Origin of the sequence: Pseudomonas sp. dw_612 (assembly GCF_018449725.1) — a bacterium.
Taxonomy (GTDB): Bacteria; Pseudomonadota; Gammaproteobacteria; order Pseudomonadales; family Pseudomonadaceae; genus Aquipseudomonas.
Map to the genome: position 1 here is coordinate 55,609 of NZ_JAAVVC010000010.1, position 186,231 is coordinate 241,839.

The following is a 186,231-nucleotide window of genomic DNA, read 5'->3' on the forward strand; positions in this document are numbered from 1 at the left end:
CAACGGTTGCTGCACGGCGATCCGTCGATGTTGGTTCGCGGGATTATTTTGCAGGGCACGGGTGCGCCGCTGAGAAATCTCTTTCTTATTAGCGAGAGAAGCCGCCCTGATGGACGTTGTGTGTTCTTTGCGCCAGGCGAGCCCAGTGGCAAAGTGTGGCACGGAGTTCCCAATAGTGAGGAAGCAAAATGGCGCATCTATGAGTGGGCAACTCGCCAGCCGGAGTATTTATCTCAGCAAGCGGGCAGTCGCTTTCAGACGAGCCTGCGTAACTTTCTTCGCGACCTTGAACGGAGATTCAATGCCTGGAAAAGTGAGTCGGTGAGATTCGTTGATCTTTCGCAGTCGCTGGACGAGCCACCGTTGTCCGGAATGGTCAGCGAAAAAGTGTATTGGGACAAGTTTGAAGGTATTGCATTGGCACCGCCTAATTATCGATCGGCGACGTTTGATGAACGTCAGGAGTTTGCCAGTCTTGATACGCAACTTAAAGCCTTGTACACCGTTGAAGGTCGTGAGGCGGCACTTGTTTCCTACGAGAAGTTCACCTATGACTTGATCAAGGAACGGGTTGAGGGGGTGCTGAAAGAGCGCGGTGAAGTGGTCGCGGTCGATCCGGATTTGATCAGGATCGAGTTCGGGCCGTCTGAGAAAATGTCGCTCACCTCGCTGATGACTCAAGAGAAAAGTTTTTACGCAGTAGAGAATGATCGATTGCCGGTCGATAGTTACCCCAGATTCCGTCTGGAGCCTGGGCACCCGTCGCTGACAACACTCAATATTCTTGATCTGGCCAGTTGGTCCCGGACATTGCGCCCCGGCGAAAAATACATTGATATGCTGCATTCGGTTTACTTGAACATGAATGATCCGGCCTACAACTTTCGCCGTGAAGTGCATGTTGAGCGGCAACTGGCCGAAATGAATCGAGCCGCGTTGTCGGGTTACTTCCAGGGGCAGATTTCCCGGGAAGTCTTTCACGACTTCAAGCAAGCCATTGCGTCACTGCGCACGCCGGACAGGTATGGGGGGCCGGTCATGGGCGACTATCCGGTCAACGAAAACAGCGTTTACCAGTTCCATCTGGGTCGACGCCGTCCGGTGGAAGGTGTCTATGTGTTTCGCTTCATGAAGGGGCGCGAAGTAAAGGATTACCTGTACACGCCACAAGCGCCGGATGGCATTTGGTTCCGTCCGCTGGAATATTTCGACTCTTCTGTACGAATCAATGATTTGCGGCAGTACTACATCGACCGGGTTCACTACCAGAGTCGCACGTTCGCGGTCGAATACTTCGATGCCTTGCTCGCTTCTACACACACCGTCAAAGCGCCTGACCTGGAGGTGAATAGCCGGGTGCGCGACTTCTCCAGGTCCTATGAGCAAATGATCAGTCGCGTCATCGACGATGTGGATGCGAAAACCACCAGCCTTGCGGAAATTATTACCAAGGTGACATACGACACGGTGGTGCTGGCGGCACAGGTCATCAGCCTGGCGATTCCGCCGATTGGTCTCATCGCCAGTGCCGTGCAAATCACCCAATATGTGTTTGAGGGGATTGAGGCGTATCACTATCGCGACAGGGCTAAAGCCATCGACCAAGTCAAGGAAGCGCTGATAGAGCTGGCCACACTGGGTTACGGCAAGTACAAGGAACTGGGCAAGCCGGCAGTCTCCAGCCTGCAGAAAACCTTGATTGATCTCGCGGGTGATACGAAGACCCTGGCGGATCTGGTGTCGAAAGCCATCGGCCAGAAGGTGCCGCACAAGATGCTGCTGGAAATTGTCCAGGACATCTCAAAAGACGAGGCTCGCAGTAAAACCTGGGTACGCTGACGCGATACTGGCGGATGGCCCTCGAATCGTCAGTGCCTAGGATTCATAACCCATCCGCCAACTCACGGCCCGGGTCGCCGCCAGCAAGCGCTGCGCCGCCGGGCCGTCTTCATCGGCGTGGAACAGCGACGTCGGGCCGACGATGGTCAGTACCGCTGCCACGTTGCCCACGGCATTGAAGACCGGCGCGGATAACGCGTCGACGCCCGGCATCAGCAAGCCGTGAACATGGTGCAAGCCGCGCTCACGGATCTGTTCACGCAAATTCGTGTAGACCTGATTATCAGCCAAGGCATGGGCTTCGCTGGCCTGGATCTCCAGCTCGCGCAACCCAACGGTTTCCCTGTCCGGCAGAAACGCACTGAACACCAGCCCTGTCGAAGAACTGAGCAACGGCAACACCGAGCCCAATTGCGTCACCACCGTCACCGCGCGCACCGCCGGTTCGATGTGCACCACGGTCGCACCCTGATTGCCCCACACCGCCAGGAAGCAGGTTTCGTTCAAGTCATCGCGCAACTCGGCCAGGGGCAGGGCGGCGACTTTCAGCACGTCCATACTGTTGAGTGCGGCGAGGCCCACGCGCAAGGCTTCGCGACCGAGGCCGTAATGGTTGGTGGCGGTATTTTGTTCGGCAAAACCGCTGGCGATCAGCGCCTGCAAATAGCGATGAACCTTGCTCGCCGGCATCTGTACGTGTTCGGCCAGGCGCGACAACGAGGTCGATGGTGACAGTTCGGCCAGGGCCTTGAGGATGTCAGTGCCGACCTCGGCCGAACGGACTTTCTGCTTATCGTTGCTGCGCGGCTTTTCCATGGAGGCGGTGTGATCCCGGGACGAATGGGCGTCTTTATAGCTTGACGGTCAATACCAATCAAATTACGTTAAGCGTAATTGAATTACGATAAAAATAACCCGGGCGTGCCAAGACCTCTGCAACAGAGCGACAGGCCATTGCCTACTCCCTGTTCAGGAGGCTCCATGAACCTCGATTCAACGGCGCCAGCGCTGGCTTATCAGTCAGGCTTCGGTAACGAATTCAGCAGTGAAGCGTTGCCCGGCGCATTGCCCGTCGGCCAGAACTCCCCGCAAAAAGTCCCCTACGGCCTCTACACCGAACTGTTTTCCGGCACCGCGTTCACCATGGCCCGCAGCGAAGCGCGGCGCACCTGGATGTACCGCATTCAGCCGTCGGCCAATCACCCGGCGTTCGTCAAACTGGACCGGCAACTGGCCGGTGGTCCGTTGGGTGAAGTGACCCCCAACCGACTGCGCTGGAACCCGTTGGACATCCCGAGCGAACCCACCGATTTCATCGACGGGCTGGTGAATATGGCTGCCAACGCCGGCGCGGAAAAACCGTCCGGGATCAGTATTTACAGCTACCGCGCCAACCGCTCCATGGAGCGCGTGTTCTTCAATGCTGATGGTGAATTGCTGCTGGTGCCGGAACTGGGTCGCCTGCGCATCGCCACTGAACTGGGTGTGCTGGAACTGGAGCCACTGGAAATCGCCGTGCTGCCGCGCGGTCTGAAATTCCGCGTCGAACTGCTCGACCCACAGGCCCGCGGCTACATCGCCGAAAACCATGGCGCGCCTCTACGCTTGCCGGACCTCGGGCCAATCGGCAGCAACGGCCTGGCCAATCCAAGGGACTTCCTGACTCCGGTGGCGCATTACGAAGACCTCAAGCAACCGACCACTCTGGTGCAGAAATTCCTCGGCCAGCTGTGGGGCTGCGAGCTCAATCACTCGCCGCTGAACGTGGTGGCCTGGCACGGCAACAACGTGCCCTACAAATATGACCTGCGCCGTTTTAACACCATCGGCACCGTGAGTTTCGATCACCCGGACCCATCGATCTTCACCGTCCTGACCTCGCCGACCAGCGTCCACGGCTTGGCCAACCTCGACTTCGTGATCTTCCCGCCACGCTGGATGGTGGCCGAGAAAACCTTCCGCCCGCCCTGGTTCCACCGCAACCTGATGAACGAATTCATGGGCCTGATCAAGGGCGAATACGACGCCAAGGCCGAAGGCTTCGTGCCCGGTGGTGCTTCGCTGCACAGCTGCATGAGCGCCCACGGCCCCGACGGCGAGAGCTGCACCAAAGCGATCAACGCCGAGCTGGCGCCAGCGAAAATCGACAACACCATGGCCTTCATGTTCGAGACCAGCCAGGTGCTGCGCCCGAGCCAGTTCGCCCTCGAATGCCCGCAACTGCAAACCAACTACGACGCCTGCTGGGCCACGCTGCCCGTCACTTTCGACCCGACCCGGAGATAACCCATGACTCAGACTTCCATCCCTCGTAGCTGGGTTGCCTCCGCCAATGGCCACACCGATTTCCCGCTGCAGAACCTGCCACTGGGCGTGTTCAGCGTGAAGGGTTCGGCACCGCGCAGTGGCGTGGCGATCGGCGAGCATATTTTCGACCTGGAAGCGGCGCTGGACGCCGGCCTGTTCGAAGGCGCCGCACGCACGGCGGTCGAAGCGGCCCGTGGCGGTCAGCTCAATGCCTTCTTCGAACTGGGCCGCGATGCCCGCGTTGCCCTGCGCGAACGCCTGCTGGAACTGTTCGCCGAAGGCAGCACCCTGCACGGCAAGCTCGAAGCCCAAGGCGCCAAACTGCTGCCACTGGCGGCGAATTGCGTGATGCATCTGCCGGCGAAAATCAACGACTACACCGACTTCTACGTCGGCATCGAGCACGCACAAAACGTCGGCAAACTGTTCCGCCCGGACAACCCGTTGCTGCCGAACTACAAGTACGTGCCGATCGGTTACCACGGCCGCGCCTCGACCATTCGCCCGTCCGGCACCGACGTGCGTCGTCCGAAGGGCCAGACCCTGCCGGCCGGGCAGACCGAACCAACCTTCGGGCCGTGTGCACGCCTGGACTACGAACTGGAACTGGGGATCTGGATCGGCCAGGGCAACGAGATGGGCGACTCGATCGCCATTGGCGACGCGGCGGATCACATTGCCGGTTTCTGCCTGCTCAACGACTGGTCGGCGCGGGATATCCAGGCCTGGGAATACCAGCCGCTGGGGCCCTTCCTGTCCAAGAGCTTCATCACCAGCATCTCGCCGTGGGTCGTCACCGCTGAAGCGCTGGAACCTTTCCGTCGCGCGCAACCGGCGCGTCCGGAAGGTGATCCGCTGCCGCTGCCGTACCTCACCGACAAACGCGATCAGGATGGCGGTGCCTTCGACATCGAACTGGAAGTGTTGCTGCTCACCGAAACAATGCGCGAGCAAAACCTGCCGGCCCATCGCCTGACTCTGAGCAACACCAAACACATGTACTGGACCGTGGCGCAAATGGTTGCGCATCACAGCGTCAACGGTTGCCAATTGCAGGCCGGTGATCTGTTCGGTTCGGGCACTTTGTCCGGCCCGGAAAGCGGTCAGTTCGGCAGCCTGCTGGAAATCACCGAGGGCGGTAAAAAGCCGATCGAACTGGCGTCCGGCGAGGTGCGCAAGTTCCTTGAGGACGGCGACGAAATCATCCTGCGCGCCCGTTGCAGCCGCGACGGTTTCGCCTCCATCGGTTTCGGCGAATGCCGCGGCAAAGTCGTGCCGGCGCGCTAAGAGGATCGGGGCATGGAACTCTATACCTACTACCGCTCGACCTCGTCGTACCGGGCGCGCATTGCGTTGGCGTTGAAAGGCCTGGATTACCAGGCCTTGCCGATCAACCTGATCGCTCCGCCCGGTGGCGAACACCGTCAGCCATCGTACCTGGCGATCAATCCGCAAGGCCGGGTGCCGGCATTGCGCACTGATGAAGGTGAGTTGCTGATCCAGTCGCCCGCGATCATCGAGTACCTGGAGGAACGTTATCCACAGGTGCCGCTGCTGTCCAAGGACCTTGCTGCCCGTGCACATGAGCGTGGTGTGGCGGCGGTGATCGGTTGCGATGTGCATCCGCTGCACAACGTCAGCGTGCTCAATAAATTGCGGCAGTCGGGGCACGACGAACCGCAAGTGGTGGAGTGGATCGGGCACTGGATCGGCCAAGGGTTGACGACGGTGGAGCAGTTGATCGGTGACGCTGGTTACTGCTTCGGCGATCAACCGGGGCTGGCGGATGTTTACCTGATCCCGCAGTTATATGCGGCGGAGCGTTTCAACATCTCGTTGGAGGCGTATCCGCGGATTCGTCGGGTTGCGGCGTTGGCGGCAACGCATCCGGCGTTCATCAAGGCCCATCCGGCGAATCAGCCAGACACCCCTTAACGCTTCACACCAATCCCCACTGTGGGAGCGGGCTTGCTCGCGAATGCGGTGTGTCAGCTGCATAGATGCTGACTGACACTCCCTCTTCGCGAGCAAGCCCGCTCCCACAGGGATCAGTGAACAACAGAGTTTGGCGGCAGGTGCCCCAGTCGTTCCGTCAGGCGAATCCGCTGGATCGGATCGTCGCTGAGCAGCAGCGCATGTTCCAGATCGAAGCGCTCGGCGTTCGGGCAGTCGAGCCGTTGATAGAGGCTGGCTCGGGCCAGGTAATCGGAGGCGCTGCCGTTGCCCAGTTCCAGCACGCGTTCGGCGTCCACCAGCGCGCCGATGTAGTCATCGTTGGTGAGGTGCAACTGGCGCAGGTTGCGTGACAGGCGCTGGAGCATGTGCACCGGGTCGGCCGTGAGCAAATGCTCGGCGCTCAGTTTAATGTTCGGGCCGTACTGGCGTTGCAGCAAGTCCCGGCAGTCGTTGGGGTACAACCGTCGGCCGCCGCACGGGTCGAGCAAGTGATCCGCGCCCTGCACCCGTAGCAGGAAATGCCCGGGGAAGTTGACCCCGACCATCGGGATTTCCAGCCTTCTGGCCAGTTCCAGGGCAATCAGCCCCAGGGTCAGCGGTTGGCCGCGACGGCGTTCCAGCACTTTATGAATCAAGGCCACTTGCGGGCGCAGCGGGGTGAAATCGTCCTGGGCGAACCCCAGGTCATTCATGCGTCGCAACAACGGCTGGGCCAGTTCGCTCACCGGCAGCATCGGCAGGCCGGCACTGACCCGCTGTTGCAGTTCCGCGAACTCTGCCAGTACGACCTCGGGGTTCACTTCGGCATCGTGTTCGGCCGCAATCCACAGCGCCGCCTCGAACAGCGCGGGCGGTGAGCGTTGCAGACAGGCGAAGAAGCGTTGGCGCGGGGTCATCAAAATCTCCGGGGAATGCCTCGTTTTAGCCCTGCCACACGCTTTCGTCCAGTGTCGCGCGTTGGCGGTGGCAGGTTATGTCCGAAAGCCCTCAACGGAGCGCTGCTTATTCCGGTGCGCTTCAGCAATTTTCAGGCGCAAGCCTATACTGGCGACTACTAGAAGTGATTCGGGAGCCCTACGATGTTCGCTCTCATGCAAAGCACTCGCCTTGAATCGCTACACCTTAGCGTAGACCCGGTCACCGGGTTGAAGGCGGTGATTGCCATTCATAACAGCCGCCTGGGGCCTGCTCTGGGCGGTTGTCGTTACCTTGCCTACCCCAGCGATGAGTCCGCCGTCGAGGACGCCATGCGCCTCGCTCAGGGCATGAGCTACAAGGCAGCCCTGGCCGGCCTGGCCCAGGGCGGCGGTGTGGCGGTGATCGTGCGCCCGGTCCACGTCGAAAACCGTGGGGCGCTGTTCGAAGCCTTCGGCCGTTGCATCAATCAACTCGACGGCCGCTACATCACCGCGATCGACAGCGGCACTTCGGTGGCGGACATGGATTGCATCGCCCAGCAAACCCAACACGTCACCAGCACCACCTCGGCGGGGGACCCCGCGCCCCACGCGGCGATGGGCGTGTTCACCGGCATTCGCGCCACCGCCATGGCCCGGCTCGGCAGCGATAACCTCGAAGGCTTGCGTGTGGCCATTCAAGGTCTGGGCAACGTCGGTTATGCCTTGGCCGAACAACTGCACGCCGCCGGTGCCGAACTGTTGGTCAGCGACATCGATCACGGCAAAGTGCAACTGGCCATGGAACAACTCGGCGCCCATCCGATTGCCAACGACGCATTGCTCAGCACCCCGTGTGACATTCTCGCGCCGTGCGGTTTGGGCGGCGTGCTCAACAGCCACAGCGTGACACAACTGCGCTGTTCGGCGGTGGCGGGTTCGGCGAACAATCAACTGACGCATCTGGATGTTGCCGATCAACTGGAACGGCGCGGCATTCTGTATGCGCCGGATTACGTGATCAATTCCGGCGGGCTGATCTACGTTTCGCTCAAACACCGGGGCGAAGAGCTGGCGACCATCACCGCGCACCTGTCGAAAATCGCCTCGCGGCTGACCGAAGTCTTCGCCCACGCCCAAGCGGAAAAACGCTCGCCAGCGCGGGTGGCGGATGAATTGGCGGAGAAAGTCCTTTACCGCTGAAGGTCAAAAGATCGCAGCCTTCGGCAGCTCCTACGCGCCTGTGGGCGCCGCCGAAGGCTGCGATCTTTTGATCTTGCTTTTGATCTTCCAACATGAAAAAGGCCCTGAGCCATTCGACTCAGGGCCTATTCAATTCGGGCGTTGCTTACTTGACGGCTTTGACTGCTTTGGCAGGCTTGACCGGCTCGGCGGCTTCAGCCACCTCTACAGGTTCAACCACTTCAGCCGGCGCGCTCAGCAATTCGGACAAGGCGTCCGGCTGGCTCTTGAACGCCTTGGCGAACACATCGCGGTTCTTCGCCATGTAGATCCCGGCTTCTTCCACTTGCTGCTCGCTCAGGGACGGCACGGCTTTTTGCAACACTTCAGCCAGCAATTCGGCCAGTTCGAGCATTTTGTCATGACGGTCAGCTTCGGCTTTATCCATGAACAAGCGCTCCAGATCTCGGCTGCTGCGGTATACCACTTCGACGGCCATTCACCACCTCACATGCCTTCACATTAAGTTGTCTTTGCGACTACTGTATCTATATACAGCGAAAAGGATAAGCGAATCCCTGCGCTTTGGGTAGTGGCATTTCAATGTAGACCGAAAGTGGCGTTTGTGAGGAGCACCGTGTCATGCCTTTCGCGAGCACGCTCGCTCCCTCAAGGGTGCGACCAAACGCCACGGCGCGGCTTTTAGAGCACATCGCCATCATGTTGCGGCGGTCTCTGGCCTTTTTTCTGCATGCAGATCAACCGTCACGTCCAACCCGCATCATCCGCTCGAACCGAGCTAAGGAACAATCATCGTGAAAATCAACTGGGCCGAGAATCTGCGGCAAAATGTGCATCAACTGGCCGAGTCCCTGGGCAATCTGTTGGTCGAGACTTTTCATTACCTGGCGTTGTTCGCCATCGGTGCGGTCACCGCGTGGGCGGCGGTGATGGAGTTCTTGCAGATGATCGAAGCGGGGCACATCAAGATCGATGACATCCTGCTGCTGTTCATCTATCTGGAATTGGGCGCGATGGTCGGGATTTACTTCAAGACCAACCACATGCCGGTGCGCTTCCTGATCTACGTGGCGATCACTGCGCTGACGAGGTTGCTGATCTCCAACGTCTCACACCACAACCCGCCGGACATCGGCATTATTTACCTGTGCGGCGGGATTCTGTTGTTGGCGTTTTCGATTCTGGTGGTGCGTTACGCCTCGTCGCAATTTCCATCGGTGAAGATCGAAAACCCGCAGCGCAAGATCGGCGCGGGCTCCGGTGAATATCCCGAGGTGGAGAAGGGCGAGATTTAAAGGCGCACGGCCAGCGGGCTGTGGTTTTTGACTTGTGGCGGCGGCGGCAGGTTGCGATTGTCGCCGTCGGTCATGGCTTCGAGGATGGCCACGGCACTGTGGCCCTGTTCGATGGCGATGCCGAATTGAATGCTTTGCACCAGGCGCTTGAGGCGCTTGGGGTCATTGCGTTGCTCGGCGCTGATCATGCGTTTGGCCACCACTCGGCCACTGTTGGAGAGGGTCAGCATGATGCTGCCGTCCAGGCCCTGAATGCTCAGGTTGATCTGATAATCCGGTGCAAAGGCATCGGTAATGAGCTGAAAAGGGTTGTCCATAATGCGTCACCGCCTGATTGAACGTGCAGTTGTTGACCGGCCATGATCGGGTTGGTTCGCCATACCAGACCATCGGCATTCCATGTTCATGCGCTTTCATCCATGTCGCGTAGGAGCTGCCGAAGGCTGCGATCTTTTGATCTTTAGCGTTTTCAGCGGCGCCGAAGATCAAAAGATCGCAACCTTCGGCAGCTCCTGCATAGGATGTAGCAAGGGCCATGCCGGGAAAACTGTCGAACAATGATCGCGGCAAAAAAGCGGCGAGCACTGAGGCCCGCCTTCTTTTTAACTGCCCGATTCAGGGCAGGAATGAATAGATGATCGCTGACAGTGCAATCAGGCCGATCAACACCACGAACACGTTCGAGGCCTGCCCGGAGTACTGGCGCAAGGCCGGCACGCGGCGGATCGCGTACATCGGCATCAGGAACAACAGGCACGCAATGATCGGCCCGCCGAGGGTTTCGATCATGCCGAGGATGCTGGGGTTGAACGTGGCCACGGCCCAGCAACTGAGGATCATGAACAGCGCGGTCACGCGGTTCAGCCAGCTCGACGACATCACCCGGCCACGGCCGCGCAGGCTTTTCACGATCAGGCCCTGAAAGCCTTCGCTGGCGCCGATGTAGTGACCGAGGAAGGATTTGGTGATCGCCACCAGCGCAATCAACGGCGCGGCGTAAGCGATGACCGGGGTCTGGAAGTGGTTGGCCAGGTACGACAGGATCGAGATGTTCTGCGCCTTGGCGGCTGCCAAATCAGCCGGCGACAGCGCCAGCACGCAACTGAAGCAGAAGAACATCACCGTCACCACCATCATCCCGTGGGCGATGGCGAGGATGCCGCTGCTCTTGCGCTCGGCCTGCTCGCCGTAACGCTGCTTCTGCTCGACCGCGAAGGCGGAGATGATCGGCGAATGGTTGAACGAGAACACCATCACCGGAATCGCCAGCCATAGCGTCTTGAAGAACAACGGCAGTGGCATGCCTTCGCTGGCGGTGGCGAAGAATGCGCCGTTCCAGTTCGGGACCAGGCTGACACCGAGCAGCAACAACGCCGCGACGAACGGGTAAACCAGCACGCTCATGCATTTGACGATGACGCCCTGACCGCAGCGCACGATTGCCATCAAACCGAGGATCAGCACCAGCGACAAAATCGCCCGGGGCGGCGGGGCGATGTGCAACTGGTGCTCCATGAAACTGCTCAGGGTGTTGGTCAGCGCCACGCTGTACACCAGCAGAATCGGGAAGATCGCGAAGAAATACAGCAGCGTGATCAGCTTGCCGGCACCGATGCCGAAATGTTCTTCCACCACTTCGGTGATGTCCCCCGAGCGTCCGGACAGCACGAAACGGGTCAGGCCACGGTGGGCGAAGAACGTCATCGGGAACGCCAGCACCGCGAGGATCAACAACGGCCAGAAACCACCGACACCGGCGTTGATCGGCAGGAACAATGTGCCAGCACCAATCGCCGTGCCGTAGAGGCCAAGCATCCAGGTGGTGTCGAATTTGCTCCAGCCTTTGTGGGCAGTTTCGGTATCGCGTGTCAGGTCTACAGCAGGATTATCGGCAGTAGGTGTACGTACATCGGTCATCGTTTTTGGCCTCGTTATTGTTCTTGCTCGGGCTCACGTTTTAAAAGGTCAGGGAATGCAGATCAGCACTCCACCCAGCTCACCGCCAGGCCGCCTCGTGAAGTCTCTTTGTATTTGTCCTGCATATCGGCGCCGGTATCGCGCATGGTGCGGATCACCCGGTCCAGGGAAATGAAGTGTTTGCCGTCGCCGCGCAGGGCCATTTGCGTGGCGTTGATCGCCTTCACCGCCGCAATCGCGTTGCGCTCGATGCACGGCACCTGCACCAGGCCGCCGACCGGGTCGCAGGTCAGGCCGAGGTTGTGTTCCAGGCCGATTTCAGCGGCGTTTTCCAATTGCTCCGGCGTCGCGCCGAGCACGTCGGCCAGCCCGGCGGCGGCCATGGCGCAGGCCGAGCCGACTTCGCCCTGGCAACCGACTTCGGCGCCGGAGATCGAAGCGTTTTTCTTGCACAGAATGCCGACGGCCGCCGCACCCAGAAAGAACGCGACCACGTCATCGTCCGACGCGTCCGGGTTGAATTTCATGTAGTAGTGCAGCACCGCCGGAATGATCCCCGCCGCGCCGTTGGTCGGTGCTGTAACCATCCGTCCGCCGGCGGCGTTTTCTTCGTTAACGGCGAGGGCGAACAGGTTCACCCATTCCATCGCGGACAGCGTGGAAGTGATCACATTCGGTTTGCCGATTTCCAACAGGCTGCGGTGCAATTTCGCTGCGCGGCGCGGAACATTCAGACCGCCGGGCAGGATGCCTTCGTGCAGCAGGCCTTGTTCGACGCACTCGCGCATCACCGACCAGATGTGCAACAGACCCTGGCGGATCTCGGCTTCGCTGCGCCAGGCCCGTTCGTTGGCCATCATCAATTCGGAAACCCGCAAACCGTGCTGGTTGCAGAGCCTGAGCAATTCGGCAGCGCTGGAGAAATCGTACGGCAGCACCACGTCGCTGGTCGGCGCGATACCGGACTCTGCTTCGGCGGCTTCGATGATGAAACCACCTCCGACCGAGTAGTACGTTTGCTCGTACAGCTCTCCGGTTTCGCCAAAGGCTGTCAGAGACATCGCGTTGGGGTGGTAGGGCAGGCTCTCGTCGAGCAGCAGGAGATCGCGTTGCCAGTTGAAGGCAATGGTCGATTGGCCGGCGAGGGACAGTTCGCCGGTTTCGCGCAGTTGCTGGATCCGTGAATCGATCGAGGTCGGATCAATGCTGTCCGGCCATTCACCCATCAGGCCCATGACGCAGGCGCGGTCGGTGGCGTGACCGACGCCTGTAGCCGAAAGGGAACCGTAGAGTCGGATTTCCACCCGCCGTACGTCGTCCAACAATTGCTGGTCAATCAGGGTCTGGGCGAAGGTCGCGGCGGCGCGCATCGGGCCGACGGTATGGGAACTGGACGGACCGATGCCAACTTTGAAGAGATCGAAAACACTGATAGCCATGCTAAAGCCTATACAAGCAATGGAGGAGAAATCGCTGCCATTTTTGTAGGACAAGCGCAATGTCGGCGATACTGCCCACCTCGGTCCTACGTGACCAACGAAACTTCCTAAGACAGCCTTTAGCAGGACTAAACGATGAGTCGTCAATTACACGCCCAGACTTACGTCTGGTTGCACGTGTTTTCCTGTGCCGCGCGGCACTTGTCGTTCACCCGTTGCGCCGAAGAACTGCACATCACGCCGGGTGCGGTCAGCCAACAAATCCGACAACTGGAAGAGCGCCTGGGCTTTCGCCTGTTTCACCGGCGCGCTCGCGGCGTGGAACTGAGCGCCGAAGGCCAGCGACTGGCCATCACCGTCAACGAGGCTTACGGCAGCATCGACGCCGAATTGCGACGACTGGACGCCGGAATGATCAGCGGGATTTTGCGCTTGCGTTCGATTCCATCGTTCCTGAGCAAATGGCTGACCCCGCGCTTGCCGCGTTTGCAGCAGCGTTTTCCGGACATTCAGTTGCGCCTGGTGGCCGAGGACAGCAGCGTGCCGCTGCACGAGGGCGATTTCGACCTAGCCATCGATTTGAACGACGGCAGTTATCCCGGCTTGTTATCCACAGCCTTGCTCGACGAACAGATTTTCCCGGTCTGCGCCCCGAGCCTGTTGCGCGGCCGCCCGCCGCTGCACGGTCCAGCGGACCTGGTGCACTTTCCGTTGCTGCACGACATCACCGCCTGGCGCGGCAGTTACGAGTACGCGGAATGGGAGTTTTACCTCAACGCCATCGGCTTCGAAGGCGCTGACGTGCGGCGCGGGCACACCTTCAATCGCAATCACCTGACCATCGAAGCGGCGATTGCCGGCATGGGCGTGGCGATTGCGCGGCGAACGCTGCTCAACGATGAGCTGGAGCGGGGGACGTTGATCGTGCCGTTTGGCTTGGCGGTGCCGAATCACAAACGCTACGTGTTGCTCTACGCGCCGGGGGCGTTGAGCCATCCGGGCGTGCGTGCGGTGCATGACTGGCTGGTGGAGGAGGCGGGGATTTTCCGGAGTCTGCATCCACTGGCGGAGCAGCAGATGTGAGCAATTGTGACAAAGAAGCGTTGCGACCCAACTCCCGACCTTAACAGCGCTTTTGGCCGTTGTCCGGCTTTTTTTGCGAATCCATATTTATCTTTTTTTAGGGGTTGAAATGTTCTGCGCACAGACCGATTGTGTAAGTAAGAGGTCACGGTGATGACGCCCAAGGGCTAGCCGACCGGCCTCTCGCGAGCTAGCTGAAATAAGGGATGAACTATGCAAATCCAAGTCAACAGTGATAACCATATTCAAAGCAGCATCCGACTGGAGGAGTGGGTACGTACTACCATTGAGAGCACGCTCGAACGTTACGAAGAGGACCTGACCCGCGTCGAGGTTCACCTGCGGGACGAAAATGGCGACAAGCCCGGCCCGCATGACATGCGCTGCCAGCTGGAGGCGCGGCCTAAAGGCCACCAACCCATCTCTGTGACCCATAAAGCCGATACCCTTGAACAAGCGATCGACGGGGCGGCCACCAAACTGGAACATGCACTGGACCATCTGTTCGGCAAACTGCGGGGCAAACCACGTGCCGCTGTAGTCCCATTTGAACGGGGCGCACATGCTGACGTGCTGCTGGAAGAAGAATTTCTCGAAAACGAACAGGCTGCGCAAAACGGCTGAGGCCTGATTCACTGTTTACCTTTCCACTGACAAACGGGTCTGCTTAGCAGGCCCGTTTTTGTTTGTGCACCTCAACCGCATGCAATCCTCGTAGCAGCTGTCGAGCACCGCGAGGCAGCGTTCGGCTGCGCAGCAGTCGCAAAATCAGGCAATGCGGTGATTCAGGCAAACCGCGTGCTCAGGGTTTACGATTGCTTCGCAGCCGAACGCTGCCTCGCGGTGCTCGACAGCTGCTACAGGTCGCATCGTTGCGAGATCTTCGTTGCTTAGAACGCCACCGACGTCTGCACATAAACCGTCCGCGGTTCCCCCACGTACTTGCCCTTGTTGTTGTCATCGAACGAACGGGTGAAGTACTGGTGATTGAGGATGTTCTTGACCCCCACCGCCACGTTCAAATCCGACAACCTCGGCCCGAAGTCATACGCCGCGCGGCTGCTGAACAACATGTAGCCCGGAATGCGCCCGGTGCTGCCGTCGGCGCTTTCTTTCGAGGTGTTGGCATTGTCGGCGAACTGGTCGCTCTGGTAGCTGCTGTCCAGGTTCAGCTTCCACGCCCCTTCGGTATAACCGACGCCAAGCGTGCCTTTGTGTTTCGAGGAGAACGGCACACGATTGCCCTTGTTCGGACCGTCTTCACGGATAGTCGCGTCCACATAGGCATAGGTGGCGTACGCATCGAAACCGGCCAGGGCCGGACTCAAGTCATCGAGGGCATAGTTGATGCTCGACTCGATCCCTTGATGGCGCGTCTCGCCACGGGCAATCACCGAGTCGTTGGTCTGGTTGCTTTCGTACTGGTTGTCGAAGTTGATCAGGAACGCGCCGATTTCCGCACGCAGCGCACCGTTGTCGTAACGGGTTCCCAGTTCCCAGGTCCGGGCCTTCTCCGGTTTGACTTCGCCGCTGGTCACGCGGTTAGGCATCTGGCTGTACTGCACGCTGCCGAATGAACCTTCGGTGTTGGCGTACAGGTTCCAGCTGTCGGTCAGGTGATAAAGCACGTTCAGCGCCGGCAGCGCGGTGTTGTAGTCGCCCTTGTACTTCACGTTGGTCAGGTTGTTGGTCTGTTGCGACTCGATCATCTCGTAGCGGATACCCGGCGTGAGGGTCCACTTGCCGATGTCGATCCGGTCATCGACGAAGAACGCATTGGCTTCGGTGCCGCCACGGGTATCGCGGTCATTGCGGCTGTCGGTGGTCGGCAGGTCATTGCTGGCAATCGGCGCACGGTAGCGCAGTTCGTGGCCGGCCTCGTTGATGTAGCGATAGCCGACGCCGACTTCATGGCTGGTCGGGCCGAGATCGAAGCCTTGGGCGAAACGGGTTTCCAGGCCTCGGACCCAATACTCACGAGGCGACAGCGACAGGAACGTGCCCTGATCCAGATAACCGCTGCGCAGGGTCTTGGTGAAGAAGGTGTTGGCGGTGAACTCGCGGCGGTCTTCCTGATAGCGATAGCCGACATTGAACATCGTGCGGCGGCCCCAGAACTGGTCTTTCGGGCGCGTGGACTGGTACGGGTCGGCGTCGTAATCGGCGACGTTCAGGCCGCCCGGCATGTCAGCCTTGCCTTCGTAATACTGGGCCATGGCGTTGAAGCTGTTGGCCTCGTCGAGCTGGTACTTGCCCTTGAGGATCAGGTCATCGATTTCGGTATCGCTGTGTTCACGCCAGTCGCCGCCGCGGGTGCCGGAGTACAGCAGCGCGCCGCCCAGGCCGTTATCGGCAGTGCCGCCGGCCAGCAGGTTGCCGGTGGTCTTGAAGCCGTCATGGCTGGACGACGGACTGGTTTCGGTCTGGAAGCCGCCCTTGACCGTTGGCTCATCCGGAATCGCCCGGGTCACGAAGTTGACCACGCCGCCGACGTTCTGCGGCCCGTAACGCACCGCGCCGCCGCCGCGCACCACGTCCACCGCGTCCATGTTGCCCATGCTGATCGGCGCGAACGACAACTGCGGCTGGCCGTAAGGGGCGAACGGCACCGGGATGCCGTCCATCAACACCGTGGAGCGTGAGGCCAGGCGCGGGTTGAGGCCACGGATGCCGAAGTTCAGCGCCATGTCATGGCTGCCAGTGCCGTTGTTGTCCGGGGCGTTGACGCCGGGGATGCGGTTGAGCACGTCCTTGGCCTGGGTCGCGCCCTGGCGTTCGAACGCTTCGCGACGGATCACGTCCCGGGCGCCAGGGTGTTCGAACACATTGATCTGCGCGGCATCACCCAGCCAGTCGCCGACCACCGTCGAGGTGCCCAACTCCAGCGCGGCATCGCCCGCCGGTTGCAGGCTGAAGGCATTGTTGCCCTCGGCTCGGGCTTGCAGGCCGGTGCCTTCGAGCAGCGCGTTCAAACCCTGTTCGGTCGTGTAGTTGCCTTCCAGGCCACGGCTTTTCACGTCACTGGTGACTTGCGAACCAAAGGAAATCAGCACCCCGGCTTCACGGCCGAACTGGTTGAGCGCGTTTTCCAGGGATGACGGGGCGATGTGGTACGGCTTGGCGTCGGCGGCCTGGGTAATGGAGGCAGCGGCGAAGCTCAAACTGACGCCCAGCAGGAGTTGGCGCAGCGGAGTGAGGCGGGTGGGTTGCATGGACGACGATCCTGAGAAGGTGGAATCAAGGGGGCTTTCCTTCTCTGTCACGCCAGATCTGAAAAACGGCTCATCTTTTTTTTAAGATCAAAAGATCGCAGCCTTCGGCAGCGCCCACAGGCGCGTAGGAGCTGCCGAAGGCTGCGATCTTTTGATCTTGCTTCTAAACCTTCGCCTCAACGGTCACCCAATACCGCGTAAACCGCCGCACCTTCACCGGCAAACTGATTTCCAGCATCTGCAGAATCCGCTCGCTGTCATCCAGCGGATATGTCCCGGAGATCAGCAAATCCGCCACCTTCGCATCGCAACTAAGCTGCCCGCGACGATAACGACCCAGCTCATCCAGAAAATCCCCAAGACGCATATGCGCCGCCACCAGCATTCCGTCAGCCCAGGCACCGCTGTTGGCGTCGAGGGGTAGGGGATTGCTGATGCCACGAGGCCCGAAACTCAACTGCCGGGCACTTTGCAGCAACAACGGAGTACCGCCGTCGGGCGTCAATTCGACCCGCCCTTCAAACACCGCAATTTGAGTCCGGTCAGAGAATTGCCGCACGTTCATCCGCGCGCCCTGGGTTTTCAACAAACCCTGAGCCGTGCGCACTTCAAAACTCCGAGCGGCAGTCAGCAGCACCTCGCCTTCGAGCAAACGGATCAGACCGTCAGCGCGCACATCCACCGACGTCGCGGTATTGAGTTGCAACTGGCTGCCATTGCCCAATGCCACTTTGCGCCGCTGACCGACCGGGCTGCGATAGTCCGCCAGCAACGGCGTGAGCGGATTGTGCTCGCGCATGCCCCACGTGACGGCCGAACCGGCGCCGAGAATCAGCAGCAGCTTCAACGCCTGACGACGGCTGCCGGACTTCGGCGCATTCAATGCCGCGTGAGCCAGGGGCGAGGACACCCCGCGCAACCGCTGATTAACCCGCTGAATATGCTCCCATGCCCGCTGATGTTCGCTGTGCCCGTCGTGCCACTGCTGCCAGGCGTGTTGCTGGCGCGGGTTCAGCGGCCCTTGCTGCATTTCCAGCAGCCAGTGCACCGCTTGCTCGGCGACGCGGGAGGAAAAGTCTGGCGGCGGGTTCATAGGGCGAAGTAGCAGCGCATCGCCGCTTTATTCAGGTGCCGCTTGACCGTGGCGATGGAAATCCCCAGCTCGGCGGCGATCTGTGGATACGTCAGGCCATCGACTTGCGCCAGCAAAAAGGCGCGTTTGACCAGGCGTGGCAAACCGTCGAGCAACTGGTCCAACTCCATCAGGGTTTGCAGGATGATCGCCCGTTCCTCTTCCGACGGCGCGAAGCATTCCGGCATCTGCGCCAGGGCGTCGAGGTAGGCGCGCTCCAGGTCCTGACGACGGTAATGGTTGAACAGCACGCGTTTGGCGATGGTGGTCAGGAACGCGCGCGGCTCAATGATCTGTGGGGTTTCCCGGGCCGTCAGCACCCGCATGAACGTGTCCTGGGCCAGGTCGGCGGCACTGTCCGGGCAGCCAAGCTTGCGCCGCAACCAACCGGTGAGCCAGTTGTGATGGTCGTGATAGAGGACTTCGACGGGATTGGCGGGCTGCAACAGAACCACTCCGACACATACGGATACGTTAGAGAACAAGAATTGTTCGCATTGTAAAGGCGTCGTCGCGCATCCGGCAATCGGATCTCTTTTGCGTATGAGAATATTTATCATTAATATTGCGCGCTTGTTGGCCCTGCGACGTTCACGGGCCTCACCCGGTTTCAAGGTCGAACCATGAAAGGCAAGAACAGCACGCTCCCCGTTTCCTACCGACTGGCGGTTACCTCGCGGGGATTGGCTGCCGTGCTGGGCGGTTATGTCGTCGCCGCGCTGGCCAGCGTCAGCCTGAGCCTGTTGCTGCCCATGGCGCGCGCCGAAACGGTGATCACCGGGATGATGACCTCGTTTCTGGCTTATCTGGTGGCGGTGCTCTGGTGCTTTGCCTGCCGCAGTGCCTGGCGGGCGTGGTTCGGCATGATCGTGCCGAGCCTGGTGCTGGGCGCGATTTGCGGGCTGGCGTACTGGGCGGGCCAGCCATGAAAGAGGGCTTTCGTCAGGCGATGGCCTGGCTGCACACCTGGGTCGGTTTGATCTTCGGCTGGTTGCTGTTCGCGATTTTCCTGACCGGCACCCTCGCGTATTTCAAGGCTGAGACCACTCACTGGATGCAGCCGGAGATTCCTGCGCGTTCGGTGTCCTCCGAAGCCAGCCTGACCGTGGCGCAACACTATCTACAGCAGCATGCCGCCAACGCATCGCGCTGGCTTATCGACTTGCCGACGCCCCGTGAACCGGGCCTGAACGTGCGCTGGCAGCAAGCCCCGGCCGAACCGGGCAAGCGTGGCCAGTTCAGCAAAAAGACCCTCGATCCACTGACCGGCGCCGAAGTGCAGGGCCGGGCCACCCTGGGCGGCGAGTTCTTCTACCGTTTCCACTTCGAGCTGCAAATGCCCTACCCGTGGGGCCGCTGGTTGTCGACCATCGCCGCGATGCTGATGTTTGTCGCGCTGATCACCGGGATCATCACCCACAAGAAAATCTTCAAGGACTTCTTCACCTTCCGCCCGCGCAAGGGCCAGCGTTCCTGGCTCGACGGGCATAACGCCGTGGGCGTGCTGGTGTTGCCGTTTCACCTGATGATCACCTACAGCAGCCTGGTGATTTTCATGTCGATGGTGATGCCGGCCAGCATCCTTGCTTCGTACAAAGGTCAGACCGGAGCGTTTTTCGATGAAGTGTTCCCGTCGTCCAGCACGCCGACCGCCGCAGGTCAGCCGGGCCAATTGGCGCCGCTGGCAGCGTTGCTGGAACAGGCCCGCGAGCAATGGTCGGGCGGGCGGGTTGGCAGTCTGGCGGTGAACAATCCCGGTGATGCCAATGCCTCGGTGGTGCTGGAACGCGATGGCGCCGACGGCGTGGTCTACGATTTTGGCCGCGCACTGACCTTCAACGGCGTCACCGGCCAGCTACTGAACGAGACTCCGGAGCAGCCGATTCCGATGGCGATTGCCGGCGGTTTCTATGGTTTGCACATGGGCCATTTCGCCGGTCCGGTGCTGCGTTGGTTGTACTTCATTTGCGGCTTGGCCGGCACGGCGATGATCGGCACCGGGCTGGTGATCTGGCTCGGCAAGCGTCAGCTCCGACATGCGAAAAGCGGTGTGATGCCGTTCGAGTTGCGCCTGGTGGAAGTGCTGAACATCGCCAGCATGTCGGGGTTGGTGATCGCCGTGGCGGCGTTCTTCTGGGCCAATCGATTGTTCCCGGTAGGGATGGCGGAACGGGCGCATTGGGAAGAGAACAGTTTCTTCATCGTCTGGGGCCTGAGTGTGCTGCATGCCATGCTCCGCCCTGGCCGCGCGGCGTGGGTCGAGCAGTTGACGCTGGCGGCGCTGTTGTTCTGCGCGGTGCCGTTGCTCAACGCGCTGACTTCTCCGTATCACTTGGGCGTTTCGCTGCGCCAAGGCGATTGGGCCATGGCCGGTTTCGACCTGACGTGCTTGGGCAGTGGCCTGTTCCTGGCCTGGGCCGCGTGGAAAATGCAGCGTTCGGGGCGCACTGAACCGGTCACCCGAGCGCGTGCCCGTCCTGTCACCCTTGAGCGCGAGGCGACCTGAATGCTGCTGGCCCTGTTGCTGTGCTACGGCGGATTTACCGCGCTCTGTCTGTCGATGGATCGGCATCACGCCGACCTGCTCGGGCGCAAACCCTCGGCCCGGCGTCGACTCATGATGCGGCTCGGTGGTTGGCTGCTATTGAGCTTGTCGTTGTGGGCAGCGGTGTCCGCGACCGGTTGGGGTCTTGGATTGGTGGAGTGGTTTGCAGTTTTGATGCTCAGCGGATTGCTACTCGTCTTGTTGCTGCCGTATCGCCCGCGTCTGGCCCTGTCATTGGCGGCATTGGGCCTGCTCGCCAGCCCCGTTTGCGCAGTATTGACCTGATGATCGCCAGCCCTCCGGAATCCCATGACGATGAACATCGTGGCGCCCGCGCGCATTTTCTCCAGGTGTTCCTGTCCCAGCGTTCGCAGATGGAAGCGCTGGTGAGTCGGCGCGTCGGTTGCCGGGCGACGGCGGCGGACCTGGTGCAGGATTTGTTCCTGCGCTTCTGGCGTCGGCCATTGGTGCAGGTCGAAGAGCTCAGCACCTATCTGCTGCGCTGTGCTGGCAACATTGCCATCGACCATCTGCGCAGCGAAGGCACGCGGGTGCGGGTCAACGAAGGCTGGATGCCCGATGCGCCGGATAGCCAGGGCAGCGAACCGCAAGCCGCGCTGGAAGCGGGCAACGATTTGCGTCACGTCGAAGCCGCATTGCGCGCCTTGCCCGAGCGTACGCGGCAGATTTTTTTGCTCAACCGCATTCACGGTCGCAAGTACGCCGAGATCGCCAAGGCCATGGGTTTGTCCCAAAGTGCCGTGGAAAAACATATGATGCGCGCCCTCGACGCCTGCAAGGCCAGTCTGCGGGAACCCGAACCGCGCACGCCAGGGAAAGCCCCGTGAACCACGCCGAACGCGTCACCCCGACGCCCGCCCAGGAACAGGCCGCTTTCGCCTGGCTCAGCCTGTTGCACGATCAGCCCAGCCGTGGCGATCAACTCACGTTCAGCCACTGGTTGCAGGCAGACCCGGCCCATGCCGAGGCGTATGCCCAGGCGCAAGTGGTGTGGGAGTTAAGCGAAGTGCCGGCGCGCAAACTGGCCGATGAAGAGGCGTTTGCCCTGCAGGGTTATCTCAACGCGATGAACCGCTCGCGGCGCCCCAATGTGCGGCGCTGGTCCGGGGCGTTGGCGATGGCCGCGTGCCTGTTGCTGATGGTCAGCCTCGGCGCGGGTTGGCAGCCGTTGCGTTGGGCCGATGATCTGGGCGCGGACTATGTCTCGGCGCCGGGGGAAATCCGCACCATCACCCTGGCGGATAAAACCCAAGTCACCCTCGATGCCGACAGCGCGATTGCCGTGGATTTCAGCGGTGGCGAACGGCATGTGCAATTGCGTCGCGGCGCCGGTTTTTTCAGCGTGACCCACACCGGCGATCCGTTTGTGGTGGAGGCCGAAAAGGGCCAGGCGCGGGTGTTGGGCACGCAATTCGAAGTGCGTTTGCAGCCCCATGGCGCGCAAGTGACGGTGTTGTCCGGGCGGGTTGGGGTGACGGCGGATCGTAACGCCGAGCAACAAATCCTCACCGCTGGCCAGCAAGTGGCTTACGGCGAAGGCTCGGCGGAAAAACTGCGTGCCGTGGACAGTGAAGCGCAACTGGCCTGGCGCCAGGGTTGGCTGAATTACTACAAGGCGAGCCTGGCGGAGGTGGTGGAGGATTTACGCCGTTATTACCCGGGGCGAATCCTGGTGCTCAATGATGAACTGGCGGCGCGGCGGGTCAGCGGGAGTTTTCCGAGCAAGGATCCGCAGGCGGTGCTGAGTTCGTTGCAGGGGGTGATGGGGTTTGAGCAGCACAGTGTGATGGGGCATTTGATTATTTTGCGGTGAAGCAAAGTCAAAAGATCGCAGCCTTCGGCAGCTCCTACAGGGAAATGCATACTCCTGTAGGAGCTGCCGAAGGCTGCGATCTTTTGATCTTCGGAAAAAATTTTCAAAATAATGATGAGGTAAACCCGACCCCCATCCGTGTAGTGACTGAAACTGCGAGTCATTCGCATCCCGTAGCGGTTCTACACAGGTCATGAGCAATGAAGTCCAGGGCAAAATCGGGTTCGGTCAAACAATGGTTCGGTGCCTCGGCGCTGAGTTTTTCGGCAATGGCATTGCTGCCGCTGAGCGTGGCCATCGCCGCTGAAACCGCCAGTACGCAGCAGCGCACGCCATTCAACTTTGCCATGGCCGCCAAACCGCTGCCCCAGGCCCTGAGCGACTTCAGCCGCATCACCGGCATCAGCGTGGTCTACACCGACGAAGCGCCCTACGGCCTCAATGCCCCGGCACTCAATGGGCAGATGAGCGCCGAACAGGCGATCCAGCGTTTGCTCAGCGGTTCGGGTTTCACCTTCCGCCGCACCGACGCCCACACTCTGGCGCTCGAACCCGTGCCCAGCGAAGGCACCCTGAACCTGGGCGCGACCACCATCACTTCGGTGATGGATCAAACCATGAGCTACCAGCCGCCACCCACCAGTTCGGTGATGCGCAGCTCGGCGTTGCTTCAGGAAACCCCGCAGACCATCAACGTGATCCCGGCCCAGGTCATCCGCGACCAGGCGCCGCGCAATCTGGATGACGCTTTGGCCAATGTCAGCGGCATCACCCAGGGCAACACTTTGGCCAGCACCCAGGATTCGGTGATGACCCGCGGTTTCGGCGACAACCGCAACGGCTCGATCATGCGCGACGGCATGCCGATCGTGCAGGGCCGTGGCATGAACGCCACCGTCGATCGAGTCGAAGTGCTCAAAGGCCCGGCGTCCTTGCTCTACGGCATTCAGGACCCGGGCGGCGTGGTCAACATGGTCAGCAAGAAACCCGAACTGACTCAATACAACGCCCTGACCCTGCGTGGCTCGACCTACGGCGACGGCAAGAACGGCAGCGGCGGCAGCCTCGACAGCACCGGTGCACTGGGCGATTCCGGGCTGGCCTATCGCATGGTCCTGGACCACGAGGACGAAGACTACTGGCGCAACTTCGGCACCCACCGCGAAACCCTGTTGGCACCGTCCCTGGCCTGGTTCGGCGAAAGCACCAAGCTGTTGTTTTCCTACGAACACCGGGAATTCCTGACCCCATTCGACCGTGGCACGATCATCGACCCGCGCACCAACCACCCGCTGGACATCTCGCGCAACGAGCGCCTCGACGAGCCGTTCAACAACATGGAAGGACGTTCGGACCTCTATCACTTCGAGGCCGATCACGAACTCAACGACAACTGGAAAGCCCACTTCGGCTACAGCTGGAACCGCGAAACCTACGACGCCAGCCAGGTGCGCGTCACCGCCATCGACACCAAGAAAGGCACGCTGACGCGAAGCATGGACGGCACGCAAAACGCCATCAGCACTGACCGTTTCACCACTGCCAGCCTCGAAGGCAAAGTGAATGTATTGGGCATGCAGCATGACCTGGTGTTCGGCGTCGATGACGAGTACCGCAAGATCTACCGCGAAGACCTGATCCGCCAGAAAAGCCTGACCACCTTCAGCTACGTCAATCCGGTGTATGGCCGCGAAGTCGCCGGCACTACCGTCAGCGCACCCGACAGCGCCCAGACCGATGAACTGCGCAGCGATTCGATCTTCGCCCAGGACTCGATTCACCTCACCGACCAGTGGATTCTGGTGGCCGGCGGGCGCTTCCAGGAATACGACCAGTACGCCGGCAAAGGCGTGCCGTTCCGGGCCAACACCGACAACAACGGCCAGAAGTTCGTGCCCCGCGCCGGCCTGGTGTATCGCTACACCGATGAACTGTCGTTCTACGGCAGCTACACCGAATCGTTCAAACCCAACTCGACCATCGCGCCGCTGAGCGGCAGCACCGTGGTGCTCGACGGCAGCATCGCGCCGGAAGAAGCCAAGTCCTGGGAAATCGGCGCGCGGCTCGACATGCCGGGGCGTATCACCGGTGACATCGCGCTGTTCGACATCAAGAAACGCAACGTGCTGATCGCCAACGCCGAAGGCCCGACCACGATCTACAGCGCCGCCGGCGAAGTACGTTCCCGTGGTTTGGAAATCGACCTGACCGGCCAGCTCAGCGACCGCTGGAGCATGATCGGTAGCTACGCCTACACCGATGCCGAAGTCACCGAAGACCCCGACTACAAAGGCAAGAAACTGCAAAACGTGGCCAAGAACAGCGGCTCGCTGTCGGCGGTCTACGACTTCGGCACCATCGTTGGTGGCGATCAATTGAGGGTCGGTACGGGTGCTCGGTATGTCGGCGAGAGGGCAGGGGATGCACCGAATGATTTCGACCTGCCGGGCTACACCGTGGCCGATGCCTTCGCCACCTACGACACCAAAGTCGAAGGGCAGAAGGTCAAGTTCCAGCTCAACGTGAAGAACCTGTTTGATCGCACTTACTACACCTCGGCAGCGAGCCGGTTCTTTGTATCGATGGGGGATTCGCGGCAGGTGTCTCTTTCCAGCACTCTGGAGTTCTAGGGCTGGATCAAAAGCCACCCCTCACCCCAGCCCTCTCCCCAGAGGGGAGAGGGGGAAAGGGAGCCGATCTTTATGGCTTTCAAATCCTGAGCTCGACTCGATATCTCAGGTCGATGCAACTCGAAAGAACCACCCGATCAGTCCCCTCGCCCCTCTGGGGAGAGGGTTAGGGAGAGGGGGAGATCTCAATGACACCCCACCGCCCGATGTCTACCGCAAAAACGCCAACCGATACTCCCCAGGCGTCCCGCCCAGCACCTGCCGGAACCGATTGGTGAAATGACTCGCACTGGCAAACCCGCACGCCAGTGCAATATCGCCCAAGGGTTGCGGGGTGCCGCGCAGCAGTTCGCGGGCCCGGGTCAGGCGCCGCGCCAGGACATACTGGTGCGGCGGCAGGCCGAAGGTCTCGCGGAACATCCGCGCGAAGTGGTATTCCGACAACGCGCATAACGCCGCCAGTTGGCCGAGGCTGATGGGTTCGGCCAACTGACTGTTGATGAATTCCACCAACTGCCGGCGCTGATGCGCGGCCAATCCCCCCTTGAGCCGCAAGCCCTGACGCGCACCGACCTGATTCAACAGCGCATGGCTGAGCATTTCGTGGGCCAGCGTGCTGGTGAGCACACGTTCGCCGGGCTCATTCCAATTGAGGGTGAGCATCTGCCGAAAGCGCCGGGCCTGTTGTGGATCGTCGATGAAGGTGCCCTCGCGCAATTGCAGTTCGCGCGGTTCGCGGTCCAGCAGCGTGACGCAGCCGAGGGCGAATTGCTCGGGGCTGAAATACAGGTGGGCGAGGCGAATATCACCATTGATGACCCAGCCTGACTGATGATCGGCCGGCAGGATGCACAACTTGTTCGGGCCGCCCTTGTTGCCGGGCTGGTCGCGGCGAAAGGTTCCGGTGCCGCCGGCGATGTAGCAGGAGAGGGTGTGGTGGCTCGGCGCTTCGTAGTCCTGAGCGTCGTGATGATTGCTCCACAAGGCTGCAGCCATGCCGTCACCGAGCTCGGCGCTGTGCTCCAGACGAGCATTGGGCGAGCGGTTGAGGGCTTGAAAGACTTGCAGCGTTTCCAGTGTGGGCATGATCGTTCTCTCCAACGTCTTGCATCCTACTCCGTAGCGTTGGCCTGCGAGCCTGTGCGCCGACAAAAGCGCAAGATTATGCAAGTGCGCCATGGCGCTTGCACCCGACACTGGGCACCTATTGAGGAGCCTTTGCCATGAACCTGTCTTTGTATTTGATGACCGTGCTGATCTGGGGCACCACCTGGATTGCCTTGAAGTGGCAACTGGGGGTGGTGGCCATTCCGGTGTCGATCGTCTATCGCTTCGGCCTCGCCGCGCTGGTGTTGTTTGTCATGTTGCTGCTCAGTCGGCGCCTGCAAGTGATGAACCGTCGCGGGCACCTGATTTGCCTGGCCCAGGGCTTGTGCCTGTTCTGCGTCAACTTCATGTGCTTCCTGACCGCCAGCCAATGGATCCCCAGCGGCCTGGTCGCCGTGGTGTTTTCCACTGCCACATTGTGGAACGCCCTGAATGCGCGGGTGTTCTTCGGGCAGAAAATTGCCCGCAATGTACTGATGGGCGGCGCGTTGGGGTTGCTGGGGCTTGGCCTGTTGTTCTGGCCGGAACTGGTCGGCCACACCGCCAGCCCGCAAACCTTGCTCGGTTTGGCCCTGGCCCTGCTTGGAACGCTGTGTTTCTCGGCCGGCAATATGCTGTCGAGCCTGCAACAGAAGGCCGGGCTCAAACCCCTGACCACCAATGCCTGGGGCATGGCCTATGGCGCGGCGATGTTGTCGGTGTGGTGCCTGGTCAAAGGCATTCCGTTCGACATCGAGTGGAATGCCCGCTACATCGGCTCGCTGCTGTACCTGGTCATCCCCGGTTCGGTGATCGGCTTCACCGCCTACCTGACGCTGGTCGGGCGCATGGGCCCGGAGCGTGCCGCTTACTGCACGGTGTTGTTTCCGGTGGTGGCGCTGAATGTCTCGGCATTCGTCGAAGGCTATCAATGGACCGCCCCAGCGCTGGTTGGGCTGGTGCTGGTAATGCTGGGTAACGTATTAGTCTTTCGCAAACCCAGGGCGCCGATGGTGCAGGGCAACGGCAAATTGGCCTGAACCGGTTTGAAGATCGAGCGCACAAGCCTTAGCGCTCGGTCCTCAGGGCCAGGAAAATCAACGAGGGCAAAATGAAATCGACAATATGCCGAGCCCAGTCCTTGATATTCCAGGTCTGTGATTCATCCATGTCGAACCATTCGACAGCGATCGATTGCAGGCAGATGTAATAGATAAACAGGGCAATCAACAAACCCACGATTGAAAGCTTTTTAGCCTCGTGGAAATCGTCAGCCGGAGCATTTATATATTTGAACAGTTGATAAGTGCCCATCAGGCAATAAACGGTATACATCACTTCCAGGGTAATGATGATCCAGTAAATGCGGTGATGAAGCATCGGCGATGTAATAGCGCGGTAACTTATGTTGGCATTCTCTCGGGTGGTGTCCATGCTCAGGATATGACCGACATATTCATAATTGGACGGGTAGTCGGTAAAGTTGCTGATCATTACGAGCAATCCGAAAAAGCTGAACGCTGCCATGAGCAAGGCTTTGCTGTATCTGATAAGTTGATCTGTGGTCAGGTGATTCAATGTGTGAACTCTCCGTAGCGAGTACTCGTGATAGTCGAGTGAATGGCGCGGAGTCTATAGTGGGTATCAGTTTTTTGGTGATGGACTGATTTTCAAGGTGTGTATTGAGTTCTAAGTTTTAAGCGTTAATAAAGAACGGGCAGGTGTCTTATAGACCTGCCCGTTATTTTTATTGGCCTTTCCAGACTTGCGGGTTCACCAGATCCTGCGGTCGCTCACCCAGTAAGGCACTGCGCAAGTTAACCAGGGCGCGGTTGGCCATGGCTTCGCGGGTTTCACCGGTGGCGGAACCGATGTGCGGCAACGTCACGGCGTTTTTCAGTTGGAACAATGGCGACTCGGCCAGCGGTTCTTTCTCGTAGACGTCCAGGCCAGCGCCGCGAATCCGCTTGGTTTGCAGCGCTTCGATCAGCGCCGGTTCGTCCACTACCGGACCGCGCGCGATGTTCACCAGGATCGCACTCGGCTTCATCAGCGCCAGTTCGCGATGGCTGATCAGGTGTTTGGTCTTCTCGCTGAGCGGCACCACCAGGCAGACGAAATCAGCTTCGGCCAGCAACTGATCAAGGCTGCGGAACTGCGCGCCGAGCTCTTGTTCCAGTTCGGTCTTGCGGCTGTTACCGCTGTAGATCACCGGCATGTTGAACCCCAACCGACCACGACGAGCAATGGCCGCGCCAATGTTGCCCATGCCGACGATGCCCAGGGTTTTGCCATGCACATCGCAGCCAAACAGCGGCGCGCCGACGGTGGCTTGCCACTGGCCAGCCTTGGTCCAGGCGTCCAGTTCGGCCACGCGGCGGGCACTGCTCATCAGCAGCGCAAAGGCCAGGTCGGCGGTGCTTTCGGTGAGCACGTCCGGGGTGTTGGTCAACATGATCCCGCGTTCGTTGAAGTAGGCGAGGTCATAGTTGTCGTAACCGACCGACACGCTGGACACCACTTCCAGTTTGGCGGCGTTCTCCAGTTGCGCACGGCCGAGTTTGCGACCGACGCCAATCAAGCCGTGGGCGTGGGGCAGCGCTTCGTTGAACTGGGCGTTGATATCGCCATTTTTCGGGTTTGGCACGATCACGTCGAAATCTTGCTTCAGGCGCTCGACCATTTCGGGGGTGACGCGGCTGAAGGCGAGGACGGTTTTTTTCATGGGAAGCAGCTCGGCGGGCGGTGGTGAATGCCAAGCACGCTAACATTCTTCGCGGGTTTTGCGCGAGTGCCCAGGCGTACGAGGATCAACTGTGGGAGCGGGCTTGCTCGCGAAGGCGGGGTATCAGTCAACATTAATGCGGGATGTTAAATCGCCTTCGCGAGCAAGCCCGCTCCCACAGGGGATATCGGTCGTTCGCGGGTGTTGTGTTTGCTGAAGAACCTTTGTGGGAGCAGGCTTGTTCCCACAAGGCAGGCGTGGTCAATCTTGCGGGTCGAGGTTGTCCAGCATCCGGTTCACCGAGAGTTCAGCCAGCATGATGACTTGCTGGATGCCGAGCAGGGTGTTGCGGTGAGTGCCTTCGACAAATCCGGCGAGGTCACTGGCCATGACGCTGGCCGAGGCGAGGGTTTCGCTGGCGTAGACCATCAGGGTTTCGTTGGTGGCGTTGGGGGCGACCTGGAACAGGTGGCTGGGGGTGTGAGGGGGATTCGGTGTTGGCTTGAACATAAGGGGGGCTACTCCATCGTGAGGTTATGGAGCTGCCACTTTCGTTTTCCAGACGAAAGGTGGCAGCCGTGCGCGGACTGGAAAAACCGGCAAACCTCACCAAAAACCCGGCAGACCCGAAGGTCTCCCGCGCACAGCCGCCATAACATTGGGAGCAGAAAAAAGCGCCGCAGTATGCCATGTGCTGAGGTGAGGTATCGATTCGGGTTTTCCAGACCCGGTCACTGATGCGTCAGTGACCCCCAAAGCCTATCCACTTCCCTTCCCACACAACAACCGTCAAAACACGTCGGAAACGTCCGAGGAAATCCGCAGTTTGTAGGACCGTCCGTAGCTCAATTCGCCAACCGTGCCCCGGCCAGGCTTCCGCTCAATTCATACGCCGTCAATTCCGCTTGATGCGCCGCCAGAATCTCCGGCAACGACCCGCGCAGGTACTCGACCCACGTCTTGATCTTCGCATCCAGGTATTGGCGCGACGGGTAGATCGCGTACAGGTTCAGTTCCTGCGAGCGGTAGTTCGGCATCATCCGCACCAGCGTGCCGTTGCGCAGCCCTTCGATCGCCGCGTACACCGGCAGCACGCCCACGCCCATGCCGCTGGTGATCGCGGTTTTCATGGCGTCGGCGGAGTTCACCAGAAACGGTGAGCTGTTAATGGTGACCATTTCCTGGCCTTCAGGGCCGTCGAAGGTCCATTTTTCCAGCGGGATCACCGGGCTCACCAGGCGCAGGCACGCGTGGTTGAGCAGGTCGCTGGGTTTTTGTGCGCAGCCGTTGGCTTTCACATACGCCGGAGAAGCGCAAACGATGCTGTAGGTGATACCCAGCCGCTGGGAGACGAAACCCGAATCCGCCAGTTCGCTGGCGAGCACGATGGACACGTCGTAACGCTCGTCCAGCAGGTCCGGAACGCGGTTGGCCATGGTCAGGTCGAAGGTCACGTCTGGGTGAGTCTTGCGGTAGCGGGCGATCGCATCGATCACGAAGTGCTGGCCGATGCCGGTCATGGTGTGCACTTTCAATTGGCCGGCGGGGCGGGCGTGGGCGTCGCTGGCCTCGGCTTCGGCTTCTTCGACGTAGGCCAGGATCTGCTCGCAACGCAGCAGGTAACGCTTGCCGGCCTCGGTCAGGGCGATGCGGCGAGTCGTTCGGTTGAGCAGACGGGTTTGCAGGTGGGCTTCCAGGTTGGAGACCGCGCGCGAGACGTTGGCCGTGGTGGTGTCCAGTTGCACGGCGGCGGCGGTGAAACTGCCGGCCTCGGCCACGTAGCTGAAGGCGCGCATGTTTTGCAAGGTGTCCATGGGGTGCTCTCGGGTTCGATGGCAAATTGTGACACGAAGTTTCAGAGTCTGAGACCCCGACCAAGGGATTATCGCAGTAACGGTAACAAAGATTCACAGGAATCCCAGCTTATCGCCAACAAGGCCCACCCCTAGAATTGCGGCCACCGCAGGAACATCAATACCTGTGGGAGCGGGCTTGCTCGCGAATGCGGTGTATCCGTCAATGATGATGTCGCCTGACACACCGCTTTCGCGAGCAAGCCCGCTCCCACAGGGGATGCGGTGCCCGGTCCCGGAATATTTCGTGCCTCCCCCCATCTCAGGAATTTGCAGCAGTGCCGCGTCGCATCAACAGAGCGCTCAAGACGCTCAGTGTTTTGGCTTTAACCCTGGCAATCAGCGGCTGCATCGGTACCGGAGGTATTGCCCCGCAGGGCAAGGCGCTGGAGGCTGATTCGCTGGCCACCGACGAAGCCATCCAGAACGCTGCACAGGACGCACACTGGCCCACCGCGCAATGGTGGCAGGCCTATGGCGACCTGCAACTGAACCGCTGGATCGACCTCGCCGTGCAAGGCAGCCCGACCATGGCCATGGCCACCGCCCGGGTGCGTCAGGCCAAGTCCATGGCCGGCATTGCCGAGGCCGCCGAGTCGCTGCAGATCAACGGCGAATCGACCCTCAAGCGCCACAACTGGCCGACGGACCAGTTCTACGGCCCTGGCGAACTCTCCAATACGACCACGTGGGACAACAACGCCGCGCTCGGCTTCAGCTATGCACTCGACCTCTGGGGCCGCGAGAGCAACGCCACTGAGCGCGCCGTGGACATGGCGCACATGAGCGCTGCCGAAGCGCGCCTTGCCCAGCTCGAATTGCAGAACAACATCGTGCGCGCCTACATCGAACTCTCGTTGCATTACGCGCAACGGGACATCGTCGCCGCGACGTTGAAACAGCAACAGCAGATCCTCGACCTCGCGCAAAAACGTTTGAACGGCGGGATCGGTACGCATTTCGAAGTCAGCCAGGCCGAAACGCCGCTGCCGGAAACCCATCGCCAGATCGATGCCCTGGACGAAGAAATCGCCCTGAGCCGCAACCAACTCGCGGCGTTGGCGGGCAAAGGTCCGGGGGAGGGCGTGCAGTTGCAGCGGCCGACGCTGTCATTGGGGGCGGCGCTGAAACTGCCGTCGTCGCTGCCCGCGCAATTGCTCGGCCAGCGCCCGGACGTGGTCGCCAGTCGCTGGCAAGTCGCGGCTCAGGCCCGAGGCATTGATGTAGCACACGCTGGTTTCTACCCCAACGTCGATCTGGTCGGCAGCCTCGGCTACATGGCCACGGGCGGCGGGGCGTTGGAGTTTCTGACCGGCAAAAAGCTCAACTACAGCGTCGGCCCGGCGATCTCGTTGCCGATTTTCGACGGTGGCCGTTTGCGCTCGGAACTGGGCGAAGCCTCGGCCGGGTATGACATCGCCGTGGCCAAGTACAACCAGACGCTGGTCAATGCGCTGAAGAACATCTCCGACCAGTTGATCCGCCGCGAGTCGATGGACAAGCAACAAACCTTCGCCGCCGAGTCCGTGGCCACGGCGCAGAAGACCTACGACATCGCGATGATCGCTTATCAGCGTGGGCTCACGGATTACCTCAACGTGCTGAATGCCCAGACGTTGTTGTTCAAACAGCAGCAGGTGCAGCAACAGGTTCAGGCGGCGCGGTTGAGTGCGCATGCGGAATTGGTCACGGCGTTGGGTGGTGGATTGGGTGCTGGCAGTGATGTGCCGACCGACAGCCAGACCGCCGCACCGAAAACCCCGGCACTTCTGAAGTGAACACAAAACCTGTGGGAGCGGGCTTGCTCGCGAATGCGGCGTGTCAGGCAATGCAGATGCTGACTGACACACCGCTTTCGCGAGCAAGCCCGCTCCCACAGGGTCCCGGCCCGACTGAAATATCAATGAGCAGGAATCGATGACTCCCTTGCCCGCACCTCTGCGCTGGCTCTACTCCCTCGAATGGCGCCGTGGCTTCTACGACTGGGCGCGCAGCGATGGCGTGACTTGGGTCTACATTTTCAAGGTGCTGCTCGCGGCGTTCCTGACCCTGTGGCTGGCCATGCGCCTGGAGCTGCCGCAGCCGCGCACGGCGATGATCACCGTGTTCATCGTCATGCAACCGCAAAGCGGCCACGTGCTGGCCAAGAGTTTTTATCGCTTCCTCGGTACCCTCGCCGGGTCGGCGGTGATGGTGTTGCTGATCGCGTTGTTTGCGCAGAACACCGAACTGTTCCTTGGCTCGTTGGCGATCTGGGTTGGCCTGTGCACGGCCGGCGCCGCGCGTTATCGCAACTTCCGCGCCTATGGTTTTGTGCTCGCGGGCTACACCGCTGCGATGGTCGGTTTGCCGGCGTTGGCGCACCCGGACGGCGCGTTTATGGCGGCGGTCTGGCGGGTGCTGGAAATCTCATTGGGGATTATTTGCTCGACCCTGATCAGCGCCGCGATCCTGCCGCAAACCGCCAGTGCCGCGATGCGCAACGCCTTGTATCAGCGCTTCGGCGTGTTCGCCTTGTTCGTCACCGACGGCTTGCGTGGGCGCAGCCAACGCGAAGCCTTTGAAGCAAGCAACGTGCGTTTTATCGCCGAAGCGGTGGGCCTGGAAGGCTTGCGCAGCGTGACGGTGTTCGAAGACCCGCACATGCGCCGGCGCAACGGTCGGCTCAGTCGCCTGAACAGCGAATTCATGAGCATCACCACCCGCTTCAACGCCTTGCATCAATTGCTCGAACGCCTGCGCAGCAGCGATGCGGACCACGTGGTGGCAGCGATCAAACCCGGTTTGCAGGACCTCGCGGAATTGCTCGACGGCTTCAGCGGCCGCGCATTGACCAACGCCGATGCCGCGCGGTTGGTCACGGCGCTGACCGCATACAAGGAAGGCTTGCCGGCGCGGGTGCGCCGCTTGCGCGCGACGTTCCAGGAGAGCGATCCGAGCGACGCCGAGCAACTGGATTTCCACACTGCGTATGAATTGCTCTATCGCTTTGTCGATGACCTGCACAGTTATGCACAGACCCACGCGTCCCTCGCCGATCACAGTCATGCGCGGGAGCAATGGGACGAGCCGTTCACCCCGCAAACCAATTGGCTGGCATCGGCGGCGTCGGGGATCCGGGCGGCGTTTATTCTGGTGGTGCTCGGCAGTTACTGGGTCGCCACTGCATGGCCGAGCGGGGCGACGATGACGTTGATTGCCGCCGCCACCGTGGGCCTTTCTGCGGCGACGCCGAACCCGAAACGCATGGCGTTCCAAATGGCGTGCGGCACCTTGCTCGGGGCGCTGATCGGCTTCGTCGAGATGTTTTTCATCTTCCCGTGGATCGATGGTTTTCCCTTGCTGTGCGTGATGCTCGCGCCGGTAATCGTGCTCGGTTCGTTCCTCACTTCACGCCCGCAATACGCCGGGGTCGGCCTCGGGTTGCTGATCTTCTTCAGCACCGGCTCGGTGCCGGACAACCTCACGGTCTACAACCCCTACACCTTTATCAACGACTACATCGCCATGGTCCTCGGCATGCTGGTGTGCGCCGCCGCCGGGGCGATCATCCTGCCGCCCAACAGCCGCTGGTTGTGGCGGCGGCTGGAGCAGGATCTGCGCGAGCAAGTGGTGTACGCGATCAGCGGCAAGCTCAAGGGATTGGGGTCGAGTTTTGAAAGTCGTACCCGGGATTTGCTGCACCAGGCCTATGGCCTGGCGGTGGGCCAGCCGCAAGTGCAGCGGGATTTGCTGCGCTGGATGTTCGTGGTGCTGGAGGTCGGCCACGCGATCATCGAGTTGCGCAAGGAACAGGCGATCTTGCCGGTGCATCCGGCGTATGCCGAATCCCAGCCGTGGCGTCAGGCGATCCGGGTGATGGGGCGTTCGCTGGTGCGGCTGTTTTTGCAGCCGAGCCAGAGCAATCTCGAGCGCGGGTTGATCGCCGTGGACCATGCGATCAGCCGTGTGCAAGCCACCGATGAACCGTTCGCCCCGCACTTCGATACGTCGGCGTTACGGCGGGTGAAGAGTTATCTGCACTTCATCCGCACCTCGTTGCTCGACCCGCAATCGCCGCTCTATGCCTATGTCAAAGGAGTTGAACATGCCGCGTGAAATTGCCTTCCACGGCGTGTACATGCCGACCATGACTCTGATGTTTTTCATCGCTGCCGCGCTGGCCTGGGCGCTGGACCGGTTCCTGTCCGGGTTCGATTTGTATCGCTTCTTCTGGCACCCGGCGCTGCTGCGCCTGAGCCTGTTTACCTGTCTGTTCGGCGCCCTGGCGCTGACGGTTTACCGTTGAGAACCTACTGATGAAAAAGCTTTTCAGTCTGCTCGCGACCCTGCTGGTGCTGGCCCTCGCGATATGGATCGGCCGGACCCTGTGGGTGCATTACATGGACACGCCATGGACCCGCGACGGTCGCGTGCGCGCCGACATCATCAACGTCGCCGCCGACGTCACCGGCGAAGTGGTGGACGTGCCGGTGCGCGATAACCAGTTGGTGAAGAAGGGCGATTTGCTGATGCAGATCGACCCCGAGCACTACCGCATCGCCGTGAAACAGGCGCAATCAATGGTGGCTTCACGCAAAGCCACGTGGGAGATGCGCAAGGTCAACGCCCACCGCCGCGCCGACATGGACGCACTGGTGATCTCCAAGGAAAACCGCGACGACGCCAGCAACATCGCCGACTCGGCCCTGGCCGATTACCAACACGCCCAGGCCCAACTTGAAGCTGCCGAACTCAATCTCAAACGCACCGAAGTGCGCGCCGCCGTGGACGGCTACGTGACCAACCTCAACGTGCATCGCGGTGACTACGCACGCATCGGCGAAGCGAAAATGGCCGTGGTCGATATGAACTCGTTCTGGGTCTATGGCTTCTTTGAGGAAACCAAACTGCCACACGTGCGAGTGGGCGATAAGGCCGACATGCAACTGATGAGCGGCGAGGTGTTGAAGGGGCATGTGGAGAGTATTTCTCGCGGGATCTATGACCGGGATAATCCGGAAAGTCGCGAGCTGATTGCTGATGTGAACCCGACATTCAACTGGGTACGTCTGGCGCAACGGGTGCCGGTGCGGATTCACATTGATGAAGTGCCGGAAGGCGTGCTGTTGGCGGCGGGGATTACGTGCACGGTGGTGGTGAAGCAGGCGGGTGATTGATCGCGTTTGTGAGTGAGCCAGCCCTCACCGCAGTGGGGGCTGGAAATAGATTTATCACGTCAACTCCAATACGCCCATAACACCCCTAGAAAGCTGGAGATTCCTGAAGTGTTTCCTCCAAAAACAAATCGCTTCTCCAGGCGTCGCTGCAGAAAAACGGGTTTCGCGTTGGCGTCCGTATCCTCGTCAACTTTTCCATCGGTACCGAAATGGGTATCGAGAAGTCCGTTGTCGAGAAAACGAGCGAAATGCACTGATCCGTGGACGCTGGCGACGGTCAGTCGGCGATCAGCGTCCATGAAGCCTGCGTGCCAGTTGTCGCCCAGCTGCTCGTTGAGGCTCGTCAAGACAGGTTGCCCCCGATTGAAATGCTGATCCGGCCGACCGTCTGCATTCATGCCGAGCAAAAGGCCCTTTATGGGTATTAACAAACCTTCCTCGTCGCGATCGATACCTGACTTTCCGAGACCTACAAATCGATCATCGGTTGTTTGTATCAACGCATTCAGGGTGGTGTCCGCGAGGTTCAACACGTAGACCCCCGGGGTAGCGGCCTCACCGAAGGTCATGTCCACAGTGCCATTATTGTTGTAACGGGCAAAGTAACCCTTCTCGCCATCGATTTGTCTCACTCCGCCGACGATCAGAATCTTGTCGCCCTGCAGCTGCATCTCATTAACCGAGGTGATGTCGGCGCCGCCATTGAGCATGACGTTCAAGCGACCGGTCGTATTGAAACTGTTATCCAATGTTCCGTCCGGGTTTATTCGATAAAGAACGCCGCTGAGTCTTCTCTCGTTCCCCGGAGCGTGATAAGTCGCACTGATGACAATCTTGCCGTCAGGCTGGATCGCAAGACAGCTGGAGTCGGTGATAAGTTGTTCTATCGCCAGATTTGGCAGGATCAGATGGCCGCCTGCTGCAAAATCAGAATCCAGGACGCCCTGCTCCGTGAAGCGGGTGATCGTCAAATGCTCAGGCGGAAAATCAGAATCCGCGTCCAGGTAGGTATAACCCAGCATATAAATCCATTTGCCATGAACGGCTACCTTACCGCCTGACGCATTAAACGGCGGCCTGAATTGTCCGAACGTAAAGCCCTTGTCCGCGAATGTTTTATCGATACGTCCTTTTTCATCCACACGTGCCAGACCGTAATACAACTTAAGGTATCGAGTTTCATTTTCAGAGAAATTGTCGTCGTGGGATACGGCGATACCTACGATGATTTTCCCAGAGTCTATGTGCAGATTCCTTTGACCAGGCGGTCTGTGCCATTGATATGAGGTAGCCGCCAGAGTGAGAACTGTCCTGGCGGGATTTCTTCATCTTCGTTGAGTGGGCCACCAAAACTTTCATCCACGGAGCCAGGTTTGTGAACTTTGTGAGTGTTCATGTAGTTGTCCTGTGTCATTCAGCATGCGAGGTGAGTTGTGGCTGGCTCAACACCCGGTTAGGTTCGAGAACAGTCGGCGGGCGCTTCATCAACATCAACAGCCATTCCCGTTAAGCAGGAGTCTGTGTCGCGAGTTGTAGGACGTCTACTGTCAGACATTACAGGTAGGGGCCTCTTTCGGACGTGCGGGCGATGCCTTCAACAGCTCAAGCAAACGTCTCGTGCAGGTGTCGCCAAGTAACGTGGTATTACAGTGCAGTCTATTGCAAGTTTCTTATGTTGGCTGGAGAGCTTGTTAGTTGTAATAGGGTGTTGAATCGGCTTTTGTTTGTTTTGTCGTGTGCTAACTTCCGCGTCACCCTGAAACTCTGATGTTTGATCTAATGAGTTTGCAGTGGTCAATTATTGTTGCTGGATCGCAATGCGATCAATTTGATAAAAGGAAGTTGCACATGGCAAAGCTGTTAGATATCAGAATGGATGAATTTGTCAGTCATATTAAAGAGAGGGAGCCCATCACACTGGGGTTTTCCCTGGTCACCGATGGCACGCCTCCGCCCGTAGGCTCGCGGCTGCAATTCAGAATGCGCCCCGGCGTGACCTTGCTGCACGCCTCGATGCCGGCCGAGGGCGCGCGAATGATTCACGATGATGCATGGGACTTCAGGACTATTTTGATCGAAGAGGAACAAACCTCGGGGTGGACTTTCCGACGGACACTGACATTGCAATGTGATCAAGAACTGAGCCCTGTTAGTGCGAAAGAATTGTGTGGCATTGTTTATTATCAACCGGATTCCATGGAGAACTTCTACTGTCCTGTTTTGGGGCGCAAACTTGAAGGGAATCCTATTCAAGCACGTCAGGTTTTTAAAGGTTCATGGCAGGATCAAGCAACTAAAGGCTGGATCTACAGCTATGACGTTATTCTGCGTCCACATCAACAAGCGATCACTCAATGGAAGTTTCTGAGTTCGGGCTTGCCCTTGGGCACGAAGATTCACGCTAACGCCTGGCTCAACGTCACGCATGCAGGTCCGGAGGGGGTTGTTGAGCTGGTCACTCCGAAGGGTGATGATTATTTGCTGGAGCCGGGCAAGGACCTGGCGGTTTCCATCCAGTTGCTCTACCCGGCGGCTGTTGGCCAAAACCCATCGCTCCAGCGTTTGCCTAATCTCGTGGCTTATATCGCCTGATAACGCGGTGTTCTGATCGCTCCCTCGCAGCGCGTGGTAGCGATCAGGTATTTACTCGCTGCAAAGCGTCTCCTGCAAATGCCGCCAAATCACCTTGCCGGATTCGGGTTTCTCGAACACCACCGTCGAACGCCGATCCGAGTGCAGCCCCGTTGCATCGGTCTGCCGCTCCCGATAACTCACGGTCGCGCCGCGTTCGTGCCGCGCGATCCCGCGCATCTCACTGAGCTCAATCCTGAACCCGGTTTTCTGTCCGCCCGCCATCCGGAACAATGCTCTCAGCGCCTCCAGATCCAGCGTCCGGCCCAGCGGTGAGACCATGGAAAACTGCGGTGAAAAACGCGACAGCAATCGGTCCAGCGCGGCGTCGTTTTGTTCATGGGCAAACCATTGCTCGATCGCTACGTGGGCCTGGATCACTTCGTCAAAGTAGTCGGTGTAGTCAGTCATGTGGATTTTTCCTGGAGGGGCGGGGAGGTCAGCAGGGCGAGGACTGTCGTTGAATCCAGACGCAGGACGGCGGCCATGGGGATGAGGGTCAGCAGCGCCGCCGCGAGGAAACAATAATTGAAACCTTGGGTCCCCAACGCGCCGAGTAATGAACTCAACAGCGCCGCACCAAGGCAGAAGCCGAGCTGGCGATTGATGTTCCACAGGGCGCTGGCGTGGCTCATTTTTTCCGGGCTGACGCCGACAAACGCCAAGGTCTGCGCGGTGACGCTGCACACGCTACCGCCCAGGCCCATCAAGGTGTAAGCAATGATCAGCGGCAGGCCTGCGGGTTGTTCGACGCGCATCAGCAACAGAATGCCAAGGCATTGCAGGATCATGCCGGCGATCAACAACGGCTTGGGGCCGATGCGGTTGAAACTGCGTTTGCCCACCATGATCGCCACGCCGGACCCTGCCGCCCATGCCAGCATCAGCGCACCGGTTTGCGCCGCGCCGAAACCGAGGCCACGCAGGTACAGCACCGCAATCAGGCTGGTGCCGACAAAGACGCCGTTTACGAATAGATAGACCAGCATCGCCAAGCGCAGCGACGGGTTTTTGAGCAATTGCAGGTCGAGAATTGCCCCCGGTTTATGCCAGCCATCGCACAGGTACAGATAGACGACCGCCGTGCCGAGGATCAGACCCACCAAGCCGAAGACGCGGGTGTCGGGTTCGCTCAACAGGCTCAGGGCAATCAGCAGCAGGCACAGGCCGGAGACGGCAAGCAGCAGGCCGCGAACATCCAGTGTTGGGCGTTCCCTTGAAGGTTGATCGGGTTTCAGCCACAACGTGCCGAGGCCTAATGCGAGCAGCGCCATCGGCAGGTTCAGGTAGAAGATCCAGCGCCAGGACAACGCCTGGACAATCAACCCGCTGGCCGCTGGCGACAGTGCCGGCACCATCAGCGCCACCAGCATCACCACGCCCGTGAAATGCGCGCGTTGCTCCGCTGGAAACTGTCGATAGGCCAAGGCCTGGCCCACCGGGATCAACAACCCGCCACCGATTCCTTGCAGCCATCGCCAGCCGATCAACGTTTCAATCGATCCTGCCTGCGCCACCAACGCCGAGGCGATCCCGAACAACAGCAGCGAACCGAGGATCAGCCGCCGCTCGCCGAGCCGCGCCGCCAGCCACACGCTCATTGGAATGATCAGCGTCAGTCCGAGCATGTAGGCATTACTGATCCACGCTAATTCCGTCACCGAGGCGTGCAGTTCACGGGCGATGTCGGGGTAGGCGATGCTGGCGACGAACATGTTCAGCAGGTCGAGGGCGAACCCCAACAAATACACCAGCGCGACTTTCGAGCGATAAGCCATGGCAACATTCCCTGTAATGAGACGTGCAGGGTAGGGCGCTTGCCGGGTTAGGAGAACGCTGGTTTGGCTGCTAGTTTGTCAAAATTATTTTGACAAAGGAGTGCTGCGGGCATGGTCAGCCTGGACCGTTTTGACACTTTTAAAGCCGTGGTCGAGGCCGGGTCGTTGACCGCCGCGGCCGAGACACTGGGGCAGACCCGCGCCGTGGTGAGTTTCAACCTCAAGCGCCTGGAGGAAGAACTGGGCGTGACCTTGCTGACCCGCAGCACCCGCCAATTAGCCCTGACCGATGCCGGCGAGCGTTTTTATCGACGCTGTTTGCGCACCCTGGACGAAGCGCAACTAGCGATCGAAGAAGCCCGTTCGGAGCATTCGCAGCTCAAGGGCTCGTTGCGGATCACCACCACGGTGGAGTTTGCCTTGGCCCAGGTGGTGCCCGCGCTGGGGGTGTTTCGAGAGCAACATCCGCAGTTGAACATTCACTTGTCCACCTCCTCGACCCACGCCGATCTGATTTCCGAGCGTTTCGATGTGGCGATCCGGCTGGGGCGGATGCACGACTCCAATTTGCGAGCGGTGCAGTTGTCGACGTTCGAGATTTTCGCGGTGGCGGCGCCAGGGTTGATCGAGCGTTTCGCGGCCGTCGACACGTTGGCGGCACTGGAATCACTACCGACGCTGGGGCATGGTCGGGTGCCTGAACTGACGGTAAACGACCCGGCGGGAACGGAGCATCTCTACCAGCCGAAACCGGGGAAAACCGCGATTGTCGCCGACAACTCGGCGACGCTGCGGGCGTTTGCGTTGTCCGGGCAAGGCGTGGCGATTTTGCCCCAGTGGCTGGTGCAGGACGATCTGGACGCGGGGCGGCTACAGCGTTTGTTGGCGGATCATCGATTCGCGCAACAAGGGGTGTACGCGCTGTACCCGGATACCCGGCATCTGCCGCTGAAGGTGCGGGCGTTTATTGATTTTATGAAGGGGTGGGGTTGAGGTTTTGTGGGGGCTGTTCTGGCGCTTTCGCGAGCAGGCTCGCTCCCACCGTTGATCTTCTTCAGATCATTCGTTTGCCGTGCAGGGGTTGTTGGCTCAGTGCGCCGCTGTTGACGTTGACCGTTCGCGCCCATGTCACGGCATCGTCGGTGAACGTGCAGCGGACGGTGTCACGGAAGGCGCTGGCGACGAATATCCACTGCATTTCCAGGGTCGAGTGATCAAGCCAGCGTGCCCCGGCGATGACGTCTACGTTGTCGAAGGTGTAGCCATGGTGCAATTCGCTGCCGGGCATGTCGGTGCTGCCCTGATGCCAGTGCTCCAGCCCCGCCACAATTCGGTGCGTGCCCGTGGCGTCGCTTAGCTGCACGGTCAATGTCTCGTGTTCGAAGGTAAACGCGAGTCGCGTGACGCCCTGGTCGTTGTCGTCTACCTCGACCTCGACGGTGACTGGAACACTGAAGGGCGAAGTGCCTTGGGACACCAGCGCGGGAACCTGACGCATCGCTTCCAGACGTCGCTTCAAGCGATAGTCCGCCTCGTCGGCCAGCTTCGGGGTGTCGTGAAACGCCGCCGGGAAGTGCCGTTCGATGTGCGCAATGATCTGCGCCGAGTTCTTCATCGCGCCGACCACGGCCAGCGTCGCGCCGAAGGCCGGGAAAACAATCGACATCTGCACGAAAACGCCGACCGCGCAGTACGCGTCCCGGGGCTTGATTGCCCAGTGGTAGCCGTACTTGCTGTCGGGCCCGCCTTGCGGGCGGGTCGCGGCGTGAACCCATTCGCTCGACAAAATGCGTTTGCCTTCCCAGAGGCCACCTTGAGCATGGAGGATTCCGAGTTTGAGCAGGGTCGCTGGCGTGGCGGTCAGGCCATTACCGCCGGGGTTGATCCCGTCGGGCCCGATGTCCCAGTGCTCGTCGGTGACGCCCAGCGGTTCGAACAGGCGAGGGCGCAGATAGTCGTGCATCGTCTGACCAGTCAGTTGGGTCACGATCGCCGACAGCATGTAGCTGGCCGCGCTGGTGTAGACGTATTGTTCGCCGGGTTCATGAACCAGCGGGATCTTGAAAAACTCGGTGATCCAGCTGCTTTCGATGGCGCGCCAGACCGACCCCGAGGTGTTGGATTGATGACCGGTGCGCATCGTCAGCAAATGCTCGACGGTCATGCGCGGCAATTTCGGATCCACGGGATCAGGCAGCAGCCCGGGGAAAAACGAGATAACCGAATCGCTGAGCCGCAACAGGCCTTCGTCCAGCGCGAAACCGATGGCGCACGCGGTAAAACTTTTGGCCACCGAATGCAGGATTCGAGGGCGTTGCGGGGTGTAGGGCCATTTCCAGCCCTCCGCCGCGACCCTGCCGTTGCGATGCAACATGAGGCCATGCAAATCCAGCCCGGCGTCCTCGACATCATCGAGAAAGGCGATGACCCGATCAGGGTCGATCCCGACTTCGCTGGCCGCCGCGCGGAGCAGGCCGTCGTGGGTGGTTTGAAGAGGGGCGGCGAACGAGAAACGGGTGGGCGCAGGCATGACGGTCAAGATCTCTTGTCAATGGAGCGGAAATACACGGCAGCGGCGAGCCGGAATGGATGATCAGTTTTTGGCGCGATGGACCAGGCGCGAATAGGAAATCAGCATGCTGGTCAGTTCCTGGGTGACTTGGGTGAACGGCGAGTTGCGGCGACTGATCAGGCACACATCCCGCGAGGCCAAGGGCTCACGGATCGGAATACTGATCAGTGACGACGAGAACAGTTTCATGCCCGGCAGCATGCGCGGTTCGATGGTCAGGTAATCCGATTCGGACACGATGTGCAGGATTTCCAGCAGCGAATCGGCGGTAATGGCGATGTTCGGTGGCGGTAGTCCTTCGGCCCTGAACAGCTCGATCAAGCGATTCTCGGCGCCGCCCACGACACCCGCCGGCCGCACGCTGATCCACTGACAATCGGTCAACTCGCGCACTGAGCGGGCCTGTGCCTGTGGATGGCCCTTGCGCGCAATGATGCTGGCGTCCGAGCTGTAGAGGCGCTCGATGGCCAGGTCGATGTCGGTGACGTTGGGCGCCAGCGGGCACATCACGAAGTCGAGCCGGCCGTCGCGAATTTTCTCGATCAGCATCTTCGTCGAACCACTGGCGACGTGCACCTGGACCTTGGGGAACTTGCGGGTGAAGCTGCTGAACACCGGCATCAGCAACTCGGCCAGCGGTTCGGCGGTGACGCCCAGCGCGATCTGCCCTTCGGGCTCGCCTTTCCATTGGCGGATATCCTGGAGGGCGCGATCGCAATCCATGGTGATCGAACGCGCCCGGGTCAGGAAACTTTCGCCCGCCGGCGTCAGGTTAATCCCTTGGTTGGAGCGGGCCAGCAGGGTGACACCGAGCTCCTTTTCCAGGCTCTGGATCGATTGGGTCAGCGTGCTCTGGGCAACACCCAACTGGCGTGCCGCCGAGCGAAAACTGCCTTTCTCGACAACGGAGCAGAAGGCGCGGAGATGGACCAGCGTCATGGGAAACAGCCTCTGGGAACATGGGCGATTGCGATGATCGGTTTGACCGAAGCTTATCCGAACAACTCCCCGAAAAACCTATCGGTTCAAATGATCGTGATCGGTCAATGTGATTAACCTGGCGTGAGTATTGCCGAGCAAAGCCCTCTGCGACGGGCTTCTGATTCGCAAAGCGGATGAATGGACGGCGCAGTGGCCGGAAATACCGAACATGATCGCTCCGTACGTTCTTCTCAACACACTTGCCACGCCCCTAAGATCGGTCCATCAACGTTAATCACCTCGGACCTGTTCATCACATCGCCAACCATGCATTCAAAACAATAACGACATCAGTTGCACAACCTCCTGCGGGTCTCCGTCCGAAGGAGCTGTAAAACAAGAAAAATCATCATGTGCCCGGCCGCGCCTTCGTTTTGAGGTCCTGCCAAACGTCCGGGTCGACAGCCAAGGGTTCTTGATATGAACAAAGCTTTTCTTCTGGCCGGCGGGCTCTCAGTCGCCCTGACCGCCAACGCCTGGGCCGATAACACGCTGACCGTGGCGTTGAACGCGGACATTCGCAGCACTGAGCCCGGTGTTAACCGTGACACCAACTCCGACGCCGTGATCCTGCACTTGACTGAAGGTCTGGTGGCCTTTCGTGAAGATGCCAGCATCGGTCCGCTGCTGGCCAAGGATGTGCAGGTCTCCGACGATGGCCTGCGCTACACCTTCCATCTGCGCGAAGGCGTGAAGTTTCAGAACGGCGCGCCGCTGACGTCCGCCGAAGTGCTGTGGACCTGGCGCCGTTATCTGGACCCGAAAACCCAATGGCGTTGCCTCGGTGCGTTTGATGGCAGCGGCGGCAGCAAGATTGTCGATATCTCGGCGCCTGATGCGTTGACGGTGGTGTTCACTCTTGATCGACCGAGCGGGATTTTCCTGGCCAGTACGGCGCTGCCGGAATGCGGTGGCAGCGGCATCGTCCATCCCGACTCTGTGGTCGCCGGGGCGTGGAAGGCACCGATCGGCACCGGGCCGTTCAAGCTGGGCGAGTGGAAACCCGCGCAGTCGATCGAGTTGCTGCGTTTCGCCGGTTACACCCCGCGCGAGGAAACCGGTCCGGATGGCTACACCGGCAACAAGTCGACGAAGCTTGATCGCATCAAACTGATGGTCATCCCCGACCCGGCCGCCGCCAAGGCTGCGCTGTTGTCGAAAAACGTCGACCTGCTGGTGGACGTCACACCGATGGATGCCAACGAATTGGCGGCAGTACCCGGGGTGAAGATTTCCTCCAGCGGCACCATGTCGATCAGTGCCTTGTTATTCCAGACCCGCGACCCGTTGCTCAAGGATGTGCGTTTGCGTGAGGCCATCGCCTACTCGCTGGACACCTCGCAAATCGTCGCGGCGCTGACCGACAACCGCTCCAGGGCCAACGCCTCGATGGTGGCGGTGGGCAGCAAATACCATCAGGCCGCCGAGGATAAGGGCTATGGCTACGACCCGATCAAGGCCCGTCGCCTGCTCGCCGAGGCCGGTTACAAAGGTCAGCCGATCAAGTTGCTGGTGAACAAACGCTATCCCTCGATCTTCGACATGGGCGTTTTCGCCCAAGCCATGGCCAAGGAAAGCGGCATCAATCTCGAGCTGGAAACCCTGGAATGGGGCACGCAGCTTGAGCGTTATCAGACCGGTAATTATCAGATGATGGCTTTTCCTTACTCCGAACGCCTGGACCCGGCGCTGAGTTTCGATTCGGTCACCGGTGACAAGGACAAGGAACCGCGCAAGGTCTGGGACAACCCGCAAGCCCGGGAGTGGTTGAGCGAGGCCATGCGCGAGTCGGATCCGGACAAGCGTCAGGCGCTGTTCGACCAGCTGCATCAACAGATGATCAAGGATGTACCGCTGATCGTGATGTACAACGGCAACTCGATCTCGGCGCATCGTGATTACGTGCAGGGACTGCGTCCGTGGCCGGTGTCCAAGCCACGCCTGTGGACCATCGACCTGCCCGTCGGGAGACCCTGAACATGATGCGTTTCATTTTGCAGCGGCTGGCCATGTCATTGCCCACGCTGTTGCTGATCTCCTTGATGGTGTTTGCCATCATCCGCCTGGTGCCGGGTGACCCGGCGCTGCTGATGCTGGGCGACATGGCCGACGCCCACAGCCTGGCCGCCACCCGTGAGGCGCTGGGGCTGGATCAGCCACTGGCCATGCAGTTTCTGATTTGGCTCAAGGCTGTGCTCAGCGGTGATCTGGGATTCTCGATCACGACCAATCAAGCCGTGTTGCCGTTGCTCCTCGACCGCTTCAGCGTGAGCGCCACGATTGTGCTGGTTTCGGTGTTGCTGGCCGCGTTGATCGCCGTACCGCTGGGGTTGCTGGCGGCCTGGAAGCAGAACAGCGGGATGGATTTCGGTGTGGTGGCCGGTGCGACGTTGCTGCTGTCGATCCCCAGCTTCTGGCTCGGGCTGCTGCTGTTGTACGGGTTCGGGATCAAGCTCGGCTGGTTGCCGGTGGTCGGTTATGTGTCCTTTCATGATTCGGCGTGGCAGGCGCTCAGCTACATCGTCTTGCCGATTGTTACGTTGACCCTGGTTGAACTCGGCGCAATCACTCGCATGGCGCGGGCCAGTGCCGTGGAAGTCTTGCGCCTGGAATACATCACCCATGCCCGAGCCAAGGGGCTCTCCGAGCGGGCGGTGTTGTGGCGGCATGCACTGCGCAATGCCTTCGCGCCCACGCTGACGCTGATTGGCCTGATCCTCGGCAACCTGCTCAGCGGCATCGCGGTCCTGGAAACGGTGTTCACGCTGCCGGGGATCGGTCGCCTGATGGTGGACGCCATTTATGCTCGGGACTACCCGGTATTGCAGGGCTGCCTGTTGCTGGTGACCTTTGTCTACGTGCTCGTCAACCTGCTGGTCGACCTTCTCTATCCGCTCTTCGATCCCAGGGTCAAGCTATGAACAAGCCCGCTTCTATTCCTCCAGCCACAGCCTCCGGGCTGCCGGCCACGACACCACGCCGACGCGCCCGGGGCCGGTTGCCGTTGAACGGCATGATCGGTGGCGTACTGCTTGGCGTGTTGCTGATCATGGCGTTGCTGGGTTTGATCTGGACGCCGTCCGATCCATTGGCCCTGAGCCTGATGTCGCGTTTGCAGGCACCGTCTGCCCATCATTGGTTAGGCACGGATGAATACGGTCGCGATGTGCTCAGCCGTCTGATGATCGGTGCCCACACCAGCCTGTGGATCAGTTTGCTGACGGTGAGCCTGGCGGTGATCGCCGGCACTTTCCTGGGCTTGCTCGCCGGGTTCATGCGCGGCTGGGTCGATCGCATTCTGATGATGATCAACGACGCCTTGCTGGCATTTCCCGGCATCCTGCTGGCGCTGGGTTTGATGGCGATTATCGGCCCGAGCCTGTACGGCATCGTCTTTGCGCTCAGCCTGGCGTATACGCCGTCGGTGGTTCGGGTGGTGCGCGGCACGGTGTTGTCGTTGCGGGAGAAAGAGTTCGTCGAAGCTTCCCGCGTGATCGGCAATTCCGAGCTGTACACCATGCTGCGCCACATCGCGCCGAACTGCGTGGCACCCATCTGCGTGCTGGCCACCAGCATGTTCGGTTGGGCCATTCTCGCGGAAAGCTCCCTGAGCTTCCTCGGCCTGGGGGTGCCGCCGCCGGCCGCGACCTGGGGCAACATGCTCGCGGCGAGTCGCCCTTACATCGCCACCGCCAGTTGGCTCGGGTTGTTTCCCGGCATCTTGATTGCGCTGTCGTTGCTGGCGTTCAACCTTTCTGGCGATGCATTGCGCGATCGTCTCGACCCACGGATGAGGAAATAATCATGACGACCTCCGACGTTTTGTTGGCCGTGGAAAACCTGAGTATCCGCGTAGGGCCTGAAGGCGCGCTGGCGGTGAACGACCTGAGCTTCACCATCGCACCGGGTGAAATCGTTGCCCTGGTGGGCGAATCCGGCAGTGGCAAGACCATGGCGGCGCGTGCGGCCATCGGCCTGCTGCCTGCGCCGCTGGAACAATGTGCTGGCGCGGTACGCTTCCAGGGTCGCGATCTGAATACGCTGAAACCCGAGGAGCTGCGGCGTATCCGTGGGGCGAAAATCGGCATGGTGTTTCAGGAGCCCATGGTCTCGCTGAACCCGTCGCTGACCATCGGCCAGCAAATGGCTGAAGGCCTGCGCCTGCACACGGATTTGAACGAAGAAGAGATCCGCCTGCGCAGCTTGAAGATGCTTGAGCATATCGGCATCGCTGACCCCAAGCGTTGCCTGACGGCCTATCCCCACGAGTTCTCCGGCGGGATGCGCCAACGCATTATGTTGGCGTCGGTGATGTTGTTGCGACCGGCCCTGTTGATCGCCGACGAACCGACCACGGCGCTGGATTGCCTGGCGCAACTGGACGTGCTCAAGCTGATGCTGGACCTGACCCGGGAAGAGGGCACGGCCATTCTGTTCATCAGCCATGACCTGTCGCTGGTGGCGCGTTATGCCCATAAGGTGGTGGTCATGCGCGATGGCAGCGCCGTGGAGCAGGGCAGCATCGAACGCATCCTGCTGGCGCCGCAGGCCGAGTACACCCGACAGTTGCTTGAAGCCTTGCCCCGGCGCGGCGATCTCGCGCCGTTGCCCCCGAGCGAGCGCCCGCTGCTGGAGGTGGACGGCATCTGTATCGAACATCCGGGACCGCGCAGTTTCTGGGGCAAGAGCCAATTCAAACGCGTCGTGCATTCGGCCAGTTTGAGTATCGCGCCAGGTGAAACCCTGGCTCTGGTCGGTGGCAGCGGTTCGGGCAAGACCACCCTCGGCCGGGCGGTGGTGGGGTTGGTGCAGCCGTGCGAAGGCGCGATCCGTTTTCAGGGGGTGGACATTCTCAAGGCCGGCAACCGCGAACATCGGCTGCAATGCCAGATGATTTTCCAGGACCCGTTTTCGTCCCTTGATCCACGGATGAAGATTGGTGAAATCCTCGCCGAGCCCTTGCGTCACGAACCCAACCTCAATGCCGAACAGCGTCGTGAGCGGGTGCGTAAAACGCTGATCGATGTCGGGCTGGCTGAGCACTTCGTCGAGCGCTTCCCTCATCAGCTTTCCGGTGGTCAGCGACAGCGGGTCGCGATCGGTCGCGCGCTGGTGCGTCACCCGCGCCTGGTGATCGCCGACGAGCCGATTTCGGCACTCGACATGACCATCCAGAAACAGATTCTCGAATTGTTCGAGCGGCTCCAGGCGCAGTACGGCTTTGCCTGTTTGTTCATCTCCCATGACCTGGCAGCGGTGGAGCGAATTGCCCATCGGGTGGCGGTCATGAGCCAGGGCAAGGTGGTCGAGACGGGATCGCGCGACGAGATCTTTGATCGCCCACAACACCCTTACACGCGAAAACTGCTGGCCGCCGCCAGCCCATTGGAAAAACTCGAAGGGGGCGGTTATCGCATACGGCCCAGCCCCGTTCCCGCCGTGATTTAACAATCGTGGCGTAAGTAGCGAAGTACACAGACCACAGCTGCACCGCCGCGCAAATCGGCGATTTGCGCGAACGGCGAAGCCATGCCTGAACAATAAGAAAAACCCCCTAACCATTGATCTGCCAGGAGCTAACAACATGAAAAAATCCCTGACTCAATTGATGACCGGCCTCGGCGTGGTCGGTACTGGTTTCATCCCAAGCGTGGTCCACGCCGAGTTTCTCAAGGACAGCAGCGCGACCCTGGACATGAAGAACTATTACTTCAACCGGGATTACCGCGAGGAGGCTACACAGTCCAAACGTGACGAATGGGCCCAGGGTTTTATCCTCGATATCCAGTCTGGGTTTACCGAAGGCACCGTCGGTTTCGGCGTGGACGCGGTGGGCATGCTGGGGATCAAACTGGACTCCAGCCCTGATCGTTCCGGCACCGGTTTGCTGGACCGTGGCAGCGACAAGCGCGCGGACGATGAGTATTCCAAGCTTGGCCTCACCGGCAAGGCGCGCCTGGCCAAGAGTGAGCTGCGCCTGGGCTACCTGGTGCCCGATTTGCCGACGCTGCAGCCCAACACCAGTCGTCTGTTCCCGCAGTCGTTCAGCGGTACTCAACTGATTTCCAGCGACATCAAGGACCTGACCGTCAGCGTTGGCCAGCTCGATCAGTTCAAGGATCGCGATTCCACCGACTACGAAGACATGCGTCTGACAGCGCAGAACAAGGCCTACAAAAGTACCGCCGCCAGTGATCAATTCCGCTTCGCCGGTGGTGATTACAAACTCACGCCCACGACCGTGCTCAGTTACCACTTCGCGCAGCTCGAAAGCATTTACAAGCAGCAATACGCGGGCCTGAAAAACAGCTTCGCCCTCGGTGCGGGCACGCTGAAAACCGACGTGCGTTATTTTGATGCCGATGAAGATGGCTCCGGGCTGGCCGGCAAGGTAGACAACCGTGCCTTGAGTACGCGGCTGACCTGGAACTGGGGCGGCCACAGCATCGGTGGCGGCTATCAGAAGCAAATGGGCAGCACGCCGTTTACCTACGTCGATGGCGCGGTCACCTACCTGTTCACCGAATACCAATTGGGCAACTTCACGCAAACCAAGGAGCGTGCCTGGCACGCGCGCTATGACTACGACTTCGCTGCGCTCGGTGTGCCGGGCCTGAAGTTTTCCACGAAATACGCCAAAGGCGATCAGGCCGAGATCATTGGGTTCAATGGCGAAGGGCGCGAGTGGGAACGGGATCTCGACATCTCGTACGCCTTCCAGGAGGGGCCGCTCAAAGGGGTTTCGGTGCGCTGGCGCAACGCTCAGAACAACGGCAACTACTACAACGACATGAATGAAAACCGCTTCATCCTCGGCTACACCGTGGCGCTTTGGTAGTCGATGCCGGTTGCCGTCAGCCAGGCTTGAACACCTGGCTGACGGTGACATCGCGAGGGCCGATGAACGATTTTTCGGCGCCTGATCGATTTCACCGATCGGGATCGCCGGGGCCGCCCTTACGGCGATTCAGGGCGGCTCTTTATGATTCACACGGTAGCCGTCCTACTTTTGAACTCGAGAGTTTTATTTTATGGAACATCGCGAACACGTATTGCTGCAGGCGACTCATGGCAGCCGCAGGCACATCGACAGCGAGCATTACGGACCGGTTGGACAGGGCCGCAAGATTTATATTCAAGCCGCACTGCATGCTGACGAGATTCCCGCCATGTTGGTGGCCACGTTGTTGCGCCGGCACCTGGTCGCCCTGGAAAAAGCCAACCGGCTCCAGCACGAAATCGTGTTGGTGGCGGTGGCCAATCCGGTGGGCCTGAGCCAGTACGTCATGGGCGCGCTGAGCGGGCGTTTCGAGCTGGGCAGCGGGCGCAACTACAACCGTAATTTTCCGGTTCATCATCAGCAGATCGCACGGAAAATCGAAGGCGCGCTGGGACAGGACATCGACCGTAACCGCGAGGTGATCCGCTCTGCCTGGCGCGAGTGTCTCGACGACTGGCAGCCAATGGATGAATACGGTTCGCTGCAACGCACATTGATGTTGCTCGCGCACGACGCCGACGTGGTGCTGGACCTGCATTGCTCCCGTGAGGCGAGCATGCACGTTTACACCGGTGAAGAAGTCTGGGCGGACGTGGAACCGCTTTCGCGTTATCTGGGGGCCGAAGTTTCACTGTTGGCCAAAGACTCCGAGGGCTACTCCTTCGACGAGGCGCTGTGCCTGCTGTGGACCCGCTTGCAAGGCCTGTTCGACGGCGCATTCCCGATCCCCAATGGCACGGTCGCGGTGACGGTCGAGCATCGCGGACAGCGTGATGTTTCCTACGAATTGGCCGAGCAGGATGCCGCCGCGATCATTGAGTTCCTGATCCACCGCGGCGCTATCGAAGGTCAACCCGCACCCCTGCCCGCGTTGCGTAATCCGGCAACGCCGCTGTCCGGCAGCGAACAGTTCTATGCCGGCTCGGCAGGCATTCTCGTGCATCGCGTCCCCGTCGGCAGTCAGGTGCAGGCCGGCCAGGCGTTGTTTGACATCGTCGACCCCACGACCGGCGAAGCCACCACCATCAGCAGCCACAACACCGGCGTGCTCTATATGCGGCGTGAAATTCGCTACGTCAAACCCGGTGATCCGCTGGGCCGGGTGTCCGGTCCGGTGCCGATCCGCACGGGCAAGCTCTTGGGTGCCTGACGGCATCGCCTCAAAAAATTCACTGTGTCAGGAAGTTGAAAATGAACGCTGTCGATACGATCGAGCGGGAGAACCGCTTCTGTGCTCATAACTACTCGCCATTGCCCGTCGTCCTGGTTCAAGGCGAAGGGGTGTGGGCCATCGATGAACAGGGCAAACGCTACCTGGACATGATGTCGGCGTATTCCGCGGTCAGTCACGGGCATGTCCACCCACGTATTCGCGAGGCGGCAGTGGCGCAGATCGACAAGATCAGCGTTGTGTCCCGGGCCTTTTACAGCCAGCCGCTGGGCGCTTTTCTGGAAGCGTTGAGCCGGGTCACCGGGTTTGCCGGCGCGCTGCCGATGAACAGCGGGGCCGAGGCCGTCGAGACGGCGATCAAAGCCGCGCGGCGCTGGGGTTACCGGGTCAAGGGGATCGAGGCGAATCGGGCGCAAATTGTCGTCGCCGACCAGAACTTCCATGGTCGCACCTCCACCATCGTCGGCTTCTCGTCCGAACCGTCCTATAAGGCCGACTTCGGTCCGTTCTGTGGCGGATTCAAACAGGCGCGTTTCGGCGACATCGCCAGTTTTCGTGACGCGATCACCGAGCACACCTGCGCGGTGCTGATCGAACCGATTCAAGGCGAGGCGGGCATTCGTGTGCCGCCAGCGGGGTTCCTGCGTGAACTGCGCAAGCTGTGTGACGAAACCGATACCTTGTTGATACTCGACGAGATTCAATCCGGCCTGGGGCGCACCGGGAAATGGTTCGCCTTCGAGCACGAAGGGATTCGTCCTGATGCCTTGATTCTCGGCAAGGCGCTGGGCGGCGGGATCATGCCGGTGTCGGCGTTTGTCGCCGGGCGGGAGATTCTCGATCAGTTCGATCCCGGCAGCCACGGCTCGACGTTTGGCGGTAATCCGCTGGCCGCGGCCATCGGGCTTGAAGCCTTGAAGGTGCTGGATGAAGAAGGCCTGATTGAAAACAGTGCGCGTCTCGGGGAGCACTTGATCAAGCGCCTGCAAGGCTTGAACGACCCGGTGATTCGAGAGGTGCGCGGTCGTGGATTATGGGTTGGTATCGAGTTGACGCGTGCGGCCAAACCCTACTGTGAAGCCTTGCTCAAGGAAGGCGTGCTCACCCGTGAAACCCACGAAAACGTGTTGCGCGTGGCGCCCCCACTGTCGATCACCCTCGACGAACTGGAGTGGGGGCTGGCCCGGATCGAGCGGGTGTTCGAGCAGATGCGCTGAAGTGGCGTGGGCGCGCCCGGATCACAACTGCCCACGCAAGCCAAACCGCTTCATCAGCCCGGATTCCAGCAACCCTTTGGGCAACAGCCCCGCCAGCAACGGCAATGCCCGGCTGCCGTTGCCCAGGCGCAGCAGTCGCGGCGGTTTGTTCTGTTGTGCAGCCTTGAGCAAACCGGCGGCAAATTCGCTGGCCGGGGTCGGGTTGTCCTGGGACGCCTTGGCCCGGGCGCGAATGCCTTCGCGCAACGGCCACCACGGCGATTGCTCGGTGATCAGTTGTTCGGCTTCATGGCCGGCATTCTTGGCAAAACTCGAGGCAATGGCGCCGGGCTGCACTTCCATCACGCGGATGCCGAACGGTGCCAGTTCCATGCGCAACGCATCGCTCAAGGCATGCACGGCGGCTTTCGAGGCGCAGTAAGCACCGGCGAACGGCGTAACCAGAACCCCGGACACGCTGCCGATGTTCACCACCAACCCTTTGGCCCGGCGCAACACCGGGAACAGCGCACGGGTCACACCGACCACGGCAAACACATTAGTTTCGAACTGGCGCTGCATCGCCGGCACGCCGCCATCGAGCAGCGGCCCCATGGCGCCGTAACCGGCATTGTTGATCAACACGTCGAGACCGCCATGCTGCTGGTTGATCCGCTCGCTCAGTTGCTGGAGTGCGGCGCCATCGTTGACGTCCAGCTGCACCGCCGTGAAACCGGCCGCCGCCAGAATGGCTACGTCTTCAGCCTTGCGGGCACTGGCCCAGACTTCGTAACCGGCGTTTTTGAACACATCCGCCAGGGCGCGGCCGATGCCGCTGGAACAACCGGTAATCAACGCAACGGGCATGGCGCGGTCCTTGTGCAATAAGAAGAGGAAGTCAGTCGGAGAAACTACCCTGCAAACGCTCGGCGCGAAACTCCAGGGTTTGCGGGCGATAACCGGGGCGAAGCGGTGGCAACGGCAAGCAGTCTTCCCAATTGGCGCCGGCCTGCAATTCACCGGGACCACGATAGCGCGGGGCGGCGTATTGATTGTCGGCCAGGTTGACCGTGTCGCCGGGTGCATAAGCGGCGATGCGCCAGCGCAGTTCGGTGAGCGGCACGTCGTTGCCGTTGTTCATTGTCAGTTGCAACGGGCGATCCGCCGGGCAGCGTTCCGGGGCGTAGCTGATACGCAACTCAAGGCGTGCCAGTTGCTTGATTTCGCGGTTGTCCAGCCAGATCACCCACGTAGCGACCAGGCCCAAACCGACGGCAGCGGCCACGGACACGGGCAACGCTTTCTCAGGGTAGCGCAACAACAGGATCAGCCAGGTGATGACCAGCAGGACGCCGATGAACATGTTTGAACGCTCCTTGAACTCGTGCGCACCATCCTACCGAAGCGCCGCCGGATTGCACATTGATGGTCCATGCTGGTTGCCGTTGGTCGGCACTGTAATTTCTGACAGTAGCCACGGGAGCCATCGCCGAGATTAGATTGGCGCTGTGCGATTGAGATAGCGACTGATCATGCAGATGCCAGCCATTCACCGCCGAACACCGAGGCTGATCGCCAACGATCCGCGAGGCTTGCCCGCTCGCGTTGTTGATTACCTGCGCCACACTCCGGGCGAAGTTGCGCAACCGCGCATCAACCGCACGTTTCATGATGCTGCGGGGCGAGCGGTGCGGGAGTGGGACCCGCGATTGTGGCAACGGCAAAGCGACGATCCGTCGGGCCCGGCCAATGTCACCACCGTCCATTCGCTGACCGGCCAAGTGCTGCACAGGCTGAGCGTCGACGCCGGGCCACACGTCATGCTGTTGGGGGTGGCGGGTCAGACGCTTTTGCAGTGGGATGGGCGAGGGACGCGTCAGCGTTCGGAGTACGACGAACTGCTGCGCCCGCGAGAGCGCTTCGAGCAGGCCAGGGACCAGGCGGAACATGCTGTCGAGCGATTTCAATACGGCGCCGTCTTGCCGGAACTGGCCTTGCACAACCAGTGCGGCAAGTTGATTCGCCATGACGATCCGGCTGGCATCCTGCATTTGAATGACTACAACCTCTTGGGCGACAACACCGAACAGACCCGGGTTTTTGAAGACGCTCAATTCTTCACCACCCGTTGGCGCTTCAACCCCTCGGGTACGTTGCTGGAGCAGGTTGATGCCAGGGGCAATCACCAGAAGTTCAGTCTGACCCTGGATGGTCAGTTGCGCGCCGTGCAGCTGCAATTGGACGGGCAAGTCCCGTGGCAAACGCTGGTCAGTGATATCCGTTACGACGCCGAGGGCCGCATCGTGGAACAGACCGCCGGTAACGGTGTGCAAACCACCTGTCGCTATCGCACCGCAGACGGGCGCCTGCTGGAACGACAGGCAGAAGATGCCAACGCCCGGGTCCTGCAACACTTGGTTTATGACTATGACCCGATGGGCAATGTGTTGAGCATCGAAGATCGCGCCCAACCGGTACGCTACTTCGCCAACCAACGCGTCGAGCCGATCAGTCATTTTGCCTATGACAGCCTTTATCGTTTGATCGAGGCATCTGGCCGGGAATCGGGTGGACCCAGCCAGGGACCGCAATCCATGGGCCGCGTCGATCCGTCAGCGATTAGCAACTACCGGCAGACCTACGACTATGACGAGGGCGACAATCTGCTCAAATTGACCCATGTGGGTGCGCAAAGTCCGGGGCATCAGCTCGAAGCCGCGCGTTATAGCAATCGCTGCTTGCCTTGGCGTGGCGATGTCCCGCCGACGGAGGAACAAATCGCGGCAGCCTTCGACGCCAATGGCAATCTGCGGGAGCTCGAACCCGGACGCGCGTTGACATGGAACCTGCGTAACCAGTTGCAATCGGTCAGCCCGGTGCAGCGTGCGTCCGGGCTTGACGACAGCGAGTCGTACACTTACGACGGCGCTGGGCAACGGGTTCGCAAAGTTCGTCTGCTGCACACGAGCGCCCGTGCCGTAACCGCCGACGCGTGCTACCTGCCGGGCCTGGAGTTGCGCACGGATGCCGGCACGGGTGAGGTGTGGCAGGTCATCACTGCAGTGGCGGGCCTGAGCGAGGTTCGCGTGCTGCATTGGGAAAGTGCGCCGCCGTCCGGTATTGCCAATGACCAGTACCGGTACAGCCTCAGCGATCATCTGCGCTCTTGCACGATGGAGTTATCGGCGCAGGCCAGCATCATCAGCCAGGAGGTTTACTACCCCTTTGGTGACACCGCGTGGTTTGCGGCGGACAACGAGGTTGAAGCCCGCTATCGGTTCGTGCGCTATTCGGGCAAAGAACGTGATGCGACGGGGCTCTACTACTATGGCTACCGTTACTACCTGCCGTGGCTGCAGCGCTGGCTCAACCCGGACCCCGCAGGTGGGATCGACGGCCATAACCGCTATCGGGCGATGCGTAACAATCCACTGGTCTATGAAGATCCGGATGGTAGGACGCCGAACAAGACGTCCTCGACTGAGCCTCGTGATCAGATGTATCACGATCTGGCGGAGCGAGGTCTGGTGACCCAACTGCAAGCGGCGGGGATGCAACCCATCCGCAATTTTTTTGAACAGAGCCCGGACCGGAATGTGCAGGCCTATCGCCGGGAAATACCCAGAGCCTTGGAGGAGTTGGGTGCCAAGGACAGCTCGAACCTCATGAACACCCACCAAGCCCACGTGATCGCCGCCGCTCGCACAAACACTGCATCACCCTCCGGAGCGGTGCTCTATCACGCGGGTGAGCTCATATCCTCTGTGATGAGCAGGGTGATCGGTGAAAACCTGACAAGCCAGGTCATGGGACCGTTGTCGGAGGCTTTCAACAGTCCGGTCGGATCACCGGAGGTCTTGGCCGCCCGGCGCGGTACGGTGGCGTCGGTTTTCGTGGTGGGTGGCACACTGGCAATGCGCGCCAAACATCCGGTGGTGCAAGCGCTCGGCGCTGCGAGTGTGGCAGCGGGCAATCTCATGAAACAGTCGGAAGAGCAGACGGTCATCCAGTATCGAATACTTATAGCCGGCGCGTTCTCCGGGGCATCGACCCTTGGATCTTCAACTCAGGCATCGACAATATTCGAGGAGTCGGCCATCGCCTTTGGACGGCAGCTTGATCAGGTCGTGCCGGGTGCCCGGCCGTCGCTATTCGTCGATGTACCTGAACCGGAAGCGACACCGCCCGGCCCGCTGGCACAGCAGCTATTTGCGGTGGCGTTTGGTCCGACGGAAAATGAACAGCCGCTACCCGACGCCCCACGGCACTTCAAAAGCAGGCCCGCTCCGTCGATGAGAAAGTTGTCGCGCGGGTAAAGCAAAAAAAGCCCCCGCCCAACCCACTGCGGATAGGGAATACGCAGTGGGTTGGACGAGGGCTTTTTATTTTGCAGAACGCTTATTGCGCGATGGTTTTCACCGACACGCCGCGTTCGATCGGGGTGGAGCGACCATAGATATCTTCGAACCGCTCGATATCGTCTTCGCCCAAATAGCTGCCCGATTGCACTTCGATGATCTCGAGTGGAATCTTGCCCGGGTTGCGCAGACGGTGCACCGACGCGATCGGAATGTAGGTCGACTGGTTCTCGCAGAGCAGGAACACGTTCTCGTCGCAGGTCACTTCTGCGGTGCCGCTGACCACGATCCAGTGTTCGGCGCGGTGGTGGTGCATTTGCAGCGACAGGCACGCGCCCGGCTTGACCGAGATGTGCTTGACCTGGAAACGGCCGCCCATGTCCACCGAGTCGTAGGAGCCCCACGGACGATAGACTTCGCAGTGGTTCTGGGTTTCGCTGCGGCCCTGCTCGTTGAGGGTGTTGACCATTTGTTTGACGCCTTGGACCGAGTCCTTGTGGGCGATCATCATGGCGTCCTTGGTTTCGACCACCACGATGTTTTCCAGGCCAATCACCGACACCAGTTTGCCGTTGCCGTGGATCATGCAGTTTTTGCTGTCCTGGATGACCACGTCGCCTTTGGACACGTTGCCGTTGGCGTCTTTTTCATTCACTTCCCACAACGACGCCCAGCAACCGACATCGCTCCAGCCCGCCGTCAGCGGCACAACGCAGGCGCGCTGGGTTTTTTCCATCACGGCGTAGTCGATGGAATTGTCCGGGCAGCAGGCGAAGGTGGCTTCGTCGAAGGTGATGGTATCGGCATCTTGCTCGCTGCGCTCAAGGGTCAGCAGGCAGGTGTCGTAGATGTCCGGGTCATGCTTTTTCAGCTCTTCGAGGAAGCGGCTGGCGCGGAACAGGAACATGCCGCTGTTCCAGAAATAACCGCCGGACTCCACGTATTCGGTGGCGCGCTTGACGTCGGGTTTTTCGACGAAGTGCGAGACGCGGCTGACGCCTTCGGGCAGCAGCGAATCGTTCGTCGACTTGATGTAGCCATAACCGGTTTCCGGTTTGGTGGCCGGGACGCCGAACAGCACCATTTCGCCGTTTTCTGCCGCGACAGTGGCCAGGGCCAGAGCGCGTTGCAGGGCTTTCTGGTCTTCCAGCACGTGGTCGGCCGGCAGCACCAGCATCAACTCGTCGCGACCTTCATTGACCAGCATCATCGCGGTCAGGGCCACGGCCGGCGCAGTGTTGCGGCCGAACGGTTCCATCAGGATGCGTTGCACTTCCAGCTTACGGTTGTTCAGCTGCTCGTTGACGATGAAGCGGTGGTCCTTGTTGCAGACCACGATCGGGGTGTCCATGCCTTCGAACACAAGGCGTTCCAGGGTTTGCTGGAACAGGGTGTGTTCGCCGGTCAAGGCCAGGAACTGTTTAGGAAACTGCTTGCGCGAAAGCGGCCAAAGACGTGAGCCGCTACCACCTGACAAGATTACCGGAATCATGTTGTTACTCCTTAAAATCGATTGGTTAGAGCTACTGCGTTCTGTCGTTTCACTCTTGTTCTTATTCCGTAGCCAGACCGATGTTCGCCCGTAGCAGCTGCCGAGCCTGCGAGGCTGCGTTCGGCGGCGGAGCCGTCGTCAATCCAGACAACAAGGTCTCTCTGAAAGACCGCATTTACCGGTTTACGACGGCTACGCCGCCGGACGCAGGCTTCGCCAGCTGCTACAAAGGGATCACCGTTCCGACGTATGTATTAGCGCGTCGAAACCGGACGTTTCACCCACACTGGCGACAGGCTGCTGCCTTTGCCGGTGACGTACAGCACGGCCGCTTCACCGCGTTCCAGGGCAACCGGTTTCACGTCGCCGACTTTGGTGGCGCCGTCATACAGGGCCAGGCTGACTTTCACCGGGTTGATTTCACGCTCGCCACGGCCCTTGGCCGCTACCGACGGAACCACTTCAGTCTTGCCGTCAGCGGTTTTCAGGGTCAGGGCCTTGTCGCTCAGGTTTTGCACGCGAACCAAAGACTTCTGCTTGTTCTTGAACGGCGGCTCTTCGATCAGTTGTGGCGCGCCGCTGGCGTTGTTGACCAGGGTGTAATAGTGGTCGCCGGCGAGTTTGACCGGCAGGGTCTGGCTGCCGACCTTGGCGCTGTAGTCGCCGCCCGGCATGAAGCTGAAGTCGCTGCTGGCCAGTGGCGCAACATCGCTCAGGTTGGTGGTGCCGACGGTGGCGCTGACTTCAGCGTTACCGGCGTTATAGACCCGCACGAAGGACGAGCCTTTCGGTGCGGTCGGGCCGTAGAGTGCGGCGTCGCCAGCGAAGGCGGACATCGACAGCACGCTCATGCCGGCAACAAGAGCAAAAGTCTTCGCGAGACGGCGAGGAGTAGTAGTGAAAGTCATGGTGTACCTCTCTTTCAGTTTTGCGCCCGGTCGGGCGTCTCGGATTTAGTGTTTGCGGCTACGTTTTGTTGGCGCACGCCAGCTTCTTTGAGCTCTGCGACCCACTGCGGATCGGCGTCACCGATTTCGTTGTTCACAGGCAGATAACGTTCAGGAAACTCCCAGATCAGCACCTGTGGCGGGCTGTTCTTGAAAGCATCGCTTTTGAGGTAGCTGAGCATCGGCAGAATCGGGCCGTGGCCGTCTTCGGCGTAATTGACCACGTCGCTCTTGAGCGCTTGCTTCAGCGCCCCGACGAAGTTCCAGTTCGGGTTGGCGCTGTAGCTGGTGCCGATCAGGGCCACCGGCACTTCATTGTTGGCGAACAGCGCATCGTCAGCGGCCGGCTGGTCATCAGCCGCCACGGTGTTGCGCTTCTGCAGCGGCTCGGTGGCCGGCATCAGGTTTTCGAACAGCGGGTCCAGCGGCAGGAACAGTCGCAGGTCGCCTTTGTGGGTGACTTTCTCCGCTGGTGCAGTGACGAAGTTTTGCGGTTCGCCGCTGAGCGGGGTTTTCTCGGCAATGGTCTTGGCCAGCGTTTCGGCGGCGATTTGCGCGCCTTCCGGGGTCCAGTGGGTGTCGGTGCGCAGGAACACTTGTTGACCGTCCAGCTTGGCCCGCAGCATCGGGCCGTACAGGTCAGGCGCGAGAATCTTGTCGGCCGCCACGCGAGCGTGGAAGTCTTCATAGAGATTGGCGTGAATGCTCGAAGGCTTCACGTCGCCCAGGTGTTCCGGGTACAACCGAGTCTTGGCCGGCACGATGGCCATCACCAGTTTCACGCCTTTGGCTTTCAGTTCCTGGCGTACGCCTTCGACCAGCGCGTAGTTGCCTTGCAGGTTCAGCTCTTCGTTAACGATCGGGTTGAATTCCTCATCGCTGTACAACCATTGATCGCGACCGAGCACCACGCCCGGACGACCTTCGTTGAACAGTTTGAAATCCAGAGCGGCCCAGAGGTTGGTGCCCAGGCGCTTGATCGGGAACTCGGCGTCGTAGTGCGTCTCCACGGCTTTGGTCCAGCGGCCGTTGAGCACCGTGGTTTCGGCACTGGTGCTGAACCCGAAGAAGCTGCGCGTGGACCACAGGCCCAGGGCCAGCAAGATCACCAGGAACAGGGCGATGTAGAGAATGCGTAATGAGCGGGTCATGGTCAGATCCCTCAGAACTGGAAGTAAAGGAACGGCGAGAAGCTTTGCGCCGAGAGTTTGAAAATCGAGGCGATGAACAACGCCAGTACCAGCGTGCGCATCACGTAGCGCGACCAGTCAGCGGTCCAGTAAGCCGGTTGCACGGTGGCTTCAACGCCCACGGTGTAGCCCGGTTCATGGATGCTGCCCGGGTTGTCGCCCGGTACGGCTTTGATCATTCCCGGTGTGGCGGTGGCCGGGCCATCGGCCTCGACGTTCACCACGGGCTTGGCTTTTTCCGGCGGACGATTGGTGTAGAAATCGCGGATGCCGAAGAACGCCAGGGTCATGTAAGCCACGACCAGGGTCGCCACTTGCAGGCCGGTGAGGCTGGCCTGGTTGAGTTCCGACAGCGACCATTCGCCGAAGCTGAACATCGCGCCGTACATGCGACCGGCCACGTGCAGGTTTTCCGAGCGGAAGATCACCCAGCCCATCACCACCAGCAGGAAGGTCAGTGCCCAGCGGATCGGGTTGATGCTGCGTGGCGAAGTGTTCAGACCCAAAGCCTTCTCGATTGCCAGCCACATGCCGTGCCACGCACCCCAGACGATGTAGGTGATGTTCGCGCCGTGCCACAGACCACCGAGCAGCATGGTCAGGAACAGGTTGCGATAGGTCATCAGCGTGCCTTTGCGGTTACCGCCCAGCGTGATGTACAGGTAGTCACGCAACCAGGTGGACAGGCTGATGTGCCAGCGACGCCAGAACTCGGTGATCGACTGGCTGATGTACGGCTGCTTGAAGTTTTCCATGAAGCGGAAACCCATCATCAAGCCCAGGCCGATGGCCATGTCGCTGTAGCCGGAGAAGTCGAAATACAGTTGCGCGGTGTAGGCCAGGGCGCCGAGCCAGGCGTCACCCGTGGTCGGGGCTTGCAGGGCGAAGCAATGGTCGGCCACCACCGCGAGGGTGTCGGCGATGAACACTTTCTTGATGAAACCCTGCATGAACCGCGTGGCACCTTCGGAGAACTTGTCGAGGGTGTGGGTGCGGTTGTTGAACTGATCGGCGAGGTCGCGGAAACGCAACACCGGGCCGGCAATCAAGTGCGGGAAGATCGCCACGAATGCGGCAAAGTCGATCAGGTTGCGGGTTGCCGGGGTGTCACCGCGATACACGTCGATGATGTAGCTGATGGACTCGAAGATGTAGAACGAGATCCCGATCGGCAACAGCACGTGGGTCAGGATGAACGGCGACAGGCCGACCGAAGTCATCATCGCGTTGATACTGTCGACGCCGAAGTTGGCGTACTTGAAGTAGCCGAGAATGCACAGGTCGACGGCCACGCCCAGGAGCAACCAGCGCTGGGCCGGTTTGGTCCGAACGCCTGCTGCACCGACTTTGAGGCCGATCCAGTAGTTCCACAGCGTGACAGCGGCGAACAGCGCAAGGAAGTCCACGCGCCACCAGGCATAGAACACATAGCTGGCGATCAGCAGCAGCAGGTTGCGATAGCGAATCCCGCTCAAGTAGTACATGCCGAGAAAGATCGGCAAGAACAAAAACAGGAACACATTGGACGAAAATACCATCCCGATCTCTCCATGTTTAACCAACAGTCAAGGGCCAACGGCCCCCCCAAACCCCCCACGAAAAAACGGGGGACACATCACACACAAAAACCTGGGCCTTGCACTAACCCTGTGGGAGCGGGCTTGCTCGCGAAAGCGGTGTATCAGTCGACATCATTGATGAATGTCAGACCGCATTCGCGAGCAAGCCCGCTCCCACAAGGGGGACAGTGCTAGCTCCCTTTGTTGCCTTTTTCGTTAGCCGGGTCGTAGACCTTGGTCAAATCCCCGCCGAGGCGGAAGGTTTTGAACGGCTGCATCTTGTGCTTCTGCGCCAGCACATCCGGCGGGCAGGTGTAGAGCGAGCAGAACGGTTCGAGCCAGGCGAATTTCGAGTCGACCTTGAGGTCGGTCATGTCCTGTTCCTTGCCGTTCTTCTTCTCGAACTCGTCCGGGTCTTTCACGCCGGAGAGCACGCGATCACCCAGGCGTTTCAGCGCGCCGTTGTTTTCCTGACGCAAATCCACACCGTTGACCAAGGCGAAACTGGCGATCATCGACAGCGGCGGCAGGGCGTAGTTGTGATAGGCGAGGGCGCGTTGCTGGCGCTTGAGTTCGTTCGGCAGATAGCCATCGGCATCGATTTGATTGGCGCCGACTTTGTATTCTTTCACCGACCAGTCGAACAGGTCGCGGCGGTTGGTGGCGATGGACGTTGCCATCACCGACCAGGCGGACCAGTACGAGTGGTTGTTGGTTTTGTCGAGCGGCAGGTTGTCCCAATCGCTGACCACCTGGTCTGCCATTTTGCTGAACCAGGCTTCGATCAACTGCGACTCTTGCTGGTGATTGGCCAACGGATGCGAGTCGGAGAACTTCAGGCGAATGTACGACGACGCCATGCTACCCAGGGCCCATTTGCGCATCGATTTGCCGGTGTGGTTGAAGTCCTTGGACATCAAGGCATCGGCCTTGGCCCAGGCCGTCAGCCAGTTGAGCGTGCACTCGAGTTGTTCCGGGCGACCGTCACGCATGTACTGCATCACGCGCTTGCTGGTGCCGCGTTCCAGTTTGGTGATGTCGGCGGTGGTGTCGCGGAAGGCCTTTTCCGACTGCACGTTCAGGGTCGAACGGGCCTTGTCGCTGCCTTCGTATTTGCTGCGAAATTGCAGGGCGCCGGTGTAGGGCGTCGGCATCGCGTCGCAGCCTTCGCTGCTGTCGCCGGTCTTCACTTTTTCAATCGGCGCGAAGTAGCCCTGGGGCGGACGCAGCGGCGCGGCGGCCTGGGTGGCGCCGGCGAACATCGCCAGAGTCAGCAGGGAGGGCGCGAGTAACTTTTTCAAAGTTCGGGTTTGCATATGAACCTCATTGCCCGGCCTGAGCGGTATGTTGCTCGGCGCCTGGGAATACGTTGCGTTTGCAGATTTTCGCGTCGACTTTTTGTGGCGTGGCACCCGCTTCAGGGCCCTGGACTTCAACGGCCAGCAGGTTCTGCGTGGCCCAGTCTTCGTCCGTGCGCAACTCAAAGGCGAAACGCCCGTCGGTGTCGGAGGTTTCCGGTTTTTCGATTTTGATGTCCTCGTGGCGACCGTTCATGTACCAGAGGGTGGCTTGCAGGACCTTCACCGACGCATCGGCGAACTGGATGTCGACCTGGTGACTGCCGTTTTGCAGGTTCAGGTTCTTGCTGTTGACCATTAATTCGTTTTTGCCCGGTTTCAATGTGGTGCTACCGGTCATTTGGGTTTCCTTGCCTTCGCAACCGTTGTCCAGCAGCGCCATCATCTGGCGGTAGATGGTTTCCTGGTCGAGGCGATAGAGCGGCGAGAATTCCCAGATGAGGATTTTCGGCGGCTTTTTCTGGAACTCGTCGCTGCCCAGGTACTGCAGCATCGAACCTTCCAGGCCACCGCCCGGGAATGCCACGTTGAGGATGTCGGCACCGATTGCCTCTTCGAGGAAACCGGCGAAGTTGTAGTTCTTGCCACTGTGGCTGGTGCCGACCAGGGTGATCTCCGGGTTGCCGGAGTCACTGAACAGATCGCCATCGGCCGCTTCGCCTTTCGGTTCCGTGGTGAACTGATCCATGTACTGGATCGCGTAGCTCGTGCCACAGAGTTGACCGGCCATGTTGTGTAATGTTCCGGTCTTGCCCATGCGACCCGACTTGTGGCTCTCGAATTCGCGTTTCGGAATGTCGGCGAAGGCCGGCATTTGCTTGATTTGCTCGCCGACGATTTTCGCTGTGCGCTGGGCGCCGTAAGGCGTCCAGTGTTGGTCACCGCGGAAGTAGAAATCGTGGGCCGGCAGGGTGTCTGGCAGCGACTCGTTGGTCAGCGGCGACAGGTCCGGCACGGTGTAGCCCATGGCGGCGAAGCGGCCGAGCATGGTTTTGTAGTTGCGCAGGGCCTTGTCAAAATCGTACTTGGCCTTGTCTTCCGGATTGAGCTTGTTGCGGTTCACCAGGCCACGGGTCGGCTGGTAGACCACCACCAGTTCCACGCCTTTGCTCTTGAACGCATCGTGCAGTTGTTTCATGCGTTTGTAGCCGGCCGGGGAGGTGTCGAATTCGGTGCGCAAGTCTTCTTGCGTACGGAATAACCAATCGCCCTGGGCCTGAACCAACGTGGTGAAATTCTGCTGGTAGCGCGTGGTGTAGTTCTTCGCGTCGTGGGCTTCCGGGCACAGGTTGCAGCACGGGTCGGCGGTGAACTTCGGCGCGGTTGCGCTGGCAGCGGCATCGTCGGCACGGGCGCCAGCGCTGGCCGCGAGAATCCCGAGTGTCAGGCCCGACAGGCTGAGTAATTTGATCAAGTGTGGGTGCATAAAATTATCCTCAGTCCCGCATTTCGGTCTGGCGTTCGACAGGGTCGATCAGCACGGCTTTCTGCTGGCGTACCAGCAGGTCGAGAATTTCATCCTGACGCTCGCCAAGAATCCCGTTGAAGCTGATGCCACTGGATTTGGTCGGTGCGAGCATGGACACGCGGTACAACTCGACGCTCAGCGGCGAGTCGATGGACAGCGGTCCGCTGCCGTTGCCGGCCAGTTCGCCGCCGACCACGATCAGCGACACTTGGGCGTCGAACGGGTCGAGCTTGATGTCCCGGTCGGTGTCGCTCAGGTCCTTGATGTGGCCGTAGACGCCGGTCAGGCCGTTGGCCATGGCGAGGTTTTCGTACAGGCGAATGTTCACGCTGTTTCGAATCCGGATGCCGTGGCGTTTGTTGCTGATCACCTTGTTGGCCCACAGCAGGTTGTCGGCACTCTCGTAGAGGGTGATGCCGTCGGTGTGGTTCTTGTAGATCTCGTTGTAGGCGATCAGGTTGTTCACGCTGTTACGGTCGATTACCAGCCCCGAGAGGTGGTTGTCGTAGCTGCGGTTGTTGAAGATGAAGCTGTCGTTGACCTCACGGGAAATGATGATCCCGTGCTTCTTCTTGGTCCCGTAGACGGTGTTGTCCGCGATGATCAGACCGTGGGAACGGTCATGCGGGTCAATGCCGTAGACGATGTTGTCTTTGTAGGTGTTGCCCTTGACCACGAAGTCGCGGGTTTCATAGCAGTAGAAGCCGTACCACATGTCCGAGAACTCGGAGCCGACGATCCAGCCGGTCGGTTCGGAGCGCTTGAGCACCTTGGCCATGTTCGGCGTGTACTGGGAAATACTCACGCCGTAGGACTTACTGTTGGCATAGCCGAAACTGGCGATCTTGCTGTTCGCGATGTAGGTTTCGGTACCGCCCCAGGACAGCAGGAACGGACGGAATTCCTTCGGCGTCTTGAACAGCGCCGGACCATTGTTCTTCTCGCTCCACCCGGTGATTTTGGTGTCACGCACAAACAACTGGCCGTCGTTGACCAGGAACGCGCCGGCCTCCTGGGACAGGCGCAATTCCTGGGTCTGCTTGTCGATTTCGAGGATGCCCTTGCGGCCAACCACGATCGGCAACTTCGCCAGGTAAACGCCCGGCGAGGATTCGCTGATGTACTTCGGTTCTTTCTTGGCCAGGTCCTTGAGGTTCATGTAGCCGTCGTCGACGAAGATTGCCTGCGGGATGCCGTGCTGACGCACCACCCACTCGGCCATCTTGTTGTCGCCGCCGATGAAGTCCTTCAAGGCGTCTTCCTGCATCATCCGGCGCACGCTGACCTTGCCCGGTTTGGTCCGCACGACTTTCGCGGCGATGGCTTCGGCGGTATAGCCGGAAGTGTCCGGCAGCTTCGGCTTGGCCAGCTCCAGCGGCGCGGTCGGTGCGCTGCTGACGGTGTAGGTCTTGGCTTGCTGCAGTCCTTTGGCCAGGGTGCTCGGTTGGCCTTTTTGCACAGGCGCAACCGGCTCCGCGTTGGCGAGGGCGACCGAGCTGGCCAGCAGCATTGCGCCGGCCAGCAACGTGATCGAACCTCTCTTCGGATAGGTCATGTCGGGCACTCCTTTCGCGGCTCGCATCAGAAGCGCCAGATCACGTCGATAAACGCGCGGTGCATGTACGAATCGACTTCTTTGCCGTAGGCATCGCCGGGCTTGAACACACCGCCACGCAAACGCACCAGGGCCGAAGGCTCATCGATCGACTGACTCAAAGCAGCAGGCAGCAGCCCTTGCTTGAAGTACTTGGTGACCACCAGGTCCATTTCCTGACCGAGGTCCTTGTTGCCATCTTCCAGTGGCAGGGAAGTGCTGGAGAGAATCGCGCCGGTGGCGTCGTCGGTGTTGTTCTCGACGGCGTTGATACCGTTGCTGCCCACTGGTTTGTTGCCGTCCACGCGCCAGAACTTGTGGTACACGAGGCTGGCGTCGTATTCGTCGTTGAGCATCCACGAACCGAACAGGGTCGCGGTTTGCATGTTGTTCATTTCGCCACGGAACGCTTCGCCGAAACGGTGAACCCGCGAACGAGTACCGGTGTAGTTCGAGCGGTTGCTTTCCAGGCCGTTCTGTTCGTAATCGGCGCTGGCACGGGCATAGGCTGCACCGACTTGCCATTGCGGATCGAGGCGCAGACGCACGCCGACATCGGTGGCCCAGCCGTTGAGGTCTTCACCGGTCTTGGCTTCGGTCGGGCGGGTGCCATCGGCATTCAGCGCGTTGACCGTATCGGTGTCGCCGCTCATACCGGTGATGCTGCCCCAGTAATTGACGGTGTTGGTGTTGCGCCAGTTGTAGGCGTCGCTGTCAGCGGTGAGGCCGAGCCAGCTGATGTCGCCGTTCTGTTTCTTGTCCAGCGAGTCGCCGGCCACACCCGGTTCCGGGTAGTCGAGCTTGCCGTCATCGTGGGTGTGATGACCGCGAATGCCGACCCAGTTGCCCGGGGTCCATTGATATGCCGCATCGGCGTAGGCGTGCAGGCGATCCTTGTCTTTGGGCGCCAGCTCTTTCAAGTCGGTGCGGTATTCGCTGAAGCGTTCGGCCACACCGGCGTTGGCACGCAGCAGGGTGGTGTCGAAGGTCCAGTTCAGGGCTTCGATGTTGGTGTCGCGGAACTGGCCGTCGTCATTGCGCAGGCGCTGGCGACCGAGTTTGAGCATCTCGCCCGGGTAAGGCGTGAGGCCGCTGTAGCCGACCCAGAATTCACGCATGGCCAGGTAGTTTTTCTTCGACTTGCGATCACCATTGTCGGTGGTCTGGGTGCCGTCGCTGTCGGACTGCTGCAGGGTGTCGGTTTCGATGATGTCGGTAGACGTTACCGCCTGACCCATCGCATAGGCGCTCCACGAGCCGCTTTCGCCGTAGACCCAAGGGCGCAGGTCGAGGCCGATGCCGTTGACGTCGCCGCCCTTGGCGGTCCCGAGGTCGGCGTCATCTTCGGATTGGCCGGTGACTTTGACTTCAAGACCGTAGTTCTTGGCTTCGGTCATCGCGGCGAGGGTCGGACACGACCACAGCAGGGCGAATGTCAGGCCAATACCGGCCTGAACGAATGGATTCAGCTTCATAGTTTTTCCTCGCCGTCTTCTTCTTGCAGGGCTTGCAAATCCAGCTTGTTCTGGCTCGAGGATCCACGAACGGCCTGTTCTTGTTTCAACAGGCGTTGGGCCTCGGCGAGCTGGGCAGGCGGCAGTTGGGCTTCTAACGTTGTCGCAAGCTCATTCGCTTGCGGGGTGTCCTGAGCCTTGGCCAACTGGCTGAAGACGTAAGCGTTGAGCGGGTTGGGCTTGGTGCCCTTGCCTTGGGAAAACAGTTGGGCGATGGCGAAGTCGGCGCTGTTCTGGCCGTTGCGCGCAGCGGTCAGCAGGTGATCCAGGGCCTTCTGCGAATAGACCTTGCCCAGGTAACCACGACGGTAAATCTGGCCGAGGTAGTAATCGGCGGCCACTTCCCGGCCCACGGCTTTCTGGAAGTGTTCTTCGGCGACCTTGGCGTCGGCCGGCACCCATTTGCCTTCGTAGTAGAGCTTGCCCAGCAACAGTTCGGCGCGGGGTTGATCCGCGGCGCGACCGTTGTCCAGGTACTTCATCATCGTGTCGACGTCACCGAGCTCCGGGAAGTCGTAGAGCAATTGCGCCAGGCTGACCCAGGAAGCGGGGTAGCCAGGGGCGATGTCTTCAAGCAGCGACTGCGCGGTTTTCTCGTCGGTCTTGCCCAGGGTTGCATCACCGAGGACGCGAGCGACGCTGTCCACGCGTTGTGCGGAAACGGTGCCGCGAGTGTGTGCGGCTTGCATCTGTTTGATCAGCTCGGCGGTTTGCTCGGGCTTGGCTTGTTTCTGGTAAACCGTGGCCAGTTCGACGTAGCAGATGTCGGTGGTGTTCAGCGCCGCTTTGCAGATGGATTCGACTTCATCCAGGTGCTGGTCGTACGTGCCCTGGGTGCGATAGAGCAGCACTTGGGCCAGGCCCGCTTCCGGTTTGCCTTCGGCGCGCCATTGGCTGATCTGCTGCTGGGCGTTGACGTTCGGGAAACTGTGCGGGTATTGCAGGTACAGCATCGCCAGCGGGATCAGCGTGTTGCCTTCGCCATTGGCCGAGGCTTTTTTCAACAGGCCTTCGGCTTCGTGCTGTTCGGCTTCGGTGGAACCGGGCTTGGCCACCAGCAGGCGACCGAGACGAGCCTGGGCTCGCGGCGAAACGTCGACCGCGGCGCGGTAAGTCGCCTCGGCCTGTTTCATCTGCGCCGGGTCACGGCTGTCGACCTGGATATCGGCCAGGCCCACTTGGGCTTCGCTGTAACCCAGGTTGGCCAGTTGCTGGTAGTTCTGCTGCGCCAGCGCGGTGTCGCCGCGTTTCAGGGCTTCGTTGGCCAGGCGTTGGTCGGGCAGGCTGGCGCAACCGCTGAGGCTGACTGCCAGTGCTATCGCACACAACGCAAAACCCCTGTGGGAGCGAGCTTGCTCGCGATGCTGGCGGCTCGGTGCATCAGACAGACCGCGGTGATCCCATCGCGAGCAAGCTCGCTCCCACAGGGTCGTCGGTGTGTTGAAAATAGACGTCATCACAGGCATGTCCTCGACTTAAATACCGGCGGCCATGGCTTTGTCGATCAGCCAGTTCAGGTTCGGGCCACGATCACTGTTCACTTCCACCGGGCGACCGGCGAAGGTGCTGTCCAGCGGCTCGTCAGGCTTGATCTGCACGCGGATGTCGGAGGACAGGTCGGCGCTTTTCAGGCTGGTGCTGCTGACGATCTTGCCGGTGCGGGTCTTGTCTTCGCCGGCGATTTCGAAGGTCACTGGTGCACCTGGACGCACGTCGGCGAACTGGCGATAGGTGAAGCGCGCGTCGATGTTGGCTTCGCTGTTGCGCGGCACCAGGGTGAAGATCACGTCGCCCTTGCTGGCGTACTGACCGTTGCCGACCAGTTGCTGGGCCACGGTGCAATCGCACGGCGAGGTCAGGGTGCCGGTCATTTGCTTGCCGAACAGTTCTTCAACCTTGGCCGGTTGCAACTGGTCTTCGTCCAGATGACCCTTGAGGACATCGAGCATGCTGGTGCTGAAGGTCGCCAGCGGTGCGCCTTTGGCGGCAACGCCGTCGCTTTTGATCAGGCTCTGCACGGTGCCGTCGCGCGGCATGGTGATGTTCATGCCCGGTACGCTGACGATGCCGGCCTGGGCATGGCTGACGAAGTACATGCCGTAGACCGACTTGAAGATGAAACCGAAGGCCGCGAGGCCGACGAGGAAAATCGCGAAGCTGAAGGTCACCGCACGCAGACGACCGAACGCGGTCATGCCGTGGCCGCCATCCTTGACCTTGCGCGCCTTGGTGAAGTTGTCGCGCTGCAGGGTCGCCAGCACTTCACCCATGCTGACGATGTCGCCGGCCAGGTGAGAGGTGATCAGGTGGCGCAGGGTCGAGATGTCTTGCGGTTCCAGATTCTGAAACTGGCAACCGGCGCGACCGGTCTGGCGATCGAAGGAGCGGACCTGCAACTCCACGTCCATGGCCAGGCCGAGGTTATCGATGACGAATTGCAGACGAGCCTTGTACACCTCGCCGACTTTCAGCGGCAGTTGACCGGCGTTGAACGCCAGGCCGCCAGCGGACAGGTCGATGACCCGGGCGTCGACTGGCGTCCGGTCGGGACCGAAGAACCGCAGCTTGGCCGGGATTTTCACTCGGGCGTGTTGGCGCTGGGCTTCGGATTCGTGCACTACGTTGGCATTGACGGCGGTATTCATAGGGGCAATTTCCTGGTTAATTCAATAAGGGGGCGGTCAGACCATCATCAGCAGCACGGCGACGAAAACGCTGCCGGCGGAGAAGGTCATGGTCCGAGACGACCAGGTGTTGAACCAACGTTGAAAGCTGGCGAGATCACGGGTCAATTTGGTGTCCTGGCGAGTCCAGGATTGTTGGTCGAGGCGAAAGAACACGTAGATCTTCACCAGCGCGCCGACGATCTGGTTGTAATAGAGAATCATCGGGTAGGCCGGGCCGATCCGGTGACCGGAGCACGACAGCAGCAAGGTCAGGATCAGGCGAGTGAGGCCGATCCACAGCAGATAAGCGAGGATGAACGCGCCGCCGTACTTGAAGCTGGCGATGATCGCCACCGTCAGGCCGAGCAACGACGTCCACATCGACACACGCTGGTCGAACAGCACCACCGAGGTGAACAGGCCGAGGCGTTTCATCCCCAGGCCCAGGGCACGGGAGTTCTGGCGCAGGTTGTTGCCGTACCAGCGGAACATCAGTTTGCGGCTGGCCTTGATGAAGCTTTTTTCCGGCGGGTGTTCCACGGTGTGGATCGCCGCGTCCGGTACGTAGAAGGTGTCGTAGCCCAGGCGCATCAGGCTGAACCAGCTCGACTTGTCGTCACCGGTGAGGAACTTGAAGCGGCCCAGGCGCCAGTGTTGCAGCGAGTCGCTTTCCACGTCGGCGATGAAGTCCGGGTCGGTCACGACGGTGGCGCGGAACACCGACATCCGGCCGGTCATGGTCAGGACGCGTTTGGACAGGGCCATCGAACACATGTTGATGTGGCGTTGGGCGAAGCGCAGTTTGTGCCATTCGGCCATGACGTAGCCGCCGCGCACTTCGCAGAACTCGTTGGTGGTCAGGCCGCCGACATTGCCGAACAACTGGAACCACGGCACGGTCTTGAGCACGACGCCAGGGGCGAGCACGGTGTCGCCATCGATCACTGCAACCACTGCGCGGTCATCCGGCAGGTGGCGGGAGATGGCGCGGAAGCCGTAGGCCAGGCCGTCGCGCTTGCCGGTGCCGGGAATGCGCACGAAGTCGAGCTTGACCCGCGCCGGCGGATTCATCCGGGACCACAGGCTCTTGACCAGTTTCTCATCGGACATTTCCACGATGGAGCAGACCATGGTGGTCGGCAGGCCGCAGTCGATCGCTTCGCGAATCACCGAGGCGTAGACCTGGGCGGTGGTCAGGGCGTCAATACGAAAACTGGTGACCATCAGGTACACATGGGACGGGTTTGCCGCTTTACCCAGCTTGCGCACTTTGCGCCGCAGGTGCGGGTAGACCACGTACAGGAACAGCATGCCGCGCAGAAAGTGCGTGGCCCCCATCGAGTAACGCCAGATCCCGATGAAACCAATCAGGAAGATGAAGTCCTTCGACTCGGAGTCGAACGTGGACGAAGGCAACGCCATGGCGATGCCCATCAATAAACTTAGGTAAAACAGCCAACCGGCGGCCTGTAAAAGGCCGTGCTTTAGCCTGTGCATAATCTGCATCCGTCTCTATCTCGGGCGAGCCTGTTGGGTGGCCCGATGGGGTTAAGGCAGGCTTACAAAAACTTGCAAGGCCACGGGTGACACCGATCTTTTCGGGTTCACTCGGAGCTCGGGTGAACCTGCGTAGGAGCTGCCGAAGGCTGCGATCTTTTGATCTTTTGATCTTTATCTTTGGGTTCACTCAGGACTCAAGTGGCCCGGGAAAGATCGCAGCCTCGTTGCACTCGTCAGCTCCTACGACGGGTTCGCACAGTGATTGCGCGTTGCCGCACAGCGTTCTGTGTTACCAGCAGATGCCTTCAGTGCGGCCGCTGACGCTGGTGGCTTTGGACATGAAGCCGACCAGGTCGATCACTTGCTTGCCGTGTGGAGCCTGTTCCGCGAGGGCGCGGAATTTCTCGTCACGGTTGCCGAGGATGATCACGTCGGAGTTGTTGATCACGTCGTCGAAGTCGGAGTTGAGCAGCGACGAAACGTGCGGGATCTTCGACTCGATGTAATCCTTGTTCGCTCCGTGGACACGGGCGTACTCGACGTTGCTGTCGTAGATGCTCAGGTCGTAGCCCTTGCCGATCAGCATTTCCGCCAGATCCACCAGCGGGCTTTCGCGCAGGTCATCGGTGCCGGCCTTGAAGCTCAAGCCGAGCAGGGCGACTTTGCGTTTGTCGTGGCTGGACACGATGTCGAAGGCGTTCTGCACTTGCGACACGTTGCTGCGCATCAGCGAGTTGAGCAGCGGCGCATCGACGTCCAGGGAGCCGGCGCGGAAGGTCAAAGCACGCACGTCTTTGGGCAGGCAAGAGCCGCCGAACGCGAAGCCTGGACGCATGTAGTACTGCGACAGGTTCAGGGTTTTGTCCTGGCAGACCACTTCCATCACTTCACGACCATCGACGCCGACAGCCTTGGCGATGTTGCCGATCTCGTTGGCGAAGGTCACCTTGGTGGCGTGCCACACGTTGCAGGTGTACTTGATCATCTCGGCGACGGCGATGTCCTTGCGGATGATCGGCGCGTCGAGCTCTTCGTACAGGGCTTGCAGCACGTCGCCGCTGGCCTTGTCGAATTCGCCGATGACGGTCATCGGTGGCAGGTCGTAGTCGGCGATCGCGGTGCTTTCACGCAGGAACTCAGGGTTGACCGCCACGCCGAAGTCGACGCCGGCTTTCTTGCCGGAGCAGTCTTCGAGAATCGGGATGACAACGTTTGCGACCGTGCCCGGCAGAACGGTGCTGCGGACCACGATGGTGTGGCGGGTGGTCTTGTCACGCAGGACAAAGCCGATCTCGCGGCACACCGCTTCGATGTAGTTCAGTTCCAGGTCGCCGTTCTTCTTGCTCGGCGTACCGACGCAGATCATCGACAGGTCGGTGTCGCGAATCGCTTCGGCGAAGTTGGTCGTGCCGCGCAATTTGCCGGTATCGATGCCCTTACGCAGAAGTTCGCCCAAACCCGGTTCAACGATCGGCGATTTGCCGGCGTTGATCATATCGATCTTGTCTTTGGCGACATCTACGCCAACGACGTCATGGCCACGTGCAGACAGGCAACCGGCACATACTGCACCGACGTAACCCAAACCAAATATGCTGATGCGCATCGCATTTACCTCTGTAATTATCAAGCCATTAGATGGCCGGAGTTAATGGTGTTCAGCGGTCGTAGTGCACTCGCAAGTGCAGCCGTACAGGCGCCACAATGCAGCGTGCAGGCATACTAAGTTCCGAGTGACTAAATAAGTGCACTCAAGATGTGCGCAACTAGGCCTTGTTATTATGATGTGCCCTGTTATGCATCCTGTCCCCTGATCAGAGGGCATTCGTGCAAAGGTCTTCCGCGCTCAATGCCAGGCGTGAGGCCCGTAAATCAAGCGGTTGGGTGCTCGGATGAGCACGTTTATAGGGGCGCAGCCTTGGCCATATAGGGGATAGTAATGGTGCGTATCTCCTGTCCTATTGGTGCTGCCCAAATAAGAGGTCATTAAGCAGAAGTTAGTATGACAACTTCGCTACATGGTTCTCGTCTCTGCGTAAGTTATCTCCTACAAACTCAAGAAGAATCGTTACCGGTGGTATGAACGACGCATTTGGACATAGTTCCGGTCCGCCCATCGCGAATTCTGAAATTTCTTGAAATATTGAGGAAGATGGCACTGCTTTCAAATTGATAGCACTTGCCGTTTGGCCCTTTATATATAGGGCAATTATCGAATTAGATGGGTAAGTGCCACCATTGTTAAAAAATGTCAGTGCCACTACTGAAAAAAATCACGATTGTCGAGTGAAACAAAAGTTAGAAATCAAGGTGGTGGATTTTTGGCGCCAAGAGAATGGCGAAACGGGCGGGGAATTGTTGGACGATTCGGCGGTGCGCACGACCGACGGTCGTGCGCCGATTGAGTGCATTACTCGGGGGCGTGATCGCGCAGGAATACCAAATTGTCCGGTTTGGACTGTTCGGCACTGTAGCGGTAACCCTGGACATCAAACTGCTTGAGCGCTGCCGGGTCGTTGATGCGTTCTTCGATAACGAAACGGCTCATCATCCCGCGAGCCTTCTTCGCGTAGAAGCTGATGATTTTGTATTGGCCGTTCTTCAGGTCCTTGAAGTCGGTGTTGATGATGCGCGCGTTCAAGGCGTTGCGTTTGACCGCCGAGAAATACTCGTTGGACGCCAGGTTCAGCAGTACGTCGTCACCTTGATCGGCCAGGGCTTCGTTCAACCATTCGCTGATCCGCGTACCCCAAAAGGCGTACAGGTCCTTGCCACGGGCGTTAGCCAGTTTGGTGCCCATTTCCAGCCGATACGGCTGCATCAGGTCCAACGGGCGCAGCAGGCCGTACAGGCCGGACAACATGCGCAAATGCTGCTGGGCGTAATCGAAATCGGCTTCGCTGAAGGTTTGGGCATTCAAGCCTGTGTACACGTCGCCCTTAAAGGCCAGCAGTGCCTGCTTGGCGTTTTCCGGGGTGAACGCGGGCGTCCAGCTGCCGAAACGCGCGGCGTTAAGCCCGCCGATCTTGTCGGAGACGTGCATCAATTCACTGATCTGCGCCGGCGTGAGGTCGCGCAGCTGCATGATCAGCTCCTGGGAATGGTCCAGGTATTGCGGCTGAGTGAAACGCTGGGTGGCCGGCGGTGTTTCGTAATCGAGGGTCTTGGCGGGGGAAATCACCATCAGCATGAAGTCGTCTCCTTTAATCGTGGGGCGATTCTAGGGGGTTGCGCCGGTTGACTCCAGCTATGGGTGTCATAGGTGATCGGTGGTGTCATGGGACAAGATCGCAGCCTCGTGTCACTCGGTAGCTCCTACGGGACCGGGTTGGCGCGAAATTGACGTGAAACAGGATTTGCAGGAGCTATGTAGGAGCTGTGCAGGAGCTGTGTAGGAGCTGTCGAGTGAAACGAGGCTGCGATCTTTTAGCCCCACTGCGATATCCCACGATATAGTGCCGCGCGGGTTTTGTTATGGAGACATCCCTTTGCGTATCGTTCTTTTATTCTCGGCCTGGCTCTTGAGCTTCGGTGCCCTGGCGGCGCCCGGCGATGTGGCGACGCTGGATCGCGGCACCTGGCCGGAACAGCTCACCAGCCCGACGCTATTCGATGTCGCGTCCCGGGCCGAAATCCTGATGTTCGCCCGCGTCCTGCTGGCCAGCGAGTCTTTGGACGAAGCGAGCCTGACCCGACGCCTGGGCCTGCGCACCATTAATCTGGACGCGATCAACAGCCTGCGCGAGCGGATGTGGCAGCGCTTGCTCACCAACTACAACTTCGCCCAGCAGAGCTGCGATCAGGATGCGTCGTTCTGTTTCTTCGTCGAAGACCTGCCGACCCTGCGCGAGCAAGCGGCCAAGTTCGTGGTCAGTGACGACAGCTTCTATATCAAGTGGTCCGAACCGAGCCGTCTGTTCCACGCCCAGTACCTGGACGAGCAGTTGCGCAAGGCCGCGCTGTTCCCGCAAACCAGCAGCGAAGTCGATCGTTTCGGCGACTATGAGCGCAACGGCGACGAGATGCATGACCGGCTGTTTCTGCTGACCTTCGACAGCGCGGCCAATGCCATTCCGGACAACACCGGTTGGGTGACTGAGTATCTGCGCAAGTCGAACATGAACGGCACGTTCTTTGTCCTTGGCAAGGACATCCAGGCGCGTCTGGCCGAACGTTCGGTCGCCAGCCTGCAAGCGACGTATTCACAGCAATGCCTCGGCGTGCAGGGCTGGGAGTTCCGTTCTCACAGCCATTGGCAGGACTGGCAGGACTCAGTGAAACGCAGCACCGAATTGGTAAAGAGCAAACTGCCCGAGAACTATGTGCCGCTGTTTCGCCCGCCGGACGGTCAACGGCGTTCCGACGCCCAGGGCTTCTTTGAATCGCAGGGTTTGCAGGTGGCGCTGTGGGACATCGATCCCCAGGACGGTGCGGGCAAGCTCAAGGGTAGCCAGAGCGCTCAGCGGGTGCTGACCCTGATGCTTTTATGGCGCCATGGCGTGATCAATTTCAATGTGAAGCAGGACGGGGTGAAAACGTCGATGCCCTGGCTGATCGCGCAAACGGCGCAAAGCGGGATCGGTTGGCAGGACTGTCAGGTGGCGTTTCGCTGAAATCGGGAAAAGCCCGCAATCATTGGGGCAGAGGGCAGGGCGGGGTGATTTTTCAAGGAGTTTCGATGCAGGCGGACTTCCGACTTTAACGGCACAATGCCTGCACGCCAAGGGCTATTCGTCACTCTGAAAAATAAACTTCAAAAAAACGTCAAAGTGCTTTTTTCTGTCATGGGTTTTGGAGTATTACGAAGACAGACCGCCGAAACCTGCAACACAGGTGGCGTCTCCCAAGACCCCAGTTTGTGTGCAGTTCACTTGATCCCTTGCAGGTGAATTCGGCAGTCACTTCGAGGCGCAGCACCGTCGAGGTATTGCGTCGAATGGCTCCCACAAAGGTGACCGAGTATGGATGATCACGGACGTAGTTCTTCTTCCAACCAGCCAATCCTTTATGTACTCGATACCAACGTATTGATTCACGATCCAAACGCCCTTCTGAACTTCGAAGAACACCATGTTGCGATCCCGATGACCGTGCTTGAGGAGCTGGATAAGCTCAAGAGCGGGCATCACAGCGTTGCGGCCGAATGCCGTCAGGCGATCCGCCTGATCGACAAGACCCTGGGCGATGCCAGCCCGGAAGATGTCGAACTCGGTGTGCCGATCCAGCGCGGCAAGAGTGGGCCCAAGGGTTTGCTGTCAATTCTGATGAGCAAACGCGCCGAGCCGAACATCATCTTGCCCGAGCACCTGAACGACAACATCATCATCAACCAGTTGATCGACCTGCACGCGCGCGAACCCAAACTGCCCGTGGTGCTGGTGACCAAAGACATCAACATGCGCCTCAAGGCCCGGGCGTGCGGGATTGCGGCCGAGGACTACAGCACCGACCAACTGGTCGACGACGTTTCGCTGCTGCCCAACGGTTATCACAACATGACCGGCTCCTTCTGGGACCTCGTGAGCAAGGTCGAAACCCGTCAGGATCATGGCCGCACCTGGCACCAGGTGAAGCTGATCGACAACCTGCCGGCGGTGCACATCAACGAATTCATCATCGACGAGCAGGGCTTTGTCGGCTGGATCAAGGAGATTGAGGAAGACCGCCTGCTGATTCTCGACCTGCATCAGGAACCCCTGTTGCACCAGGAAGCCTGGGGCCTGAAACCGCGTGACATCTATCAGAGCCTGGCGCTGTACGCCTTGCTTGATCCGGACATTCACTTGGTCAACCTGTCCGGCGCCGCCGGTTCCGGTAAAACCATCCTGGCCCTGGCCGCTGCGATCGAGCAGACCATGGTCAGCAAACGCTATCGCCGCATTATCGCCACCCGCAGCGTGCAGGGCCTGGACCAGGAAATCGGCTTCCTGCCCGGCACCGAAGCGGAAAAAATGGAGCCTTGGCTGGGCGCCATCACCGACAACCTCGAAGCCTTGCACATGGATGACGAAAACACCCATGGCAGCGTCGACTACATCCTCAGCAAAGTGCCGTTGCAGTTCAAATCCCTCAACTACATTCGGGGTCGCAGCTTCCAGCAGAGCCTGATCCTGATCGATGAATGCCAGAACCTTACGCCGCACCAGATGAAAACCATCATCACCCGTGCCGGCGCCGGTTCCAAAGTGGTGTGCCTGGGCAACCTGGCGCAGATCGACACCCCTTACCTGTCCGCGACCAGCTCCGGGCTGACCTACCTGACTGAACGCTTCAAAGACTTCCCGAACGGTGTACACATCACCCTGCAAGGGGTGCCTCGTTCGATTCTGGCCGAATACGCCGAAACGCATTTGTAACCGCAGCACCGGAACCGGGCGGCCTCCTCAGGTCGCCCGGTTTTTTGTTGTCCGCGTAAAACCTGTAGGAGCGAGGCTTGCCCGCGAAGACGTCGGCACATCCAACATCAACGTGACTGATACGCCGCCTTCGCGGGCAAGCCTCGCTCCTACAGGGGTCATCAATCAAATAATCAAACGTGCGGAAAATTGACCCGCAGGTTTACAATCGACGCTCCTGATCAGGAGTATCCCTGTGCTGACTCATCTCGATTCCCAAGGTCGCGCCAACATGGTCGACGTCACTGAAAAAGCCGTGACGTTCCGTGAAGCGACCGCTCAAGCGCTGGTGCGTATGCAGCCCGAAACCCTGCAGATGATCGTCAGTGGCGGTCACCCTAAGGGTGATGTGTTCGCCGTGGCGCGCATCGCCGGCATCCAGGCGGCGAAGAAAACCAGTGACCTGATTCCCCTGTGCCATCCTCTGATGCTGACCGGCGTCAAGGTCGAGCTCAGTGCCGAAGGCGACGACACCGTGCGCATCGTCGCCCGTTGCAAGTTGTCCGGGCAGACCGGCGTCGAGATGGAAGCCCTGACTGCCGCCAGCGTCGCGGCCCTGACCATCTACGACATGTGCAAGGCTGTGGACCGCGGCATGACCATCGAAAGCGTGCGCCTGCTGGAGAAACTCGGCGGCAAGAGCGGGCATTTTCAGGCGGACCCGTCATGAACATTACGGTGAAGTTTTTTGCCCGCTATCGTGAAGCGCTGGGCGTGGACGCGATCAAGGTCGAAGGTGATTTCGCCACGGTGGATGACGTGCGTGCTCTGCTGGCCCAGCGTGATGACGCGGAGGTGCTGAGCGAACAAAACTTGATGTGCGCGCGCAACGAAGACCTCTGTCAGCTCGACGAGCCGGTGGTCGATGGCGATGAAGTGGCGTTCTTTCCCACTGTGACCGGGGGCTGAGCCATGGCGATTCGCGTGCAAGTCACGGCGTTCGATCCGGGGGCTGAAGTCAACGCCATGCACGCTGCCAATGTCGGCGTCGGCGCGGTGGTGAGTTTTGTCGGCTACGTGCGCGACTTCAATGACGGGCTCGACGTCGCCGGGATGTTTCTCGAACACTATCCGGGCATGACCGAGAAGGCCTTGGGCAAGATTGCCCTGGAGGCCGAGCAGCGCTGGCCGTTGCTCAAGCTCGAAGTGCTGCACCGCATCGGCGCCCTGGAACCGGGTGAGCCGATCGTCTTCGTTGGCGCCGCCAGCGCCCATCGCCAGGCTGCGTTCGATGCCTGTGCCTTTGTCATGGACTACCTGAAAACCCGAGCGCCGTTCTGGAAGAAAGAAAACACCAGCGACGGCCCGCGTTGGGTGGAAGGGCGCGACAGTGATCATGCGGCGGCGGATCGCTGGAAGCAGTAGGCGGTCAGTTGTTTCCTTGTTGTTTGCCGGTCCGTCTTCGCGAGCAAGCCCGCTCCCACATGGGAATGCGTTTCCCCCTGTGGGAGCGGGCTTGCTCGCGAAGAGGCCATCGGCCACACCGCAAATTCCCCTGATTTTTCTCCCGACCAGAGGCTCGGCGGTTCTTCGCGCACCCGATTGACGATTTATACATAAAAGTCCAGTATGGAATTATAAGTACAAAAAAAGGCGTTCCCCTGTTTCCGTTCTTTCTTCTGTCTTGCCAAACCAACAACAACCGCGAGAAAACGAACATGAAGAAATTCCCCCTCATCACCGGTCTGGCCCTGAGCCTGTTGGCGTGCAGCACAGTGTTCGCCGCCGATAAAACCCTGCGCATCGGCATCGAAGCGGCCTATCCGCCGTTCGCCTCCAAGACTGACAAAGGCGAGATCGTCGGCTTCGACTACGACATCGGCAATGCGTTGTGCGCGCAGATGAAGGTCAAGTGCATCTGGGTCGAAGGTGAGTTCGACGGTCTGATTCCTTCCCTGAAAGTGAAGAAAATCGATATGGCGCTGTCGTCCATGACCATCAACGAAGACCGCAAGAAGTCGGTGGATTTCACCCATAAGTACTACTTCACGTCATCGCGTCTGGTGATGAAGGATGGCGCGGTGGTGGATGATCAGTACGCGAGCCTCAAGGGCAAGACCATTGGCGTGCAGCGCGCGACCACCACCGACCGTTACGCCACCGAGGTTTTCGAACCGAAGGGCATCAACGTCAAGCGCTACGGCAACAACGAAGAAATCTACATGGACCTGGCCGCCGGCCGCCTCGATGCGATTTTTGCCGACACCATTCCATTGAGTGATTTCCTGTCGATGCCGCGCGGCAAGGGTTACGCCTTTGTCGGGCCGGAGCTGAAGGACCCGAAATACGTGGGCGAGGGTGCCGGGATTGCGGTGCGCAAGGGTAATGTCGAGTTGGTCAGTGAGCTGAACACGGCCATTGATGGCATTCGCGCGAATGGCGAGTACCAGAAGATTTCGGATAAGTATTTCAAGTCGGACATTTATGGCGATTGATTAACCGTCTTCGCGAGCAAGCCCGCTCCCACATTGGAATGCGTTTCGTCTGTGGGAGCGGGCTTGCTCGCGAAGGGGCCCGTTCAAACAACACACCTCAAAATGCTTAGCCCTTCAATTCCTTCAAATGCTTGTACACCGTCGCCCGCCCCATGTTCAGCACATTGGCCACATAGTTGGAGGCGCTTTTGCCTTTGAACGCGCCTTCAGCGTGCAGCGCCAGCACCAGCTCGCGTTTGTGGTCACGGGTCAGCACATTCAGGCTCAACTGACGTTCGCGCAGCCAGGCATGCAGGAACGTGTTGATCCGCTCCTGCCAGTCATCGCGAAACAATGAGTCCGGTTGCGGAATCAACTTGGTCGGCGACAGGAACAAATCCAGCGCAGCCTTGGCATTCTCGAACAGCGAAATATTCAGGTTGATGCACAGCACCGCCAGCGGGTGGCCGTCGCTGTCGCGCAGCACGCTGCTGAGGCTGCGAATCTTCTGACCGTCCCAATTGAGCTTTTCGTACGGTCCGATGTTTCGGTCGCTGACGTCCTCGCTGAGCATGTCCTCCAGCGCCGCGTCATCGCCGATTTCCCGTTTCGACAGATTGTTGGCGATGTAGTCGATTTTTTGCGTGCGCAGATCGTGCAGCACCACCTCGGCGTGGGGGAAGAACAGCGTGGCGATGGCGTCGGCGATCGCCCGGAAGTTGTCCAGGACCGGGTCTTTTTCGGGTGCATTCATCAGGCGGGCTCCAGGCAACGTCAGCGCCCCATCAGGCAGGGCGCTGGAAGTTTGCCGCAATCGTGTCGGCGCGTCACCCAAGTCCGGATTCAACCCAGGCGCGCCGGGGAGAGCATTGCGGCGTCCAGGCCGAAACGGCTCAGTTGTTCAGGCAAGGCTTCACCGCGTACCAGTGCAGCGCTGGCCTGGCCCATGGCCGGCGACGTCTGGATGCCGTAGCCACCTTGCGCCGCAACCCAGAACAGCCCCGGCACCCGCGGATCGAAACCGGACAGCAAATCACCGTCGGCCACGAAACTGCGCAAACCGGCCCACGTGCGGGTCGGGCGGCGGATGGACAGGGTGGTGGCTTCTTCGATCTGGTAAATGCCCATGGCGATGTCCAGTTCTTCGGCCTGCACGTCGTGGGGTTCCACCGGGTCAGCGTTGGCGGGTGAGCCGAGGAACATGCCGGCATCGGGCTTCATATAGAAGGATTCATCGAGCGCCACCAGCATCGGCCAATGGTGGATGTCCACGCCCTCCGGCCCGGCGAAGATGAACGCCGCACGGCGTTTTGGTTGCAGGCCCAAAGGCGTGGCGCCGGCCAGTTCACCGATCTTGTCGGCCCAGGCGCCCGCAGCGTTGATGATCACGGGCGCGCTGAAGGTCTGCCCATTGGTGTGCACCTGCCACTGACCTTCGGCGTCATGGGCCAGGCCCAGCACTTCGCTGTCGGTATGCACTTCGCCTTTATTGCGCTTGATGCCACGCAGATAACCCTGGTGCAAAGCGTCGGTGTCGATGTCGCAGGCCGTCGGGTCGTAGAGCGCGCCGTGGACTTTTTCCCGACGCAGGATCGGCACGCGCGCGCAGGCTTCTTCGGCGCTGAGCAGTTGCATCTCCGGCACCGTGGCTTTGGCGCTCAGGTATTGATTGTTCAGCTCGTCCGGGTCTCCGGTGAAATCCACGGTCATCTCGCCGCGCGGGGTCAGCAGCGGGTGATCGCAGAAACCGCTGGGCGGGGTGTCGAAAAAGTCGCGGCTGGCCTGGGTCAGGGCGCGCACTTGCGGCGTGCCGTAAGCGGCGGTGAATAGCGCAGCCGAACGTCCGGTGGAGTGATAGGCCGGATGGGTTTCGCGCTCGAGCACAATGACGCGTGCGTGCTGCGACAGCCAGTAACCGGTGGAGGCGCCGGCAATCCCGCCGCCGATGATGATGAAGTCTGCCTGGCTCATGAACGTCTCCTGTGGGGCGTAATTGCCAATGTATAGGGGCCCTATGTGGGAGCGGGCTTGCTCGCGAATACGGTCTGACATTCACCCTTGATGTCGACTGACACACCGCTTTCGCGAGCAAGCCCGCTCCCACATGGGAATTGTGGTGTCAGGGCTGTAGGCGATAGAGAGCGTTAGCCAACGCAATGTCTTCCAGCCCCAGGCCGATGGAGCGGAAGAACACGTGGCGGTCGTAATCGGGGCGTTGCACTTTGCCGCTGAGCAGATCCGGCAAATCGCCGACAATCGCGCGCTTGTCCCAGCCATGGTGTTCGCCAGCGATCAGCATTTCACCCGCCGAGCCTGGGGTGGTCTGACGATAGTCGCAGAACACTTGCATGTCGTTGAGGCGCTGGGGCGGCACTTCGTGGGCCCGTGGTGCGTTGGTGCTGATTGAAGTGATCAGCGCCGGTTTGCTCAGGGTGGCCGGATCGATTACCGGACCGGCGGACGAGGTGCAGAGCATGATCACATCCGCGTCCTTAATCGCGGCTTCTCGGCTGTCGACCAGCGTCAGTCGTGGGTCGAGGCTTTGCAGTTGTGCCCGAGCGCCGGTGCTCAGTTCGCTCAAACCTGGCGAATACTGGCTGATGCTCTGCCAGTCCCGCAGGCCCTTGACGTAATGCAAGTGCGCCTGGGCCACTTTGCCGCTGCCGATGATCGCCAGGCGTCGGGCATTCAGCGGGGCGAGGGCATCGACCGCCACGGCGGTGGTCGCGGCGGTGCGGGCGGTGGTCAGTTCACCGGCATCGCACAGCAACAGCGGCTGACCGGTTTGCATGGACATCAACAGCGTCCACGCCGTGACCAGCGGACCTTGTTCGCGCACGATATAAGGCGAAGTCTTGACCCCGTACACGCCGTCCTCGGCCAGTACGCCCAAGTAGTTGATGAAGTCGCCGGCACCCTGGGGGAATTCCACCAGTTGCTGCGCCGGTTGCACGGCGCGCCCGGCGGCCAGGTCACGGAACAGCTTGCACAGGATCTGCGGCACATCGACTTGTGCCAACAGCTCGCGGGCCTGCTGTTGGTTGATCACGTAGGGCGTACTGGACATGGTCGGCTCCGGGTGCTGAAAGTAAACTAATTTGTCCATTATGGACTTTTAGTTTTCTTGGGCAACAGCCGGGCGAAAAAAAAGCGCAGTCCGTAGCCGGCTGCGCCTCTTTTCGATACGCCTGGGTTATGGGCGCTTACGCTCAACCGCGCGCAATAGATGCGTCGGTGGCGTTTCACAGCTGATTTTTTTACCGAGCAATGCCTCGATGGACGGTAGCTGGTAAGAGTCGTCTTCCCCGGCGAAGCTGATGGACACACCATCGGCCCCCGCGCGGCCAGTACGACCGATACGGTGTACGTAGTCGTCCGGGACTTCCGGCAGGGTGAAGTTGATCACGTGGCTGATGCCGTCGATGTGAATGCCGCGCCCGGCCACATCGGTGGCCACCAGCACGCGGATCTTGCCTTCGCGGAAACCTTCCAGGGTCTTGATGCGCTTGTGCTGCGGCACGTCGCCCGACAATTGCGCCGCATTGACGCCATCGCGCACCAGGCGTTCTTCGATGCGCCGCACTTCATCCTTGCGGTTGGCGAAGACCATCACCCGCTCCCAACCGTTGTCGGTGACCAGGTTGTAGAGCAATTTGTATTTGTCGGCACCGGCCACGGCGTAGATGTGTTGCTCGACGTTTTCGCTGGCCACGTTCTGCGACTCGATCTCGACGATCGACGGGTCGGTGGTCCATTGCTTGGCCAGGTTCATTACGTCTTCGGTGAAGGTCGCGGAGAACAGCAGCGTCTGACGCTCGTTCTTCGGCGGGGTCTGGCGAATGATCTGACGCACTTGCGGGATGAAACCCATGTCGAGCATGCGGTCAGCTTCGTCCAGGACCATGACTTCGACCATGTCCAGATGCACGTCGCCGCGCTGGTTGAAATCCAGCAAACGGCCCGGGGTGGCGACGAGGATGTCGCAGTGACGGGCTTCGAGGTGCTTGAGCTGCTTGTCGAAGTCCATGCCGCCCACAAACGTCATGACGTTGAGGCCGGTGTACTTGGTCAGGTCGGCGGCGTCCTTGGCGATTTGCACCACCAGTTCGCGGGTCGGCGCGATGATCAGCGCCCGCGGTTCACCCATGTAGCGTTCCTTGGGCGGCGGGGTTTCCAGCAACTGGGTGATGATCGAAATCAGGAACGCGGCGGTTTTGCCGGTGCCGGTCTGGGCGCGACCGATGGCATCTTTGCCGGCCAGGGTGAAACCGAGGACTTGCGCCTGGATCGGCGTGCAGTACGGAAAGCCCAGGTCCTGGATGGCGTGCATCAGTTCCGGGGCAAGCTTGAAATCGTGGAAACGGGTTTTGCCTTCCAGGGGCTCGACGGCGAAGTCTTCGAGTTTCCAGGGAATAACCGGGGCTTTTGGCTTCGGTTCGCGACGCGGTTTTGCAGGCTTCGGGGCTTCGTCGAGCGGTTGTTCGGCAACGATTGCCTCGACAGGTAGGGCGGCCGGTGTGGTCACTGGCTCGTGTTTCGGTGCCGCTGCGGCTGCGGTCCGGCCAGGCTGACGACCGTCGGTGCGGTGGCTGGGGGTGTGAGACGGAGCGCTGGCGACTGGCGCGAGCTGCTCAGTCTCGCTTTTACCGAACATTTTTTTGAGTGCTTTGAGCACGGTCATCTCATCAATTGGTTAAGGAATGTACGCCGGCCAGTGTAATGCAAGAATCAGGCGCGGCGTAGCGGGATGATCAAAGGAAGGCTTTTAACGCAAGCGCTCGGCGAGCCAGGTGCCGATATCGCGAATTTCTTCGGGTAACACTTCGTGGCCCATTGGGTATTCCTGCCATGTCACGGTGACACCACGCTGCTTTAAATGCTCATAAGCGCTACGGCCCATGGCGTTTTGCACAACGTCATCGTACTGGCCGTGCAGGCATAGCGCAGGAATGCGCTGCTGGCTGGCGGAAAGCTCCAGTTCATCGCTGAACGTCGGGGCATACGTCGACAGGGCAAGTACGCCACCGAGCGGTCCCTGCCATTTCAGGAAAGCGCTGTGCAGCACCACCGCGCCGCCCTGGGAAAAACCGGCGAGGAAGATGCGCGAGGCGTCTATTCCGCTGGCCTTCTGCTCTTCGATCAGGGCGATAACCATCTCGGCTGATTCATCCAGCTGCTCGCGGCTGATCGCGCGCGCCGGGTTCATGGCCAATATGTCGTACCAGCTTGGCATCTCGTAGCCACCATTAATGGTGACTGCGCGGGTCGGTGCCTGGGGCAGAACGAAACGAGTGGTCAGCAGGCTTTCCTGCAGCGCTTCGGCTACCGGCAGAAAGTCATAGCGATCGGCGCCCAGGCCGTGCAGCCAGATGACGCAGGCGTCTACGGGCTTGCCGGGCTGAAGAATCAAGGGCTGGGTCATGTCTGCTCCAATTTTGTGCGTGCGCTCTCATTGAGTGCGTGATCCGAGTGCGCGTCAGGTTGATCAGTTAAGAAGATGTCGCAAGGCTACAAGTTTTGCTATTGACCTGTCGCTGAATCGCTTGAGCGAGCGGTGTGGTACGGGCTTTGCTATGGGAAAACCTGTGCAACCATTCTCGCGCCTGGCGGTAACACTATCAGTGTACTGCTGACGACGGGATAGCAAAGAATCCGGTGATGGATGTTCGCCAGTGGCCGTTACGGGCTTAGCGAACGTGAAAGGGCTACAGCCCGTTCGGCCGATTGGTGAGAAGTGAGTTGTCCATGACGTGGATTTTCTCCTACTAGACTCATAGCTAAGGTCTTACGTCGGTTGACCCCAAAAAAAGCCAACACGGGTCAACAACGCCTCAAAAGGGTGCGACGGGACTCTCGCTCCGACACAACAAGAGCAAAACTGGAGGTTTGAATGAAAATGTTGAAATCCACCCTGGCTATCGTGACTGCAGCCGCAGTGCTCGGTGTCAGTGGGTTCGCTCAGGCGGGTGCAACCCTGGATGCAGTGCAGAAGAAAGGTTTCATTCAGTGCGGCGTGAGTGACGGTCTGCCGGGTTTCTCGGTTCCGGACTCCACCGGCAAGATCCTCGGGATCGACGCTGACGTTTGCCGCGCTGTGGCAGCCGCCGTATTCGGCGACGCCACCAAGGTCAAGTTCAGCCAGTTGAACGCCAAGGAGCGTTTCACCGCGCTGCAGTCCGGCGAAATCGACATTCTGTCGCGTAACACCACCATGACCAGTTCCCGTGACGCGGGCATGGGCTTGAAATTCCCTGGCTTCATTACTTATTACGACGGCGTAGGCTTCCTGGCCAACAGCAAGCTGGGCGTGAAAAGTGCCAAGGAACTGGATGGCGCAACCATCTGCATCCAGGCCGGTACCACCACCGAGCTGAACGTGTCCGACTACTTCCGCGCCAACGGCCTGAAGTACACCCCGATCACTTTCGACACCTCCGATGAAAGCGCCAAGTCGCTGGAATCCGGTCGTTGCGACGTACTGACCTCCGACAAGTCGCAACTGTACGCACAGCGCAGCAAACTGGCTTCGCCAAAAGACTACGTGGTTCTGCCGGAAACCATCTCCAAAGAACCACTGGGTCCAGTCGTACGTAACGGCGACGATGAGTGGCTGGCGATCGTTCGCTGGGTTGGCTACGCGCTGCTGAACACCGAAGAAGCCGGTATCTCTTCGAAAAACGTTCTGGCAGAAGCCAAGTCCACCAAAAACCCGGACGTTGCCCGTATGTTGGGTGCAGACGGCGAATACGGCAAAGACCTGAAACTGCCGAAGGACTGGGTCGTCAAGATCGTTTCCCAAGTCGGTAACTACGGCGAAATCTTCGAGAAAAACCTCGGCAAGGGCACTCCGCTGGAAATCGACCGTGGCTTGAACGCCCTGTGGACCAACGGCGGCATTCAATACGCACCACCAGTGCGCTGATGGTTCTGTCACCCGGTGGGCCAACCACCGGGTGATGTTCTGTTCCATTATTTCCGGGGCACTTCATGCAAAAATCAATCGGCGCACCAAAGCAGAGGCTCAGCCTCAGCGATCCGAAAGTGCGTGCGTGGCTATTTCAGATCATCACGATTGTCGCGGTCGTCGCGATGGGCTGGTATCTGTTCGACAATACGCAAACCAACCTGCAACACCGGGGCATTACCTCCGGCTTCAGTTTTCTGGATCGCAGTGCCGGATTCGGCATCGCTCAACACCTGATCGACTACACCGAATCGGACACGTATGCCCGGGTGTTTGTCATCGGTCTGCTCAACACACTGCTGGTGACTGTCATCGGCGTGATTCTGGCCACCATCCTCGGGTTCATCGTCGGCGTGGCGCGGCTGTCGCCGAACTGGATCATCAGCAAGCTGGCGACGGTTTACGTGGAAGTCTTCCGTAACATTCCGCCGCTGCTGCAAATCCTGTTCTGGTACTTCGCGGTGTTCCTGACCATGCCGGGGCCGCGCGCCAGCCATAACTTCGGCGACACCTTCTTCGTCAGCAGCCGTGGCCTGAACATGCCGGCCGCGCAAATGGCGGACGGGTTCTGGGCGTTCGTGGTCAGTGTCGTGGTGGCGATCGTCGCTATCGTGCTGATGGCTCGCTGGGCCAACAAGCGCTTCGAAGCGACCGGCGTACCGTTCCACAAGTTCTGGGTCGGCCTGGCGCTGTTCCTGGTGATCCCGGCGCTGTGTGCGCTGGTCTTCGGTGCTCCGCTGCACTGGGAACTGCCGAAGCTGCAAGGCTTCAACTTTGTCGGTGGCTGGGTACTGATCCCGGAACTGCTGGCGCTGACCCTGGCCCTGACCGTGTACACCGCGGCGTTTATCGCCGAGATCGTGCGTTCGGGCATCAAGTCGGTCAGCCACGGCCAGACTGAAGCGGCGCGTTCCCTCGGGCTGCGCAACGGTCCAACCCTGCGCAAAGTGATCATCCCGCAAGCCCTGCGCGTGATCATCCCGCCGCTGACCAGCCAATACCTGAACCTGGCGAAGAACTCCTCGCTGGCGGCCGGTATCGGTTATCCGGAGATGGTCTCGTTGTTTGCCGGTACGGTGCTGAACCAGACCGGGCAGGCGATCGAGGTGATTGCCATCACCATGAGCGTGTACCTGGCGATCAGTATCAGCATTTCCCTGCTGATGAACTGGTACAACAAGCGCATTGCGCTGATCGAGCGGTAAGGAAAAGCGCATGAGTACTCATACTTTCAAGCCTGACATGCCTCCACCGAGCAGCAGCATCGGTGTGGTGGCGTGGATGCGCGCCAACATGTTCTCCAGCTGGATCAACACCCTGCTGACCCTGTTCGCGTTCTACCTGATCTACCTGGTGGTGCCACCGCTGCTGCATTGGGCGATCCTGGACGCCAACTGGGTCGGCACCACCCGCGCCGACTGCACCAAGGAAGGCGCCTGCTGGGTGTTCATCCAGCAGCGTTTCGGCCAGTTCATGTACGGTTATTACCCGCCGGAACTGCGCTGGCGCGTGGACCTGACCGTGTGGTTGGCGGTCATCGGCGTAGCGCCGTTGTTCATCTCGCGTTTTCACCGTAAAGCGGTGTACGGGCTGAGCTTCCTGGTGGCGTACCCGATCATTGCCTACTTCCTGTTGCATGGCGGCATCTTCGGCATGACCAACGTCGCGACCAGCCAATGGGGCGGTCTGATGCTGACTCTGGTGATCGCCACTGTCGGGATCGCCGGCGCCTTGCCGCTGGGGATCGTCCTGGCACTGGGTCGTCGTTCCAACATGCCGGCGATTCGCGTGGTCTGCGTGACCTTCATCGAATTCTGGCGCGGCGTGCCGTTGATCACGGTGCTGTTCATGTCCTCGGTGATGCTGCCGTTGTTCCTGCCCGAAGGCATGAACTTCGACAAACTGCTGCGGGCCCTGATCGGCGTGATCCTGTTCCAGTCGGCCTACGTGGCCGAAGTGGTGCGCGGTGGTCTGCAAGCGATCCCCAAAGGTCAGTACGAAGCGGCTGCGGCGATGGGCCTCGGTTACTGGCGCAGCATGGGCCTGGTGATTCTGCCGCAAGCCCTGAAGCTGGTAATCCCTGGCATCGTCAACACGTTCATTGCGCTGTTCAAGGACACCAGCCTGGTGATCATCATCGGCCTGTTCGACCTGCTCAACAGCGTCAAGCAAGCCGCCGCCGACCCGAAATGGTTGGGCATGGCCACTGAAGGCTACGTGTTCGCGGCCCTGGTGTTCTGGATTTTCTGTTTTGGTATGTCCCGCTACTCCATGCATTTGGAACGTAAGCTGGACACTGGCCACAAGCGTTAGGAGTTTTCTGATGAGCGAAGCGATCAAACAGCCTGTGAGCCCTGAAGGCATTATTCAGATGCAGGGCGTGAACAAGTGGTACGGCCAGTTCCACGTGTTGAAAGACATCAACCTGAACGTCAAGCAGGGCGAGCGTATTGTCCTGTGCGGTCCGTCGGGTTCCGGCAAGTCGACCACCATCCGTTGCCTCAATCGTCTGGAAGAACACCAGCAGGGCCGCATCGTGGTTGATGGCGTGGAACTGACCAACGACCTCAAGCAGATCGAAGCGATCCGCCGTGAAGTCGGCATGGTGTTCCAGCACTTCAACCTGTTCCCGCACCTGACCATCCTGCAGAACTGCACCCTGGCACCGATGTGGGTGCGCAAGATGCCGAAGCGCAAGGCCGAAGAAATCGCCATGCACTACCTGGAGCGCGTACGTATTCCGGAGCAGGCGCATAAATTCCCGGGGCAACTGTCCGGCGGTCAGCAACAGCGTGTGGCGATTGCCCGTGCCCTGTGCATGAAACCGAAAATCATGCTGTTCGACGAACCGACTTCGGCACTCGACCCGGAGATGGTGAAAGAGGTTTTGGACACCATGATCGGCCTGGCCGAAGACGGCATGACCATGCTCTGCGTGACCCACGAAATGGGCTTCGCCCGCACCGTGGCTAACCGCGTGATCTTCATGGACAAGGGCGAAATCGTTGAGCAAGCGGCGCCGAATGACTTCTTCGACAACCCGCAGAATGATCGGACCAAGTTGTTCTTGAGTCAGATTTTGCATTGATCGAAGTCAGGCAGTGAAATAAACCCGGACTGAGTTCCGGGTTTGTTTTGTCTGGTGTTTGGGATCAGGACGCCAACACCGTTTCCTGTTCCGGAAGGCGTGCGGCCAGTAGCCGTTTCAAGTCAGTGCCCTCGTTCATTGCTTGTATTTCAACCAGCAAGTGAGGATGACGATCCAGCACGCGCATCAGCGTAAACAAGGCTTGAGGCGGTTGCAGTTCGCCGCGCTCGTATCGTGAAAACGCGTTGTGCCCAGCGCCGGAAAGCAGTTTCACCGCTTCCTTTTGCGTGAGGTGCAGTTTGCGTCGGATGCGTTTCATCTCGGTGCCCATGATCTGAAAACAATCTTCGAGCAATTTGTCGCCAGCGTCGGAGTAGCGCTCGGCGCTGTCGGTATCATTATCAAAAATGATTTCACTGCAGACCTTGCACTCCCAGCCGGCAATATCGTGCACCCATCGTGAAACGTTCTTGTAGTCGACACTGAGACTGCGACCTTCGAAATGTTGCATTGCGTCGTGAGCGCCACAACTCATGCATTGCCGCGAGTTCATACTTGTTTCTCCTTGAAAGAGATCACAGGGGGCCCTCCGTTGGAGCAGTAGGTCACTTTGATGTAGAGCTCCATGTCTTGAAAGTTTGTGTGGTAAACGTCCTGCCAGTTTCGGTGATCGGTGTAGCACTTCATCGACTTGTAGAGCATCCGGCGCTCCAGCGAACAAATGACTGACTCCATATCTCGCAGGGCCAACCCCATTCGCTTGCCGGAACTCAATGCGACGTGTGTGAACGCTTTGGCTCCTTGCCTCCGGACCTCATCCTTAATGACGGACAAGGCGTAGTGGGGTGTGTTCTTTTCCATAAGAAGCCGTAAACCCTATCCCTGAAATTACCCTTAAAGGGTAATTTTGACCAATCGAAAATCCCTCTGAATGTTGCTGCTTTGACGGTAGGCGGTTGCCGTCCTACATGAAGCTGACTAACATGTCAGAAAATTCATCCTATGATTGGATGAAAGGGCGAATTCTATGTCAGACATTTCTCCACTCATCAAACGATCTTTGGTCGATCAGGCGCTGGACCAGTTACGCCTGCGCATCACCGAAGGCGTCTGGACCGTCGGTCAGCGTTTACCCACCGAGCCGGAGCTGTCCGCCGAGCTGGGCATCAGCCGCAACACCGTGCGCGAGGCCATGCGGGTGTTGGCGTTTTCCGGGTTGATCGAGATTCGCCAGGGCGACGGCAGTTACCTGCGGGCGGTGATCGACCCGCTGGACACCATGAAAGCTTTGTCCCAATGCACCCTCGAACAGGCCCGCGAAACCCGGCACATTCTGGAAGTCGAGGCCATTGGCCTGGCTGCCTTGCGCCGCACTGATGAAGACTTGGTCGCATTACGCGAAGCCTTGGGCGTCAGCGGCAGTCATTACCACGGCGATCTCGACAGCTATATCGCTTGCGACCTGGTGTTCCACCGCCGTCTGGTGGACGCCGCACACAACCCTACCCTCAGCGAGTTGTATCGCTACTTCTCCAGCATCGTCGGCGCGCAACTGCGCCAGACCCTGAACATCACCCCGCGACGCCAGGAAGTGTTCGATCTGCATATCGAATTGCTGGAGGCCGTCGAGCAACGCGACCCGGAGCGGGCCAAAGCCCTGTCGAGGCAGCTGATCAATGAACCTTGAAACCGAGAATTCCATGTCTGCCAATCACAGCAACATCCAGCCACCCAAGCGCACGGCGGAGCTCGAAGAGCTGCTGATCGATGCCGAGGCCGATGACGAACAAGTCCAGCAAAGTCACCCGATTCTGCGGCGGCCGTGGTTGTTGTTGCTGGGCTTGATTCTGGTGGCGCTGAACCTGCGCCCGGCGTTGTCGAGCATGGCGCCGATGCTCAGCGAGGTGTCGAAGAGCCTCGGTTTGTCCGCGGCCCAGGCCGGTTTGCTGACCACGTTGCCGGTGCTTTGCCTGGGGTTGTTCGCGCCGCTGGCGCCGATCCTGGCCCGGCGTTTCGGCGCCGAGCGCGTGGTGCTGGGGATTTTGCTGGTGTTGGCCGGCGGAATCATCCTGCGCAGTTCCTTCGGTGAAATCGGCCTGTTCGCGGGTAGTGTGTTGGCCGGCGCCAGCATCGGCGTGATTGGCGTGTTGCTGCCGGGGATCGTCAAGCGCGACTTCCCGAAACAGGCCGGCACCATGACCGGCGTCTACACCATGGCCCTGTGCCTGGGCGCGGCGATGGCGGCGGGCGCGACCGTGCCGTTGAGCGAACATCTCGACAAGAGCTGGGCGTTGGGTTTGGGTTTCTGGGTGGTTCCGGCGGTGGTCGCGGCGATTTTCTGGTTGCCGCAAGTGGGGCAGAAACACGGCTCGCATAACGTGGCCTATCGGGTTCGTGGTCTGCTGCGTGATCCGTTGGCTTGGCAAGTGACGCTTTACATGGGCCTGCAATCGTCCTTGGCCTACATCGTGTTCGGCTGGTTGCCGTCGATCCTGATCGGCCGTGGACTGACGCCAACCCAGGCGGGGCTCGTACTGTCGGGTTCGGTGATCATCCAGCTGGCCAGTTCCCTCGCCGCGCCGTGGCTGGCAACCCGGGGCAAGGATCAGCGACTGTCGATTGTGATCGTCATGTTGCTGACCCTCGGTGGCTTGTTCGGCTGTCTCTATGCGCCGATCGAAGGCCTGTGGGGCTGGGCGATCCTGCTGGGTCTGGGGCAGGGCGGTACGTTCAGCCTGGCGTTGACCTTGATCGTGCTGCGCTCGCGGGATTCCCACGTGGCCGCCAACCTGTCGAGCATGGCTCAGGGTTTCGGTTACACCCTGGCGTCCATGGGGCCGTTCGCGGTCGGCATCGTTCACGACTGGACCGGCGGCTGGAACGCGTTGGGCTGGATCTTCGGCATCATCGGTTTCGGCGCGATCATCGCCGGTCTCGGTGCCGGCCGTTCGCTGTACGTTCAAGTGCACAGCGAAAAAATCTGACAGCCCTCGCACTATCGGTATTCGGCCCGCGAATGCCGATAGTTTTCCGCGCATTTGCAGACTATCGTGCAGGCAATCTTTTGTAGCCATTTTGCAACTGCACGGAGCTTGCCCATGAGTGATGCCCACAACGCCTTGATCAACCGTTTCTACCAGGCTTTCCAGCGGCTGGATGCCGAGGCCATGGCCGCCTGCTACACCGACGACGTGGTGTTCAGTGATCCGGCGTTCGGCGAATTGCGCGGCCAACAGGCCGGCGACATGTGGCGCATGCTCACGACCCGTGCGAAAGACTTTTCCCTGACCTTCGATAACATCCGCAGCGACGAGCGCACCGGCGGCGCGCATTGGGTGGCGACGTACCTGTTCAGCCAGACCGGCAATACCGTGGTCAACGACATTCAGGCGCGTTTCGTGTTTCGCGATGGCAAGATTTGCGAGCATCACGACAGCTTCGATCTGTGGCGCTGGTCGCGTCAGGCGCTGGGCACCAAAGGCCTGTTGCTGGGCTGGACGCCGCTGGTGCGCAACGCGGTTCGCGCCCAGGCCTTGAAGGGGCTGAAGGCATTTCAGGCCAGTCGCTGATAAGATCGCGGCTTGTTTCCCAGCAAGCCATGATCGTCACGTGAACACCCCGAGCGAAATCCCCGCCGATACCCCAGTGAGCAAGCCCTGGTTCGTCTACCTCGTTCGCGCGGCCAACGGTTCGCTTTACTGCGGGGTCAGCGACGATCCGGTGCGCCGGTTTGCCAAACACCAGAGCGGCAAGGGCGCACGGTTTTTCCTGTCCAGCCCCGCGATGGCGTTGGTCTATACCGAAATCTGCCGCGATAAAAGCGAAGCGCTGCGCCAGGAACGGCTGATCAAAAAACTCAAGAAAAGCGCCAAGGAATGCCTGGTGCTGACTTATCAATCTGACTGATAAGTGCCCATTAGGCGGATCCGTAGGCCGCTCACCGATTGCGCGCTAAGCTGCCAGCTCCTTATCCGAGCAGCGGAGCCGAGCATGTCAGAGTTGATTCTTCACAATTACCCGACGTCCCCCTTTGCCGAAAAGGCCCGCCTGCTGCTGGGGTTCAAAGGGCTGTCGTGGCGTTCGGTGAAGATCTCGCCGGTGATGCCGAAACCCGAACTGACGGCGCTGACCGGTGGCTACCGCAAGACGCCTGTGTTGCAGATCGGTGCCGATATCTACTGCGACACTGCGCTGATCGCCCGTCGCCTGGAACAAGAGAAAGCGCTGCCGGCGTTCTTCCCGGAAGGTCAGGAAATGATCGCCGCGACCTTTGCCACGTGGGTCGATTCGGTGGTGTTCCAGCATGCGGTCAGCCTGGTGTTCCAGCCGGAATCGGTGGCGGTGCGTTTCGGCAAGTTGTCGCCCGAAGCGATCAAGGCCTTCCTGGCCGATCGCGCGGGGTTGTTCAGCGGTGGCAGCTCGACGAAGTTGTCGGCGGAACAGGCGCGGCACCAGTGGCCGACCATTATGGGGCGTCTCGAATTGCAGCTTCAGCGTGAACAGGGCGATTTTCTGTTCGGCGAGCCGTCGATTGCCGATTTTTCCCTGGCGCATTGTTTGTGGTTTCTCAAGGCAACGCCTGTCACGGCACCATTGGTCGATGCTTATCCGGCGGTTCTGGCGTGGTTTGGTCGGGTGATGGGCTTCGGTCATGGCGCGTTCAGCGAGATGACGGCCGAGGAGGCGCTGGAGGTGTCGCGCAATGCCACGCCCGCTGCGTTGCCGGATGAAGCGTTCGATGAGCCTAACGGCTTTGAGGCGGGTCAGCAGGTGGTGATTGCGGCCACCGACTATGGCTGTGATCCGGTGGCCGGTGAGCTGGTGTTTGCGGGGCGTGAGGAATTGATTCTGCGGCGTGAAGACGAGCGGGCCGGGGTGGTGCATGTGCACTTTCCGCGGTTTGGCTTCCGTATCGAAGCGAAGTAACGGTTAACTGACGATTTGCACGTTATGCACAACCCTGTGGGAGCGGGCTTGCTCGCGAAGGCGGCGTATCAGTCGACATAAATGTTGTCTGACACATCGCCTTCGCGAGCAAGTCGAGTCGTCGCACCGCCGCTCCCACATTAGTTATTTCAGGGCGGCGAGAATTTCATCCGGGTCATACCCGCGAATCAACGTGCCGTTCACATCAATCAACGGAATCCCACGCCCACCCAACGCCTCATAAGCCTTGCGCGCCGTGGCATCTTTCTCGATATCAAATTCCTTGTACGGAATGCCTTTCTGATCGAGAAAACGCCGGGTCAGCTTGCAGTAGCCGCACCAGTCGGTGGCGTAGAGCACAACGTTGGCCTTGGCCTGAGTCTGCTCGGACACCACCTGCGCCGGGTGGAGGTAGCGCTCGATCTTGCCCCAGTTCTGGTAAACCACGACCACCAGCAGGATCAGCAGGAATTTCTTCAGGATTGCGTTGAACATCAGTTGCGTCGCTTCAGCTGATCAGTCAGTTGGGTCGGCAAGCCCTTGATGATCAGCGTGCCGGCTTCTTCGTCGTATTCGATCTTCGAGCCCAGCAGGTGCGCTTCGAAGCTGATGGACAGGCCTTCGGCGCGCCCGGTGAAGCGGCGGAACTGGTTCAGGGTGCGCTTATCCGCCGGAATCTCCGGAGACAGCCCGTAATCCTTGTTGCGGATGTGATCGTAGAAAGCCTTCGGGCGTTCTTCATCGATCAGCTCCGAGAGTTCTTCCAGGCCCATCGGTTCGCCGAGTTTGGCCTGGCTGCTGGCGTAGTCCACCAGGGTCTTGGTTTTCTCGCGGGCGGACTCTTCCGGCAAATCTTCGCTTTCAACGAAATCGCTGAAGGCTTTGAGCAAGGTGCGGGTTTCACCCGGGCCGTCGACGCCTTCCTGGCAGCCGATGAAGTCGCGGAAATACTCCGAAACCTTTTTCCCGTTCTTGCCTTTGATGAATGAAATGTACTGCTTGGACTGCTTGTTGTTCTGCCACTCGGAAATGTTGATCCGCGCCGCCAGGTGCAACTGGCCCAGATCCAGGTGGCGAGAGGCCGTCACGTCCAGCGCTTCGGTCACTGCAACGCCTTCACTGTGGTGCAGGAGGGCGATGGCCAGGTAATCGGTCATGCCTTGCTGGTAATGCGCAAACAGCACGTGGCCGCCCACAGAGAGGTTCGACTCTTCCATCAGTTTTTGCAGGTGTTCCACCGCCACGCGGCTGAACGCCGTGAAATCCTTGCCGCCGTCGAGGTATTCCTTCAGCCAGCCGCTGAACGGATGCGCCCCGGACTCGGCATGGAAGAAACCCCAGGCCTTGCCTTGTTTGGCGTTGTAGCTCTCGTTGAGGTCGGCGAGCATGTTCTCGATGGCTGTGGACTCTGCCAGTTCGGAGTCGCGAGCGTGAAGAACTGCGGGTGTGCCGTCGGGTTTTTTGTCGATCAGGTGGACGATGCAATGACGGATCGGCATGGGCTTCTCGGCTGATTGAAGAGAGGAGGGCGTGCTCCCCCAAAAAAGTGCCAAGTGTACCGCAACTGGGCCAGCGCGCCTCTTTGTAGGAACTGCCGAAGGCTGTGATCTTTTGATCTTGTTTTTTAAAAAAGCAAAGTCAAAAGATCGCAGCCTTCGGCAGCTCCTACGGGGGCGGGAAGGGCAAAACGCCGGTGCGCGGCGGCCCTTATGCAGTTTTTTCCCGGTTTAGAGCAATAAAGCTGACCAAATGGGTAGCAAGAGGCGGATATTTCCCCGTCTCTGTGCTAGTTTTGCCCCGTCTTACGCGAAGTCACTGCGTTAAGCGTGCATTCAGCATTTGTCAGGTCGAACCAAACCCTGATTTCGGTATCTATAACCCCGACTCGTCGCGGTTATGGCCGAGGGTGCCAGATCCAGAAGATCGGGCTCGATGGCTGACACTGCACTCTGCAATCCATATGAATTTGATAGGGAAGGAACACTACATGGCTCTTACTAAAGACCAACTGATCGCCGACATCGCTGAAGCTATCGACGCGCCAAAAACCACCGCGCGTAACGCTCTGGACCAACTGGGCCAAATCGTTGCCGATCAGCTGGAAAACGGCGGCGAAATCACTCTGCCAGGTATCGGCAAACTGAAAGTGACCGAGCGTCCTGCCCGTACCGGCCGTAACCCTTCGACTGGCGCTGCCATCGAAATCGCTGCCAAGAAAGTTATCAAGCTGGTTGTGGCCAAAGGCCTGACCGACGCTGTTAACAAGTAAGACGCAGTAATAAGAAGCCGTGCTCCGGAGCGATCCGGGCACGGCTTTTTTGTGTCTGGGATTTGACGGCTGACCCACAAACACCCCAAAACCAACTGTGGGAGCGGGCTTGCTCGCGAAAGCGGTGGGTCAGTCACCATTTGAGTCGACTGACACACCGCTTTCGCGAGCAAGCCCGCTCCCACATTTTGATCTGAGTCGATCAGTGACTCAGCCTTTGCGAACCCAGCGCTCACGCCACGCTTGCTGCTCGGACTTGGTCTGGAACGTCCAGGCTACGAAACGGCTTTGCTTCTGGCCCTGGGACATCTCCACCACCTGGCTTTCCAGCACACCGGCCTTTTTCAGCGCGGTCTGGATCGCCGGCAGGTTCGAGGCTTTCGACACCAGCGTGCTGAACCACAGCACTTTGTGCTGGAAGCTCGCACTCTCGGCGATCAATTGCGTCACAAAACGGGCTTCGCCGCCCTCGCACCACAATTCTGCCGATTGACCGCCAAAGTTCAGCACCGGCAGTTTGCGTTTCGGGTCGGCACGACCCAGGGCGCGCCATTTACGCTCGCTGCCCTTGGTCGCTTCATCCATTGAGGCATGGAACGGCGGGTTGCACATGGTCAGGTCAAAGCGTTCACCCGGCTCCAGCAGACCCAGCAGGATGTGCTTGGGATTGCTCTGTTGGCGCAACTGGATGGCCTTGTTCAGCCCGTTGGACTGCACGATCGCTTTGGCAGCGGCCACGGCCGTCGGGTCGATTTCCGAGCCGAGGAAGTGCCAGCGGTAGTCGCTGTAACCGATCAACGGATAGACGCAGTTGGCGCCCATGCCGATGTCGAGCACCTTGACCGGCGCGCCACGCGGGATTTCGCCGTCGTTGACGCTGGCCAGCAGGTCGGCCAGGAAATGCACGTAGTCGGCGCGGCCCGGCACCGGTGGGCACAGGTAATCCGCCGGGATGTCCCAGTGAGCCACGCCGTAGAAGGACTTGAGCAGCGCCCGGTTGAACACCCGCACCGCGTCGGGACTGGCGAAGTCGATGCTTTCCTTGCCGTACGGGTTGAGGATCACGAACTTCGCCAGTTCCGGCGTGCTCTTGATCAACTCCGGGAAGTCGTAACGACCCTGATGGCGGTTGCGCGGGTGCAGGCTGGCCTTCGGACGAGGTTCCACGGCTTTGGCCGGGGTGGCGGAGTCAGGCTTCTTGCGCGCAGGGCGGGGTGTGCGGGGGGCGTTCATGGGTGTGGTCGATTCGGGTATGGCTGAAAGTGGGGGGCATTGTCCCACATCCGCTCCTTGAGCACCCGGTCGCAAAGATCTTCACCTGTAGGAGCTGACGAGTGAAACGAGGCTGCGATCTTTTGATCTTGCCCCTGGAAAGACAAAGTCAAAAGATCGCAGCCTCGTTTCACTCGACAGCTCCTACAGGAGAGGCGTTTGTGGGGTGTAAAAAAGGGAGGCCATTTCGGGACTCCCTTTTTCATTGCGATGTGCCGTTACAAACTGGCAATCCGCGCATGTTGCTCGGCCAACTTGCCCAAAGCCTGTTCAGCTTCAGCCAATTTGGCCCGTTCTTTGTCGATGACTTCGGCCGGAGCCTTGTCAACGAACCCGGCGTTCGACAGTTTGCCGCCGACACGCTGGACTTCACCTTGCAAACGCAGGATTTCCTTGTCCAGGCGTGCCAGTTCGGCGTCCTTGTCGATCAGGCCGGCCATCGGCACCAGCACTTCCATCTCGCCAACCAGAGCGGTGGCGGACAGCGGCGCTTCTTCGCCTGCCGCCAATACGGTGATCGACTCCAGACGCGCCAGCTTCTTCAGCAAGGCTTCGTTTTCGGTGAGGCGACGCTGGTCTTCGGCGCTGACGTTTTTCAGGAACAGGTTCAGCGGTTTGCCTGGACCGATGTTCATCTCGGCGCGAATGTTGCGCGTGCCGAGCATCAGCGTCTTCAGCCATTCGATATCATCTTCGGCGCCCTGATCAATGCGTGCTTCGTTGGCCACCGGCCAAGGTTGCAGCATGATCGTCTTGCCTTCGATACCGGCCAGCGGCGCGATGCGCTGCCAGATTTCTTCGGTGATGAACGGCATGAACGGGTGCGCCAGGCGCAACGCGACTTCCAGTACCCGAACCAGGGTGCGACGGGTGCCGCGCTGGCGTTCAACCGGGGCGTTTTCGTCCCACAGCACAGGCTTGGACAGTTCCAGGTACCAGTCGCAATACTGGTTCCAGATGAACTCGTACAAGGCTTGCGCCGCCAGGTCGAAGCGGAACTGGTCGAGCTGACGAGTCACTTCAGCTTCGGTGCGTTGCAACTGCGAGATGATCCAGCGATCCGCCAGGGACAGCTCGTAGGCTTCGCCGTTCTGGCCGCAGTCTTCGCCCTTATCCAGAACGTAACGCGCGGCGTTCCAGATCTTGTTGCAGAAGTTGCGATAGCCTTCGACGCGGCCCATGTCGAACTTGATGTCGCGACCGGTGGAGGCCAGCGAGCAGAAGGTGAAGCGCAGGGCGTCGGTGCCGTAGCTGGCGATGCCGTCGGCGAACTCGTCGCGGGTCTGCTTCTCGATCTTCTTCGCCAGTTTCGGCTGCATCAGGCCGGAGGTGCGTTTCTGCACCAGTTCTTCCAGTTCGATACCGTCGATGATGTCCAGCGGGTCCAGGACGTTGCCCTTGGACTTGGACATCTTCTGGCCCTGGCCATCACGTACCAGACCGTGCACATAAACGGTCTTGAACGGCACCTGCGGCGTGCCGTCTTCGTTCTTCACCAAATGCATGGTGAGCATGATCATCCGGGCAACCCAGAAGAAAATGATGTCGAAACCGGTCACCAGCACGTCGGTGGAGTGGAATTTCTTCAGGAATTCGGTCTGCTCAGGCCAGCCCAGGGTGGAGAACGTCCACAGGCCCGAACTGAACCAGGTGTCGAGAACGTCGTTGTCCTGTTGCAGCGCAACGTCCGGGCCGAGGTTGTGCTTGGCACGCACTTCGACTTCGTCGCGACCGACGTAGACTTTGCCCGACTCGTCGTACCAGGCCGGAATCCGGTGGCCCCACCACAACTGACGGCTGATGCACCAATCCTGGATGTCGCGCATCCACGAGAAGTACATGTTTTCGTATTGTTTCGGCACGAATTGAATGCGGCCGTCTTCAACGGCAGCAATCGCAGGTTCGGCCAATGGCTTGGTCGACACGTACCACTGGTCGGTCAGCCATGGCTCGATGATGGTGCCGGAGCGATCGCCTTTCGGCACTTTCAGGCCGTGATCGTCAACGCTGACCAGCAGGCCGGCGGCGTCGAAGGCCGCCACGATCTGCTTGCGGGCTTCGAAGCGGTCGAGGCCGGCGTATTCGGCCGGGATCTTGCCGTCGATGCTTTCGTTCAGCGTGCCGTCGAGGTTGAACACCTGGCAGGCTGGCAATACCGCAGCGTTTTTGTCGAAGATGTTCAGCAGCGGCAGGTTGTGGCGCTTGCCGACTTCGTAGTCGTTGAAATCGTGGGCCGGGGTGATTTTCACGCAGCCGGTGCCGAATTCAGGGTCGCAGTAATCGTCGGCAATAATCGGAATGCGGCGGCCGACCAGCGGCAGCTCGACAAATTGGCCGATCAGGGCTTTGTAGCGTTCATCGTTCGGGTTAACGGCCACGGCGGCGTCGCCGAGCATGGTTTCCGGGCGAGTGGTCGCGACGATCAGGTAATCATTGCCTTCAGCGGTCTTGGCGCCGTCGGCCAGCGGGTACTTCAGGTTCCACAGGAAACCTTTCTCGTCGTGGTTTTCCACTTCAAGGTCGGAAATCGCCGTGTGCAACTTGGTGTCCCAGTTGACCAGACGCTTGCCACGATAGATCAGGCCGTCTTCATGCAGGCGCACGAAGGCTTCTTTCACCGATTCCGACAGGCCGTCGTCCATGGTGAAGCGCTCACGGCTCCAGTCCACGGACGAGCCGAGGCGGCGGATCTGACGGCTGATGTTGCCGCCGGACTGATCCTTCCATTCCCAGATTTTTTCCAGGAATTTCTCACGGCCGAGGTCGTGGCGACTCTGGCCCTGGGCTTCAAGTTGGCGTTCCACCAGCATTTGCGTGGCGATACCGGCGTGGTCGGTGCCCGGCTGCCACAGGGTGTTGCGACCCTGCATGCGGCGGAAACGGATCAGGGCGTCCATGATCGCGTTGTTGAAGCCGTGACCCATGTGCAAGCTGCCGGTGACGTTCGGCGGCGGGATCATGATGGTGTAGGACTCGCCCGCGCCTTGCGGGGCGAAGTAGTTCTCGGACTCCCAGGTGTTGTACCAGGAAGTTTCAATGGCGTGCGGCTGGTAGGTCTTATCCATGCGCGGCGGGACCCTATTGGCATCAATTCAGGAAAAGCCGACGAGTATAGCGGGGCATGGGGCCGAGGGCGAGCAGGGGCGGACCGGGCGCAGAACTAATGTGGGAGCGGGCTTGCTCGCGAAGGCGGTGTGTCAGTCACCATTAAGTCGACTGATACACCGCCTTCGCGAGCAAGCCCGCTCCCACATGGGGTTATTCGTATTGGCTGAGAAGCCGCTCCATCCGCGCATCCAGCCGACGCTTGATCTCGGTTTCGATATGCGGGGCGAAGTCGTCGATCACGTCTTGCATGATCAATTGCGCGGCGGCGCGCAGTTCGCTGTCCAGATGCAGCAGGGCGTCAGGGCCTTTGCTGGTGGCGGGTTGCGCGGCGCGGGTGGGTGCCGGTCCGACGGCGGGCGGTGTGTCGCCGACGTTGTCGAACAGCATTGGAATTTGTTCCTGTTCGTCTTCATTGACCGTGTCGGTCAACAAGGGCGGCTGCAGGTTGTCATCACCGAGCAGTTGGCGGATCGACTCAAGGTCATCCAGCAGATGCGCGGACTTTTGTTGCGGTTTTGGAGTGTCCATCGGAATGCTCAGAGTCGCTGTAAACGGTGATCTTGCAGAGGATAGCCCTGTTCGCGGTAGAAACGGAAACTCTCCCGCGCCGCCGCACGAATCGTCGGGTCTTCCACCACCACTTCCGCCACCCGGACGAATTTGTTGGCGAAGGCCGGGACTTTCAGGTCGAGATTGACCAGCAAATCCTGATGCGGACCGCAGTCATCACCCAGACCCAGGACAATCAAGCTATCCGGTTCGCTTTCGGCGGGACCGTGAGGCACGAAGCTTTCACCCTTGAACGCCCACAGGCGCGCATCGAGGTCCTCACGCTGGGTGGCATCGCTGCAATGCAGGTAGATGCGGTGACCCATGCGCCAGGCTTTTTCGGTGAGCTTGCAGGCAAAGTCCAGCCGCGCTGACGGATCGGCGCTGGGCAGGATATAGAAGTCGACTTTGGTCATTGCGGTTCCTGAGCCAAGGGCGGCGTTGCTCGAAAGCAACGCCGCCCAAGGTCATCGGTTTCAGGCTTTGGCACGGTCCAGCAGGTATTGGGTCAGCAGTGGAACCGGACGGCCAGTGGCGCCCTTGTCCTTGCCGCCGCTGGTCCAAGCGGTGCCGGCGATGTCCAGGTGCGCCCAGTTCAGGTTCTTGGTGAAGCGCGACAGGAAGCAGGCAGCGGTGATGGTGCCGGCTTTCGGGCCACCGATGTTGGCGATGTCGGCGAACGGACTGTCCAGCTGTTCTTGATACTCATCGAACAGCGGCAATTGCCAGGCGCGATCGTCAGCCGACCGGCCGGCGCTCAGCAATTGGCCGATCAGTTCGTCGTTGTTGCCCAGCAGGCCGGAGGTGTGAGCGCCCAGTGCAACCACGCAAGCGCCGGTCAGGGTCGCGATGTCGATCACGGCCTGTGGCTTGAAGCGTTCGGAGTAGGTCAGCGCATCGCACAGCACCAAACGGCCTTCGGCGTCGGTGTTGAGGATTTCCACGGTCTGGCCACTCATGGTGGTGACGATGTCGCCAGGGCGCGAAGCATTGCCGCTCGGCATGTTCTCGGCGCACGCCAGGATGCACACCAGGTTGATCGGCAGTTTCAGTTCGAGCACGGCACGCAAGGTACCGAACACGCTGGCGGCGCCGCCCATGTCGTACTTCATCTCATCCATGCCCAAGCCAGGCTTGAGGCTGATGCCGCCGGTGTCGAAGGTGATGCCCTTGCCGACCAGTGCATACGGCTTCTCGGCTTTCTTGCCGCCATTGTATTGCATGACGATCAGGCGCGGCGGCTGGGCGCTGCCCTGGCCGACGGCGTAGAACGAGCCCATGCCCAGGTCCTTGATCTTCTTCTCATCGAGGACTTCGACTTTCAGCGTTTTGAATTCTTTGCCCAGGTTCTTGGCTTGTTCGCCCAGGAACGTCGGGTGGCAGATGTTCGGCGGCAGGTTGCCCAGGTTGCGGGTGAAGGCCATGCCGTTGGCGATGGCAGTGGCGTGGGCCACGGCGCGCTCGACTTCTGCTTGTGCAGCCTTAATGGTCACCAGGGTGACTTTCTTCAGGGCGCGGGGTTCGGCTTTCTGGCTCTTGAACTGGTCGAAGGTGTATTCGCCGTCCACCAGGGTTTCCGCCAGCAGGCGGGTCTTGCCGTAGCTGTCACGGCCTTTGACGACCACTTCGTCCAGTGCCAGCACGGCATCGCTGCCCCCCAGGCCCTTAAGGGTGTTGAGCACGCCGGCGATGATTTTACGGAATGGGCGGTCGCCCAGTTCTTCATCCTTGCCCACGCCGACCAACAACACGCGTTCGGCCTTGAGGTTCGGCAGATTGTGCAACAACAGGCTCTGGCCGACTTTGCCGGCGAGGTCGCCGCGCTTCAGTACGGCGCTGATGGCGCCGCCGCTCAGTTCGTCGAGCTGTTTGGCAACGGCGCCGAGCTTGCGGTTTTCGCCGACGGCGACCACCAGAGTGGCGGTTTTCAACGTTTCTGGGCTAACGCTTTTTACAACCAGTTCCATGTCCGGGTCCCTGAATTAATGGTCAACACGCAGCGTTCGGCAGTGTCTGCAAACGCCTGCTTATATAAATAGAAAAGACGCAGGTCACGGCCCGCGACAAAGGCCGCAGTTTGAACCTCGCCACCAGCGCCTGACAACCCTCGGTTGTACGATCTTCAGTGCTTTGGACACGTGCTTGAGCATGCGAAGTGACAGGCGCACCCAATCACAGGATAATGCGCCATCTTTTTCGGCGGCCCTGCCTTGCGGGCCGGCTGATACGTTTGTTTGTTTGGCCGCCTTAGCCTGACAACCCTGGAGTGTCTGGTTTGATCGTCTTCCGTTATCTATCCCGCGAAGTCCTGTTGACCTTGAGCGCCGTCAGCGCCGTGCTGCTGGTCATCATCATGAGCGGTCGCTTCATCAAGTACCTCGCGCAGGCGGCTTCAGGCCAACTGGATCCGAGTTCACTGTTCCTGATCATGGGCTTTCGTCTGCCAGGCTTCCTGCAACTGATCCTGCCACTGGGTCTGTTCCTCGGGATCCTGTTGTCCTACGGCCGGCTGTACCTGGAAAGCGAAATGACCGTGCTGTCGGCCACCGGCATGAGCCAGCAGCGTTTGTTTCGTATCACCCTGTTTCCGGCCACCCTGGTGGCGCTGGTGGTTGCGTGGCTGAGCCTGAGCCTGGCGCCGCAAGGCGCCAATCAGTTCCAGTTACTGCTGAACAAGCAGGATGCCCTGACCGAGTTCGATACCCTGGAGCCAGGTCGCTTCCAGGCGTTGCGCGACGGTACGCGGGTGACCTACACCGAAACCCTGACGGACGACCGTATCAACCTGGGTGGCGTGTTCATTTCGCAGAAGAATGTCTCGTCCGACCAGAAGGATCGCGGGATTTCCGTGCTGGTGGCCGAAAAGGGGCGTCAGGAAATCCGCCCTGACGGCAACCGTTACCTGATTCTCGACAACGGCTACCGCTACGACGGTAATCCGGGGCAGGCCGACTACCGGAAGATCAAGTACGACGAATACGGCGTTTTGCTGCCCAAGCCGGACGTCAGTGACGAAGTGACCGACCGTGATGCCATGACCACCGGTTCCTTGCTGGGCAGTGATGACATTCGCTCGCGCACCGAACTGCAATGGCGCCTGTCCCTGCCGCTGCTGGTCTTCATCGTGACCCTGATGGCGGTGCCGCTGTCGCGCGTCAACCCGCGCCAGGGCCGTTTCCTCAAGTTGTTGCCGGCGATTCTTCTTTATATGGCTTACCTGACCATCCTGATTGCCGCTCGCGGCGCCCTCGAGAAGGGCAAGATCCCGGCGGCGCTGGGCTTGTGGTGGGTGCACGGGATCTTCCTGGCCATTGGCCTGGGCTTACTCTACTGGGAGCCGATGCGCTTGAAGCTGGCGAGTCGCCGCGATGCACTGGAGGTGGCTCGTGGTTAAGCTCGATCGCTACATTGGTAGCAGCGTATTTGTCGCGATCCTGGCGGTGCTGGGGATCATTCTCGGTCTGGCAACGTTGTTCGCCTTCATCGATGAAATGGGCGACGCCAGCGACACCTATACCTTGCTGGATGTCCTGAGCTACGTGCTGCTCACCGCGCCACGACGTCTTTACGACATGTTGCCGATGGCTGCGCTGATCGGTTGCCTGATCGGCCTTGGCAGCTTGGCCAGTAACAGCGAACTGACCATCATGCGCGCCGCTGGCGTGTCGATCGGGCGGATTGTCTGGGCGGTCATGAAGCCGATGCTGGTCCTGATGGTTGTCGGAGTATTGATTGGTGAATACGTGGCGCCCGCCACCGAAGTCACCGCTCAGGCCAACCGTTCGCTGGCCCAGGGCAGTGGCGATGCGCAAAGCGCCAAGCACGGTCTGTGGCACCGCCAGGGTGACGAGTTCATTCACGTCAACTCCGTGCAACCTAACGGTTTGCTGTATGGCGTGACCCGTTATCACTTCGACAAAGAGCGGCACATGCTATCGGCGAGCTTCGCCAAGCGTGCGGAGTTCGACAAGGATCACTGGCAGCTCAGTGAGGTGACCACCACGCTGTTCCATGAAAAGAACACCGAAGTGGTCAACACGCCGGTCGAGCGCTGGGAAGTGGCCCTGAGCCCACAGTTGCTGAGCACCGTGGTGATGGCGCCCGAGTCGCTGTCGATCAGTGGCTTGTGGGGTTATATCCACTATCTGGCTGATCAGGGCCTGGCCAACGGCCGTTACTGGCTGGCTTTTTGGGTCAAGGTGTTGCAACCGCTGGTCACTGCCGCGCTAGTGCTGATGGCGATTTCCTTTATCTTCGGTCCGCTGCGCTCGGTGACTCTCGGTCAGCGCGTGTTTACCGGCGTACTGGTGGGCTTCACCTTCCGTATCGTCCAGGACCTGCTCGGGCCTTCGAGCCTGGTGTTCGGGTTCTCACCGCTGTTTGCGGTGTTGGTGCCGGCCAGTGTCTGCGCCTTGGCCGGGGTCTGGTTGCTGCGTCGGGCCGGTTGATTCCGGGGTTCTCCTGAGTTTGCCGTTCGCTGAAAACGCCCTTGTCGCAAGACCGGGGCGTTTTTGTATTCGCCGTCTGACCTGCGAACGTGACGCTTGCGCCGCGGATCAGGTACAATTCCCGGCTATTTTTCGGCGGGCTATGCCTGCAGCCTTTTTGAGTGTTGATCCGTGAGTGATTTGAGTCATATCCGCAATTTCTCCATCATCGCCCACATTGACCATGGCAAGTCGACGCTGGCCGATCGCTTCATCCAGATGTGCGGCGGCCTTGCCGAGCGCGAAATGGAAGCCCAGGTGCTGGACTCCATGGACCTGGAACGTGAACGCGGGATCACCATCAAGGCCCACAGCGTCACCCTTTATTACACAGCTCGCGATGGCATCAAGTACCAGCTGAACTTCATTGACACCCCCGGCCATGTTGACTTCACCTATGAAGTCAGCCGGTCGCTGGCGGCCTGTGAAGGTGCGTTGCTGGTGGTCGATGCCGGTCAGGGCGTCGAGGCGCAGTCGGTTGCCAACTGCTACACGGCGATCGAGCAGGGCCTGGAAGTCATGCCGGTCCTGAACAAGATCGACCTGCCACAGGCCGATCCGGACCGCGTCAAAGAAGAAATCGAAAAAATCATTGGCATCGACGCCACCGATGCGGTCGAGTGCAGTGCCAAGACCGGCCTGGGCGTCGACGAAGTGCTTGAGCGTCTGGTAGCCACCATTCCCGCGCCGACCGGCAACTACGAAGATCCGCTGCAAGCGTTGATCATCGACTCCTGGTTCGACAACTACCTGGGCGTTGTCTCCCTGGTACGTGTGCGCCACGGTCGTGTGCGCAAGGGCGACAAGATTCTGGTCAAGTCCACCGGCAAGATCCACCTGGTGGACAGCGTCGGTGTCTTCAACCCGAAACACACCGCCACCGTTGACCTGAAGGCCGGCGAAGTGGGCTTCATCATCGCCGGTATCAAGGACATTCACGGTGCACCGGTCGGTGACACCCTGACCTTGAGCTCCACCCCCGACGTGGACGTGCTGCCCGGCTTCAAACGCATTCAGCCGCAGGTCTACGCCGGTCTGTTCCCGGTCAGCTCCGACGACTTCGAAGATTTCCGTGAAGCCCTGCAAAAGCTCACGCTCAACGACTCGTCCCTGCAGTACACCCCGGAAAGCTCCGACGCCCTGGGCTTCGGCTTCCGTTGCGGGTTCCTCGGCATGCTGCACATGGAAATCATCCAGGAGCGCCTGGAGCGCGAGTACGACCTGGACCTGATCACCACGGCGCCGACGGTAATTTTCGAGCTGTTGCTGAAAACCGGTGAAACGATTTACGTCGACAACCCGTCGAAGCTTCCAGACCTGTCCTCGATCGAAGACATGCGTGAGCCGATCGTGCGGGCCAATATTCTTGTGCCGCAAGAGCACCTGGGCAACGTCATTACCCTGTGTATCGAAAAGCGTGGCGTTCAACACGACATGCTTTTCCTCGGTACCCAGGTCCAGGTGACCTACGATTTGCCGATGAACGAAGTGGTTCTGGACTTCTTTGATCGTCTGAAGTCCACCAGTCGCGGCTATGCTTCGCTGGATTACCATTTTGATCGTTATCAATCAGCTAATCTGGTGAAACTGGATGTGCTGATCAACGGTGACAAGGTCGACGCCCTGGCGTTGATCGTGCACAAGGATAACGCGCACTACAAAGGTCGCCAGTTGACCGAGAAGATGAAAGAACTGATTCCGCGCCAGATGTTCGACGTCGCGATCCAGGCCGCCATTGGCGGGCAGATCATTGCGCGGACCTCCGTCAAGGCACTCAGAAAGAACGTATTGGCCAAATGCTACGGCGGTGACGTTAGCCGTAAGAAAAAACTGCTGGAAAAGCAAAAGGCCGGTAAAAAACGCATGAAGCAAGTCGGTAACGTGGAAATTCCACAAGAAGCCTTCCTTGCAGTGCTCAGGTTGGATAGTTAGGTCCTATGTCACTAAATTTCCCGCTGTTGCTGGTCATCGCCGTGTTCGTCTGCGGCCTGTTGGCGTTGCTCGATCTGGTTTTCCTGGCGCCGCGTCGGCGTGCCGCCATAACCTCCTATCAGGGCAGCGTCAGCCAGCCTGATGTGGTGGTGGTCGAGAAACTGAACAAAGAGCCGCTGCTGGTCGAATACGGCAAGTCGTTCTTCCCGGTGTTGTTCATCGTGCTGGTGCTGCGTTCGTTCCTGGTGGAACCGTTCCAGATTCCTTCCGGCTCGATGAAGCCGACCCTGGATGTGGGCGACTTCATTCTGGTGAACAAGTTTTCTTACGGGATCCGCTTGCCGGTGATCGACAGGAAAGTCATCGAAGTCGGTGATCCGCAGCGTGGCGATGTGATGGTGTTCCGCTATCCAAGCGATCCGAACGTCAACTACATCAAGCGTGTAGTGGGCCTGCCGGGTGACCAGATTCGTTACACCGCCGACAAGCGTCTGTTCGTCAACGGCGAGTCGATCGCCGAACAACTGGTCGGCTCCGAGCCGGGCACGTTGGGCAGTGCAGAGCTCTACGAGGAAAAGCTTGGCGCAGCCGAGCACCTGATCCGCAAGGAAATGAGCCGCTACCGCGCGACGCCGGACCATACCTGGACCGTGCCAGCCGGGCACTACTTCATGATGGGCGACAACCGCGACAACTCCAACGACAGTCGTTACTGGGATGATCCGAGTATTCCCAAGGATCTGCTGGGCATGGTTCCCGACAAGAATATCGTCGGCAAGGCCTTCGCTGTCTGGATGAGCTGGCCGGAACCCAAACTCAGTCACCTGCCGAATTTCTCGCGGGTTGGCCTGATCAAGTAATCACACACGGCGCTGTTGAACACAGCGCCGAATGCATTTCTGGAGCCGGCACAATCGGCGGCAGACGCATGAAGCCAATGATATTCAGGACGTTATTTTTGAACACAGCGTTAAGTGTCCCAAGCCTGCGCCGCATCACGGCGATGGCGGTGGAATCCAACCACGAACTCAGCGTGGGTAAACCGTGAGCGTCTCCTTAAGTCGTCTAGAGCGTCAGCTCGGCTACACCTTCAAGGACCAGGAACTGATGGTCCTGGCCCTGACTCACCGCAGTTTTGCCGGGCGCAACAACGAACGCCTGGAATTCCTCGGTGATGCCATCCTCAACTTCGTCGCTGGCGAGGCGCTGTTCGATCGCTTCCCGCTGGCCCGCGAAGGCCAGTTGTCGCGTTTGCGCGCACGGCTGGTGAAAGGTGAGACCCTGGCCGTGCTGGCCCGTGGTTTCGATCTGGGCGATTACCTGCGCCTGGGTTCCGGTGAATTGAAGAGTGGCGGTTTCCGTCGCGAGTCGATTCTGGCCGATGCCCTGGAAGCGCTGATTGGTGCGATCTACCTGGATGCCGGCATGGACATGGCGCGCGAGCGTGTGCTGGCCTGGCTGACCGGGGAGTTCGAGGGTCTGACCCTGGTCGATACCAACAAAGATCCGAAAACCCGCCTGCAGGAATTCCTGCAATCCCGGGGCTGTGAGCTGCCACGTTACGAAGTGGTGGATATCCAGGGTGAGCCGCATTGCCGAGTCTTCTTCGTCGAATGCGAAATCACCTTACTGAATGAAAAAAGCCGAGGTCAGGGTGTGAGTCGTCGTATTGCCGAACAGGTAGCGGCCGCCGCAGCACTGATTGCCCTGGGTGTGGAGAATGGCAATGACTGATACAACCGCAACACGCTGTGGCTATGTTGCCATCGTCGGCCGTCCCAACGTGGGCAAGTCCACGCTGCTGAACCACATTCTGGGCCAGAAACTGGCGATCACCTCGCGCAAGCCGCAAACCACCCGTCACAACATGCTGGGCATCAAGACCGAAGGCGCCATCCAGGCCGTCTACGTTGACACCCCGGGCATGCACAAAGGTGGCGAGAAGGCCCTGAACCGCTACATGAACAAGACTGCTTCGGCGGCGTTGAAAGACGTCGACGTGGTGATCTTCGTGGTTGACCGCACCAAGTGGACCGACGAAGACCAGATGGTTCTCGAACGCGTTCAGTACGTGACCGGCCCGTTGATCGTGGCGCTGAACAAGACCGACCGCATCGAAGACAAAGCCGAGCTGATGCCGCACCTGAGCTGGTTGCAGGAACAGCTGCCGAACGCGCAGATCATGCCGATCTCGGCCCAGCACGGGCACAACCTCGAAGCGCTGGAACGTGTGATCGCCGGTTACCTGCCGGAAAACGAGCACTTCTTCCCGGAAGACCAGATCACCGACCGCAGCAGCCGCTTCCTCGCCGCTGAACTGGTGCGCGAAAAAATCATGCGCCAGATGGGCGCTGAGCTGCCGTACCAGATCACCGTTGAAATCGAAGAGTTCAAGCAGCAGGGCAAAACCCTGCACATCCATGCCTTGATCCTCGTTGAACGTGACGGCCAGAAGAAGATCATCATTGGCGACAAGGGCGAGCGCATCAAACGCATCGGTACCGAAGCGCGCAAGGACATGGAGCTGCTGTTCGACTCCAAGATCATGCTCAACCTCTGGGTGAAAGTGAAAGGCGGCTGGTCCGACGACGAACGCGCCTTGCGTTCGCTGGGTTATGGCGACTTGTAACACTCGGTCCCCGATACACCGTAGTACCCCTGTGGGAGCGGGCTTGCTCGCGAAGACGATGTAACATTCAGCCTTGATGTTGACTGTTACACCGCTTTCGCGAGCAAGCCCGCTCCCACATTGGTTTTGGGTTGTTTGTAAAACTGCGTTCCGCCATTGAGAACCCCCATGTCCCAGCCCCTCGGCCAACTCGCCTACGTGCTCCACTCCCGCGCCTACCGCGAAAGCAGCGCGCTGGTGGATTTCCTCACGCCGCAAGGTCGGATGCGGGCGGTGTTGCGCAGTGCGCGGGGCAAGGCCGGGACGCTGGCGCGACCGTTCGTGCCGCTGGAAGTCGAGTTCCGTGGGCGGGGCGAGCTGAAGAATGTCGGGCGCATGGAAAGCTCGGGTACTTCTACGTGGCTTGTCGGCGAGGCGCTGTTCAGCGGTCTCTACCTCAATGAGCTATTGATTCGCCTGCTGCCGGCCGAAGACCCGCACCCCGGTGTCTTCGATCACTACGCCGCGACCCTGCTCGCGCTGGCAGAAGGCCGTCCGTTGGAGCCGTTACTGCGCTCCTTCGAGTGGCGGCTGCTGGATGACCTCGGCTACGGCTTCGCGCTGAACACCGACATCCACGGCGAGCCCATCGCGCCGGATGGCCTCTATCGTTTGCAAGTCGATGCCGGACTGGAGCGGGTTTACCTGCTGCAACCCGGTCTGTTCAACGGCACCGAACTGCTGGCCATGGCTGAAGCCGACTGGACCGCCCCCGGCGCGCTATCGGCAGCCAAGCGTTTGATGCGCCAGGCGCTGGCCGTTCATCTGGGCGGTCGTCCTTTAGTCAGTCGCGAGTTGTTCCGAAAGCCGTAGTCTCCCCGTATGCTGTGCGCCGAATCTTTAAATTCAGGAGCGCTTCCGTGACCACCAGCAATCGCATTCTTCTTGGCGTGAACATCGACCACGTTGCCACCCTGCGTCAGGCCCGGGGCACGCGTTACCCGGATCCGGTCAAGGCTGCACTGGACGCGGAAGAGGCGGGCGCTGACGGCATCACCGTGCACCTGCGCGAAGACCGTCGGCACATCCAGGAGCGAGATGTGCTGCTGCTCAAGGATGTGCTGCAAACCCGCATGAACTTCGAAATGGGCGTCACCGAAGAAATGATGGCCTTCGCAGAGCGCATCCGCCCGGCGCACATTTGCCTGGTGCCGGAAACCCGTCAGGAATTGACCACCGAGGGTGGCCTGGACGTGGCGGGGCAGGAAGCGCGGATCAAGGCTGCGGTGGATCGCCTGTCGAAGATCGGTTGTGAAGTGTCGTTGTTCATCGACGCTGACGAGCGGCAGATCGCGGCGTCCAAGCGTGTAGGCGCGCCCGCCATTGAGCTGCACACTGGCCGTTACGCCGATGCCGAGACGCCGACCGAAGTGGCTGAAGAACTGAAGCGCGTGGCGGATGGCGTGGCGTTCGGCTTGACCCAGGGCTTGATCGTCAATGCCGGCCACGGTCTGCATTATCACAACGTCGAAGCGGTGGCGGCGATCAAGGGCATCAACGAACTGAACATCGGCCACGCGCTGGTGGCCCATGCGTTGTTTGTCGGGTTCAAGTCGGCTGTTTCGGAAATGAAGGCGCTGATTCTGGCGGCCGCTTTGAAAGGCTAAGATCAAACGATCGCAGCCTTCGGCAGCGCCTACAGGGTGTTCGCATACCTGTGTAGGAGCTGCCGAAGGCTGCGATCTTTTGCTTTAAAGCGGCGGCGTTTCCTGATTCGGCTTGGTCTTGTCGATCCCTGGCACGTGCAGGTTGCCTTCGGCCACTTGATCGCCTTCAAGCTGCGGCTGCGTCACCCAGGTCAGGATGTCGTAGTAGCGACGGATGTTCGCCACGAAGTGCACCGGCTCGCCGCCACGGGCGTAGCCATAGCGGGTTTTGCTGAACCACTTCTTCTCTGAAAGCCGCGGCAGGATCTTCTTCACATCCAGCCATTTGTCCGGGTTCAGCCCTTCCTTGGCCGCCAGTTTGCGCGCGTCATCCAGGTGGCCGCTGCCGACGTTGTAGGCCGCCAGGGCAAACCAGGTGCGATCCGGTTCCTGGATCGACTCGTCCAATTGATCCTTCATGTAGGCCAGGTACTTGGCGCCGCCCATGATGCTCTGCTTCGGATCGAGACGATTGGACACGCCCATGGCTTGCGCCGTGTTCTGGGTCAGCATCATCAGACCGCGCACGCCGGTCTTGGACGTGACCGCCGGTTGCCACAGCGATTCCTGATAGCCGATCGCCGCCAGCAGGCGCCAGTCGACTTTCTCTTTCTTGGCGTAGTTCTTGAAATGCTGTTCGTATTTGGGCAGGCGTTGCTGCAAGTGCTGGGCGAAGGTGGTGGCGCCCATGTAGCCGAGGACATCGACGTGGCCGTAATAACGGTCTTTCAGGCGTTGCAGGGTGCCGTTCTTCTGCACCTTGTCGAGGTAGGCGTTGACCTCGTTAAGCAGGCTGTTGTCTTCACCGGCGGCCACGGCCCAGCTCTGATTGCTGGCGTCGCCTAGATCGAATGCGACCTGAATGTTGGGGAAGTAGACCTGGTTCATCGCCACTTCGTTGGAATCGACCAGGGTCAGATCGATCTGGCCTTCATCCACCATCCGCAGCAGGTCGACGACTTCAACCGCGTCAGATTCTTCGTACTCAATGCCGGGATATTTCTTCTTCAGCTCTGCCAGTTGCTCGGCATGGGTGCTGCCCTTGAGCACCATGATCTTCTTGCCGACCAGGTCGCCAGCATCGGTGGGCCGCGACTGGCCGTTGCGGTAGATGATCTGTGGAGTGACTTCCAGGTAGGAGTGGGAAAACCGCACCTGCTTCTTGCGCTGTTCGCTGCTGACCAGACCGGCCGCCGCCAGCACCGGGCCTTTGGGCTTGCCCACCTGATTGAACAGGTCGTCGAGGTTGTCAGCGGTTTCGATTTCGAGCTTGACCCCCAGATCTTCGGCAAAGCGCTTCACCAGCTCGTATTCGAAGCCGGTCTCGCCGTTACGATCCTGAAAGTAGGTGGCGGGGCTGTTCCGGGTGATCACCCGCAGCACGCCATCCTCCTTTACGCGCTCCAGGGTGTTGGGTTTATCAACACAGCCACTGAGCATCAGGAAGAGTCCGGTTGCGATCAGCCATTTGGCGTACCGCGGACGCAAAGCCGTTGGGGAAAACATCTGCGCAGTATACGCAAAGGACCGCAAGCGCCATATCTCGACAGCGAAGGGCTTGTCTGCTAGGCAACTGAAAACTGCTCGGGAGCCCGCAGGAATGGGCTCAAACCACATTTTGTGACAGAAAAAATAACCCGTGAAACGCATCGGTTCGCGCGCCGAAAACCCAGCCCGACGTCCGGGTGACGCCGCCCGTACCGTTTCGGGTGATGTCGCGGGCGGTTTAGGCTAGAATGCACGGCCTCAAAGCACACCCCTTCCCGAGGCTGTCCCGAAGATGTTGATCCTGCGCGGCGCTCCTGCCCTTTCTGCCTTTCGCCACAGCAAACTCCTTGAGCAACTGAGCCAGAAAGTTTCGGCTGTCAGCGGCTTGTATGCTGAATTCGCTCACTTCGCCGAAGTCACCGGCGTCCTGACCGGCGACGAACAGCAGGTGCTTGCGCGCCTTCTGAAGTACGGCCCAAGTGTCCCGGTGCAAGAACCGACCGGTCGCCTGTTCCTGGTGTTGCCGCGTTTCGGCACCATTTCGCCATGGTCCAGTAAAGCCAGCGACATCGCTCGCAACTGCGGCCTGAGCAAGATCCAGCGCCTGGAACGCGGCATCGCGTTCTACGTGGCGGGCCAGTTCAGCGACGCTGACGCGCAGCTGATTGCCGATGTGCTGCACGACCGCATGACCCAGATCGTATTGGGCAACCTTGAACAAGCCGCCGGCCTGTTCAGCCACGCCGAGCCCAAGCCCCTGACCGCGATCGACGTGTTGGGTGGCGGCCGCGCCGCGCTGGAAAAAGCCAACACCGAGCTGGGCCTGGCCCTGGCCGAAGACGAGATCGATTATCTGGTCAACGCCTTCATCGGCTTGAAGCGCAACCCGCACGATATCGAATTGATGATGTTCGCCCAGGCGAACTCCGAGCACTGCCGTCACAAGATCTTCAACGCCAGTTGGGACATCGACGGCCAGAGCCAGGAAAAAAGCCTGTTCGGCATGATCAAGAACACCTACGTGATGCACAGCGAAGGCGTTCTGTCGGCTTATAAGGACAACGCTTCGGTGATCGTCGGCAACGTCGCCGGCCGTTTCTTCCCGGACCCTGAGACCCGCCAGTACGGCGCGGTGCAGGAACCGGTGCACATCCTGATGAAAGTCGAAACCCACAACCACCCGACCGCGATTGCCCCGTTCCCGGGCGCATCCACCGGTTCCGGTGGCGAGATTCGTGACGAAGGCGCAACCGGGCGTGGCGCCAAGCCAAAGGCTGGTTTGACCGGTTTCACCGTGTCCAACCTGCAAATCCCGGGCTTCGAACAGCCGTGGGAAGTGCCGTACGGCAAGCCTGAGCGCATCGTCACCGCGCTGGACATCATGATCGAAGGTCCACTGGGTGGCGCCGCGTTCAACAACGAATTCGGCCGTCCAGCCCTGACCGGTTATTTCCGGACCTTCGAACAGTCGATCACCACCCCGCGTGGCGACGAAGTTCGCGGTTACCACAAGCCGATCATGCTGGCCGGCGGCATGGGTAACATCCGTGCCGAACACGTACAGAAAGCCGAAATCACCGTTGGCTCCAAGCTGATCGTGCTCGGCGGCCCGGCGATGCTGATCGGCCTGGGCGGCGGCGCTGCTTCCTCCATGGCCACCGGCACCAGCTCGGCGGACCTGGACTTTGCTTCGGTACAGCGCGAAAACCCTGAAATGGAGCGCCGCTGCCAGGAAGTCATCGACCGTTGCTGGCAACTGGGTGACAAGAACCCGATCAGCTTCATCCACGATGTGGGTGCGGGCGGTCTGTCCAACGCCTTCCCGGAGCTGGTCAACGACGGCAACCGTGGTGGCCGCTTCGAACTGCGCAACATTCCAAACGACGAGCCGGGCATGGCCCCGCACGAAATCTGGAGTAACGAATCCCAGGAACGCTACGTTCTGGCGGTCGGCCCGGCGGACTTCGAACGCTTCCAGGCAATCTGCGAACGCGAGCGTTGCCCGTTTGCCGTGGTCGGCGAAGCCACTGCCGAGCCGCAACTGACGGTCACCGACAGCCACTTCGGCAACAGCCCGGTGGACATGCCCCTCGAAGTGCTGCTGGGCAAAGCCCCGCGCATGCACCGTTCGGCCGTGCGTGAAAACGAACTGGGCGACGACTTCGATCCGTCGACGCTGGAAATTGCCGACTGCGTTGAACGCGTTCTGCATCACCCGGCTGTCGCGAGCAAGAGCTTCCTGATCACCATCGGCGACCGCACCATCACCGGCCTCGTAGCCCGTGACCAAATGGTCGGCCCTTGGCAGGTGCCGGTGGCCGACGTTGCCGTCACCGCCACCAGCTTCGACGTCTACACCGGTGAAGCCATGGCCATGGGCGAGCGTACTCCGCTGGCGCTGCTGGACGCTCCGGCGTCGGGCCGCATGGCCATCGGCGAAACCCTGACCAACATCGCCGCGTCGCGCATCAACAAGATCTCCGACATCAAGTTGTCGGCGAACTGGATGTCCGCCGCCGGTCACCCGGGTGAAGATGCGCGTCTGTACGACACCGTGAAAGCCGTCGGCATGGAGCTCTGCCCGGACCTGGGCATTACCATTCCGGTGGGCAAGGACTCCATGTCCATGGCCACGCGCTGGAACGACGAAGGCGTCGACAAGACCGTGACGTCGCCGATGTCGCTGATCGTGACCGGTTTCGCGCCGGTGGCTGACATCCGTCAGACCCTGACGCCGGAACTGCGCATGGACAAAGGCACCACCGACCTGATTCTGATCGATCTGGGCCGTGGCCAGAACCGCATGGGCGCCTCGATCCTGGCCCAGGTTCACGGCAAGCTCGGCTCGCAAGCGCCGGACGTCGATGATGCCGAAGACCTGAAAGCCTTCTTCGCGGTGATCCAGGGCCTCAACGCCGACGGTCACTTGCTGGCTTACCACGACCGTTCCGACGGTGGTCTGCTGACCAGCGTCGTGGAAATGGCCTTCGCCGGTCACTGCGGCCTGAGCCTGAACCTCGACGGTCTGGCGGAAACCTCCGCCGACATCGCCGCGATTCTGTTCAACGAAGAACTCGGCGCTGTGATCCAGGTTCGCCAGGACGCTACCCCGGACATCCTCGCGCAGTTCAGCGCGGCCGGTCTGGGCGATTGCGTGTCGGTGATCGGTCAGCCGATGAACAACGGTCAGGTCAACATCACCTTCAACGGCGAAACCGTGTTCGAAGGCCAGCGTCGTCTGCTGCAACGTACCTGGGCTGAAACCAGCTACCAGATCCAGCGTCTGCGCGATAACGCCGACTGCGCCGAACAAGAATTCGACGTGCTGCTGGAAGAAGACAACCCGGGCCTGAGCGTCAAGCTGAGCTACGACGTCAACCAGGACGTCGCCGCGCCGTACATCAAGAAGAACATCCGCCCACAGGTTGCCGTACTGCGTGAGCAGGGCGTCAACGGTCAGGTGGAAATGGCGGCTGCCTTCGACCGCGCCGGTTTCAACGCGATCGACGTGCACATGAGCGACATTCTGGCCGGCCGTGTCGACCTGAACGACTTCAAGGGCATGGTGGCTTGCGGCGGTTTCTCCTACGGTGACGTGCTGGGTGCCGGCGAAGGCTGGGCCAAGTCCGCGCTGTTCAACAGCCGCGCTCGCGATGCGTTCCAGGGTTTCTTCGAACGTAACGACAGCTTCACCCTCGGCGTGTGCAACGGTTGCCAGATGATGTCCAATCTGCACGAGCTGATCCCGGGCAGCGAGTTCTGGCCGCACTTCGTGCGCAACCGGTCTGAGCAGTTCGAAGCCCGCGTTGCGATGGTCCAGGTCCAGGAATCGAACTCGATCTTCCTGCAAGGCATGGCCGGTTCGCGCATGCCGATCGCCATCGCTCACGGCGAAGGTCATGCCGAGTTCGAAAGCGAAGAAGCCCTGCTGGAAGCCGATCTGTCCGGTTGCGTGGCGATGCGTTTCGTCGACAACCACGGCAAGGTCACCGAAAACTACCCGGCCAACCCGAACGGCTCGCCGCGCGGAATCACCGGTTTGACCAGCCGCGACGGTCGCGTAACGATCATGATGCCGCACCCGGAACGCGTATTCCGCGCCGTGCAGAACTCGTGGCGTTCGGAAGACTGGAACGAAGATGCACCTTGGATGCGTATGTTCCGTAATGCCCGCGTCTGGGTTAACTAAGCGCTGTGTACAAGCTCAGTTTTTTTGTTCCGACCAGCCATGTGGAACAGGTCAAAAGCGCTGTATTCGCTGCCGGTGGCGGACGGATCGGCGCTTATGATCACTGCGCATGGCAGGTGTTGGGCCTGGGCCAGTTTCGACCGTTGGATGGCAGTCAGCCGTTTATTGGTGAAGCGGGGCAGGTCGAGCAGGTTGAGGAATGGAAGGTTGAGCTGGTGGTGGCGGATGAGTTGATCGTGGCTGCAGTGGCCGCTTTGAAACTCAGCCACCCGTATGAGACGCCGGCTTATGAAGTGTGGCGGTTGGAGGATTTCTGATCCGCTCGCCGCTGTAAATGGAAACCCGCTGCGCCATCACGGCCAGCGGGTTTTTTGTTGATCACGGGAAAGTCGGATTATTCGGCCTTCGGCTCAGGGTGCAGGCGTCAGGTTGATCTCCGCCTCCAGCATCTGGAACAGCGTGTTCAGGTGCTTGAAGCGCTTGTCCTGTTTGCCCCAGCGATCGATAAAGAACATCCCGTTGTCGTCCACCTGAATCGGCGTCGTGAGGGTTTCTCCGGTGCTGGAGCGGTGCACCAGGTAAATCTCGGCGGAGGAGGGACGGTCGATGAGGTAGTGCCCGGCCTGGGATAACCTCGACCTATTGATCGGTGCGATGGGCTGCGGCTGTGGATTTCCAGCCATACCGACCTCCATTTTGAAGTCGCTGCGCAAGGCGATCGACGCGGGATCGTTGATACTGGTTTCCCAGTAACCCGGATGAATGCCTTTGGACAGTGTCGGCGCGGTATCGCGCACGTGAAGGCTCGCCGCTCCGAGCATCTCTGCCAGCCCCGGCACCCCGAGGTTGTTATTGGTGTGGGCACTGCCCACGAAGGCGATCCATTTGTGCGGGCCATTTGCCGCCTGGTCAGCCTGAATGACCCGAGTGGCGAAGTAGCTGAACATCTGGTTTCGCGTGACATCGGTCGGGACCGGCAAGCCTTTGAGGCGATAGCTGGCGATACAGTCGAGCGCCCTCACACGAAGGCCATATTTGGCGGCGGCCTGGATCACTTGCGAGTACGTATTGGGCCCGCTGTAGAAGGGCATATGACCGCTGTCCTGATCGCGTAGGTAGGCCTTGAGCCTGGCGGGAAGTCGCTGGGTACGATGGAAAACATCCAGTTCGGCCTGATGCAGATCCGTAAACAAGTGTTCTACGTAAAGCGTCTTGAACCCCGAGTCCCTGATCGTTTTCATCTGGGTTCTGAGCAGCGCCTTGCTCGATTCTGCGGCGTGGCCCTCGCCGATCACCAACCCCGTCAGACGGCTTTCGCCGATTGTTTGCAGGAATGATTCGGGCGTGATGCCAGTGTCTATCGCCGGGAACGTCGGCCTGGGGCTCGGCGCATAATCGGCAAAAAAGCTTTCGGCCCTGGCCTTGAGCTTTGAGCGGATCTCGAAAAAGGTGTCGAACGCTTCCTTGCGAGTGGCGTTGGTTGGCGGGTAACGATGGTCCAGGCCATGGGGCTCACCCGCCAGACGGTCAATATCGTCCCTCAGCGACGGCGGGAAATCGAAGTCGTTGAAGGATTGAGCGTGAGGGAGCGGTGCAGCGGTTGTGGGGACGACGGGATCGGGCGCCTTGTACGGAGTTTGCAACGTCATGCGGTAGTCGCCCTTGGCCAACGGATCGCCCGGTATCGCGCCAGGGGTGTCTGCCCAAAGGCCCACGGGTTGATGGGGGCCGACATCTTCAATGCGCAGCGCCACGGCTTTTTGCAGATCGGCCATGCCCGGTGTCTGGATGAAGGTGCTCATGCGTGAGTGATCGACCAAGGCGATCCAGCGCTCCTCGGGGGCGTCGGCCGCATCGGCTTCGATGACTTTGTGGGAGTAGAAGTTTCGGGCGCTGTTGTTGCGTGCTGTCGTGGGCGGGATATCGCCCATGAGCAGGGCGTCGTCCAGTTGATAGGAGGTCGAGGCGTCCAGCGCCATGATGCTCACACCCTTTTCCCGCGCCTTGCGCACCAGGGCCAGGTACGAATATTCAGCGTCCGGGGCGAAACCGAAGGCGGTGTCGATAGTTTTGAGATGCTGCTCGATGTGGCGCCAGGATTGGCCGCTGTTGAGCTTCGTCAGTTTGAGTCTGAACACGTCACCCGGCAGGTACTCCAGGTAGAGACGCTTGAAGCCTTTTTCGATCAGCGCGTCCAGGCTCATGATCAACACCTGTTTGCTGGCAATGGAGTCCGGTACGGCGCCGATGACCAGGTTGCGGTTTCCGGCAAAGGCATCGCTGCTGATCAGTTGTGCCAGTGACGTGTTGGCCTCGACGGGAGGGACGTCAGCACGGGCGGGCAAGGAGCCGAGGTCTTTGAAAAAACGTTCGGCGTCTTTGGTCAGGCGTTCGGCCTGTTGCAGGTAAACGATGCGTATTTTCCGCAGGTCCAGGGCGGCGGTGTTCAGAATCAGGTGCGAACTGCCGTAGAGGTCCGCGCTGTAACTCATCATGTTGGCGCGGGTTTGCGGGTCCAGGACCGGTTCGATTCTCCGCCAGTGTTTCGCGGGCAGTCCGTAGTCTTTATGCGGTCCCGGTGTTTCTGGCACGCTTTCATACTTCGGCGCCCCTCCGGTTACGCCACTGCGCACCCACACACCCTCGGCGTTTGGCGCGGCCAGGCGCGACGTCGAGATCAGCGTGCCGCTGTCGGGGTCTAGGCGATACAGCAAATAGCGCCCGATCGAATCCGGATTTTTTGCCGCCCAAAGAGCCTGGCCGTTGAAGAACACCGGTTGCAAACTGGCCGGGTCCGCAGCAGCAGGCTCCAGTTGGCTGATCAATTCCATCGCGCGGGCGGGCTCTTGGCCAACCGTGGCCAGGCGCAGCGGTTTGCTGATGGGTTTGAGCGTGCGCAAGGCTGGACGCAGGTCGGTCACAAGCGCGCCAGCGCTGTTGAGCAGGTAACCGAAAAAGTGCTCGAGCGCCGCCGAGGTGTCGCCCTGGTGGTAGGCGTGCAGCGCGAGCATGGCGTCCTTGAACGCCAGGAGCATGCCAACACTCAGGCTCAGGACCGGGAACGGTGCGGTGGCAACGGCGGCGACCCATTCCACGCAGGTCCAGAGCATGTCGGTGATCATCTGCGTGCGGTTGACAGTGGTTGCGCTCACGTCGTCGATCTTGCGTTGCAGCTTCATGTTGTACAGGCACTGAGGCAGGTCGGGCACCGGAGCCACTCGGCGAAGGGAGTCGTAGCGCGCGGGGCTGGGCGTGGTGCTATTCAAGTGCTCTGGCAGTCCTCTTTTTGCGCCTTCCAGAAACGCGCGGACCCTGACCCGGGATTGAACGCCGACGCGTTGGGTCAGGTAGTCGAGCATGCCGGGTTGTTTCTTCAGCACGTAATTGAACAATCGTGCTTCGCGAAAGCTGATGCCGTCGGGTGCCTGAGGGGTGTAGAGCAGAACGGGATTGTCGGCATGCCGGAGCAGCCAGGCGTCGATGACCCAGTCGCCATCGATCAGCAGTCGATGGAAAGCGTACTGGTTGCGAGTGCTCGACTTGGTGTCGTCCATGCTGGCGATGGCTTGTTCAAGCCATTGCAGATCGACCCCGGCAATGTGCCCCTTGAGGTGGCATTCAATTGCGGCGCTTTGCATTTGCCACTGGGTGATGCTCAGTGTTGCAAAGCGCCTGAAGTAATAGCCTCGGCTATAAGCGCTCAGCAGTTCGTTTTTGAGTTTGTCGATGTAGCGTTGGCCAATCCAGACACCGGTGACGGAGCGTGTGACGTTTTCAGCGGTCAGGGCGCTCAGGTCGATACTGGCCGGGCCTGTGAAACGTGCCGAACCCGAGAATTTTTCATCGAGAAACCCCACGCCGTCGGCATAACCATCGCGAAACAACCGGGTGTACGTGATCGGCTGCGGCGTCCAGACCCCCACCAGATTCGGCGGCGAGTGGGCCCAAACGGTATCCGGGTCGACATCGTTGTGGGAGCGGCCCAGTAACCCGTTCAAGCGCAGTCTGGCCTGCTCATGCACATAGTGTTCGAATTCGGGAAAGCGCGATTCGGACCAGGCATGGGCGCGGTAGATACGCAGCGCGCCATCGGTGTTCTCGGCCAGTGTCGTGAGTTTCTTTCGGGTCTGGAAAGTGGTCGAGCGATACCAGAGGGGCGTGACGAATTCATCGTCGTCAACCTGCGTCGCCAGCACATGTTCGGCCATCGATTGCAGGCATTGGCGATGGCTGACGGCGTGGTTGAACTGCAGTTTGTTCGGGGCGACGGGGGTGAAGGTCAAACGGCTCAAGACTTGTTTCATGGCGTCGCGAAAGCGCAGGGGCAGGCGCTTGATCAAATAGTCCGCCATGCTGCCCGCACTCGCCTGGAGGCCGCTGTCCCGAGCCCAGCCAAGGATGTGTTGCTGACAGTCGTGCTCGCTGTCGAACGCCTGGAATTGTTGATCTCGCGGTGCTTCGGGCGTGCACAGCAGCAGCCGCTTGAGCGTTCCGCTGGCGTCCGTCTGGCGCAGCACCCAGAGATCCTTGAGTTGCGCGCCATGCAGAGACGGTGTGCCAGCCCCCAGGAGGGCGGCGCTCAGTCGCGAATCACTGCCCGCGCGCAGGCGCTGGATCAATTGAAAGTCGTCGTCGAGCAGATGATTTTGCAGGACGGCTGCGTACGCCAGCGCGTTGATCCGTTGGTCCAGCAGGTGCTCGATGGCTTGCCGGATTTCAACCCTGGCATGGGCCTCTTTTTGTACCTCGGCAAACGCCACGCGCGGTTGCAGGGTGGCTAATTGTTGGGCGATCCAGGTCGGCGTCAGGTCCTTGTAGGACGCGTGCAAGGGCGCCTTGTTATAAGTGAGTTGCGATTTGTCACGGAAGTCCGATCCGGGTAATTCGTCGCCGGCATGCGAGCCGCGCAACGCCAACTCAATCAGGCTGCGTTGCTGTTCATACTCCCCGAAGCCCGCGAGTGAACGCCGGGTGTGGACGTGCAGGTGTTCCGGGTCCAGGTCATGGATCTCCAGCTCATCACTCAGCCGTTCAAGCCATTGATGGCGGGCGAGGGTATGCGCCGTGGCGGCCGGGCCGAGCAAGTCCAGCACGCGCTGGCGGGCCTTGTCGTAATGGCCCAGATGTTCGGCCAATGCCGCTCGCCGCGTCTCGCTGGCGCTGCGATACCAATCCGGCGCGCTGTCGCGCAGGCACCGTTCGAGCAGGGCCTGGGCGCGCAGTTCGAGGCGGGCGGTGAGGTCGGGCAGGGCGGCGGCGATGGCCGCGTCCAGGGCGCTGATCAAACGCGCCGGATCGTGCTCGACATTGTCCGCGAGGCTCAAGGCTTGCTCGATATCCTGCGTGCGTTTGTCGATCCGCGCGTTATAGGTGTGTTCAAACAACGGTTCAGCATCGATGGCCGACAGCTCCAGCGGCCAGATCCCCGCACTGCTCAAGGCGTGATAACGGGTGGGGAGCATGGCCATGAACTCGCTACGTCCGGCAGCGTGCTGCATGTTCCGTAACAAATGAGCGTCCAGATCCGCCAGGGAATCGAAGGACTCGATCCCGCGTGAGGGCGTGAACAGCACGACTTGGCCGACCTGCTCGTCGGCCATCAACCCCGTGACCACGGGGCTGTTTTTTTGCGTGACGACAAAGGCTCCGGCCAGTTCGACGTGTTCTGCCTGATAACTGAACCCCACGGCGTAAAGGCCCGGGCGCAGCGTCGGTCCCAGCGCCAGACCATCGAGCATCGTGCGCGCTTGCGGGTGCATCAGGCGATCCTGAACCCCCAGCCCGCCCTCGTGGCCGATGGCAGTGAACCCCGCTTCATCGGTCATGAAGGCTTTGCGACCCTTGCCGTCGATCTGCTCGCGCAGGTCCATGTCCAGCAATTGCGCGTTCAGGGTGCTCTTCAGCGTGGCGAGCAGGTGTTGGCCTGTCGGGCTTCGCAGATCGCTGTTTTCCAGACCTTGATAGAGCGCACGGCTTTTGCGCAGGAATTGTTCGCGGTCATTCTTCAGCGTGCCGTTCAGGTGTGTCAGGTAGAGCTGTTCGGCGGACGGCTTTTGTTCGGGCACCAGAGCGGTGTCGGTTTTGAACAGATGATGACCGATCTGGTTGAGATAACCCTTTATCTCGTCGAAGGAGGGTAAGGCAGCGGGGCGGCTCATTGGCGTGGGCTCCATGCAGGTGGCGGAAACCATCAGCATGGGGTGGGCGGTTGGGGGGGTGGCGGTACATATTTATCGCTTTTTTGTGATGTAGGGCGCGCGTGTCCGACGATTAAACATGGCTGGCGGGACCTTGTTTAAAACACCCTTTGAGTAACTTCCTGAGAGCTACAAATTCTTGCGCCGTTGCCTACGGCTACGCCAGAATCCGCCGGCTTGTGCGCCTTGGGGCTGCTCGGTAACTTGATTCCTGTCACTGCCCATCAGTGATCGGGTTTAGCAGCCTGAGTGTGTTAGTGAGGTGCATAACGTTCCCGTCAGTCAGGACTTCATACCCCTGAACTTGATGGTGGCTGTGTGCGGGGCGTCCTCGGACGCGCCGGTTTGCTAACTCCCCGGTCTGCTAACCCGCGCACAGCCGCCACCCATTCGTTTAGCAGCGACGAGTGAGCGGCTCTATTTCAGGAGTTAGTCATGTTCAAAGTAACGCCCAATCCACCTGAATCCGATTCAACAACACCCAGCGACGCCGCCGAGCGCGTCCCCTCATTCGCCGACATCAAAGCCACCCCACGCACACCCAGTACCCTGTTTGCCGTAAGCCCCGAAGCCACCAGCGAAACCCTGATGGCTTATCTGGTCGAAACCCTGGCCTCGGTCGACGTGATGGTCCATCACTTGGTGGACCTTCTGGATGGCGGAGCGCGCAACGCCCTGCTGGGCATCTCAAACAGCGTGATGCTGGCCGAAATCACCGCGAATCGAGTGCTGGATCAATTAGATCCTCGCGAATAGAACCGGCCCCTTCGCGAGCAAGCCCGCTCCCACAATGGTCCGGCGTGCATAGATCCAATGTGGGAGCGGGCTTGCTCGCGAAGACGGACTAACAGGCGCCGAAGATCTAGACCTTGGCACTCACCTCACTACGATTGACCAACGCCTCCAGCGCCTCACTCAAACTCGACGCCTTGTCGCCAATCAGCAGATGCCAGACGCCGCCCTCAAGTTGGCTGACACCCTGACAACCCAACGCCTTCAGATCACATTCCGACAGTGCCTTGCCATCCGCCAGGTGCAGGCGAATCCGGGTCATGGCGATGCAGTCCATTTGCAGCACATTGTCGCCACCGCCCAGCGCGTTCAACCATTGCTGCGCTTCCGGCACGGCGACAGGTTTCGCGACGTCGACCATGGCGGCGGGAGTGCTGATGACCGCGCGGCCCAAAGAAGGCATCGCCAGTCGAATCTCATCGGCAATGCTGTCCGCCATCGGCCCGACCACCACCTGCAAACTCCCGCCCTTGCCCGGACGCACCACGGCCATCGCGCCGAGGGCTTTCAGCTCGGCATCGTTGGCCTTGTTGCGATCGACCATGTCCAGTCGCAAGCGGGTGGTGCACGCACCGACGGTGATCAGGTTGGCCGCTCCGCCCAATGCCTTGATGTAGGCCCCGGCGCGTTCGTTCTCGGCAAACACAATCTTCTCGGCTGAAGCCACCTCTTCACGCCCCGGCGTCTTGAGGTTGAAGCGGCGAATACAGAAATCAAACACCCCGTAGTAGATCACCGCATACGCCAGGCCCACCGGCACCACCAGCCAGCCATTGGTGGATTTACCCCAGCCCAGCACCATGTCGATGAAGCCACCGGAGAAGGTAAAGCCGAGGTGAATGTTCAGCATGTTGGTGACGGCCATCGACAGGCCGGTCAACAAGGCGTGAACCAGATACAACATTGGCGCGAGGAACATGAAGGCGAATTCAATCGGCTCGGTCACCCCGGTCAAAAACGAGGTCAGCGCCATCGACAGGAAGATCCCGCCCATGACTTTGCGCCGTTCCGGCAAGGCGTTGCGGTACATCGCCAGGCACGCGGCGGGCAGGCCGAAGATCATCATCGGGAACATGCCGGTCATGAACTGGCCACCCTTCGGATCACCAGCGAAGTAGCGCGACAGGTCGCCGGTGACGATGGCGCCGGTGGTCGGGTCGGTGAAGTTGCCGAACACAAACCACGCCATGTTGTTGAGGATATGGTGCAGGCCGGTGACGATCAGCAGGCGGTTGAACACGCCGAAGATGAATGCACCGAAGCTGCCGCTCTCCATCATCAACGCGCCGAAGCTGTTGATGCCTTGCTGGATCGGCGGCCAGATCAAGCCGAACACCAGGCCCAGGCCCACGGCAGCGAAACCGGTGACGATGGGCACGAAGCGCCGGCCACCGAAGAACGCCAGGTACTCCGGCAGCTTGATGTCCTTGAAGCGGTTGTACAGCGCGCCGGCCATCAAGCCACTGACGATCCCGGCGAGCATGCCCATGTTGATGCTCGCATCCAGCACCTTGAGCGTGGAGATCATTACCAGGTAACCAATGACCCCGGCGAGGCCTGCGGTGCCGTTGTTGTCCTTGGCGAACCCGACCGCGATGCCGATGGCGAAGATCATCGCCAGGTTGGCGAAGATCACCTGACCGGCGTCATGGATGATCGCGATGTTCAGCAGATCGGTGTCGCCCAGGCGCAGCAACAGGCCGGCGATGGGCAGGATCGCGATCGGCAGCATCAGCGCGCGACCGAGGCGCTGCAAGCCTTCGATAAAGTATTGGTACATGGCGTTTCTCCCTGTGCTTTTTTTGTTTTAGAGCTGCTGTTGTTCAGCTCAGAGGCCAATGTTGGTGACAGGCGTGACGCACGGCAGCGGCGCTGCTCAGCTTGAGCAGATCCTGGCTGATACGCCGGCATTCGCTCGCGTCGAGATGGCGGACGCGGTCCTTGATTTCACCGATCTGCACCGGGCTCACCGACAACTCGCGGACTCCCAGGCCAATCAGTACCGGCGTGGCCAGCGGATCGGAGGCGAGGGCGCCGCAGACCCCGACCCAACGGTTATGCACCGCCGCGCCGGCGCAGGTCTGCGCGATCAAGCGCAGCAGCGCCGGGTGCAACGCATCGACCCGTGAGGCGAGGCCGGCGTGGTCGCGGTCCATGGCCAGGGTGTACTGGGACAAATCGTTGGTGCCGATGGACAGGAAGTCCGCGTGTTCGGCCAGTTGCTCGGCCAGCAGCGCGGCGGCCGGGACTTCGATCATCACCCCCAGCTCCGGGCGCTGGGTCAGCTCCAGCTCGGTGCACAAGGCATCGAGGCGCTGGCGGATGTGCAGCAGCTCATCGACTTCGGTGACCATCGGCAACAGGATGCGGCAGCGCGACAACGGGCTGACGTGCAGCAACGCGCGCAGTTGCTGGTCGAGCAATTCCGGGCGTACCTGGGCCAGGCGAATGCCGCGCAGGCCGAGCACCGGGTTGGCCTCGGTCGGCAGTGGGAGGTAGTCGAGTTGCTTGTCGCCGCCGACGTCGATGGTGCGGATGATTACCGACTTGTCGCCCATGGCGTCGAGCACGGATTGATAGGCGAGGCGTTGTTCCTGTTCGTCTGGCGCGGCGGTGCGGTCGACGAAGAGAAACTCGGTGCGCAACAAACCGACACCGTCGGCGCCATTGGCCAGCGCATCCGCCGCTTCCGTGCTGGAGGCGACATTGGCCGCGACTTCGATGTGCAAGCGATCAAGGGTCAACGCCGGGGTGTGCGCCTGCGCCCGTTGTTGCGCGCGGCGTTGCTGGTGATCGAGTTGCGCCTGACGCACCTCGGCCAAACGTTCGGCGCTCGGTGTCAATTCGAGGCGACCGCCATCGGCGTCCAGCACCACCGCTTGGCCTTGCTCCTGATCCAGCAGCGTCGAACCCAGCGCCACCAGGCACGGCAGACCTTTACCGCGCGCGAGAATCGCCACATGGGAGGTCGCACCACCCGCCGCCATGCACAACCCGGCGACACCGTGCTGACTCAGTTGCAGCAAGTCGGACGGGGTCAGTTCATGGGCGGCGACGATGGCCCCGGCCGGAAGGTCGTAGTGCCAGGTTTCCCCGAGCAGGGCGCGCAGGACCCGTTGCTTGAGGTCGCGCAGATCGTTGGCGCGTTCGGCCAGCAATGGGCTGCCAAGTTGCTGCAGGACGTCGCACTGCACGTCGATGGATTCACTCCAGGCGTGGGTTGCGGCGCTGCCCTTGTCGATGGAATGCGCCGCCGCGTCCAGCAACGCCGGGTCTTCGAGCAGCGCGAGGTGCGCGGCGAAGATGGCTTCTTCGTCGGTGTTTTTGTGCTTTCTGGCCTGGGTCAGGGTGTGATCGATTTCGCTGCGCACCACGCTCAGCGCCGTGTCGAGGGCTTGCAGCTGTTGCTCGGGATCATGGGCGCCGGCGTCCACCGGCAGACTGATCGCGTTCAATCGAAACAACGGCCCGGCGACCAGACCGGGCGCCGCGCAAACGCCGTTCAACACGCCGGCTTCGGCGGGGCGATGACGTTGGGCGATCAATGTCGGCGCGGCGGCGTGACTGTCTTCGGCCAATGCGGTGGACAATGCGGTCAATAGCGCTTGCAACGCCGCTTCCGCATCCGGGCCCTGACTGCTGACCTGCACTTCTTCCTGCTCGCCGACGGCCAGGCTCATGATCCCGATCAAGCTGTCACAGGACGCCGACTTGCCGGCGAAATGCAGCTGCGATTTGCTCTTGAAACCTTGCGCCGTTTGTCGAATCAGCGCCGCCGGCCGCGCGTGCAAACCGCCGCGATGAGCGATGCGGATATGCCCGTGAACTTCGATGCCCGACAACTCGACTTCAGCCTGCACGCCATTGGCCAGTCGCCGCACGATATGCAGCAATGGATCACCGACCTTCACCGATTTCAAGGTGATCGGCCGTGCCTGGAAATCCTGGCTGTTGGTCAGGATCATCAGGCTGACCAGGCTTTTGCACTGCTGCGCGACCTTGTCCAGGTCATAGCGCAGCAGCGGTTGGCCATTGGCGACGCGTGCGCCTTCCTTGACCAGCATCGAAAAGCCTTCGCCCTGCAACTCGACGGTGTCGAGGCCCAGGTGCAGCAGCAATTCGGCACCATTGTCGGCGCGCAAGGTCACCGCGTGGCCGGTGCGGGCGACGTGTACCACCACCCCGGCGCAAGGAGCGTGGAGGGTGTCGTTCAGCGGATCGATGGCGATCCCGTCACCCATGGCGCCACTGGCGAACACCGGGTCCGGGACTTTGGCGAGCGTGAGCACCGGGCCGCTGAGCGGGGCGCTGAGGGTCAGCTCTTTATTATTGTTGTGCATGGCTCGGTACTCATCAGTAAACAATTCGGTTCGGATCACTCGTTCCCCGTAGGAGCTGCGTAGGAGCTGCCGAGTGAAACGAGGCTGCGATCTTTTGATCTTGCCTTTAAAAACAAAATCAAAAGATCGCAGCCTCGTTTCACTCGTCAGCTCCTACGGTTATTCAGGCGCCACCAAAGAGGTAGTCGACTCAGTGGGTGCGCGTCACTTTGCTCAGGTGCCGTGGCTGATCCGGGTCCATGCCTCGGGCGACGGCTAGACCGGCGGCCATCACGTAGAAACTCTGGATCGCCAGGATCGGGTCGAGGGCCGGGTGTTCGGCGCGGGTCAGGGTCAGGTCGCGTTCGCTGACGTCATCCGGCGCGGCCAGCAATACCCGGGCGCCGCGTTGGCGCATGTCGGCGGCCAGGCTGAGCAAACCGGCCTGCTCGGCGCCGCGCGGGGCAAACACCAGCAGCGGGTATTGCTCGCCGATCAACGCCATCGGGCCGTGGCGGACTTCGGCGCTGCTGAAGGCTTCGGCCTGGATCGCCGAGGTTTCCTTGAACTTCAGCGCGGCTTCCTGGGCGATGGCAAAACCGGCGCCACGGCCGATCACCATCAGGCGCTCGCAATCGCGCAAGGCATCGATGGCCACGCTCCAATCCTGTTGCGCCGCGTCGCGCAGGCCTTCTGGCAACGTGTTGCCGGCCTCGAGCAATTCCACGTCTTCTTTCCAATGCGCGATCAACCGGGCGCTGGCGCTGAGGGTGGCGATAAAACTCTTGGTTGCGGCGACGCTGCTTTCGGTGCCGGCCAACAGCGGCAGGCTGAATTCACACGCGGCTTCCAGCGGCGAGTCGGCCGCGTTGACCATGGAAATGCTCAGGGCGCCGCGTTTGCGCAACAGACGCAGGCTGTTCACCAGGTCCGGACTCTGCCCCGATTGTGAGAAGGCAAACGCGACTTGGCCGCTGACCTTCAACGGTGCCTGTTGCATGGTCACCACCGACATCGGCAACGACGCCACCGGAATGCCCAGTTGCTGCATGGTCAGGTAGGCGAAGTAATTCGCCGCGTGGTCGGAGCTGCCACGGGCAACGGTCATCGCCACTTGCGGCGGCTGCCGGCGCAGGCGCCCGGCGATCTCGATCATCTGCGGGTCGAGTTGCTGCAGTTGGGCTTGCACGGCCTCGAATGAGGACAGCGCCTCTTCAAGCATTTTTGAAGTCAATGTCTTCTCCTTCGACCATGACGGCGGTGAGTGTGAGTGAGCGATCCAGCCGCACGCAGTCGGCCCAGGCGCCGGATTGCAGGCGCCCGCGTTCGGGGATGCCGAGGTAGTCGGCGGGGAATTGCGACAGGCGTTGCGACGCTTCGGCGATGGGCAAGCCGATCTTCACCAGGTTGCGCAGGGCTTGATCCATGGTCAGGGTGCTGCCCGCCAGCGTGCCGTCGGCCAGGCGCACACCGCCCAGGCATTTGGTCACGGTGTGGCTGCCGAGCTTGTATTCACCGTCGGGCATTCCCGCCGCAGCGGTGGAGTCGGTGACGCAATACAGGCACGGGATCGAGCGCAGGGCCACGCGTATGGCGCCGGGGTGCACATGCAGCAAGTCCGGAATCAGTTCGGCGTATTTGGCGTGGGCCAGGGCTGCGCCGACGATGCCGGGTTCGCGATGATGCAGCGGGCTCATGGCGTTGTAGAGGTGGGTGAAACTGCTGGCACCGGCCTCCAGCGCGGCCACGCCTTCCTCGTAACTGCCGAGGGTATGGCCGATTTGCATGCGCACGCCGCGAGCGCTGAGGGCGCGGATCAAGGCGTCGTGACCGGCGATTTCCGGAGCGATGGTGATCACGCGGATCGGCGCCAGGGCCAGGTACGCTTCGACTTCGGCCATCAGCGCGGTGTGGGCGAAATTCGGTTGCGCGCCGAGTTTGCCGGGGTTGATGTACGGCCCTTCGAGGTGCACGCCGAGTACCCGGGCGCTGCCTTTCGGCCGTTGCTCGCAATACTCGCCGACGGCTTTGAGCACGCTGGAAATCTCTTCGCTGGGCGCGGTCATGGTGGTCGCCAGCAGCGAGGTGGTGCCGAAACGCACGTGGGTTTTGGTGATGGTTTCGAAGGCCGTGGCGCCTTCCATGATGTCTTTGCCGCCGCCGCCGTGCACGTGCAGGTCGATGAAACCCGGCAGCAGGTAAGGCAGGTCGTTGTCCGCCGGATCGCAGGTCACGCCTTCGATGGACACGACTTTGCCGTGCTGGTGAATCAGCCGGCCGCGAACCCAGCCGTGGGCGGTGAGGATGTTGTCTTCGGACATGATCGGTTCTCGTTTAGCGACGAAGCTTTTTATCTACGAAGCTCTGCAACAAAGTCGTAGTAGTCGTTGCGGCAATAGGTGTCGGTGACTTCGATGGGCGTGTTGTCATCCAGGTAGCCGACCCGGGTCATCAGCAGCATGGCGGTGCCGGGGGCGATGCCGACCAGCGCGGCAAATTCGTCCGAGGCGTTGATTGCCTGGATGTGCTGCAAGGCGCGGACGATCGGTTTGCCGATGCCGTCGAGGTATTCGTAGAGGGAATCGCCCACCGCTTGCGGCTTGGGAATGATCGAGGCGGGCAGGGTGCTCATCTCGATCGCCATCACCGTATCGTCGGCTTTGCGCAGGCGTTTGAGCCGCGCGACCTTGTCGTTGGGCGACAGGCTGAGGCGGATCAGCTCTTCGTGGGTCGGCGGGGTGATTTCCCGCTCCAGCCACTGCGAGCCGGGGACGAAGCCTTTCAGACGGAGCATTTCGCTGAAACCGGAGAGGCGCGACAGCGGTTGCTCCAGGCGTGGCGTGATGAAGGTGCCCGACCCTTGGTTACGCCGGATCAAGCCTTGATCGAACAGCACTTCCAGCGCTTTGCGGGCGGTGACGCGGGAAATGCCCAGCGACTCGCTGAGACTGCGCTCCGACGGCATGGCCTGCTCGGCTTTCCACTGGCCGGCATGGATCGCCGCTTCCAGATTGCGCGCCAGTTGCAGGTACAGGGGCGTCGGCTGGGTGTCGTCAGGACGTAGGGCCTGGATGTCATTCATGTAGGTCTTTTCCGATGCGGATGTTGGATTGTTGTCGCTCGGTTGTAGGGCGAAACCTAATACCACTTAAATACCATGTCAATGAGACCACTTTGCTCAAGGCGCAGGAAAACCGGGGCTTTCGGGGTGATTAAGTAGGGGTTGGCTTTAAGTGGTATTACGGGTGGGGATTTTTAAAGCAAAGATCGCAGCCTGCGGCAGCGCCTACAGTGGGAATTGGTATCAACCCTGTAGGCGCTGCCGAAGGCTGCGATCTTTTGATTTATTTTTTTGGAGGGCGACCGAAGGTCGTCGTTTCGCAGAGGATTGATCGTTCACAGCGTGGGAACGATCATGCGAAGGGCGTTACGGTCGAATCTCGATCATCGTGCCATCCGGCACCAGTCCCCAGACTTCACGCATGTCCATGTTGCGCATGGCGATGCAGCCGTCGGTCCAGTCCAGGGTGTGGAATAGGTTTTCCGGGTAGTCGTAGGTGTCGGGGGTACCGTGGATCATGATCATGCCGCCAGGATTGACGCCTTCGCGCCGGGAGCGGTCGGCATCGTCCCGGTTGGGGTAGGAAATGTGCATCGCCAGGTTGAAGCGGTCGCTGACCTTGCGCCAATCCACCCAGTAAAAGCCCTCGGGTGTGCGCTTGTCGCCTTCCATCAGCTTCGTGCCCCGGGGGTTTTTGCCCAGGGAAATGCGATAGGTTCGCAGCGCTTTGCCGTCGGCGATCAATTGCAGTTGATGGGCGGATTTAAGCACCAGCACTTTTTCGATGGGTTTGCCGTCCAGAGTGACCACGGTGGAGGCCTGGGACACGACAACGAACGACAGGCAAAACAAGGCAAGCAACCAGCGCATTGAAACGATATCCCTAGAGGTGTCGCGACTATTTATAAGTTATAGATGGTTCTGGATTAACGGACGCTTAAGTGATGGCGGCTTGAGTCAGCGGCGGAATCGACTCGGATCGCACCGGGTAGACCTCTGTCTGCCGGTCAGCGAAGAAGCATTCTAAGGTACGGCCCACCGTGCGGAAAGCCAGCTCGGACCAAGGGATGTCGGCTTCTTCGAACAACATGACTTCCAGGCTCTCGGGGCCGGCGGAGAAGTCCAGGTCCACCAGTTCGGCGCGGAAGAACACATGCACCTGGCTGATGTGCGGCACGTCGATCAGCGTGTAGATGCTCAGGTTGCGCACCCGGGCGCAGGCTTCTTCGGCGGTTTCGCGGATCGCGGCCTGCTCGATGGTCTCGCCGTTTTCCATGAAACCGGCGGGCAGGGTCCAGTAACCGAGGCGCGGCTCTATGGCGCGGCGACAGAGCAACACTTTTGAACCCCAGGTCGCGACGCAACCGGCGACGATATTGGGGTTCTGGTAGTGAATGGTCTGACAGCTGTCGCAGACAAATCGCAGGCGCGAATCGCCTTCGGGAATGCGCTGGATGACCGGGTTACCGCACTGACTGCAAAATTTCATGCTTGGGTTCCTGGAGGCTGCGCCTATCTTGGCGTGCGGCGGTATCAGTCGGCAAGTTGTCCTTTCGCGACATGCAGCGGTTATGGGGTTGGGCGGTCGTTAGGTTTGGTGCATGATGCAGGTAAGGCACAGATCGAGAACACTCATGCTGGACGAGCTACTGCATCGGGTAAGCAACCACACGCCACGCACCCTTGAAACCGACAAGCGTTTCCCCGAGGCTGCGGTATTGGTGCCGATCACCCGCAGTGACGAACCGGAACTGGTTCTGACCCTGCGCGCCAGCGGGCTCTCGACCCATGGCGGCGAAGTCGCCTTCCCCGGCGGACGCCGCGACCCCGAAGACCCCGACCTGATCTTCACCGCCCTGCGCGAAGCCGAAGAAGAAATCGGCCTGCCGCCCGGCCTGGTGGAAGTGATCGGCCCGCTCAGTCCGCTGATCTCCCTGCACGGCATTAAGGTCACGCCTTATGTCGGCGTCATTCCCGATTACGTTGAATACCTGGCCAACGATGCGGAAATCGCCGCGGTGTTCAGCGTGCCCCTGGAGTTCTTCCGCGAGGACCCGCGCGAACATACACACCGCATCGATTACCAGGGCCGCAGTTGGTACGTACCGAGCTATCGGTATGGCGAATACAAGATCTGGGGGCTGACGGCGATCATGATCGTCGAGCTGATCAATCTGCTGTATGACGCCGACATCAGCCTGCATCATCCGCCCAAGAGTTTTATCAACACCTGAAGCCACCGTTCGAATGGTGTGAACCCGGCCTGAGCCTTGAGGACAACACGATGAAATACCGCCTGGGCGACGCCCGCGTCGAAACCCATCCACAGAGCTGGGTTGCGCCCAATGCCGTGCTGGTGGGCAAGGTCAAACTGGAAGAGGGCGCCAACGTCTGGTTCAACGCGGTATTGCGCGGCGACAACGAACTGATCCTGATCGGCAAGAACAGCAACGTCCAGGACGGCACCGTGATGCACACCGACATGGGCTACCCGCTGACCATCGGCACCGGCGTAACCATCGGCCACAACGCCATGCTCCACGGCTGCACCGTCGGCGATTACAGCCTGATCGGCATCAACGCGGTGATCCTCAACGGCGCGAAGATCGGCAAGAACTGCATCATCGGCGCCAATTCGCTGATCGGTGAAAACAAGGAAATCCCCGACGGTTCGCTGGTCATGGGCTCGCCGGGCAAGGTCGTGCGCGAACTCACCGAGCCGCAGAAGAAAATGCTCGAAGCCAGCGCCGCCCACTATGTGCACAACTCGCAGCGCTATGCCCGCGACCTGGTCGAGCAGGAAGAATGAACGCCACCGAACGACCGGTCCTGTCGCCGTGCGTGAACATCTGTGCGCTGGACGAGGATGATATCTGCACCGGGTGCCAGCGCACGGTGGAAGAGATTACCCGCTGGAGCCGGATGGACAATGACGAGCGCCGCAAGGTGTTGGGGTTGTGTCATGAGCGGGCGAAATCCAGCGGCCTAATCTGGATGTTGCCTTCGAAGTCTTGATGCGGCTTGAGATCGCCCCCTCACCCTAACCCTCTCCCCAAGGGGTAGAGGGAACTGACCGAGTTGTTCTTGGAGCTGCATCGACCTGAAAGACTGTGCCGAACTCAGGTTCTGGAAAAGCGGCTTCGGATTGAGCCGAGAACCTGAAAACATCGAAGATCGGCTCCCTTTCCCCCTCTCCCCAAGGGGTAGAGGGAACTGACGGGGTTGTTCTTGGAGCTGCATCGACCTGAAAGACTGTGCCGAACTCAGGTTCTGGAAAAGCGGCTTCGGATTGAGCCGAGAACCTGAAAACATCGAAGATCGGCTCCCTTTCCCCCTCTCCCCACTGGGGAGAGGGCTGGGGTGAGGGGTGGCTCTTGAATCTGGCAATGATCTCAACCATTTCTCTCCCTTGGCCCAACCTCACTCCCTGAAGTACCCTGTGCGCCAAACTGACAGGTATCTCCACGCCCCATGCTCTTCCTGATCGCCTACATCAGCAGCGTCGTGCTGATCAACTACGCCTTTTCCACCGCCCCGCACCTGGACATCATCTGGTCAGCCTGGGGCGGCTTGGTGTTTGTCCTGCGCGACATGGTGCAAACCCGCTTCGGCCACGGCGCCATCGCAGCGATGCTGGCGGCGCTGGTGCTGTCCTACGTGACGTCCGACCCGTCCATCGCTCTGGCCAGCGCCACGGCGTTCGCGGTGTCCGAGTGCATCGACTGGCTGGTGTTCAGCATCACCAAGCGTCCGTTGCACGATCGCCTGTGGATAAGTTCAGCCCTGAGCATTCCCCTCGATACCTTCATTTTTTTCGGCTTGATCGACGCCTTCACCCCAGCCGTGATCCTCACCGCCATGGGCTCGAAGTTCGCCGGTGTGACAGTCGTCTGGCTGATCATGGCCTGGCGCTTGCGCAAACAGGCTGTCGCCAGCTGAAGCCAAACCCTGCGGTTCATGTAAAATGCCGCGCTTTCTCCCCATGGGAAGTGCGCCTTGGCCGCGCGACCCTCGATGATCCGCTTCTTTGAGGACCTTCAGATGACCCGTATCGGAACTCCATTGTCGCCCACCGCGACCCGCGTATTAATGTGTGGCTGTGGCGAGTTGGGCAAGGAAGTGGTGATCGAGCTGCAACGCCTGGGCGTTGAAGTGATCGCCGTGGATCGCTATGCCAACGCGCCGGCGATGCAAGTCGCCCATCGCAGCCATGTGATCAACATGCTCGACGGCGCGGCCCTGCGTGCCGTGATCGAGGCCGAGAAGCCGCACTTCATCGTGCCGGAAATCGAAGCCATCGCCACCGCGACCCTGGTGGAACTGGAAGCCGAAGGCTTCACCGTGATCCCGACCGCCCGCGCCGCGCTGCTGACCATGAACCGCGAAGGCATCCGTCGCCTGGCCGCCGAAGAACTGGACCTGCCGACCTCGCCGTACCACTTTGCCGATACCTTCGAGGACTACAGCAAAGCCGTTGAAGACCTGGGCTTCCCATGCGTGGTCAAACCGGTCATGAGCTCCTCGGGCAAAGGCCAGAGCCTGCTGCGCAGCGCCGACGACGTGAAAACCGCGTGGGATTACGCACAGGAAGGCGGCCGTGCGGGTAAAGGACGGGTGATCATCGAAGGCTTTATCGATTTCGACTACGAAATCACCCTGCTGACCGTGCGTCACGTCGGCGGCACTACGTTCTGCGCGCCGGTCGGTCACCGTCAGGAGAAGGGCGATTATCAGGAATCCTGGCAGCCACAAGCCATGAGCCCGATTGCCCTGGCTGAATCCGAGCGCGTCGCCAAAGCCGTGACCGAAGCCTTGGGTGGCCGTGGTCTGTTTGGCGTCGAGCTGTTCATCAAAGGTGATCAGGTATGGTTCAGCGAAGTCTCGCCGCGCCCGCATGACACTGGCCTGGTGACTTTGATTTCCCAGGACCTGTCGCAATTTGCGCTGCACGCCCGGGCGATTCTGGGCCTGCCGATCCCATTGATCCGTCAGTTCGGCCCATCGGCGTCGGCGGTGATTCTGGTGGAAGGGCAGTCGACCCAGACCGCTTTCGCCAATCTGGGCGCCGCGTTGAGCGAGCCGGACACTGCATTGCGTCTGTTCGGCAAGCCTGAAGTCAACGGTCAGCGCCGGATGGGCGTGGCGTTGGCTCGGGATGAGTCGATTGAAGCGGCTCGGGCGAAAGCGACCCGTGCTTCTCAAGCGGTCGTTGTAGAGCTTTAACCGAGGCGCGACATTCGCGAGCAAGCCCGCTCCCACATTGACCGCATTTCTTCTGAAAGAACGCGGTCCCCTGTGGGAGCGGGCTTGCTCGCGAAGCTTTTGCTCTTGCTTCAGACCACCCGATTCAAATCGTTATGCCGCGTCTCTTTCAGGCACAGCACCGCAATCAAACTCAACACCGCCGCCCCCGACACATACCCGCCGACATAACTCAAACCACCCATCGCCACCAGTTTCTGCGCAAAGAACGGCGCCGCCGAGGCCCCGACAATACCGCCCAGGTTGTAGGCCGCTGACGCTCCGGTATAGCGCACATGGGTCGGAAACAGCTCCGGCAACAACGCGCCCATCGGCGCAAATGTCACGCCCATCAGAAACAGTTCGATGCACAGGAACAGCGCCACGCCCCAGGTTGTGCCGTGGGTCAGCAGCGGTTCCATCAGGAAACCGGACAAAATCGCCAACACACCACCGATGATCAGCACCGGTTTACGCCCGTAACGGTCACTGGCCCAGGCCGACAGTGGCGTGGCTGCGGCCATGAACAGCACCGCAAAACACAGCAGCGCGAGGAAGGTTTCGCGGGTGTAGCCCAGCGTGGAAACGCCGTAGCTGAGTGAAAATACGGTCGAGATGTAGAACAGCGCGTAGCAGACCACCATCGATCCGGCACCCAGCAACATCGGCGCCCAGTACTGGCTGAACAGCTCGACCAACGGAATCTTCACCCGCTCCTGGCGCGCCATGGCGTTGGCGAACACCGGGGTTTCGTGGAGTTTGAGCCGCACATACAGACCGACCATCACCAGCACCGCGCTCAGCAGGAACGGAATGCGCCAGCCCCACGAGCGGAATTGCTCGTCGTTGAGGGTCATGGCCAGCGTCAGGAACAGCCCGTTGGCCGCCAGGAAACCAATCGAAGGGCCGAGCTGCGGGAACATGCCGAACCAGGCGCGTTTGCCCTTGGGCGCATTCTCCGTGGCGAGCAGTGCCGCCCCGCCCCATTCGCCGCCCAACCCCAGGCCTTGGCCGAAGCGCAGCATGCACAGCAGGATCGGCGCCCACGCCCCGATGCTGTCGTAACCTGGCAACACGCCGATCAAAGTAGTACAGACGCCCATCAACAGCAGGGAAGCGACCAAGGTCGATTTACGCCCGATACGGTCGCCAAAATGGCCGAACAGCGCCGAACCCAGCGGTCGCGCCAGGAAAGCGATGCCGAACGTGAGAAACGCCGAGAGCATCTGCGCGGTGCCGGAGGTCTGCGGGAAGAACACGGGCCCGATCACCAGCGCGGCGGCGGTGGCGTAGACGTAGAAGTCGTAGAACTCGATGGCGGTGCCGATAAAACTCGCGGTGGCCACTCGCGTGGCGGAGTTCGTCGGTTGGGCAGGCGTGGTGTCGCTGTAAGCGGTGCTGGTCGTCATGCGGTGATCCCTGACAGTCATGCTCCAGTGGAGCGAATTATTATGGTCGAACACCCAGGGATGTGGGTTTAACGCAGCGTGCGGGTAGCACAGGGGTAGGGCGGGGCTTGGGTAAGCGGCTCGATTATAGGAAGGAGGCTAATGATCAAACAAGGGGCTTAAGGCTGGCGAGTTTTTTGTGGCTAGGTGAAATCTATGTGGGAGCGGGCTTGCTCGCGAAGGCGGACTATCAGTCAACATCTCTGCTGAATATGAAATCGTCTTCGCGAGCAAGCCCGCTCCCACAGGTTCTGTGCGTGTCAGGTTTTGGCGAGCACCGGAACCGAACTGGTATGCCAGACCAGCACCCGCGTGACGCGGTTGTCCTCGGTCTCAAGAATCTCCAACCGATAACGCCCGATCTTCAGGCAAACCGCGCTTTCCGGAATGGTTTCCAGCGCCTCGGTCACCAGGCCGTTAAGGGTTTTCGGCCCGTCGCTGGGCAGGTGCCAGCCCAGGCTTTTATTCAATTCGCGAATCGACGCCGCACCTTCAATCACCAGTCGGCCATCGGCCTGCGGGTGAATGTGCGGGTTGTCCAGGCTGTGCTCGCTTTCGAATTCACCAACGATTTCTTCGAGGATGTCTTCAAGGGTCACGATGCCGAGCACTTCGCCGTACTCGTCCACCACCATGCCCAGGCGCCGCTGTTGTTTGTGGAAGTTCAGCAGCTGCAGTTGCAGCGGCGTACTTTCCGGCACGAAGTACGGTTCGTGGCAAGCTGTCAGCAACGCTTCGAGGGTCAGGCTGGCATCCGGCAACAAGTGGCGGATCTGCCGGGTGTTGAGCACCGCTTCGACCTGATTGATGTCGCTATGGAACACCGGCAGGCGCGTGCGGCGGTTGTTGCGCAATTGTTCGATGATTTCTTCGAGGGAGTCGTCGAGGTTGATCCCGTCAACGTCACTGCGCGGCACCAGGATGTCGTTGACCGTGATGTTGTCCAGCGCATGGATGCCGGACAGGGCGTGCGGGCGGGAGGGTGCGTGTTCGTGTTCGTCGTGGCGATCCGCCGGCGCCTCGTCTTCGCTCTGTTGCACTACTTTGACTTTGCGGGCGAACGGGCGCATCAGCAGTTGGCTGACGCCATTGAGCAGCCAGGCAGCGGGGTAGATGATTTTCAGCGGCGCGCCGAGCAAGGTGTTGCCCAGGCTCAGGATCGCGTCCGGGTAGCGCACGGCGAGGGTGCGCGGCAGGTAGTCGGCGAACACCAGCAGGACCACACCGGCGCCGACGCAGGCGGCCCATGGACCGTTTTCTGCCCAGGTGAAAATCGCCAGCAAGGTGCTGATGACCATGACCAGTGCGCGGCACAGGGTGTTGCAGAGGATCAGGCTGTTCAGCGGAAAGCTCAGTTTCGCCAGGGGCTTGTCGCTCGCCCGTGAGGCGGTGCGTTGGGCCAGCAGGTGCTGTTGCGCGACTTCGATGGCGGTAAACAGCCCCGACCACAGAATCAGCAGGGCGATCACTGCGAGCATCGGCCCTATGGGCAAGTCGTCCATTATTGCCGCCCGTCAGATGTGCAGAATGTATTCACGAACCAGCTTGCTGCCGAAATAGGCCAGCATCAGCAGGCAGAAACCGGCGAGGGTCCAGCGGATTGCCTTGTGTCCGCGCCAGCCGAGGCGATTCCGCCCCCACAGCAACACGCTGAACACGATCCAGGCCAGGCAGGCCAGCAAGGTCTTGTGTACCAGATGCTGGGCAAACAGGTTGTCGACGAACAGCCAGCCGGAGATCAGCGACAGCGACAGCAAGGTCCAACCGGCCCAGAGGAAGCCGAACAGCAGGCTTTCCATGGTTTGCAGCGGCGGGAAGTTCTTGATCAGTCCGGACGGGTGTTTGTGTTTGAGCTGGTGATCCTGCACCAGCAGCAGCAAGGCCTGGAACACCGCAATAGTGAACATGCCGTAAGCCAGGATCGACAAGAGAATGTGGGCGAGGATGCCCGGCTCTTCGTCGATGATCTGCACGGTGCCGGCGGGAGCGAACTGCGCCAGCAGCACGGTGGCGGCACCGAGCGGGAACAGCAATATCAGCAGGTTCTCCACCGGAATCCGCGAGCAGGCCAGCAGGGTCAGGGCGATGACTGCGGCGGCAATCAGGCTGGCGGCACTGAAGAAGTCCAGGCCCAGGCCAATCGGTGTCAGCAGATGGGTGAACAGGCTGGCGCTGTGAGCCAGCACCGCCAGTACGCCGAGCGTGACCAGCAGGCGCTTGTTCGCCTTGGCGCCGGAGGCCAGGCGAGTGCCTTGATAGATGGTCGCAGCGGCATATAAGCAGGCGGCGGCGAGGGTGGTAAGCAAACTGGGTGACAAGGGGAGCATAAATCCTGTTAGGCAAGCCCGAAAGGCGCTGAGTTTGGCACAGAACCAACATGGCACGAAAGACCAACCAATCTGACAGCGAGGTGGGCGCCAGACGCAGTCTTCGCTATAATCCGCGACCTGCCCACGCCGCAGGCTCGCCGAGCACATGTTTATTCCGGTCTGGGCCGCCATTATCCCGGTCTACACAGGGCCTGAAAGGATCGCGCAATGTTTGAAAACTTAACCGACCGTCTCTCGCAGACGCTGCGCCATGTCACCGGCAAGGCCAAGCTGACCGAGGACAACATCAAAGACACCCTGCGTGAAGTGCGCATGGCGTTGCTCGAAGCCGACGTCGCCCTGCCGGTGGTCAAGGACTTCGTCAATTCGGTCAAGGAGCGCGCCGTCGGCACCGAAGTGTCGCGCAGCCTGACGCCGGGCCAGGCCTTCGTGAAGATCGTCCAGGCCGAACTCGAAAGCCTGATGGGCGCGGCCAACGAAGACCTGAACCTGAGCGCCGTTCCGCCCGCCGTCGTGTTGATGGCCGGTTTGCAGGGCGCGGGTAAAACCACCACCGCTGGCAAACTTGCGCGCTTCCTTAAAGAGCGCAAGAAGAAGACGGTCATGGTCGTGTCCGCGGACGTTTACCGTCCGGCGGCAATCAAGCAGCTGGAAATGCTCGCCGGCGAAGTGGGCGTTACCTTCTTCCCGTCCGACCTGAGCCAGAAGCCGGTCGAGATCGCGCAAGCGGCTATTAAAGAAGCAAAGCTTAAATTTATTGATGTGGTCATCGTCGATACCGCCGGTCGCCTGCACATCGACGAAGAGATGATGGGCGAGATCAAGGCGCTGCATGCCGCGATCAACCCAGTCGAAACCCTGTTCGTGGTTGATGCCATGACCGGCCAGGACGCCGCCAACACGGCCAAGGCCTTCGGTGATGCGCTGCCGCTGACCGGTGTGATCCTGACCAAGGTCGACGGCGATGCCCGTGGCGGTGCTGCCCTGTCGGTGCGCGCCATCACTGGCAAGCCGATCAAGTTCATCGGTATGGGCGAGAAGAGCGAAGCGCTCGAACCGTTCCACCCTGAGCGTATCGCTTCGCGCATCCTCGGCATGGGCGACGTGCTCAGCCTGATCGAACAGGCCGAAGCAACCCTCGACAAGGACAAGGCCGACAAACTGGCCAAGAAACTGAAGAAGGGCAAGGGATTCGACCTCGAAGACTTCCGCGATCAGTTGCAACAGATGAAGAACATGGGCGGCCTCGGCGGCCTCATGGACAAACTGCCGAATATCGGCGGCGTGAACCTGGCGCAAATGGGCAATGCCCAGGGCGCGGCAGAGAAGCAATTCAAGCAGATGGAAGCCATCATCAATTCCATGACCCCGGCCGAGCGCCGCGACCCTGAGCTGATCAGCGGTTCGCGCAAACGTCGGATCGCCATGGGGTCCGGCACCCAGGTGCAGGACATCGGTCGCTTGATCAAGCAACACAAGCAGATGCAGAAGATGATGAAGAAATTCTCCGCGAAAGGCGGAATGGCCAAAATGATGCGCGGCATGGGCGGTATGTTGCCCGGCGGCGGCATGCCCAAGATGTAAAGATTCCGCGCCGGCAGTCATGTCGGCGCAGACCCACAGCAATGTGGGAACTCCAGCAAACCCGCGCTTGGCGGGAGCTGACTGGCCGTTTTCAACGACGGCTCTATAGCAAATCCTGATGGCGACCGGAAGGCCGCCGGAAAAAGACATTTGCAAAAGTCCGGATATTCCTTAGAATATGCGGCCTTTCGGGCACCTATGCCCGCTGTGCCTTTAGATTTGCAGCACCGACTACAGGAACGATGTTCACATGCTAACAATCCGTCTTGCCCTTGGCGGCTCCAAAAAGCGCCCGTTTTACCACTTGACCGTAACCGACAGCCGCAACCCGCGCGACGGTTCGCACAAGGAACAGGTTGGTTTCTTCAACCCTGTTGCTCGTGGTCAAGAAGTTCGTCTGTCCGTGAACCAAGAGCGCGTAGCCTACTGGCTGAGCGTTGGTGCACAACCTTCTGAGCGTGTTGCTCAGTTGTTGAAGGATGCATCTAAGGCTGCGGCCTGAGCAATATGAACGCGACGCCTGCCATTGCTGATGATTTGATCGTTATCGGCAAGATTTATTCTGTTCATGGCGTTCGCGGCGAAGTGAAGGTTTATTCCTTTACTGATCCGACTGAAAACCTGTTGCAGTACAAAACCTGGACGCTCAAGCGCGAAGGCAATGTGAAACAGGTCGAGCTGGTCAGCGGACGCGGGAACGACAAGTTCCTGGTCGCAAAGCTCAAGGGTCTTGATGATCGGGAAGAAGCGCGTCTTCTGGCCGGTTATGAGATCTGCGTGCCGCGCAACCTGTTCCCTGAATTGACCGACGGCGAGTACTACTGGTACCAGCTGGAAGGTCTGAAGGTTATTGATCAACTCGGGCAACTGCTCGGGAAAATCGATCATCTTCTGGAAACCGGCGCCAATGATGTAATGGTGGTCAAGCCTTGCGCTGGCAGCCTGGATGATCGCGAACGCCTGTTGCCCTATACGGAGCAATGCGTGTTGGCAGTCGACCTTGCCGCAGGCGAGATGAAGGTGGAATGGGATGCGGACTTCTAAGCGTGGCTAACTTGCGCGTAGAAGTGATCAGTTTGTTTCCCGAGATGTTCTCCGCCATCAGCGAGTACGGCATCACCAGTCGTGCGGTGAAACAGGGGCTGTTGCAGCTCACCTGTTGGAATCCGCGAGACTACACGACGGATCGACATCACACTGTGGACGATCGCCCATTTGGCGGTGGCCCGGGCATGGTGATGAAGATCAAGCCCCTGGAAGATGCTCTGGTTCAGGCCAAGGCAGCAGCCGGGGAGGCGGCGAAGGTAATTTACCTGTCCCCCCAAGGCCGTCAGCTGACTCAGTCGGCGGTCCGCGAGTTGGCGAATCTGGATGCATTGATCCTGATTGCCGGCCGCTATGAAGGCATTGACGAGCGCTTTATTGAGGCTCACGTCGATGAAGAGTGGTCGATTGGCGACTATGTACTGTCTGGCGGCGAGCTGCCGGCGATGGTCCTGATCGATGCGGTTACACGACTGCTGCCTGGAGCTTTAGGGCATGCGGACTCCGCCGAGGAAGATTCCTTTACGGACGGTCTGCTGGATTGCCCGCACTACACCCGACCGGAGGTGTATGCGGATCAGCGTGTTCCCGACGTGTTGCTTAGTGGCAATCACGCGCATATCCGGCGTTGGCGTTTACAGCAGTCCCTTGGTAGGACCTTTGAACGACGCGCCGATCTTCTGGAAAGCCGCTCGCTTTCTGGAGAAGAGAAGAAGCTGCTCGAGGAATACATCCGCGAGCGGGACGATAGTTAACAACGTATCGATGGTAAATCCGACGATTTACCTTAGGAGCACAGCATGACTAACAAAATCATTCTTGCACTCGAAGCAGAGCAGATGACCAAAGAGATCCCTACCTTTGCCCCGGGCGACACTATTGTCGTTCAGGTGAAAGTGAAGGAAGGCGACCGTTCGCGTCTGCAAGCGTTCGAAGGTGTTGTTATCGCCAAGCGTAACCGCGGCGTAAACAGTGCATTCACCGTTCGCAAAATCTCCAACGGTGTTGGCGTAGAGCGTACTTTCCAGACCTACAGCCCGCAAATCGACAGCATGGCCGTTAAACGTCGCGGTGACGTACGTAAAGCCAAGCTGTACTACCTGCGTGACCTGTCCGGTAAAGCAGCTCGCATCAAGGAAAAACTGGCTTAAGCCCAGCTTCCGATGCAAAAAAAGCAGCCTGCGGGCTGCTTTTTTGTTGCCTGCGATTTACCTGATACAAACCTGTAGGAGCGTGGCTTGCCCGCGAAGACGTCATATCAGCCAACATCAATGTTGAATGTAAGTCCGTCTTCGCGGGCAAGCCTCGCTCCTACAAGAGATCACGCCGTCACCGCATTGCATCAAACACTGTGAAGGCCTGTCCTGCTATGAAAGACTTACCCTCAGATTTCCGCTACCTGAGCCTCTATGCCCGCCATCGACCACCCCCTGATAGACCAATTCCTCGACGCACTGTGGCTGGAAAAAGGCCTGTCCGATAACACCCGCGACGCCTATCGCAGCGACCTTGCGCTGTTCAACGGCTGGCTACAGGAAAAAAACCTGGAGCTGATCAACGCCGGCCGCGAGTTGATCCTCGACCATCTGGCCTGGCGCCTGGAGCAAAACTACAAACCCCGTTCCACTGCACGATTTCTCTCCGGTGTACGTGGCTTTTATCGCTATCTGTTGCGGGAAAAACTGATCGCCGTCGATCCGACGTTGCGTGTCGACATGCCGCAACTGGGTAGGCCGTTGCCTAAATCCCTGTCGGAAGCGGATGTCGAGGCGTTGCTGAACGCACCGGACCTGAGCGAAGCCATCGGCCAGCGCGATCGCGCCATGCTGGAAGTGCTTTACGCCTGCGGCCTGCGGGTCACCGAGCTGATCAGCCTGACCCTGGAACAGGTCAACCTGCGCCAAGGCGTGCTGCGTGTGATGGGCAAGGGCAGCAAGGAGCGGCTGGTGCCGATGGGCGAGGAGGCGATTGTCTGGGTCGAGCGCTACCTGCGTGATGGTCGTGGCGAACTGCTCGGCGGGCGGCCCAGCGATGTGATGTTCCCCAGCCAGCGCGGCGAGCAGATGACCCGTCAGACCTTCTGGCACCGAATCAAGCACCAGGCCAAAGTAGCCGGGATCGCCAAGTCGCTGTCGCCACACACCCTGCGCCATGCCTTCGCCACGCACCTGCTCAACCACGGCGCCGACCTGCGGGTGGTGCAAATGCTGCTTGGCCACAGCGACCTGTCCACCACTCAGATTTACACCCACGTCGCCCGCGCCCGTTTGCAAGACCTGCACGCCAAACACCACCCGCGCGGCTGACACAACCTCTGGCCGCGCCCGCACGCCTCTGTAGCAGCTGGCGAAGCCTGCGTTCGACTGCGTAGCAGTCGTGAAATCAGACGCTGCGAATATTCAGTTAAACCGAGAGCGCAGGGTTTACGACTGCTACGCAGTCGAACGCAGGCTTCGCCAGCTGCTACATAAACGTTGTGCCCCCTCGTTTCAATGTCGTGCATCACCCGCATTCGGCCACGCCAGCCTTATGTGGTAGGCTTTGCCGGTTTGCACGATGGGCGATTATGACCCGGTGTTTCGGCACGGGCGTTCTGATCGTCCCATTTGTCCGCCTTCAGGAGTTCTCATGCGTCTGACCCAGATTTTCGCCGCCGCAGCCATTGCGTTGGTCAGCACCTTTGCCGTCGCCGATGACGCGGCCGACAAAGCGATCCGTAAAAGCCTGGAAAGCCTCCAGCTTGAAACCCCGATCGAAGCCATCAGCGCCAGCCCGCTGGCCGGTCTGTACGAAGTCAAGCTCAAAGGCAGCCGCGTGCTCTACGCCAGCGCCGATGGCCAGTACGTGATGCAGGGCTACATGTTCCAGCTCAAGGACGGCAAACCGGTCAACCTGACCGAGAAGACCGAGCGCCTGGGCGTTTCCAAACTGATCAATGACATCCCGGTGGCCGAAACCGTGGTCTACCCGGCGATCGGCGAAACCAAGTCGCACATCACCGTGTTCACCGACACCACCTGCCCGTACTGCCACAAGCTGCACGCCGAAGTGCCTGAGCTGAACAAGCGCGGCATCGAAGTGCGTTACGTCGCGTTCCCGCGCCAGGGCCTGGGCTCGCCGGGTGACGAACAACTGCAAGCGGTCTGGTGCTCCAAGGACAAGAAAGCCGCGATGGACAAGATGGTCGATGGCAAGGAAATCAAGGCCGCCAAGTGCGATAACCCGGTTTCCAAACAATTCGCCCTGGGTCAATCGATCGGTGTCAATGGTACGCCGGCCATCGTTTTGGCTGACGGTCAGGTAATTCCGGGCTACCAGCCTGCGCCACAAGTCGCCAAACTGGCACTGGGCGCGAAATAATTCGCATCGTTACGGTCAGCCTTTGACGATCATGGTCCGGCGGTCATCCGCTTGACCATTAATAGAGAGCCGCGAGCATGCGGCTGTTTTCACGGCCGACCTTGCGTCGGCCGTTTTATGGGGAGTTCACAGTGAAACCGGTCAAAGTAGGCATCTGTGGGTTAGGGACCGTCGGTGGCGGTACCTTCAACGTACTTCAGCGTAACGCCGAGGAAATTGCTCGTCGTGCCGGGCGTGGAATCGAAGTGGCACAAATTGCCACGCGCACGCCAAAGCCTCAGTTCCAGACGACCGGTATTGCGATTACCAACGATGTGTTCGAAGTGGCCACGAACCCTGAGATCGACATCGTTATAGAGCTGGTGGGCGGCTACACCGTTGCCCGCGAGCTGGTACTCAAGGCCATCGAGAATGGCAAGCATGTGGTCACCGCGAACAAGGCACTGATCGCGGTTCACGGTAATGAGATTTTCGCCAAGGCTCGCGAGAAGGGCGTGATCGTTGCGTTCGAAGCGGCCGTGGCCGGTGGCATTCCGGTGATCAAGGCGATCCGTGAAGGCTTGTCCGCCAACCGCATCAACTGGGTCGCGGGCATCATCAACGGCACCGGCAACTTCATCCTCACCGAAATGCGCGAGAAGGGTCGTACCTTCGAAGACGTACTCGCCGAGGCGCAAGCCCTGGGTTACGCCGAAGCGGATCCGACCTTCGACGTTGAAGGCATCGACGCGGCCCACAAGCTGACGATCCTGGCGTCCATCGCGTTCGGCATTCCGCTGCAATTCGACAAGGCTTACACCGAAGGCATCACCAAGCTGACCACCGCTGACGTGAACTACGCCGAAGCCCTGGGCTATCGCATCAAGCACCTCGGCGTGGCGCGCAGCACTGCGGCTGGTATCGAGTTGCGCGTGCACCCGACGCTGATCCCGGCCGATCGCCTGATCGCCAACGTCAACGGCGTGATGAACGCGGTGATGGTCAACGGCGACGCCGCCGGTTCGACCCTGTTCTACGGGGCTGGCGCTGGCATGGAACCGACCGCTTCGTCGGTGATCGCCGACCTGGTGGACGTGGTTCGCGCCATGACCTCCGACCCGGAAAACCGCGTACCGCACCTGGCCTTCCAGCCGGATTCGCTGTCGGCCCACCCGATCCTGCCGATCGAGGCCTGCGAAAGCGCGTATTACCTGCGGATTCAGGCCAAGGACCATCCAGGCGTGCTGGCCCAGGTGGCGAGCATCCTGTCGGAGCGCGGCATCAACATCGAATCGATCATGCAGAAGGAAGTCGAAGAACACGACGGCCTGGTGCCGATGATCCTGCTGACCCATCGTGTGCTGGAACAGCATATGAACGACGCGATCACCGCCCTGGAAGCTTTGGCGGGCGTTGTTGGTCCGGTGATGCGGATTCGTGTCGAACACCTGAACTAAATTAAAGCAGCGGCAAGTGGCAAGCTCCAAGCGACAAGTTAAAGGCAGTTTGGTTGGTGTTAACTTGTAGCTTGTGGCTTGAAGCTTGAAGCCCAAACCGAAGGTTTGATCTTATGCGTTATATCAGTACCCGCGGCCAGGCACCGGCCCTGAATTTCGAAGACGTCCTGCTGGCCGGTCTGGCCACGGACGGCGGCCTGTATGTGCCGGAATGCCTGCCCCGTTTCACCCAGGAAGAAATCGCTTCCTGGGCCGGCCTGCCGTATCACGAACTGGCCTTCCGGGTGATGCGCCCGTTCGTGGCCGGCAGCATTCCCGATGCCGATTTCAAAAAGATCCTTGAAGAGACCTACGGCGTGTTTTCCCATAACGCCGTGGCGCCGTTGCGTCAGTTGAACGGCAACGAATGGGTCCTGGAGCTGTTCCACGGCCCGACTCTGGCGTTCAAGGACTTCGCCCTGCAACTGCTCGGTCGTCTGCTCGATTACACGCTGGAAAAACGCGGCGAGCGCGTGGTGATTGTTGGCGCCACCTCCGGTGATACCGGTTCGGCCGCCATCGAAGGCTGCAAGCACTGCGAAAACGTCGACATCTTTATCCTGCACCCGCACAACCGTGTGTCCGACGTGCAGCGTCGCCAGATGACTACCATCTTCGGCGAGAACATCCACAACATCGCCATCGAAGGTAACTTCGATGACTGCCAGGAAATGGTCAAGAACAGCTTCGCCGACCAGAGCTTCCTCAAGGGCACGCGCCTGGTGGCGGTGAACTCGATCAACTGGGCGCGGATCATGGCCCAGATCGTTTACTACTTCCACGCGGCCCTGCAACTGGGTGGCCCGGCGCGTTCGGTGTCGTTCTCGGTACCGACCGGCAACTTCGGCGACATCTTCGCCGGTTACCTGGCGCGCAACATGGGCCTGCCGATCAATCAGTTGATCGTCGCCACCAACCGCAACGACATCCTGCACCGCTTCATGAGCGGCAATCAGTACGTCAAGGAAACCCTGCACGCCACGCTGTCGCCGTCGATGGACATCATGGTGTCGTCGAACTTCGAACGCCTGCTGTTCGACCTGCACGGTCGCAATGGCGCGGCAATCGCGGGTTTGATGGACAACTTCAAGCAGGGTGGTGGTTTCAGCGTCGAGCAGGAGCGCTGGACCGAAGCCCGCAAGCTGTTCGATTCCCTGGCCGTGGATGACGCACAAACCTGCGAAACCATTGCCGAGGTTTACGAGCAGACCGGCGAGGTGCTGGACCCGCACACCGCCATCGGCGTCAAGGCTGCACGGGAATGCCGTCGCAGCCTGGATATCCCGATGGTGATCCTGGGCACGGCCCATCCGGTCAAATTCCCGGACGCGGTGGAAAAAGCCGGTGTAGGAAAAGCTCTCGAACTACCTGCACATCTTTCTGATTTGTTTGAGCGAGAAGAGCGCTGCACCGTGTTGCCGAATGACCTGAAAGCCGTGCAGGCCTTTGTCAGTCAGCATGGCAACCGCGGCAAGCCACTTTAAGCCTGAAAAGCTGTCACATTTTGAAGCCCGTCTCCTGACGGGCTTTCTTGTTTCTGCGTGCCACACTTGTCGCGTTTTCGCCCCCTGAAGGACGGGCGAGTTGATCACGAAGGAAGTGGCAATGCTGTTTTTAAGAGGGTTGATACCAGCCATGTGCTGGATTTTTTTGTTGGGCGCCCTGAGCCTTGGGCATTGCGCGCGGGCGGCACAATTAATGGATTATGACGCCAAGGCGCCGGTGGCCGTCGAGTCCATTGAGCTGGACGCCGAAGAGTTGCAATGGATTCGCGCCCACCCGCAAGTCATCGTGGCATCGAAGCAATACCCGCTGTACCAGTTCAAGGACGAGCACGGGCATTGGAGTGGCTTGAACGTTGATGTGCTCGACCGCATCAGCGTGATGACGGGGCTGCGTTTCGTTCATGAAGAGACATTTTCCACCGAGCATTTACTCCGACGCCTGGAAAGCGGTGCCGCCGATATGACCACGACCCTGGCGCTGAATGATGAGCGCAAGCTGTTCCTGGATTTCAGCCATGCCTTTGGCGGTTCTGCCTGGGTGTTGGTTGGGCGTGCCGGGGCTCCGCGTCTTCAGTCCCTGGAACAACTGTCGGAAAAGAAACTGGTGTTACCGGCCAGACACGCCATGGAGGCAACGATTCGGCGTGACCACCCGGCCATCGAGCTACGCTCGGTCAAGACCTATGCCGAAGCCCGGGCGTTGGTCGAAAGTGGCGAGGCTGACGCCACCATCGAGAACGAAACCGGGGCGCAGCTTTATCCGACCGGGCAGTTGAAAATTGGCCATACGGTGGAAGGCTCGTGGGAAGCCGATCATCTGGCCGTACGCAAAGGGCAGCCGCAGTTGTTGAGTATCCTCAACAAGGCGCTTGAAGCCTTCCCTCCCGCCGAGTTACGGGCCATTCGCCTGAAATGGCTCGATGGCATTACCCCGAAACCGTCGCTCTCTTTCTGGCAGCGGGTGACCCAATGGGGCTGTTGGGGCATGTTTGTCGTCAGCCTGTTCGGTCTGCTGTCCTTGCTCTGGAACCGCCGGCTCGCGGTACTGATCAAGCAACGCCTGGACGTCGAGAAAAGCCTCAGCGATCAACTCGCCTTTCAGCATGCGCTGATTGATGCCATGCCCGACCCCATGTTTGTGCGTGATCTGGAGGGGCGTTTGATCATGTGCAACAAAAGTTACGAGGAGGCCCTGTCGACCCGGCTGGACCAGGTTCAGGGGCGGCAACTGATCGAAGTCGACGTCTTGCCCAGGGAGACTGCCGAGCGGTTGCATGCCGAGTTCATCGTCCAGCTCGACACCCGCAAGCCCAGATTCACCAAGCGTCAGTTGAAATTCAACAATGGCGTACGGGACATCTACCAATGGACGGTGCCTTTCTACGGTGCTGACGGTCAGGTGCGCGGGTTGCTGGGGGGATGGACGGATATCGGTCAGCGAAGGAGTGAAGGGGAGTGTCAGTGCTTCCGGTGAGTTTCGGAATTTTCCTATGGGACGTGGCTACTTTTCCGATGGGATGCTGAAGGATGCTCCCCTAGAGTGGTCGACAACTGCGGTGAGAGTCCGCGCGTGTCGTTCCAGAGGTCGCTTATGCGCACGCTCAAAATCCTGATCCTTGAACACAATCCTTTCCAGATGATGGCGTTGCACCAGATGCTCAACGCCATTGGTGTCTATGACGTGCTCACGGCGCCGTCGATGTCGGCGGCGCTGTGTTCCCTGGGGCGCAGGGGCCCGGTCGATATCGCGTTCTGCGACCCGCAACTCAAGGGCGGCGACGGCCTGGCCCTGGTGCGGCATCTGGCGGAGCAGGGCGAGGCGCGTGCGCTGATTCTGCTTGGCAATGTGGCGTCGAGCGTCATGCCCGACGTGACGGCCATGCTGGCCGACAGCGACGTGAAACTCCTTGGCCAACTGCACACACCTGTTTCCGCGGTGTTGATGCGCCGGCTGCTGGATGTCTATCTGCTGGAGTCGATGCTTCAAGCCAGGGCCTGAAACCGACTGTTTTTTCCTTGTCATCTTTGCGGTGCATGCTCAATTTCCCCGGAGACGCAGGTACCGCTGCCATGCGGTATTCAGAACTTTCTTCTCGGGCCAGGGGTCATTAACTGTAGACACGCCCTCCCAGGCACTTTGTTTTCGGACTATTGAGTGGTGATCGCGAGATGGAAAGTATCAGCCTATTGCTCGGTGAGGCTCTGAGCCCGTATCAAGTTTCGTTGACCCCGTCGGGTGCCCACGGCGAATGCCTGGTGACCTTGAAGAATGCGGCCGGCGCTATCGTGGTGGAACGTGAGTTCAATCAGGCGCAGTTGCGCGACAAGTGGCAACTGACGGATGTCGTCGACGGATTGCACCGCGATGTGCTGATTGCCGAAGGTCGCCTGGAGCCCTGTGTGATAGCGGCGTTGCGCAATGCGGCCCAGGACAAGATCCTGGCCAATCGAAATTGAATTGCCTTTTTGTGGGAACCTTCCTGCGCGAAGGTCGTCAGACCATGTAACAGCAGGATCAAGCATTGTGCTCCGGTGCTTGTAGCTTGCTGCTACTGGTCTTTATGTAGGCCACGTTTAACCCCGAGTCGTCTCCCCACTTCTCGGGGTTTCTTTTTGCCTGAAATTTGTCATTGCGCGTCCTGATGCTCGAAAAAGCGCTTGGCTTCGCCCAGGTAGTCGCTGCGCCGTTCCGGATCGAGCCAGTCGGCGTAGGCATGGGCCAGGCGCTCGTGGGGCAGGGTGCGCAGCAGTTGGTTGATCTCGCTGATGGCCTGCCGACCTGCTGGCGTCGCGGAGCAACCAATGTAGCCAGGAAGGTACTTGCCAGTGCCTTTGACCGGGTAGAACGCCAGTTCATTGTCGGCAATGTGTTCAACACTGGCCCGATAGCGGATTTCCGGCCAATAGCCCAGCACCATCTGCAGCCGCCCCAGGCGCTGCATTTGTAACAGACTGCCGAGCGCATCATTACCGTAATGAGCGGTCAGAGCACCGGTCGGCGCTTTTTGCAGCAGGCCGTCGAGGTAGGGGCCATAGCTGCGTTCGGCGATGACGCCGACTTTGTTATTGCCGCTACCCAGCAATGCGGGGAGATCGACTTCGCCATCGACAAGAAACGGTTCCAGGGCCGCTCGATTTGTCTGACGGACCACCAGGCCATTGGTCACCGCCAGAAATGCCGGCGTGGAAAACGCAATCCACTTCTCCCGTTCCTTGGTCCAGATCAGCGAAGGGTCGCAGGTGAATGATTCTTCTTGGAGCATCTGCATGCCGCGGGCGCGGTTCACCCGCATCAGGCTGTGCTCGTATTGCGGCATGCCTGCAATCAACAGCGGCATCAGTTGATCAATCACGCCCTGGCCTCTTTTCGGGCCTTCGAAGATCGTCATGGGCGGCAGGTCCCTCAAGAGCCAGATCAGCGTCTCTTTGGGTTGTGCCGAAGCGGTTGACGCAAACCCCACCAATAGCCCGATAACCACCCACGCACGCCAGTGCAGGGCAGGTTTGGGCGCTGATGAAAGCAGGCGCTTCAGCTTAAATGGCCCCGTCTTCACGCAGCTTTGCGATCTGTCCCTTGTCGTAGCCAAGATCGTGGAGTACCTGCGCATTGTGTTCACCCAGCTGCGGTCCGACCCATTCGGAAGAGCCAGGTGTCTCAGAGAGTTTCGGCACGATCCCCGGCATCTTGAAGTCCTTGCCGTCCGGCAGCTTGGCGTGCAGGAACATTTCCCGGGCCAGGTACTGCGGATCGCTGAACATGTCCTCGGCGCTGAAGATCCGGCTGGCCGGGACATCGGCCTGGTTCAATAGCTCGATGACGCGATCAAGCGACAGCGAATTGACCCAGCGATCGATCACTCCGTAAATCTCGTCGCGTCGGCTGTCGCGGCCATCATTGCTGGCCAATACCGGGTCGTTGGCTAGGTCTTCGCGACCGATGATCAGCATGAACCGCTTGAAGATCGCGTCACCATTGGCGCCAATCTGCACGTGTTTGCCATCAGCACTGGTGTGAATGGAGGAGGGCGTGATGCCGGGCATGATGTTGCCGGTGCGCTCGCGGATGAAGCCGAACACATCGAACTCCGGGACCATGCTTTCCATCATGGCGAAGATTGCTTCATACAGCGCCACGTCCACCACTTGGCCCAGGCCGCCGTTGACCTCGCGATGACGCAAGGCCATTAGCGCGCCGATCACGCCCCAGAGCGCGGCAATCGAGTCGCCGATGGAAATCCCGGTGCGCACCGGCGCTCGATCCTCGAACCCGGTGATGTAGCGCAGGCCGCCCATGGATTCGCCGACCGCGCCAAACCCCGGTTGATCTTTCATCGGTCCGGTCTGGCCGAAGCCCGAGAGTCGCACCATCACCAGTTTCGGGTTCAGGGCGTGTAAAACTTCCCACCCCAAACCGAGCTTTTCCAACACGCCGGGGCGAAAATTCTCGATCAGGATGTCCGCTTCGCTGAGCAGTTTTTTCAGAATCGCCAGGCCATCCGGGTGCTTGAGGTTCAAGGTCAGGGACTTTTTGTTGCGCGCCTGCACGAACCACCACAGCGAGGTGCCTTCATACAACTTGCGCCATTTGCGCAATGGATCACCGCCATCCGGGGATTCGATCTTGATCACTTCGGCGCCGAACTCTCCGCAAATGCGCGAGGCAAACGGCCCGGCAATCAGCGTACCCAATTCGATGACTTTCAGACCTGAGAGCGGTTTTCCGGTGAATGGCATGCGTGATCCTGTAGGACAAAGTCGTGTGAGTAGTGCGTTTTAACATAGCCGCGTGTCAGTCGCCCAAAGTTGATGGTCGTCAATGCTCTGATTACCTACTGCATCGGTTAGACTTGCCGCCTTTCCTCGTATCAAGAAGCCCGTTCATGGCCCAGCCGTCCACGACCTACAAGTTTGAACTGAACCTCACCGACCTCGACCGCAGCGTCTACGAGAGCGTGAAGCAGACCATCGCCCGTCACCCTTCGGAAACCGAAGAGCGCATGACCGTGCGGCTGCTGGCCTACGCCTTCTGGTACAACGAGCAGTTGTCCTTCGGTCGCGGTCTGTCAGACGTGGATGAACCGGCCCTGTGGGAAAAGAGCCTGGATGACCGCGTCCTGCACTGGATCGAAGTCGGCCAGCCGGACGCCGATCGCCTGACCTGGTGCTCGCGTCGTACCGAGCGCACCAGCCTGTTGGCCTACGGCAGCCTGCGGGTCTGGGAAACCAAAGTGATCCCGGCGATCAAGAACCTGAAAAACGTGCACATCGCCGCCGTGCCGCAGGAAATCCTCGAAACCCTGGCCAAAGACATGCCCCGGGTGATCAAGTGGGACGTGATGATCAGCGAAGGGACGATTTTCGTCACCGACGACCGTGGTCAGCATGAAGTCCAGTTGCAGTGGCTGAGCGGCGAACGCGGCTGATCATTCGCCGTTACGACGCGTCATCCGGTTTTATCCTACGTATTCAAGAGAAGCACCTGTCACCCCATGCGCATCGAACCTCGCCTGTTGCCCGACACCCTGCCATTCCTCGGTGATCTGCCGCCGCTGCTGACCCGTCTTTACGCGGCGCGGGGCGTGCAGAGCGAGGCTGAACTGGACAAGAGCCTGGCGCGGCTGATTCCGTTCCAGCAGCTCAAGGGCATCGACGCGGCGGTGGATCTGCTGGTGGTGGCCCTGGAACAGCGTCAGCGGATCCTGATCGTCGGCGACTTCGATGCCGATGGCGCGACGGCCAGTACCGTCGGTGTGCTCGGCTTGCGCCTGTTGGGTGCGGCGCACGTTGACTATCTGGTGCCCAACCGTTTCGAGTATGGCTACGGCCTGACCCCGGAAATCGTCGAAGTGGCGCTGACCCGCACCCCGCAGTTGCTGATCACCGTGGACAACGGCATCTCCAGTGTCGAAGGTGTGGCGGCGGCGAGAAAGGCCGGGCTCAAGGTGCTGGTCACCGATCACCACTTGCCCGGCGATGAACTGCCGCTGGCCGATGCCATCGTTAACCCGAACCAGCCCGGTTGCGACTTTCCAAGCAAGGCGCTGGCCGGCGTCGGCGTTATCTTCTATGTCCTGATGGCCCTGCGTGCACGCTTGCGCAGCCTCGGCTGGTACGACAGCAAGCCGCAACCGAACATCGGTGAATTGCTGGATCTGGTGGCGTTGGGCAGCGTCGCCGACGTGGTGCCGCTGGATGCCAACAATCGGATTCTGGTGCACCAAGGCCTGGAGCGGATTCGCGCCGGGCGGGCGCGGCCGGGGATCAAGGCGATTCTTGAAGTGGCCAAGCGTGAACCTGCGCGCATCACCTCTACGGATTTGGGTTTCATTGTCGGCCCGCGTTTGAATGCGGCGGGTCGCCTGGACGACATGAGCCTGGGCATCGAATGCCTGCTCACTGACGATGCCGGGCTCGCGCGGGAAATGGCGGCCCAGCTCGACGGCATGAACCAGGACCGCAAATCCATCGAGCAAGGCATGCAGCGTGAAGCGCTGGCCCAGCTCAAGGATTTGCCAGTGGAGTCGATGCCGTTCGGCTTGTGCCTGTTCGATCCCGAGTGGCATCAGGGGGTTATCGGCATCCTGGCCTCACGGATGAAAGAGCGCTATTTCCGTCCGACCATTGCCTTTGCTGATGCCGGCGATGGTTTGCTCAAGGGCTCGGGGCGTTCGGTTCAGGGCTTTCACATTCGCGATGCCTTGAGCGTGGTGGCGGCGCAGCATCCGAACCTGATCAGCAAGTACGGCGGCCACGCGATGGCGGCCGGTTTGACCTTGCCGGAAGCGAATTTTCCGCTATTCGCCGAAGCCTTTGACGCTGAAGTGCGTAGGCAATTGCGCGAAGAAGACCTGACCGGGCGCCTGCTGTCGGACGGCACCCTGGCGGTCGAGGAATTCCACCTGGAACTGGCCCGCGCCCTGCGCCACGCCGGGCCATGGGGGCAGCACTTCCCGGAGCCGCTGTTTCACGGGGTGTTCCAATTGGTCGAGCAACGGGTGGTGGGTGAGCGGCACCTAAAAGTGGTGCTAAAAAGTGAGTGCGGTTCGGTGAAGCTCGATGGCATCGCTTTCGGGATCGACCGCGATATCTGGCCGAATCCGACCATCAAGTGGGTGGAATTGGCTTACAAGCTCGACCTTAACGAGTTTCGCGGGAATGAGACGGTGCAATTGATGATTGCCCACATCGAACCGCGTTAAGCCCTTCGCGGGCAGGCCTTACTCCTACAGGATTTTCTCAGACCCTTGTAGGAGCAAGGCTTGCCCGCGATAGCGATCTCCCAGACGCCAAATATCCCCGGAACCCTCCCTCATCCCCCGTTGTCGACTAGGCTCTAAGCACTGCTTGATTGGCCTTGTGACGTCTTGTCGAATTTTTTGCCCGCGGGGGCGGGTGCTGCACCTTTTCCTGTCACTCGTCGACTTTTCAAACAGAACCCTGGAGCCTGCCCACTGATTCGAGAGGTGCCCCATGAGTCTGCTGCTTGAACCCTATACCCTTCGCCAATTGACCCTGCTCAACCGCATCGCCGTGTCGCCGATGTGCCAGTACTCCAGCGTCGACGGCCTGGCCAATGACTGGCACCTGGTGCACCTCGGTAGCCGCGCCGTCGGCGGGGCCGGTCTGATTTTTACCGAAGCCACGGCGGTGACCGCCGATGGTCGCATCACCGCCGAGGACCTCGGCCTGTGGAACGACGAACAGATCGAACCGTTGCAACGCATCACCCGGTTTATCGCGGCCCAAGGCGCCGTCGCCGGCATTCAACTGGCCCACGCCGGGCGCAAGGCCAGCACTCATCGGCCGTGGATCGGCAAGCATGGCAGCGTCAAACCTGACGACGGTGGCTGGACGCCGGTCGGGCCTTCACCGATTGCCTTCGATCCACAACACACGCCGCCTAAACAACTTGATGAAGGGCAGATCGCGGAAGTGATTCAGGCCTTCGTCGATGCGGCCAAACGTGCCCTGACCGCCGGTTTCAAAGTGGTCGAGATCCATGCCGCTCACGGTTATCTGCTGCACCAGTTTCTGTCGCCCCTTAGCAATCAGCGGCGCGATCAATATGGCGGCTCGTTCGAAAATCGCATTCGGCTGGTGCTGCAAGTCACCGAAGCGGTACGCGCGATCTGGCCTGAAGAGTTGCCGCTGTTCGTGCGGGTATCGGCTACCGACTGGGTCGAGGATGGCTGGAATCCGGATGAAACCGTGGAACTGGCGCGACGCCTCAAGGACTTGGGCGTGGACCTGATCGACGTCTCGTCGGGCGGTACGGCGGCCAATGCGGAAATTCCTACGGGCCCGGGTTATCAAACCCGCTTCGCTGAGCGCGTGCGTAAGGAGTCAGGCATCGCCACCGGCACCGTGGGCATGATTACCGAGCCGGCGCAGGCTGAGCACATCCTGCGGACCTGTCAGGCGGACATCATCTTCCTGGCCCGCGAGTTGTTGCGTGATCCGTACTGGCCGCTGCATGCCGATGATGACCTGGGTGGGCGCAAAGCGGTGTGGCCGGCGCAGTATCAGCGGGCGACGCATCGGGATCAGCCGATTCATGAGTCGGATTTGCGGGACTGATTAACGCTGTAAAAGCAAAAAGCCCCGATCGGATTGATCGGGGCTTTTGCGTTTCTGGCGCGGGATTTTTGTTGTCGGTCAGGCCGTCTTCGCGAGCAAGCCCGCTCCCACAGGGGAATGCATTCCAAATGTGGGAGCGGGCTTGCTCGCGAAGAGGCCCGCCCAAACAACCACCTGATATCAGGTGTACTTACGCTTCTCCGGCGCCGGCGGGAAATACTGGTACAACCAGGTTTCACTCAACGTCCGGTCATTGGTGCGAATAAACAACCGCAGCTCCACTGGCGCCACGCTGTCATTGGTCGGGAACCAGTCAAACGTGATGCGGTAACCCTTGATGTCATCCAGCACCAGCACGTTGAAGTCTTTCACCTCGCCATTCGAGCAGGTAACCACCGGCTCGATCGCCGCTCCTGGCGGCAAGCGATCCAGGCCGCCACCGGTGAAGTCCACCGCAAAGCGACGGGCCCAGACTTCCGGGTAATGCTCGCCCGGCGCCCAGCCTTCAATGAAACCACCCATGCCCGAACGGGTCGCGTTGACTCGCGCCAGCGGTGTGCTGACCGGCGGTAAAGCGCTCCAGTACAGCTTGTAGCCGTAATTCAGCGAATCACCGGCCGCTACCGGTTTTTTCGGGGTCCAGAACGCGACGATGTTATCCAGGGTTTCGCCGGTTGTAGGAATTTCCAGCAGATCGATAGAGCCTTCGCCCCATGCGGTCGTAGGTTCTACCCACAGGCTCGGGCGCTTGCTGTACCAGTCGACGGTGTCTTGATAGCTGGCGAACTCGTGATCGGTCTGCACCAGGCCGAAACCTTTCGGGTCGGTGTCGGCGAAGGCGTTGAACTGCAGGGTCGCCGGGTTGTTCAACGGACGGCAGATCCACTCGCCATTACCACGCCACATGGCCAGGCGATCGGAGTCGTGGATTTGCGGGTGAATGGTGTCGCACATGCGCCGTTCATGGGTGCCGCAGCTGAACATGCTGGTCATCGGCGAGATGCCCAGTTGTTCGATGTCGGTACGGGCATTGATGTGCGCGTCGATGCCCATGACCACTTGGCTGGCCTGGCAGTCGATGTCGAAACGATAGGCACCGGTCGCGCTCGGCGAATCGAGCAGCGCGTAGACCACGAAACGGGTGCTGTCCTTGTCCGGCGTCTCGAACCAGAACTTGGTGAAGTCCGGGAATTCCTCACGCTTCTTGGCGTAGGTATCGATCGCCAGCCCGCGAGCCGACAGGCCATATTGGCCAGAAGCATCCACCGCGCGGAAATAGCTGGCGCCCAGAAAAGACAACACGTCGTGCTTGTCCAGCTCCGGGGCCTTGAACAATTTGAACCCGGAAAAACCCAGGTCGGCGCCAAGCTGCTTGGTGTCGACCGTGGTTTTTTCATAGTTGAACAGCGACGGGCGGAAATGCACTTCCCGGGCCTGACGCGTCTTGGGATCGACGCTGAACATGCGCACAGGTTGCTTGAACCCCATGCCGACATGGAAAAACTGCACGTCCAACTGACCGTTCAAGTCATTCCACAGCGAATGCTTGCCGTCGTACTGGATCGCATTGAAGTTCTGCGGCGTCATGGTCCCCAGCGTCGGCGGCAACACTTGCTTGGTGTCTTGGTAACGATTACCGGCGAGCTGCTTGGCCTGGATCTTCAGCGCTTCGAAGTCGAACGCCTGGGCGTCGCCATCCGCCGCCTCATTCCCGGCCCAGGCGCGTGCGGCCAGCAGGCCGGTGGCCGATAAACCGGTGTAGGCAGCGATAGCCATGGACGCTTTGAGCAAATTCCTGCGGTGCATAAGTACAACCTGTCGTGAACAATCCCGCGCCGTTCCTGGCACTGCTGGGATCAAAAAAGGAGGTTCGGACATGCCTTCGGCCAAACGCAACGGACTTTAAACAGATGCCAAATAGCTTAAACCGTTCGGTCATCGAGAAAAAATGATTGATAGCACATCGATGTTGCGGCAATGAAACAAGACATGTCCGGTAACGTTTCCCACAGTACTTTCTGTTTTGTATGGCATTTGTGCCTTTTTCGACTAATTACTCTAAAAACCACTTTTCAGCGCCGATTTAATTCCTATTCTATGGGCATGACCGGTTTCGGCCCTTCAGGCCGGTGGGTTCAGCGCGCACCAAGCGACTGCTGAAAAAGTAGTAGGGCGATGCGGTTTTCTGAAGTTTTCTTTGACGTATTAAAAGGACATCGTCCATGTCGAAAGTACAAGGCATCACCGAACTGTTAGGGATCTTTCCATGCCTGTCGACCGGAAGGCGCAGGCGACGGCTCAATTCGGAGGAGATGAAATTGGTGGAGCGGTATCGGGAGCTGTCCGAGAGTGATCGGATTGCGATGAGGTATTTGGTGGATGCGATGAGGAGTGTTTCGAGGTTTTGAGGGGGGCGTGACACTGTGTTGCGGCCGTAACCCGATCTGTAGCAGCTGGCGAAGCCTGCGTTCGGCTGCGCAGCAGTCGTGAATTCAGGTTGCGCGGTGTACCTGATACACCGCGCACTCAGGTTTTACGACTGCTTCGCAGCCGAACGCAGGCTTCGCCAGCTGCTACAAGGAAGGTGCTTCGACTAACCAAAGGGGCGGGCCGTAAGGTCTGCCCCTTTTCGTTTGTTCAGCTGACCCTCAACTGCAAGTGCCCATGATCTTGAACGGCCGCTGTACCTGCATCAGATCAGGCATATCCCGCCACTTGATCCAGGCCTGATGCTGCCAGTGCAGCAGCGGCACCGAGATGCCGGCCCACTGCAATGAACTCAGGCTTGGAACGTTATCCACAGAGGCCGCGTTCGATTCACGCAGCATCGGGATGACTTCGTTGCTCAGCCATTGGCGCAGGTTTCGGTTTTCCGGGATGAAATGGTGGACGAGGAGGGCGTACATGCCTGATTCGCTGACCATCAGGGATTCGACGGTGTTACCGCTTTTCAGCAGCCAGACGTTTCGGCGTTGATCGGGGTCGAGTTTCAGGGTGAGGCGTTCGGCCATTGAACGGCCCATCAGGCGACCGAGATCGTGGACGCAGAACCAGGCTTGGTTGTCTTGCATGAGGGTGTGGAGGAAGCGGTTGTGGCGGGTGAAAACTGTGGGGGTGAAGTAAGGCGAATTTTGAGCGTACTTAGGCATGAAGGCTAACTTCCGTTTTGATTAGGAAAGTCGCCACCAACCCTTCGACAGGTTGGGTGGCGGACCGAGTGGCGTTCGAAGTCGGGATACTTCCAGTCAAAACGGCAAAGCCGGAAGGCCCGCGCCACACGGCCCGCCATAAAGCAGAACTAAAGGCATAAACAGCCGCAGTTCTATGGAGGGCACGCGAGCACCGTTCTGACTTTTCCCAGCTTCGACACCGGGTCGCTGATTTGGCAGCGACGAGGTAAAGCCTATCGTCCAGGCGCTCGCGGTGCCAAGTCTACTCTGGCGCCGCGTGTTGTAGGAATTGGAGCTTTTATCGGAAGGCTCGGTCTGTAGGAATTTCCTGTTTTTGCATGAGCTGCAGCGCCACGCGGTAGTCGAGTGGTATCTCTAGTTTTCATTGCCTGTGGTCAAAGAGCACCAAGGAATTTTCGGTGCTTAGCGGACAGGCTCAGAAAATGGAGAATGCCTTGAAAGTATGCCTGAAACAGATAAACGGCCCTTGGGACCAGGGATGGGTGCTGGACAAGCACATGATAAGTAGTACCTTTCTAGGAGATGACGAGCATGGAAACCCACGTTTCGATAATCTCCGTACAGAGGTAGGACAAGCGACCTACCAGCTCAAATATCAGAAGGATTGGAGTCAGGTGAGCCCTCTTGCTCAAGCTGTAGCGACGAATGTTTTACCTAAGCTTGCTCAGGTAGGATTCGTAGTGCCTATGCCTGCCTCGAATGTCCGGGCTAGACAACCCGTTACCGAGGTTGCCGTCGAGTTAGGACGAATAATCGGAAAGCCTGTTTTCTCGGATTTACTCCGAAAGGCTGCTACGCAACAGTCGCTTAAAGATCTGCATTCCAAGGAGCAAAAGGTTGCTGCTATTGGCGCTAGCTTCAGTGTGAATGATGAAATTACCAATGCCGGCTGTTGGAATGTTTTGGTTGTTGATGATTTGTTTGACAGTGGCGCGTCAATGGATGCCGCCTGTGCGGTTTTACGTCAATATCCAAAAGTTGGAAAAATCTACGTCGCGGCATTAACTTGGAAATGAGATAGATGACAACTGTATTCATTGCGGGCTCTATTAATATCAAGCACCTTGATCCGAAGGTTAAAGAGCGTATCAATAATATCGTTGATTCAGAGTTTGACGTCGTCGTTGGCGATGCAGGCGGAGCTGATACATCTATCCAAGAGTATCTGTTAAGCCTGGTTCGATCTAAAACTACTGTTTATTGCAGTGGCGTGGTCCCGCGAAACAATCTTGGAGAATGGCCGGCTAGAACAGTAGAAACCAAACACTCCAAGGGGTCGCGAGCATTTTTTACCGCGAAGGACGTTGTCATGGCCGAGGCCGCTGATTACGGCTTGATGATATGGGATGCAAAAAGTACGGGGACACTGAGCAACGTAATTGAACTGTTGTCTCGAAAGAAAAAGTCGCTTGTTTTTGTTAATAAAGAAAAAGCTTTTAAAGTAGTTGGGAGTGTGAGTCAGCTTGAGGAGCTTCTTACGTTTATGTCGGATTATGCAAAACAAAAAGCAGATGAAAAAATCAAACTTTTCGATCGTATCTCTTTGCTGAAACACGATCAGGCGGAGCTATTGCTTTGATGGTTTTCGCTTCTGTCAATAGGCGTCATTAATCCCCCTTTTCTCCACGCATGTGAGAAAGGGGGATTTTTCAGTTCAGGCACCACTAACAGCGCCTGGGAATAATCGTTACCGACTAACCTTCCAAGCATCCCCCGCAGGCGCAGTCCCGTGGTCATACGGCTTGGCAATCAACATGTAGATCAACCCCAACCCAATCACAATGGCCGTACTCAACACCATCGCATAATTGATGTACCAAGCCGCATCCGGCGTACGCGGCCAAGCCATGTTGATGATCGCGCCAACGCCATACACCAGAGCTCCGATATTCACCGGCAAACCCCACGCACCAAGAGTGAATTTGCCGCTCGGTTTCCAGCCTTTCATCCGTGCATACAACGCAGCCAACACGATCATCTGGAACGCCAGATAGATGCCGATCGCCGCGAAGCTGACGATGGTCGCCACCGCGTCTTGCAGGAAGAATCCGAGCACGATGATTAACGCTGGCAGGACACCCGACACAAACAGCGCCGCAACCGGCACTTGAGTCGTAGGAGAAATCTTCTTCAGCAGTGTGCTGCCAATGACCATTTCGTCCCGGGCGTAGGAATACAGCAGACGACTCGCCGCCGCTTGCAGGCTGATGACGCAGGAGATGAAGGAAATCATGACCACGCCCATCACCACTTTCGAGCCGACCGGGCCGAAGGCGTTGTTGAGGATGGTGGTGACGGGGTCTTTGTCGGTGCCGTTGATCACGGCTTGCATGTCCGGTACGGCGAGGATCAGGGCCAGGCAGGCGAACATGGCCGAGATGCCGCCGATGTAGATGGTCATGCGCATGGCGATCGGGATTTGCTTGCTCGGGTTCGGGGTTTCTTCGGCGACGTCGCCGCAGGCTTCGAAGCCGTAGTAGAGGAACATCCCGGCCAGCGAGGCGGTGAGGAAGGCTGGCAGGTAGGAGCCGTCGATGCGGATGTCGAAGGTGTTGAACAGCACGCTGATCGGTTGATGACGTTCGAAGATCAGCAGGTAGACGCCGACGATCACCGCGCCGATCAGCTCGCAGAGGAAGCCGAACATGGCGATCCGCGCCAGCACTTTGGTGCCGCTGAGGTTGACCAGGGTGGCGAACAACGTCAGGAACAGCGCGATGACGATGTTGGTGTTGTTGCTCGGTTCAAAACCCATCATCGCGGCCAGGTACGGACCGGCACCCACGGCAACCGCGGCGATGGTCACGCACAGGGCGATGGAGTAGATCCAGCCGACCATCCACGCCCATTTTTTGCCGACCAGGCGGCGGGCCCACGGGTAGACGCCGCCGGAAATCGGGAATTGCGAGACCACTTCACCGAAGATCAGGCACACCAGCAATTGGCCGCAACCGACCAGCAGATAGGCCCAGAACATCGGTGGCCCGCCGGCGGCGAGGCATAGGCCGAACAGGGTATAAACCCCTACGACCGGCGAGAGGTAAGTGAAGCCCAGGGCGAAGTTTTCCCACAGGCTCATGCTGCGGTTGAAGTTCGAGGTGTAGCCCAGCTTGCGCAGTTGTTCGGCATCGCTGTCGGCAACGGCGGGGGAGAGTTCGGGTGATGCACTCATGGTCTGTCAGCTCCGGAAAATCGGCAGATTTCGGATGTCCGAAACCGTGGCGGGGCCTTGGCGGCGCTGCCCGGGTCGGTGGTTATTGTTTTTGAATCGCGGTGAGGCCTTGTGGTAAATCGCCGACATCGTCCGTGTGTCTGCTGAAAAGATCGCAGCCTGCGGCAGCTCCTACACCAACCGCATACACCGCAGATTTCGTGCCTGATGCAACTCTTGTAGGAGCTGCCGAAGGCTGCGATCTTTTCGCTTTTAATGCTTGAACATCACATGCCGAACGACGGTGTAGTCCTCCAGCCCATACATGGACATGTCCTTCCCGTAGCCGGACAATTTCTGACCGCCATGGGGCATTTCGCTGACCAGCATGAAGTGCGTATTCACCCAAGTGCAGCCGTACTGCAAGCGTGCGGCCAGGCGATGGGCGCGACCGACGTCCGAGGTCCAGACCGACGACGCAAGTCCGTAGTCCGAATCGTTGGCCCAGCCCAGCACCTGCGCTTCATCGTTAAACTTGGTCACCGATACCACCGGCCCAAACACCTCCCGACGCACGATCTCGTCGTCCTGTTGCGCGTCAGCCAACACCGTCGGCTCAAAGAAGAAACCATTGCCGTCCACAGCCTTGCCGCCCGTGACCAAACGGATATGCGATTGCGCCACGGCGCGCTCGACAAACCCGGCCACGCGGTCGCGATGTTGTGCGGTGATCAGCGGCCCCAACTCGGTCGCCGGGTCATCCTGCAAGCCGTACTTGATGCTGCTGACCGCCGCGCCGAGTTTCTCGACGAATTTCTCGTAGATGCCTGCTTGCGCATAGATGCGGCACGCGGCGGTGCAATCCTGGCCGGCATTGTAGAAACCGAAGGTGCGGATGCCTTCCACGGCGGCGTCGATGTCGGCGTCGTCGAAGATGATCACCGGAGCCTTGCCGCCCAGTTCCATGTGCATGCGTTTGACGCTGTCGGCGGTGCTGGAAATGATGTTGGCGCCAGTGGCGATGGAACCGGTCAGCGAGACCATCCGCACCTTGGGATGGGTCACCAATGGACTGCCCACCGTAGGACCACGGCCGAACACCAGATTAAGTACACCCGCCGGGAAGATTTCCGACGCCAGCTCAACCAGGCGCAACGCGGTCAGCGGAGTTTGTTCCGACGGCTTGAGCACCACGGTATTACCGGCGGCGAGGGCCGGGGCGATTTTCCAGGCGACCATCATCAGCGGGTAGTTCCACGGCGCGATGGAGGCGATCACGCCCACCGGGTCGCGGCGGATCATCGAGGTGTGGCCGGCGAGGTATTCACCGCCCGCCGAACCGTTCATGCAACGGCTGGCGCCGGCGAAGAAACGGAACACGTCGGCAATCGCCGGAATCTCGTCGTTCAGCGCGGCGCTGTAGGGTTTGCCGCAGTTATCCGATTCCAGTTTGGCCAGCTCTTCGCCGTGGGCTTCGATCGCATCGGCGAGTTTGAGCAGCAGCAGCGAGCGTTCTTTCGGCGGGGTTTGCGACCAGGCTTCGAAGGCGTTGTCGGCGGCGCGCACGGCGGCATCGACCTGGGCTTCGCTGGCTTCGTTGATTTCTACCAGTACGCGACCCAAAGCAGGATTGAACACCGGTTGGGCGGGGCCGTCGCCGTCGATCAGTTGGCCGTTGATCAAGAGTTTGGTTTGCATGGTTTGTGTCCTCATTGCAGCTTTTATTGTTCTGTCGGAACCGGATCAATGTGGGAGCGGGCTTGCTCGCGAAGGGGCCATTACATTCAACATCGATGTTGGCTGAACCACCGCTTTCGCGAGCAAGCCCGCTCCCACATGGGGTCCGTATTCCACAGTGAGTAGTCGTTTTCAGTTATTTCCCGCCACTACCCGCCACACTTTCACCACCCCGCGTCAGGTAATACGCCCCCAGAATCGGCAGCATGGTCACCATCATCACCAGCATCGCGACGACGTTGGTCACTGGCACGTCCCGTGGGCGGCTGAGCTGGTTGAGCAGCCACAGCGGCAGGGTGCGTTCATGGCCGGCGGTGAAGGTGGTGACGATGATTTCATCGAACGACAGCGCAAACGCGAGCATGCCGCCGGCCAGCAACGCCGAGCCGAGGTTCGGCAGGACGATGTAGCGAAAGGTCTGCCAGCCGTCGGCGCCGAGGTCCATCGAAGCTTCGATCAAACTGTGGGAGGTTCGGCGCAAGCGGGCGATGACGTTGTTGTAGACGATCACCACGCAGAAGGTCGCATGGCCGACGATGATGGTGAACATCCCCGGCTCGATGCCCAACGTCTTGAAGGTCGCCAGCAGCGCGATCCCGGTGATGATCCCCGGCAGCGCGATCGGCAGGATCAGCATCAGCGAGATGCCTTGCTTGCCGAAGAACTCCCGGCGGTACAACGCCGCCGACGCGAGGGTGCCGAGGACCATGGCGATCAGCGTCGCGATGGCGGCGATTTCGGCCGAGAGCTTGATCGCTTCCAGCACATCGGGCCGCGAGAACGCCACGCTGAACCACTTCAGGGTGAAACCCTTGGGCGGGAAGCTGAACGCCGCGTCTTCGGTGTTGAAGGCGTAGAGGAAGATGATCAGGATCGGGAAGTGCAGAAACACCAACCCGCCCCAGGCTGCGATTTTCAGGCCCAGAGACGCTTGATCGCCTTGTTTCACGGGTTTAGAGCGCATCGAAGGCCCCCAGTCGTTTGACGATGGTCAGGTAAACGGCGATCAACACAATCGGCACCAGCGTGAACGCGGCGGCCATCGGCATATTGCCAATCGCACCCTGCTGCGCATAAACCATGCTGCCGACGAAGTACCCCGGCGGCCCCACCAGTTGCGGCACGATGAAGTCGCCCAGGGTCAGCGAGAAGGTGAAGATCGAACCGGCGGCGATGCCCGGAATCGATAGCGGCAAAATCACCTGCATAAAGGTCTGGCGCGGCTTGGCCCCAAGGTCCGCCGAGGCTTGCAGCAGCGACGGCGGCAAGCGTTCCAGCGAAGCCTGGATCGGCAGGATCATGAACGGCAGCCAGATGTAGACGAACACCATGAAGCGCCCCAGGTGCGAGGTCGACAAGGTGCTGCCACCCACGCCGGGAATCCCGAGTATGAATTGCAGAATCGGCTCCAGCCCCAAGTGCTGAACGAACCACTGCGCCACGCCGCCCTTGGCCAGCAGCAAGGTCCAGGCGTAGGCCTTGACGATGTAACTGGCCCACATCGGCAACATCACGGCGATGTAGAAAAATGCCTTGGTCTTGCCGCTGGTGTAGCGCGCCATGTAGTAGGCAATCGGGAACGCGACGATGGCGCTGGCGATCGACACGACAATCGCCATGCTCAGGGTGCGCAGGATGATGTCGAAGTTCGACGGCTGGAACAGCGCGGCAAAGTTCGCCAGGGTCAGGTCGGGGGTGACCGCCATGGTGAAGTCGTCGAAGGTGTAAAAACCCTGCCACAACAGCACCAGCAGTGAGCCGAGATAAATCGCGCCGAACCACAGCAACGGTGGCACCAGCAACAGCGCCAGGTAAAAATTCGGCCGGCGATACAGCAGATTGGAAAACCGCCGCAACGGCGAACCGCTGGCCGGGGTTTGAGAAATTGCCAAGGCGTTCATCTCAAACCCCGCCTGCAACAGTGTCGTGCAACGGAATCATGGCTTCACGAGCCCAGCGCGCGCTGATGCGTTGCCCTGTCTGGTGCTGGGCGCTGGTGTCCAGCCACTGCACGTTGGCCTGGCTGATGTTCAGCACCTGGCCGTTTTCCAGTTTCACTTCATAACGGGTGGCGCTGCCCTGGTACTGAATGTCGTGGAGCAAGCCGCTGACTTCGATCTCATGACTCGCGAGCGGGCCTTCGGCAAAACGCACGTGTTCCGGGCGAATCGAAAACGGCTGCGGATTGCCGCTCAACTGCTGCGCCAGATCACCGCGAATCACGTTGGAGGTGCCGACGAATTCGGCGACGAACGTGGTCGCCGGTTTCATGTACAGGTTGCGCGGGGTGTCGACCTGTTCGATGCGACCCTTGTTGAACACGGCCACGCGGTCGGACATCGACAGCGCTTCAGTTTGGTCGTGGGTGACGAAAATGAAGGTGATACCGAGTTGACGTTGCAGCTTCTTCAACTCGCTTTGCATCTGTTCGCGCAGCTTCAGATCGAGGGCACCAAGGGGTTCGTCGAGCAGCAACACGCGAGGGCGATTGACCAAGGCGCGAGCCAGGGCCACACGTTGGCGTTGGCCGCCGGAAAGCTGCACCGGTTTGCGCTCGCCGTAGCCACCGAGGGCGACCATGTCGAGGGCTTCTTCGGCGCGTTTCAGGCGTTCGGCCTTGCCGACGCCTTTGACTTTCAATCCGTAGGCGACGTTGTCGCGAACGTTCATGTGCGGGAACAGCGCGTAATCCTGGAACACGGTGTTCACGTCACGCTGATACGGCGGCAGCCCGGCGGCTTCCTCGCCGTGAATACGGATCGAGCCGGTGCTCGGTTGTTCGAACCCGGCGATCAGGCGCAGGCACGTGGTTTTGCCCGAGCCGGAAGGGCCGAGCATGGAAAAGAACTCGCCGTCCTGGATATCGATGGAAACCCGGTCAACGGCCTTCACCTCGCCGAACTGCCGGGAAACGTTGGTGAACTGGACTGCAAGCGTCATGGTGCGGTGCTCCGAAAAGGCGAGGGTCGTCGCAGCGGCCCTGCCTGGACTTCTGGAAAAACTGAATCGTTTCGATGTACTCGGCCTGCTCTTAGCTCCCTCTCCCTCCGGGAGAGGGCGGGGGGTGAGGGCTGCGATTTTGGCCCTTATCCAAAATTTCGAGGCAGCCTCAAAAGCCACCCCTCACCCCAGCCCTCTCCCCAGAGGGGAGAGGGGGAAAGGGAGCGGACCGAGTCGTGTCCGAGGGTTATCTGCCGCCCATAATCGCGATGTAATCCTGGGTCCAGCGGCTATACGGCACGAACTTGCCGCCTTCAGCCTGCGGGGTTTTCCAGAAAGCGATCTTGTCGAACTGGTCGAAGCCATTGGTCTTGCACCCCTCGGCGCCGAGCAATTCACTGCCGGTGCACGCCGCCGGCACCGCTGGCAACGAGCCGAACCACGCCGCCACGTCACCCTGGACTTTCGGTTGCAGCGACCAATCCATCCACTTGTAGGCGCAGTTCGGATGCTTGGCCTCGGCGTGCAACATGGTCGTATCGGCCCAACCGGTGGCGCCTTCTTTCGGGATGGTCGAGGCGATCGGCTGTTTCTCGTTGATCAGGCCGTTGACCTGATACGGCCAGGCGCTGGACGCGGCCACGCCTTCGTTTTTGAAGTCACTCATCTGCACGGTGGTGTCGTGCCAGTAGCGGTGAATCAACGGCTGCTGGGCGCGCAACAGATCGAGCACGGCTTTGTACTGCGCTTCGGTCAGTTGATACGGGTCTTTGATGCCGAGTTCAGGTTTGGTGCTCTTCAGGTACAGCGCCGCGTCGGCGATGTAGATCGGGCCGTCATACGCCTGCACGCGCCCCTTGTTGGCCTTGCCGTCCGGCAGGTTTTGCGCGTCGAACACCACGCCCCAACTGGTCGGCGCAGTCTTGAACACGTTGGTGTTGTACATCAGCACGTTCGGGCCCCACTGGTACGGGGTGCCGAAAGTCTGCTTGTTGACCACGTACCAGGGCGCATCTTTCAAACGCGGATCGAGGCTTTTCCAGTTCGGGATCAACGCAGTATTGATCGGCTGCACCCGCTTGCCGACGATCAGACGCAACGAGGCATCGCCCGACGCGGTGACCAGGTCGTACCCGCCCTTGGCCATCAGGCTGACCATTTCATCGGAGGTCGCGGCGGTTTTCACATTGACCTTGCAGCCGGTTTCCTTCTCGAAACCGGTCACCCAGTCGTAGGCTTTGTCGCTCTCGCCACGTTCGATGTAGCCGGGCCAGGCCACGATATCCAGCTGACCTTCGCCGGCGCCGACGGCTTTCAGCGGTTCGGCGGCCTGGATACTGGCACTGGCGAGCAATGCAGTGGTGATTGCACTGAGCAGTGCGGTCTTGTGCACGAACATGGGGATTCCCTCTTCTTTAATTATGGTCGGGGCAGTTGTGAACGTGGTGAAGCATGCCGTTGGCGGCTTGTTATTAGCGTAGTCAGAGATGCTGGCCGTGGCGGGCCATGATGTGGCGCACCACGCTGTAGTCCTGAAGCGAATCGCTGGATAAGTCTTTGCCGTAGCCCGAACGTTTCAGGCCGCCATGGGGCATTTCGCTGACCAGCATGAAATGGCTGTTGATCCAGGTGCAGCCGTACTGCAAGCGCGCCGCGACCTGCATCGCTTTGTCGAGGTTTTGGGTCCAGACCGACGAGGCGAGGCCGTATTCCGAATCATTGGCCCAGTCCACGGCTTGCGCGAGTTCATCGAAACGGGTCACGGTGACCACCGGTCCGAACACTTCGCGCTGGACGATCTCATCGCTCTGTTTGCAACCGGCCAGCAACGTCGGCTGGTAGTAGAAACCGGCGCCGGAATGCACCGCCGCGCCGGTGACGCGTTCAATGTGCGGCTGGCCGAGGGCGCGCTCGACAAAACTGGCCACGCGGTCGCGCTGGCGGGTGCTGATCAGCGGACCAATCTCGTTGTCGGCGTCGCGCTTGCCGGCGAAACGCAGGCTGCTGACCGCTGCGCCGAGTTCCGCCACCAAACGGTCGTGAATCCCGGCCTGTGCATAAATCCGGCACGCAGCGGTGCAATCCTGACCGGCGTTGTAATAGCCGTAGGTGCGCACGCCATCGACCACCGCTTGAATGTCCGCGTCGTTGCACACGATCACCGGGGCTTTGCCGCCGAGTTCGAGGTGGGTGCGCTTCAGGGTTTTTGCTGCGGCTTGCAGGATTTTTTGCCCGGTGACGATATCGCCGGTCAGCGACACCATGCGGATTTTCGGGTGGCTGACCAAATGGCTGCCAACCCCTTCACCGCCCCCGCAGATGATGTTGATCACCCCGCGTGGCAGGATTTCCGCCAGCGCGGGGGCCAACGCGAGGATCGACAGCGGCGTGTGTTCGGACGGCTTGAATACGAGGGTGTTGCCGGCGGCCAGGGCCGGGGCGATTTTCCACGCGGCCATCATGATCGGGTAGTTCCACGGCGCGATGGACGCGACGACCCCGATCGGATCGCGCCGCACCATGCTGGTGTAACCCGGCAAGTATTCGCCGCTGAGCTGGCCGGTCTGGCAGCGCACGGCGCCGGCGAAGAAACGGAACACATCCACCGTGGCGCTCAAATCATCCTGACGGGCCAGGTGCAACGGCTTGCCACAGTTCAGGGATTCGAGGCGAGCGAGCAGGTCGGCGTTTTTTTCGATGGCGTTGGCGATGTCCAGCAACAAGTTCGAACGTTGCTGCGGCGTGGTCCGCGACCAATCGGCAAAGGCACGGTGGGCGGCGAGGGTCGCGGCTTCCACTTGCTCGGTGCTGGCTTCGGCGATGTGGGTCAGCACTTCCCCGGTGGCGGGGTTGAGGATCGGCTCGACAAAGCCCTGGCCCGCGACCAATTCGCCATCGATCAACAACGCGGTGAACAACGGGGTCTGCGCGCCAGCCATTTTTCGGGTTCTCTTTTCTTGTGTGGCCATGATGCTCCCAGTGACTGGAGCCCGGCCGTCTTATAAAGATGTAACAAGACTAGTGCGCGGGCCCGAGGTCGACAAATTCTTAATACTGAAGGTGGCGTTCGATTAAATAGATGGCTTGCGCCCGCCGTGAGGTTGTTCTCGGGCGACGGTCAGGAAGGGGTCGACCAGTGCCGGCCGCGCGGTGCCACGGCGCCAGGCCAGGCCGACGTCGAGGGTCTGGCTGAGGTCGGCAATCGGCCGGGCTTCGATGATGTCGCCCTCCAGTGACCAGGGGCGGTAGGTCATGTCGGGCTGGATCGACACGCCCAAACCGGCGGCGACCAAGCTCCGCACGGCTTCGGTCGACGCGGTTCTGAGGGTGATGCGCGGTTGCAAAGAGGCCGCCGACCACATGCGCTGGGCGTTGCGGTCCATTTCATCGACGTTCAATTGAATCAGCGGCTCCCGCGTCACGTCGGCGAGGTTGATGCTGTCGTGTTCCAGCAACGGATGCTGGGCCGGCAGCCACAAGCGGTGGGGCGAATGGGTCAGCACTTCGGTCTGCAAGGCGTGGCGGTCTTCGAGGTTGGAAAGGATCAGCACCCCGACATCAATCTCGCCGCTGACCAGCAAATGCTCGATGTAGGGTCGTTCGTCCTCCATCACCCGAATCTCGACGTTGGGATAAGCGCGCTGGAACCGGGTGAGCAAATCCGCCAGGTAGTAACCGGCGACGAGGCTGGTCACGCCGATGATCAACTGCCCCGCAACCTGATCGGTGCTCTGTTGCAGGCTGCGCTTGGCGTTATCGACGGTGGCCAGAATCAGGTGCGCCTGGCGTAGGAATTGATGACCTTGGTGCGTCAGGGTCATGCCCTTGGCGTGTCGGTTGAACAGGCTGACGCCGATTTCCTGCTCCAGTTGCTGGATCGCCAGTGTCAGGGTGGATTGGGAAATAAACGCGGTTTGCGCGGCGGCGGAGATTGAGCCGGTCTCGGCCACGGCGATGAAATGGCGGATTTGACGCAGGGTCATCATTGGAAAGTACCCGGTGGGCGGTTTTTATAGATTCATTCGAGTGTATATCTTTTTAATCGATGGCCCAGGTGGGGGCCTCGGCGAGCGAGCAACATCTGGAAGCACTCTCGCGGGCAGGTTGCGGGCACTTTCGATCTAGGCTGGTGGCCTGAATGATCCGGTTACCCCGAATTCGTGGAGGCAGCAAATGAACACCCGTGGATTGCTCGATCAGCTACTCAAGTCCGGTCAGGAGATGTTGCAGAACAAGTCTGGCGGCCATCAGAACAGGACCTCCGGCGGCGGACTGGGCGGTTTGCTCGGCGGCAGCGGTGGCTCGGGTGGCCTCGGTGGTTTGCTTTCGGGGGCAGGTAGTGGTGCATTGGCGGCCGGGGCGATGGGGCTGCTGATAGGTAACAAGAAACTCCGCAAAGTGGGCGGTAAGGTCGCGATCTACGGTGGCCTCGCGGCATTGGGCGTCATTGCCTACAAGGCTTACGGCAATTGGCAGGCCCAGCAGGGCGCGGCCCCGAAGGGCGAACCGCAAACCGTCGACCGCGTGCCAGCTGCGCAGGTTGAGCAACACAGCCAGGCGATTCTCAAGGCCTTGGTCGCCGCCGCCAAAGCCGATGGCCATGTCGACGAACGTGAGCGCGAGCTGATCGAAGGCGAATTCACCAAGCTCGACAACGACCAGGAACTGCGGCATTGGCTGCACGCCGAACTCAACAAACCCTTGGACCCGACCGACGTCGCCCGCGCCGCCAGCACTCCGGAAATGGCCGCCGAGATGTACATCGCCAGCGTGATGCTGGTGGATGAGGAGAACTTCATGGAGAAATCCTACCTCGATGAACTGGCGCGGCAGCTGAAGCTGGAGCCGGGGTTGAAGGCTGAGCTGGAGAAACAGGTGCGGCAGGCTGCGATGTAATCCCTTCAACCGCTTTCGCGGGCAAGCCTCGCACCTACAGGTCATTTTTGTGGCTCGACACAAAACTGTAGGAGCGAGGCTTGCCCGCGAAGGCGTCGTGTCAGGCAATACATCTGTTACTGAACCACCGCCTTCGCGAGCAAGCCCGCTCCCACAGGAGATCTCCGGCGAACACAGGATTGGTGTTCGCCACGATCAAACCCGTGGGAGCGAGCCTGCTCGCTAAGGCATTTTCAACTGCACTTCATCATCCAATGACCAATCCACCGCCCCTTTCTGCCAGATCACCACTGGCAACCGTCCCCCTTTCTAGCGGAAAGTCCCATTCCAGAGCCCGTCCCGGCTATTTATCCGCGGGACGGCGGGCGACGCGCATCCGTCTTATAAATGAAACACCGCCCTCAGCTATACTCCGCAGCATTTGAAAATGGCCCGAGGACATACTGTGAAGAACTGGACGTTGCGCCAACGCATCTTGGCGAGCTTTGCGGTCATTATTGCCATCATGTTGTTGATGGTGGTGGTCTCGTATTCCCGGTTGCTGAAGATTGAAGAGAGCGAGCAAAGCGTACGTGACGACGCGCTGCCCGGGGTCTATTACAGCTCGACCATTCGTGGCGCCTGGGTCGACAGTTTTCTCCAGACCCAGGAAATGCTGGGCTTGAAGGAAGGGCAGGGCATCAGTGCCGAAGATGCCGCTGAATTCAAAAGCTTCGAAACGCGCGTGCAAGATGCGATGAACAGCTATCGCGGCACGGTCACCACGGATGAAGACAAAGTCGAATTCGCGACCTTCGAAAAACTCCATGAGCGATACGGCGCGATCCTGGCCGCTGTGCTCGACTTGCATAAGCGCAATCAGGAAGCCGAGGCCATCAAGTTGTTCAACGAACAACTGACCCCGGCGTGGACCGCCGGGCGCATGAAGCTCAATGACATCCTGCGCGAAAACAAAGCCGTGGCCGACCAGGACATGGTCAACATCGATAACGCCGTGGTCACCGCGAAGGTCATCATGGGCGTGTCCCTGCTGATCGCGGTGCTGGCCGCCGGCCTCTGTGGCCTGTTGTTGATGCGGGCGATCATGGCGCCGATGAATCGCATCGTGCAGATCCTCGAAATCATGCGCACCGGCGACCTCAGCAGTCGCCTGAACCTGGAGCGCAAGGACGAATTCAACGCCGTGGAAACCGGTTTCAACGACATGATGACCGAGCTCACGTCCCTGGTGTCCCAGGCCCAGCGCTCGTCGGTGCAGGTCACCACGTCGGTGACGGAAATCGCCGCCACCTCCAAGCAACAACAAGCCACCGCCACCGAAACCGCCGCCACCACCACGGAAATCGGCGCGACCTCCCGTGAAATCGCCGCTACGTCGCGTGACCTGGTGCGCACCATGACCGAAGTTTCCACCGCCGCCGATCAGGCCTCGGTGCTCGCCGGTTCCGGGCAGCAAGGCCTGGCGCGCATGGAAGACACCATGCATTCGGTGATGGGCGCGGCGGATCTGGTCAACGCCAAACTGGCGATCCTCAACGAGAAGGCCGGCAACATCAATCAGGTGGTGGTGACCATCGTCAAGGTCGCCGACCAGACCAACCTGTTGTCGCTGAACGCCGCCATCGAGGCCGAGAAGGCCGGCGAGTACGGTCGCGGTTTTGCCGTGGTCGCTACCGAAGTGCGGCGCCTGGCGGACCAGACCGCCGTCGCCACCTACGACATCGAGCAAATGGTCCGTGAGATCCAGTCGGCGGTGTCGGCCGGGGTCATGGGCATGGACAAGTTCTCCGAAGAAGTACGTCGCGGCATGTCCGAAGTGACGCAGGTCGGCGAGCAGCTGTCGCAGATCATCCATCAGGTCCAGGCGCTGGCGCCGCGGGTGTTGATGGTCAACGAAGGCATGCAGGCCCAGGCCACCGGTGCTGAACAGATCAACCACGCGCTGGTGCAATTGGGCGATGCCAGCAGCCAGACCGTCGAGTCCTTGCGCCAGGCCAGTTTCGCCATCGACGAACTGAGTCAGGTGGCGGTCGGGCTGCGTAGTGGCGTCTCGCGATTCAAAGTCTGATGAGCGAACTTACGGCTAAACGCAGCGCCGTGAACGCGGCCAGGCTTGCGCTGTTCCTGGTGTTTTGCATCGGTAACGAGCGTTATGCCCTGCAAGCCATCGAGGTGGCGGAAGTGCTGCCGCGCCTGCCGTTGAAGCCGATTGCCCGGGCCCCGGACTGGGTCGCGGGGGTGTTCGCCTATCGCGGCGCGGTGGTGCCGGTGATCGACCTCAGTGCACTGACTTTCGGTCAACCGGCCCAGGCCCGCACCAGTACGCGTCTGGTGCTGGTGCACTATCGACCGGACGAGGCGAAGCCTTCGCAATTGCTCGGGCTGATCCTGGAACAGGCCACCGACACCGTGCGCTGCAACCCGGCGGATTTTCAGCCCTATGGCCTGGACAATCCCCAGGCGCCGTACCTCGGTCCGGTACGCAAGGATGCCCAGGGTTTGCTGCAATGGGTGCGCGTCGCCGATCTGCTCGATGAGCAGGTGCGTGCGCTGCTGTTTCCGGCGCAGCCCCTGGACCTGCTTAAGGAGCCGTCATGAGCAGCGACCAGCGGTTTTTCGATTTTCTCAAGGATCGCATTGGCCTCGACGTCGCGTCGGTCGGCCCGGCGATCATCGAACGTGCGGTGCGTCAGCGAACGACCGCTTCACAGGCGCTGAGCGCCGACGAGTACTGGCACACATTGCAGGGCTCGCGGGATGAACAGCAAGCGTTGATCGAAGCGGTGATCGTCCCGGAAACCTGGTTTTTCCGTTACCCGGAATCCTTCGCCACGCTGGGGAAACTGGCGGCCAAGCGTCTGGCCGACATCAACAACATGCGCGCCCTGCGGATTCTCAGTCTGCCGTGTTCCACCGGTGAAGAACCGTACTCCATCGCCATGGCCTTGCTGGATGCGGGGCTCAAACCCCATCAGTTCAAGGTCGAAGGCATGGACGTCAGCCCGCTCTCGGTCGAGAAAGCCAAGCGTGCGCTGTACGGCAAGAACTCCTTTCGCGGGCAGGACATCGAATTTCGTGAGCGGCATTTCAGCGCCGAAGAGGACGGCTATCGGCTCAGCGAACGGGTGCTGGAACAGGTGCGTTTGCAGGTCGGCAATCTGCTGGATCCGGCCTTGCTGGCCAGCGAACCGCCCTATGACTTCGTGTTCTGCCGCAACCTGCTGATCTATTTCGACCAGCCGACTCAACAACAAGTGTTCGAAGTGCTCAAGCGCCTGACCCACGTCGATGGCGTGCTGTTTATCGGCCCGGCGGAGGGCAGCCTGCTCGGGCGTTTCGGCATGCGTTCGATCGGCATCCCGCAGTCGTTTGCCTTCAGCCGCCAAAGCGCGCCGGAACCCGAACCTCTGCCGACCTTCGTGCCGACCCCGCTGCCGGTGCGCCAACCGGTGCGTAGCGTGACCCCGCCGCCAGTCCGCAATCGCCCGTTCGCCACGGTTGTGCCGTTGCCCAATACCGGCAAAACCGCGAACCCGGACGCCGCCACGCTGCTGGCGAACATCGCCGCGCTGGCCAACGAAGGCAAAAGCGCCGAAGCCCGGGCCGCGTGCGACAGTTATCTGCGCAGTCACGAACCGGTGGCCCAAGTGTTTTACTGGCTGGGGCTGCTTAGCGATGTTGCCGGCCGGGCACTGGAGGCCCAAGGCTTTTATCGCAAGGCGTTGTACCTCGAGCCGCAACACCCCGACGCGTTGATGCACCTGGCTGCCTTGCTGCAATCCCAGGGCGATACCGCGGGCGCCAGACGATTGCAGGAACGCGCCGCCCGCAGCGAGCGCGCCGCCGACAGTGAGCGTAAACGATGACCGTCTCCGACTCCTTGAGCGTCACCCACGAAGATGCCCAGGCCATCGACGACTGCTGGAACCGCATCGGTATCCACGGCGACAAGTCCTGCCCGCTGCTGACCGAGCACATTCATTGCCGCAATTGCGCGGTGTATTCGGCGGCCGCCACCCGTTTGCTCGATCGCTACGCCTTGCAGCAGGAAGATCGCGAGCAGGTGGCGACGGCGGTCGAAACCGACGTCAAAACCCGCTCGCTGCTGATGTTCCGCCTCGGTGAAGAATGGCTGGGCCTGGCCACCCGCAGTCTGGTGGAAGTCGCGCCGCTGCAAACCATTCACTCCCTGCCGCACCAGCGCTCCCGGGCCTTGCTCGGCGTGGCGAATGTGCGCGGTGCGTTAGTCGCGTGCCTGTCGCTCGTGGAGTTGCTCGGCCTCGACACCACCAACCCTGTGGCGTCGGGTGCCCGGGTCATGCCGCGCATGTTGATCATCGCCGCCCGGGGCGGGCCGGTGGTGGTGCCGGTGGACGAGGTTGACGGCATTCACGCCATCGATGAACGCATCCTCGATGCCGCGTCGCAATCCGGCGCCCAGGCCAGCGCCAAGTACACCCGTGGTGTGTTGCAGTTCAAAGGTCGCAGCCTGCGTTGGCTGGATGAAGAACAGTTGCTGTCCGCCGTGACCCGGAGCCTCACATGACCCCCGAGCAAATGCGCGACTCCTCTTTGCTGGAGCTGTTCAGTCTGGAAGCCGAGGCCCAGACCCAAGTGCTGAGCGCCGGTCTGCTGGCTCTTGAGCGCGATCCGACCCAGGCCGATCACCTGGAATCGTGCATGCGCGCGGCGCACTCGCTCAAGGGGGCGGCGCGGATTGTCGGTGTGGACGCCGGGGTCAGCGTGGCCCATGTCATGGAAGATTGCCTGGTCAGTGCCCAGGAAGGACGGTTGTACCTGCGCCCGGAACACATCGACGCGTTGCTGCAAGGCACCGATCTGCTGATGCGCATCGCCACGCCGAACAATGCGCCGTCAGCAGTAGAAATCGACGCCTACGTCGCGCTGATGGGGCGCTTGCTCGATCCGATGGCATTGGCGCCGCCGATCAGCACGCCGATTGCGCCGTTCATGGCCGAGCTTCAGTTGGAACCGCCTCAGGTCGAGATACCGGTTCCGGTCGTCGAGCCGCCACCGGTTGCCCCTGCCGAGCCGCCGCGCAAGACCAAACGCACCACCGAAAACGGCGAGCGCGTGCTGCGGGTCACTGCCGAACGGCTGAACAGCCTGCTCGACCTGTCGAGCAAATCCCTGGTGGAAACCCTGCGGCTCAAACCGCACCTGGCCACCATGCAACGGCTCAAACGCACTCAAAGCAATGGCCTGCGCGCCCTGGAAAATCTCAACGTCCACCTCAAGGATTTGAACCTGAGCCTGGAAGCCCAGGAAGCGCTGGACGATGCTCGCCGGTTATTGGCCGAATCCCAGCAGTTACTGGTGGAAAAGAACGCCGAACTGGATGAATTCGCCTGGCACGCCAGTCAGCGTGCGCAGGTGTTGTACGACACCGCACTGGCCTGTCGCATGCGGCCGTTTGCCGATGTGCTGACCGGGCAAGTGCGTATGGTCCGTGACCTGGGCCGCGATTTGGGCAAACAGGTGCGCCTGGAGATCGAAGGCGAAAAGACTCAGGTCGATCGCGACGTGCTGGAAAAACTCGAAGCGCCGCTGACCCATTTGCTGCGCAACGCCGTGGACCATGGCATCGAAACCCCGGAGCAACGGTTGTTGGCCGGCAAGCCACCTGAAGGTTTGATCCGTCTGCGCGCGTCCCATCAGGCCGGTCTGCTGGTGCTGGAACTCAGCGATGACGGCTACGGCGTCGATCTGGAAAAGGTCCGCCGCAGCATCATCGAGCGGCATTTGTCCCCGGCGGAAACCGCTGCACAGTTGAGCGAGGAAGAACTGCTGACGTTCCTGTTCCTGCCGGGTTTCAGCCTGCGGGACAAGGTCACCGAAGTCTCCGGGCGCGGGGTCGGTCTGGATGCGGTTCAGCACATGGTCCGGCAGTTGCGCGGCGCGGTGGTGCTGGAGCAGACGGCGGGCGAGGGCAGTCGTTTCCACCTGGAAGTGCCGCTGACCCTGTCGGTGGTGCGCAGTCTGGTGGTGGAAGTCGGCGATGAGGCTTATGCGTTTCCGTTGGCGCACATCGAGCGCATGTGCGACCTGGAGCCGGACGACATCGTCCAGCTCGAAGGCCGCCAGCACTTCTGGTACGAAGGCCGGCATGTCGGGTTGGTGGCGGCCAGTCAGTTGTTGCAGCGCCCGGCGAGCCAAAGCAGCCAGCAAACCCTCAAGGTCGTGGTGATTCGCGAGCGCGATGCGATTTACGGCGTGGCGGTCGAGCGCTTTATTGGCGAGCGGACCTTGGTCGTATTGCCGCTGGATGAGCGCCTGGGCAAGATTCAGGACATTTCCGCCGGGGCCTTGCTCGACGACGGTTCGGTGGTGTTGATCGTCGACGTCGAAGACATGCTGCGGTCGGTGGACAAACTGCTCAACACCGGGCGACTGGAACGCATTGCCCGCCACAGCAATCAAGCCACGGAAGCGGCGCGCAAGCGGATTCTGGTGGTGGACGATTCCCTGACCGTTCGCGAGTTGCAGCGCAAGTTGCTGCTCAATCGCGGCTACGACGTGGCCGTCGCGGTGGACGGTATGGATGGCTGGAACGCCCTGCGTTCGGAGGATTTCGATCTGCTGATCACCGACATCGACATGCCGCGCATGGACGGCATCGAACTGGTGTCTTTATTGCGCCGGGACAATCGCCTGCAATCGCTGCCGGTTATGGTGGTGTCCTATAAAGATCGCGAAGAAGACCGTCGTCGTGGACTGGACGCCGGAGCCGACTATTATCTAGCCAAAGCCAGTTTTCATGACGACGCCCTGCTCGATGCAGTGGTTGAGCTCATCGGGGGAGCGCGGGCATGAAAATCGCAATCGTCAACGACATGCCCATGGCGGTAGAGGCCTTGCGCCGCGCCTTGGCATTCGAACCGGCGCATCAGGTGATCTGGGTCGCCAGCAATGGCGCCGAGGCCGTGCAACGTTGCGCCGAGAACACCCCGGACCTGATCCTGATGGACCTGATCATGCCGGTGATGGATGGCGTGGAGGCGACCCGGCGGATCATGGCCGAAACCCCGTGCGCCATTGTGATCGTCACCGTCGACCGCCAGCAGAACGTGCACCGGGTGTTCGAAGCCATGGGCCATGGTGCGCTGGATGTGGTCGATACCCCGGCGATCGGTGCCGGCAATCCGGCGGAAGCGGCGGCGCCGTTACTGCGCAAGATCATGAACATCGGCTGGCTGATCGGCGACAAGGGCAATCGTGTGCGTTCGGCGCCGAGCCCGCTGCGCAACTCCGGGTCGCGGCAAAAACTGGTGGCCATCGGGTCGTCCGCGGGCGGGCCGGCGGCGCTGGAAGTGTTGCTCAAAGGGCTGCCGCAGGATTTTTCGGCGGCCATCGTGCTGGTGCAGCACGTGGACCAAGTGTTCGCCGCCGGCATGGCCGAATGGCTCAGCAGTGCCAGCGGCCTCAATGTGCGGCTGGCCCTGGAAGGCGAACCGCCCCAGGCCGGCACGGTGTTGCTGGCCGGCACCAACCACCATATTCGCTTGTTGAAAAACGGGACGCTGGCTTACACCGCCGAACCGGTCAACGAGATTTACCGGCCCTCGATCGACGTGTTTTTCGAAAGCGTGGCCAGTTACTGGAACGGCGACGCCGTCGGCGTTTTGCTGACTGGCATGGGCCGCGACGGGGCGCAGGGGCTTAAACTCATGCGCCAACAGGGCTACCTGACCATCGCTCAGGACCAGAACAGCAGTGCGGTGTATGGCATGCCGAAAGCGGCCGCGGCCATCGACGCTGCCGTGGAAATTCGCCCACTGGAAAAGATAGCGCCACGATTGCTGGAGATATTCCCAAAATGAAGACTTTTCTCCGCAATCCTGGCCCAAGTAGTACTCAGGTGACCGCACATGAATGACTTACAGCTCGACGACTTCAAGACCGATGAAAACGCCGCCATGGTGTTGTTGGTGGACGATCAGGCGATGATCGGCGAGGCGGTTCGGCGTGGCCTGGCGAATCAAGAGAACATCGACTTCCACTTCTGCGCCGACCCGCACCAGGCCATTGCCCAGGCGATTCGGATCAAGCCGACAGTGATCCTGCAGGACCTGGTAATGCCCGGGCTCGACGGCTTGAGCCTGGTGCGTGAATACCGCAACCACCCGGCGACCAAGGACATTCCGATCATTGTCCTGTCGACCAAGGAAGACCCGCTGATCAAAAGCGCGGCGTTCGCGGCCGGGGCCAACGATTACCTGGTGAAACTGCCGGACAACATCGAACTGGTGGCGCGCATCCGCTATCACTCGCGCTCCTACATGACCTTGCTGCAACGGGATGCGGCGTACCGCGCGTTGCGGGTCAGCCAGCAGCAATTGCTCGACACCAACCTGGTGCTGCAACGCCTGATGAACTCCGACGGCCTGACCGGCCTGTCGAACCGCCGCCACTTCGACGAATACCTGGAACTGGAGTGGCGACGCTCACTGCGGGACCAGACTCAACTGTCGTTGCTGATGATCGACGTGGATTACTTCAAATCCTATAACGACAGTTTCGGCCACCTGGAAGGCGACGAAGCCCTGCGCAAGGTCGCCACGGCGATCCGCGACGCCAGCGCCCGGCCTTCAGACCTGCCGGCCCGTTACGGCGGCGAAGAGTTTGTGTTAGTGCTGCCCAACACCTCGCCGGGCGGTGCGCGGCTGGTGGCGGAGAAACTGCGCCAGACCGTGGCAGCGCTGAAGATCCCGCATGTGTTCCCGGTTGAAGGGTCGAATTTGACGATCAGTATTGGCCTGTCGACGATTACTCCGCAGGCGGGCAGTGATTGCCGGCAATTGATCTCGGCGGCGGATAAGGGGCTGTATCTGGCGAAGAATAATGGGCGCAATCAGGTGGGGATTGAGTAAGGATAGGCCTG

Annotated in this window: 158 protein-coding genes and 2 pseudogenes (1 of these 160 only partly in view); 87 read left to right on the forward strand and 73 right to left on the reverse strand. The window is 60.2% G+C overall.

Going from position 1 to position 186,231, the window contains the following annotated elements; translation table 11 throughout:
• Positions 1 to 1,839 carry the 3' portion of a DUF6543 domain-containing protein gene (locus tag HB680_RS16850; RefSeq protein WP_213939735.1) on the forward strand. 570 nt of this gene lie to the left of the window's left edge, so the window shows 1,839 of its 2,409 coding nt (coding positions 571–2,409); the start codon falls outside the window, past its left edge; its stop codon occupies positions 1,837 to 1,839.
• Positions 1,840 to 1,875: 36 nt separating this feature from the next.
• Here HB680_RS16850 and HB680_RS16855 read toward each other — a convergent pair whose 3' ends face one another.
• A complete protein-coding gene (locus tag HB680_RS16855; RefSeq protein ID WP_213939736.1) occupies positions 1,876 to 2,655 on the reverse strand; it encodes an IclR family transcriptional regulator in 780 nt (259 codons plus the stop codon).
• A 165-nt stretch (positions 2,656 to 2,820) separates the two neighbouring features.
• Between HB680_RS16855 and hmgA the strand changes: the two genes are divergently transcribed.
• Genes hmgA through maiA form a run of 3 tightly spaced genes read left to right on the forward strand, consistent with a single transcriptional unit; the run spans position 2,821 to position 6,081 of the window.
• Positions 2,821 to 4,125 carry a homogentisate 1,2-dioxygenase gene (hmgA, locus tag HB680_RS16860; RefSeq protein ID WP_213939737.1) on the forward strand — a complete coding sequence of 435 codons (1,305 nt, stop codon included), beginning with the start codon at positions 2,821 to 2,823 and terminating at the stop codon, positions 4,123 to 4,125.
• Between the two features lie 3 nt (positions 4,126 to 4,128).
• A complete protein-coding gene (gene fahA, locus HB680_RS16865) occupies positions 4,129 to 5,433 on the forward strand; it encodes a fumarylacetoacetase (protein WP_213939738.1) in 1,305 nt (434 codons plus the stop codon).
• Positions 5,434 to 5,445: 12 nt separating this feature from the next.
• The gene (maiA, locus tag HB680_RS16870; protein WP_213939739.1) at positions 5,446 to 6,081 is read left to right on the forward strand and encodes a maleylacetoacetate isomerase; all 636 of its coding nucleotides are present in this window, start codon (positions 5,446 to 5,448) and stop codon (positions 6,079 to 6,081) included.
• Between the two features lie 113 nt (positions 6,082 to 6,194).
• Here the strand turns inward: maiA and HB680_RS16875 are convergent, their stop codons facing one another.
• Positions 6,195 to 6,998 carry a transglutaminase family protein gene (locus HB680_RS16875; RefSeq protein WP_213939740.1) on the reverse strand — a complete coding sequence of 268 codons (804 nt, stop codon included), beginning with the start codon at positions 6,996 to 6,998 and terminating at the stop codon, positions 6,195 to 6,197.
• Between the two features lie 183 nt (positions 6,999 to 7,181).
• Between HB680_RS16875 and HB680_RS16880 the strand changes: the two genes are divergently transcribed.
• Entirely contained in the window at positions 7,182 to 8,201 is a 1,020-nt protein-coding gene (locus HB680_RS16880; RefSeq protein WP_213939741.1) for a Glu/Leu/Phe/Val dehydrogenase dimerization domain-containing protein, read from the forward strand.
• A 238-nt stretch (positions 8,202 to 8,439) separates the two neighbouring features.
• Here the strand turns inward: HB680_RS16880 and HB680_RS16885 are convergent.
• Positions 8,440 to 8,679, reverse strand: a pseudogene (locus tag HB680_RS16885) (YebG family protein); the annotation flags it as partial.
• 316 nt (positions 8,680 to 8,995) lie between these two features.
• On the opposite strand from HB680_RS16885, the gene HB680_RS16890 reads away from it, so the two are divergent.
• Positions 8,996 to 9,496, forward strand: a complete 501-nt coding sequence (locus tag HB680_RS16890; RefSeq protein WP_213939742.1) for a phosphate-starvation-inducible PsiE family protein — start codon at positions 8,996 to 8,998, stop codon at positions 9,494 to 9,496.
• On the opposite strand, the gene HB680_RS16895 is transcribed toward HB680_RS16890, so the two are convergent.
• The 3 genes from HB680_RS16895 to HB680_RS16905 form a co-directional block, all read right to left on the reverse strand.
• Complete coding sequence (locus HB680_RS16895) at positions 9,493 to 9,813, reverse strand: DUF3509 domain-containing protein (RefSeq protein WP_213939743.1); 321 nt, start codon at positions 9,811 to 9,813, stop codon at positions 9,493 to 9,495. The genes HB680_RS16890 and HB680_RS16895 overlap by 4 nt on opposite strands.
• A 298-nt stretch (positions 9,814 to 10,111) precedes the next feature.
• Positions 10,112 to 11,413, reverse strand: coding sequence for an HAAAP family serine/threonine permease (locus HB680_RS16900; RefSeq protein WP_213939744.1), 1,302 nt, complete (start codon positions 11,411 to 11,413; stop codon positions 10,112 to 10,114).
• A gap of 62 nt (positions 11,414 to 11,475) precedes the next feature.
• Positions 11,476 to 12,852 (reverse strand): L-serine ammonia-lyase, encoded by a 1,377-nt coding sequence (locus tag HB680_RS16905; protein ID WP_213939745.1) that lies wholly within the window; start codon positions 12,850 to 12,852, stop codon positions 11,476 to 11,478.
• A 135-nt stretch (positions 12,853 to 12,987) separates the two neighbouring features.
• Here HB680_RS16905 and HB680_RS16910 point away from each other — a divergent pair, with 135 nt between their 5' ends.
• Both HB680_RS16910 and HB680_RS16915 read left to right on the forward strand, forming a co-directional pair.
• Complete coding sequence (locus HB680_RS16910; RefSeq protein WP_054049783.1) at positions 12,988 to 13,935, forward strand: LysR substrate-binding domain-containing protein; 948 nt, start codon at positions 12,988 to 12,990, stop codon at positions 13,933 to 13,935.
• A 213-nt stretch (positions 13,936 to 14,148) separates the two neighbouring features.
• Positions 14,149 to 14,559, forward strand: coding sequence for an HPF/RaiA family ribosome-associated protein (locus tag HB680_RS16915; RefSeq protein WP_149418217.1), 411 nt, complete (start codon positions 14,149 to 14,151; stop codon positions 14,557 to 14,559).
• Positions 14,560 to 14,825: 266 nt separating this feature from the next.
• Here the strand turns inward: HB680_RS16915 and fecA are convergent, their stop codons facing one another.
• The 3 genes from fecA to HB680_RS16930 all read right to left on the reverse strand — a co-directional run bounded on the left by fecA (position 14,826) and on the right by HB680_RS16930 (position 18,725).
• Complete coding sequence (gene fecA, locus HB680_RS16920) at positions 14,826 to 17,147, reverse strand: TonB-dependent Fe(3+) dicitrate receptor FecA (RefSeq protein WP_213939746.1); 2,322 nt, start codon at positions 17,145 to 17,147, stop codon at positions 14,826 to 14,828.
• Positions 17,148 to 17,310: 163 nt separating this feature from the next.
• Positions 17,311 to 18,240 carry a FecR family protein gene (locus tag HB680_RS16925; protein WP_213939747.1) on the reverse strand — a complete coding sequence of 310 codons (930 nt, stop codon included), beginning with the start codon at positions 18,238 to 18,240 and terminating at the stop codon, positions 17,311 to 17,313.
• Positions 18,237 to 18,725, reverse strand: coding sequence for a sigma-70 family RNA polymerase sigma factor (locus HB680_RS16930; RefSeq protein WP_213939748.1), 489 nt, complete (start codon positions 18,723 to 18,725; stop codon positions 18,237 to 18,239). The genes HB680_RS16925 and HB680_RS16930 overlap by 4 nt, the downstream gene beginning before the upstream one ends.
• Before the next feature lie 177 nt (positions 18,726 to 18,902).
• Here HB680_RS16930 and HB680_RS16935 point away from each other — a divergent pair, with 177 nt between their 5' ends.
• The 6 genes from HB680_RS16935 to HB680_RS16960 all read left to right on the forward strand — a co-directional run bounded on the left by HB680_RS16935 (position 18,903) and on the right by HB680_RS16960 (position 25,288).
• Positions 18,903 to 19,208, forward strand: coding sequence for a DUF3649 domain-containing protein (locus HB680_RS16935; protein WP_213939749.1), 306 nt, complete (start codon positions 18,903 to 18,905; stop codon positions 19,206 to 19,208).
• Complete coding sequence (locus tag HB680_RS16940) at positions 19,205 to 20,785, forward strand: PepSY-associated TM helix domain-containing protein (protein ID WP_213939750.1); 1,581 nt, start codon at positions 19,205 to 19,207, stop codon at positions 20,783 to 20,785. The genes HB680_RS16935 and HB680_RS16940 overlap by 4 nt, the downstream gene beginning before the upstream one ends.
• Entirely contained in the window at positions 20,786 to 21,109 is a 324-nt protein-coding gene (locus HB680_RS16945; RefSeq protein WP_213939751.1) for a DUF3325 domain-containing protein, read from the forward strand.
• Positions 21,109 to 21,672 carry an RNA polymerase sigma factor gene (locus tag HB680_RS16950; RefSeq protein WP_213939752.1) on the forward strand — a complete coding sequence of 188 codons (564 nt, stop codon included), beginning with the start codon at positions 21,109 to 21,111 and terminating at the stop codon, positions 21,670 to 21,672. Before HB680_RS16945 ends, HB680_RS16950 begins: the two co-directional genes overlap by 1 nt.
• A complete protein-coding gene (locus HB680_RS16955; protein ID WP_213939753.1) occupies positions 21,669 to 22,658 on the forward strand; it encodes a FecR domain-containing protein in 990 nt (329 codons plus the stop codon). The genes HB680_RS16950 and HB680_RS16955 overlap by 4 nt, the downstream gene beginning before the upstream one ends.
• A 200-nt stretch (positions 22,659 to 22,858) precedes the next feature.
• Positions 22,859 to 25,288 carry a TonB-dependent receptor gene (locus tag HB680_RS16960; RefSeq protein WP_213939754.1) on the forward strand — a complete coding sequence of 810 codons (2,430 nt, stop codon included), beginning with the start codon at positions 22,859 to 22,861 and terminating at the stop codon, positions 25,286 to 25,288.
• 210 nt (positions 25,289 to 25,498) lie between these two features.
• Here HB680_RS16960 and HB680_RS16965 read toward each other — a convergent pair whose 3' ends face one another.
• Positions 25,499 to 26,374: an AraC family transcriptional regulator gene (locus tag HB680_RS16965; protein ID WP_213939755.1), complete on the reverse strand. Its 876-nt coding sequence runs from the start codon at positions 26,372 to 26,374 to the stop codon at positions 25,499 to 25,501.
• 137 nt (positions 26,375 to 26,511) lie between these two features.
• Here HB680_RS16965 and HB680_RS16970 point away from each other — a divergent pair, with 137 nt between their 5' ends.
• A complete protein-coding gene (locus tag HB680_RS16970; RefSeq protein ID WP_213939756.1) occupies positions 26,512 to 27,414 on the forward strand; it encodes a DMT family transporter in 903 nt (300 codons plus the stop codon).
• A 28-nt stretch (positions 27,415 to 27,442) separates the two neighbouring features.
• Here the strand turns inward: HB680_RS16970 and HB680_RS16975 are convergent, their stop codons facing one another.
• The 4 genes from HB680_RS16975 to HB680_RS16990 form a co-directional block, all read right to left on the reverse strand.
• On the reverse strand, positions 27,443 to 27,952 hold the full coding sequence (locus HB680_RS16975; RefSeq protein WP_213939757.1) for a DUF2165 domain-containing protein: 510 nt from the start codon (positions 27,950 to 27,952) through the stop codon (positions 27,443 to 27,445).
• 169 nt (positions 27,953 to 28,121) lie between these two features.
• On the reverse strand, positions 28,122 to 29,099 hold the full coding sequence (locus HB680_RS16980) for a D-glycerate dehydrogenase (protein WP_213939758.1): 978 nt from the start codon (positions 29,097 to 29,099) through the stop codon (positions 28,122 to 28,124).
• Between the two features lie 261 nt (positions 29,100 to 29,360).
• Positions 29,361 to 29,609, reverse strand: a complete 249-nt coding sequence (locus HB680_RS16985) for a DUF6124 family protein (RefSeq protein WP_213939759.1) — start codon at positions 29,607 to 29,609, stop codon at positions 29,361 to 29,363.
• A 335-nt stretch (positions 29,610 to 29,944) separates the two neighbouring features.
• The gene (locus HB680_RS16990; protein ID WP_213939760.1) at positions 29,945 to 30,913 is read right to left on the reverse strand and encodes a LysR family transcriptional regulator; all 969 of its coding nucleotides are present in this window, start codon (positions 30,911 to 30,913) and stop codon (positions 29,945 to 29,947) included.
• 317 nt (positions 30,914 to 31,230) lie between these two features.
• Between HB680_RS16990 and HB680_RS16995 the strand changes: the two genes are divergently transcribed.
• Positions 31,231 to 32,730 (forward strand): efflux transporter outer membrane subunit, encoded by a 1,500-nt coding sequence (locus HB680_RS16995; protein ID WP_213939761.1) that lies wholly within the window; start codon positions 31,231 to 31,233, stop codon positions 32,728 to 32,730.
• Positions 32,731 to 32,736: 6 nt separating this feature from the next.
• On the opposite strand, the pseudogene HB680_RS32850 reads toward HB680_RS16995, so the two are convergent.
• Positions 32,737 to 32,871: pseudogene (locus HB680_RS32850) on the reverse strand (metal ABC transporter ATP-binding protein); the annotation flags it as partial.
• Here HB680_RS32850 and HB680_RS17000 point away from each other — a divergent pair.
• Genes HB680_RS17000 through HB680_RS17010 form a run of 3 tightly spaced genes read left to right on the forward strand, consistent with a single transcriptional unit; the run spans position 32,870 to position 36,111 of the window.
• Entirely contained in the window at positions 32,870 to 35,050 is a 2,181-nt protein-coding gene (locus HB680_RS17000; RefSeq protein WP_213939762.1) for an FUSC family protein, read from the forward strand. The pseudogene HB680_RS32850 and the gene HB680_RS17000 sit on opposite strands and share 2 nt — an antisense overlap.
• Positions 35,040 to 35,240 carry a DUF1656 domain-containing protein gene (locus tag HB680_RS17005; RefSeq protein WP_007896379.1) on the forward strand — a complete coding sequence of 67 codons (201 nt, stop codon included), beginning with the start codon at positions 35,040 to 35,042 and terminating at the stop codon, positions 35,238 to 35,240. Before HB680_RS17000 ends, HB680_RS17005 begins: the two co-directional genes overlap by 11 nt.
• Before the next feature lie 10 nt (positions 35,241 to 35,250).
• Positions 35,251 to 36,111, forward strand: coding sequence for an HlyD family secretion protein (locus HB680_RS17010; protein ID WP_213939763.1), 861 nt, complete (start codon positions 35,251 to 35,253; stop codon positions 36,109 to 36,111).
• 59 nt (positions 36,112 to 36,170) lie between these two features.
• Here the strand turns inward: HB680_RS17010 and HB680_RS17015 are convergent, their stop codons facing one another.
• Positions 36,171 to 37,253: a hypothetical protein gene (locus HB680_RS17015; RefSeq protein WP_346657409.1), complete on the reverse strand. Its 1,083-nt coding sequence runs from the start codon at positions 37,251 to 37,253 to the stop codon at positions 36,171 to 36,173.
• A gap of 706 nt (positions 37,254 to 37,959) precedes the next feature.
• On the opposite strand from HB680_RS17015, the gene HB680_RS17020 reads away from it, so the two are divergent.
• A complete protein-coding gene (locus tag HB680_RS17020) occupies positions 37,960 to 38,703 on the forward strand; it encodes a hypothetical protein (RefSeq protein WP_213939764.1) in 744 nt (247 codons plus the stop codon).
• Positions 38,704 to 38,754: 51 nt separating this feature from the next.
• On the opposite strand, the gene HB680_RS17025 is transcribed toward HB680_RS17020, so the two are convergent.
• Positions 38,755 to 39,153: a DUF4440 domain-containing protein gene (locus HB680_RS17025; protein WP_213939765.1), complete on the reverse strand. Its 399-nt coding sequence runs from the start codon at positions 39,151 to 39,153 to the stop codon at positions 38,755 to 38,757.
• Complete coding sequence (locus HB680_RS17030; protein ID WP_213939766.1) at positions 39,150 to 40,520, reverse strand: MFS transporter; 1,371 nt, start codon at positions 40,518 to 40,520, stop codon at positions 39,150 to 39,152. The genes HB680_RS17025 and HB680_RS17030 overlap by 4 nt, the downstream gene beginning before the upstream one ends.
• 111 nt (positions 40,521 to 40,631) lie before the next feature.
• Between HB680_RS17030 and HB680_RS17035 the strand changes: the two genes are divergently transcribed.
• Entirely contained in the window at positions 40,632 to 41,513 is an 882-nt protein-coding gene (locus HB680_RS17035) for a LysR family transcriptional regulator (RefSeq protein ID WP_213939767.1), read from the forward strand.
• A gap of 61 nt (positions 41,514 to 41,574) precedes the next feature.
• Here HB680_RS17035 and HB680_RS17040 read toward each other — a convergent pair whose 3' ends face one another.
• Positions 41,575 to 43,050 (reverse strand): serine hydrolase, encoded by a 1,476-nt coding sequence (locus HB680_RS17040; protein ID WP_213939768.1) that lies wholly within the window; start codon positions 43,048 to 43,050, stop codon positions 41,575 to 41,577.
• A gap of 63 nt (positions 43,051 to 43,113) precedes the next feature.
• A complete protein-coding gene (locus tag HB680_RS17045; protein WP_213939769.1) occupies positions 43,114 to 44,031 on the reverse strand; it encodes a LysR substrate-binding domain-containing protein in 918 nt (305 codons plus the stop codon).
• Positions 44,032 to 44,493: 462 nt separating this feature from the next.
• On the opposite strand from HB680_RS17045, the gene HB680_RS17050 reads away from it, so the two are divergent.
• The 7 genes from HB680_RS17050 to rocD all read left to right on the forward strand — a co-directional run bounded on the left by HB680_RS17050 (position 44,494) and on the right by rocD (position 53,461).
• Positions 44,494 to 46,050 carry an ABC transporter substrate-binding protein gene (locus tag HB680_RS17050; protein WP_213939770.1) on the forward strand — a complete coding sequence of 519 codons (1,557 nt, stop codon included), beginning with the start codon at positions 44,494 to 44,496 and terminating at the stop codon, positions 46,048 to 46,050.
• Between the two features lie 2 nt (positions 46,051 to 46,052).
• Complete coding sequence (locus HB680_RS17055; protein WP_213939771.1) at positions 46,053 to 46,994, forward strand: ABC transporter permease; 942 nt, start codon at positions 46,053 to 46,055, stop codon at positions 46,992 to 46,994.
• Between the two features lie 92 nt (positions 46,995 to 47,086).
• Positions 47,087 to 47,875 carry an ABC transporter permease gene (locus tag HB680_RS17060; RefSeq protein ID WP_256735572.1) on the forward strand — a complete coding sequence of 263 codons (789 nt, stop codon included), beginning with the start codon at positions 47,087 to 47,089 and terminating at the stop codon, positions 47,873 to 47,875.
• Between the two features lie 2 nt (positions 47,876 to 47,877).
• Complete coding sequence (locus HB680_RS17065) at positions 47,878 to 49,521, forward strand: dipeptide ABC transporter ATP-binding protein (protein ID WP_213939773.1); 1,644 nt, start codon at positions 47,878 to 47,880, stop codon at positions 49,519 to 49,521.
• A 136-nt stretch (positions 49,522 to 49,657) separates the two neighbouring features.
• Entirely contained in the window at positions 49,658 to 50,911 is a 1,254-nt protein-coding gene (locus HB680_RS17070) for an OprD family porin (protein ID WP_213939774.1), read from the forward strand.
• 193 nt (positions 50,912 to 51,104) lie between these two features.
• The gene (locus tag HB680_RS17075; RefSeq protein ID WP_213939775.1) at positions 51,105 to 52,223 is read left to right on the forward strand and encodes a succinylglutamate desuccinylase/aspartoacylase family protein; all 1,119 of its coding nucleotides are present in this window, start codon (positions 51,105 to 51,107) and stop codon (positions 52,221 to 52,223) included.
• 41 nt (positions 52,224 to 52,264) lie between these two features.
• The gene (rocD, locus tag HB680_RS17080) at positions 52,265 to 53,461 is read left to right on the forward strand and encodes an ornithine--oxo-acid transaminase (RefSeq protein WP_213939776.1); all 1,197 of its coding nucleotides are present in this window, start codon (positions 52,265 to 52,267) and stop codon (positions 53,459 to 53,461) included.
• Positions 53,462 to 53,482: 21 nt separating this feature from the next.
• On the opposite strand, the gene HB680_RS17085 is transcribed toward rocD, so the two are convergent.
• The gene (locus HB680_RS17085) at positions 53,483 to 54,307 is read right to left on the reverse strand and encodes an SDR family oxidoreductase (protein WP_213939777.1); all 825 of its coding nucleotides are present in this window, start codon (positions 54,305 to 54,307) and stop codon (positions 53,483 to 53,485) included.
• A 31-nt stretch (positions 54,308 to 54,338) separates the two neighbouring features.
• The gene (locus HB680_RS17090) at positions 54,339 to 54,803 is read right to left on the reverse strand and encodes a multidrug transporter (protein ID WP_213939778.1); all 465 of its coding nucleotides are present in this window, start codon (positions 54,801 to 54,803) and stop codon (positions 54,339 to 54,341) included.
• 169 nt (positions 54,804 to 54,972) lie between these two features.
• Between HB680_RS17090 and HB680_RS17095 the strand changes: the two genes are divergently transcribed.
• Entirely contained in the window at positions 54,973 to 57,756 is a 2,784-nt protein-coding gene (locus HB680_RS17095) for an RHS repeat-associated core domain-containing protein (protein WP_213939779.1), read from the forward strand.
• 82 nt (positions 57,757 to 57,838) lie between these two features.
• Here HB680_RS17095 and HB680_RS17100 read toward each other — a convergent pair whose 3' ends face one another.
• From HB680_RS17100 to yaaA, 13 genes are all read right to left on the reverse strand, one after another.
• Positions 57,839 to 59,290, reverse strand: a complete 1,452-nt coding sequence (locus HB680_RS17100; RefSeq protein ID WP_213939780.1) for a mannose-1-phosphate guanylyltransferase/mannose-6-phosphate isomerase — start codon at positions 59,288 to 59,290, stop codon at positions 57,839 to 57,841.
• Positions 59,291 to 59,544: 254 nt separating this feature from the next.
• On the reverse strand, positions 59,545 to 60,198 hold the full coding sequence (locus tag HB680_RS17105) for an alginate O-acetyltransferase AlgF (protein WP_133837111.1): 654 nt from the start codon (positions 60,196 to 60,198) through the stop codon (positions 59,545 to 59,547).
• A gap of 14 nt (positions 60,199 to 60,212) precedes the next feature.
• Complete coding sequence (locus HB680_RS17110) at positions 60,213 to 61,388, reverse strand: alginate O-acetyltransferase (RefSeq protein WP_213939781.1); 1,176 nt, start codon at positions 61,386 to 61,388, stop codon at positions 60,213 to 60,215.
• An 11-nt stretch (positions 61,389 to 61,399) separates the two neighbouring features.
• A complete protein-coding gene (locus tag HB680_RS17115) occupies positions 61,400 to 62,965 on the reverse strand; it encodes an MBOAT family protein (RefSeq protein ID WP_213939782.1) in 1,566 nt (521 codons plus the stop codon).
• Between the two features lie 212 nt (positions 62,966 to 63,177).
• Positions 63,178 to 64,302, reverse strand: a complete 1,125-nt coding sequence (locus HB680_RS17120) for a mannuronate-specific alginate lyase (protein WP_213939783.1) — start codon at positions 64,300 to 64,302, stop codon at positions 63,178 to 63,180.
• A 7-nt stretch (positions 64,303 to 64,309) separates the two neighbouring features.
• Positions 64,310 to 65,770 carry an alginate O-acetyltransferase gene (locus HB680_RS17125; RefSeq protein ID WP_213939784.1) on the reverse strand — a complete coding sequence of 487 codons (1,461 nt, stop codon included), beginning with the start codon at positions 65,768 to 65,770 and terminating at the stop codon, positions 64,310 to 64,312.
• A 10-nt stretch (positions 65,771 to 65,780) separates the two neighbouring features.
• On the reverse strand, positions 65,781 to 67,367 hold the full coding sequence (gene algG / locus HB680_RS17130; RefSeq protein ID WP_213939785.1) for a mannuronan 5-epimerase AlgG: 1,587 nt from the start codon (positions 67,365 to 67,367) through the stop codon (positions 65,781 to 65,783).
• A gap of 26 nt (positions 67,368 to 67,393) precedes the next feature.
• Positions 67,394 to 68,881, reverse strand: coding sequence for an alginate export family protein (locus HB680_RS17135; RefSeq protein WP_213939786.1), 1,488 nt, complete (start codon positions 68,879 to 68,881; stop codon positions 67,394 to 67,396).
• Positions 68,878 to 70,377, reverse strand: a complete 1,500-nt coding sequence (gene algK / locus HB680_RS17140) for an alginate biosynthesis TPR repeat lipoprotein AlgK (RefSeq protein ID WP_213939787.1) — start codon at positions 70,375 to 70,377, stop codon at positions 68,878 to 68,880. The genes HB680_RS17135 and algK overlap by 4 nt, the downstream gene beginning before the upstream one ends.
• Positions 70,378 to 70,395: 18 nt before the next feature.
• Positions 70,396 to 71,565, reverse strand: coding sequence for an alginate biosynthesis protein Alg44 (locus HB680_RS17145; RefSeq protein WP_213939788.1), 1,170 nt, complete (start codon positions 71,563 to 71,565; stop codon positions 70,396 to 70,398).
• A gap of 36 nt (positions 71,566 to 71,601) precedes the next feature.
• Positions 71,602 to 73,086: a mannuronan synthase gene (alg8, locus tag HB680_RS17150; protein WP_213939868.1), complete on the reverse strand. Its 1,485-nt coding sequence runs from the start codon at positions 73,084 to 73,086 to the stop codon at positions 71,602 to 71,604.
• 289 nt (positions 73,087 to 73,375) lie between these two features.
• A complete protein-coding gene (locus tag HB680_RS17155) occupies positions 73,376 to 74,692 on the reverse strand; it encodes a nucleotide sugar dehydrogenase (RefSeq protein WP_213939789.1) in 1,317 nt (438 codons plus the stop codon).
• Between the two features lie 804 nt (positions 74,693 to 75,496).
• Complete coding sequence (yaaA, locus tag HB680_RS17160) at positions 75,497 to 76,276, reverse strand: peroxide stress protein YaaA (protein WP_213939790.1); 780 nt, start codon at positions 76,274 to 76,276, stop codon at positions 75,497 to 75,499.
• Between the two features lie 298 nt (positions 76,277 to 76,574).
• Between yaaA and HB680_RS17165 the strand changes: the two genes are divergently transcribed.
• The 6 genes from HB680_RS17165 (at position 76,575) to HB680_RS17190 (ending at position 81,916) form a co-directional block, all read left to right on the forward strand.
• Positions 76,575 to 77,699, forward strand: coding sequence for a polysaccharide deacetylase family protein (locus HB680_RS17165; protein WP_213939791.1), 1,125 nt, complete (start codon positions 76,575 to 76,577; stop codon positions 77,697 to 77,699).
• Positions 77,700 to 78,047: 348 nt separating this feature from the next.
• A complete protein-coding gene (locus HB680_RS17170; protein ID WP_054049712.1) occupies positions 78,048 to 79,442 on the forward strand; it encodes a PhoH family protein in 1,395 nt (464 codons plus the stop codon).
• A gap of 235 nt (positions 79,443 to 79,677) precedes the next feature.
• Positions 79,678 to 80,151: a cyclic pyranopterin monophosphate synthase MoaC gene (moaC, locus tag HB680_RS17175; protein WP_123507817.1), complete on the forward strand. Its 474-nt coding sequence runs from the start codon at positions 79,678 to 79,680 to the stop codon at positions 80,149 to 80,151.
• On the forward strand, positions 80,148 to 80,390 hold the full coding sequence (gene moaD, locus HB680_RS17180) for a molybdopterin converting factor subunit 1 (RefSeq protein ID WP_213939792.1): 243 nt from the start codon (positions 80,148 to 80,150) through the stop codon (positions 80,388 to 80,390). Before moaC ends, moaD begins: the two co-directional genes overlap by 4 nt.
• 3 nt (positions 80,391 to 80,393) lie before the next feature.
• Positions 80,394 to 80,846 carry a molybdopterin synthase catalytic subunit MoaE gene (moaE, locus tag HB680_RS17185; RefSeq protein WP_213939793.1) on the forward strand — a complete coding sequence of 151 codons (453 nt, stop codon included), beginning with the start codon at positions 80,394 to 80,396 and terminating at the stop codon, positions 80,844 to 80,846.
• Between the two features lie 293 nt (positions 80,847 to 81,139).
• Positions 81,140 to 81,916, forward strand: a complete 777-nt coding sequence (locus HB680_RS17190) for an ABC transporter substrate-binding protein (RefSeq protein WP_213939794.1) — start codon at positions 81,140 to 81,142, stop codon at positions 81,914 to 81,916.
• Positions 81,917 to 82,022: 106 nt separating this feature from the next.
• On the opposite strand, the gene HB680_RS17195 is transcribed toward HB680_RS17190, so the two are convergent.
• From HB680_RS17195 to HB680_RS17215, 5 genes are all read right to left on the reverse strand, one after another.
• Positions 82,023 to 82,649 carry a PAS domain-containing protein gene (locus HB680_RS17195; RefSeq protein WP_213939795.1) on the reverse strand — a complete coding sequence of 209 codons (627 nt, stop codon included), beginning with the start codon at positions 82,647 to 82,649 and terminating at the stop codon, positions 82,023 to 82,025.
• Positions 82,650 to 82,738: 89 nt separating this feature from the next.
• A complete protein-coding gene (locus HB680_RS17200) occupies positions 82,739 to 83,866 on the reverse strand; it encodes an FAD-binding oxidoreductase (protein WP_213939796.1) in 1,128 nt (375 codons plus the stop codon).
• A gap of 148 nt (positions 83,867 to 84,014) precedes the next feature.
• Positions 84,015 to 84,962, reverse strand: a complete 948-nt coding sequence (locus HB680_RS17205) for an ornithine cyclodeaminase family protein (protein ID WP_213939797.1) — start codon at positions 84,960 to 84,962, stop codon at positions 84,015 to 84,017.
• 126 nt (positions 84,963 to 85,088) lie between these two features.
• Positions 85,089 to 86,576 (reverse strand): ATP-dependent RNA helicase RhlB, encoded by a 1,488-nt coding sequence (gene rhlB, locus HB680_RS17210; RefSeq protein WP_213939798.1) that lies wholly within the window; start codon positions 86,574 to 86,576, stop codon positions 85,089 to 85,091.
• Positions 86,577 to 86,660: 84 nt separating this feature from the next.
• Positions 86,661 to 87,317, reverse strand: a complete 657-nt coding sequence (locus HB680_RS17215) for an alpha/beta hydrolase (RefSeq protein WP_213939799.1) — start codon at positions 87,315 to 87,317, stop codon at positions 86,661 to 86,663.
• A 468-nt stretch (positions 87,318 to 87,785) separates the two neighbouring features.
• Here HB680_RS17215 and HB680_RS17220 point away from each other — a divergent pair, with 468 nt between their 5' ends.
• The 4 genes from HB680_RS17220 to HB680_RS17235 all read left to right on the forward strand — a co-directional run bounded on the left by HB680_RS17220 (position 87,786) and on the right by HB680_RS17235 (position 91,947).
• Entirely contained in the window at positions 87,786 to 88,817 is a 1,032-nt protein-coding gene (locus tag HB680_RS17220; protein ID WP_213939800.1) for an amino acid ABC transporter substrate-binding protein, read from the forward strand.
• 65 nt (positions 88,818 to 88,882) lie between these two features.
• Complete coding sequence (locus HB680_RS17225; RefSeq protein WP_213939801.1) at positions 88,883 to 90,064, forward strand: amino acid ABC transporter permease; 1,182 nt, start codon at positions 88,883 to 88,885, stop codon at positions 90,062 to 90,064.
• 10 nt (positions 90,065 to 90,074) lie between these two features.
• A complete protein-coding gene (locus HB680_RS17230; RefSeq protein WP_054616067.1) occupies positions 90,075 to 91,172 on the forward strand; it encodes an amino acid ABC transporter permease in 1,098 nt (365 codons plus the stop codon).
• A 10-nt stretch (positions 91,173 to 91,182) separates the two neighbouring features.
• Positions 91,183 to 91,947, forward strand: a complete 765-nt coding sequence (locus HB680_RS17235; protein ID WP_003171943.1) for an amino acid ABC transporter ATP-binding protein — start codon at positions 91,183 to 91,185, stop codon at positions 91,945 to 91,947.
• Between the two features lie 64 nt (positions 91,948 to 92,011).
• Here the strand turns inward: HB680_RS17235 and HB680_RS17240 are convergent, their stop codons facing one another.
• Both HB680_RS17240 and HB680_RS17245 read right to left on the reverse strand, forming a co-directional pair.
• A complete protein-coding gene (locus tag HB680_RS17240) occupies positions 92,012 to 92,500 on the reverse strand; it encodes a type II toxin-antitoxin system MqsA family antitoxin (RefSeq protein WP_213939802.1) in 489 nt (162 codons plus the stop codon).
• Positions 92,497 to 92,808 (reverse strand): type II toxin-antitoxin system MqsR family toxin, encoded by a 312-nt coding sequence (locus HB680_RS17245; protein WP_213939803.1) that lies wholly within the window; start codon positions 92,806 to 92,808, stop codon positions 92,497 to 92,499. Before HB680_RS17245 ends, HB680_RS17240 begins: the two co-directional genes overlap by 4 nt.
• A gap of 166 nt (positions 92,809 to 92,974) precedes the next feature.
• Between HB680_RS17245 and HB680_RS17250 the strand changes: the two genes are divergently transcribed.
• The 5 genes from HB680_RS17250 to HB680_RS17270 all read left to right on the forward strand — a co-directional run bounded on the left by HB680_RS17250 (position 92,975) and on the right by HB680_RS17270 (position 96,873).
• Positions 92,975 to 93,634, forward strand: coding sequence for a FadR/GntR family transcriptional regulator (locus HB680_RS17250; protein ID WP_213939804.1), 660 nt, complete (start codon positions 92,975 to 92,977; stop codon positions 93,632 to 93,634).
• Positions 93,624 to 94,931, forward strand: a complete 1,308-nt coding sequence (locus HB680_RS17255) for a CynX/NimT family MFS transporter (RefSeq protein WP_213939805.1) — start codon at positions 93,624 to 93,626, stop codon at positions 94,929 to 94,931. The genes HB680_RS17250 and HB680_RS17255 overlap by 11 nt, the downstream gene beginning before the upstream one ends.
• 114 nt (positions 94,932 to 95,045) lie before the next feature.
• The gene (locus tag HB680_RS17260; RefSeq protein WP_213939806.1) at positions 95,046 to 95,516 is read left to right on the forward strand and encodes a nuclear transport factor 2 family protein; all 471 of its coding nucleotides are present in this window, start codon (positions 95,046 to 95,048) and stop codon (positions 95,514 to 95,516) included.
• A 40-nt stretch (positions 95,517 to 95,556) separates the two neighbouring features.
• Complete coding sequence (locus HB680_RS17265; protein ID WP_213939807.1) at positions 95,557 to 95,853, forward strand: GIY-YIG nuclease family protein; 297 nt, start codon at positions 95,557 to 95,559, stop codon at positions 95,851 to 95,853.
• Between the two features lie 84 nt (positions 95,854 to 95,937).
• A complete protein-coding gene (locus HB680_RS17270) occupies positions 95,938 to 96,873 on the forward strand; it encodes a glutathione S-transferase family protein (RefSeq protein ID WP_213939808.1) in 936 nt (311 codons plus the stop codon).
• A gap of 144 nt (positions 96,874 to 97,017) precedes the next feature.
• Here HB680_RS17270 and HB680_RS17275 read toward each other — a convergent pair whose 3' ends face one another.
• Both HB680_RS17275 and yejK read right to left on the reverse strand, forming a co-directional pair.
• Positions 97,018 to 97,368: a glutaredoxin family protein gene (locus HB680_RS17275; RefSeq protein WP_213939809.1), complete on the reverse strand. Its 351-nt coding sequence runs from the start codon at positions 97,366 to 97,368 to the stop codon at positions 97,018 to 97,020.
• Positions 97,368 to 98,372 (reverse strand): nucleoid-associated protein YejK, encoded by a 1,005-nt coding sequence (gene yejK, locus HB680_RS17280; RefSeq protein WP_201200832.1) that lies wholly within the window; start codon positions 98,370 to 98,372, stop codon positions 97,368 to 97,370. The genes HB680_RS17275 and yejK overlap by 1 nt, the downstream gene beginning before the upstream one ends.
• 488 nt (positions 98,373 to 98,860) lie before the next feature.
• Here yejK and HB680_RS17285 point away from each other — a divergent pair, with 488 nt between their 5' ends.
• Complete coding sequence (locus tag HB680_RS17285; protein WP_007905514.1) at positions 98,861 to 99,142, forward strand: HU family DNA-binding protein; 282 nt, start codon at positions 98,861 to 98,863, stop codon at positions 99,140 to 99,142.
• Positions 99,143 to 99,352: 210 nt separating this feature from the next.
• On the opposite strand, the gene rlmF is transcribed toward HB680_RS17285, so the two are convergent.
• The 5 genes from rlmF to HB680_RS17310 all read right to left on the reverse strand — a co-directional run bounded on the left by rlmF (position 99,353) and on the right by HB680_RS17310 (position 106,038).
• Positions 99,353 to 100,375, reverse strand: coding sequence for a 23S rRNA (adenine(1618)-N(6))-methyltransferase RlmF (rlmF, locus tag HB680_RS17290; protein WP_213939810.1), 1,023 nt, complete (start codon positions 100,373 to 100,375; stop codon positions 99,353 to 99,355).
• A 257-nt stretch (positions 100,376 to 100,632) separates the two neighbouring features.
• Positions 100,633 to 103,479: a valine--tRNA ligase gene (locus tag HB680_RS17295; RefSeq protein ID WP_213939811.1), complete on the reverse strand. Its 2,847-nt coding sequence runs from the start codon at positions 103,477 to 103,479 to the stop codon at positions 100,633 to 100,635.
• A 193-nt stretch (positions 103,480 to 103,672) separates the two neighbouring features.
• On the reverse strand, positions 103,673 to 104,050 hold the full coding sequence (locus HB680_RS17300; protein WP_213939812.1) for a DNA polymerase III subunit chi: 378 nt from the start codon (positions 104,048 to 104,050) through the stop codon (positions 103,673 to 103,675).
• An 8-nt stretch (positions 104,051 to 104,058) separates the two neighbouring features.
• A complete protein-coding gene (locus tag HB680_RS17305; protein WP_213939813.1) occupies positions 104,059 to 104,487 on the reverse strand; it encodes a DNA polymerase III subunit chi in 429 nt (142 codons plus the stop codon).
• Positions 104,488 to 104,547: 60 nt separating this feature from the next.
• On the reverse strand, positions 104,548 to 106,038 hold the full coding sequence (locus HB680_RS17310) for a leucyl aminopeptidase (protein WP_213939814.1): 1,491 nt from the start codon (positions 106,036 to 106,038) through the stop codon (positions 104,548 to 104,550).
• 308 nt (positions 106,039 to 106,346) lie between these two features.
• Between HB680_RS17310 and lptF the strand changes: the two genes are divergently transcribed.
• The 8 genes from lptF (at position 106,347) to pdxJ (ending at position 114,765) form a co-directional block, all read left to right on the forward strand.
• Complete coding sequence (gene lptF, locus HB680_RS17315; protein ID WP_213939815.1) at positions 106,347 to 107,465, forward strand: LPS export ABC transporter permease LptF; 1,119 nt, start codon at positions 106,347 to 106,349, stop codon at positions 107,463 to 107,465.
• The gene (lptG, locus tag HB680_RS17320) at positions 107,458 to 108,519 is read left to right on the forward strand and encodes an LPS export ABC transporter permease LptG (protein ID WP_213939816.1); all 1,062 of its coding nucleotides are present in this window, start codon (positions 107,458 to 107,460) and stop codon (positions 108,517 to 108,519) included. Before lptF ends, lptG begins: the two co-directional genes overlap by 8 nt.
• A 171-nt stretch (positions 108,520 to 108,690) precedes the next feature.
• A complete protein-coding gene (lepA, locus tag HB680_RS17325) occupies positions 108,691 to 110,490 on the forward strand; it encodes a translation elongation factor 4 (RefSeq protein ID WP_213939817.1) in 1,800 nt (599 codons plus the stop codon).
• 5 nt (positions 110,491 to 110,495) lie between these two features.
• A complete protein-coding gene (gene lepB / locus HB680_RS17330) occupies positions 110,496 to 111,350 on the forward strand; it encodes a signal peptidase I (RefSeq protein WP_213939818.1) in 855 nt (284 codons plus the stop codon).
• Positions 111,351 to 111,534: 184 nt separating this feature from the next.
• Positions 111,535 to 112,224, forward strand: coding sequence for a ribonuclease III (gene rnc / locus HB680_RS17335; protein ID WP_054054779.1), 690 nt, complete (start codon positions 111,535 to 111,537; stop codon positions 112,222 to 112,224).
• Positions 112,217 to 113,119: a GTPase Era gene (era, locus tag HB680_RS17340; protein ID WP_054054777.1), complete on the forward strand. Its 903-nt coding sequence runs from the start codon at positions 112,217 to 112,219 to the stop codon at positions 113,117 to 113,119. Before rnc ends, era begins: the two co-directional genes overlap by 8 nt.
• Before the next feature lie 168 nt (positions 113,120 to 113,287).
• Entirely contained in the window at positions 113,288 to 113,971 is a 684-nt protein-coding gene (gene recO, locus HB680_RS17345; protein WP_213939819.1) for a DNA repair protein RecO, read from the forward strand.
• A 47-nt stretch (positions 113,972 to 114,018) separates the two neighbouring features.
• Positions 114,019 to 114,765, forward strand: coding sequence for a pyridoxine 5'-phosphate synthase (pdxJ, locus tag HB680_RS17350; protein WP_213939820.1), 747 nt, complete (start codon positions 114,019 to 114,021; stop codon positions 114,763 to 114,765).
• A gap of 84 nt (positions 114,766 to 114,849) precedes the next feature.
• On the opposite strand, the gene mltF is transcribed toward pdxJ, so the two are convergent.
• Positions 114,850 to 116,310, reverse strand: coding sequence for a membrane-bound lytic murein transglycosylase MltF (gene mltF, locus HB680_RS17355; protein ID WP_213939821.1), 1,461 nt, complete (start codon positions 116,308 to 116,310; stop codon positions 114,850 to 114,852).
• A 274-nt stretch (positions 116,311 to 116,584) separates the two neighbouring features.
• On the opposite strand from mltF, the gene purL reads away from it, so the two are divergent.
• Entirely contained in the window at positions 116,585 to 120,481 is a 3,897-nt protein-coding gene (gene purL / locus HB680_RS17360) for a phosphoribosylformylglycinamidine synthase (protein ID WP_213939822.1), read from the forward strand.
• Positions 120,482 to 120,486: 5 nt separating this feature from the next.
• Positions 120,487 to 120,798, forward strand: a complete 312-nt coding sequence (locus tag HB680_RS17365) for a YqfO family protein (RefSeq protein ID WP_213939823.1) — start codon at positions 120,487 to 120,489, stop codon at positions 120,796 to 120,798.
• Between the two features lie 93 nt (positions 120,799 to 120,891).
• Here the strand turns inward: HB680_RS17365 and HB680_RS17370 are convergent, their stop codons facing one another.
• On the reverse strand, positions 120,892 to 126,639 hold the full coding sequence (locus tag HB680_RS17370; protein WP_213939824.1) for a membrane-targeted effector domain-containing toxin: 5,748 nt from the start codon (positions 126,637 to 126,639) through the stop codon (positions 120,892 to 120,894).
• Between the two features lie 474 nt (positions 126,640 to 127,113).
• On the opposite strand from HB680_RS17370, the gene HB680_RS17375 reads away from it, so the two are divergent.
• The gene (locus HB680_RS17375) at positions 127,114 to 127,434 is read left to right on the forward strand and encodes a DUF6124 family protein (RefSeq protein ID WP_213939825.1); all 321 of its coding nucleotides are present in this window, start codon (positions 127,114 to 127,116) and stop codon (positions 127,432 to 127,434) included.
• Positions 127,435 to 127,540: 106 nt separating this feature from the next.
• On the opposite strand, the gene nagE is transcribed toward HB680_RS17375, so the two are convergent.
• From nagE to HB680_RS17410, 7 genes are all read right to left on the reverse strand, one after another.
• Positions 127,541 to 129,250, reverse strand: a complete 1,710-nt coding sequence (gene nagE / locus HB680_RS17380; protein ID WP_213939826.1) for an N-acetylglucosamine-specific PTS transporter subunit IIBC — start codon at positions 129,248 to 129,250, stop codon at positions 127,541 to 127,543.
• A gap of 43 nt (positions 129,251 to 129,293) precedes the next feature.
• Entirely contained in the window at positions 129,294 to 131,810 is a 2,517-nt protein-coding gene (ptsP, locus tag HB680_RS17385) for a phosphoenolpyruvate--protein phosphotransferase (protein WP_213939827.1), read from the reverse strand.
• A gap of 190 nt (positions 131,811 to 132,000) precedes the next feature.
• Positions 132,001 to 133,023 carry an SIS domain-containing protein gene (locus tag HB680_RS17390; protein ID WP_213939828.1) on the reverse strand — a complete coding sequence of 341 codons (1,023 nt, stop codon included), beginning with the start codon at positions 133,021 to 133,023 and terminating at the stop codon, positions 132,001 to 132,003.
• On the reverse strand, positions 133,004 to 134,110 hold the full coding sequence (nagA, locus tag HB680_RS17395; protein WP_213939829.1) for an N-acetylglucosamine-6-phosphate deacetylase: 1,107 nt from the start codon (positions 134,108 to 134,110) through the stop codon (positions 133,004 to 133,006). The genes HB680_RS17390 and nagA overlap by 20 nt, the downstream gene beginning before the upstream one ends.
• A gap of 29 nt (positions 134,111 to 134,139) precedes the next feature.
• Positions 134,140 to 134,871 (reverse strand): GntR family transcriptional regulator, encoded by a 732-nt coding sequence (locus HB680_RS17400; RefSeq protein WP_213939830.1) that lies wholly within the window; start codon positions 134,869 to 134,871, stop codon positions 134,140 to 134,142.
• A gap of 345 nt (positions 134,872 to 135,216) precedes the next feature.
• Positions 135,217 to 135,720, reverse strand: coding sequence for a L,D-transpeptidase family protein (locus HB680_RS17405; RefSeq protein ID WP_213939831.1), 504 nt, complete (start codon positions 135,718 to 135,720; stop codon positions 135,217 to 135,219).
• A 67-nt stretch (positions 135,721 to 135,787) separates the two neighbouring features.
• Positions 135,788 to 136,339, reverse strand: a complete 552-nt coding sequence (locus HB680_RS17410; RefSeq protein WP_213939832.1) for an NUDIX hydrolase — start codon at positions 136,337 to 136,339, stop codon at positions 135,788 to 135,790.
• A gap of 145 nt (positions 136,340 to 136,484) precedes the next feature.
• Here HB680_RS17410 and HB680_RS17415 point away from each other — a divergent pair, with 145 nt between their 5' ends.
• The 5 genes from HB680_RS17415 to purT all read left to right on the forward strand — a co-directional run bounded on the left by HB680_RS17415 (position 136,485) and on the right by purT (position 140,073).
• Entirely contained in the window at positions 136,485 to 137,084 is a 600-nt protein-coding gene (locus HB680_RS17415) for a CoA pyrophosphatase (RefSeq protein ID WP_054054747.1), read from the forward strand.
• A 50-nt stretch (positions 137,085 to 137,134) separates the two neighbouring features.
• On the forward strand, positions 137,135 to 137,659 hold the full coding sequence (locus tag HB680_RS17420) for a gamma carbonic anhydrase family protein (RefSeq protein ID WP_054616048.1): 525 nt from the start codon (positions 137,135 to 137,137) through the stop codon (positions 137,657 to 137,659).
• Positions 137,656 to 137,865: a DUF1289 domain-containing protein gene (locus tag HB680_RS17425; RefSeq protein WP_213939833.1), complete on the forward strand. Its 210-nt coding sequence runs from the start codon at positions 137,656 to 137,658 to the stop codon at positions 137,863 to 137,865. The genes HB680_RS17420 and HB680_RS17425 overlap by 4 nt, the downstream gene beginning before the upstream one ends.
• 456 nt (positions 137,866 to 138,321) lie before the next feature.
• Positions 138,322 to 138,789 (forward strand): VUT family protein, encoded by a 468-nt coding sequence (locus tag HB680_RS17430; protein WP_213939834.1) that lies wholly within the window; start codon positions 138,322 to 138,324, stop codon positions 138,787 to 138,789.
• Positions 138,790 to 138,891: 102 nt separating this feature from the next.
• Positions 138,892 to 140,073, forward strand: coding sequence for a formate-dependent phosphoribosylglycinamide formyltransferase (gene purT / locus HB680_RS17435; protein WP_213939835.1), 1,182 nt, complete (start codon positions 138,892 to 138,894; stop codon positions 140,071 to 140,073).
• A gap of 110 nt (positions 140,074 to 140,183) precedes the next feature.
• Here the strand turns inward: purT and HB680_RS17440 are convergent, their stop codons facing one another.
• The 3 genes from HB680_RS17440 to ccsA form a co-directional block, all read right to left on the reverse strand.
• Positions 140,184 to 141,500 (reverse strand): MFS transporter, encoded by a 1,317-nt coding sequence (locus tag HB680_RS17440; RefSeq protein ID WP_213939836.1) that lies wholly within the window; start codon positions 141,498 to 141,500, stop codon positions 140,184 to 140,186.
• Between the two features lie 299 nt (positions 141,501 to 141,799).
• A complete protein-coding gene (locus HB680_RS17445; RefSeq protein WP_213939837.1) occupies positions 141,800 to 143,041 on the reverse strand; it encodes a transporter associated domain-containing protein in 1,242 nt (413 codons plus the stop codon).
• Between the two features lie 12 nt (positions 143,042 to 143,053).
• Positions 143,054 to 143,866, reverse strand: a complete 813-nt coding sequence (gene ccsA, locus HB680_RS17450; RefSeq protein WP_213939838.1) for a cytochrome c biogenesis protein CcsA — start codon at positions 143,864 to 143,866, stop codon at positions 143,054 to 143,056.
• A 210-nt stretch (positions 143,867 to 144,076) separates the two neighbouring features.
• Between ccsA and ffh the strand changes: the two genes are divergently transcribed.
• The 12 genes from ffh to HB680_RS17510 all read left to right on the forward strand — a co-directional run bounded on the left by ffh (position 144,077) and on the right by HB680_RS17510 (position 155,294).
• Complete coding sequence (gene ffh, locus HB680_RS17455; protein ID WP_054054731.1) at positions 144,077 to 145,453, forward strand: signal recognition particle protein; 1,377 nt, start codon at positions 144,077 to 144,079, stop codon at positions 145,451 to 145,453.
• Between the two features lie 250 nt (positions 145,454 to 145,703).
• On the forward strand, positions 145,704 to 145,955 hold the full coding sequence (gene rpsP / locus HB680_RS17460) for a 30S ribosomal protein S16 (RefSeq protein ID WP_010463010.1): 252 nt from the start codon (positions 145,704 to 145,706) through the stop codon (positions 145,953 to 145,955).
• A gap of 5 nt (positions 145,956 to 145,960) precedes the next feature.
• Complete coding sequence (gene rimM, locus HB680_RS17465; RefSeq protein ID WP_010463008.1) at positions 145,961 to 146,497, forward strand: ribosome maturation factor RimM; 537 nt, start codon at positions 145,961 to 145,963, stop codon at positions 146,495 to 146,497.
• On the forward strand, positions 146,479 to 147,252 hold the full coding sequence (trmD, locus tag HB680_RS17470) for a tRNA (guanosine(37)-N1)-methyltransferase TrmD (RefSeq protein WP_154503229.1): 774 nt from the start codon (positions 146,479 to 146,481) through the stop codon (positions 147,250 to 147,252). Before rimM ends, trmD begins: the two co-directional genes overlap by 19 nt.
• 45 nt (positions 147,253 to 147,297) lie before the next feature.
• On the forward strand, positions 147,298 to 147,648 hold the full coding sequence (gene rplS, locus HB680_RS17475; RefSeq protein ID WP_003175895.1) for a 50S ribosomal protein L19: 351 nt from the start codon (positions 147,298 to 147,300) through the stop codon (positions 147,646 to 147,648).
• A 258-nt stretch (positions 147,649 to 147,906) separates the two neighbouring features.
• The gene (gene xerD, locus HB680_RS17480) at positions 147,907 to 148,803 is read left to right on the forward strand and encodes a site-specific tyrosine recombinase XerD (protein ID WP_213939839.1); all 897 of its coding nucleotides are present in this window, start codon (positions 147,907 to 147,909) and stop codon (positions 148,801 to 148,803) included.
• A 322-nt stretch (positions 148,804 to 149,125) separates the two neighbouring features.
• Positions 149,126 to 149,857, forward strand: a complete 732-nt coding sequence (dsbC, locus tag HB680_RS17485; protein ID WP_213939840.1) for a bifunctional protein-disulfide isomerase/oxidoreductase DsbC — start codon at positions 149,126 to 149,128, stop codon at positions 149,855 to 149,857.
• Positions 149,858 to 149,988: 131 nt separating this feature from the next.
• Complete coding sequence (locus HB680_RS17490) at positions 149,989 to 151,293, forward strand: homoserine dehydrogenase (protein ID WP_213939869.1); 1,305 nt, start codon at positions 149,989 to 149,991, stop codon at positions 151,291 to 151,293.
• A gap of 113 nt (positions 151,294 to 151,406) precedes the next feature.
• On the forward strand, positions 151,407 to 152,816 hold the full coding sequence (thrC, locus tag HB680_RS17495) for a threonine synthase (protein ID WP_213939841.1): 1,410 nt from the start codon (positions 151,407 to 151,409) through the stop codon (positions 152,814 to 152,816).
• Positions 152,817 to 152,937: 121 nt separating this feature from the next.
• Positions 152,938 to 154,311: a transporter substrate-binding domain-containing protein gene (locus tag HB680_RS17500; protein ID WP_213939842.1), complete on the forward strand. Its 1,374-nt coding sequence runs from the start codon at positions 152,938 to 152,940 to the stop codon at positions 154,309 to 154,311.
• Positions 154,312 to 154,428: 117 nt separating this feature from the next.
• A complete protein-coding gene (locus tag HB680_RS17505; protein WP_213939843.1) occupies positions 154,429 to 154,836 on the forward strand; it encodes a response regulator in 408 nt (135 codons plus the stop codon).
• 170 nt (positions 154,837 to 155,006) lie between these two features.
• On the forward strand, positions 155,007 to 155,294 hold the full coding sequence (locus HB680_RS17510) for a DUF3509 domain-containing protein (RefSeq protein ID WP_213939844.1): 288 nt from the start codon (positions 155,007 to 155,009) through the stop codon (positions 155,292 to 155,294).
• Between the two features lie 170 nt (positions 155,295 to 155,464).
• On the opposite strand, the gene HB680_RS17515 is transcribed toward HB680_RS17510, so the two are convergent.
• The gene (locus HB680_RS17515) at positions 155,465 to 156,391 is read right to left on the reverse strand and encodes a TIGR02285 family protein (RefSeq protein WP_213939845.1); all 927 of its coding nucleotides are present in this window, start codon (positions 156,389 to 156,391) and stop codon (positions 155,465 to 155,467) included.
• Entirely contained in the window at positions 156,372 to 157,571 is a 1,200-nt protein-coding gene (locus HB680_RS17520) for a CaiB/BaiF CoA-transferase family protein (RefSeq protein ID WP_213939846.1), read from the reverse strand. The genes HB680_RS17515 and HB680_RS17520 overlap by 20 nt, the downstream gene beginning before the upstream one ends.
• A 146-nt stretch (positions 157,572 to 157,717) precedes the next feature.
• On the opposite strand from HB680_RS17520, the gene HB680_RS17525 reads away from it, so the two are divergent.
• From HB680_RS17525 to HB680_RS17535, 3 genes are all read left to right on the forward strand, one after another.
• Positions 157,718 to 158,260 (forward strand): YaeQ family protein, encoded by a 543-nt coding sequence (locus tag HB680_RS17525; RefSeq protein WP_028623872.1) that lies wholly within the window; start codon positions 157,718 to 157,720, stop codon positions 158,258 to 158,260.
• Between the two features lie 66 nt (positions 158,261 to 158,326).
• Positions 158,327 to 160,036: a single-stranded-DNA-specific exonuclease RecJ gene (gene recJ, locus HB680_RS17530; protein WP_213939847.1), complete on the forward strand. Its 1,710-nt coding sequence runs from the start codon at positions 158,327 to 158,329 to the stop codon at positions 160,034 to 160,036.
• 271 nt (positions 160,037 to 160,307) lie between these two features.
• Positions 160,308 to 161,414 carry an NADH:flavin oxidoreductase/NADH oxidase gene (locus tag HB680_RS17535; RefSeq protein WP_213939848.1) on the forward strand — a complete coding sequence of 369 codons (1,107 nt, stop codon included), beginning with the start codon at positions 160,308 to 160,310 and terminating at the stop codon, positions 161,412 to 161,414.
• A 180-nt stretch (positions 161,415 to 161,594) separates the two neighbouring features.
• On the opposite strand, the gene HB680_RS17540 is transcribed toward HB680_RS17535, so the two are convergent.
• Positions 161,595 to 163,220, reverse strand: coding sequence for a glucan biosynthesis protein D (locus HB680_RS17540; RefSeq protein WP_213939849.1), 1,626 nt, complete (start codon positions 163,218 to 163,220; stop codon positions 161,595 to 161,597).
• A 416-nt stretch (positions 163,221 to 163,636) separates the two neighbouring features.
• Between HB680_RS17540 and HB680_RS17545 the strand changes: the two genes are divergently transcribed.
• On the forward strand, positions 163,637 to 163,822 hold the full coding sequence (locus HB680_RS17545) for a hypothetical protein (protein ID WP_213939850.1): 186 nt from the start codon (positions 163,637 to 163,639) through the stop codon (positions 163,820 to 163,822).
• Between the two features lie 240 nt (positions 163,823 to 164,062).
• Here the strand turns inward: HB680_RS17545 and HB680_RS17550 are convergent, their stop codons facing one another.
• Positions 164,063 to 164,563: a Bro-N domain-containing protein gene (locus HB680_RS17550; RefSeq protein ID WP_213939851.1), complete on the reverse strand. Its 501-nt coding sequence runs from the start codon at positions 164,561 to 164,563 to the stop codon at positions 164,063 to 164,065.
• Between the two features lie 464 nt (positions 164,564 to 165,027).
• Between HB680_RS17550 and HB680_RS17555 the strand changes: the two genes are divergently transcribed.
• Complete coding sequence (locus HB680_RS17555; RefSeq protein ID WP_256735570.1) at positions 165,028 to 165,621, forward strand: ComF family protein; 594 nt, start codon at positions 165,028 to 165,030, stop codon at positions 165,619 to 165,621.
• A gap of 5 nt (positions 165,622 to 165,626) precedes the next feature.
• Positions 165,627 to 166,184 carry a hypothetical protein gene (locus HB680_RS17560; protein ID WP_213939852.1) on the forward strand — a complete coding sequence of 186 codons (558 nt, stop codon included), beginning with the start codon at positions 165,627 to 165,629 and terminating at the stop codon, positions 166,182 to 166,184.
• Between the two features lie 108 nt (positions 166,185 to 166,292).
• Here the strand turns inward: HB680_RS17560 and HB680_RS17565 are convergent, their stop codons facing one another.
• From HB680_RS17565 to HB680_RS17600, 8 genes are all read right to left on the reverse strand, one after another.
• Positions 166,293 to 167,777: an amino acid permease gene (locus tag HB680_RS17565; RefSeq protein WP_213939853.1), complete on the reverse strand. Its 1,485-nt coding sequence runs from the start codon at positions 167,775 to 167,777 to the stop codon at positions 166,293 to 166,295.
• Positions 167,778 to 168,029: 252 nt separating this feature from the next.
• A complete protein-coding gene (locus HB680_RS17570) occupies positions 168,030 to 169,454 on the reverse strand; it encodes a gamma-aminobutyraldehyde dehydrogenase (protein WP_213939854.1) in 1,425 nt (474 codons plus the stop codon).
• A 175-nt stretch (positions 169,455 to 169,629) separates the two neighbouring features.
• Positions 169,630 to 170,457 carry an ABC transporter permease gene (locus tag HB680_RS17575; protein ID WP_163908676.1) on the reverse strand — a complete coding sequence of 276 codons (828 nt, stop codon included), beginning with the start codon at positions 170,455 to 170,457 and terminating at the stop codon, positions 169,630 to 169,632.
• A complete protein-coding gene (locus HB680_RS17580; protein WP_213939855.1) occupies positions 170,447 to 171,394 on the reverse strand; it encodes an ABC transporter permease in 948 nt (315 codons plus the stop codon). Before HB680_RS17580 ends, HB680_RS17575 begins: the two co-directional genes overlap by 11 nt.
• Before the next feature lies 1 nt (position 171,395).
• Entirely contained in the window at positions 171,396 to 172,433 is a 1,038-nt protein-coding gene (locus HB680_RS17585) for an ABC transporter ATP-binding protein (RefSeq protein ID WP_213939856.1), read from the reverse strand.
• A 247-nt stretch (positions 172,434 to 172,680) separates the two neighbouring features.
• Positions 172,681 to 173,832: a putative ABC transporter substrate-binding protein YdcS gene (ydcS, locus tag HB680_RS17590; RefSeq protein ID WP_213939857.1), complete on the reverse strand. Its 1,152-nt coding sequence runs from the start codon at positions 173,830 to 173,832 to the stop codon at positions 172,681 to 172,683.
• 82 nt (positions 173,833 to 173,914) lie between these two features.
• Positions 173,915 to 175,402: a gamma-aminobutyraldehyde dehydrogenase gene (locus tag HB680_RS17595; RefSeq protein ID WP_213939858.1), complete on the reverse strand. Its 1,488-nt coding sequence runs from the start codon at positions 175,400 to 175,402 to the stop codon at positions 173,915 to 173,917.
• A gap of 102 nt (positions 175,403 to 175,504) precedes the next feature.
• Complete coding sequence (locus tag HB680_RS17600; RefSeq protein WP_054047295.1) at positions 175,505 to 176,419, reverse strand: LysR family transcriptional regulator; 915 nt, start codon at positions 176,417 to 176,419, stop codon at positions 175,505 to 175,507.
• Between the two features lie 187 nt (positions 176,420 to 176,606).
• Here HB680_RS17600 and HB680_RS17605 point away from each other — a divergent pair, with 187 nt between their 5' ends.
• The 8 genes from HB680_RS17605 (at position 176,607) to HB680_RS17640 (ending at position 186,220) form a co-directional block, all read left to right on the forward strand.
• A complete protein-coding gene (locus HB680_RS17605) occupies positions 176,607 to 177,329 on the forward strand; it encodes a tellurite resistance TerB family protein (protein ID WP_213939859.1) in 723 nt (240 codons plus the stop codon).
• A gap of 445 nt (positions 177,330 to 177,774) precedes the next feature.
• Entirely contained in the window at positions 177,775 to 179,397 is a 1,623-nt protein-coding gene (locus tag HB680_RS17610; RefSeq protein WP_213939860.1) for a methyl-accepting chemotaxis protein, read from the forward strand.
• Positions 179,397 to 179,927, forward strand: coding sequence for a chemotaxis protein CheW (locus HB680_RS17615; RefSeq protein WP_213939861.1), 531 nt, complete (start codon positions 179,397 to 179,399; stop codon positions 179,925 to 179,927). The genes HB680_RS17610 and HB680_RS17615 overlap by 1 nt, the downstream gene beginning before the upstream one ends.
• Positions 179,924 to 181,195 (forward strand): protein-glutamate O-methyltransferase CheR, encoded by a 1,272-nt coding sequence (locus tag HB680_RS17620; RefSeq protein ID WP_213939862.1) that lies wholly within the window; start codon positions 179,924 to 179,926, stop codon positions 181,193 to 181,195. The genes HB680_RS17615 and HB680_RS17620 overlap by 4 nt, the downstream gene beginning before the upstream one ends.
• Positions 181,192 to 181,875 carry a chemotaxis protein CheW gene (locus tag HB680_RS17625; RefSeq protein ID WP_213939863.1) on the forward strand — a complete coding sequence of 228 codons (684 nt, stop codon included), beginning with the start codon at positions 181,192 to 181,194 and terminating at the stop codon, positions 181,873 to 181,875. The genes HB680_RS17620 and HB680_RS17625 overlap by 4 nt, the downstream gene beginning before the upstream one ends.
• Entirely contained in the window at positions 181,872 to 184,163 is a 2,292-nt protein-coding gene (locus tag HB680_RS17630; protein WP_213939864.1) for a hybrid sensor histidine kinase/response regulator, read from the forward strand. The genes HB680_RS17625 and HB680_RS17630 overlap by 4 nt, the downstream gene beginning before the upstream one ends.
• A complete protein-coding gene (locus HB680_RS17635) occupies positions 184,160 to 185,170 on the forward strand; it encodes a chemotaxis response regulator protein-glutamate methylesterase (protein WP_213939865.1) in 1,011 nt (336 codons plus the stop codon). Before HB680_RS17630 ends, HB680_RS17635 begins: the two co-directional genes overlap by 4 nt.
• Before the next feature lie 48 nt (positions 185,171 to 185,218).
• Positions 185,219 to 186,220 carry a PleD family two-component system response regulator gene (locus tag HB680_RS17640; RefSeq protein WP_213939866.1) on the forward strand — a complete coding sequence of 334 codons (1,002 nt, stop codon included), beginning with the start codon at positions 185,219 to 185,221 and terminating at the stop codon, positions 186,218 to 186,220.
• Positions 186,221 to 186,231 lie beyond the last annotated feature (11 nt).

Bases quoted from the DNA above. Each gene is read 5' to 3' on its own strand.
- HB680_RS16855 (WP_213939736.1), bottom strand. From the start codon at position 2,655: ATGGAAAAGCCGCGCAGCAACGATAAGCAGAAAGTCCGTTCGGCCGAG.
- hmgA (WP_213939737.1), top strand. From the start codon at position 2,821: ATGAACCTCGATTCAACGGCGCCAGCGCTGGCTTATCAGTCAGGCTTC.
- fahA (WP_213939738.1), top strand. From the start codon at position 4,129: ATGACTCAGACTTCCATCCCTCGTAGCTGGGTTGCCTCCGCCAATGGC.
- maiA (WP_213939739.1), top strand. From the start codon at position 5,446: ATGGAACTCTATACCTACTACCGCTCGACCTCGTCGTACCGGGCGCGC.
- HB680_RS16875 (WP_213939740.1), bottom strand. From the start codon at position 6,998: ATGACCCCGCGCCAACGCTTCTTCGCCTGTCTGCAACGCTCACCGCCC.
- HB680_RS16880 (WP_213939741.1), top strand. From the start codon at position 7,182: ATGTTCGCTCTCATGCAAAGCACTCGCCTTGAATCGCTACACCTTAGC.
- HB680_RS16895 (WP_213939743.1), bottom strand. From the start codon at position 9,813: ATGGACAACCCTTTTCAGCTCATTACCGATGCCTTTGCACCGGATTAT.
- HB680_RS16900 (WP_213939744.1), bottom strand. From the start codon at position 11,413: ATGACCGATGTACGTACACCTACTGCCGATAATCCTGCTGTAGACCTG.
- HB680_RS16905 (WP_213939745.1), bottom strand. From the start codon at position 12,852: ATGGCTATCAGTGTTTTCGATCTCTTCAAAGTTGGCATCGGTCCGTCC.
- HB680_RS16910 (WP_054049783.1), top strand. From the start codon at position 12,988: ATGAGTCGTCAATTACACGCCCAGACTTACGTCTGGTTGCACGTGTTT.
- HB680_RS16915 (WP_149418217.1), top strand. From the start codon at position 14,149: ATGCAAATCCAAGTCAACAGTGATAACCATATTCAAAGCAGCATCCGA.
- fecA (WP_213939746.1), bottom strand. From the start codon at position 17,147: ATGCAACCCACCCGCCTCACTCCGCTGCGCCAACTCCTGCTGGGCGTC.
- HB680_RS16925 (WP_213939747.1), bottom strand. From the start codon at position 18,240: ATGAACCCGCCGCCAGACTTTTCCTCCCGCGTCGCCGAGCAAGCGGTG.
- HB680_RS16935 (WP_213939749.1), top strand. From the start codon at position 18,903: ATGAAAGGCAAGAACAGCACGCTCCCCGTTTCCTACCGACTGGCGGTT.
- HB680_RS16940 (WP_213939750.1), top strand. From the start codon at position 19,205: ATGAAAGAGGGCTTTCGTCAGGCGATGGCCTGGCTGCACACCTGGGTC.
- HB680_RS16945 (WP_213939751.1), top strand. From the start codon at position 20,786: ATGCTGCTGGCCCTGTTGCTGTGCTACGGCGGATTTACCGCGCTCTGT.
- HB680_RS16950 (WP_213939752.1), top strand. From the start codon at position 21,109: ATGATCGCCAGCCCTCCGGAATCCCATGACGATGAACATCGTGGCGCC.
- HB680_RS16960 (WP_213939754.1), top strand. From the start codon at position 22,859: ATGAAGTCCAGGGCAAAATCGGGTTCGGTCAAACAATGGTTCGGTGCC.
- HB680_RS16965 (WP_213939755.1), bottom strand. From the start codon at position 26,374: ATGCCCACACTGGAAACGCTGCAAGTCTTTCAAGCCCTCAACCGCTCG.
- HB680_RS16970 (WP_213939756.1), top strand. From the start codon at position 26,512: ATGAACCTGTCTTTGTATTTGATGACCGTGCTGATCTGGGGCACCACC.
- HB680_RS16980 (WP_213939758.1), bottom strand. From the start codon at position 29,099: ATGAAAAAAACCGTCCTCGCCTTCAGCCGCGTCACCCCCGAAATGGTC.
- HB680_RS16985 (WP_213939759.1), bottom strand. From the start codon at position 29,609: ATGTTCAAGCCAACACCGAATCCCCCTCACACCCCCAGCCACCTGTTC.
- HB680_RS16990 (WP_213939760.1), bottom strand. From the start codon at position 30,913: ATGGACACCTTGCAAAACATGCGCGCCTTCAGCTACGTGGCCGAGGCC.
- HB680_RS17000 (WP_213939762.1), top strand. From the start codon at position 32,870: ATGACTCCCTTGCCCGCACCTCTGCGCTGGCTCTACTCCCTCGAATGG.
- HB680_RS17005 (WP_007896379.1), top strand. From the start codon at position 35,040: ATGCCGCGTGAAATTGCCTTCCACGGCGTGTACATGCCGACCATGACT.
- HB680_RS17010 (WP_213939763.1), top strand. From the start codon at position 35,251: ATGAAAAAGCTTTTCAGTCTGCTCGCGACCCTGCTGGTGCTGGCCCTC.
- HB680_RS17020 (WP_213939764.1), top strand. From the start codon at position 37,960: ATGGCAAAGCTGTTAGATATCAGAATGGATGAATTTGTCAGTCATATT.
- HB680_RS17025 (WP_213939765.1), bottom strand. From the start codon at position 39,153: ATGACTGACTACACCGACTACTTTGACGAAGTGATCCAGGCCCACGTA.
- HB680_RS17030 (WP_213939766.1), bottom strand. From the start codon at position 40,520: ATGGCTTATCGCTCGAAAGTCGCGCTGGTGTATTTGTTGGGGTTCGCC.
- HB680_RS17035 (WP_213939767.1), top strand. From the start codon at position 40,632: ATGGTCAGCCTGGACCGTTTTGACACTTTTAAAGCCGTGGTCGAGGCC.
- HB680_RS17040 (WP_213939768.1), bottom strand. From the start codon at position 43,050: ATGCCTGCGCCCACCCGTTTCTCGTTCGCCGCCCCTCTTCAAACCACC.
- HB680_RS17045 (WP_213939769.1), bottom strand. From the start codon at position 44,031: ATGACGCTGGTCCATCTCCGCGCCTTCTGCTCCGTTGTCGAGAAAGGC.
- HB680_RS17050 (WP_213939770.1), top strand. From the start codon at position 44,494: ATGAACAAAGCTTTTCTTCTGGCCGGCGGGCTCTCAGTCGCCCTGACC.
- HB680_RS17055 (WP_213939771.1), top strand. From the start codon at position 46,053: ATGATGCGTTTCATTTTGCAGCGGCTGGCCATGTCATTGCCCACGCTG.
- HB680_RS17060 (WP_256735572.1), top strand. From the start codon at position 47,087: ATGATCGGTGGCGTACTGCTTGGCGTGTTGCTGATCATGGCGTTGCTG.
- HB680_RS17065 (WP_213939773.1), top strand. From the start codon at position 47,878: ATGACGACCTCCGACGTTTTGTTGGCCGTGGAAAACCTGAGTATCCGC.
- HB680_RS17070 (WP_213939774.1), top strand. From the start codon at position 49,658: ATGAAAAAATCCCTGACTCAATTGATGACCGGCCTCGGCGTGGTCGGT.
- HB680_RS17075 (WP_213939775.1), top strand. From the start codon at position 51,105: ATGGAACATCGCGAACACGTATTGCTGCAGGCGACTCATGGCAGCCGC.
- rocD (WP_213939776.1), top strand. From the start codon at position 52,265: ATGAACGCTGTCGATACGATCGAGCGGGAGAACCGCTTCTGTGCTCAT.
- HB680_RS17085 (WP_213939777.1), bottom strand. From the start codon at position 54,307: ATGCCCGTTGCGTTGATTACCGGTTGTTCCAGCGGCATCGGCCGCGCC.
- HB680_RS17090 (WP_213939778.1), bottom strand. From the start codon at position 54,803: ATGTTCATCGGCGTCCTGCTGGTCATCACCTGGCTGATCCTGTTGTTG.
- HB680_RS17095 (WP_213939779.1), top strand. From the start codon at position 54,973: ATGCAGATGCCAGCCATTCACCGCCGAACACCGAGGCTGATCGCCAAC.
- HB680_RS17100 (WP_213939780.1), bottom strand. From the start codon at position 59,290: ATGATTCCGGTAATCTTGTCAGGTGGTAGCGGCTCACGTCTTTGGCCG.
- HB680_RS17105 (WP_133837111.1), bottom strand. From the start codon at position 60,198: ATGACTTTCACTACTACTCCTCGCCGTCTCGCGAAGACTTTTGCTCTT.
- HB680_RS17110 (WP_213939781.1), bottom strand. From the start codon at position 61,388: ATGACCCGCTCATTACGCATTCTCTACATCGCCCTGTTCCTGGTGATC.
- HB680_RS17115 (WP_213939782.1), bottom strand. From the start codon at position 62,965: ATGGTATTTTCGTCCAATGTGTTCCTGTTTTTGTTCTTGCCGATCTTT.
- HB680_RS17120 (WP_213939783.1), bottom strand. From the start codon at position 64,302: ATGCAAACCCGAACTTTGAAAAAGTTACTCGCGCCCTCCCTGCTGACT.
- HB680_RS17125 (WP_213939784.1), bottom strand. From the start codon at position 65,770: ATGCACCCACACTTGATCAAATTACTCAGCCTGTCGGGCCTGACACTC.
- algG (WP_213939785.1), bottom strand. From the start codon at position 67,367: ATGACCTATCCGAAGAGAGGTTCGATCACGTTGCTGGCCGGCGCAATG.
- HB680_RS17135 (WP_213939786.1), bottom strand. From the start codon at position 68,881: ATGAAGCTGAATCCATTCGTTCAGGCCGGTATTGGCCTGACATTCGCC.
- algK (WP_213939787.1), bottom strand. From the start codon at position 70,377: ATGACGTCTATTTTCAACACACCGACGACCCTGTGGGAGCGAGCTTGC.
- HB680_RS17145 (WP_213939788.1), bottom strand. From the start codon at position 71,565: ATGAATACCGCCGTCAATGCCAACGTAGTGCACGAATCCGAAGCCCAG.
- HB680_RS17155 (WP_213939789.1), bottom strand. From the start codon at position 74,692: ATGCGCATCAGCATATTTGGTTTGGGTTACGTCGGTGCAGTATGTGCC.
- yaaA (WP_213939790.1), bottom strand. From the start codon at position 76,276: ATGCTGATGGTGATTTCCCCCGCCAAGACCCTCGATTACGAAACACCG.
- HB680_RS17170 (WP_054049712.1), top strand. From the start codon at position 78,048: ATGGATGATCACGGACGTAGTTCTTCTTCCAACCAGCCAATCCTTTAT.
- moaD (WP_213939792.1), top strand. From the start codon at position 80,148: ATGAACATTACGGTGAAGTTTTTTGCCCGCTATCGTGAAGCGCTGGGC.
- moaE (WP_213939793.1), top strand. From the start codon at position 80,394: ATGGCGATTCGCGTGCAAGTCACGGCGTTCGATCCGGGGGCTGAAGTC.
- HB680_RS17190 (WP_213939794.1), top strand. From the start codon at position 81,140: ATGAAGAAATTCCCCCTCATCACCGGTCTGGCCCTGAGCCTGTTGGCG.
- HB680_RS17195 (WP_213939795.1), bottom strand. From the start codon at position 82,649: ATGAATGCACCCGAAAAAGACCCGGTCCTGGACAACTTCCGGGCGATC.
- HB680_RS17200 (WP_213939796.1), bottom strand. From the start codon at position 83,866: ATGAGCCAGGCAGACTTCATCATCATCGGCGGCGGGATTGCCGGCGCC.
- HB680_RS17205 (WP_213939797.1), bottom strand. From the start codon at position 84,962: ATGTCCAGTACGCCCTACGTGATCAACCAACAGCAGGCCCGCGAGCTG.
- rhlB (WP_213939798.1), bottom strand. From the start codon at position 86,576: ATGACCGTGCTCAAAGCACTCAAAAAAATGTTCGGTAAAAGCGAGACT.
- HB680_RS17215 (WP_213939799.1), bottom strand. From the start codon at position 87,317: ATGACCCAGCCCTTGATTCTTCAGCCCGGCAAGCCCGTAGACGCCTGC.
- HB680_RS17220 (WP_213939800.1), top strand. From the start codon at position 87,786: ATGAAAATGTTGAAATCCACCCTGGCTATCGTGACTGCAGCCGCAGTG.
- HB680_RS17225 (WP_213939801.1), top strand. From the start codon at position 88,883: ATGCAAAAATCAATCGGCGCACCAAAGCAGAGGCTCAGCCTCAGCGAT.
- HB680_RS17230 (WP_054616067.1), top strand. From the start codon at position 90,075: ATGAGTACTCATACTTTCAAGCCTGACATGCCTCCACCGAGCAGCAGC.
- HB680_RS17235 (WP_003171943.1), top strand. From the start codon at position 91,183: ATGAGCGAAGCGATCAAACAGCCTGTGAGCCCTGAAGGCATTATTCAG.
- HB680_RS17240 (WP_213939802.1), bottom strand. From the start codon at position 92,500: ATGAACTCGCGGCAATGCATGAGTTGTGGCGCTCACGACGCAATGCAA.
- HB680_RS17245 (WP_213939803.1), bottom strand. From the start codon at position 92,808: ATGGAAAAGAACACACCCCACTACGCCTTGTCCGTCATTAAGGATGAG.
- HB680_RS17250 (WP_213939804.1), top strand. From the start codon at position 92,975: ATGTCAGACATTTCTCCACTCATCAAACGATCTTTGGTCGATCAGGCG.
- HB680_RS17255 (WP_213939805.1), top strand. From the start codon at position 93,624: ATGAACCTTGAAACCGAGAATTCCATGTCTGCCAATCACAGCAACATC.
- HB680_RS17260 (WP_213939806.1), top strand. From the start codon at position 95,046: ATGAGTGATGCCCACAACGCCTTGATCAACCGTTTCTACCAGGCTTTC.
- HB680_RS17270 (WP_213939808.1), top strand. From the start codon at position 95,938: ATGTCAGAGTTGATTCTTCACAATTACCCGACGTCCCCCTTTGCCGAA.
- HB680_RS17275 (WP_213939809.1), bottom strand. From the start codon at position 97,368: ATGTTCAACGCAATCCTGAAGAAATTCCTGCTGATCCTGCTGGTGGTC.
- yejK (WP_201200832.1), bottom strand. From the start codon at position 98,372: ATGCCGATCCGTCATTGCATCGTCCACCTGATCGACAAAAAACCCGAC.
- HB680_RS17285 (WP_007905514.1), top strand. From the start codon at position 98,861: ATGGCTCTTACTAAAGACCAACTGATCGCCGACATCGCTGAAGCTATC.
- rlmF (WP_213939810.1), bottom strand. From the start codon at position 100,375: ATGAACGCCCCCCGCACACCCCGCCCTGCGCGCAAGAAGCCTGACTCC.
- HB680_RS17295 (WP_213939811.1), bottom strand. From the start codon at position 103,479: ATGGATAAGACCTACCAGCCGCACGCCATTGAAACTTCCTGGTACAAC.
- HB680_RS17300 (WP_213939812.1), bottom strand. From the start codon at position 104,050: ATGGACACTCCAAAACCGCAACAAAAGTCCGCGCATCTGCTGGATGAC.
- HB680_RS17305 (WP_213939813.1), bottom strand. From the start codon at position 104,487: ATGACCAAAGTCGACTTCTATATCCTGCCCAGCGCCGATCCGTCAGCG.
- HB680_RS17310 (WP_213939814.1), bottom strand. From the start codon at position 106,038: ATGGAACTGGTTGTAAAAAGCGTTAGCCCAGAAACGTTGAAAACCGCC.
- lepB (WP_213939818.1), top strand. From the start codon at position 110,496: ATGTCACTAAATTTCCCGCTGTTGCTGGTCATCGCCGTGTTCGTCTGC.
- era (WP_054054777.1), top strand. From the start codon at position 112,217: ATGACTGATACAACCGCAACACGCTGTGGCTATGTTGCCATCGTCGGC.
- recO (WP_213939819.1), top strand. From the start codon at position 113,288: ATGTCCCAGCCCCTCGGCCAACTCGCCTACGTGCTCCACTCCCGCGCC.
- mltF (WP_213939821.1), bottom strand. From the start codon at position 116,310: ATGTTTTCCCCAACGGCTTTGCGTCCGCGGTACGCCAAATGGCTGATC.
- purL (WP_213939822.1), top strand. From the start codon at position 116,585: ATGTTGATCCTGCGCGGCGCTCCTGCCCTTTCTGCCTTTCGCCACAGC.
- HB680_RS17370 (WP_213939824.1), bottom strand. From the start codon at position 126,639: ATGAGCCGCCCCGCTGCCTTACCCTCCTTCGACGAGATAAAGGGTTAT.
- HB680_RS17375 (WP_213939825.1), top strand. From the start codon at position 127,114: ATGTTCAAAGTAACGCCCAATCCACCTGAATCCGATTCAACAACACCC.
- nagE (WP_213939826.1), bottom strand. From the start codon at position 129,250: ATGTACCAATACTTTATCGAAGGCTTGCAGCGCCTCGGTCGCGCGCTG.
- ptsP (WP_213939827.1), bottom strand. From the start codon at position 131,810: ATGCACAACAATAATAAAGAGCTGACCCTCAGCGCCCCGCTCAGCGGC.
- nagA (WP_213939829.1), bottom strand. From the start codon at position 134,110: ATGTCCGAAGACAACATCCTCACCGCCCACGGCTGGGTTCGCGGCCGG.
- HB680_RS17400 (WP_213939830.1), bottom strand. From the start codon at position 134,871: ATGAATGACATCCAGGCCCTACGTCCTGACGACACCCAGCCGACGCCC.
- HB680_RS17405 (WP_213939831.1), bottom strand. From the start codon at position 135,720: ATGCGCTGGTTGCTTGCCTTGTTTTGCCTGTCGTTCGTTGTCGTGTCC.
- HB680_RS17410 (WP_213939832.1), bottom strand. From the start codon at position 136,339: ATGAAATTTTGCAGTCAGTGCGGTAACCCGGTCATCCAGCGCATTCCC.
- HB680_RS17415 (WP_054054747.1), top strand. From the start codon at position 136,485: ATGCTGGACGAGCTACTGCATCGGGTAAGCAACCACACGCCACGCACC.
- HB680_RS17420 (WP_054616048.1), top strand. From the start codon at position 137,135: ATGAAATACCGCCTGGGCGACGCCCGCGTCGAAACCCATCCACAGAGC.
- HB680_RS17425 (WP_213939833.1), top strand. From the start codon at position 137,656: ATGAACGCCACCGAACGACCGGTCCTGTCGCCGTGCGTGAACATCTGT.
- HB680_RS17430 (WP_213939834.1), top strand. From the start codon at position 138,322: ATGCTCTTCCTGATCGCCTACATCAGCAGCGTCGTGCTGATCAACTAC.
- purT (WP_213939835.1), top strand. From the start codon at position 138,892: ATGACCCGTATCGGAACTCCATTGTCGCCCACCGCGACCCGCGTATTA.
- HB680_RS17440 (WP_213939836.1), bottom strand. From the start codon at position 141,500: ATGACGACCAGCACCGCTTACAGCGACACCACGCCTGCCCAACCGACG.
- HB680_RS17445 (WP_213939837.1), bottom strand. From the start codon at position 143,041: ATGGACGACTTGCCCATAGGGCCGATGCTCGCAGTGATCGCCCTGCTG.
- ccsA (WP_213939838.1), bottom strand. From the start codon at position 143,866: ATGCTCCCCTTGTCACCCAGTTTGCTTACCACCCTCGCCGCCGCCTGC.
- ffh (WP_054054731.1), top strand. From the start codon at position 144,077: ATGTTTGAAAACTTAACCGACCGTCTCTCGCAGACGCTGCGCCATGTC.
- rpsP (WP_010463010.1), top strand. From the start codon at position 145,704: ATGCTAACAATCCGTCTTGCCCTTGGCGGCTCCAAAAAGCGCCCGTTT.
- rimM (WP_010463008.1), top strand. From the start codon at position 145,961: ATGAACGCGACGCCTGCCATTGCTGATGATTTGATCGTTATCGGCAAG.
- trmD (WP_154503229.1), top strand. From the start codon at position 146,479: ATGGGATGCGGACTTCTAAGCGTGGCTAACTTGCGCGTAGAAGTGATC.
- rplS (WP_003175895.1), top strand. From the start codon at position 147,298: ATGACTAACAAAATCATTCTTGCACTCGAAGCAGAGCAGATGACCAAA.
- xerD (WP_213939839.1), top strand. From the start codon at position 147,907: ATGCCCGCCATCGACCACCCCCTGATAGACCAATTCCTCGACGCACTG.
- dsbC (WP_213939840.1), top strand. From the start codon at position 149,126: ATGCGTCTGACCCAGATTTTCGCCGCCGCAGCCATTGCGTTGGTCAGC.
- thrC (WP_213939841.1), top strand. From the start codon at position 151,407: ATGCGTTATATCAGTACCCGCGGCCAGGCACCGGCCCTGAATTTCGAA.
- HB680_RS17500 (WP_213939842.1), top strand. From the start codon at position 152,938: ATGCTGTTTTTAAGAGGGTTGATACCAGCCATGTGCTGGATTTTTTTG.
- HB680_RS17505 (WP_213939843.1), top strand. From the start codon at position 154,429: ATGCGCACGCTCAAAATCCTGATCCTTGAACACAATCCTTTCCAGATG.
- HB680_RS17510 (WP_213939844.1), top strand. From the start codon at position 155,007: ATGGAAAGTATCAGCCTATTGCTCGGTGAGGCTCTGAGCCCGTATCAA.
- HB680_RS17520 (WP_213939846.1), bottom strand. From the start codon at position 157,571: ATGCCATTCACCGGAAAACCGCTCTCAGGTCTGAAAGTCATCGAATTG.
- HB680_RS17525 (WP_028623872.1), top strand. From the start codon at position 157,718: ATGGCCCAGCCGTCCACGACCTACAAGTTTGAACTGAACCTCACCGAC.
- recJ (WP_213939847.1), top strand. From the start codon at position 158,327: ATGCGCATCGAACCTCGCCTGTTGCCCGACACCCTGCCATTCCTCGGT.
- HB680_RS17535 (WP_213939848.1), top strand. From the start codon at position 160,308: ATGAGTCTGCTGCTTGAACCCTATACCCTTCGCCAATTGACCCTGCTC.
- HB680_RS17540 (WP_213939849.1), bottom strand. From the start codon at position 163,220: ATGCACCGCAGGAATTTGCTCAAAGCGTCCATGGCTATCGCTGCCTAC.
- HB680_RS17545 (WP_213939850.1), top strand. From the start codon at position 163,637: ATGTCGAAAGTACAAGGCATCACCGAACTGTTAGGGATCTTTCCATGC.
- HB680_RS17550 (WP_213939851.1), bottom strand. From the start codon at position 164,563: ATGCCTAAGTACGCTCAAAATTCGCCTTACTTCACCCCCACAGTTTTC.
- HB680_RS17555 (WP_256735570.1), top strand. From the start codon at position 165,028: ATGGAGAATGCCTTGAAAGTATGCCTGAAACAGATAAACGGCCCTTGG.
- HB680_RS17560 (WP_213939852.1), top strand. From the start codon at position 165,627: ATGACAACTGTATTCATTGCGGGCTCTATTAATATCAAGCACCTTGAT.
- HB680_RS17565 (WP_213939853.1), bottom strand. From the start codon at position 167,777: ATGAGTGCATCACCCGAACTCTCCCCCGCCGTTGCCGACAGCGATGCC.
- HB680_RS17570 (WP_213939854.1), bottom strand. From the start codon at position 169,454: ATGCAAACCAAACTCTTGATCAACGGCCAACTGATCGACGGCGACGGC.
- HB680_RS17575 (WP_163908676.1), bottom strand. From the start codon at position 170,457: ATGCGCTCTAAACCCGTGAAACAAGGCGATCAAGCGTCTCTGGGCCTG.
- HB680_RS17580 (WP_213939855.1), bottom strand. From the start codon at position 171,394: ATGAACGCCTTGGCAATTTCTCAAACCCCGGCCAGCGGTTCGCCGTTG.
- HB680_RS17585 (WP_213939856.1), bottom strand. From the start codon at position 172,433: ATGACGCTTGCAGTCCAGTTCACCAACGTTTCCCGGCAGTTCGGCGAG.
- ydcS (WP_213939857.1), bottom strand. From the start codon at position 173,832: ATGTTCGTGCACAAGACCGCACTGCTCAGTGCAATCACCACTGCATTG.
- HB680_RS17595 (WP_213939858.1), bottom strand. From the start codon at position 175,402: ATGGCCACACAAGAAAAGAGAACCCGAAAAATGGCTGGCGCGCAGACC.
- HB680_RS17600 (WP_054047295.1), bottom strand. From the start codon at position 176,419: ATGATGACCCTGCGTCAAATCCGCCATTTCATCGCCGTGGCCGAGACC.
- HB680_RS17605 (WP_213939859.1), top strand. From the start codon at position 176,607: ATGAACACCCGTGGATTGCTCGATCAGCTACTCAAGTCCGGTCAGGAG.
- HB680_RS17615 (WP_213939861.1), top strand. From the start codon at position 179,397: ATGAGCGAACTTACGGCTAAACGCAGCGCCGTGAACGCGGCCAGGCTT.
- HB680_RS17620 (WP_213939862.1), top strand. From the start codon at position 179,924: ATGAGCAGCGACCAGCGGTTTTTCGATTTTCTCAAGGATCGCATTGGC.
- HB680_RS17625 (WP_213939863.1), top strand. From the start codon at position 181,192: ATGACCGTCTCCGACTCCTTGAGCGTCACCCACGAAGATGCCCAGGCC.
- HB680_RS17630 (WP_213939864.1), top strand. From the start codon at position 181,872: ATGACCCCCGAGCAAATGCGCGACTCCTCTTTGCTGGAGCTGTTCAGT.
- HB680_RS17635 (WP_213939865.1), top strand. From the start codon at position 184,160: ATGAAAATCGCAATCGTCAACGACATGCCCATGGCGGTAGAGGCCTTG.
- HB680_RS17640 (WP_213939866.1), top strand. From the start codon at position 185,219: ATGAATGACTTACAGCTCGACGACTTCAAGACCGATGAAAACGCCGCC.